The sequence below is a fragment of the Telluria sp. AIW5 genome, from assembly GCF_056680575.1.
In genome coordinates this window covers 1,827,589-2,058,274 of sequence record NZ_CM155289.1, presented here as the reverse complement: position 1 = coordinate 2,058,274, position 230,686 = coordinate 1,827,589, and the positions used below count along the sequence as shown (strand labels likewise).

The following is a 230,686-nucleotide window of genomic DNA, read 5'->3' as shown; positions in this document are numbered from 1 at the left end:
TGGTGGCGCGGGTGCGCGCGATAGTACTGCTGCGCGGGCAGAACGCCGGCCGCATCGCGGTGATCGAGCGGCTCGCCGATGCGGCCAAGGGCGACGTCAAGAGGGAACTGGCAGGCGTGGCGGACGGTGCGCAAGAGCTGCTCAAGGCGGCGGCTACTTTCGTTGAGTCGCTCAAGGTTGGAGAAGCGAGCGAAAAAAGCCCGCTCTACAATGCCGCGCGCTACCTGGGATATGCGCAGCGGGTGCAGGACGCACTGGTGCTGGACTTCGATCTACGGCTCGAGGGGCTGACGCTGGTGAAGGACAACCTGTTTACAGGGCAACATCTGCAGTTGTCGGGCGTCGCGTTTCTCTGGTACCGCGTGCACGAGGCCGATGGGCGGCTACGGACGGCGAATGCGGTGCGGCGCTTGCTGCGCCCGGTGCAGGTCCCGCTGCGCGGTACCGATGCGGACACGGATTTCTGGTCCTCGCGCTGAGCGCCGGTGGTGATAGCCAGGCCGATATCGTTCAGGAGAACACCGGTCAGCGCTAGCAAATTACACTGCTGCCCATGGTGGTGATCGGACGAGCACGGGTTCTATCGCTTTTTATTTAGCCCAGCGCTGGTCGGTTTGACGATTTCCGATTGCAAAGGCTGCGAATGACGGATTCAACAGGAGCAATCTGACGACTTTAACGATAAACCGCGCATAAAATCCAGGTTACCCGAAACTTCTGCCCTTGTTTCCTGACGTCTGCTTATAAGTCTTATCGGAGTGACGCGGTTTGCAATTGAATGGATTCCTTGACCGTGAACGGGTTATCGATTGGGCCGGCCAAGCGAACGCTTCCTTTCCTGGCTACTTGAATTAGTTCCCCGGCTGTTTTACCGTCTGCTCGATCGCGCCGAACACCGACTTCCCTTTCTCGTCCAGCATCTCGATCCGGATCGTGTCGCCAAAGCGCATGAAGGGCGTACTCGGCACGCCGCCGGCAATCATCTCCAGGCAGCGCTGCTCGGCGATGCAGGAATAGCCGGGCGCCAGCTCCCCGCGGCGAGCATTCTCCTTGTTCGACACCGTGCCCGAGGCGACGATGGTGCCGGCGCGCACCCTGCGGCTCTTGCACAAGTGCGCGATCAGTTGCGGGAAATTGAAGGCCATGTCGACGCCGGCATCTGGCTGGCCGACGAGCGTGCCATTCCAGGTCGAGCGTAGCCGCCCGTGCACCTTGCCGCCACGCCAGGCCTCCCCCAGCTCGTCCGGCGTGAGCGCCACCGGCGAACAACCGGCTCCCGGCTTCGAGTGCAGGAAACCGCCACCCTTGGCGAGTTCGTCGGGAATCAAATTGCGCAGCGCTATCTCGTTGGCCAGCATGACGAGCCGGATACGGCTGTGCGCTTCGTCGGGCGTGGCGCCCATCGGCACGTCGTCCGTGATCACTGCCACCCCGGCCCCGAAGTCGATGCCCCACTCCTCGTGCGCCAACACGATATTGTCGTGGGGGCCAAGCAGCTCATCGCTGCCGCCCTGGACCATCAGCGGCTCCTCGCGGAAGGACGCCGGCATGTCGGCGCCGCGTGCGCGCCGCTCCAGTTCGACATGCTTGAGATAGGCAGCACCAATTGCCAATTGAAAAGCACGCGGCAGCGGCGCCATGCAAGTGCCTGGGTCGAAATCGAAGGCGCGCCGCGCCTGCCCCGCGTTCAGCTGGCCGTACAGGGCTTCCAGCTGGGGCGCGATGAAGGCCCAGTCGTCGAGCGCGGCCTGCATGGTAGGCGCGATGGCGTCGGCGATGTGCGCGGTTTTCAGGTCGCGCGCGACAACGGCCAGTTGACCGTCGCGGCTGCCATCCTTGATGCTTGCAAGTTTCATTGCGACTTAATCAATTCTTCAAGCCGCCATTGTAGTGCAGCGCAGCCAGGTTCAGAACGTGGCGAGCACGCCCAGGCCGATTGACCGCTGGAAATAGTTGTAGTCGATCAGGCTCTGGCCATAACCGGCGAATACCTGGGCGTAACCTCTGACGTTACCTGCCAGCGGGAAAGCCCAGCCGGCCTGGATGGCGCCGCGGCTGGTGTGGAAGTTGTAGCGCAGCGTGGACGAATAGATGTGGCCGTCGCGGCGGTAAGCCAGCGCCAGGTCGCCGCGGCCCATGTAGTCGACGATGTCGGGATTGTCGTCGTCCTCCTCGCTCAGCCGTTTCCAGGCGCGGGCGGTGGCCGAGAAACCGTCCTTCTCGATGCCGAGCTGGGCATACACGCGGTTCCAGCTGCGCGAGAGCGAGCCCGACTGGCCGTTCGACTGGTGGTTCAGGCCGAGGCCGGCATGGGTCAGTTTCACGCCGCCGAGGTCGATTGCCAGGGGCGCAATCGCCATCACTTCCGGCTGGTAGTTTGTTTCGCGGAAGGGGCTGGAGGCCTTGCTGTTGGCAGCCTGCCAGAAACTGTTCTGGGTATAGCCGAACCACAGGTCGACCGGTTTGCCGAACGCCCCTTCCACCATCTTCATCTTGAAGCTGAGCTGGAAGGCCAGTTCGCTCTTCGACAGGCGCGCATCGGTGTCGGCCAGGTCGCGGTACGGCAGGTAGGGCGCGTCGTTTGCACGCCAGCTGCGGGTCGCGATCAGGTAATTCGCGTGATGCGGGCGGAATTTGAACACGCCGCGGCGATGCGGCTGGTCGAGTTCCCAATGGTCGAGCTGGCTGAATTTGGCGCTGCTCTCGGCCGAAGGCTGAGCGGTGACGACGGCGACGGTGGCCACGGCTTGCGGTGTGCCGTCGGCCGGATTGACGACGACGGCTGCCTCGGTACGCGGCGCCGGGGCGGCGGCCAGTTTGTCGAAGCAGGCCAGGCGCGACACATTGTCGGTGATGTTGGCGCAGTCGGATACGAATTTCGGCGCTTCTTGCGCATAAGCGCTGGCCATTAACAGTACAGGAAAGGCGGGAATTATTTTAATAAAAGACATTGCTTGTTGTTCTAATCAAATAGAAGTTTGCGGCAGCCCAATACCGCCGCTCGCACGCAGTGTCATGTATTTGCTGCTTTTATGGCGCACGCATATCAAAGACGGAGAGCCATGCCCATCAAAAGCGTGCTCGTCAGAACTGTCCGGAGGCCACCGGGCCGCTCGCAGGCGATGCCACCCTCGCCGGCCGCGCCGGGCGCCGCGGGGCGGCACTCACTTGTTGCAACATCTTGCCCAAGTTTTGCTTGCGCTCGCGCGAATTCGGATGCTGGTCGTTGAGCCGGCCGAGCTGCTGGATATTGACCAGCATCACTTGTAACTCGCTGTTGGCCGGACTGTCCGGCACCTCCGGCCCCAGGCTGTCCTGGAAATGTCCGATCACCCTGGCCAGGCTTGCCCGGTCCGGGTACAGGCCATCGAGCAGGCGTACGGCGCAGGCGTCCGCCTGCATTTCCTGGGCTTTCGAGTACGCCACGAAGCGACTCGAGAGGACGCTGGCATAGGCCAACACTGCCGCCGGCGACTTGTTCGTGGTGGTGATGAGCTGTTTCAGGCCGTCCAGGCTGTCGATGGCATCGGTCAGGCGCGCCTGGGTGGCGCGCGTTTCATGGCGTTGCAACACGTGGGCCAGCTCGTGCGCCAGCGCGAAATAGGCGCGCTCTTTGTTTTTCGGCAAGGCCACCAGGTCACGGTCGATGTGGATGAAGCCGCCCGGCAGGGCCTGGGCATTGCCCGCGCTCTTGCGCACCGCCACCTGGAACTGGTAAGGCGTCTGCACTTCGACTTGCGCCAGCAGCGTGCGCAGCATTTGGTCGGCCTGGTCGATCAATTTCTTGTCGTTCTTGCGCTCCGGATCGAGCAGCTCGCCCGCCAGGTCGGCATGCATGCGTTCGCCCAGCATGCGCTCGGCATCGGCGGGCAGCCAGTTCAGGCTTTTGCCTGCCTGGCGCAGCAGAGCCGCCGTATTCTGGTTGCTGCCGTTGCCGACATAGGGCAGTTTGCTCAGTCCCAGTTCGAGGCCGAGCAGCATCATCGACTTGACGTTGTCGGTCACGTCGAAGGGCTGCACCATCGACTTGCACTCCGGATCGTATTCGATCGCGGCGATCTGCGCGACCTGCGTGATCTGCTTGATCTGGCCCGGGCCGGCCAGCACCCCGCCCAGCGTGCTCGGCGCCGTTGTTTCGGAGCCAGCCGCTGGCGTCAGCATCGCCCTGGCGCGCGCGAACAGGCCGCTTTCCGGCGGTGCAGCCGGCGCAACTGCCTGCTGCGCTCCACTATTGGCGGTGGCGCAGCAGGCGAGCGCCAGCATGATCCAGGTTGTCGTCTTCATTCTTGTGTTGTCCCCGTCGGTTCGATCGCAGGCTGAGCCTGTCTTGCTTTCCGGCCTGGCGGCCCTTACAGCTGCATCAGCCGGCGTGCCTGCAGCAGCGCGCGTTCACGCTCGGAATACAGATCCGCTTCGTCATAGACGGCTGCTGTGTAGAGCAAGCGCGTAGTGTCGTCGAGCAGCGCGCCGGCCAGCCCGGCCAGCTGGCGCTCGACATCGGCGCGCTCGGCCTCGCCCAGCAGGGTGAAGCTGCCGCGGTAGCTGCCGCGGTCGGTGACCAGCGACCAGGTATAGTCGATGTCGGCGGAACCCTTGCCTACCGGTACGTCGAGCACACCGTTCAGCGGCCCGGATTCGGCCAGGACACGCGTGCCGGCGCTCACGCGCAGCGCGCGCGGCTTTTCGTCACCAAGCACGCTGAAGTCGAAGCGGACCATGCCCCCCCGCGCCAGTACCAGGCCGTTCGGCAAACCCGGCGGCACTTCGGTGTCGAGCCGGCGGCCGCCGAGCTTGGTGCTCGACAACAGGCGTGCCCACACGCTCGCCAGCGACTTGGCGCGAATGCCCGGCACGAGCTTGCAGGGATTGGTGGCGCGCAGCGCAGTGGCGGCCTCGGCGGTGCGCTGCGTCGCGGCGCTGTTCGGCAGTTCCGGGACCGTGCACGCCGGCTCGGCTGCGGCGACCGCCAGCGGGGCCAGTCCAGCGAGCAACAAAAGACGGGATTTCATGATCGGGCCTTCGATGGTTAGTGATGCATCATTGAGAATATTGCGTAGGCGAGCACGGCCCAGAAGCTCAATTGCCGCACCAGGTACAGCAGCAACGCGCTGCAGGCCGCCGCGTCGCGCGGCGCCGGCAGACCAAACCGGTCCCAGCCGGAGGGCGGCGCCTGCGTACCCGGCAGTGCCGGCGCCCGGTCGAGCGCCAGGCCAAGCGCCATCGGCACGACCAGCGCTCCGGCCAGCGCCCCGAAAACGATCATGGTCCAGCCACCCAGCGGCGAACAGGCCATGCCGAATGCACCGAGCATGCCGCCCATCAGCGAACCGCGCATGTTCAACAAGGAATGCTCATTGTGCTCGTCTTGCGCTTGCGCGGAGGCCGCCGAGAGCAGCCGGTCGCCCAGCAACAGCACGGGCGCCAGCACCAGCGCAGCCGAGGGCGCCAGGTGGAAAGCCGCCGCCAACGTGGCCAGCCCTGCCAGAGCGCAGAACAGTACGACCAGCGCCAGCGTATTGCCGGGCAGGGGGCCGGTCCCCCGTTCACTTTCGTCTTTCGACCTGTCCTCTTCAAAGGCCCTGATCGGGCCGCTGACGAATCCATCAAACAACATCACGGTGGCCACCAGCAGCGGCGCGATCAATATGCCCTGGACAAACAGGCGCGATGCCAGGTCGAATAGCAGCAGCACCAGGACGCCATAGACGAGCACGAACAGCATTACCCAGAGCGCGCCCAACTGGGCTTCCCAGCCCCCGCTTCTGGTCGTGTTGACGTATTTCCCCCAAAACGCGACGATCGCCACCGAGCACAGGTAGGCCATGCCGACATCGAGCGCGAAGGCCAGCGTATGCGGCACTTCCCGCACCGGCTCTTTCAGGGTCCACAACTGGGCGGCGTGAATCGCCACCCCGGGCAGCTTGCCGATCGGCGTCAGGAACTGGTCATCCGTGGCGTGACCGTAATCGCCACCAAAGAACATGTCGCGCTGCGCCCAGTTGCCGATCTGCTCGAACTGCGGGTCGTCCATCGGCAGCGCCACCGTCTTGCTGGCAAAGCCGCGGAAATTGATCGGTTTCATGGAGGATGCTGCGGCGCCCTCCTCGGCTCCGTCGTCGCGGCGCAGCCAGCGATCGGCACCTTGCCGGGTGCGCACCTGTGCGCAAATACCGTCCGCAGCGGCGTCGTGCATCGCCACCGCCAGGCTGATGCGGTGCTCGCTGGCGTCAATGACTGCGCCCATCGACTGGTCGAGGGAACCGTCGCCGAAACGCAGGCCGCTGGCGCAGCGCGCCAGCATCCATGCCTGCCTGGCGGCGACAAATTCAGGCAGGGTGCGCAGCGGCGCCAGCACGACCAGGCGCTGGCCATGGCGGTCGAGCACGGCGTCCAGGCGCGCCTGGCATGGCGCACCGGTGTCGCCGGGACCGGGTGAGAGATCGAAATCGATGGCGAGCGTCCGCGGCCCGCGCGCCAGCATGCGCTCGATGTCGTCGGCCAGCAGGCAACGGTCGAGCGGCGAGCGGGCGCCGTAGCGGCTGGCCCAGTGCTGCTCCTGCAGATAGGCGACCACCGGGCCGGGGCCCGACAGCAAAACCGCGTTGTCCGCCGGTGTGGCCAGGTTCGCCACCAGCAGCAGCGACATCTTGGTCAGCAGGCCCAGCAGATGAAACTTTTCGGCCACCACGACCAGGGCGGCCGTGAACATCGCCGCCCGCAGGTCAAGCTTGAAATGGTGTGCCAGTCCGGGAGAGGCGAAGGGCGTCAGGCAGCGGCGCAGCGTGGAAATCATCGGCAACCCGGGTGAGCGACCAATAGTCGCTATCTTTGAGGAAGTTACCGATAATAAATTAAGAGAATAGACATAGCAATAACATTGTTGACGAAATCCTTACTAAACCGCTGGCGGCACCAGCAAATCCAGCTGCGCCTGCTCCAGGAAACACCACTCCCCTTCTTTCAGCCCCAGCGATTCCAGGGTCAGGCCGCCGATCGCCGAGCGATGCAACGCGCCGCAATGGTTGCCCGCCGCAGCCAGCATGCGCTTGACCTGGTGATATTTGCCCTGCTCCAGCACGATTTCGATGCCATTGTCGCCATGCTGGACGCAGGACACGGCGCGCAACGGCGCCGGTTCGTCGTGCAGCTGTACGCCGGCGAGCAATTGCTCGACCAGTTCAGGCGTCACCGGCTCGGCCGTGGTGGCCTGGTAGACCTTCGGCACATGGCGCTTGGGCGAGGATTGGGCGTGGATGAAGGGGCCGTCGTCCGACATCAGCAGCAAGCCGGTGGTGTCGTGGTCGAGGCGGCCGACCGGCTGCACGTCGCGCCAGGCGAACTGTTCCGGCAGCAGCGTCAGCACGCCCGGATGGTGGCTGGGTTTGCGCGAACACTCGAAATTGGCCGGTTTGTACAGCGCGATATACACGTGCTCGCGATATACCCATTCTTCGTCGAAGACGGTCAGGACCAGGGCATCTGTGTCGACCGTCAGTTTGTAGTTGTCGACAATGGCGCCATTCACGGCGACATCGCCATCTTCGATCAGGGCGCGGCAATACTTGCGGGTGCCGAAACCCTGCGATTGCAGGATACGGTCCAGGGATAATTTACTCATGAGCGAGACTTTAACAGAAGGGGCGCGCCTTTCACAGAAGGCGCGCGGCAGGCAAAGGCGGGGGCGTTCTGTTTCCGGGCGGATCGAAACAATGCGTGCGTTTGCGCTAGATCAATCGTGGCGGGAGATCCATTGATAGACTTCAACTCCATTAGGAATCGACCTACGGCGAGCCCGGAATCGACGAAGGCCGCTAGGACAAATTACTTACCAAAAAGAGGACAACATGCAAGCAGTGAAATCCACGCCACACGATGCCGCCATGCCGACCGTCGCCTCGGCGTCGATCCGGGCGGCGCGCCTGTCGCTGGCGCGTTCTCAGTGCGCCCACTTCCCCACCCGCCTGGCGCTGGCCCGCTGGACGGCCGGCGGCAATGTCCCGCACCTGCAAGGACACGCACACGCGCCCCTGCGCGCCGCCTGGTTTGCCCGCGCCCAGCGCGATTTCCAGGCCTGGCTCGAGAGCGGGGGTTTTGTGCAGCATGAAGAGTCGCTGGCCGACGATGGCGGTGCTTGAAACCTTGGCTCGTAGGGTGGGCGCCCCTGTGCCCACGCGGAACGCCGGTCATTGTTGGCGGCAATCGCTGCCAACATTGCGCACGCGACACTGCCAACATTGCGCACGCGTCACGCGTGGGCACGGGGCGCCCACCCTACCCCTCCGGCATTCTTCGCGATGGCGCGAACAATCCTGCCCCAAAATGAAAACGACGGCTTGCGCCGTCGTTTTCACTCCCGGAAAGGGCTCTTACTGTGAGGAATTGAATTCTCTCGAAACCGCACGCATGCGGGGGGTAGCGTCGCCAGATTTAACGATTGCGAACAGGTTGGCACGTTGTTGTTGATCGCCCCTCCTGGAAAGAACTACAAAGTTCACTATAGACCACTTTACGGAACATTCAAGAGCATATTGAGCAGGATCAGTTTCAGCTCAGTTAAGTTTCGGAAGCGTAACGTGCGACATGGCCTTGATCGCGCCCTCGCCCACCGAGGCGCCGAACTTCTTCAGCACCCGCTCCGGCAAGCCTTCGTGCGCCGTGTAATCGACAATATCTTCGGCCTTGACGATGTCGCGGGCGACCGTGTCGACCGTGCCGAAGCCATCGGCCAGGCCCATGTCGACCGCCTTCGCGCCGGTCCAGTACAGGCCCGAGAACATCTCCGGCGTTTCCTTCAGGCGCGCACCGCGCCCGGCACGCACGACGCTGATGAATTGCTGGTGGATTTCGTTCAGCATTTCCTGGGCGTGGGCACGGTGCTTCTCGGACTGCGGGCTGAACGGATCAAGAAAACCCTTGTTCGCACCGGCCGTCAGCAGGCGGCGCTCGATACCGAGCTTTTCCATGGTGCCGGTAAAGCCGAAACTGTCCATCAGCACGCCGACCGAGCCGACGATGCTGGCCTTGTTGACATAGATGCGGTCGGCGGCGGCGGCAATGTAATAGCCGCCCGAGGCGCAGATTTCGTCGACGACGACATACAGCGGCTTGTCGGGGTAGCCGCGCTTGAGGCGCCGGATTTCGTCGACGATGATGCCGGCCTGCACCGGGCTGCCGCCGGGGCTGTCGATGCGCAGCACGACGGCGGCCGAGCCGGCGTCGGCAAAGGCCTTGTTCAGCGACGGAATGACATTGTCGGCCGCGCCGCTGCCTTCTGCTTCGATCTCGCCGCTAATTTCGATCAGGGCGGTGTGACGGCCGAGGTTTTCGTCGTCCCCGCCGCCCAGGCTCAGGTCGAAATACGTCCACAGCCCGACCGCCACGATGGTCAAAAAGGCAAGCCGGAAGAAAATACTCCAGCGCCGCGCGGCGCGCCGCTCCTTGATGGTGGCGAACACGAGCTTTTCGAGCGTATCGCGCTCCCAGTTGCCTGCCGTGGGGTTGGCGGTAAACCGGCCGTCCCCGTCATTGTTGATGTTCTCGCTCATTACGGTGTCGTTCAGCCCCGTGAGTTAAAGGAGTGTTACTAGAAGGAGTGTTACTAGAAGAAGTGTTACCAGAGGAATGCTTCTTCGATGAATGTTACTTCTTTCAATTGCCCGCCGGCAGACCAATCCTCTCGTCCGGCTGCCAATACACCTTGCCCTCGTGCTCGTGCACCGCGATCGGGCGCAGCTTGCCGCCGCGGCAGGGTCCGCCCGCGCAGACGCCGGTCTCGGGCCGGTAGACGGCGCCGTGCGTCGCGCACATCAGGAATTCGCCGCTCGATTCAAAAAACTGGCCTTGTACCCAGTCCAATTCCATCGGGACATGGGCACACCGGTTCAGGTAAGCGTAGGGCTTGCCGTGGAAACGGACGACGAAACCGACCGCCGTCTCGCCGAACATGGCCACGGGAAAGCGCACGCCCTCCCCCCCGTCGACCAGGGCGTCGGAATCGCAGATCAGCACTTCCATCGCCGGCGTCACGCGTAGTCGGCCAGCCAGGCGTGCAGCTCGGCCACCGTCTTGGCCGAGTACAACGGGCGGCAGGCCTGCAGCTGGTCGACCGGATGCGCGCCGTACTCGACGGCAATCGAGGCCGCGCCGGCGTTTTTCGCCATCAGCAGGTCGTGCGTCGTGTCGCCGATCATCACGGTGCGGCGCATGTCCTGGCCCAGCTCGCGCGTCAGCTCCTGCAGCATGGCGGGATGGGGCTTGGAAAACGTTTCGTCGGCGCAGCGCGTGGCATCGAACAGCGAGAGCAGCCCGCAGGAGTTCAGCGCCCGGTTCAGCCCGACCCGGCTCTTGCCCGTGGCCACCGCCAGGAAATAGCCTTGCTGCGAAAGTTCGTTCAACAGCTCGCGAACGCCCTTGAACAGGACCAGTTCGTGGTCTTTCGTCAGGAAGTGGTAACGGTAGCGCTCGACCATGCGCGGATACATCGCGGGCGCCATGTCGGGCACCGCGGCCTGCATCGCCTCGGGCAGGGCCAGGCCGATGACGTGGGCGGCGGCCTCGTCGCTGGGCACCGGCAGGCCGACATCGCGCGCGGCCGCCTGGATGCACCTGACGATGGCGACCGTACTGTCCATCAGCGTGCCGTCCCAGTCGAACACGATCAGATCAAATTGCTTTCTTGGCATTTCTTCCGGCTCTACACCGGCTCCTGTTTATTTACCCGTAGGGTGGGCGGGTTTCCCGCCCACCCTACTAATTGATTGCTTGCCCCAAGCTTAACAAGAAACGGTCACATTCCGCTGGCAAGGGTGCCTGCAGGGTCATCGGTTTGCCGGTTTCCGGGTGCGTAAACGTGATTTTATAGGCGTGCAGGAACATCCGGCGCAGGGCGCCGCGTGTCGCATCGGCCTTCTGCAACTGCTTGTTCAAGGCGAAATCGCCGTATTTCTCGTCGCCGAGGATGGGAAAGCCCGACGATGCCAGGTGAACCCGGATCTGGTGGGTACGCCCGGTTTTCAGTTCCGCTTCCAGCAGGGCGAAATGCGTCCATTTGCGCAACAAATTGAAAATCGTGTGCGATTCCATGCCGCCCGCCTGGACCACGACGCGGCGCTCGCCATCCGGCGTCGAGAATTTATGCAGGGGCAATTTGACGTGCTGGCGCTTGTTGGTCCAGTCGCCGGCCACCGCGGCCAGGTAGCGCTTGTCCGTATGGCCGTCGCGCATCTGCTCGTGCAAATTGGTCAGCGCCGAACGCTTTTTCGCCAGCAAGAGCAAACCCGAGGTCTCGCGGTCGAGGCGGTGCACGAGTTCCAGGAATTTCGCGTCCGGACGCGAGGCACGCAGTTGCTCGATCACGCCATACGACACGCCCGAGCCGCCGTGCACGGCAACGCCGGCCGGCTTGTCGATGACCAGCAGGTGGCTGTCTTCATGCACCACGCGGAACTCGGCGCCCGGCACCGGCGCGGTATGCGTTTTTTCGGCGATGCGGATCGGCGGAATGCGCACCAGGTCGCCCATCTGCAGGCGGTACAGCTGGTCGATGCGGCCCTTGTTGACCCGCACTTCCCCGGAACGCAGGATGCGGTAAATATGGCTTTTCGGCACGCCTTTGCAGACGCGCAGCAGGTAATTATCGATGCGCTGTCCAGCTTCTTCTTCGGTGATCGTGACGAAAGTTGCTGCTAACGCCTGTGATGAAGGGGGAACAACATCGTTTTGCATCTTCATGTGGCCTGTCTTCCCAGAAATTCTCTCTAAGTCCTTCATTTTGAATATATAATCGACAGGCGGTGGTGAAACCTCTGCAGGTGTAAGAATTAAAACGATATTTTACACAGGGGCGCGCTCCATCGGCCCCGCAGGCTTGCAAATTCGATGGAAAAAACGTGTACGCACATTCCTGCGCCGTTCAAGGTTGCACCGCAGTTGTAATCGGATCGCGTGCAGGAGTGCCGGATTGGATTGTTTGGAACTGTAAGGATAAGTACCGGAAAGCTTCTGATGGAAGCTCGCCGGCTGATGGTGTCGATAACGCTTGTCGTTTCGCCCGACTCGTTGCAGGCGTCATCCTGCAGGCTTCAAGTCAAGGCTGATTACATTCGCCTCTCATCGAAGTCCAGGAATGTTCGCTGTAAACGGTCAGGCTGGTTTTGCGCGCATTGCCTGCACCCTGTTGTGCCGCTCGGGATGAGCGGCCCCGGGTGCGGCGTGCCCTCGGCATGACGATCGATTCCATGCGCCCCGTTGCGGCAGTGAGTTTTATGCTCGCTCTGCCGCACGTCCGGGCATACACCCCCTCCAGCTCTCCCCTCCCGCGTATGTCCCTGTAGTCCGCCGCCCTGGCAAGGCGGCTTTGGAACGGCCCACGGGTCGCGGAGTGAATAATGAAACGTATGTTGTTTAATGCTACGCAGCAAGAAGAGTTGCGCGTAGCGATCGTCGACGGTCAAAAACTGATCGACATCGATATCGAAACGGCCGGACGCGAACAGCGCAAGTCGAACATCTACAAGGGTGTCATCACCCGTATCGAACCCTCCCTCGAAGCTTGCTTCGTCAGCTACGGCGAAGACCGCCACGGCTTCCTCCCCTTCAAAGAAGTTGCCCGCACGTATTTCCGTGAGGGTGTCGACGTGCGCAATGCCTCCATCAAGGAAGCGCTGCGCGAAGGCCAGGAAATCATGGTGCAGGTCGAGAAGGAAGAACGCGGCAACAAGGGCGCCGCCCTGACCTCGTTCATCTCGCTGGCGGGCCGCTACCTGGTCCTGATGCCGAACAACCCGCGCGGCGGCGGCGTATCGCGCCGTGTCGAAGGCGAAGAGCGCCAGGAACTGCGCGAGACGATGGACAAGCTGGACCTGCCGCAAGGCATGTCGGTGATTGCCCGCACCGCCGGCATCGGCCGCAACGTCGAAGAACTGCAGTGGGACCTGAATTACCTGATGCAACTCTGGCGCGCGATCGAAGGCGCCGGCAAGTCGGCCTCGGGCGCCTTCCTGATCTATCAGGAGTCGTCGCTGGTGATCCGCGCGATCCGCGACTACTTCCAGCCTGATATCGGCGAAGTCCTGATCGACACCGACGAGATCTACGAACAGGCCCAGCAGTTCATGAGCCACGTGATGCCGGACATGGCGCACCGCGTGAAGCGTTACAGCGACGACGTGCCGCTGTTCTCGCGTTTCCAGATCGAACACCAGATCGAAACCGCCTACGCGCGCACCGTGCCGCTGCCATCGGGCGGCGCGATCGTCATCGACCACACCGAAGCGCTGGTCTCCATCGACGTCAACTCGGCACGCGCCACGCGCGGCTCGGACATCGAGACCACCGCCTTCAACACCAACTGCGAAGCGGCCGACGAAGTGGCGCGCCAGCTGCGCCTGCGCGACCTGGGCGGCCTGATCGTCATCGACTTCATCGACATGGAAGTCGCCAAGAACCAGCGCGAAGTCGAAACCCGCCTCAAGGACGCCCTGCACCACGACCGTGCGCGCGTCCAGATGGGCAAGATCTCGCGCTTCGGCTTGATGGAGCTGTCGCGCCAGCGCCTGCGTCCGTCGCTGTCCGAAGGTTCGCACGTGACCTGCCCGCGCTGCTCGGGCACCGGCCACATCCGCGACACCGAATCGTCGGCCCTGCAAGTCCTGCGCATCATCCAGGAAGAGGCGATGAAGGAAAACTCGGCGACCATTCACGTGCAGGTGCCGGTCGACGTCGCAGCCTTCCTGCTCAACGAGAAGCGCGGCGAAGTCCTGAAAATCGAGAACCGCCACCGCATCACCGTGATCCTGGTGCCGAACAAGCACCTCGACACCCCGCACTACAAGCTCGAGCGCATCAAGCACGACGATCCGCGCCTGGAAGAAGCCGCCGCCAGCTACACCCTGGCCGAGACGGCCGAAACCGACATGGCCTACAGCAAGCGCCAGAAAGAAGAAGCCAAGCCGCGCCAGGAAGCCATGGTCAAGACCATCACCCCGGCCCAGCCGGCGCCGGTGGTCGACCGCAGCGAAGCGGCGAAACCAGTCAAGCCAGTGGAAGTGCCGGTCGCTCCTGCTCCGGTTGCTGCCGAGCCGGTCGGCTTCTTCGGCAAGCTGAAGAGCTTCTTCTTCGGTGCACCGGAAGCCCCGGCGCCGGCGCCTGTCGCTGCCGAGCCGGTCAAGCCGGCCGCCCCGAGCCCAGCCGAGCGCAACGGCCGTGGTCCGCGTGCCCGTAATGGACGCAATGAGGGCCGCAATGAGGGCCGCAACGAGGGCCGCGGCGGCAAGCCGGAGCGTAATCGCGAAGAGCGCGACACGACGGCCAAGGCGGGCGTCGATGAAACCGCCAAGGCAGGCGAGGTCGAGGGCAAACCAGCCCGTCCACCGCGTCCGCCACGCGAGCCGCGCGCTCCGCGTGAGGCACGCGAAGGCGCTGAAGTCCAGGCCGCACCGCGTGCCGAGCGCGCCGAGCGTCCGGAACGCGCACCGCGCCAGCCGCGCGAACGCGCAGAACGCCAGCCGGTCGAAGCCAAGGCCGAGGAACTGAACGTTCTCACCGCGATCCCGACGCCTGAATCCGAACTGTCGACCACGACGCCGCACGGCGACCAGCTCGAGCACGCCGTCAAGGCGGTGACCAGCACCGGCCCGCAAGGCGAAGAAATCGAGGGCGAAGGCGACGAGCCGCGCCGCCGCCGCCGCCGTGGTGGCCGCAACCGTAACCGCCGCGACCGCGACGGCAACGAAATCGAGTCGGGCGAACTGGGCGAACAGGAAGGTACGCCGGCATTCATGCCGGTCGCCGACGAGGAAGCCGCCAAGGTTGCCGCCGCCGAGAAGACCGGCCGTGGCCGTGGCCGCAAGCAGGCCGCCGCCCAGGCGCCGTGGCCGTTCCCGACCGCCGCATCGGTCGCCGCTGCCCAGGCCAAGGCTGCCGCCAAGGTCGCTCCGGCCCCGGTTGCCAAGCCAGCACCGGCGCCGATCTTCGGCGTGCCGGCAGCGACGAACCAGACCTGGTTCTTCCCGACCGCCGCATCGATCGCCGCGGCCCAGCCGAAACCGGCAGCCGCCGAGCCGGTGCAAGCCGCTCCGGTGCAAGCCGCTCCGGCGCCTGTGGTGGAAGCACCTGCCGCTCCTGCGCCAGTTGCCGAGGCGCCTGCTGCTGCGCCGGTCGCTCCTGCTCCGGCGCCTGCCCCGGCGCCGGTTGCTCCGGCCCCGGTCGCTGCTCCGGCTCCGGCTCCTGCACCTGCACCTGCACCGGCTCCGGCTCCGCAAGCGGCCATCGCCGACCTGAGCGAAGCGCTCGGCGCCGCCGGCCTGACGCTGGCCGCGACCGATCCGGAAAAGCTGCGCGCAGCCCAGGAAGCGGCCGCCCAGGCAGCCGCCCCGGTGCGCGTCGGCCGTGCCCGCAAGCCGGTGCCGAAGCTGGCCGACGAGCCGCTGGTCCAGGTCGACACGCGCCAGTAATCGTGCCGGGTTGACTCAACCGAAAGGGAAGCCGCGTGCTTCCCTTTTTTTATTTTGCGATGCGACCTGCATATGAACGCTCATCCAGCTCCCGCTTCTACCCCGGCCTCCGTCAGCCTGCGCACAGCCTTCCTCTACTGGCTCAAGCTCGGCTTCATCAGCTTCGGCGGCCCGGCCGGGCAGATCGCGCTGATGCACACGGAACTGGTCGAGCGCCGGCGCTGGATTTCCGAAGGCCGCTTCCTGCACGCGCTGAACTACTGCATGCTGCTGCCCGGTCCCGAAGCGACGCAACTGGCGGTGTACATCGGCTGGCTCCTGCACCGCACGCGCGGCGGCATCATCGCCGGGGTGCTGTTCATCCTGCCTTCGCTGCTGATCCTGATCGGGCTCTCCTGGATCTATCTCGCCTTCGGACACCTGGCGGTGGTGGCCGGCATCATGAACGGCATCAAGCCGGCGGTGGTGGCGATCGTGCTGGCCGCCGCCTGGCGCATCGGCAGCCGCACGCTGAAAAACGGCGTGCTGATCGCGATTGCCGGCGCCGCCTTTGTCGCCATCGCCCTGCTCCAGCTTCCCTTCCCGCTGATCGTGCTGGCGGCGGCGCTGGCCGGCATGCTGGGCGCGCGGCTGCGGCCACAGGCTTTCCAGCCAGGCGGTACGCACGGTGCTCACCGTGAAGCGGACGCCGGGCGGCCGCGCGCCCTCATCGACGACGATACGCCGACGCCCGGACACGCCCGCTTTTCGCGCAGGCGCCTGGCAGCGGTCGTGCTGGCTGGCGCCGGCCTGATGCTGGCAAGCTGGGTGCTGCTGGCAGCCTGGGGTGGCCAGCACGGCACCTTGGCGCAGATGGGCTGGTTCTTCACCAAGGCGGCCATGCTGACCTTTGGCGGCGCCTATGCCGTGCTGCCGTATGTGGTGCAGGGCGCGGTCGAGCACTACGGCTGGCTCAGCGCGCCGCAGATGATCGACGGCCTGGCGCTGGGCGAGACCACGCCCGGCCCCCTGATCATGATCGTCGCCTTTGTCGGCTTTGTCGGCGGCTGGACGCACACGGTATTCGGGGCGGCCGCGCCGTGGCTGGGCGGGATCGCCGGCGCTACCGTCGCCGCGCTGTTCACCTTCATCCCCTCGTTCGTCTTCATCCTCGCCGGCGGCCCGCTGGTCGAGTCCACGCGCGGCAACCTGCGCCTGACCGCCCCCCTGACCGCGATCTCGGCGGCGGTGGTCGGCGTGATCGCCAGCCTGGCGCTCTACTTCGGGCGCGCGGTCTTTTACGCCGGCGGCAGCGTCCAGCCACAGGCGATCGTGCTCGGCCTGCTGGCCGCAATCGCCCTGCTGCGCTACAAGGTCGGTACCATCAGCCTGATCGCCGCCTGTGCGGCAGCGGGGCTCGTGCTATCGTATTGGCATGTCTGAAAAAATCATCATGCTGCACGACCTGCGCGCGCCTACGCTGGCGGTCCCGGCGGTGCCCGTGGCGCCCGGCGGCATCCTGACCGATGCCTTGTCGCGTCCCCTGCACGACCTGCGCATTTCCGTCACCGACCGCTGCAATTTCCGCTGCGTTTACTGCATGCCGAAGGAAGTGTTCGGCAAGGACTATCCTTATTTACCGCATGGCGACCTGCTCTCGTTCGAGGAAATCACACGCGTGGCGCGCCTGTTCGTGGCGCACGGCGTCGAGAAGATCCGCCTGACCGGGGGCGAACCGCTGCTGCGCAAGAACCTCGAACACCTGGTGGCGATGCTGCGCACCGTGCCGACGCCATCCGGACGGCCGCTCGACCTGACGCTCACGACCAACGGCTCGCTGCTGGCTCGGAAAGCGCGTGTGTTGAAAGAAGCTGGCCTCGACCGGGTCACGGTCTCGCTCGACGCGCTCGACGATTCAGTATTCAAGCGCATGAATGACGTCGACTTTTCAGTGGCCGACGTACTGGCCGGGATCGACGCGGCGCACGCGGCCGGCCTGGGACCGGTGAAAGTCAACATGGTCGTCAAGCGCGGCACGAACGACGACCAGATCGTGCCGATGGCGCGCCATTTCAAAGGCTCGCCGACGATCCTGCGCTTCATCGAATACATGGATGTCGGCGCATCGAATGGCTGGAACATGGACGAAGTGGTGCCATCCGGCGAAGTGATTCGACGCATCGGCGCCGAGCTGCCCCTGGTGCCGGCCGCGGCCAACTACACGGGCGAGACGGCCGCGCGCTGGCGCTACCTGGACGGCGGCGGCGAAGTCGGCGTCATCTCCAGCGTCACCGGCGCCTTTTGCAAGGATTGCAGCCGCATGCGCCTGTCCACCGAAGGCAAGCTGTACACCTGCCTGTTCGCCACCCGCGGCCACGACCTGCGCGCCCTGCTGCGCGCCGGCCACGACGACCTGGCCATCGGCGGGGCGATTGCCCAGCTGTGGCAAGGCCGCACGGATCGCTATTCCGAAACGCGCACGGCCGACACGACGGGCCTCGAGCGCGGCGCGCGCAAAGTTGAAATGTCCTACATTGGCGGTTAAGAATCAATGACACAACAAGCATCGATCAGCGGGCTGATCCTCGCGGGCGGACGCGGCACGCGCATGGGCCAGGTCGACAAGGGCCTGCAGCCGTTTCGCGGCAAAACCATGGCGGCGCACGTGCTGGAACGGCTCGCGCCCCAGGTAGCGCAGGTGGCGATCAACGCCAACCAGAACCTGGACACCTATGCGGCGCTCGGCGTGCCGGTGTGGCCGGACGACCTCGCCGGGTTCGCCGGTCCGCTGGCCGGCATGGAAACCGGCATGCGGCGCTGCCGGACCGAATACCTGCTCACCGCGCCCTGCGATTCGCCCTTCCTGCCGCCGGACCTGGCGTCCCGCTTGCTGGCCGCGCTGCGCGCGCAGGATGCGGACCTCGCCTTTGCCGTGACGCAGGAGCCGGGACAGCGCCCGCAGCCGCATCCGGTGTTCTGCCTGGTGAAGGCCGCGCTGCTGCCGATCCTGTCCCGGTATCTGGCCGAGGGCGGACGCCGCATGGATGGCTGGTACACGGATTTGAAGGCGGTCGAGGTGCTGTTCGAGGACGTCGACGCCTTCCGCAACATCAATACACTCGATGAGCTGCACAGCCTCGATACGACACGTGCGCCGCGCCTGGCGGACGTGACGAGCTGTCTCTCGGCCTACGATCCGGATGCGCTGCCGGTCAAGGACGCCCAGCGCATCATCCGCGACTTCGTGCAGCCCGTGCAGGCTGTCGAACAGGTCGCGCTGCGCGCCGCGCTCGGCCGCGTGCTGGCGCGCGACATCGTCTCGCCGATCAACGTGCCGGCGCACGACAACTCGGCGATGGACGGCTATGCGCTGCGCGGCGAGGATTTGCCCGTTGATGGGCAGCTGCGTTTGAACGTCATCGGCACCGTGTATGCGGGCAAGCCGATCGACGTGGCGCCGAAAGCCGGCGAATGCGTGCGCATCATGACCGGCGGCGTCATGCCGGCCGGCTGCGACAGCGTGATCCCGCAGGAATTCGTGGCTGAAGAGGGTCAGGAGTCGATCGTGATCGCGGCGGGCGTGTTGAAAGCCGGCGACAACCGCCGCTTCGCCGGCGAAGATTTACAAGCGGGCAGCGCCGCGCTGAAAGCCGGCAAGGTGATTCGCCCGGCCGACCTCGGCCTGGTCGCCTCGCTCGGCATTGCCGAAGTGCCGGTGCGGCGCCGCCTGCGCGTGGCCTTCTTCTCGACCGGCGACGAGCTGCGCTCGATCGGCCAGGCGCTCGACGAGGGCAGCGTCTACGACAGCAACCGCTACACGATCTACGGCATGCTGCAGCGCCTCGGCTGCGACATCATCGACATGGGCATCGTGCGCGACGACCCGGCCGCGCTGGAAGAAGCGCTGCGCAGCGCCTGCGAAAACGCGGACGCCATCATCACCTCGGGTGGCGTCTCGGTCGGCGCGGCCGACTACACGAAGCAGATCATGGCGCGCCTGGGCGACGTCACGTTCTGGAAGATCGGCATGCGTCCCGGCCGGCCGCTCGCGTTCGGCCGCGTTGCTTCGAACGGCCACAGCGCGTTCCTGTTCGGGCTGCCGGGCAATCCGGTGGCGGTGATGGTCTCGTTCTACTTCTTCGCGCGCGAAGCCCTGCTACGCATGATGGGGGCGGACGCGCCGCTGCCGCTGCTGCGTGCGCGCTCAGCGGGCGCAATCCGCAAGAAGCCGGGGCGCACGGAATACCAGCGCGGGATTTTGACGCAGGGCGAGGACGGGGTGCCGATGGTCGCAATCACGGGCTCGCAGGGCTCGGGCATTTTACGCTCGATGTCGGAGGCGAATTGCATGGTGGTGCTGCACGATGGGCAGGGGAATGTGGCGCCGGGGGATATGGTGGATGTGCTGATGTTCGAAGGGCTGGTGTAACGCATATCGACATCGCATCTGTAGGGTGGGCGCCCCGTGCCCACGCGGGTACGATCGTCTCCGAATTGCACTACCCTACTCCATCCACATCGACTTCGCCGGCTGCGTTCCACCCCAATCCGAAGGATATAAACCTTCTCGCACATACCGATGAAACGTCGAATAGGGCCACTCCGCCGCACTTGCGGCATGTCCGTGACGAACGGGATTGACATGGACGTAATCCATGTGCCTTTCGAAATCGCGTTCATCGCGGATCTGATGCTCGTAAAACCGGCGCTGCCAGATGGCGGCATCACGATGTTTGATGCGTGACGTACTGGCAGTGCCTGCAGTAGGCCCAGATACCCCGGCGAAGCGGGATACCGAATTCTTGATGAGCGCCCAGCGCGTCGAATAATCGACGTCTCCGTCGGGCAAGGTCCAGATGCAATGCAGGTGATCGGGCATGAGCACCCACGCATCAATGTCGAACGGCCGTGTGATGCGAACGTCCTCCAGCGCCCGACGCAATGCCGAGCGCATTGGAGGAAGGCACAGGATCGGTTGGCGCCGGAACGACACCAAGGTGAAAAAGTATGTGGGGCCAGTGCGAGCGCGGCGGTATCGAGGCATGGTGGCGCGCATTGTAGAGTGCGCGCGCGGCCGTACGTTATGCAGCGAAGATGATTAATGAGAGGCGTCAACGCGACGCAGCGGCATTGATTCCGACAGGCATCGCGTCAGTGCAAAGTTCCGGTGGGCACGGGGCGCCCACCCTACGAGTCTTCCGGCCCGAGCATTAGTTGAGCCGCCTCGCTCGGCAGCGCCTCCACCGACTTCAGCTTCCTCGCCATTTGCCGGCTGCGCACCTCCGCGTTCTCGATGTTCTTCGCCGCCTTCTCCAGCGTCAGCTTGGTCGCGGCCAGCACGTCGCCGAACTTGCCGAACTCGGTCTTCACCGCGCCCAGCACCTGCCACACTTCCGACGAGCGCTTTTCCAGCGCCAGCGTGCGGAAGCCCATCTGCAGGCTGTTGAGCAGCGCCGACAGGGTCGAGGGGCCGGCGATCGTCACGCGCAGCGTGCGCTGCAGGTCGTCGGCGAGGCCCGGGCGGCGCATGACTTCGGCGTACAGGCCTTCGGTCGGCAGGAACAGGATCGCAAAGTCCGTCGTTTGCGGCGGCGAGACGTATTTTTCGCAGATCGTCTTCGCTTCAGTGCGCACCGCGCGTTCCAGTTCGGCCCCGTATTTCGCCACGCCCTCGGCATCGGCGCGGTCCTGGGATTCGAGCAGGCGCTCGTACTGCTCCTTCGGGAACTTGGCGTCGATCGGCAGCCATAGCGGCGCGCCGCCGTCGGTCACGCCCGGCAGCTTGATCGCGAATTCGACGCGCGCATTCGTGCCCGCCACGGTCTCGACGTTCTTCGCATACTGGTCGACGGTCAGTACCTGCTCGAGCAGCATCTCGAGCTGCACTTCGCCCCATGTGCCGCGCGTTTTCACGTTGGTCAGCACGCGTTTGAGGTCGCCGACGCCGATCGCCAGCTGCTGCATCTCCCCCAGTCCCTGGTGCACCTTTTCGAGGCGCTCGGAGACCTGGCGGAACGATTCGCTGAGGCGCGTCTCCAGCGTCGTGTGCAGCTTTTCGTCGACCGTCTGGCGCATCTCTTCCAGGCGCTTGGCGTTGTCAAGTTGCAGGTCGCGGATCTTGTGCTCGAGCGTGGCCCGCACTTCCAGCATGCGCTGGGCGTTCGATTCGGTGAGGTTGGCGAGGGTCTGCTGCAGCGTGTCGGCAAAGCGCTTCAAGGACCGCGCCTGCTCTTCGCGCCCACCTGCGGCGTGCAACTGCATCTGCTGGCGCATGCTCTCTAACTGCTGGACGATCGCCCCCTGGTGCTGTCCCATGTGGCCGGCCAGTTCCTGGCGCGTGGCCTGTGCGCTGTGCTGCAACTCCTGGCGCAGCTCGCGCTCGAGGCGCTCGAAGGCGAGCGCGCTGCCGCTGCTCCGGCCGCGCAGGAGCAGCAGCACCTGCAAGGCGATCACGGCGAGTACGCCGGCCACCAACACCGCAAATTGGAAAGTGGACATCAGTCGGCCTTGTTGCGCATCCAGTCGGCGGTCTGGTAGAAGGACTGCATCAGCCGCATCCGCAGATCTTCCTCGATGCCGATGTCTTCCATCGCCCAGGCCATCGCGCGCAGCCATTGATCGCGCTCGCTGGTGCCGATCCCGAACGGTAAATGGCGCGCGCGCAGGCGCGGGTGGCCATGGCGCTCGACGAAGAGGTCGGGCCCGCCCATCCAGCCCGACAGGAACATGAAGAGTTTTTCGCGCGAACTGTCGTTCGGCTTGGGATGCATCGCGTGGATGCCCGCGAATTCGGGCTCCAGCTCCATCAGGTCATAAAAGCGGTCGACCAGTTCGCGCAGGCGCGTCTCGCCGCCGATGATTTCGTACAGGGTTTGGTTCTCGGACATGGCGTCATGATAGCGCAGCGGAAGCGGGCCGTGGGGGCGTGGACGCGTGGACGGCGGAGCCGTCCACCCCTACGGTCAGCGCATGCGCCTACGCTTCGCGCAGCGTCTGCAGCGGCGGCTGCCTCAGCACGCTGCGCAGTCCCAGCCAGCCGCCAGCCAATGCGCACACGATCCCGGCCACGAGCCCGGCCAGCCAGACGCCGGGTTCGAAACTCCAGGGGAACTTGAACTGGTAGTTGGCCAGCGCCCAGCCCAGCAGCGCGGCGCCGGACGCGGCCAGCAGGCCGGCCAGCCCGCCGATTAGCACGAACTCGATGCGCTGCGCCTGCGCCAGCTGCCGGCGCGTGGCGCCCAGCGCACGCAAGAGGCCCGCTTCGCGCGTGCGTTCCGAGGTCGAGCCCATCAGCGCCGCATACAGCACCAGCACGCCCGAGGCGAGCGTGAACAGGAACAGGAATTCGACCGCCACCACGACCTGGTCGACCACCTCCTGCACCTGCCGGATGATGCCGCTGACGTCGATCACGGTCAGGTTCGGATACGTGCGCGCCAGCGTGTTCGCAAGGCCGGCGCCCTGCTGCGGCAAGTGGAAGGCCGTCATGTAGGTGGCCGGCGCATTCGCCATCGCCTGCGGATTGATGATGACGAAGAAGTTGGCGCGCATCGAACCCCATTCGAGCTTGCGCAGGCTCGTCACCTTCGCGTCGACCACGATGCCGGCCATGTCGAAGCGCATCACGTCGCCCAGTTTCAGGCCGAGGGTTTTCGCAATGCCCTGCTCCACCGAGGCCTCGGACACGCCCGCCGCATCCGCGTACCACTTGCCGGCGACGATGTCGTTGCCTTCGGGCGCCTGCGCCATCGTCGACAGGTTGAATTCGCGGTTTGCGAGACGCTGCGCATCGTCGCTCGTATAGGTCGCGGGCGTGATGGCCTTGCCGTTCACGGCCGTCAGGCGGCCGCGGATCATCGGGTACAGCACGGGTTTCTCGACGCCCGCGCCCGCGATGCGGCGTGCCACATCTTCTTTCTGTTCGGGCAGCACGTTGATGATGAAGCGGTTCGGCGCATTCTCCGGCGTGGCGCGCTGCCAGGCCGCGACCAGGTCGCCGCGCACCACGGTCAGCAAGAGCAGCGCCATCAGCCCCAGCGCCAGCGACACCACCTGCACGATGGTCGCACCGGGACGGCGCTGCAGCGAGGTGATGGCGAAGCGCCAGCCCTGGTGCGTCGACATGCCGCGCAGCCGCCGCAAGAGTTTCAGTGCGAGCCAGGCGACCAGCGCGAAGACCGCGAAGCCGCCCAGGAAGCCGCCGGCCGTCAGCAGCGCGAGCTTCGGGTCCCCCGCTTGCCACAGCAGCAAGGCGACAAACACGCCGATGCCAAGGCCGTAGGTGGCAAGCGCCATCGGCTGCGGCGCAGCCTGCTCGCGCCGGATCACGCGGTTGTGCGGCACGTTGCGCAACTGGAGGACCGGCGGCAGCGCGAAGCCGACCAGCAGCAGCATGCCGGTGGCGATCCCCTGCAAAGCCGGCAGCGGCGAGACCGGCGGCAGGTCGCTCGGGAGCAGCGTGCCGATCAACTGAAGCAGCACGAAGTGGGCGCCGAAGCCGACCAGCACGCCGATGACGCTGCCCGCCAGGCCGACGATGGCGAATTCGATCAGGTAGAGCGCGCCGACGCCATTTTGCGTCATGCCGAGGCAGCGCAGCATGGCGCAGGCGTCCAGGTGGCGCTGCATGAAGCGGCGCGCGGCCATCGCCACGGCGACCGCCGCCAGCATGGCCGAGAGCAGGCCGACCAGCGACAGGAAGCGGTCGGCGCGTTCCAGCGTGGCCTGCATCTCGGGCCGGCCGTTTTCGATTGACTCGATGCGCACGCCTTTGATATTCCCGGCAGCGATCCGCGCGCGCAGCCAGGCGTCGAATTCGCGCACCCGCGCCAGGTCGTTGTTCGAGGGCGCTGCCACCAGCAGTTTATAGGTGACGCGCGCGAAATCGTCGACCAGGCCGGTCGACTTCAGGTCCGACAAGGACAGCATCACGCGCGGCGCGAAGTTGGCGAAGGAGGCGCCGCGGTCGGGTTCGGCCGCGATCAGCCGGGCGATCGTGAAGCGGCGCTCGCCCACCTGGAGCGGGCCGCCGACTTTCACGTTCAGCGCAGGCAGCAGGTTGGGGTCGACCCAGACGGTGCCCGGAGCTGGAATCGCACCGGCAGGCGTGCCGCGCGCCGCGCCGGCCGCGACCGGATCGGTGGTGGTACGCAGGATCCCGCGCAGCGGATAGCCGTTCGACACGGCCTTGATCGAGGCCAGCTGGGCTTGAGAGGCCTCGCCCTCCCCGCCTTGCGCCATGCTGGGGAAGGTGACGGTGTCGGCCAGCAGCAGGCCGCGCCGCTGCGCTTCCTGGCGCCAGGCGGGCGGCACCGGGTTGTCGGCGTTCACCAGCAGGTCGGCGCCGAGCAGCTGGTTGGCATCGCGCGCCAGTCCCGCGCGCATGCGATCGATGAAGAAGCCGACCGACGATAAAGCCGACACCGCCACGACCAGCGCCACCAGCAGGAAGCGCAGTTCGCCCGCGCGCCAGTCGCGCGCGGTCATGCGGAGGGACTGGCGGAACATTGGCGGCTATCCTTGGCGCGCGGCGAAGAACTCGTCGACTTCAGCGAGGTAAGCGCGCTTCTGCTCCGGCCCGAGGAAGGCCGCGCTGAAGCTGTTGCGGGCCAGCTGGCGCGCATGCGAGGCGTCGAGCGGCAGCGCCTCGAAAGCGGCGATGAAATTGGCGTTCATGTAGCCGCCGAAGTAGGCCGGGTCGTCCGAGTTGACGGTCGCCACGAGTCCCTTGTCGAGCAGGGTGCGCAGGTTGTGCGAGCCCATCACGTCGAACACGCGCAGCTTGATGTTCGACAGCGGGCAGACGGTCAGCGCCATCTGTTCGCGCACCAGGCGCTCGACCAGTTCATCGCTTTCGAGGCAGCGCACGCCATGGTCGATGCGTTCGACATTGAGCACGTCGAGCGCGCTTTCGATATAAGCCGGCGGCCCCTCCTCGCCCGCATGGGCCACCAGGCGCAGGCCGAGCTGGCGCGCACGCTCGAACACGCGCGCGAACTTTTCCGGCGGATGACCCACCTCCGAAGAATCGAGGCCGACGCCGATGAACTTGTCGCGGTGCGGGAGCGACTCGTCCAGCGTGGCCAGGGCTTCTTCCTCGGACAGGTGGCGCAAGAAACACATGATGAGCGTGGCGCTGATCGGCGCGTCCTGGCAGGCGCGCCAGATACCGTTGATCACGGTCTCGAAGGGCACGCCGCGCGCGGTATGGGTCTGCGGGTCGAAGAAGATTTCGGCATGGCGCACATGATCAAGAGCGGCGCGCGCCAGGTAGGCGGCCGTCATGTCGTAGAAATCCTGTTCGACCAGCAGCACGCTGGCGCCGGCGTAATAAATGTCGAGGAAGGACTGCAAATCAGTGAAAGCGTAGGCCTGGCGCAACGCTTCGACCGATGGATAAGGTAACGACACGCCGTTCCTTTGCGCGAGCGCAAAGATCAGCTCCGGCTCAAGCGAGCCCTCGATATGGATGTGAAGTTCGGCCTTCGGCATCTGTTCAATGGTCTGGCGCAGCTGCTCGTTCAGCATGGGATGTTCTCCGTCAAAGGCGGTTTTTCGGGGCAAGGCCGCAAGTGTACCGCATGCCGATGCGCCCCAGTTTTCATTGGACGAGAGAACGAAAAACCGCCGGTTTCGCGTGCGCCACCGGCCCGCCGGATCGTGCAATATCGACCCAGCGCTTTCGTCACCCCAGCAATAAAGATTGGGGGAAATAGCCATGTGGCATGCATAAGACACCTCCCTGTTTTTTGCTGTCCGCGAGGCTTTGAATGCGCTAAAAATCCCATTGTTTTCCAGTCGAATCAGTTACTTACAATCGTTACGGCCACGTACTTGATACTGCTTTGACTTCGAGAACCAATAGGGACATAATAAATTTCAGAAACAAAAGAAGACCCTCCAACCATTTGGGAAATCCGGCCACAAGCCGGCTCGAACAAGAACAATCCGCCTGAGCCGCCGCCCACTTCGCGGCGCTACCGGGACGACCCACGAGACGGGATTCAGCGAAAAAATGGGGCTTTGGCAGTCGGCATCAGGCCGCCTGTCGTGACAGTGATCGTTGTTAGCAAACTAAAGGACATGCACATGACCATTTTTGACAACTACGCAGCCCGTTACGAGCGCACCCGTGAAGAAGAATATTCCCTGTCCGAATATCTTGCCCTCTGCAAGAAGGACCCGCTGATCTATGCCAGCGCGCCGGAACGCATGCTGGCCGCGATCGGAGAGCCGCAACTGGTCGATACCCGGCTCGATCCGCGCCTGTCGCGCATCTTTGCCAACAAGGTCATCAAGATCTATCCCGCCTTCCGCGAGTTCTACGGCATGGAGGAAGTGATCGAGCAGGTCGTGTCCTATTTCCGCCACGCGGCGCAGGGCCTGGAAGAACGCAAGCAGATCCTTTACCTGCTGGGGCCGGTCGGCGGCGGCAAGTCGTCGATCGCGGAAAAACTGAAACACCTGATGGAGCAGGTCCCCTTTTACGCGATCAAGGGCTCGCCCGTGAACGAATCGCCGCTCGGCTTGTTCAATGAAGACGAGGACGGCGTCATCCTGGAAGAAGACTACGGCATCCCGCGCCGCTACCTGCGTTCGATCCCGAGCCCCTGGGCCGTGAAACGCCTGCACGAGTTTGGCGGCGACATCAACAAGTTCCGCGTCGTCAAGCGCTACCCCTCCATCCTCAAGCAAATCGCCATTTCGAAAACCGAGCCGGGCGACGAAAACAACCAGGACATTTCCTCGCTGGTCGGCAAGGTCGATATCCGCAAGCTCGAGGATTATTCGCAGGACGATCCGGACGCCTACAGCTATTCCGGCGGCCTGTGCCTGGCGAACCAGGGCCTGATGGAATTCGTCGAGATGTTCAAGGCCCCGATCAAAGTGCTGCACCCGCTGCTGACTGCCACCCAGGAAGGCAATTACAAGGGCACCGAAGGTTTTGGCGCCATCCCCTTCGAGGGCATCATCCTGGCGCACTCGAACGAGTCGGAATGGAAGACCTTCCGCAACAACCGCAATAACGAGGCTTTCCTAGACCGGATCTATATCGTGAAGGTGCCGTACTGCCTGCGCATTTCGGACGAGATCAAGATTTACGATAAGTTGATCCACAATTCGTCGCTCGAGAAAGCGCCCTGCGCGCCGGGGACGCTGCGCATGATGGCGCAGTTCGCGATCCTGTCGCGCCTGAAAGACCCGGAAAACTCGAGCATCTATTCGAAGATGCTGGTCTACGACGGCGAGAACCTGAAGGACACCGACCCGAAAGCCAAGTCGCTGCACGAATACGTCGACTACGCCGGCGTGGACGAAGGCATGAATGGCTTGTCGACGCGCTTCGCCTTCAAGATCCTGTCGAAGGTCTTCAACTTCGACAATACCGAAGTGGCGGCCAATCCGGTGCACCTGCTGTATGTGCTGGAGCAGCAGATCGAACGCGAGCAATTCCCGCCTGAACAAGAGCAGCGCTACCACTCCTATATCAAGGAGCACCTGGCGCAGCGCTATGTCGATTTCATCGGCAAGGAAATCCAGACCGCCTACCTGGAAAGCTATTCGGAATACGGCCAGAATATTTTCGACCGTTATGTGACCTTTGCCGATTTCTGGATCCAGGACCAGGAATTCCGCGATCCGGATACCGGCGAGAGTTTCGACCGCGAGTCGCTCAACGCCGAGCTGGAAAAGATCGAAAAGCCGGCCGGCATTTCGAATCCGAAGGATTTCCGCAACGAGATCGTCAACTTCGGCCTGAGGGCCCGGGCAACGAATGGCGGCAAGAATCCGGCCTGGACCAGCTACGAAAAGTTCCGTACCGTGATCGAGAAAAAAATGTTCTCGAATACCGAGGAACTTCTGCCGGTTATTTCGTTCAACGCCAAAGCGAGTGCCGAAGACGCGACCAAGCATGCCGACTTCGTCAACCGCATGGTGGAAAAGGGTTACACCGCCAAGCAGGTGCGGCTCCTGTGCGAATGGTACCTGCGCGTAAGGAAGTCGTCGTAAGGCAGGCGCCGGCGGCGGCGCGCCCTGGGCGGCGTGCCGTGCGCAGCGGGGGTTTGCCGGCAGCGGCCGCCTGAAAGCCGGATCGCTGCGCACCCTGCGACGCAATTTTGGCGAGCTGCCAGCCGTGCGCACCCCGCTTATGCACGCTGCGTATTAAGATAGGGGGACCGTGGCAGTTGGCGGTCCGCCGCGGTTTTTACAGGAGGCATGTTTTGACTTACCTCATCGACCGACGCTTGCAGAGCAAGAAAAAGTCCGCGGTGAACCGTGAACGCTTCCTGCGCCGCTACAAGGCGCAAATCAAGGATGCGGTCGGCCGCGCGATCAAGGGCCGCTCGATCACGGACATCGAGAACGGCGAGAAAGTCTCGATTCCCGTCAAGGATGTCAACGAACCGCATTTCGGCCACGCCCACGGCGGCGTGTGGGAAACCGTCAACCCGGGCAATACCGAATACCAGAAAGGCGACCAGTTCAGCCGCCCGCGCAGCGGTGGCGGCGGTTCCGGCCGTGGCCGCGCCGGCAACAGCGACCAGACCAGCGAGGACGACTTCATCTTCGAGCTCTCGCGCGAAGAATTCATGAATTACTTCTTCGAAGACCTCGAGCTGCCGAACATGGTCAAGACGCAGCTGACCCAGACCATCGATTTCAAAACCCAGCGCGCCGGCTACAACGTGTCGGGCACGCCGTCGAACATCCACGTGCTGCGCTCGCTGCGCGGCGCACTCGGACGGCGCATCGCGGTGGGCGGCCCCAGCCGGCGGGCCGTGAACGAACTCCAGCAGGAACTGCAGGAGCTCTGCGATGCCGAGGTGCCCGAGGACGACCCGCGCGTGATCGAACTGAAGCGCCAGATCCACCACCTGCACACGCGCATCAACGCCATCCCCTTCATCGATCCGTTCGACCTGCGCTACAGCAACCGCATCAAGGTGCCGAAACCCAGCACCCAGGCCGTGATGTTCTGCATCATGGACGTTTCCGGCTCGATGGACGAAACGCGCAAGGACACCGCCAAGCGCTTCTTCATCCTGCTCTATCTGTTCCTCAAGCGGGTTTACGAACGCATCGACGTCGTCTTCATCCGCCACCATACGGCCGCGGCCGAAGTCGACGAGGACGAATTCTTCCACTCGCGCGAGTCGGGCGGCACCGTCGTCTCGTCGGCCTTGCACCTGCTGCAAAAGGTAATCGGCGAGCGCTACGCGAGTTCCGACTGGAACGCCTATGTCGCCCAGGCGTCCGACGGCGACAACTGGGACAACGACTCGGTGCTGTGCAAACAATTGCTCGACAACGGGATCATGCCGAAGGTGCAGTACTACACCTATGTGGAAATCACCGACGGGCCGCCGCAGAACCTGTGGGAGCAGTACACCGAGGTCGCCGCGCACCATGCCAATTTCGCGATGCAAAAGATCGTGACGCCGGCCGACATTTACCCGGTCTTCCGCGAGCTGTTCAAGAAGCAGCCCAAGTAAACAGAGGCACCGCATTGAGAGCGATACCATGCCAGACGACCGCACCAAAAACCCGCGTGCCCTGCCCGAACAGTCGGAGTGGACCTTCGACCTGATCGAGCAGGCGCACGAAGAAATCCGCCGCGTGGCCAGGAAATTCGGCCTCGACACCTACCCCAACCAGCTCGAGATCATCACCGCCGAGCAGATGATGGACGCCTACACCTCGGTCGGCATGCCGGTGTCCTATAACCACTGGTCCTTCGGCAAGCACTTCCTGTCGACCGAAAAGAGCTACAAGCGCGGGCAGATGGGCCTGGCCTACGAGATCGTCATCAATTCCAATCCCTGCATCGCCTACCTGATGGAGGAAAACAGCCTGACGATGCAGGCGCTGGTCATCGCCCACGCCGCCTATGGCCATAACTCCTTCTTCAAGGGTAATTACCTGTTTCGCACCTGGACCGACGCCGAAGCGATCGTCGACTACATGGTGTTTGCCAAGAATTACATCGCCGAGTGCGAGCAGCGCTACGGCATCGATGCCGTCGAAGACCTGCTCGACTCCTGTCACGCGATCCAGAACTACGGTGTCGACCGCTACAAGCGGCCCGCCAAACTGTCGGTGGCCCAGGAAGCGGCGCGCCAGAAGGAGCGCGAAGAGTATGCACAGTCGCAGGTGAACGCCCTGTGGCGCACGGTGCCGCGGCGCGAGGAAGAAGAGCGCGACGCCCCGCCGCCGCGCTTTCCGCTCGAGCCCGAGGAAAACCTGCTGTACTTTATAGAGAAGTACGCGCCGCTGCTCGAACCATGGCAGCGCGAACTGGTGCGCATCACGCGCAAGATTTCGCAATATTTTTACCCGCAGCGCCAGACCCAGGTCATGAACGAGGGCTGGGCCACCTTCTGGCACTACACGATTTTGCAGGAACTATATAAAGAGGGCATCGTCGGCGACGGCTTCATGCTCGAGTTCCTGCAAAGCCACACGAACGTCGTTTACCAGCCGGCGGCGACCAGCCCCTATTACAGCGGCATCAATCCCTACGCGCTCGGATTTGCCATGATGAGCGACATACGGCGCATCTGCGAGAACCCGACCGACGAGGACCGGACCTGGTTCCCCGACATGGCCGGCAGCGACTGGATCAAGACGCTCGATTTCGCGATGCGCAACTTCAAGGACGAGAGCTTCGTCGCCCAGTACCTGTCGCCCAAGCTGATCCGCGACTTCCACTTCTTCGCCGTGCTCGACGACGACCGCAGCGACAAGCTCACCATCTCGGCCATCCACGACGAAGCCGGCTACCGCTACGTGCGCCAGCAGCTGGCCGAGCAGTACAACATCGGCAACCGCGAGCCGAATATCCAGGTCTGGCAAGTCAATACGCGCGACGACCGGGCCCTGACCTTGCGCCATACCCAGTTCCAGCGCCGCCCGCTCAACGCCCAGGCCCAGGAAGTGCTCAAGCACGTGGCCCGGCTGTGGGGCTTCGACGTGCGGCTCGAGACGGTCGACGCCACCGGCCACGTCGTCAGCTTCCTCGACTGCCGGCGCGAGAAACGCCACCGCTAATACACCGCAGCAAACCGCCTCCAGCCCGCCTGCCCCACACGGGTGCATGCCTGGAGGCAACCTCATCACTGATGCATGTCAAGATATAGCGACTCAACGACATGCCATCACCTCCAGTCATGCTTCCTGCCCCGTTGTGCCCCCACTTCTGTTAGCTGGCGAACGCTCGCGTTTGCCAAAACTCGCTATAGTTCGCAAAAAGCCGAGCATTGCACTATATGATATTTGCCAATAGGAAAATCCAGCGTGCAAAATTTGGTAAATACATACAGTTTCCACATCTTCTACAGTGCAGCCATATCAAGCAATTAAGTTGTAATTTTATATAGAGTTTTCCTGCGTTTTTTTGCACACCGAGGGTGCGTCCGGATGAGCAGTAAGGCCTGTTTTTACAGGGGTTTACGTCCATTTTGGAGCGTCAAAAATACCTGTGCAAAAAAGAATTCGTAGGTATAATTCGCCGATGTCCCGGACGCGGCCTTGTCATTTCGTCGTGTTTTGAGGGTTTAGTAGCAACAAAAAGAGTTGGTATTGGAGAAAGCAGGCATGAATTTTTCACATGAGAAGGAACCGGGGAAGAATCTCACTGGTATCACCATTGTGGTCCTGTTGCACGTCCTGGTCGCCTGGGGGATCATCAATGGTCTCGGTACGAAGGTGATCGCGAAGGTGCAGGAAGCAGTGGAAACGAAGTTGATCGAAGAGGTGAAACCACCGCCGCCGCCGGAAACTCCTCCACCGCCGCCACCGCCGGAAATGAAGGCCCCGCCGCCTCCGTTCATCCCGCCGGTCGAGGTTCAGGTGCAGCAACCGCCGCCGCCGCAGAACACGATTTCCGCCGCGACGAACACGCCGCCTCCGACGACCAGCCTGGCTCCGCCTGCGCCACCGGCACCGCCGTCGCCAGTTGCAGCACCAGCCGGTCCTAGCCGTACCGCTGCAGTCGCAGACTTCAGCACCTGCGCCAAACCGGAATACCCGAAAGCTTCGGCACGTAACGAAGAAGAAGGCAAGTCTGTGATTCAGTTCCTGATCGGCGTCGATGGCCGCATGGTTGAGTCGAAGATCGCGAAATCGAGTGGTTCGCGTGATCTGGACCGTGCAGCGCAGGCTGCCATCGGCAAGTGCCGCTTCAAACCGGCAATGGTCAATGGTCAACCTGAACAGGCGTGGACCTCGGTCGAGTACGTCTGGTCGCTGGACCAATAACCGAGACAGAAGATCGTCTCACAAACAGTGATTTTCGTTGTCTTTAGATCAGCGAACTGTCTATTTTTATATTTCTGGAGGAAGCATGTTTAAGAATACCCGTTTGTCCGCTGTACTGGCGGCAGTCCTGTTCTCGGTTACGGCGGCATCGGCCCTGGTCTCGGCACCAGCCTTCGCTGACGCACCGAAGGACGCAGCCCCGGCCGCCGCCGCACCGGCAGACGCAGCAGCCGCTCCGGCCGCTGACGCACCAGCCGCTGCACCTGCAGCCGAAGGCGCAGCCGCTCCGGCCGCCGCTGGCGCAAAAGAAGAAGTCAAGAACCCGTACGGCTTCTCGGCCATGTGGGCTGAAGGCGACTTCGTCAACAAGGGCACCATCATCATCCTGTCGCTGATGTCGATGGGCTCGTGGTACATCATCATCACCAAGCTGATCGACCAGTCGAAGATCATGCGCCAGTCGAAAGAAGTGTCGCAGAAGTTCTGGAAAGCCAACTCGATCGCTGCCGGTTCGGCCGCGCTGAAAGAAGGTTCGCCATTCCGCTTCATCGCTGAAACCGGCACCAAGGCTACCCAGCACCACGACGGCGCCCTGCTCGAGCAGATCGACCTGTCGACCTGGGTGACGATGCAAGTCCAGCGCGCCGTGGACCGCGTCCAGTCGCGCCTGCAGGATGGCCTGTCCTTCCTGGCAACCGTCGGTTCGACCTCGCCGTTCATCGGTCTGTTCGGTACCGTCTGGGGCATCTACAACGCACTGACCAACATCGGTATGTCGGGTAACGCATCGATCGACAAGGTCGCAGGTCCAGTCGGTGAAGCGCTGATCATGACCGCCTTCGGTCTGTTCGTCGCCGTTCCTGCCGTCCTGGGTTACAACTGGCTGGTTCGCCGCAACAAGTCGGCCATGGAAGATGTCCGTTCGTTCAGCGCCGACGTCCACTCGGTCCTGGTGTCGGGCGCCATGTCGACCTCGGAAGCCGCACGTGCTGCTACCTCGGCCAAGAAGATCGGCTAATTCCGGTCGTTGAAAAGATTGGATAAATCATGTCAATGAGTGTCGGCTCCGATAGCGGAGATGAAGATGCAGTGATGTCAGAGATCAACACGACGCCGCTTGTCGACATTATGTTGGTTCTCCTGATCATCTTCCTGATCACCAGTCCGGTGGTCCTGCAGTTGCAAAAGGTTAATCTGCCGGCAGAAACGAACCAGGTCACCAAGACTGCGCCGGAAGACATCAACATCACCGTCAACAAGGACGGCGAGATGTACTGGAACCAGCGCCGCATCCAGAACACGGACGAATTGTTCAAGTTCTTCGCGGAGCAGTCGGTGAAAGTACCCCAGCCTGCAGTGAAAGTCCGTGGCGACCAAGCCACCCGCTACGAAGCAATTGGTCGGGTGATCTACACGGCACAACGTGCTGGTGTGCAAAAGGTCGGTTTCGTGATCGAACCGCCTGACAAGATGTAATGTCAGCCGCGGCGTCGGAGGCAACTCCGGCGCCGCAACTTGCACCCCATTTGAAAAGGAAACACCATGGGTATGAACGTAGGTTCAGGCGCCGCCAAAGGGGCCGATCCGGAACCGATGATGGAAATGAACATGACGCCCCTGATCGACGTCTTGTTGGTCTTGATCATCATGTTGATTATCACGATTCCGAAGCAAAACCACTCGGTCAATCTGAACATGCCGGTGGGCACCCCACCGCCAAAGACCGAAGAGCCGCGCGTTGTCACGATCGACGTCGACTTCGATGGCACCATCCTCTGGGACGGCCAGGCAATTCCTGACCGCCCGACGCTGGAAGCCAAGATGAATGAAGTGGCTGCCCAGCCAAACCAGCCGGAAGTGCACCTGCGTCCGAACAAGCTGGTCGAGTACAAGGTTGTTGCCGGTGTCATGGCAACGGCTCAACGTCTCGGCGTCACGAAGATCGGCATGGTCGGTAACGAGCAGTTCCAGTAACCGCATCAGGCTTGACTAACACGGCAGGGTTTCCCTGCCGTGTCCATTTTCAAAGAAGGATTTTCATAGCATGAGCAAATTCCGTCTCGCACACCTCGGCCTCGCACTGGCCGCCCTTGGTTTTACCGCAGCAACTCCCATCATCGGCCTCGCCCCTGCCCAGGCAGCAGAAGCCCTGCGCGCCGAAGTCGGCAAGCCTTTGCAGGCAGCCCAGGCATTGATGAAACAGGGCAAGCACAAGGACGCCCTGGCAAAACTGCGCGAAGCGGACAAGGTCCCGAACAAGACCGCCAACGAAAGCTACCTGATCGATCGCGTGCGCGCTGCCGCCGCCTCCTCGGCCGGCGACTACGGCACCGCTGCCGACGCTTTTGAAGCTTTGATCGCCTCGGGCAAATTGTCTGCAGCCGAACGCAGCCAGTTCTCGGAAGGCCTGATCGGCATCTACATGCGCGGTGGCGAACTGAACAAGGCGAATGAAGCCATCCAGCGCCAGCTGAAAAACGGCGACGATCCGAAACTGCGCGCCTACCTGCTGCAAAACTATTACAAGCAGGGCAATATCGCTGCCCTGGAAACCGAACTGCAACGCGCCGAGAAGTCCGGCCACATGAGCGAAGACATGCTCGGCATGCTGGCGAACATCCAGCTCAAGAAGAACGACAAGGCCGGCTACGTCAACACCATCGAAAAGCTGGCGGCCAACTATCCGAAAGCCCAGTACTGGAACGACCTGCTGAACCGCGTGCAGGGCAAGCCTGGCTTCTCGAGCCGCCTGGCAGTCGACATCTACCGCCTGAAACTGGCCAACGGCCTGCTCAAGAAGCCGAGCGAGTACATGGAAATGGCACAGCTCGTGCTGCAGGCCAAGGCGCCGGCGGAAGCCCTGAAGATCATCGACAAGGGCTACAAGGCCGGCGCCCTGGGCACCGGTCCTGATGCCGCCCGTCACCAGCGCCTGAAAGACCTGGCCGAGAAGAGCCTGGCCGAGCGCAACAAGGATGCCGCCGCCTCAGAAGCCGAATACACGGCCGCCAAGGACAACGACGGCCTCGTTGGCCTCGGCTACAGCCTGGTGCAGGCAGGCCAGGCGGACAAGGGCCTGAAGATGATGGAATCGGCGATCAAGGCCGGCAACCTGCGCTACGCCGACGAAGCCAAGCTGCGCCTGGGCGAAGCCTATGCCGCAGCCGGCAAGAAGCAGCAGGCGATCAGCGCCCTGCGCGGCGTCGGCGGCAAGGAAGGTACGGCCGAGCTGGCACGTTACTGGATCATGGCGATCAACAAGCCGCTGGCTGGATAATCGTCTCGCGCGCGTTTTCCAGATCCGCATGAAACGCCGCCTGTTCGCAGGCGGCGTTTTTTTTACCCCACGCGTTCAACGCGCGCATGCCAGGCGAACCACCGACCTGCAAAACCGGTTTCAATGCGGCCACCGTGACGCGGCCCTCAAGCGTAGGCGGCGCAAAAGCCGCCGATACCTTGCCTCCCGGGTACAGCCGCCCACCCTACGCAGGCAAGTCTATACCGTATAATCAAGCTTTTCGCCCCGCGGCATGCTTCACCACGACATGCGTGGCAGGCTTGCCGGGCATTCTGGAACCACCAATGAAGGTATTTCGCGGACTTCCCAACGACGCGGCGCGTGCACCGTGCGCCCTTACCATCGGCAATTTCGATGGTGTCCATCGTGGCCACCAGGCCTTGCTGGCGCGCGTCCGGGCGGCAAGCCAGGCGCTGGGACTCGAAGCGGCGGTGATGACCTTCGAGCCGCACCCGCGCGAATATTTTGCACGCCGTAGTGGCGATCTCAGCCGCGCACCGGCGCGCATTGCAAACCTGCGCGACAAGCTCGAAGACCTGGCCACCGCCGGCATCGACCGCGTCATCGTCGAACACTTCAACGAACAGTTCGCCTCGATCTCCCCCGAGGATTTCACCCAGCGCGTGCTGGTCGACGGCCTGCACGTCAAATGGCTGATGGTCGGCGACGACTTCTGCTACGGCGCCAAGCGCGCCGGCAATGTGGCGATGCTGATGGAAGCCGGACGGCGCCATGGCTTCCACGTCGAGACCCTGCCTACCGTGCGCCAGGGCGACCAGCGCATCTCGTCCTCCGCCGTGCGCGCCGCGCTGGCGGCAGGCGATTTGCAGGCGACCGGCGCCCTGCTCGGCCACCCGTACGCGATGTCCGGCCATGTGATCCACGGCGCCAAGCTCGGCCGCACGCTGGGCTTTCCAACGCTGAACCTGCGCGTCGCGCACCGCCCTGCGCTGCAAGGCATCTATGTGGTCCAAGTCCACGGCCTGGCCGCCCAGCCGCTGCCGGCCGTCGCCAGCCTGGGCGTGCGCCCCACGGTCGAGGATGCGGGAAGGATGCTGCTCGAGGTGCACGTCTTCGATTACGACCGTCCCTGCTACGGCAAGCTGGTGCGCGTCGAGTTCCTGGAAAAACTGCGTGACGAGGAAAAATATGTCGACCTCGACACGCTCACCGCCGCCATCCATCGCGACGCCGAACAGGCCCGCGCCTGGTTCGCGCACCATATCCCGCACCTCGATCCGCGCAGCAGTGGCAGTAGCAGCGCCCGTGCCCGCGCCTTGAGCGCCACCGACCGAATTTGACGCGCGACGGCATCGTTCCCCGCGCGGCTGCGCTGACACCAGCGCCAGCCCTTACCTGCATTCCCTTACCGAAGAAATATATGTCCGAAAACAGCAAACCCGTCCAGAATGCGCCTGCCCAGAAGGCAGCCAAAAAGCCTGAAAGCAAGTACCCAGTCAACATGACCGACACCCCGTTCCCGATGCGCGGCGACCTCGCCAAGCGCGAGCCGGGCTGGGTCAAGCAATGGCAGGACAAGCAGATCTATCACCGCATCCGCAAGGCCGCCAAGGGCCGCCCGACCTTCGTGCTGCACGACGGTCCTCCGTACGCAAACGGCGATATCCACCTCGGCCACTCGGTAAACAAGATCCTGAAGGATATGGTCGTGAAATCGCGCACCATGGCCGGCTTCGATGCGCCCTATGTTCCGGGCTGGGATTGCCACGGCATGCCGATCGAGATCCAGATCGAAAAACTCTACGGCAAGAACTTGCCGACGGCCGAAGTGCTCCAGAAAGCACGCGCCTACGCGCTCGAGCAGATCGACCGCCAGCGCGCCGGCTTCATCCGTCTCGGTATCCTCGGCGAATGGGAAAACCCGTACATGACGATGGCCTACGGTAACGAGGCCGACGAGTTGCGCGCGCTGGGCACCCTGCTCGAGAAGGGTTATGTCTACCGCGGCCTGAAGCCGGTGAACTGGTGCTTCGATTGCGGCTCGGCGCTGGCCGAAGCGGAAGTCGAATACCAGGACAAGCGCGACCCGGCGATCGACGTCGGCTTCCCGTTCGCGGAAGAGGAAAAACTGGCGGCCGCCTTCGGCTTGCCATCGCTGCCGACGATGAACGGCTTTATCGTGATCTGGACCACGACTCCGTGGACCATCCCGTCGAACCAGGCGCTGAACGTCAATCCGGAAGTGACCTACGCCCTCGTGCAAACCGAGCGCGACGGCCAGCCCCTGCTGCTGATCCTGGCGCAAGACCTGGTCGAATCCTGCCTGGCTCGCTACAAGCTCGAAGGCAAAGTGATCGCCACCACCACCGGCGAGAAGCTGGAAGGCCTGCGCTTCAAGCATCCGCTGCATGCTGCCGATCCGTTCTACGACCGCCTGTCGCCGATGTACCTGGCCGACTACGTGACGACCGAAAGCGGCACCGGCGTGGTCCACTCGGCTCCGGCCTACGGCCTGGAAGACTTTATCTCGTGCAAAGCGCACGGGATGCAGGATGACGACATCCTCAAGCCTGTCATGGGCGACGGCCGCTTTGCAAGCACGCTGCCGCTGTTCGGCGGCCTGACGATCTGGGAAGCATCGAAGCCGATCTGCGCCGCCCTGACCGACGCAGGCGCCCTGTTCGAACTGAAAATGTTCGACCACAGCTACATGCACTGCTGGCGCCACAAGACCCCGATCGTTTATCGGGCAACGAGCCAGTGGTTTGCCGGCATGGACCTGACGCCGAAGGACGGCGGCCCGACCCTGCGCGAAACGGCGCTGGCCGGCATCGCCAGGACCAAATTCTTCCCGGACTGGGGCCAGGCGCGCCTGCACGGCATGATCGAAAACCGTCCGGACTGGACCCTGTCGCGCCAGCGCCAGTGGGGCGTGCCGATGGCTTTCTTCATCCACAAGGAAACCGGCGAGCTGCACCCACGCACGCCCGAGCTGCTGGAGCAGGTGGCGAAACTCATCGAGCAGAACGGCATCGACGCCTGGCAGGCGCTCGACCCACGCGAGCTCCTTGGCGACGACGCCGACATCTACGAAAAGAACAAGGACACGCTCGACGTCTGGTTCGATTCCGGCGCCACGCACCAGACCGTGCTGCGCGGTTCGCACGCCCAGCAGTCGACCTTCCCGGCCGATTTGTACCTGGAAGGCTCGGACCAGCACCGCGGCTGGTTCCACTCGTCCCTGCTGACCTCGTCGATGCTGAACGGTACCCCGCCCTACAAGGCGCTGCTGACCCACGGCTTCACGGTCGACGAGCACGGCAAGAAGATGAGTAAATCGCTCGGCAACACGATGGCACCGCAGAAGATCTCGGACACCTTGGGCGCCGACATCCTGCGCCTGTGGGTGGCCTCGACCGATTACACGGGCGAACTGGCGATCAGCGAAGAGATCCTGAAACGCGTGACGGAATCGTATCGCCGCATCCGCAACACGCTGCGCTTCCTGCTCGCGAACACCTCGGACTTCGACCACGCCAAACATGCCGTGCCCGTGGCGCAGATGCTCGAGATCGACCGCTATGCGATCGCGTCGATGGAGCAGCTGCAGAAGGACATCGCCGCCCACTTCGAGCGCTACGAGTTCCACCCGGTCGTGTCTCGCCTGCAGAACTACTGCTCGGAAGACCTGGGCGGCTTCTACCTCGACATCCTGAAGGACCGCCTGTACACGACCGGTGTCGATTCGCCGGCACGCCGCTCGGCGCAGACCGCGCTCTGGCACATCGCGCACGCACTGCTGCGCGTGATGGCGCCGGTGCTGTCGTTCACCGTCGAGGAAGCCTGGGCCGTGTTCGCGGGCGAGCAGGCCTGGCTTGAGTCCGACGAAACCATCTTCACGCAGACGCTGTGGACCTTCCCGGAACTGCCGGATGCCGAAGCGCTGCTGGCCAAGTATGCGGCCCTGCGTGAAGTGCGTGCAGATGTGACGAAGCAGCTGGAAGAAGTGCGCGCCTCGGGTGCGATCGGTTCCTCGCTGCAGGCCGAGCTGACGATCAAGGCCGCAGGCGCCAGGCACGATCTTCTGGCGAGCCTGGACGACGACCTGAAGTTCGTCTTCATCACCTCGCAGGCAACGGTCGAGCAAGCGGCCAACGAAGCCGAGGAAGCCGTGCAGGTGACGCCGTCGGAAGCGCCGAAGTGCGAGCGCTGCTGGCACTACCGCCGTGACGTCGGCCACAACCACGAGCATGCGGGCCTGTGCGGCCGTTGCGTGAGCAACCTGTTCGGCGCCGGCGAAGCACGCCGCTTCGCGTAATCCAACCAAGGCCAACCGCCATGCCGCCACCAGCGGCATGGCGGTTTCTACGTCCGACCTTCGATCCCATGGCAACCAAAAAAAAACCAAGCATCACCACCGTCCATAAATCAGGCGCCGGCATCGGCGCCTGGCTCGGCATCGCCTTCCTCGTCGTGCTGGTCGACCAGCTGACCAAGATCACGATTTCCAAACTGTTCAGCTACGGCGAAACGCTGCCGGTCACCAGTTTCTTCAACCTGGTGCTCGTGTATAACCCGGGCGCCGCCTTTTCCTTCCTGGGCAACCAGGGCGGCTGGCAGCGCTGGTTCTTTACGGCGATCGCGCTCGGCGCCATCGGCTTCATCCTCTACCTGTTGAAACGCCACGCCGGCCAGCGCCTGTTCTGCTGGGCCCTCGCCCTGATCCTGGGCGGCGCCCTCGGCAACGTGATCGACCGCGTCGCCTATGGCCACGTCATCGACTTCCTCGACTTTTACTTGCGCGGCTGGGGACACTTCCCGGCCTTTAACGTCGCCGACATCGGCATCTCGGTCGGCGCCTTCCTGTTCATCGTCGACGAACTGCGGCGCGTAAATAAACATTAACCCCGAGCATTAACCCTGAGCAAGGAGTGCGGCATGGACCTGCAAGGTAAAAAAATCGTCCTCGGCCTGTCCGGGGGAGTTGCCTGCTACAAGGCGGCGGAGCTGTGCCGCGCGCTGATCAAACAGGGTGCGCAGGTACAGGTCGTGATGACCGATGCCGCTACCCATTTCATCGGCGCGGTGACGATGCAGGCGCTTTCGGGAAATACCGTCTGGCTCGACCAGTGGGATCCGCGCATGCCGAATAACATGGCACACATCGACCTCACGCGCGGCGCCGACGCCGTGCTGGTCGCGCCCTGTTCGGCCGACTTCATCCGCAAGCTCGCGCACGGGGTATGCGACGACCTCCTCTCGACGCTGTGCCTGGCGCGTCCGCGCGGCGTGCCTTTGCTGGTCGCGCCGGCCATGAATGTCGAGATGTGGCAAAACCCGGCCACCCGGCGCAACGTCGCGACCTTGCGTGAAGACGGCATCGGCATCTTCGGCCCGGGAGCCGGCGAGCAGGCCTGCGGCGAGACCGGCCTCGGACGCATGCTGGAGCCCGAGCAGCTGCTGGAGGAACTGATCGCCTCCTTCCAGCACAAGATCCTGTCCGGCAAACGGGTGCTGATCACGGCCGGGCCTACTTTTGAGGCGATCGATCCGGTACGCGGCATCACGAACCTGTCGTCGGGCAAGATGGGCTATGCGATCGCCCGCGCCGCGCGCGAAGCCGGCGCCGAGGTGACGCTGGTGTCGGGCCCGACTGCCCTGGCGACGCCGCACGGCGTGCGCCGTATCGACGTGCTCTCGGCCCAGCAGATGATGGATGCCGTCATGGCGGGTGTCGAAGGCCAGCACGTGTTCGTCGGCGTCGCCGCGGTGGCCGACTGGCGCGTGGCGAACGCCAGCGACCAGAAACTCAAAAAACAGGAAGGCGGCGGCGCGCCCCAGCTCGAATTCGTGCAGAACCCCGACATCCTGGCCTCGGTCGCGGCGACCACCTCGCTGTCGGGCTGGCCCTATTGCGTCGGCTTTGCCGCCGAGTCGGAAAACCTGGTCGCCTACGGCGCCGCCAAGCGCGAACGCAAGGGCATCCCGCTGCTGGTCGGTAATATCGGCCACCACACTTTCGGCCAGGACGAGAATTCGATCGTCCTCTTCGACGAACACGGCCATACCGTATTGCCGCGCGCCGACAAGCTGACGCTGGCGCGCCAGCTGGTATCCGAAATCGGCAAGCGCCTTGAACAGCGCTCGCTACTGACCTAATGATTGAACACGCATGAAAACCATCGATATCAAAATCCTCGACCCGCGCATGAAGGAACTGCTGCCGGCCTATGCTACCTCCGGCAGTGCCGGCCTCGACCTGCGCGCCTGCATCGAAACGCCGCTGACCCTCGAGCCCGGCCAGACCGTGCTGGTGCCGACTGGCCTCGCGATCCACGTGGCTGATCCGGGCTACGCGGCGATGATCCTGCCGCGCAGTGGGCTCGGCCATAAGAACGGCATTGTCCTCGGCAATCTGGTAGGCTTGATCGACTCCGATTACCAGGGCCAGTTGATGGTCTCGACCTGGAACCGCGGCAATCAAGCCTTCACGCTGCAGCCGCTGGACCGCCTGGCGCAACTGGTCATCGTGCCTGTCCTGCAGGTGGGTTTCAATGTCGTCGAAGAGTTTGCATCGAGCGAACGGGGCGCCGGAGGGTTCGGCAGCACCGGAAAACAATAAAGAATAATAAGGAGGACCATGATTCGCATTGAACGTCTGCGCCCGGCCGCGCTGGCCGCTGCCACCGCCCTGCTGCTGGCAGCCTGCGGCACGCAAGCCCCGCTGCGCCAGCCCGGCGCCACCGGCCCGATTACGGAAACCCCGCAAGGCACGCCGCTCACGCCGCAAATGGCGGCCGCCGCCGATACGCTGACGAAAATGGCGGCTTTGCAGGACCGCCTGTACCGCGTCGCGGCCCCGCTCCTGATCGACAATGCCGAACTGTGCGCGAAACACGCGCGCAACCTGCTCGGCTTCACTGCGAAGAACCGCCACTCCTATCCGGGCGTCTACAACGAGGCTGCACACGTGGCCTTCGGCATGGACGAACGCCTGCAGGTCACCGGCGTGCTGGCCGGCAGCGGCGCCGCCAAAGCCGGGCTGCGCATGGGCGACGGCCTCGTGGCCGCGGCGGGCAAGCCGCTGCCGACCGGCCCGCACGCGCTGTCCGGCGCCAGCGCCGTGTTCGGTCCGATCGTCGCCTCGCAGCAGACCCTGCCGCTATCGATCGAACGCGACGGCCGCGCGCGCGATCTCAGCATTCCCATCACGCGCGCCTGCGGTTTCGGCATCGAGCTGGGCAACGGCGACAACGTGAACGCCTACGCGGACGGCGCGCGCATCATGGTCACGCGCGGCATGCTGGGCGTGACGAGGAGCGACGACGAGCTGGCCTATGTGCTGGCACGCACGATGGCGCACAACATCCTCGACCATCCGAAGGCGCAGCGCAACCAGGCCACGCTCGACAGCGTGATCGACAACCTGACGCGCATGAGCCCGGACACCGGCATGCTGAACGGCAGCGCCGGCATCAAGGCCATGCCATCGAACCTGGACGCGGCGGCCGACCGCCTGGCGATCTTCCTGCTGGCGCGGGCCGACTACAACATCGAGGGTGCGCCGGCGTTCTGGAAGCGGTTTGCGGCATCGTATCCGGCCAGCGTGGCGAATGGCTTTACGGCGAATCACCCGTCGACCGCGGCGCGGCTGACCGCGATGGAGCTGGCGATCGAGGATGTGAAGGCGAAGAAGAGTTCGAAGAAGCCGTTGACGCCGTAAGGTCTTGCAGGGTGGGCGCCCCGCGCCCACGCCGTTACGGACGGGTCCTTGCACCCGCGGCCGTCGCCGATCGCTCGTAACGCGTCTGGCATACGTGTCGAGCGATATTTTAGGCCGCAGGTGCAAGCATACGCCCATACGCGTGGGCGCGGGGCGCCCACCCTGCAAGACCCGTACCGCACAGGTCCGCGACTCCCACCCCGCCGGCGCCGCCCGCGCTTTTTTTGTATCATTGACACCCCTCACCAGCAGCGCCCGCGCAGACCATGGACAGCCTCGACCTCGACGTACTCAAGACCGCAGCAAGCTGGCTCGATGGCGGCCACCGCTGCCAGCTGGTCACCGTCATCAAGACCTGGGGCTCGAGCCCGCGCCCGATCGGCGCCACCCTGGCCGTGCGCGAGGATGGCCGCGTCATCGGGTCCGTCTCCGGCGGCTGCATCGAGGATGACCTGATCGAGAACGTGCGCGCCCGCGGCATCGCCGGCGATGCCCGCCCCCACATCGTCAGCTACGGCATCAGCGCCGACGACGCGCACCGCTTCGGCCTGCCCTGCGGCGGCACCATCGAGCTGGCGATCGAACCATTAAGCAGCACCAGCGGCCTGCGCGAACTCTTGCAGCGCCTCGAAGGCGGAGAGCTGCTGGAACGCCGTCTCGACCTGGCCAGCGGCGCCGTCACCCTGACGCGCGCCGCGCCGGGCGCCGTGCTGCGCCTCGAAAACGAGGCACTGCACACCCTGCACGGCCCGCGCTGGCGCCTGTTCATCATCGGCGCCGGCCCCCTGTCGCGCTTCCTGGCGCAAGTGGCGAGTGCCATGGATTACCGCGTCATCGTCTGCGACCCGCGCGAGGAATACCGCGCCGACTGGAATGTGGCAGGCGTCGAACTCGTGCACACCATGCCGGACGACCTCGTGATCGAGGCGAAGCTCGATGCGCGCAGCGCCGTCGTGGCGCTGACCCACGACCCGAAACTCGACGACCTGGCCCTGATGGAAGCCCTCAAATCCGAGGCCTTCTATGTCGGCGCGATCGGCTCGCGCCTGAACAATGCGCGGCGCCGGGAGCGCCTGAAACTGTTCAACCTCTCCGACGAAGAGCTCGACCGCCTGCACGGCCCGATCGGCCTCTACATCGGCAGCAAGACGCCGTCCGAGATCGGCATCGCGATCCTGGCCGAGATGACGGCCATCAAAAATGGCGTGCCGACCGCGATGCTGGTGCCGCACGCGGCCGCGCCGCAGCCGGCCACCACAGACGCCTGCGCCCGCTGATCACGCGAGGAAAAAACAGGATGCGCGCCGAAGCGCCGTGTGCGACCATGCGCCTCCGCTTACCTGATCGACCATGAACACATCCAACTTCCTGCGCCTCCTGCTGCTGGCCGCCATCTGGGGCGGCTCCTTCCTCTTCATGCGCATCGGCGCACCTGTGATGGGGCCCGCCTTGCTGATCGAATACCGGGTGCTGTTCGCGGCCCTGTTCCTGGCGGCCGTCGGTCTGGTGCTGCGCAAGCGCCTCGACCTGCGCGCCAACTGGAAGCATTACCTGATGCTGGGCTTTTTCAACTCGGCGCTGCCCTTCCTGCTGTTCGCGTATGGCGCGCGCACGCTGACGGCCTCCGTGCTGTCGGTGCTGAACGCGACCGCGCCGATGTGGGGCGCGCTGATTGGCGCGCTGTGGGCACGCCAGCCGATCACGCTGCGCAGCGGACTCGGCCTGTTGCTGGGCACGGCGGGCGTCGCCTTGCTGGTCGGTTTCGATGACGTTGCCACGCGTCCCGGCGCCGGCATCGCCGTGGCGGCGGCGCTGGCCGCGGCCCTGTGCTACAGCATCGCCAGCCTGTACGCGAAATCGGCGAAGACGGTCGAACCCTTCGCCAACGCCCACGGCACGATGTGGGCCGCGACCCTGTTCGTGCTGCCTGCGCTACCCTTCTTCCCGTCGCCCGGCACCGCGACCCCGGGCGTGTGGGCGGCGGTGCTCGCGCTTGGCGTGCTGTGCAGCGGCATCGCTTACCTGATCTATTTCCGCCTGATCGCCGAAGTCGGCCCGACCTCGGCGCTGACGGTCACCTTTTTGAATCCCGTGTTCGGCATCCTGTGGGGCGCGCTGTTCCTGGGAGAGGCGGTCGGCTGGCATACCCTGGCCGGCGCGGCCATCGTGCTGGTCGGCACGGCCTTGGTGACGGGTTTCGTGCCGCGCTTCGGCCGTGCGGCCCCGGCTGCAAGCAGGCCATGACGAAGCAGCTGCTGTCGATTGCGCTGCCCGGGTCCTACCGCAGCGCCGACGTGCTCGCCTTTCATGCGCGCGATGCCGAGGGGGTGGCCGAACAGGTCAGTGGCGAGCGCATCCGCAAGGCGGTGCTGCTGGATGGCGTGCCGGTGCTGCTGGATGTTGAACTTGCCCCGGATGCAGCCCAGTGCCGTATCGAGGCCGATGGCGGCCTCGACGCATCCACGCTGGCCCTCGCGCACGAAGCGCTGCGCAGCATCCTGGCGCTGCGCATCGATCCGGCGCCGTTTGCTGCCTTCGTGCGCGACGACCCCGTGTTCGGTCCGCTCGTGGCGCGCCAGCCGGGATTGCGCATCGTCCAGTCCGCCACCGTTTTCGAAGCGCTGACCTGGGCCATCATCGGCCAACAAATCAATTTACCGTTTGCCATCAGCCTGCGGCGGACCTTTATCGAACAGGCGGGGCGGCAGCATAGCGACGGACTGTGGTGCTATCCGGAAGCGCGCGATGTCGCGCGGCTGGAGGTGGAGGCGCTGACCGGCCGCAAATTTTCGCGCGCCAAGGCCGAGACCCTGCTGCGCGTGGCGCGCATGGCGGCCGAGGGCGAGCTGCAGCTGGCGCAGGACGACGATCCGGCGCGGGCCGGGGCGGCGCTGCTGGCGATCAAGGGGATCGGGCCGTGGACCGTGAATTACACCTTGCTGCGCGGCTATGGGTACGCGGATTGTTCGCTCGAGGGCGATGTGGCGGTGCGCGGGGCCTTGGGGCGGCTGCTGGGGGAAGCGCAGAAGCCGGACCAGGCGCGCACGCAGGCATGGCTGGCGGGGTACAGGCCGCATCGGACGATGGCTGCGGCGTATTTGTGGGCGAGTCTCAGCCAGCCGGCGGGGTGAGAGCGGCGCACGCCAGCGCGGTAGCGGCCGGCAAGCGCGCTCACGCCCAGCGCGGCACGCCCTCGAGCTGCTGCGCACCCTCCCCCGAAAACCGGATCAACTCGGACAGCGGCACCGTCGCCAGGTTCTCGCTGCCGTAGTGCCCGCCCAGCGCGCTGGGGATTTTGAGGCAGTAGGTGCGGTCGTCCGTGAGCGGCCCGAGCGTGGTCTCGGCCAGGTGGACCACGTCCGGCATGTACCAGTCGTTCAGGAAATCCTGGTTGTAGGAGAGCGCGTCGAGCGCGGCGCGGTCCTCGGCCACTGGTTCGCAGCACAGGTCTGGCGGACGCAGGCGCCAGTAGCTGCCGTCGGCGTCGCGCAGGATCAGATTGCCGAAGGAATTGGCGCCCAGGATTTCCACGGCCCGCAAGCCCATCCAGCCCCAGGCGTCGTTGATGTCTTCAACAGTAATCATGGTCGAATCCGCTAAGTAGGCGTTGGACGTGTCGGCGCGTGCCATGGAATCGCTCCATGACCGGGCCACCGATAGTTGGACAACGCCGAGTTCGGCAAGTGCGGTCAACCTGCGCTCGCCTTGATGCGCGTCGAGCCAGGCAGGGGGAACCAATACGAAAAGGCCGCTGACTCTTTCGAGTCAGCGGCCTTCAGTATTCTGGTTGCGGGGACAGGATTTGAACCTGTGACCTTCGGGTTATGAGCCCGACGAGCTGCCAGACTGCTCCACCCCGCGTCTGTGAAACGAATTATATACGGATTCAGCCAATTAGGCAAACCCAATGCCGGCAGCAGCGACGATTGACCCGCTCAATAGCGAACGAGCAACACTGCTGCCGAGGCGGCGTGGCGGCACAGCCGCCCGATTCGGGTGTAAAGTAGCCGGATATTCATTCTCCCCATCCTCTATGAACTTTTGTTCCGAGTGCGGCCACGCGGTTGCACTAAGCATTCCCGAAGGCGACAACCGGCCGCGCCATGTGTGCGCGCAGTGCGGCACGATTCATTACCAGAACCCGAAAATGGTCATCGGCTCCATCCCGGTGTGGGAGCACGAAGGCAGCGTGCAAGTGCTGCTGTGCCGGCGCGCGATCGAGCCGCGCCATGGCTACTGGACACTGCCGGCCGGCTTCATGGAAAACAGCGAGACCACCAGCGAGGCCGCGGTGCGCGAGACCGAGGAAGAAGCCGGCGCGCACATCGAAATCGGCAAGCTGTTCACGCTCCTGAATGTCGCCCACGTGCACCAGGTCCACATGTTCTACCTGGCGCGCCTGGTCGACCTCGACTTTGCGCCGGGCATCGAAAGCCTGGAAGTGCAGCTGTTCTCCGAGCGCGACATCCCCTGGGACGAGCTCGCCTTCCCGACAATCCGCACAACGCTGGAACTGTTCTTTGCCGACCGCGTCAAAATGCGTGAGGGAGTCTCCGGCACGTATGGCGTGCACAGCCACGACATCAAGCGCTCGATGATTGCTCCACGCGAACCAGACTGACCTGCGAGAGCCGCCCATGATTCCCTGGCTTGATGCGCATACGCCCTTTCCCGACGTATCCGAGGCGCTGACGATGGACGCGCCCGGCCTGCTCGCGGCCGGCGCCGACCTGTCGCCGCAGCGCCTGCTGCTGGCCTACCAGAACGGCATTTTCCCCTGGTTCTCCGAAGGCCAGCCCATCCTCTGGTGGAGCACCGATCCGCGCATGGTGCTCTATACCGATGACTTCAAGGTCAGCGACAGCCTCAGGAAAACCCTGCGCCGCGTCGAACGCAGCCGCACCGGCGGCGGGCGCTGGCAAGTACGCTTCGACAGCGATTTCGAGGCCGTCATGCGCGCCTGCGCGGCCCCGCGCAAGGATGGGCCGGGCACCTGGATTTCAGAAGACATCATCGACGGCTACACGGGCCTGCATGCGCTCGGCTATGCGCACTCGTCCGAAGTCTGGGTTGACGGCGAACTGGTCGGCGGCGCCTACGGCGTCTGCATCGGCCGCATGTTCTACGGCGAATCGATGTTCGCGCGCGTGTCCGACGCCTCCAAGGTGGCGCTGGCCTACCTGGTCGCCTTCCTGCGCAAGAACGGCGTGCGCATGGTCGATTGTCAGCAGGAAACAGGACACCTGGCGTCGCTGGGCGCCGCGCCGATTCCGCGCGCAGTCTTCCTGCAGCATTTGCGCGCGGCGATCCGCGAACCGGCGATCGGACCATGGGAACCGGTTGCACCGTTTATCGCTTAACTGTGCGCGCGCCGCTTTCGTTAGAATAAGGCCATCACGTCGTCCCGAGAGTTCTGCATGACGCACCTTAATGACCTGCCCTTCTCCACGCTGCAGTTCTACACGACGGCCCCGTATCCGTGCAGCTATCTCGACGCACGCCAGGCGCGCTCGCAGGTCGCCACGCCCTCGCACCTGATCAACGCGGACGTGTATTCCGAACTGGTGAAGAACGGCTTTCGCCGCAGCGGCATCTTTACCTATCGCCCGTATTGCGACGGCTGCCAGGCCTGCATCCCGGTGCGCGTGCGCTGCAACGAGTTCACGCCGAACCGCACCCAGCGCCGTGCCTGGAAGCGCCATGGCGACCTCTCGGCAATGGTCGCCAACCTCTCGTTCTCGGACGAGCACTATGCGCTCTACCTGCGCTACCAGACCACGCGCCACGTCGGCGGCGGCATGGACCAGGACAGCCGCGACCAGTACGCCCAGTTCCTGCTGCAAAGCCGGGTCAACACGCGCCTCGTCGAATTCCGCGAACCGGACGGCACCTTGCGCATGGTGTCGATCATCGACGTCCTGTCGGACGGCCTGTCTTCCGTGTACACCTTCTTCGATCCGGACGTGCCGGGCGCTTCCTTCGGCACCTACAACGTGATGTGGCAGGTGGCGCAGGCGCGCGAACTCGGCTTGCCCTTCGTCTACCTCGGCTACTGGATCGAGCAGAGCCCGAAGATGGCGTATAAAATTAATTTCCGGCCGCTGGAGGCGCGCATCAGCGGCACCTGGGGCATCCTCGACAGGTAAGGGTCCTGCGCACGGTACACGCATGTACAATACTGCGACCCCATTTTCGAGCGCTCCATGTCCGACAAATTCCTGTACACCCTCGCCCGGCCCCTGCTCTTCACGCTGCCTGCGGAAACCGCCCACAACCTGACCCTGCCGGCCCTGCGCAGTGCCGCCCAGCGCGGCGCGACCGGGATGTTCAAGAAGCCCGCGCCCGACCCGCGCACCGTCATGGGCATTACGTTCCCGAACCCGGTGGGACTGGCCGCGGGCCTGGACAAGGACGGCGCCTACATCGACGGCCTGGCCGCGCTTGGTTTCGGCTCGATCGAGATCGGCACCGTAACGCCGCGCGCGCAGGCGGGCAACCCGAAACCGCGCATGTTCCGCGTGCCGGCCGCGCGCGGCATCATTAACCGCATGGGTTTCAATAACGGCGGCGTCGACGCCTTCGTCGCGAATGTGCAGGCTTCGCGCTATTACCAGGAAAAGCAGGGCGTACTCGGCCTGAACATCGGCAAGAACGCCGATACCCCGATCGAGCGCGCCGCCGACGACTACCTCGAATGCCTGCGCAAGGTCTATCCATACGCGAGCTACGTCACGGTCAACATCTCGTCGCCGAACACGAAGAATTTGCGCCAGCTCCAGGGCGCCTCGGAACTGGACGCCCTGCTGTCGCAGCTGAAGGCCGAGCAGACGCGCCTCGCCGACCAGCACGGCCGTTACGTGCCCCTGGCCCTGAAAATCGCACCCGATATCGACGCCGAGCAGATCCGCAACATTGCCGGCGCCCTGCTGCGCCACAAGATCGACGGCGTGATCGCGACCAACACGACCCTGAACCGGCGCGACGTCGAGCAGTACCGCCATGGCAAGGAAACCGGCGGCGTCTCGGGCGCACCGGTGTTCGACCTGTCGAACATCGTGATCCGCGCGATGAAGAAGGAGCTCGGCAACGCGATCCCGATCATCGGCGTCGGCGGCATCCTGTCGGGCCGCGACGCACAAGAAAAAATCGCCGCCGGCGCCCAGTTGGTGCAGCTGTACAGCGGCTTGATCTACCGCGGCCCGTCCCTCGTGCGCGAGTGCGCCGACGCGCTGCGCGCAAAGGAGCCAATAAGGAAATGAGCATGCAACGCAAACAGCTTGGACGCAGCAACTTGCAGGTGTCGAAGGTCTGCCTCGGCACGATGACCTTCGGCGAACAGAATACGGAGACGGACGCGCACCGCCAGCTCGACTACGCGGTCGAGCGCGGCATCAACTTCATCGACACCGCGGAGATGTATCCGGTGATGGGCCGCGCCGAGACACAAGGCGCGACCGAGCGCTTCATCGGCAGCTGGCTGAAGTCACGCGGCCGCCGCGACGACCTGGTGATCGCCTCGAAGATCGCCGGGCCGAATCCGAACATGGCCTATATCCGCGGCGCGGCGCACGACCTCGATGCAGCCAACGTGCGCGCGGCCGTCGAGACGAGTTTGCAGCGCCTGCAGACGGATTACATCGACCTCTACCAGATCCACTGGCCGAGCCGCAACCTGCCGATTTTCGGCGCCAACCGCTTCGATCCGACGCGCGAGCGCAGCAGCGTGCCGATCGAGGAAACGCTGGGCGCGCTGGGTGAGCTGGTCAAGGCCGGCAAGATCCGCGAGATCGGCGTGTCGAACGAGAGTTCGTGGGGTGTGAGCGAATACGTGAAGCTGGCCGAGACGCGCGGCCTGCCGCGGATTGCGACGATCCAGAATTTATACAACCTGACGGCGCGCTTTTTTGAAACCTCGCTGCTGGATGAGACTTGCTTCCGGTCGGATGTGAGCCTGCTCGCCTACAGCCCGCTCGCCTTTGGGCAGCTGACAGCGAAATACCTCGATGATCCGAAGGCGCATGGCCGGCTGACGATCTTCCCGGCGAACTGGAGTCCGCGTTATGTGCGGCCGGAGGTGCTGGAAGCCACGCGCCAGTACGCGGTGCTGGCGCGCGAGAATGGTTTGACGCCGGCGCAGATGGCGCTGGCCTGGTGTTATTCGCGCTGGTTCGTGGGGTCGACCATTATCGGGGCGACGACGCTGGTGCAGTTGAAGGAGAACATCGATGCGGCGGAGATCAGTTTGTCCGCCGAGGTGATGGCGGGGATTGATGGGATTCACCAAAGAATAACGAATCCCGGCCAATAGCGACTTCGTATGCTACTGGGCTGGCATTCAAGCATTGAATGCGTCCAGCGCGATCCTGGCCGCTCGTGCGATGATGTCGCTACGCGCGTCGGCGTCCTTGGCCGCCTGACGGGTATAGATGGCAAGCACGATCGGGGATCTGCCTGGTGGATAGATCACAGCGACGTCGTTAGCGCTGCCGTAGGCGCCGGTGCCGGTCTTGTCCGCTACCAGCCAGCCGGCCGGCACGGCAGCACGTATCCGGTTGTCGCCCGTGGTATTCGCCAGCATCCAGTCACGCAACTGGCTTTGCCGGGCCGGCGTCAGGCCGTCCAGCAACAGCAGCTTCTGGAGCGTGCGCGCCATGGCCAGCGGGGTCGTCGTGTCGCGTTCGTCACCCGGGATGGCGCTGTTGAGCTCGGTTTCCCAGCGATCCAGGCGGAAGCGCCGATCGCCCAGCGCGCGCGCGAAGCGCGTCAGCCCGGACGGACCGTCCAGTTCGCGCATCAGTGCGTTGGCGGCGGTGTTGTCGCTGTACTGCAGCGCGGCGGCGCACAGGTCGGCCACGCTCATGCCGCCGCCGGCATGCTTGGCGGTGACCGGCGAATAGCTGGCGAAACGGTTTTTGGGCAGGGCCAGCCGTTTGTCGAGCAGGCCTGGGGTACTGTCGGCGCGCGCGAGGATGGCGGCCGCCAGCACCGCCTTGAACGTGCTGCACATCGGGAAGCGCTGGTCCTGGCGATAACCGGTCGACCGCCCGGTCGCGGCGTCGATGGTGGCCACGCCGAGCTCGCCGTTCAGGTCGCGTTCGAGGGCAGCGAAGCCGGCGTTCCCGGCCGGCGCATTGGCGGCGGCAGCAAATGGCAGCGAGGCCAGTGCGAGCAGGAGGTGGCGGCGGGTCGGTGAAGGCATCATGGCGTGGATTGGACTCATAAGAAGGACGTATTCGCTGAACGATTCGGTGAAAGGAGTGGCACATGAAGCCACCGGGGACAAGGCAGGCGTGGCGATTACCTCGGACTGGCGTCACTCGATCTTCCTTACGAAGCCCACATAGATCCGCTGTGCGACGAAATGATCGAATCCGGCCTGGCGGAATGTGCCCGTGACTGTCCGATAGGTGCGCTTGCTGCCATCGAAAACATCGTTGGCGTTGACCGTCAGGCTGAGCGTCCTGGTCAACCGGTGCTTCCAGCTCAAGTTGAGACTGCTGGTCGCCCCGTATCGGCCGAGCGGTGTGATTCCTCCCGATTGGCCATGCGCGTCGACCGACAGGTCGTCTGGTCCGACGCTGTACGCTGCCCTGAGGTTGATATAGCCTGAGACACCGTCCTGTCGCACATGACCAGGGAGGTCGGGCGTGTCGAGCATCACGCGATAGGCGCCGCCGTCCATGCCCAAACGCAGCGTCGCATCAGGCGTCCACTCCACCGAGCCTGTGATGCCAGCCGAGCGCGCCCTGCCCCCATTCTGCCGGGAGGTGACAAGTACGTTGTCGGTGGCAAAACTGCGTGCATCGGTCACCGTGTCCGTGCTGCTACGGTAGAAGGCAGCCACATCGCCGCTCAGATGTGCGCCCTGCGCGTTGGTGCCGATCTCCCATGAGGTGAGGCGCTGCGGCTTCAGGCCGGGATTGCCGCGGCTCAGGTTTTGCGCATCGACATAGGTGGTGAACGGATTGAGATCGCGCGGATCGGGCATCTGGAGACTGCGGCGATAGCTGAGCGTCAGGTCGGCCCTGTCGCTGGCGGCATAGGCCAGGTGAAGGCTGGGATTGAACGCCTGCCAATGCGCTGCCGGCATGAAACCCATGAAACCCTGCGCCGGACGCACCCGAAGCGCCATGCGCTCGGCCCGTCCACCCAACAGCACTTCCCATTTCCCGTGCCTGATCTTGTCGGTCAAATAGGCAGCGCTGACCGTCGTCGTCACGGCATAGCCATTGGTCGTAGCAGGATCGGGCCTCTCGGCCCCTGTCACGCGATCGACGGACGCCTGATAGTTGTAGAGGTCGTCGGTCTTGTCCTGGGTATCGAGGCCCATGCCCCACTGTCCGTGTTCCGACAAGCCGGTCCAGTCGAGCGTGGCCTGGGTCAGGCGGCGCGCCGACCTGGTAGCGCCGCGGCTGTAGTCGGTGGCGAGCGCCGGTGCGACGAAGACGTCGCGGTAAGACTTGTCGATCAGGCCGATCGTATCGCTGCGCTGGACCATTGCCTTGAGCGCCCCGCCATCGCCCTGGTGGCTGTAACTGAGGCTGGCGCTGTCGTCGGACTGCTCGTTGGGTCCGTCGGAAATACGATGAAAGACGGTGCTGGCGGCGCCCGTACGGTTCTCGTTCAGCACGTCGAACAGCGGGCGCGACTGGCGGCTGTTATGGCGCGCCGCCAGGCTGAGGGTGTCGAAGCCGCCCAGGGCGTAATCGACGCCCAGTGCCGCAGTTTCGACGACGCGATGGACGAATACCTCCGACGCCTGCCGCGATTGTCCGGACTGGCCGTTGAGAGGATTATTCCAGTCGGTTTCCGACTGGCGGAATTTCTCCGTACCGTCATGGCGCAACGCCAGGTTGCCATGTACGCTGACATTGTCCCTGGCCCAGCCGCCCGACGCACCGATATTCCACAGGTCGTGGTCCGAGGCGCTTCCCTGTATCTGCGCGTGTGCGCCAGGCCTGCGGTTTCGCTTCAATACGATGTTGAGGATCGCACCGCCATTGGCCTGATAGGCAGCGGATGGATTCGTGATGACTTCGATGCTGGCAATGTCGGCGCCGCTCATGGTCTGTAGCGCCACTGCCCGCTCCTCGCTCGACCCCGACATCATCGCCGTCGGCTTGCCATCGACCAGGACCGTGACCTGGGGGTTTCCCTTGACTGCGATGTTCCCGTCGGCCGTCACCGATACCTCGGGTGTCGATTGCAGAACGTCCTGGCCACTGCCGTTTGCCGCCCTGGGCATGGCCGAAACATTGTAGACAGTCTTATCGACCTTTTTGACGACTGGCTCTTTCTTGGCCGTGACCATCACCGTCGCGCTTTCCTGGTCTTCAGCCTGCGCCTGTACCGGCAGCGCGACAAGCCCGAACAGGATGACCGTGAGTGTCGTCCCAGGCAGCCAGCTTCCCGGACATGGCAATACATGAACCGGGCTGGTGGGCAGGGCGTGAACGGATCTGGGCAGGCGCATGGTTTCCGGCAGTGCGTAAAAGGACGATTCACATCGCGCCCCGTGCCAGCCTGGAGCATGTGGCGGGTTACATTGTGACCAATGACGTAATCATGCGACATTTGTCACACACCGTCAAGCGGTCTTGCCGATGCATCGGTCAGGATCCGGATTGCTTGACTATTTGTGACATCCGTCGCATGCTGGCGATGTTAGTCGCAAAAGAGAGCCCGCCATGTCTGTCCCCTTGATTACCGAACTCAGCCTGCTCAAGGCCTTATGGCGCCAACAGCCCCTGAGTGCGCGTGAAATCCACGAACGCGTCCAAGACGAGCTCGGCTGGTCGTATTCGTCCACACGCAAGACACTCGAGCGCATGCTGGACAAGGGCATGGTTGCGCAGCACGTGCGCCATGGCGTGCAGGTGTATGAAGCGATGATGGAAAAAGTGGATACCCTGGCCGCCTTTGCGCATGATTTCGGCAAGCGCGTGATGGAAATCGACACGCCGCTGCCGGTGGCGATGTTCACCGGCAGTAAGCTGGTCGACGAGCAGGAGCTGGCCCAGCTCGAGCAATTACTGCAGGACTGGCCGGACGACGCGGACGAGACCCGGTGACGCCGCTCGACATCGCGCTGGCGCAGCTGCTGCTCGCTGCCGCAGGCTCGCTGCTGGCCGGAGCTGCGGTCTGGGGTGCGGTGGTGCTGTGCCGCAGGGGCTTTCCCGCGCTCGCCCAGCAGCGCTCGCTGTGGCTGATGGGCCAGGCGGCGGTGGCGGCGGTGTTCGTCGCGATGCTGCTGCCGACGACCGAGCGCCTGCGGGTCGTGCCCGTCATCGAGCTTGGAGAGGGTGCCGCGCCACATGCTGCTGCAGCACCCACGTCGCCGTCGGCAAGTCCGGCGCCAACGGCCGCGCCGGCGCCGAGCCTGACGTCCCCCTCCCTGCATGCATGGTTGCGCGGTGCGGGCCGCGCCTGGCTCGTGCTCTACCTGCTCGGTCTCGGTCATGCACTGTTCCGCTGGCGGCGCGCCCAACGCTTGCTCGATGCGCTGGGCGCCAGCGGCGCCCAGCTGACAGCGCTCGATGGACATGCCGGTTTCACGGGGCAGCCGAACGTGGCGCTGCCAGCCGTGATCGAAGTCGACGCACCGATTTCCCCGATGCTGCAAGGCCTGTTCAAGCCGCGCCTGCTGCTGCCGCGCCACCTGCGCAGTGTCGATCCACTGCAGCAGCAGCTGATCGTGGAACACGAATTGACACACTGGCGCCGCCACGACCTGCGCTGGAGCGCGGCCGCCCTCGCACTGCAGAGTCTGTTCTGGTTCAATCCCTTCATGCGCATGCTGCGCGCGCGGATGGGCTGGGCGCAGGAATTCGGCTGCGACCGCGATGTGTTGCGCGTCCGGTCGCCCGGCGAGCGCAAGGCCTATGCCGCGGCGTTGGTCGGACAACTGAAGCTGCAACGGTGCCCGGCCGGCATGGCGCTCGCATTCGGCGCCAGCGGCGAGCCGACCCTGACCGCACGCATCAACCTGATACGCGCACCGACAGCGGCCCGGGGCGCCTGGTCGCGCTGCGCCGCGCTCGGCAGCCTGGCGGCCGTGGTATGCGCCAATCTGGCGCTGCAGCCGGCGCTGGGCTGGCATGTCGGGGGCGTCCCGGATGGCCGCGGGCAGCTGATGGCGCATGCCTGGCCGGGAACGGCGTCGGGACCATCGGCGGCGCTCGACTGCACGATCATGGCCGATGCTGCGAGCGGCGCCGTGCTGGTGCGCGAAGGCGGCTGCGATGAGCGCGTAACGCCCGCCTCGACTTTCAAGATCGCCATCAGCCTGATGGGCTTCGACAGCGGCGTGCTGCGCGACGAACACACGCCCTACCTGCCGTACAAGCCGAGCTATGCCGCCAGCAATCCATCCTGGCGCCATGACACCGATCCGGCCGGCTGGCTGCGCGAATCGGTCGTCTGGTATTCACAACAGGTGACGTCGCGGCTGGGCGCCGAACGCGTGCGCAGCTATGTGCAGGCGTTCGACTACGGCAACCGCGCGCTCTCCAGCGTCCCGGGCGTGGAGGATGCGCTCGCGGTCTCGGAGCTGAGCCCCACGCTCAGGATATCGCCGTTTGAAGAGACCGTGTTCCTGCGCAAGGTGGTCAACCGCAGCCTGCCGGTATCTGCCCACGCCTACGAGATGACCGCTCGCCTGCTCAAGCGGGAGACGCTGACGAACGGCTGGGAGGTCTACGGCAAGACCGGCACGGCGCCCGCACTGCTGCCGGACGGCAGCGCGGACGAAACGCAGCATATTGGCTGGTTCGTCGGCTGGATCAACAAGGACGGCCGCACGCTGGTGTTCGCGCGCCTGTTGCAACACCGGGTAGACAGCAGGTACTTCGGCGGCGCGCAAACCCGCGATGCCTTCCTGGACGAGCTGGCGCGGCGCGCGCTCTGATCCGGCGGCCGCCCTGTTGATCCATCCACCGACAACCATCGCCATGAACAAGAAATTCGTGTGCCTGCTGCCCCTGCTGTTCGGCTTGTCCATGGCCGGGGCAGCCGTCCCGGTGGACATTCACGTTCCCGCCAATATTCAGGCCTGTACCAGCGCATCGCCCTGTCCGGTCGCCCTGCTGGCCCCCGGATACGGACTTGCAGGATCGGATTATTCCTTCGTCACCCACTCTCTTAACAGGATGGGTTACCTGGTGATCGCCCTGCAAGATAGTGCCGGCGGCGCCAAACTGGACCGGGACGCCCCGGTGTCGCAGCAAGTACAAGCATTGGCCCGGGTGGCCTCGAAGTCGATCGCCACCGCGATCGACGAGACCGCGGTACGGTATCCGCAATTCGATTGGCAACACCTGCTTCTCGTGGGGCACTCCCTTGGCGGAGACAGTTCGGCTCAGTTCGCCGCGGACACCCCGAACCGCGTTTCCGGCCTGATCAGCCTCGACAGCCGGCGGGTTGCGCTGCCCCGCTCGCCCGGCATCCACGTCCTGACGATCCGTGCCAGCGACACCACGGCGGACCCGGGCGTCCTGCCAAACGACGAAGAGCAGCGCCGCTACGGTACCTGCATCGTGCACATCAAAGGCGCGCGCCACAACGATATGCAGGATGGCGGCAGCGAGCAATTGAAGTCCAGGATTACCGCCGCCATCGACACTTTCCTCGCTCCTGCGCCCTATCCGAAATACGCCTGCGACCGTGACTCGCACCTCGACTGACGGGCGCCCGGTACAGCAGGGCAAGTTGCCTCTACGGGAACAGGAAACATTCAAGCACCTTTAACTGATGAAAGCCATGATGCCGCACGAGACGCCCTGGATGGACGCCGCTGTTGGGGAGTACGGCGTACGGCGGTTTCCCGCTGGCCAGACCAACCCTCGGATTGTCGAGTACAACTTCTACACTAACTTGCGCGGCTATGACGACAAGGTTTCATGGTGCTCATCATTCGTCAATTGGTGTCTCGCCGAATCCGGCATCGCAGGTACCGGCTCAGCATTGGCGCGCTCCTGGCTGGCGTGGGGGATCCCACTTGAAAGCCCCGTCCGCGGGTGTATCGCCGTGTTGACGAGGGATGACCCCAACAGCTGGAAAGGCCATGTGGGTTTTTTCCTTCGTATCGAGGAGGACTTCGTTGTTCTGCTTGGAGGAAATCAGCTGGAAGAAGTCCGGGAACACTGCTACCCGCTGAGCAGTGTGTTGAGCTATCGGTGGCCCGTCCCTGAACTTCAGTCCTTGTAGGGAGTGGACGCCCGTTCGCGGATGGAAGCGTGGTCGCAGTGATCGATGCGATTCATGCGCGGATCCCGAATCCGGGGCAGTAAAAATTGCGCGCGATTTTGGCGTGCGTTGAACGCGTGGGCGGATTTAGTCCCCCGGACTAAATCCCCCGCCCACGCGGTGATCGTTATCGGGCGAGTAGCCGCGACGGCACCGATATCGAACTAGCGTTTCAAATCGCCACCGCCTCATCCGCCTGCAAGGACCGCTCGATATCCGGGCGCGTCACCCCCGGCGCAAAGCGTTCAATGAAATGATACGCATACGCCCTTAAATACGCCCCCCTCCGCACCGCCAGCCGCGTCACGTTCGGCGCAAACAGGTGCGACGATTCGATCGCCCGCAGCCCCTTGTCGCGTCCATGATCGAAGGCCATCGAGGCAATGATCCCGACCCCCATCCCCAGCGACACATACTGCTTGATGACGTCCGAATCCATGGCGGTGAGCACCATGTCCGGCGCCAGCCCGGCCTTGCTGAAGGCGTCGTCGATATGGCCGCGGCCGGTGTAGCCGACGTCGTAGGTAATCAGCGGATGTTCGGCCAGGTCCTCCAGCCGCAGCGGCGTCGTACCCAGCAGCGGATGTCCCTCCGGCGCGACCACCACGTGACTCCAGCGGTAGCATGGAAACGAGACCAGGTCGGGAAACGTCGACAGGCCCTCGGTTGCGATGCCGATATCCGCCCGTCCCGACAGCACGTATTCGGCGATGTGTTCCGGCGCGCTCTGCTGCAGGGCAATGCGCACGTTCGGGAAGGCGTTGCGGAAGGACTGCACCACCTGCGGCAGCGCATAGCGCGCCTGGGTGTGGGTCACCGCGATGGTCAGCGTGCCGCTGTCCTGGGCCGAATACTCCTGGCTGGCTTGCGTCAGGTTTTCCGCTTCCACCAGCAGGCGCTCGACAATCTTGAGGATGCCTTTGCCGGGCGCTGTGAGGCCGGTCAGTCGCTTGCCGTTGCGTTCGAAGATGACGACGCCGAGTTCGTCCTCGAGCTCGCGGATCTGGCGCGACACGCCCGGCTGCGAGGTGAACAGCGCAGCGGCGACGTCGGTGAGGTTGAAGTTGCGGCGCGCCGTCTCGCGCACCGAGCGCAGCTGCTGGAAGTTCATATGCCGCCACCTTCATCGACGAAGACCTGGATCTGGCGCGGGCGCACGACCAGGGTCTCGCCTTCCTTGAGGCCGAGGCCGGCGAAGCGCTCGTTCGGGATCACGGCTTCGATCAGCTGGGCGTTGTCCGCCCGCTCGAGGTCGAGCTGGGCCAGCGGGCCGATCGCATGCGCGCGGCGCAGCTTCACCACGATGCCCTGCTTGCCCGGCGTGTAGCGCTCGACGTCGAGGTCGTGCGGACGGACGTAGCCGATGCCGTCGGCGTTCTGCACGCCGCCGTGGCCGGGTGCGTCGAACAGGGCGTCGCCGCTGGCGAGCACGCCATCGTGCACGCGGCCGTGGAACAGGTTGACGTTACCGAGGAAGCTGTAGACGAAGGGCGACGCGGGCGCGTTGTAGACGCTGGCCGGCGTGCCCAGCTGCTCGACGCGGCCCTTGTTCATGACGACCACCTGGTCGGCCACTTCGAGCGCTTCTTCCTGGTCGTGGGTCACGAAGATCGAGGTCACGTGCAGGTCGTCGTGCAGGCGGCGCAGCCAGCGGCGCAATTCCTTCCTCACCTTGGCGTCGAGCGCGCCGAAAGGTTCGTCCAGCAGCAGCACGCGCGGCTCCACGGCCAGGGCGCGTGCGAGGGCGATGCGCTGGCGCTGGCCGCCCGACAGTTGCGGCGGATAGCGGTCGGCGATCCAGTCGAGCTGCACCAGCTCCAGCAACTGCTTCACCTTGTCGCGGATCTGCTGCTCGCTCGGACGCTCGCGCCGCGGGCGCACGCGCAGGCCGAACGCGACGTTCTCGAACACCGTCATGTGCTTGAACAGCGCGTAGTGCTGGAACACGAAGCCGACCTGGCGCTCGCGCACATGGCTGCGGGACGCGTCCTGGCCGTCGAGCAGCACCGAGCCCGTGTCTGGATGCTCGAGGCCGGCGATGATGCGCAAGAGCGTCGTCTTGCCGCAGCCCGAGGGGCCCAGCAAGGCGGTCAGCTCGCCGTTGGGGAATTGCAGCGAGACGTCGTCGAGCGCCTTGAACTGGCCGAACTGCTTGCGGATGTGTTGGACTTCGATCGTCATTGCGGGCGCTCCGTGGTGCCGGCGTCGCTGCTCCTGGACTGGTGCAGACGCCATTCGATAAAGGATTTCACGGCCAGCGTCACCAGCGCGAGCAGCGCCAGCAGGGATGCGATCGCGAACGCGGCCGTGAAGTTGTATTCGTTGTAGAGGATCTCGACCTGCAGCGGCATGGTGTTGGTCTCGCCGCGGATGTGGCCGGACACCACCGACACCGCGCCGAACTCGCCCATCGCCCGCGCATTGCACAGGATGACGCCATACAGCAGGCCCCATTTGATGTTCGGGAGCGTCACGCGCCAGAAGGTCTGCCAGCCCGAGGCACCCAGCACCAGCGCGGCTTCCTCTTCCTCGGTGCCCTGCTGCTGCATCAGCGGAATTAGTTCGCGCGCGACAAACGGGAAGGTGATGAAGACGGTCGCCAGCACGATGCCCGGCACCGCGAACAGGATCTTGACGTCGTGCTCCATCAGCCATTCGCCGAACCAGCCCTGGGCGCCGAACAGCAGCACGTAGATCAGGCCGGCGATGACGGGCGAGACCGAGAAAGGCAGGTCGATCAGGGTGAGCAAAATGCTTTTGCCGCGGAAGTCGAACTTCGCGATGCACCAGGCCGCGGCCACGCCGAACACCAGGTTCAGGGGCACCGCGATGCCGGCGGCGATGAGCGTGAGCTTGATGGCGGAGATGGCGTCCGGATCGAGGATGGCGTCGACATAGGTGTCCCAGCCGCGTTTCAAGGCTTCGGTGAACACGGCGACCAGCGGCACGAACAGGAACAGCGTCAGGAAGAGGAGCGCGACGGCGATGAGCGTGTAGCGCACCCAGTTCGGCTCGAAGGCATTGGTTTTCACGGGACGCACGGCGCGCGGCGCGGCCGGGATCGGCTTACCTGCGGGTTTATCCAACACTGCACTCATTTCTTGCCTGCCCTTCTGCGGGTCCAGGCCTGCAACAGGTTGATCGTCAGGAGCAGGACGAAAGACACGATCAGCATCACGACCGCGATCGCGGTGGCGCCGGCGTAGTCGTACTGCTCCAGTTTGGTGATGATGAAGAGCGGCGTGATTTCGGACACCATCGGCAGGTTGCCGGCGATGAAGATGACGGAGCCGTATTCGCCGGTGGCGCGCGCAAAGGCGAGCGCGAAGCCGGTCAGCATGGCCGGCACGATCGAGGGCAGGATCACACGGAAAAAGGTCTGGAGCGGACTCGCGCCCAGGCTGGCCGCCGCTTCCTCCAGTTCACGCTCGGCTTCTTCCAGCACCGGCTGCACCGTCCGCACGACGAAAGGCAGGCCGATGAAGGTCAGCGCGACGACGATGCCGAGCGGCGTGAAGGCGACCTTGATGCCGAATTGCTCGAGGTATTTGCCGATCCAGCCATTGTTCGAATACAGGGCAGTCAGCGTGATACCGGCCACGGCGGTCGGCAGCGCGAACGGCAGGTCGACCAGGGCGTCGATGAAACGTTTACCAGGAAAGCGGTAGCGCACCAGCACCCAGGCGACGATGCCGCCGAACACGACATTCAGCGCGGCCGCGATCAGCGAGGCGCCGAAGCTGAGCTTGTAGGAAGCGACTACACGATCGGAGCTGACCGCGCTCCAGAAGGCGTCCCAGCTCATCGTGAACGTTTTCAGGAAGACGGCCGACAGCGGGATCAGCACGATCAGGGCGAGATAAAAGATCGTGAACCCGAGCGAGAGCCCAAAGCCGGGAATGACCCGGCCGGACGCGCGCGGCTGCAGTATGTTCATGGAGTCCTTATTACAAATTCTTCTAACGGACTGTAATAATCTCACTTCCACCTCATAAAACAAACGAAGGAATCTTCATTTGCATAGATGAATTACGCTATTAGCGTGGTGAACCTTGCATCGCTTAATAAATCAGCTTGGCTGCGACCCCGGTCAGCGTCAGGGCCAGCAAGGCGCGCAGGAAGCGCTCGGGCACCTTGCGCGCCAGCATCGAACCGAGGGTGATGCCCGGCAGCGAGCCGACCAGCAGGGTGATCAACAGCGTCCAGTCGATCGAGCCCAGCCACCAGTGGCCGGCGGCGGCGATCGCGGTCAAGGGCACGGCGTAGGCGATGTCGGTGCCCGCGACTTCGGCCGGGGTGAGTTTCGGGTACAGCATGACCAGCAAGGTGGCGCCGATGGCGCCGGCGCCGATCGAGGAAACGGTGACGAGGGTGCCGAGCACCACTCCCGCAATGACCGTGGCCACGCTCAGGGCCCTGCCCTGCAACTGGCGTTCGGGGCGGGCGTTAATCCAGGCAATCATGCGGCGGCGAAACAGCAACGCGACGACGGTGAGCATCACCGAGCCGGCGATCGAATAGCGGATGACCTGGCCGATGCGCGCATCGAGTGCGCCGAAGCGGCTCAGGACCAGGGTTGAGACGAGCGCGGCCGGCAGCGCGCCCAGGCACAGGCGGCGCACGATGGCCCAGTTGACGGTGCCGTTGAAGCGGTGAGTAATGGTGCCGGCGCCCTTGGTGACGGAGGCAAAGGCAAGGTCGGTGCCGACCGCGACCGTGGGCGAGACGCCGAACAGCAGCGTCAGCAGCGGCGTCATCAGCGAGCCGCCACCCACGCCGGTCATCCCGACCAGCAGGCCGACGGCGAAACCAGCCGAAATATAGGTCATTAACATGACCCCAAGAGTAAGCCGGGTCAGCCGTCGAACAAACGATGGGTTTCTTATTTGCTTATGCGTGCAGTGGGAATGGGGTACGCACGCTGTGCATCGATACGCAGAATTTAACTACGGACCGTTGCGTAACGTAGGGTGGGCACTCGTGCCCACGCGGACGCACCGTTGCGTGTCGAAACGCCCTCCGGATCACCGGCGTTTGCGTTCCGATCAATGGTTGTGAATGATCACGGCGTGAACGCGTGGGCATGCCCACCCTACGTTACGCGGCCGCCGGCGGTTTGGCGGACGCGTTTCGACATCGGTCCGCCGGTCTTACTTGTTCGGCTGCGGCGTCAGGCGCAGATACGGCTTCGGCGCCGTGAAGCCCTTCGGATATTTTTCGGCCAGCACCGCCGGATCCTGCACGGAGAGTGGAATGATCACGTCGTCGCCATCTTTCCAGTTGCCCGGCGTCGCCACCGAATAACCATCGGTCAGCTGCAGCGCGTCGATCACGCGCAGCACTTCGTCGAAGTTGCGGCCGGTGCTCATCGGGTAGGTAATGGTCAGGCGGATTTTTTTCTTCGGGTCGATCACGAACAGCGAACGCACCGTCGCCGTGGCCGACATTTCCGGGTGGATCATGTCGTACAGGGTGGAGACTGATTTATCGGCATCGGCGATGATCGGGAAACCGACCACGGTCTGCTGGGTCTCTTCGATATCCTTGATCCAGCTCTTGTGCTGCTCGGCCGGGTCGACGGAGAGCGCGATTGCCTTGACGTTGCGCTTGTCGAATTCGGGCTTGAGCTTGGCCGTCAGGCCCAGTTCGGTCGTGCAGACCGGCGTGAAGTCGGCCGGGTGCGAGAACAACACCACCCAGGAATCGCCCGCCCAGTCGTGGAAGCGGATGCGGCCGATGGTGGAATCCTGCTCGAAATCGGGTGCGGTGTCGCCGAGGCGTAAGGTCATGGTCATCTCCAGGAGTGAAGGCCCTCAGGGCGGCGTCACCATGACACCGCACAGGCCATCCGGCTATTCTGCGGTATTTTCGACAAGCTTGCTGTGCTGTCAGCACTGTGCTGTTACCGCAGTGTTCACATGAAGCGGTTATACAGCACCGTGCCCCAGGTGATCGCTGCCAGCAGCAGCGTCAGCCCGACCGCGGCGCTGCCGAAGTCCTTGGCATTCTTCGACAGAGGATGGCGCTCGAGCGAAATGCGGTCGACCACCGCTTCGATCGCCGAGTTGATGAGTTCGACGATCAGCACCAGCATCAGCACGCCGATCAGCGTCAGCTTCTCGAAGGCGGATACCGGCAGAACGAAGGCGAACACAAGGCCGAGCAGGAAGAGCAGCACCTCCTGGCGGAAGGCATGCTCGATGCGCCAGGCCATGTACAAGCCCTGCACGGTGTAGCTCGACGCGGCCAGGATGCGCTTGAGGCCACCCTTGCTCTTGAATTCGCTGGTCGGATGTTCCATCATATTTCTAAGAAGACATGAAGCTGCCATTATGCCCGTTCTGCGTCCTATGCGGAATGGACCGCGCGTAGACGAACAGCACTAGCGAAACCGTCGCCGCTTTCCGCATTATGGTATAAAGTAGGGACGATACCGCACTGCACCAACCACATCATGAAAATCGAAACACTTGAACCGCCCAAGACATCGATCCAGGTGATTGAGCGCATGGTCGCCCTGCTCGACGCGCTCGCCACCTATCCCGATCCGGTGAGCCTGAAAGAATTGTCGAAAGTCTCAGGCCTGCATCCCTCCACCGCCCACCGCATCCTGAACGACATGGTCGTGACCCGTTTCGTCGACCGCGTCGAGCCCGGCACCTACCGGCTCGGCATGCGCCTGCTGGAACTGGGCAATGTCGTGAAAAGCCGCCTCTCGGTCCGCGAAGCGGCGCTCGACTTCATGCGCGCGCTGCACAAGAAAACCCAGCAGACGGTGAATCTGTCGGTGCGCCAGGGCGACGAAATCGTCTACATCGACCGCGCCTTCTCCGAACGATCCGGCATGCAGGTGGTGCGCGCGATCGGCGGGCGTGGTCCGCTGCATCTGACCTCGACCGGCAAGCTGTTTTTGTCGGTGGACGAGGCCAAGGCGATCCGCGCCTACGCGACGCGCACTGGCCTGGCCGGGCACAACAAGAATTCGATCACGGATTTGACCAAGCTCGAGCGGGAACTGAGCCTGGTGCGTGCGCGCGGCTATGCGCGCGACAACGAAGAGCTGGAACTGGGCGTGCGCTGCATGGCCGCCGGCATCCATGACGACAGCGGCAAGCTGGTCGCAGGCCTGTCGATCTCGGCGCCGGCCGACCGCCTGCAGGAAGACTGGCTCGACGACCTGGTGCAGACCGCCGGGCAGATTTCGGCAACCCTCGGCTTCCGGCCGGCTTCGGTGGCCTGAATAGCTGGGGTCAGGTCTGACATTTAGACACGGCCTCGACGATACGAAGCCGATTAAGGCAGAGGTCGCGCCAAGGCGGGAGTCCGAATGTCAGACCTGACCTCAGCTTTCATTTTTTAGCGCACCGTCGGTGCCGACACCGTCGTAAAGGCATGGGTCGCGTTCGCCGCCGCAGCCGCCGCGCTGGCGGCCGCCGTGCCCGGACCGAGCAGGGCCGATGGCGCCACGGTGTCCGGCGTCAGCGCTTCGAGCCAGCGGCGCATGCGTCCGGCGTCGGCGGTGCGCGACATCTTTCCTTTGGAATCGAGGAAGACCATGATCACGTTGCGGCCCTGGATCATCGCCTGCATCACGAGGCAGCGCCCGGCTTCGTTGATGAAGCCGGTCTTTTGCAGGCCGATGTTCCAGTCCGGCATCCGCACCAGGTAGTTCGTATTGTTGTAGCGCATCGGGCGTCCGCTGGCCTCGACCACCCAGTTCGGATCCGTCGAATACTGGCGCAGCAGCGGCTTCTGGTGCGCATAGGCCACCAGTTTCGCCAGGTCGCGCGCGCTCGAGACGTTCTGGCTCGACAGGCCATTGGCATCGACGTAATGGGTATCGTTCATGCCCAGTTCGTGTGCCTTGGCGTTCATCGCCGTCACGAAGGCCCTGATCCCGCCCGGATAGTTACGCCCGAGGGCAGCGGCCGCGCGGTTTTCAGAACTCATCAGCGCGATATGCAGCATATTGTTGCGGGTCATGCGCGCGCCAACCGGCAGGCGCGAGCTGCTGAACTTCTGGCGGTCGACGTCGTCGTTCGTGACCGTCAGGGTTTCGTTCATGTCCTGGTTCGCTTCGACCACGACCAGCCCCGTCATGAGCTTGGTGATCGACGCGATCGGCAGCGCCACGTTGGCGTTCTTTTCGAACAGCACTTCGGAACTGTTCTGGTCCATCACGAAGGCCACGTTCGAGGCCAGCGACAGCGGGTCGCGCGTCTGGTTCAGCCCGGCGATATCGCCGGCGGTACGTGCCGCCGGAATGGCCAGCATGGCCGGCGCGGCGCGGCGGAAGGTCTGGTAGACGACACGGCGCTTGCCGTTTACTTTCACGACACGGCGCACCAGGCGCGGACGATCATCAGCGGCCGCCACCGTGGCCGCTTCCTTGCGCTTGCCTTTGCTGCCGGCCCTGGACGGGGCTTTGCGAACGGCCTTTTTCTTGACCGCCTGGCGTTTCTGTTTGCTTGAAGCAGCCTGCGCACCAGCCCCGGCGCCGGCGGCCGATACGGGCTCGACGACGAGAAACAGCGATACCAGGACAGACAACAGGAGCTTCAACATTTCTACTTCCTTTTTCACGCGGCCAATGCGGCATTGAATGAGTGTATTCGCCCGCAACTCAACTGCAAGCCGAATTTAAACACCCTCGCGTCTATTTTGCCGCACAACAACGGACCGATGCACGATGCATGCTGCCGTGCGCGGCGATCTTCGTTAATTGTGTAGCGGGCGCAACACCTTATTTTACAAAATGAACAAATGTCGAGAGCGGCTCGCGTTCGGTGACCAGCGAATTCTCGATCTTGCCCGGATCGGCCCAGCCCAGCGCCATGCCGCAGACCACGGTTTCGTTCGCCGGCAGTTTTAACTGCTCGGCAATGATGCGATGGTATTGCGTAAACGCCGCCTGCGGGCAGGTGTCGAGCCCGCGACCGCGCGCCGCCACCATGATGTTTTGCAGGAACATGCCGTAGTCGAGCCAGGAGCCCTGCTCCATCACGCGGTCGATGGTAAAAATCAGGCCGACGGGCGCATCGAAAAAACGGAAATTGCGCGCATGCTGAGCTGCCATGCCGGCCTTGTCTTCGCGCGTCAGGCCGAGCAGGCTGTACAGGTCCCAGCCGACCTTGCGCCGGCGGTCGATGAAGGGCGAGACCCATTCGCGCGGATAGTAGGGGTATTCCTCGGTGTGTTCGCGCGACTGGGCAGGGTCGGTGTGGACGGCAAGGATGGCGTTCGACAGTTCGACGCGCGCCTGGCCGGTCAGCACATACACTTTCCAGGGCTGGGTATTGGTCCCGGACGGGGCGCGCGCCGCCACTTCCAGGATGCGCGCGATGTCGGCCTGCTCCACCGCCTTGTCGAGGAAGGCACGGATCGAGCGGCGCGAGGTGATGGCGGCATCGACCGCTTCTTGTTGCTGGCTTGAGATCATGGAAGCTCCTTTTTCTTGACGACGAATGCGACGCCGGCGACGGCCACCGCCATGCCCAGCAGCCCCAGCGGGCTGAGCGACTCGCCGAACAGCAGCCAGGCCATGACGGCGGTGGTCGGCGGGGTCAGGTACAGCAGGCTGGTCACTTCGGTGGCGTTGCTACGGCGGATAAGTTTAAACAGCAAGAAGATCGCGCCGATCGACAGCGCGAACACCGACCACAGCAGTGCGACGATGAAGTTGGCGTTCCATATAACCTTAGACAAGGATGGATCCAACTGTTCAAAAAGAATCGCGCACGGCAGCAAGGCCGCCACGGTCGCGCCGAACTGGATCACGGTACCGGTGCGCAAGTCGAAATGGGGGCAATAGCGGCGCTGGTACATGGTGCCGGCCGTGATCGACGCCAGCGCGAACAGGCAATACAGGATGGCGCGCACGGACAGCCCGGCCAGGTTGATCTTGGCTGCCACGACCAGGCCCACGCCAAGCAGCCCGAGCAGCAGGCCCAGCCACTGGCGCGGACGCACCCGCTCGCCGATCAGCGGCGCGGCCACCGCGGTGAGGATAGGCTGCATGCCGACGATCAGCGCCGACAACCCGGCCGGCATGCCGATTTTAATCGCGCACCAGACGCCGCCCAGGTAACCGGCCTGCAGCAGCAGGCCCGCCACCGCGACATGTTTCACGCGCCCGCGCGGCCAGGGTGCGCGCGACACCAGTACGAGAGGCAGGAGCACGACCAGTACGCCCAGGCAGCGCAGTAGCAGGAAGGTCAGCGGCGGCGCATAGGGCAGGCCGAACTTGGCCACGATGAAACCGGTACTCCAGAGCACAACGAAAAATGCGGGCACCAGCCAGCGGTGCTGCGTGAAGGATGCGCCTGCGGTTGCGGTGGTGTCGGCCATGGTTGTGAGAGTCGAGCGCGGGACACCGGGTGGCGAATAGCGCAATGGCAAGTTTAACATGGGTGGAAAAAGGCTTCCGGCCGCTACCGAAGGGCATCTTTTGATGGCAAAACCACGACATAAGTTGTTCTAAAGTATTTCTTCCGATGCAAGAGTACAACAATCTATGCAAGGATGGTGCGACGCACCAAAATCGCTTGACTCGGTCCCGGAAATGGGCAAAACTTGAATCTGTTGCGGTGCACCATTCGGACCAGCACCGGTTTTTAGCAGCATACCTTCCTATAACGTTTGTTTGGAGATCCCCATGTTTGCAATCCCAGAGCAGTTCTCGAATGCCACCAAAGCCAATTTCGAAACCCAATTCGCCCTGTTTTCGTCGCTGACCGCGAAAACCTTCGAAACCATGGAAAAGCTGGTCGAGCTGAACATCAGCACCGCCCGCGCTACCCTGGCTGACAACGCCACTGCTGCCCGTCAATTGCTGTCGGCCAAGGACCCGCAAGAGTTCTTCGCACTGTCGACCGCCAAGGCCCAGCCTGCCGCCGAGAAAGCCGTCGCCTACAACCGCCAGCTGGCCGCCATCGCCACTGCCAACGGCGCCGAGTTCTCGAAAGCCGCTGAAGGCCAGATCGTCGAAGCGAACCGCAAGGTCATCGCCCTGGTCGACGAAGTGAGCAAGAACGCCCCTGCCGGTTCGGAGACCTTCGTCGCCGCCGTCAAGACCGCGATCAGCAACGCCAACGCTGGCTACGAGCAGTTCAGCAAGACCACCAAGCAGGCGGTCGAAGCCATCGAAAGCAATGTGAACGCCGCTGTGTCGCAGTTCTCGCAGGCTGCCGCCAAGGCGCCGGCTGCGAACGCTGCTGCTGCCGCTGCTTAAGTAACATGGCCCGCTTCGGCGGGCTGTAATGAAAAAGGCCGCCTGATCGCTCAGGCGGCCTTTTTTGTTTGTTCTGCGTGGCCGTCCGGGGACAGGGCCAACGCAATTCGTGTGGCCGGGTAAGCGTGGGCATGCTCACCCTACGGTACGCAACCGTTAGTGGTTGGCCATTGCGCACCGTAGGGCGGGCATGCCCGCGCGGGGCAACCCACGCATTACGGCGCCGCGCCTTTCCAATCACTCGCCCAGGTACGCCGCCTGCACGCGCGGATCGTTCAGCATCGCCTGCGCGTTCCCTGTCATCGTGATCAAGCCCGAATCCATCACATAACCGCGGTTCGCCGCCTGCAGCGCCAGCTTCGCATTCTGCTCGACCAGCAAAATCGTGATGCCCTGCTTCGACACGTCCCGAATCACCTCGAAAATCTTCTCGACCATGATCGGCGCCAGGCCCATCGACGGCTCGTCCAGCAGCAGCAAGGTCGGGTGGCACATCAAGGCGCGCGCCATGGCGAGCATCTGCTGCTCGCCGCCGGACAGGGTCCCGGCCAGCTGGCCGGCACGTTCCTTCAGCCGCGGAAAGACGCCGAACCATTTGTCGATATCGGCCTCGATCGCCGCCTTGTCGTCGCGTGTGTACGCACCCATCAACAGGTTCTCGTGGATCGTCATGCGGGTAAACACGCCCCGCCCTTCCGGCACCATGGCAAGCTTCTGCTGCACGAGGCGGAACGATTGCGTCCCTTGCAAGGGTTTACCCAGGTAGGACATCGTCCCTTCGACCTTGCACGCCGGCAGCGTGCCGGTGATCGCCTTCAGGGTCGTCGTCTTGCCGGCGCCATTCGCACCGATCAGGGTAACCAGTTCGCCCTTGTTGACCTCCAGGTCGATGCCCTTGACCGCCTTGATGCCGCCATACGCCACCTTCAGCCCGGCAATTTTGAGAATGTTTTCGCTCATTAGTGGGCACCTCCCAGGTAGGCCGCGATCACCACCGGATCCTTCTGGATCTCGGCCGGCACGCCTTCGGCGATGCGTTTGCCGTACTCGAGCACGGTAATCCGGTCGCACAGGCCCATCATCAGTTTCACGTCGTGTTCGATCAGCAGCACGGTCTTGCCGCCCGCCTTGATTTTCACGAGCAGCTCGCGCAGCGCCAGTTTTTCGGTGGCGTTCATGCCGGCCGCAGGCTCGTCCAGGGCCAGCAGCTGCGGATCGGTCGCCAGTGCGCGCGCAATTTCCAGGCGGCGCTGGTCGCCGTAGGAGAGGTATTTCGCCGTGCGGCTGCCGAACTGGCCGATGCCGACAAAGTCCAATAATTCCTGCGCCCGCGCACGGATCGACGCTTCTTCCTCGCGCGCCGCCTTGTGGCGGAAGATGGCGCCGAACACGCCCTGCTTCGAGCGCACGTGGCGCCCGACCATCACATTCTCCAGCGCCGTCATCTCGCCGAACAGGCGGATGTTCTGGAAGGTGCGCGCGATGCCCGCCTTCGCGACCGCATGCGGCGCCGAGGGAGAATACGGTTTGCCGGCCAGTTCGAAACGGCCGCTGTCGGGCTGGTACAAACCGGTGATGACGTTGAAGAAGGTGGTCTTGCCGGCGCCGTTCGGGCCGATCAGGCCGACGATCTGGCCGGGGCGGATCTGGATGCCGACATCGGTCAAGGCCTGCAGCCCGCCGAAGCGTTTATTCACGCCGGAAATATTCAAAAGAAATTCGCTCATCGATATCAGCGCCTCAGACGGCCGCCGCCTCCTGTTCGTCGTCGCGGGCCAGCGCCGCGTTCGGGCGCTCTTCCCGGTTCGGCGAGGGCCACACGCCGGCCGGACGCACCAGCATGATGCCCACCAGCGCCAGGCCGTAGAGCAGCTGGCGCAGCACTTCGGCTTCGATGATGACTTTGCCGAACATCGCCATTTGCGCCGGCTCGACGACGTGGCGCAGCACTTCGGGCAAGGCCGCGAGCAGGACGCCGCCCAGCACCACACCCGGGATGTGGCCGATACCGCCCAGCACCACCATCGCCAGCACGGCGATCGATTCGGTCAGCGAGAACGATTCCGGGGAAACGAAGCCCTGGAAGGCGGCGAACATCGCGCCGGCGACGCCGCCGAACGAGGCGCCCATCGAGAAGGCCAGCAGCTTGACGTTGCGGGTATTGATGCCCATCGCCTTGGCGGCGATTTCGTCTTCGCGGATCGCGACCCAGGCCCGGCCCAGGCGCGAATGCTGCAGGCGGCTGGTGATGAAGATGGTCGCGATGCACAAGGCCAGGAAGAGGAAATAATAGGCGTTCACCGAGGGCATGCCGTAGCCGCCGATGTACACCGTCGATTGCGAGCCCGCCTCGCCGGCGAGGGACACGCCGAAGATGCGGATCGGATCGATCATGTTGATGCCCTGCGGCCCGTTCGTGAAATTGATCGGGTCGTTCAGGTTGTTCATGAAAATGCGGATGATCTCGCCGAAACCGAGCGTGACGATGGCGAGATAGTCGCCGCGCAGTTTCAGCGTCGGCGCCCCCAGGAGCGCGCCGAACAGCGCGGCCACGAGCCCGGCCAGCGGCACGATCGCCCAGACCGACAGGTGGATGCCGTTTTGCTGGATGTCGGGGCCGAACACGGCGACCAGCGATTCGCCGATCGCCGGATGGTAATTCACCACCGATTCCAGCAAGGCCGCGAACTGCGGCGAGGAAAACAGCCCGGTGAGGTAGGCACCGACCGCGAAGAAGGCGATGTAGCCGAGGTCGAGCAGGCCGGCGAAGCCGACCACGATATTCAGGCCGAGCGCCAGCATGATGTAGAGCAGCGCGATGTCGATGATGCGTACCCAGGAATTACCGAACTGGGCGGCAAAGAAGGGGAAAGCCAGCATCAGGGCCAGCAGCAGGCCCATCGTGACGTAAGCCTGGCGCTTGTTGTGGTGGACGTCGAAGGAGAGAAGTGCCATGGTCGCTCCCTTATGCGCGGTCGGCCACACGCTCGCCCATGATGCCGGACGGACGCAGGGTGAGCACCAGGATCAGCACCACGAAGGCGAAGATGTCCTGGTAATGGCTGCCGAGGAAGCCCCCGGTCAGGTCGCCGATATAGCCGGCGCCGAGCGCCTCGATGATGCCGAGTAAAAGGCCGCCGATCATGGCGCCGTAGATATTTCCGATACCACCCAGCACCGCCGCGCAGAACGCTTTCAGGCCCGGCAGCACGCCCATGGTAAATGTGATCGAGGCATAGTTCGCGCCCCACATCACGCCGGCGACGGCTGCCAGCGCGGCGCCGATGGCGAAGGTGGCGACGATGACGCTGTTCGAGTCCACGCCCATCAGGCCGGCCACGCGCGGGTTCTCGGCCACGGCGCGCATCGCACGCCCCATCTTGGTGCGCTCGACCAGGAACACGAGCCCCACCATGGCCAGCGCGGCGAGCACCAGCAGCAGCACCTGGGTCTGCGAAATCATCGCGCCGCCCAGCATGATCGGGTCGGAGGACAGCAGTTGCGGGAAAGCCAGCGGGCTGCGGCCCCACCATGGCATGGCCATGACGAAGGTTTGCAGCAGGATCGAGACGCCGATCGCGGTGATCAGGGGCGCCAGCCGCGGCGCGTTGCGCAGGCGGCGGTAGGCAATCCGTTCAATGAGAACGTTCACCAGCATCGCAACGGGAATCGCGCCGAGGATGGCAATGGCAAGCTGGACGAAGCCGGGCAAGCCAGGGAAATGGAGTTCGAGCAGTTGCAGGATTGACAGGCCGACCATCGCCCCGATCATCAGGACGTCGCCGTGGGCGAAATTGATGAGGTTCAGCACCCCGTAGACCATCGTGTACCCGAGCGCGACCAGTGCATACATGCTGCCTAGCACCAGCCCGTTGAGTATCTGCTGGACAAAAGTCTCCATCGTTTCCGCACCTCTATATTTCGATAACAAAAACGGCACCCCGGAGAATCCCGAAGTGCCGCTCCTTGACCTGCCTTTGCTTTCAGCAGGGGAAAACAGTTGCCACGACAAACATTCCGAGCGTCGCCATCATAGCGAGCTTTTTGAAAAACTAACAACGGAATATTACTGGGGCTCCTGTGTTATCGAAATACTTGCAAGACTTATGCCACCTCGGTACGGGCGCCGTCGAGACCTTTCGGCAGCGGGAAGGTCACGTGCTCCTCCACGCCTTCAAGCGCGCGCACGCTGGCCGCGCCGAGTTCCTTCAGGCGGTCGATGACGGCCTGGACCAGCACTTCCGGGGCCGAGGCGCCGGCGGTGAGGCCGATGCGCTTTTTGCCGGCGATCCACTGCGGGTCGATCAAGTCGGCCCGGTCGACCATGTAGGCCGGCGTGCCCAGCTTGTCGGCCAGCTCGCGCAGGCGGTTCGAGTTCGAGCTGTTCGGGCTGCCGACGACGATCACCACTTCCACCTGCGGCGCCATGAATTTCACGGCTTCCTGGCGGTTGGTGGTGGCGTAGCAGATGTCGCCCTTCTTCGGCTCCATGATGTTCGGGAAACGCGCCTTCAAGGCTGCGATGATCTCGGCGGTGTCGTCGACCGACAAGGTCGTCTGCGAGACATAGGCCAGCAGGTCGGGATTGGCGACCTGCAGCTTCGCCACGTCGTCGACGGTTTCGACCAGGTGCATGCCCTCTTCCGCCTGGCCCATCGTGCCTTCCACTTCGGGGTGGCCGTCGTGGCCGATCATGACGATCTCGGCGCCCTGCTTGCGCATCTTCGACACTTCCACGTGCACCTTGGTCACCAGCGGGCAGGTGGCGTCGAAAATGGTGAGGCCGCGCGATTCGGCTTCCAGGCGCACCGCTTTCGAGACGCCGTGGGCCGAGAACACGAGCGTATTGCCGGCCGGGACGTCGTCGAGCTCTTCGATGAAGATCGCGCCTTTATTACGCAGGTCTTCCACGACATAGGCGTTGTGGACGATCTCGTGGCGCACGTAGATCGGCGCGCCGAACTGCTGCAGGGCACGTTCGACGATCTCGATGGCACGGTCGACGCCGGCGCAAAAGCCGCGCGGCTGGGCAAGCAGAATCTCGTTTTCCATAGTCACTCCTGTTACAGGACCGAAATCAGTTTCACTTCGAAGTGCAAGTCCTGGCCGGCGAGCGGGTGGTTGAAGTCGAACAGGGCGGCATCCTCGCGCATCTCGCGCAGCATGCCGGCAAAGCGCCCGCCGCCCGGTGCGGCGAAGTCGACCAGGTCGCCCGCCTTGTAGTCGGCGTCCGGCACCGAGTTGGCGTCGAGCGTCGCTTTCGAGACCCACTGGATCAGCTCGGGATTGCGGTCGCCGAAACCTTCGGCGGCGCTCAAGGTGAAGGTCTTGTGTTCGCCTTCAGCCATGCCGAGCAGGCGCTCCTCGAGGAAAGGCGCGAGCTGGCCCTGGCCCAGCATCAGCGTGGCCGGATTGGTGCCGAAGGTGGTGACGATATCCGTGCCGTCCGCGCCGGCAAGGCGGTAGTGCAGGGTCAGGTAGGCCGATTCGGTGACGACAGCAGGGGAAACGTTGGACATGGTTTTCGTTGTGGCGGGCAAACCGCTATTGTAAGCCACCACTGCCATTCCCGCCTCCAGGCGCCGCTTTTTTTGGCAGGCAAACCACGCGGGCCGGATTATTTACCGATCGTTCCAGAATTGTTGTTGACTGACCGTTCCATAATCATCAGAATGGACTTGTCAATGCAAGCATCAGGATCGAACACATGGCACGACCGAGGAATTTTGCCGAAGACGCCGTCCTGGCCGAGGCCGCCGTTATCTTTGCGCGCCTGGGCTACAACGGGGCGTCGATCGACGACTTGCTGGCGGCCACCGGCCTGCAACGCGGCAGCCTGTACAAGGCGTTCGGCTCGAAGCGCAACCTGTTCGAAAAGGTGCTGGCCGGCGCGCTCGCCCCGGGCTGGACGACGCGGCCTGCCGCCATTGACCTCCTGATCGTCGCATTGAAAGAATTGGTCCCGGGCGATGCGCCCATTGCCGGGCTGTGCCGGCTGGCGATCGCCGAATCGGGGCTTGACACCGCGCACCTGCTGGGCGCGCGCCTGCTGGAACACCTGAACTGAAAGGATAGCCATGCCCGTACTCGAATTGACGAAGGACGAACTGGTGGTGCACCTGAGCGCATGGGAGGCGGTGGCCTCGGTGCACCGGAGCCTGCGCATCCCGCTGGCGAACGTGCGCGGCGCCACCGAGGACGAGGGCTTTCGCGGCCGCGAACTCGGCCTGCGCGCGCCGGGGACGGGCTTGCCGGGCGTCCTGCACGCCGGCACCTTTTACAAGGATGGGGACCGGCAATTCGTCTTCATTGGCCCGAACACCCATCCGGTCGTCATCGAACTGGCGAACGAGAAATGGAACCGCATCGTGCTGGGCGTGGAGGACGCGCGCAGCACGGCCGACGAGGTGAGCCGCGCCATCAAGCCATAAAAGGCGCTTCCATTGCGCCTCTGCGCGCATGATGCTACCGTGGCTCGCCGCGGCCGCTCCGGCCGCGCTTCCTGGAGCATGACAGTGGTCGATGAAACGCAATACGAATACGCCGGCTTTTGGGCGCGCGTCGGCGCCGCACTGATCGATACGATATTGGTGTCGTTCCTCACGATACCGCTCGTGCGGATGATCTACGGCAGCGACGACGCAATCAGCGGACTGCTCGTCCACGGACCGGCGGACTTCCTCATTTCCATTGTGCTGCCGGCCGTTGCGGTCGTTGCCTTCTGGGTAGCTCGCGGGGCGACACCCGGCAAGATGGCGATTTCCGCCCAGGTCGTCGATGCCCGCACCGGCAACAAACCCTCGGTCGGCCAGTCGATCGGGCGCTATCTCGGCTATTACGTGTCGACGATCCCGCTCGGCCTCGGCTTGCTGTGGGTCGCGATCGACCCGAAGAAACAGGGCTGGCACGACAAGCTGGCCGGCACGGTCGTCATCCGGCGCAAGGGCGGCGCGACCGAGCCCGTCAGTTTCGAGCGGTCCGGCAAGGACATGCCCAAGTAACAGCTTCCCTGCCGCACCCCAGAGGAAGATCAGAACGGCGCCTCGCCGGATGCCCATAATCGGCCCTCCCCTTTTCATGACTGCGGAGCGTTATGGGCATCAACGACTGGCCGGAACAGGACCGGCCGCGCGAACGGCTGGCGCGCGAAGGATCGGCGGCCTTGTCGAACGCCGAATTGCTGGCGATTTTCTTGCGCGTCGGCGTACGCGGGCGCAGTGCCGTCGAACTCGGCGGCCACATGCTGGCGCATTTCGGCTCGCTCCAGCGCCTGTTGCACGCCACGCCCCAGGAGTTCTCGCAGCTACACGGCCTCGGCCTGGCCAAGTACGCGCAGCTGCAGGCGGTCATGGAATTATCGCGCCGCGCGATCTCGGAAGAATTCTTCCGGCAGGCGCTGTGTTCGCCCGACGTCGTCAAAGCCTATTTGCGCGGCAAGTTCGGCTTGCAGGCCTACGAATCCTTCGTGGTCCTGTTCGTCGACGTGAAGAACCGCCTGATCGACGCCCAGGAAATGTTTCGTGGCACGCTGACCCATACCAGCGTCTACCCCAGGGAGGTCGTGATGGCGGCGCTGCGGCGCAACGCCTCGGGCGTGATGCTGGCGCACAACCACCCTTCCGGGGTGGCGGACCCGAGCGACGCCGACCTGCAGCTGACGCGTGCGCTGGCGCAGGCGCTGGCCCTCATCGATGTGCGCGTGCTCGACCATTTTGTGGTCGCCGGGACACAGGTGCATTCCTTCGCGGAGCATGGCCAGCTCTAGTGTTTCGTTCAATTACCTGCGTCAAAACAAGGGCCTGGCACCGATTTTACAATTGTTAAATCAAAGAGGAGGCTTAAGACACAATTGTTTTCTGCAAGTGATTGATTCCGCGATGGTTTTCACGCTATACTCTCGTTTTTCCGAATTCGGAAGTTTATCTTTAAGGAGTGCGCTATGGCACGTGTCTGCCAAGTTACTGGCAAGGGTCCGATGGTTGGCAACAACGTCTCCCACGCAAACAACAAAACGAAACGCCGTTTCCTGCCTAACCTGCAGAACCGTCGCATCTACGTCGAATCCGAAAACCGCTGGGTCTCGCTGCGTTTGTCGAACGCCGGCCTGCGCGTCATCGACAAGCTGGGCATCGACGCAGTCCTGGTCGACATGCGCGCTCGTGGCGAAAAAGTCTAATTAGGGAGCTATCATGGCAAAAACTGGCCGCGACAAAATCAAGCTGGAATCGACCGCAGGTACTGGTCACTTCTACACCACCACCAAAAACAAGCGCACGATGCCGGCGAAGATGGAAATCATCAAGTTCGACCCAAAGGCACGTAAGCACGTTGCGTACAAGGAAACCAAGATCAAGTAATCGATCCTGGAGCTGTACAAGAAAAGCCGCCCACGCAAGTGTGCGGCTTTTTTGTTTATGCGCCGGATGTGACAATTGGTGCATTTTTAGCAAGAACCGCCGCGTATAGTGGAGGGGTTTCGAACCCGACATTCCCTTCCCATGCATCGCCTTCACGTCCTCCGCCCCGCTGCCCTGGCCGCCCTGCTGCTGTGGGCGGGCGCCACGCAAGCAGGCCAGGCCGCCGTGCCGTATCCGAACACCGAAGGCTTCGGGATCGACTTCAGCAAGAGCGAGGACTGGTACAGACTATGCATGCGGGTCGAGCACCTCGCGCGGCCACGCCCCCCTGTCGCCAGCAATCGCTGCGACGCCACCGAACTGTACTACCTGAAACGCGACCAGGAAACCACGTCGAATGGCGAGTGGCGCCAGGTCCTGGAATGTGCGGAAGCCGGCGGCGACGACGCCGTCCTGATGATGTTGTACGCAAACGGTTACGGCGTGGCGCGCGACGCCGACCGCGCTATCCACCACGCCTGCCGGCTCGACACGGCCAAGGCGGAAATGGAAGGACGCGTCTCCTGGCTGGCCTCGAATGCCGCCGCGCATGACAGCCAGGCCTTCGACCTGTGCGACCACGTCACCAGCCGGCGCATGGGTGCGGTGTGCGCCGGCATCCGCGAAGGACGCGCCGAGCGCGTGCGCAACGCGCGCCTGGAGCGCTTTGCCGCCACCTTGCCACCTGCGGGGCGCGGGGCCTTCGTACGCTTGAGGAAGGCAGCCGACGCATTTGCGCAGAAATCGGCCGGCGAAGTCGATATGACGGGTTCGGGCGCCGCCGGGTTTGTCGTCCAGAACGTCGCGCACAAGAAAAAAGAATTCCACGAGACGCTGCTGGCTGCGGCGCAGGGCACCGTCGCCCAGGCAAGCGCGGCGCAGCTCGAGCAGCTGGACCGCGAACTGAACCTGGAATACGAGAAGCGCATGGCCACGTCGTCCGTCCAGGACGGGCAGCCTGGGCGCCTCGGCGGTTCGACGGCAAGGCGCGAGAACGTGCGCGCCACCGAGCGCGCCTGGCTCGCCTACCGCGATGCGTGGGAACCATTTATGGCCGTAGCGGGCCTGCCGGCCGACGCGGTATCGATCAAGGTATTGCTGACGCGCCAGCGCATCGCGCAGTTGCAACAAATCCGGCACCCATAAAAAAACGGCTCCCGAAGGAGTAATGCCGTTCAGTTAAGCGCGGATGAGCTGTCCTCGCCAGCATAACGCGCGGGCATGCCCGCCCTACGGTGCGCCACCGTCGTCATTGTTGGTCGAGACCGCTGTGTAACGTAGGGCGGGCATGCCCGCGCGTTGACCTCAAGAACAAAGGCCGCTCCGATTTGAATCGAAGCGGCCTTCTTAACTGAATTTCATTACAGCGTCGACGCTTACGCGTAGCTGCGCAGTCGCAGCGAGAACTCCTGCAGCGACTTGATGCCCGAAGCTTCGGCACGCGCGCACCAGTCCTGCAGCTGGTGCAGCAGCTGGTCGCGGGTCGAATGCGAACGTTCCCAGATCGCGCCCAGTTCCACGCGCATCTGGTGCATCGTTTCCAGCGCCTTGCTGTGCTTGAACAACTCGATCAGCTGTTCTTTTTGCGACAGTTCCAGCTTGGCCGGCTCGCGTTGCAGCAGCTTGCGCGACGTTTTGAGGAAACGCTTTTCCAGCTCGGCCTTGTCTTTCAGGTGGTCCAGCTCTTCGCGGAAGGCAAGCTTGACCGACTTGGCATACTTCGCCATCACGTCGTAGCGGTTGGTGATCACCGACTGCAGCGTGTCGTGGTCGGCAACCGTCTTGCTCTTCGTGAACCTCGGCTCCGGCGCGACTTTCTTCACTTTCGCCAGGCCCATCATCTCCAGGGCACGGATATAGCCCCAGCCGAGGTCGATCTCATACCACTTGCTCGACAGCTTGGCCGAGGTGGCATGGGTGTGGTGGTTGTTGTGCAGTTCTTCGCCGCCGATCAGGATGCCCCACGGGAAAACGTTGGTCGCGGCATCGCTACAGTCGTAGTTGCGGTAACCCCACCAGTGGCCCAGGCCATTGATGATGCCGGCTGCCGTGATCGGAATCCACAGCATCTGGATCGCCCAGATGGTGATGCCGATGACGCCGAACAGCACAAAATTGATCACCAGCAGCGCGGCGACGCCGAACCAGCTGTACTTGGTGTACAGGTTGCGCTCGATCCAGTCGTCCGGGGTGCCGTGGCCATATTTCGCCATCGTTTCCAGGTTCTTGCTTTCGGCACGGTAGAGTTCCGCGCCTTCGAGCAACACTTTCTTGATGCCGCGGGTCACCGGGCTGTGCGGATCTTCCTCGGTATCGCATTTGGCGTGGTGCTTGCGGTGGATGGCCGCCCATTCCTTGGTCACCTGGCCAGTGGTCAGCCACAGCCAGAAGCGGAAGAAATGGCTCGGGATCGCGTGCAGTTCCAGGGCGCGGTGCGCCTGGTGGCGGTGCAGGTAAATCGTCACGCTGGCGATCGTGATGTGCGTCACGATGAGCGTGTACAGAACGACTTCCCAGCCGCTCAAGCCGATGAGGCCGGTATTCAGGAATTCCAATACGGAATGCAGGATGTTGCTAAAGCTCATTAAGGCTCCAAAGTAATCGCTTGTCTAAGGCACGCCGTCTTTTCTGGGAGAAGGTCGCGAGGGGCCGGCCGCACGGATCGCCCGGCCGCCGGATCGCCAAGCACGCATTCTACGCACTTCCAGTGACGCACGGCACGACGAACGCACGTAAATTGCGCTACAGCGCAAAATGTGCGCCACATCCATGCCAGATGTGCACTAAACCTGGGGGAACTGTGGCGGCAAACCCAAACGAATGGCGCCAGAGTGCACCAGCGCGTAGATGTTCTTGTTGACCGCGGAGATGACGCTGCCCGTCCCCTTTTCCGGATCGATGATCGAAAAACCGAGTTCCAGCTCGTAGCCGGCGGGTCCGAAGGCGTTCAGCTGCACCGACGGCGCCGGGTCGGCGATGACGCGCTCGACATTGTCGGCCTGGCGCACCAGCAGCGTCATGACCTCGTCGAGGTCGCTGTCGTAGGCGACCGTGATCCGCGTGTTCAGGCGCACGGCCTTGTTGGTGCCCGCCTGGTTGAGCACGACGCCCGTGATCAGCATTTCGTTCGGCAGCAAGGTCTGGGTGCCGTCGAGCGCCTGCAGGACCGTGGTGCGGGTGTTGATGCGCGCCACGCGGCCGGCGTATTTGTCGACCGTGATCGGGTCGCCAATCGACAGGCTGCGTTCCAGCAAAATAATGAAGCCGGACACGTAGTTACTGGCAATTCTCTGCATGCCGAGACCGAGGCCGACGCCAAGGGCGCCACCGAAGACCGACAGCACCGTCAGGTCGAGGCCGACCAGGTTCAGGCTCACCAGTACGGAGACCAGGATCAGCAGCGCCCGGCCCATGCGCGCCAACACGACGCGCGATGAGGTATGCAGGCCTTCCAGTCCCATCAGCCGCTCTTCGAGCGCGGCGCCGGCCCACAAGGCCAGCATCATCAAGACGACGATCGAAAAGGCGCCTTGCAGGATCTCGAGCAGGGTCGCCTTGTGTTTGCCGACGCCGATCGGCAGGACTTTGCCATCAAGGAATTCGATGATGTCCGGCCACAAGCCGGTCAGGTACAGCGCGACCGCAAGCCACACGAGCAGCGCCAGGATTTTCTCGAAGGTTTTGAGGGCGCTGCCGAGCGGACCATGCCGCGCGAACACCCGGCGCAGCATGTAGAACACGATGCGGATCAGGGCCATCGAGGTGAACAGCGGCAAGGCCACGCGCAGCAGGTGCACGCTCTGGTGCCGCTGCATGGCAAGTTTCGCGCCCCACACCAGCGCCGCGATCAGGAGCGGCGCCAGCACGCGCCCAAAACCTTCCACGCCGAGGCGGTGGATGGCGTTCTGCGAATCGAATTCGTGCAGCCAGTTGCGCCGGATGACGTGCGACAAGAGCAGGCCAAGGAGAACCGCTCCGACGATGGCCAGTGCCTGCCACAGGATGCGTGGATTGCTGATGTCTTGCAGCAGGTCCTGTAGCAGGTCGGTTAACGGCATCTGGGCGCGGCTCCGCGATTACTCAGCAGCAGTATCGTCGGCAGCGGCGTCTTCCGCCTGGGCGGCCTCGGCCTTCGGCTTTTTCGGCGCCATTGGCTTACGCTCGAGCACGGCGGCGAAGAAGCCGTCGGTGCCGTGCTTGTGCGGCAGCAGTTTCAGGTACTGGTCCATCTCGAGCTCGATCTTCTGCTCGGCCAGCACCTTGCTCATCGGCACCAGATCGAAATCCGGATGCGAGGCGAGGAATTGCTCGACGATGAAGTCGTTCTCTTCGTTCAGCAGCGAGCAAGTGGCATACACGAGACGGCCGCCGCCCTTGAGCAGGCGCGCGGCGCCGTCCAGGATCGATGCCTGCTTTTCCTGCATCTCGGCCACGGCGCTTTCCGGCTGGCGCCATTTGACGTCCGGGTTGCGGCGCAGGGTGCCGAGGCCGGAACACGGGGCGTCGACCAGCACGCGGTCGATCTTGCCCGCCAGGCGCTTGATCTTGGCATCGCGCTCATGGGCGATCAGCACCGGATGCACGTTCGACAGGCCACTGCGCGCGAGGCGCGGCTTCAGCTTCGACAGGCGCTTTTCCGACACGTCGAAGGCGTACAGGCGGCCGGTGTTGCGCATGGTTGCGCCGAGGGCCAGGGTCTTGCCGCCGGCGCCGGCACAGAAGTCGACCACCATTTCGCCGCGGCGCGCGGCCACGATCTGGGCCAGCACCTGGCTGCCCTCGTCCTGCACCTCGATCGCGCCTTCCTTGAACAGCGGCAGGTTCTGCAGCGTCGGCTTTTTCTTGACGCGCAGGCCGAGCGGCGAGTACGGGGTCGGCTCGGCGATGATCGGTGCCTCGGCCAGCTTGGCGATGACCTCGTCGCGGTTGGCCTTGATCGAATTGACACGCAGGTCGAGCGGCGCCGGCGTGTTCAGCACGGCGGTCAGTTGCTGTGCATCCGCTTCGCCGTATTGGGCGACGAGCTTGTCGTACAGCCACTGCGGCATGTTCGCGCGCATCAGTGGCGACAGCAGGCTGCGGTCGATCTCGTTGATGCGGGTCAGGAAGGCGGTTTCCTCTTCGGTCAGGCCGCTGAGCGACTCGAGCCCGGCCGTTTCGCAGAGGCCGAGCAAGGCCAGGCGGCGCATCGATGCGCCCTGGCCGCTACCGCCGGCGAAATCGGTGAAGAAAGTTTTGTTACGCAACACGGCATACACCGCTTCGGCGACGGCGCCGCGCTCGCGCGAACCGAGACGCTGGTGGTCCTTGAAGTAACGCGACAGGGTGACGTCGGCCGGGGCCGTAAAGCGCAAGATCTCGCGCAATACCTCTTCGGTACTGCCGAGAATTGCTGGTGGCAATCTCATGTAAATCCTTGAATATTAAATGCTTGTGATGTCGGCGAGGCGCGTGTCCAGCACGCGTACTTCGCCATGTTCGATACTGAGCCTGTCCTCGACGAACAGGCGTACGGCATAGGGGTAGAGCTTGTGTTCCTCGACCAGCACGCGCGCGGCGAGCGTGTCTTCGGTATCGCCCGCCAGCACGGCGACGCGGGCCTGGGCGACAACCGGACCGTGATCCAGTTCCGCCGTCACGAAATGCACCGTCGCGCCATGTTCGGGCACCTTCGCCTCGATTGCCTGGCGGTGCGTCGCCAGGCCGGGGAAGGCCGGCAGCAGCGACGGGTGGATGTTCAGCATGCGCCCGGCGTAGTGTTCAACGAAGGGCGCGGTCAGGATCCGCATGAAGCCGGCCAGCACGACCAGGTCTGGAGCAAAACGGTCGATTTCCTGCTGCAGGGCCGCGTCGAACCCGGCGCGGCTCGCAAACTCCTTGCTCGGCACGACCGCGGTCGGGATGCCGTGTGCTTGCGCGAAGGCCAGTCCCCCGGCGTCGGGCCGGTTGCTGATCACTGCCGCGATGCAGGCCGGCCACCCTTCCGACTGCGCCGCACGGACGACCGCTTCCATGTTGCTGCCGCGGCCGGAAATGAGGATGACGATGTTTTTCATAGCGCGCATTGTACCGCAAGCCCCCATGCCAACGAGAGCCCGGGGATGCCCGCCAGCCTTACCGCGGCGCCGTCAGGTCGACTTCGAAGGAATAGAAAACGCGGAACGGGACTTTCTTTTCGGCCCAGAATTCGGCTGCGTCGCGGAACACGTCAAGCAGGGTCTCGCGCGCTTCCTTGTCGAATTTCTGGGTACTCGGCAATTGCTCGAGCACGACCAGGAAACCGGGCTGGGGACCGGCCTCGGACACCGTATTGGTCAGGCACAGACGCAGGGCATCGAAGTTCTTGCTGCAGGGCTTGGGGAAATAAAAATTCTCGCCGATGCGGGCGCATACCTGTTGCTTGGTCAGCGTATTCGCGCAATGCGCGTACAGGAAATGGTGCCCCAGACGCACCGCCTCCTCCTGCAGGTCCGGCACACGGTAGGCGCGAATGGACTGCACAAGATTGGACGGTACTCTCATCAACATACTCATTTTTCCCTCAAGTCGACCTGGTGGTTGGTTCGAATCGCCGGGCGGTTCACCATGCGCGCCCAGGCATAACGCTGTTCTCCTAAATCGTTTCCACGCGCCAATAACCCTAGGCCTGTAAGGGTAACGTTTTGTGGTAGCCGAAGCAACCCGAATGTGTCCGCAGGGCGTAAATATGAAAGAAACTGCCGCTTTTTGCGCGGATTCGGGCCTGTTTGGCATGTTTTCTCATTCTGGTGGCCCTGCTTCGGTATATGCACCGCTGTTACATTTTGTTGCCACACAGATTGTCCGAGACGTCGGGACGGGATTAACATACATGGGTGGACGTGAATTACCCTAATTGAAGCACCAACGACGAGGTTCTACATGAACAAGCAAACCAAACTGATGATTTCCGCTCTTGGACTGTGCGCTTTGCCGCTGGCCCAGGCTGCCGACTTCGAAGACTTCGGCCGCGTGGTGCGGGTACAGCCGCGCGTCGAACAGATCCGCCAGCCGCGCCAGGAATGCCGCACCGAATACCAGCAGGTACCGGTCCAGCAGCAACGTAGCGCCGGCGGCTCGATCGTCGGCGGCATTGCCGGCGCCCTGCTCGGCAGCCAGGTCGGCGGCGGCAACGGTAAAGTCGCGGCAACCGCGGCCGGCGCCATCGCCGGCGCCGTGGTCGGCGACCGTGTCGATAACAATGGCCGCCAGGATTACAACGGCGTGCAGGAGCAGGCCGTGCGCCAATGCCGCACCGTCGACGCCTTCGAGCAGCGCACCACTGGCTACGACGTGACCTACGAATACCGCGGCCAGAATCACACCGCCTTCATGCAGCGCGACCCGGGCAACCGTATCCGCCTGCACGTGTCGGTCGAGCCGGCGCAGTACTGATTGCTACCGGCGGGGAGAACGCCCCCTCCTTCTCCACGCCGACCTCTTCCCGTTGCGCTTGCGCAGCGGGAACCCCTGCCGTGATAATAGGACGATTCAATCAGGTCGCCCTATGCTCATCAAACGCAAGTCCATCGAACAAGCCGAATCCTCGCGCCGTCCTGCGCGCAAACCCAAATTCGCCCCCGTGACATTGTCCGAACAGGACGGTGTACGCTATCTCCACTTCGGTACCGAATGGGTGCAGGGGGCCATGCGCATCCGCAAACCCGACTGGCCGGAACTCGAATACGCCCAGCAGATGATGGCCTGGATGCTGTTCCTCGAAGCACCGCGCCACATCGTCCAGCTCGGCCTCGGTTCGGCCACGCTCACCAAATACTGCTACCGCCAGTTTCCCGAAGCGCAGGTGACGGCGGTCGAACTCAATCCATCGGTCATTGCCATCTGCAACACGATGTTCAAGCTGCCGCCGCAGGACGAGCGCCTGCAGATCCTGGAGATGGACGCCCTCGATTTCGTCGAGGATCCAGCACATCACGGCTTGTTCGACGTGCTCCAGTGCGATTTGTACGACGCCACCGCGCGCGGCCCGGTACTCGACACGCCCGAGTTCTACGCGGCCTGCAACGACTGCCTCACCGAGCACGGCATCATGACGGTCAACCTGTTCGGCGACCACCCGAGCTACAACAAGAACATCAAGGCGATGAAGTTCGCGTTCGACCACGTGATCTGCCTGCCCGAAGTGCACGACGGGAACGTCGTGGCGCTCTGCTTCAAGACGCGCCCGGAGCGCGACAGTGCGGCCCTGGCCGCGCGCGCGGCGCAGATCCTTGCCGCCACCAAGTTGCCGGCGAAATCCTGGGTCAAGGGTATCGAAGCGTCGCAATAAACTGCAAGAAGGAGGGAACATGAACGCCAACGCACCCCAGCCCGCTTCCCTCCCCCGCAGCCCCGCGCGGCCGCGCCGGCTCGACCTGCAAACCATTTTCTCGTGGCTGCTGGCCGACGGCATCGTCGAAAAGGACAAGGTCAAGGCGCATTTCGCCCAAGCCCAGGGCATCTTGAAAAATGCGGCAAGCTCGATGCACGCGCTGACCAGCGTCGCCCAGTGCAAGCTGGTTTCGCACCAGCCGCCGCATCGCCTGCTCACGCTCGACATCCTCACCGAATGGTGCGCGGCCAAGGTCGGCCTGCCCTTCATCCGTATCGATCCATTGAAGATCGATTTCACCAGGGTGGCCGACGTGATGTCGGCCAGCTATGCGGCGCGTTTCAATATCCTGCCGGTCGACATTACCGCAAGCACGCTGACGGTGGCGACGGCCGACCCGTTCTCGACCGAATGGGAAGCGGAGATCGCCAAACTGTCGCGCCGGCGCATCGAACTGGTGCTGGCCAATCCACTCGATATCTCGCAATACATTTCCCAGTTCTTCAGCCTGGCGAAATCGATCCGCGACGCCAGCAAGACCAACGCCCAGGACCTGGCGCTGCGCAGCAACTTCGAGCAGCTGGTCGAACTGGGCAAGGCGAATAAACAGTTCGACGCCAACGACCAGCACATCGTCAACATCGTCGACTGGCTGTGGGGCTATGCCTTCGAACAGCGCGCCTCCGACATCCACCTGGAACCAAAGCGCGAGATTGCGGTCATCCGCTTCCGCATCGACGGCGTGCTGCACCAGGTCTACCAGGTGCCGGCGGCCGTGATGCTGGCGATGACGGCCCGCATCAAGCTGCTGGGCCGGATGGACGTCATCGAAAAGCGCCGCCCGCAAGATGGCCGCATCAAAACCCGTACGGCAACGGGCCAGGAAGTCGAGCTGCGCCTGTCGACGATGCCGACCGCCTTCGGCGAGAAACTGGTGATGCGTATTTTCGATCCGGAAGTCGTGGTCAAGACCTTGCCCGAACTCGGTTTCCCGCCGGACGATGCGGCGCGCTGGGATGCGCTGACGAACCGTCCGCACGGCATCATCCTCGTCACCGGACCGACGGGTTCCGGCAAGACGACGACGCTGTACACGACCTTGAAGGCGCTGGCGACGAATGAAGTGAATGTCTGCACCGTCGAAGACCCGATCGAGATGGTCGAGGCCTCATTCAACCAGATGCAGGTGCAGCCCGGCATCGACCTCTCCTTCGCCGACGGCGTCCGCGCGCTGATGCGGCAAGATCCGGACATCATCATGGTCGGCGAAATCCGTGACCTGGCCACCGCCGAGATGGCGATCCAGGCCGCCCTGACGGGCCACCTCGTGCTGTCCACCCTGCACACGAACGACGCGCCTTCGGCCGTGATGCGCCTGCTGGAGCTGGGCGTGCCCGATTACCTGCTGGAAGCAACGCTGATCGGTGTGATGGCCCAGCGCCTCGTGCGCACCCTGTGCCCGGACTGCAAGGCGCCCGACGGCGAGCTGAGCGACGACGTCTGGCAAAGTTTGGGGGGATCGTGGAACTTGCCGAAGCCGGCGACGGTCTATCGTCCCATCGGCTGTCCCGAATGCCGGCAGACGGGTTATCGCGGGCGTACCGGGCTGTATGAATTGCTGACCGTGTCCGAGGAATTCACGCGGCGGATCGGCGAGGCGGCCGACCTGGCGGGGCTGCGTCAGCAGAGCGTTTTGGATGGCATGAAGCCACTGCGAATTGCCGGCGCGATGAAGATCATCGAGGGTGCGACGACGGCCGAGGAAGTGCTGAAGGTGACGGCGGCGCTGTCGGTTTCTTGAGTTGCCTTGGTTGGCACTAGCGCAAACGGCAATCGCCGGCTATAATGCTGCCTCTTTCGGGTCGTTAGCTCAGCTGGTAGAGCAGCGGACTTTTAATCCGTTGGTCGCAGGTTCGAATCCCGCACGGCCTACCACGAATTACCAAGAAGCCCACGAATTTCGGTTCGTGGGCTTTTTGCGTTCTGGTCGCTCTCTGGTCGCTTCGGAAAACGTCTGGTCTCATCTGCTCCGCAGCAAGTGGTTTTTCCCTCTGACCGCGCAGGTCCAAATCAGCTCTGACACGGGGAAATGACCTGTTTAATATTCCCGTTCATTCATTTCCACCTTGCGCACCTGACGCAAGATGCCCGCCCTCGCCTTCCCAGTTGACGACCTCGGGGGCCATGTCATAGCCCGGTGGACGATAGGTCACGGTCTTGGTCACGGCTGCATCGATTTCCTGGGGCGTCAGCAGCACCGTCGTTTTGCACGTGGTGACGCCGGCGGCATCGACCCTGAGCGCCAGCGCCGCGGCAGTGGCGTTGTCGGGAAGCTCGCCGATGATGACGACATCTCTGTCGCCGAACACGAAATAAAAGGCTTCGACCTTCCCGCCTAGCGAGTGGAATAACTGATCGACAGCCTCACGCCGCCGCGTGCCGCCTTCCTTCAGCAGGCCATTGATCCCCTCGTTGAGATAGCTCGCTTCAACCAGATACTTAGCCATGTGAGGTCCTTCCAGAATGACGTTCTCGACGGAAGAATTCGCTTCATACACTTGCCAGCGGTGCTCGGCCGCCGCCGTGTCGCCCCAGCCGCCGGTTTGCGTGGACCGATGTTTGACAGTTCGTTGGGCGCGGCGGTTCAACCAGCGCGCGTGTGAGCAGCAAACTGGGTTCGCGCTCGTGGCTATCGCTCTGGCTGCCGAATTGCGTGGGGTTTGGAACGGCTACCCTACCATTTGGAAAAGGGGTTCCGGTCGCTCTCTGGTCAGGCCGGAGCAAATACGGTCAGGGTGAGTCCATCACGGTCACGTTGTCGCTGAGCCCGGCCAGAATGAGCTCATTCATCCAGGAGCCTCGCAGAACACGGACATATCTCGCGCAACCGGATAACATGGTGGAACAGAAACCGGACCATCGCGACAGCCATTGGCACTTTTAATATCGATGCCAGCGTGAGTAGCGCTCGGTCGAAGGCCTTACACCCGATCGAGCAAGGCATCCCCCGCCTTGTCATGCGCGCGACCGCCTGCGATTGCGGGAAGTGTCCCGACCGGGTGAGGCCCGCCGGCCAGGCGGAACCGGGACACCACCGCCGCCAGTTGCGCGGCCTCTTCCTGCAAAGCGCCCGCCGCAGCAGCTGCCTCCTCGACCAGCGCGGCGTTGCGCTGGGTAGTTGCGTCGATTTGACCGATGGCCTTGTTGATTTCCTCGATACCGGAACGCTGCTCCACGCTGGAAGCCGAGATTTCACCGACCACCTCGCTCACATTGCGTACGCTGGCCACGACCTGCTCCATGGTACGGCCGGCCTGCTGCACCAGCACCGTGCCGGAATTCATCTGCTGCACCGAATCCCCGATCAACTGTTTGATCTCTTTGGCGGCCATGGCGCTGCGCTGCGCCAGGTTGCGCACCTCCGAGGCCACGACCGCGAATCCACGTCCCTGTTCGCCGGCGCGCGCGGCCTCCACCGCCGCGTTCAGCGCAAGGATATTGGTCTGGAAGGCGATCCCGTCGATGACACCGATGATGTCGACGATCTTGCGCGACGCCGCACCGATCGCCACCATGGTCGTGATCACCTCGCCCACGACTTTGCCGCCGTCGGCCGCCACGCTTGACGCCGACTGCGCCAGTTGCTCGGCGAGGCGCGCATTGTCGGCGTTCTGCCGCACGGTGGCCGTCAGCTCTTCCATGGCTGACGCGGTTTCCTCCAGCGAGCTGGCCTGGCCCTCGGTGCGGGACGACAGGTCCATGTTGCCGCTGGCGATCTGCGCCGATGCGGTGGCGATCGCATCGGTCGAGCCACGTACCTGGCCCACCACGCGCGCCAGGCTTTCGTTCATGTCGCGCAAGGAGCTCATGACCATGCCGGTTTCATCGCGGCTGCCGACGTCGATAACGGCCGTCAAGTCGCCGTGCGCAACGCGCTGCGCCACACTGACCGCTTCGTTCAGCGGCCCCGCAACCATGCGCGCCACCCACACCGCCAGCAGCAGGCCGACGCCGACCAACAGCGCCAGTGCGCCGATGATCAGCTTGCGCGACATGCTGAAAATCTGCTCCGCCGCCTGTTCGGATGCATTGCTGCCCTCGTCATTGTGCCTGGCCAGCGCTTCGAATTCTTCGTTGATCGCGCGATAGATCTTGTTGGACGCTCCCTTGAACACCGCCCGTGCTTCATTCTTGTTGCCTGCATGCGAGAGTGCAGTCAGCTTGCTACTTTCCGCCATGTAGGCATCCAGGTCCTGCAGGAACGCTGCATAAATGCGTTGTTCCTCGGGATCCGACACCAGGGCGGCCAGCGATTCCTGCTGCTTGCGCATGGTGTCGCGGCGGGTGGAAAGTGCCTTGTCGGCGGCGTTCATCCCGGCCTCGTCTTCCTGCAAGATATGGGTGGCCTCCGAAATCCTGAAGCGCGCCAGCGAAGTCTGCACCTCGCCGATGTGGCGGGTGGCGGGCATCCAGTTTTTGGCAATATCGGTCGATGAGTTGCTCACCTTGACCAGCTGGACGATCGAAAATATGCCCATCACACACGTCATCGCGATCACGAGCGCGAACGCAAGCAGCAACTTGTTGGCAATTTTCAGGTGGTGGAACCAGTACATCGATGTCTCCCATTTTTTAGTTATGGATGCGTTTGTTGTAGTTGCATCTCAACTTGATTATTGGGGGATGATGCTTTCAGTAGGCTTTCAGTTGCGAAATAGCAACACCACTTATAAGAAAGCAATTCAGGGAAGGATTTGTTTCGTCAGGAACTGTCATTCCAGGCAGCGAGGCTGCGCTTGCAGAGAGATCACATTCGACCAGGCGACTTTAATCCGTCGGTCGCAGGTTTGAATCTCGCGCGGCCTGTCATGAATTTTTTTAAAAATAAAGGCGCCATGAGTGATCATGGCGCCTTTATTGTTTGGCCGTGTAGTACACGCTCTGGAATTTCTTTTCAGCCGTCGCGTGATGAGATTGTAGAATTCAGGCGGCAGTCGCGTCACGGCTGCCATCATCAGCATTCTCTGCAAACTGACGCGCCTCGCCCCCCTGGACAGGAATTGATGAGAGAAGAACGGAATCTTCGCCGGCGTATATTTTACGGAATCTTAAGTACCCAGCTCTGCTCGATAAACCATAGCTCTTCCACGACGAGCCAAACGGCTCCCTCCCCCCCGTCGTCATACGGGGGATCTTGCCGGTTTTTGCATACTCATCCGCAGCACGCCGTTCGTTATCGTCCAATCCATCCTTCTTTTGATGCTCTTTGCATTCGTTGCGTTCTTTCGTCCACTCGGCGAGTTTTACCTGCATATCCGTTGCGTTATCCGGATTTCCCGGAATTAACTTGAACGAGGCTCCGGAGTCATGCACGTAGTTATCAAAGAAATCCACAACCGCCGCTACTGGTCGAGGTAATTCTTCCCACCACGTCGCGATTTCCTCCCACTCTGCCAAATGCTCGTTATCAAATCCTGCCTTTTGTTGGGCCGGCCGAAATGCGGCGCCTTTCTCCTTACGCCAGGCAATAAACGCGTCAATTTCCTGCTCAAACTCCTGCCCAGCGCTTACGAGATCGTTTTGGTCGAACGTGGACGCACGAAGAAAACTTGCCGTTTTCTGCAATGGAGTCTGTCGCGTCACGCGGCGCATCAGGCGCCACTCGATTTGCTTGCGCGCTTGTTCGCGCATGATCCGATGGATTCGCCCCTGGATTTCTTTGCACGTCGCGATGTAAGCATTGAAAGATTCGATGGTGGCAGGCTTGACCGCGAATCTGGATTTTGCGATCGAACTCGCTGTCTCAAGCTTCAGTGGAACGCCGTTCATACGCGCAGCCTTGTACATCATCAATAATGGAATACGAGACAGCATGTCGTCACCATTCGGATCCGCTCCCTTTCCTTGTTCGCCTGGACTGTAGCCACATCCGATATCAGAATGGACGCCGGGCACCACCACTTCTTCACAGCCTGCCGGCAGGTTTCCTCTGACGGAAATCGAGTCGACCGGAAAGCTGCGTCGTAGATCATGTGCAGCGACCAGATGCAGGCATTTGAGACCTGGCGGAATTCGTAAGCTGTCCTCAGTATCGGCCCAGGCTCCATGACCGTCAAAGAGCCTTCCTGCAAAACTGTTCCCCAAGGTGTTACCGGCGCCGACCGAGGCGACGGTATCGAACACGCCAAGAAAATCGAACACGACGTTGAAACCGCCCAGCGAAAACTCCGCCTTCGTCTCATGAACCTGAGCGTCCAGTTTGCATAGCGTTTGTAGCCAGTTTACAAAGGCACGAGCCTCTGTCGCTCCCCGTGAAAAGCCAAACGTTGAAACATAAATCGTTCTGACGATGGCAGGATTGATCTTGGCCGGTTTGCCCGTCTTCGGATCTGGATGGTGTTGTGCAATAGCGGTCTTGAGCCGCAATAAAATACTCCTGAATGCTTGTCGCGCGCGCGTATTCACCTGATTATTGGCGGCGAGGCCGTAAGCATCCCCAGGATTTGTCATCATGGCGCGAGCGAACTTATTGAGCACAATGCGCCGGACCAGCAGATCGACTTCGGCTTGCTCGACCAGTGGGGTTTTCAGGAAATATCGGTGGATATTATTGACAGCTTGTATGAGAGCCCAGATGATCCGACGCTCCCCTAGTCCGCCTGAAGCCGCGCCCGCCGTGTATTGGGTGCCTTCTCCCGTATCACCGACCTGGCTGAATGGGGAGGCGACTCCAGGCACGTACACCTTGAAAAAGTGCGTGTATCGCTCAGGCTTGTACTGCCAGTCAGTCGATTTCGGCAGTACACCAGGAACGCTCAAGCCCGGGTAGCAATCGTACAGACGGGCGACGTTCGAGTGATTTTTGGCAGCGTCCGCTTTAATGTAATTATTTTTTGTGCCGTCAAAAAAGAACCCAAAGAAGAGATTAGTTTCGCACGACTTCCCAGGCATACCAAATATTGGCTGCTCACGCGAATCAAATTCCTTGTCGATTTTCTTCTTTTGCGAGCTACCGAAAAAACTCTCAAAATCGCTGGGGTTGATAAATTCCGCTCCCACCGGCTGCGATAACGTGGCGCTCATGGCTTTTCATCCATGACGTTCTTTAGTAATTTAAGGCTATTATCAAGCCCCTCGTCGTACTCTTTCCGCAAGGAAGCGAGATATTTTGGGTCATGTGGACCTGAAAAACCAGCCAAGTCAGATGGATTGCTTTTTTTTGTTTCACTCCATAAAAATTCCCCATGTTTTTTAGGATCTTCTCCTAAATCATCCAGAAGAGAAACGTAAAGTCGAACGAATATCTCCTCATGCTTTCGATATATCTCCCATCTTTCGAGTTGATATTCAAGCGACGGTATTGGCCACCCTTTTACCTTCCCAGGCCATTGCGCATGATCCGGCTGCAGATCGCTTGAAACGACGCTGATGCTCCCATCTGCATTGCGTAAAACCCAGAGCTCACCGGGCTTGCCGCCGACGTACTTCGGCACCTCGACGATATGCACCTGCTTGATCTCGGGCAGGCTGCCATCAGGCCGCGCCTTCAGCCAATGCGTTGTACGGACCGTGATTTTGATTCCAGGCCGCCATTCGCGCGGAAGGGTCGCGCAGCAAGTTGTACCGCCAGCCGCAAAGGAATCGATGAGCTCGCCACCGCTGATCTGATCAGGCTTCACTGGGTCCATTACCATATAGGTGAACGGGTCGACGGTGTAGTTCACCCCATGCAGGTTGACGTTGACCGTGGACTCTTCACAGCCAGACAACAGAGATGCACAGAGCACGAATACCGGCACCAAAAGCGATCGAATCATGTTTGGCTCTCCCTGATAGAACTGTTTTTCCATATCTGGAACGCCGCCGGTGCGGAAGCGTCATGGTGTGCCTCGGCGTGCCGCCAGAACCAGGCACACCAGTCAAGAACATCATCGTTGGTCAACGCGTCTGAGACACCGATACGAAGCGCGTCAGTCACTCGCGCATGACTTACCGAAGGATGCTTGCCGACCTCGTAGCCGCGATCACCGAGCCGTACCAGGACCTCGTCCGCACGGCTATCATCGACCAGTGCCCCAAATTGCGGATCGTCCAATACAGGATTGTTAGCCGGCACCGCATCGAAGCCAGCGACTTCAAGCTGATTCCGACTTCCATCGCGTGCCACATATGACCAACCTGTGGCTGGCCCCGTGAATTGAGCACGTTGCTCAGGACTAAGCGTCTGCATGATCGCCGGTAGGCGCCGCGTATCTGCGAAGCGAAAATTGAAGCGCATGCCGTCTGCTTCGATTACGCACCATGCCGACAAACGCGCGGAAAGCTGGGCGAGGGATTCGGGTGTTTGGATTAGGCTCAGCATGGGCCAGCGACTGCAGCGCCGTAATAACGAACGCATCCGCTTGTCCTGAGGGACGTAAGGCGTCAGAAACGGCGACGAATCCGCCGTTTCGGCGTTACAACCCGGAAGGGAAGCGAAGAGCAATGATTTGCTGTCGCTCGCGAGCGTCTTATGCAGTCCGGGGACGAACGCGCCGTCGATCAGCAAATAGAGATTATTTGGCGCGACGAGCTTCGCGGCTTGCATATCCAGCTTGTCGAAAAAGTTCTCTTCGAAGGCGTTGATTAGCATGTCATTCCACCATCGTGAACGCTGGCCCGGCTTCGAGCGATTTCTTCAGGCAGGCGATGCAGATACTGCTCGGCATTGCGGGAAGGTCGTAGCCGAGCTTCGCCGGCCCCGTAAAACTCTTCTTCCCCGCATGCACCTTGATTTTCCCCGGACACTGCACCGTAATATTCCCGCCCTCGATCGTGATATTCGCCCCGCCCGCCGTCGATAAACTGATCCTTTTCGCCGCCGCCCAGTCGATATGCGCATTCGCGCTGATGACGTTGATTTCGTCGCGCGCCTGCACTTTCAGTTCGTCCGCCTGCGCCTGGATATCGATGGCGTCCTTCGCCGTGATCAGCTGCAGCCCGATACCGCCCTCCCCGGCCTTTACCGCCCCGCCCAGCACGCCGATTGCCTGCCCGGAATGAACCCGCATCTGCCCGCCGGTGACGAACTGCGTGTCCTGCCCGCTCATCACGGTCACCGTTTCACCGTTCGCCAGCTGCAGGCTTTGCCCGGCATTCGCGCTAAATCCGTCTTGCGCAGCGATGGCGATCAGCGGATCGGTGAAATGTGGAAGCTTGCCGTCGCCGGCGCTCGTGTTTTTCGCCGCGGCATCGGAGCGGGCAGCGTCGAGGCTGTCTTTGCCGACCATGCCCGAGGCGCTCGTGAGCATCGCCTTCAGCGGAGCAGACTTGTCGTCGAGCACGCTGTTGTCGGCTTTGCTGACGCCGAGGTGACTGGAAAGCGCCACCGTCTGGTGCGTGTGCGCGGCTGAGTTGAAGGCGTCCGCCAGCTTCACGGCCTGCGTCAACATCGCCACCGCACCCGCGACCTCGGCGACAGCATCGCGTGCCGTGGCGCTGTGGTTGACCTTGTAGCTGGTAATCAGCAAGCCGGCGCCCGCTCGCACCGCGCCGTAGGCATCGGTGCGCAGTTCGGCGCCGGTACCGCGGAAACTGCCGCGGTAGTTGTCGGCAGCGTGGATCAGGTGGCCCAGGTTCAGTTCGGTTGCGGCATGCGTGCATTTCAGCTGGACGCGGCCTTGTGCGTCCGTGTCGTCGAACAGCAACTGGCTGTAGCCGGAACCGCCGAACTCTTTGCTGCGGATGCCCCACTGGGCGGCGCCGTTGCGGTGGCCGGCGCTGTCGCCGGAGGCGCCGTGCCAGACGGGGCTGTTGCCGCCGGCGATGTTGCCCTGGGCGGAAGCTGCGTGGTCGTGGGCGCGATCAAAAGGCGTCTTCGGCGCGGCCACCCTGACGCCGCCCGGCGTCGGCGGGATGCCGCCTTCTCCCTGGCCGTTGTACAGGGCGCCGACGATGATCGGGCGATCAATATCGTTTTCAAGAAATTGCACCAGCACTTCCTGGCCGATGCGAGGCAGGAACTGGCAACCCATGCCGCCGCCGGCCGAGCGTTGGGCGACGCGCACCCAGCAGCTCGCCTGGCCACCCTCCTGCCAGTGAAAGCGGATGCGTACCCGTCCCAGACGATCGCAGTAGAGCTCGTCGGCACCATTCGGTTCGTCCTTGCCGTCGGCACCGATCACGATGGCGCTTTGGCTGCCGTGCGCCGTCGGCCGCGCGCGCTGCCGGCTGTCGCCGCTTGCCGGCGCCGGGCGCCAGGGTACCTCAGCCGGGATTGCATCGAAGCAGTTGGCGTAGCCGGTCTCCCGGGCTTGCGCGATGGCGAGTGCGAAGTCGTCCGGAACATGCTGGTTCGCCATTTCTTCGAGCAGTTCCGGGATTGGCCCGAACAGTTCGGCGAGCGCGTGCTGCGCCGGCGGCGGCATGTTGTTGACGCCCACGCTGGCGACGCGCAGCACGGTGAATGCTGCTTTGGGACACTGTGCGAGCGGCATGCCGGTGATCGCCAGGCGGGTGCCTGCACGCATGCTGCGCAGTGTCGAACGGCCGTGCCACATGGCGGCGCTCGCCTCCTGCACTTCCATCTGCAAGTCGGCGTGGCGGCGTGCCTGCTCGCGGGTGGCGTAAGCGTACTGGCCGGGCACATCGTAGGACTCGAGAACGGGGAGCTTGCTTCCCTGCCGTTTGCGGGTGGGAGAGCTGGCGGCGACCGCCTGCTTTGCCTTGTAGTTCTGGCTGAGGACGGTCGTGAGCGATGCGTGCAGGCGGCGCCGGGCGACCAGGGCCTGCACCGTATCGCTGGACTCGACCGAACGGGCACCGTGGTAGCGCACCGGCCGGCCGTGCTCGCCCACCGCGCTCGGCCGGGTGCTGTCGGCAAACAGGACGAGGCTCGCCCCGTCCGCATCCTGCTCGCAGCGCCAGCCGAGTCCCTCTTCGGTCAGCAAGCGCAGGACGAAGTCGAGATCGGTTTCACGGTACTGGCAACAGTAGCTGCGCGGCATGGCCTGGGCCATGAACGGTCTCGCGTCGTCGCTCCAGCGCCAGCGCGCCAGCGGCAAATATGCCTTGAAGACCTCATCGACAATGTCGATGACGCTCTTGTCTTGCCACACCCTGCTGTTGCGCACCTGTCCCAGACGCCAGAGCCACGGGACAATGCGCAGCCGGTAGCGCGCCAGGCCACCGTCGCTGCCGAGCATCGCCGCTTCAACGATCTCGCCGGCGAAGCGGTCGCGGGTGCCGTCGGCCAGGCTGATGGCGAGCGCCGCCGGCTGTCCCAGCAAGGAGGCCGAATCGAGATGGGCACTGGTCGACAGGACGATGAGGTCGCGCCAGCCGATTTCCTGCAACGCATCGACGGCTGCGAAGGCTTCGACCAGCATGCTGCCCGCGCCGGCCGCCCGATCGCCGATCGACAGTTCGTACAACCTGCTGCGACTTGCAAACTCCGCCAACGCAGCGGTGACCTGTCGTACCAGCGCGGTAGTCATGGATTAACACACTCCTCATGCATGGGCAATGACGGCGAACGACCGCACAGGTAGTTCAATCTGGGAAGACGTTGCCACGATACAAGGACCGGCCATCAGCACCTTTGCGCCGCATCATGACGCTCCGGAAGCAAGATGATTTGGCAACACTTGCGATACGGCCGCGCTCGTCCTGCCGAACACGAGTGATTTTCGAATGATGCTAAAGTTTTCACACTTTCCCCTGCGAGGTCTTCCCGTGAAATTTTTGCAACGCCTCAGTTCCTTCGGCTACATCTTCGTGGCGGTGCTGTTTTTCATTTGCGGCTTCGCACTGATCGTGCTGGCCGGGGTCGAAATCTGGTCCGCGCTGCAGCCAGGCGGCGAACAGGGGGTGCAGGACCGCTTCCAGCTGATCCTCGAATGCATCGGCTTGCTGACGATTGCGATCGCGGCGCTGGAACTCGGCCAGACCGTGCTGGAGGAGGAAGTGCAACGGGCGGTGCACGTCAGCGCGCCGACCCGCGTGCGGCGTTTCCTGTCGCGCTTCATGATCGTGGTCGTCACCTCGCTCGGTGTCGAATGCCTGGTCGGCGTCTTCCAGTTCATGCACGCCAAGCCCGAATTGCTGCCCCATGTCGCGTCGATCGGCGTGGCGACGGGCGTGCTCCTGCTTAGCTGGGGCGCCTTCATCAAGATGAACGTCGACGCCGAGAAGCTCGAGCCGGCGGCGATGCGCGAGGCGCAGGAGGAAGACGAGCACGTCGAAACCTGAAGCGCTGGCGCTGGCTTTTATACGCGGCCGCAGGAAGTTCTTGGACATTCGCAAGAGTCCGGCTATAATCTTGCCTTCTTCGGGTCGTTAGCTCAGCTGGTAGAGCAGCGGACTTTTAATCCGTTGGTCGCAGGTTCGAATCCCGCACGGCCTACCAAAGATTCAGCGAAAACGCCAACCTTCACGGTTGGCGTTTTTGTTTCCGCTTCAGTTTCCGCTTCCTGCAGCGCCCATGCCCCAGACCCTCACCGCCCCCGCCCACCACGAACTGCTCATCAAGAAGAGCCGTTTCATCGCCTGCGTGCAGCCGATGACGGACCGCGCCAGCGCGCAGGCGGTGGTCGCGCGCCTGCGTGCGCAACACCCGCAAGCGGCGCACGTGTGCTGGGCCTTGCTGGCCGGCGGCCAGTCCGCGGCGGTCGATGACGGCGAACCGAGCGGCACGGCAGGACGCCCGATGCTCGACGTGCTGCGCCACCAGGACCTGGAAGGCGTGCTGGCCACCGTCGTGCGCTATTTCGGCGGCATCAAACTCGGCGCCGGCGGGCTGGTGCGGGCCTATACCGACAGCGTCGCGCAGGCGCTGCTGCACGCCGAGAAAGTGGCGATCGTGCGCCACACGCTGCTGCGCTGCTCGGCGCCGTATGCGCAGGAAGGCATGATCCGGCGCGAACTCGATGCCGCCAGTGCCACGCTCCTCGATGTCAGCCATGGCGAGGCCGTCGTCTTTGCCTTCAGCCTGGCCGAGGCCGACGCGGCCGCGCTGGTCGCGCGCCTGAATGAGGCGGGCCACGGCCGCATCAACTGGCTCAGCGATGATGACACCTGAAAAGTCCGTCCGGCAATACCGCAAGGCGCGTTAAACGCTACTTCGGCGGCGCTGCTTCAGGCGGATCAGGCTCCGTGACACCATGCGTTCCACTTATTAACGACACAGGTGGCCCATGCGATCCTTTCGGACTCTCCTCCTTATCTTGCTGGCCGGCGCCATCGGCGGCTGCGGCTCGGTCAACTTGCGTAGCGCGCGCCATGCCGGCAGCCTGGTCGACTTCCTGTATCCGAAGGCGACGTCCGCGCCGGCGCTGACGCCGGCCGTCACCGAGTTGCGCCCGCCCGTGCGCGTCGGCATCGCCTTCGTGCCGGGAACGAACCGCAACACGGGGCCGTCGGAAGCGGAACGGCTGCAGTTGCTCGAACGCGTCAAGGCCGCGTTTTCGTCGCAGCCCTATATCGGCAAGATCGACCTGATTCCCTCGTCCTACCTGCGGCCCGGCGGCGGCTTCGACAACCTGGACCAGGTCGCGCGCATGTTCGACGTCGAAGTCGTGGCCCTGCTCTCGTACGACCAGATCCGCTTCAACGATACGAATGCGGCGGCCGTCCTGTACTGGACCATTGTGGGCGCCTATGTCATCCAGGGCGACCGGTACGACGTGCAGACCCTGCTCGACGCCGCCGTGTTCGACGTCAAAAGCCGCAAGCTGCTGTTCCGCGCGCCGGGCACCAGCCAGGTCAAGGGCTCTTCGACCTGGGCCAATCTCACCGAACAGGCGCGCGCGGCCGAGTCGCAAGGCTATGCGCAAGCCGTCGACCAACTGATTCCGCATTTGCAGGGCGAGCTGGGTAATTTCCGCGAACGCGTAAAATCCGATCCGCAATTCCGGGTTGCGAACAAGGCCGGTTACAAGGGCGGCGGCAGCGCCGGCTGGCTGGCCGCGCTCGGCGCCCTCGCCCTGCTGGTCATCGGCCGTGCGTGCCGGCGTGCCTGAACGTCCCTGGGCTGCGGCAGGCCTGGCGCTTGCCTGCCTGCTGCTGGCATTTTTGCCGGAATCGACCTCCACCTTATTGGACTGGCAGCGCGAGGCGATCGCGGCGGGCCAGTGGTGGCGCTTGTGGACCGGGCACCTGGTGCATTTCGGACTGCAACACACCCTGTTCGACGCGATCGTGCTGTACGCCGGCGCGTCGCTGCTCGAACGCGAGATCGGTAGCGTTCGCCTGCTGCGTCAGTTGCTGCTGGTATCGCCTTTGATCTCGCTGGCCTTGTTGGCCGTACCCGATCTCATCGCCTACCGCGGCGCCTCGGCCCTTGCGGCTAGCGTCGCGCTGGCGGCGGGCATCGCCGTCTGGCCTGGCGCCGGGTGCTGGCGCCCCGCGCTGCTGGCCGGCGGCCTCGCTTGCGCCGTGTCCACGGCCGCGCAAGCCCTTGGCGCGGGATCGAGTGTGGCGGGCCTGCCTGGCGGCGTCGTCGTGGCCTGGCAGGCGCACGTGTTCGGCGCTGCCTGCGCGCTGCTGCCCGGGTGGCGCGGCGCCGTCTGCATAGCCCGCGCTATCAGGGGCCCGAATACCTGACATCACAAGCCGAAAGAGGACTGGCGGCGCAAGGCGGGCTATAGTGATCGGTTCCACTCGGCCCGGCATGGCGCCCGACTGCCATGACACTGCAACCCTGCAAAGACTCCCTATTTTGATCAAGAAAAGCCTGCTTCCGCTGGCCCTTGGCGGCTTCGGCATTGGTATGACCGAATTCGTCATGATGGGCATCCTCCCCGATATCGCTACCGGCCTCGACATCACGATTCCCCAGGCCGGCTACTTGATCACTGCCTACGCCCTCGGCGTCGTGGTCGGTGCGCCGACCCTCGTCAGCCTGCTGGCCAAGCGCCCGCCGCGCACCGTGCTGATCTGCTTCATGCTGATGTTTGCGGCGTTCAATGCCCTGTCCGCGCTGGCGCCGAACTTTCCCTTGATGCTGGTGTCGCGCTTCTTCGCCGGCTTGCCGCACGGCGCCTTCTTCGGTGTCGGCGCCGTCGTCGCCAGCCGCCTGGCCGACGAGGGCAAGGTGGCCGCCGCGATGGCGACCATGTTCACCGGCCTGACGCTGGCCAACGTGGTCGGCGTGCCGCTGGGCACCTGGCTCGGCCACAACATGAGCTGGCGCCTGGTGTTCCTGATCGTCGCCGCGATCGGCTTGCTGACGGCCCTCGCTTTGCGCCAGTGCGTGCCCTTCTTCGAAGCGCGCCCGAGTGCCGGGTTCAGGAAAGACCTCAGGATCTTCCGCAAACCAGGCCTCTGGATGGCGCTGGCGATCACCTCGATCGGCACCGGCGGCTTCTTCGCCTGGTTCAGTTATATCGCGCCACTGCTGACCGACCTGTCGCGCTTCGCACCTGGCCAGATCCCGATGATCATGACGGTCGTCGGTGTCGGCATGACCGTGGGCGTGACCGCGGGCGGCAAGCTGGCCGACCGCTTCGCACCGATCCGCGCGATTGTGATCCTGTTGGGTACGATGACGCTCCTGCTGTTGCTCAATGGTTTGCTCGCCACCTCGCAGCCGGCCATGCTGGTGCTGGCCTTTCTTACCGGCGCGAATGCGCTGGCGATGGGGCCGCCGATCCAGATGCTGCTGATCGATCATTCGCGGGAGGCGGAAATGCTGGGTTCGTCGCTTGGGCAGGCGGGGTTCAATGTCGGGAATGCGACTGGGGCCTTTCTTGGGGGAATTCCGCTGACGCTTGGCTATTCCTACGCGGCGCCGCAATGGGTGGCGGCCTGGCTTGCGTTCACGGGCGTGATCCTGGCGGCGGGGATGCTGGGGATGGGGTCGGCGTCGCCGCGGTTGGAGTTGCAGCGCGAGTAGGCGTTCAGGTCCACAGTGCGAGGGAACGTGGCGCTGAGGCGTGAGATGATCGTGGCAGCTTCGATCCGCGTGGGCATGCCCCCCTACGGTCACCGCTAACGGCGAGCTCCTGTAACCCCCGGAACGCTAGCGGTCTCCTCCCTTCATCAGGGTAGTCAGCATCTCGATCGGCAGCGGGAAGACGATGGTCGTCGTCTTGTCGCTGGCCAGCGTCGACAAGGTCTGCAGGTAGCGCAGCTGCATCGCGCCCTGCTGGCGGGCCAGCACGGCAGCGGCCTGCATCAGCTTTTCGGAGGCCTGCAACTCGCCTTCGGCGTGGATGACCTTGGCGCGCCGCTCGCGCTCGGCCTCGGCCTGGCGGGCGATGGCGCGTATCATCGATTCGTCGAGGTCGACGTGCTTGATTTCGACATTCGCGACCTTGATGCCCCAGGCGTCGGTCTGGGCGTCGAGCACCTTCTGGATGTCGATGTTCAGGCGCTCGCGCTCGGCCAGCATGTCGTCGAGCTCGTGCTTGCCGAGCACCGAGCGCAAGGTGGTCTGGGCGAGCTGGCTGGTCGCCTCCAGGAAATTGGCCACCTGGATGATGGCGCGCTCCGGATCGACCACCCGGAAGTACAGCACGGCATTCACCTTCACCGACACGTTGTCGCGCGAAATGACGTCCTGCTTCGGTACGTCGTGGACGACGGTGCGCAGGTCGACCCGCACCATCTGCTGCAGCACCGGGATCAGCAGGATCAGGCCCGGCCCCTTGACCGCCCAGAAACGCCCCAGCTGGAACACGACGCCGCGTTCGTATTCGCGCAGGACGCGCACCGACATCGCGAACAGGACCAGCACCACCACGATCAGCAGGGAAAAACCGAAACTCAGGTTGAACAGCATGATGGTCTCCTAGTGTCCATTCGCGGGCGCGTCCTTGCCATTGCCGGGCGGCGGCGGGTTGCGTCCCAAGGGTGCCGGATGTGGCGCCGGCTGTGGCGACTGCGCCAGCGGGGCGACCAGCAGCACGCGTCCGCGCCGTCCCAGCACGCGCACCCGCTCGCCGCGTGTCAGGGGCGCGTCGGCCGTCACCTGCCAGGTCTCGCCGCCGACATTCGCCCAGCCCTCGCGCACTGAATCGCCCAGCATTTCGCCGATGCTGCCCTCGAGCCCGCCAAGTGCGCCCGGACGCGGCCGCCGCCGTGTGCGCAGTGCGACCCGGGCCGTGGCAGCCACCAGTAGCGCAGCCACGACGCCGATGCCCCCAACCAGGCCCAGCGGCAGGCCGAAGCCCGGCGCTTCGCTGTCGAGCAGCAGCAAGGCTCCGATCACGAAGGCAATGACGCCGCCGAAGCCGATCACGCCGAAGCTGGGCAGGAAGGCCTCGGCCAGCATGCAGGCGAGCCCGAAAAAGATCAGCGCCAGCCCCGAATAATTGATCGGCAGTAGCTGCAAGCCGTACAGGCCGAGCAGCAGGCAGATCGCCCCGGCCACGCCCGGCAGCACCGCGCCCGGACTCATGAACTCGAACAGCAGGCCATAGGCGCCGACCGACAGCAGGATCAGCGCGATGCTCGGGTTGGTGATCACCGCCAGCAGGCGCGTGCGCCAGTCCGGCGGCGCATCGAGGACCGCCATCCCCGCCGTGTCGACGCGCCAGGGCTGGCCGCGCACGCTTACCATGCGTCCGTTCGCCTGCGCCAGCAAACCGGGCACATCGCGCGCGACGATGTCGACCACCTTGGCCGCGAGCGCATCCTCGGCCGACAGGCTGAGCGACTGGCGCACCGAGGCCTCGGCCCAGACCGCATTGCGTCCCCGCAGTTGCGCCAGGCCGCGCAGGTAGGCGGCGGCATCGTTGACGACCTTGCTTTCCATGGTCGAGGGCTGGGCCGGCTTGGGGGTGCCGCCCGGCGCACCGGGGCTTGGTGCCCCCGCGCCTGGCGGCTCGGGACCGGCGCCGATCTGCACCGGTGTGGATGCCCCGACATTGGTGCCGGGCGCCATGGCCGCCAGGTGGCAGGCATACAGGATATAGGTGCCGGCACTGGCGGCGCGGGCCCCGCTCGGGGCGACGAAGCAGGCAACGGGAACAGGCGCTGCCAGGATGGCGCGCACGATGAGGCGCATGGCGGTGTCGAGGCCGCCCGGCGTATCGATCTGCAGCACGACCAGCCGTTGCCCGCGCGCCGCGGCCTGGGCGATGCCGCGTTCGATGTAGTCGGCATAGGCCGGGCCGATCGGCCCGTCGACGGTGAGCACGCTTGCGCCTGGGACGGCCGGGCGCGGCTGCGCGCAGGCTGCCGGCGCGACCAGCAGCAATAGCACGCACAACGGCAGGCACCGCGGCAGGCGCAGCAGGCTCAGCAACTGCGCGATCTTCGACGATGGGTTCGCCAGCCAGGATTTCACGTCCGCTCCCGCAGAACTGTCTATCTACGGTTAGAACAGCTGGCTTCGTCCTTGGTTCCCGGCCTGTGCTTGACCTGGATGCGCCCTGCGGTCAAAGGCGCGGCCGCGCATCAGACCAGCAGTGGCCCGCCCATCGCCTTGCAGGTGTCCAGCGCCTCGACGCGGATCGTCTCGAGCAGGTCTTCGTCGATGACGAAATCGATCGCGCTGTCGCCATGCTCGGGCAAGGCGGGCAGCGCCGCGCCCAGCGGAGAAGCGATTGGCGCATACTGGTTGGCCAGCAGCAGCGTGTCGAGCAGGGTCGAGGGCGGCATGTTGATCCAGGCGCGGCGCAGCGCGCCGATGGCTTCGGCCACCGGCACCGGCACCGCGAGCTTTTTCAGGACTTCGAGGCTGACCACGTCCTCGCACAGCTCGCCCCATTTCTCCGGGTCGTCGTCCAGCAACCCGGGAAATTCGTCGGCGCGCGACAGCAGATAAAAGCCGCCGACCTCGTGGATGATGCCGGCGAACAGGGCCGTATCCGGATTGACCCCGGTGACGCGGCGCGCCAGTGACCAGGCAAGCGCGGCCACGTGGGTGGTGTGTTCCCACAGCTGTTCAGCCTTGGCGCGCAGGCCGGGGTCCTTGATGCGGCTGCCGAACTGGCGCACCACCAGGCTGGCGACGAGCGCCTGCAGGCGACGGTAGCCCATGCGGGTGACGGCGGCGCGCACATTCGTCACGGGAGGCCCGCCGCCGCTGAAGGCCGCCGAATTGGCCAGCGCGACGGTGCGCGCGGCCAGTTGCGGCTCGGCCAGCACGAGCCGGATCGCCTCGTCGAGCGGGCAATCGGGATCGTCGAGCGCCTGCTGCAGGCGCAGTACGGCATTGACGCTGGTAGGGAAAGTGATATCACCGCGCGAGGCTTGCGCAACGATGTATCCAAAGGCTTCGAGTTTATTCACCCGAAAATTATAACCGCCCGCTCACCTGGGCAGGCGTTTGCACGATGCCAGGCCGCCGCCGGCGGCAGGAATGCGGCATGCATACGACAACGCGCGCAGCCATCGATGATGACTGCGCGCGTAGCGAGCGCCAATTGCTGCGCGATTACTTGACCTTGATTGCGCTCTTTACGCTGGTCACGCCTTCGGTTTCCTTGGCGGCCTTGATTGCCTTGTCGGCCTCGGCCTTCGATTCGACGAAGCCGCTCAGCATGACGGTGCCCTTCTCGGTTTCGACGTGGATGCCCAGCGATTTCAGTTCCGGCTGCGCCAGCAGGTTGGCTTTCACCTTGGTGGTCAGGGCCGTGTCCGAGGCGGCAACGGCGGTGGTGCGGCCGGCGTCGCGGGTCTTGTCGGCGACGCGGTCGGTGGCGTTGTCGGTCTTCGCGGCGGTGGTCGCTGCGGCGTCCTTCGTGTTTTCCCTGGCGTTGGAAGCAGCCTGGCGGGTCTTGTCGCCGACGTTCTCGGCCGTGTTCTCGGTCTTCTGGGCGACAGTCGAGGCCACCGCCCTGGTCTTGTCGACCACGGTCGATGCGACTTCCCTGGTCTTCTCGGCAACAGTCGAGGCGACGGCCTTGGTCTTGTCGACGGCGGTGGCGGCGGCATCCCTGGTCTTGTCGGCGGCGTGTTCGGTGGCGTTCTCGGCGCGGCCGGCCATCGTCGTCACATTGCCCTTGCTGTCGACCAGGCAACCGGTGTTGTTGCTGCCGGCGGCCTGTTCGCACTTGGCGACGGCGGCGGCTTTCACGGGATCCTTGGTGTCGGTGCTGGCGATCAGGCCGGCGCTGCCGCTGGCGCCGGTCGAACCGTCGCGGCCTGCCTTGGCGTCGGCCAGCGCGGCGGTGCGCACCGACTTGGCGTTGTCCAGGCAGCTGTCCTTGTCGGCGCCGCTCTTGGCGTCGCACTTGACCTTGGCCACTTCATAATCGGCTTCGGCGACCTTGCTGCGGGCGCTGGCGCGGCCCTGCTCGGAATTGTTGTACTTGGCGACCGCGTTCGACTCGGTGCGGGTACGCGCGGCTTTCGCCTCGGCCATGCAGACATCCTTGTCGTTGCCCTTTTTGGCATCGCATTTGGCGGTGGCGGTCTTGTATTCGGAAGCGGCCTTCTGGGTCACGTTGCGGTAGGTCGCTGGGTCGTGGTTCAGGGCGGCAGTCGGTGCGGCGGCGAAAGTGGCGCCGGCTGCGGTAGCCAGCAAAGTAGCGAGCAACGTTTTCATGGCGGTGTCCCTTGTGTGGGTTGTTGTGATAGCGCCATTAAACGCCGCCTACCTCACAACATCTGTGCGACAACGAACACTTGCCGAAAAAACCATAAAACGCCCTGGGGCGGGATGATCTCAGTCATGCAGCAAACCTTCGCGCCAGAGCGGGGCCGCATCCTCGAACGGGGCATCGGCACTGCCGAAACGCCCGCCGTCGCGGGCCAGCGCGACCCATGCGCGGGTATCGTGCCCGCCGCGCGGCGTCTGCCCGGCACGCACCGACGCGAGCCAGCCGTGCACGCGGCCGTAAGCCTCGGGATGGCTGTGGCGGGTCCAGGCCAGCGCCGCCAGGTCGGCATAGGCTTCCTCGCGGCGCGATTCGCGCAGGGCGCGCGCAATGGCCAGGAGCGAACCGTCGCTTGCCGTTTCTTCGCCGACTTCGACGAAGCCGGCCGGCAAGGCATTCCAGGCGCCGTTCGCATGACGCCAGCAATGGGCGATCTCATGCGCCGCCATCGCCTCGATCAGCTCGCCCTGCTTGTCCTCAGGCACGCCCGCGAAGACGGCCTCGGCCTGGGGATTGCCGCGCAGCGACAGGACCATCTTGCAGCGCCCGCGGTCGTAGCCCATCGCCAGCGGCACGTCCGTGGCGCCCGCCTGGGGCTGGACGATGATGTCGATCGGCAGTTTCAGGGCTTGCGAATAGACGAGGACCGGGGCCGCCGACTGCAGCCAGCGCTCTTCGAGCGCGGTCAGTTCGGCGGCCTGGGCGCTCGCGCCGGCGAGGAGTGCGAGGGAAAACAGAGATTTGAACATGGGATACATCCGGGTTCGAAGAAATGCCTCAAGGCAATTCTAGAACCCAGAATATCTTCCCACGCAGAAATATTTTTGTCCCTGTTCAAACCGATAACGCCAGACCCGGTCTTTGCGACACGGAAACAACACTCCGGGCGGCATGCTGTTCCATTTTGAAGACACTCACGACCTCGGCTAGCGTCGCGGCCTCGTCGTTCAGCGAAGCGGCAGCGGCGCTGGCCTGCTCGACCAGGGTGGCGTTCTGGCGCGTCGCCTCGTCCATGCGGCCGATGGCTTCGTTGACCTGCTCGATGCCGGCGCTCTGCTCGGCGCTGGCCGAACTGATCTCGGCCATGATGTCGGTCACGCGTTTCACGCTGCTGACGATCTCGTCCATCGTACTGCCGGCCTCGTCGACGAGGCGGGCGCCGGCATCGACGCGCTCGACCGAGCTGCCGATCAGGGTCTTGATTTCGCGCGCGGCGGCGGCCGAACGCTGGGCCAGGTTGCGCACCTCAGTCGCGACGACGGCAAAGCCGCGCCCTTGCTCTCCGGCACGCGCCGCCTCCACCGCGGCGTTCAGCGCCAGGATGTTGGTCTGGAAAGCGATGCCGTCGATGACGCCGATGATGTCGACGATCTGTTTTGACGAGGCATTGATCGAAGCCATGGTCTCGACCACCTGCGCAACCACCGCACCGCCCTTCACCGCCACGCTTGAGGCCGATTCGGCCAGCGCGTTGGCCTGGCGCGCATTGTCCGCGTTCTGGCGCACGGTGCCAGTCAGTTCTTCCATCGAAGCGGCCGTGTCCTTCAGGGTGCGGGTCTGGTTGTCGGTGCGGTTCGACAGGTCCTGGTTGCCGGCAGCGATCTCGGTCGAGGCGTTGGCAATCGTCAGCGTGCCGTTGCGCACTTGCCCGACGATCGAGACCAGGCTGTCGCGCATGCCCTGCATCGCGAACAGCAGGCTCGAGCGGTCGCCCGGCGCGGTGGCAATCTGCACGCCGAGGTTGCCGGCGGCGATGCTGCGTACGATGTCGGCGGCATAGCCCGGCTGACCGCCGAGCTGGCGCAGCAGGCCGCGGCTGATGAACCAGGCGCCGAGGCTACCCGCGGCCACGGCAATCGCGCACAGCACCACCATCCAGGCCAGGAAACTGCCCGACAGCGCACGTGCTTCGGCCGCCGAATCCTTGTTCAGCTGCTCTTCGAGGTCGATCAGGCGGTTCACGCTGGCCAGCCAGGACACGAAGGCCGGGGCGGCCTCTTTCGCCAGCAAGGCGCGCGCGCCGTCGCCGTCGCCGGCCAGGCGCAGTTCGGTGACTTTCGCGATCAGCGGCTGGGCCTTGCGCTCGTCTTCCTTGATCGCGGCCAGCGCACTCTTCTCGTCAGGGAGGATATCGGTGCGCTGGGCGAACAGGGCGTCGAGCGCGGTCGCGGCACGCTCGTAATTGGCGGCCAGCACGCGGATCTGTTCGATGGCGGGTTGCGCGGCCGCGTTGTCGTTTGCCAGCACCACGTCGCGCAGGGCGATCGCGCGGTCGTGCACGCTGCCGCGGAAATCGATGGCGTGGCGTTGCTTGACGTTATTCACGTCATTGATGCGGTTCAGGGTGGCGTCGATGTTGCCGACGCGGCTCACCGCCAGCGCCGTCAACACCATCATCAGCGCCAGCACGGCGCCGAAACCGAGCGCCAGGCGGGCGCCGATCGTCATTTTCGAAGAAAACATGGAAGCTCGCTCAAGGTCAGCCGGACAACGCTCCGGTCGCGCCGTACGGCAACATTGCCATACGGAAAGTGAGCGTGACTATAGCAGAGCTTCCATGCGATTTCGTCAAATACTCTTTAGATATCGCACTCTAATGTTGTAAATTGTCGAAATCGGCGACAACGCGCTTATCGCTGCTGGCCCGAGGTCAGCGCCTTGGCCGTCACGAAGGCCGGGCGGATATCGTTCGGCACCGCCTTCATCTTGTCGAGCGCCTTCTGCACGTCCGGGCGGATGACGACATACTTCGCCATCAGCGCATGGGCGCGCGCGTAGTCCCCTAGCGCCTCGATCGTCAGGAATTCGCGGTCCAGGTCCATCACGCCCTGCTTGATCTTCTTGAAATCGACCGAGAAGGTACCGTCGCCGTGAGAAACGAAGGCGCCCTTGTCGAGCAGATAGTTCACCTGGATCGCCATGCCGCGCGCGTGCGAATCGGTCAGCCCGAAGTGCAGGGTCCGGAAGCACGAGGCCAGGAAGGTGTTGTAGAGCTTGCGTTCAGCTGCGGCGCCCTGCCCCAGCGTGTCCTTCAGCTGGCCCTTGTCCATCATGTAGCTCAGGGCCCACAGGCCGGTGACGTCCGCCTTGGCTTCCTCGATCGTCGAATAGGCTTCCTTCAAATCCTGGCGCGGGGTCGATTCCTTGCCGCCCTGCTTCGTGTGGTGCGGTCCCAGGCCGTGCGTGATCTCGTGCGCCAGGATGTGGGTGAAGAAGGAATCGAAATCGAGGTCCTTCTGGTCTTGCGGACGCAGTACCAGTTTCGTGATCGGCTTCAGGGTCGATTCGAACTTGGCTTCCTGGATGTTCTTCAACATCACGCGCTTGGAGCCGCGCTCGCGGATGATGCGTTCGTCGTTCGGCAGGTTGTAGGCGGCAGTCTGCACGCCCATGTTGCCGTCGCCCGCACCATACACCTGGTTCACGACGACCATTGGCGCCATCGCCCCGACCTTCGGGTTGCGGTACTGTTTATCCACCGGCAGGTTGTCTTCCAGCTCCTGCATGTGTTTGCCGAAGAAGTTCAGCTTCTGCGTCTCTTTCGGGTCGCGCACGTTGACATAGGCTTCGAAGGCGGCCTTGTAGCCGAACAGTTCGTCGTTATAGGTTTCGTAGGGTCCGATCGTGATGTCGACCGGCGAATCGAGGTCCATCCAGGCGAAGTCGGAGGCGAGGTAATCGTTCGACAGGAAGGCGTCGGCGCGCAGCAGCAGGAATTTTTTCAGGGACGCGTTGTCGGTGCTGGCGGCGGCGTCGCGCAGCAGTTTCGCCAGTTGCGTGAGTTCCGTCTTGTATTCCTCGGAATACGGCACGGTACGGAACTTGCCTTCCGGGCCGGTGCGGACCACGGTGAAGAACCACTGGGCCGCTTCCTTGTCTTTCGCCGGCAAGCCGTTCATCCAGGACTCGAGCGCTTCCTTGGTCGCGCCCGCCGGATAAAAATTGGCGCCATCGGGCTTGCGTTCCGGGATCTTGACGCCGGCATACTCGGGCGGCATGAAGGAAGCGTTGCCGTCGATGATGGACCACGGGCCCTTGTTCAGCCAAAAGTAATGCTGGCGCGCCTTGCCGAGCGGAGAGTTGTCCTTCTGCAGCGCCGCCCACAGCGCTTCATTGCCGGCCCAGCGCTGGCGCAGCTGCAGGGTATCGACGATCTTTGCCGCTTCGATGAGCTTGCCGATGGCCGCGCGGTCGCCCTTCGACAGCCCGGCCGTTTCGGCGCGCAGCTCGACCGGTGCGAAGCGGTTCGCCATCGCGTTCAGTTCGGCCGCGCTGGCCGCGTGGGCTTTCAGTGCGGGCGCGTCGGCCGCGCAGGCGGAGCCGGCGGCGATGGCCAGCACGAGTGGTGCGAGAAGGTGTTTCATGGGTCCCCTGAATTGTTTTGAAAACAAGCTGGGGATTGTAATACGGCGACGGTAGTGCACCGTAGGGTGGGCATGCCCACGCGGACTTTCGGATGAATATCGTCATCGCATGCATGACACGTTTGCGCTGACGCATCCGGAAAAACGGGTTGCACGGATACGATGCCGCACCATGACACGCTACCGCCGCCTGCGCGCAGGTCCCACCTATTTCTTCACCGTCGTCGCCTGTGAGCGCCGGCCCATCTTCTGCGACCCGGGCTTTCGTGCCGCCCTCCGCCAATCGATCACCGCTGTCCGCGCATCACGTCCATTCACGATCGACGCCTGGGTGCTGATGCCGAATCACATGCACTGCATCTGGACCATGCCTGAGCGGGATTTCGATTATGGGAGGCGCTGGGGCGAGATCAAACGTTACGTGTCGAATGTGTGCCGCGAGACGCTGCACGATCCGGGTTTGCTGACACGATCAGCGAAGAAGCACCGCGAATCGTCGATCTGGCAGCGGCGGTTCTGGGAGCACCAGATCAGGGACGATACCGATTTCGAACGGCATGTCGATTACGTGCATTTCAATCCGGTGAAGCATGGGTTCGTGCTGAACGCCGTCGAGTGGGAGCATTCGACGTTTCACCGGTATGTGCGCGACCGGATGTATGCGCCGGATTGGGGTGGGACGGTGGAGGCGCGCAGCCGCCATTGGGAATAAGCGGTCGGGTGGGTATGCGTACGTAACGCGTGGGCATGCCCACCCTACGGTGCACAACGGACGCGGGTTTCAAAGCCCGCGTCAGGTGTGCACATTTTTTAACGCACGGTTGCCAGCGCCGGCGCCTGCATCCACCCACCACCCAGGGCACGCGCGACGGCGACCGATGCCAGCAGGCGCTGGGTACGGATCTGCGCGGCGGCGCGGTCCGCGGCCAGCGAACTGCGCTGGGCCTCGGTCACGTCGAGATAGGTCGAGATGCCGCGCTCATAGCGCGCCTGCGCCACCAGCAAGGCACGCGCGGCGGCTTCCTGTGCCTGCGCCTGCATGTCGCCCTGCTTCTGGCGCTGCTGCGCGTCCGACAAGGCGTCTTCGACTTCGCGCAGTGCGGTGAGCAAGCGGTTCTCGTGGTTCGCCACCGCTTCCTCGTAACGCGCCCGGTACAGCGCCAGGTTGGCTTTATTGCGGCCGCCGTCGAACACCGGCAGCGACAGGGCCAGCGGCCCGATCGAGAACTGGCGCGCGCTGCCGCCTGCGAGGTCGCGCAGCGATTGCGAGGCGTAGCCGAAATTGCCGGTCAGCGTCAGCGATGGATAGAACATGCCCTCGGCCACGCCGACTTGCGCGTTCGCCGCGCGCAGGTTGGCGACGCTCGCCGCCAGGTCCGGCCGTTGGGCCAGCAGGCTGGCCGGCAGGCCGACCGGGATCGATGGCGGCAGCGGCAGCGCCGTCTTCGCATCGGTCGGCACCAGCGGCTCGCTCGGCGAGGTACCGGCCAGGACCGCCAGCGCGTGTTCAACGAGATTGCGCTGGCGCTGCACTTCATGCAGGTCGGCTTCGGCATTCGCGCGCTCGACGCGGGCGCGCGCCACATCGAGTTCGTTGGTCAGGCCGGCGCCGAAACGCGCTTCCACCAGTTCCTGCGCTTCACGGCGCGCAGCCAGCGCATTGACCAGGATGGCCTGCTCGGTATCCAGGCCACGCAGCTGCCAATAGCTCTGCGCCACCTGGCTCGAGAGCATCAGCAGTACGCCGTCGCGGTCGTCCTGCGCCGCCAGCGCCTGGGCGTCGGCCGCTTCGACCACACGGCGCACGCGGCCCCACAGATCGAGTTCGTAGGACAGCGCGGCGCCGACCGAGAAGTTGTTGCCTTCGATCGAACGCCCGCCCAGCGCGAGTGCCTGCGAGGTCTCGGCCGAGGTGCGCGAATTCGACACGCCGGCGTTCACCGACAGGTTCGGCGACTGGCCGGCGCGCAGCACGCCTAGTTGCGCCTGCGCCTGCAGCAGGCGCTGCGCGGCGGCTTTCGCGCCCGGATTGTCGCGCAGTGCGCGCTCTTCCAGGCGGCTCAGGGTGGCGTCGTTGAACACGGTCCACCAGTCGGCCGGCAGGCGCGCGGTGTCGGCCGGAGCGGCAACGACTGCCGGCTCGGCATGACGGTAAGCCGGCGTCTCGACCGCTTTCGGCGCCATGAAATTGGGGCCGATGGTGGAGCAGCCGCTGGCCATCAGGGCCAGTGCGGCTGCCACGCCGATGGACAGCGCGCGCTGCGGAAACATACGCCTCAGGGAATCGAACATGGAATCGAACATCGTTTTTCTCATCTCTTCTTATTTAATCAATGACCGCCACCGCCGGCGCCGCCGGGGGACTTGACCTTGTCGGCGAGCCAGACCATGGCGATGCAGCCCACCAGGATCGCGCCGACGATAAAGAAGCCGTCGTTATAGGCCATCACATAGGCTTCGCGCCGCACGATGCGGTCGAGCGCGGCCAGCGCCTGGTTGGCGGCCGTGGCCGGGTCGATGCCGCTGGCGACAAAAGCCTGCGTCATCTGCTCGATGCGTTCCTGGGTCGGCTCCGCATAGGTCGACACCGATTCGCCCAGGCGCGCGGAATGAAAATGCTCGCGGTTGGTGAGCGAGGTCGCCAGCATCGCAATGCCGACCGAGCCGCCCAGGTTACGCGTCATGTTGAACAGGCTCGAGGCCGAGGGCATGTCTTTCGGGGCGATGCCGTTCATGGCGAAATTCGACAGGGTCAGCATCACGAAAGGCTGGCCGATCGCGCGCACGATCTGGGTCACCATCAGCTGGTCGTAGCCGGTGGTGGCGTCCATGAAGGCGTTCATCAGGCAGGAGCCGCCGAACAGCAGCAGGCCGAAACTGCACATGATGCGGTTGTCGACCTTCGACGACAAGGCAGCCGCAAACGGCATGACGATCAGCTGCGGCAGGCCGACCCAGGCGATCACTTCGCCGATCTGCATCGGCGTGTAGCCGGCGATTTGCCCCAGGTACAGCGGCAGCAGGTAGGACGAGCCATACAGGCCCATGCCGGTGACGGCCGACAGCACCGTGGCGATCAGGAAGTTACGCTGGCCGTAGAGGCGCAGGTTCACGAAGGACTGCTGGCGCGAAAAGCTGGTCGCGATCCAGCCGAGGATGCCGGTCAGCGCCAGCGCGGCGAAGGTGATGATGAAGCCGGAATCGAACCAGTCCTTCGAATTGCCCTCTTCCAGGAAGATGGTCAGGCAACCGAGGCCCAGCGCCATCAGGCCGATGCCGAGCCAGTCGGCGTTGATCAGCTGTTTGACCTGCGCCGGTTCACGGTCCAGGCCATACACCATGCCGGCGATGAGCAGCACGCCCGGCACCCAGTTGATGTAGAAGATCGAGGGCCAGCCGTAGATCTCGGACAGGTAGCCGCCCAGCGTCGGGCCCATCGCCGGGGCCAGCGTGGCGGTGAGGCCGAAAATGGCCATGCCGACCGCGCGCTTGGAACTGGGCAGGCGCGTCATCACGAGCGTCATCGCCATCGGGATCAGCGCGCCGCCGGTGAAACCCTGCAGCATGCGGAAAATGATCATGCTTTCCAGGTTCCAGGCCGCGCCGCACAGGGTCGAGAACACCAGGAACAGGGAAGTCGTGCCGATCATGTAGCGGCGCACGCCGAAGGCGCGCGCGAACAGCGCCGTCATCGGGATCACGACGATCTCGGCGCACAGGTAGGCGGTCGAGATCCAGGAGCCCTCTTCCTGGGTTGCCGAAAGCGTGCCAAGGATGTCGCGCAGCGACGAATTGGTGATCTGGATGTCGAGCACCGCCATGAAGGCGCCGAGCATGCCGGCGGCGACCGCGATCCAGGTACGCGCATCGACGCGCGCACCGGCGGCGGGCGCGCCGGGGAATACCGCTGGCGCGGCCTTGGTCGTACTCGTCATGGACGGTCCTTCTTATTTAACCTGCTGCGCCGAAGCGGACTGCGCCGGCTCGTCGCGTTTCGGCTCACCCTTCTGGCGCAGGTCGATCTCGGCAACCACCGACATGCCCGGCACCAGGCGGCCCGTCAGGCGCTGCACGTCGTTTGGTGCCAGCGTGATTTTCACGGGCACGCGCTGCACGATCTTGGTGAAGTTGCCGGTCGCGTTATCGGCCGGCAGCAGCGCGAACTGGTTGCCCGAGGCCGGCGAGAAGCTGTCGACGCGGCCGACCAGGTGTTCGTTCGGCAGCGCGTCGATCTGCAGGTCCACCGCCTGGCCCGGTTTCAGGCCGGCGAGCTGGGTTTCCTTGAAGTTGGCATTCACCCAGACCTTGTCTTCGACCACGGCGACGAGCTGCTGGCCCGGCTGTACCCGCGCGCCCACTTCGACGCTGCGGCGGCCGATGCGGCCGTCGACCGGCGCCAGGATGCGGCTGTAGGCGACCTGCTGCTTCGCGTCCTTCAGTTGCGCCTGCAACACCTTGATCTGGGCTTTCAGCACGTCGCGCGCGGACGACGCGGCATTGATCTGCGACTTGGCGGCGCTGGCGGTGTCGCGGCGCGCATTCACGTCGGCGGCGGCGGCGGTGCGCGCGGCGTTGGCGGCATCGACTTCGGCTTTCGAGACGGCTTTCATCTGCTTCGTGTACAGCTGGCCGAAGCGCTCGGCGTCCTGGCGTGCGCGCAGGGCGAGGGCTTGCGACTGGCCGACTTGCGCCTGCGCCGCCTGGGCCTGGGCGCGCACCTGCTCGACTTGCGCGTCGGCCTGGACCACCTGCTGTTTGGCGCTGGCGATCTGCGCTTCGATCTGTTCGACGCGCACGTGCTGGTCGGCCGGATCGAGTTCGGCGATGACGTCGCCCGCTTTCACATGCTGGTTGTCTTCCACCAGCACGCGCGTGACGACGCCGGCGATGCGCGCCGACACCGGGTGCACGTGGCCGGCGACGTAGGCGTTCTCGGTATCGACGAAATTATGGCTGCGGTACCACATGCGTCCGCCGGCCACGCAGGCTGCGATCGCGATCAGCGCGACCACGGCGAGCACGCGCTTGTTGGGCGGGGTCTTGCCGGCGGCGGCCGGGGCTGCCGGGCCTGGTGGCGGATTGCCGAGCGGCTTCTGCTCGATCGTGGGCTGGGTTTGGGACATGAAGCACTCCAGGAAAGGAATAGGTGATTTCCGCCATTATTCGGCAAGCGCCCCAGTTCGTCAAGAAATGAAACGGTTGCATTTCATTAGTGGGTCCATTACAGTGACGCCATGAGCAAATCATCGCAAGCAAGTAGCGCACCCTGCCTGCGCGGCGCCGGCCGCCCCAGGGCAAGCGACGTCGAAGCCCGCACGCAAGACCTGATCGACGCCGCCGCGCGCCTGTTTTTGACCAACGGCTACACCCGCACCAGCCTGGAAGCGATCGCACGCGCAGCCCGTGTTGCCGTGCGCACCATCTATGTCAAATTCGGCGGCAAGGCCGGCCTGCTCGAAGCGGTGATGGTGTCGCGCCGCGAAGTGTTCTTCCGCATGCACGACATGGAACACGACCTGCGCCCGTTTCGCGAAGTGGTCGACGATTTCGCGCGCCAGTTCTTCGACCTGCTCTGCGAGGATCAATTGATCGCGATGCAGCGCGTGGTGATCGCGGAAGCGGGCGACAATCCGGAACTGGCCCACACCTTCTACGATGCCGGCCCGCGCATGACGCGCGAAATGCTCGAACGCTTCTTCGCCCGCCCCGACATCCGCGCCCAATTGCGGGCCGACCTGCCCTTCGAACAATTACCCGCTTTCCTGACCAGCTGGATTTCCGGCGACGCCATGCAGCGCTTCGTGTTTCCGAACGATCAGCCGGAGCGCGCGGAAGCGCATCGCCTGCTGGCGGAGCGCCTTGCGCTGTTCTACCGCGCCGTGCTGAGATAGTTTTACCGCTGAGCGAAATGTGCGTCATCGCACCGATCTGGTGCGGGCCTGTGTGGGACACTGACCCTCTACTTCAAGGAGGATCTCATGGTTCTCAACAAGAACATCACAGCATTAAGCAAGGGGGTGGTATGAGCAAGACTTCACGTTACGAATGGCGCGACCAGCAGGCAGCCCTGCAGGAGCGCATGAAGGGTTTCCTGATGAATCCTGGTTCCGAACAACTCGAAGCGGTGGTCGCTGAAATGCGCGCTTATGCCGATGCCGCCAGGTCGGGGCATATCGAGATCCCGCAGAGCTGGACCAGCTACGCCTGATTGTCGATCCGGCGCCTTGTGCGCCACCATAAAAATGCCGCCCGGCTCGCGCTTGGCGGCATTTTTTATTCACACGCTCGTAGGGTGGGCGGCTCCACCAGGCTGGCTGCACACCCGCTACCTTCGCGCCGCCCTCGCGTTCAACGCACGCCCGCACGGCGAACCGCCCGCAGTTCCACGCACGCCCCAGCCCCCAGCCCTGCTCCGCTCCGCACATCACCGGGACAAAATCGGGACGAACCAGCCCTATACCCACAAAAATCGCCAGATTTGACGAGAAAACAAGCACAATACAAAAACACCATTGAAACATTGACGATTCCACCTGTTCGCTTCCAGTATGATCGACGCCAGCTTCATCAATTTCAGCAAGCATTCTGGACAAAGGATCGGCGCATGACGACGATGACTGGACGGTACACGGCGCGCGAGGCAGACATGCGTGCCGACCCCTGGATGGCGGAACTGGCCGCGATCCGGCACGAGTTCGAAGAACGCATGGCCCAGCTGCTGCCCGACAGCGGCAACGGCGCCGACCTGCTGGCCGCGGCCATGCGCGCCGGCACCCTCGGCGCCGGCAAGCGCATGCGCCCCCTGCTGCTGATGCTCGTCGCGCGCGACCTCGGCTGCGCCGCCCCTGCCCTGGTCGACATCGCCTGCGCGGTCGAGATGGTGCACGCCGCCTCGCTGATCCTCGACGACATGCCGTGCATGGACGACGCGATGCTGCGCCGCGGCCAGCCAACGATCCACGTGCGCTACGGCGAAGACGTCGCCATCCTCGCTTCGGTCGCCCTCCTCAGCCGCGCCTTCGGCGTGCTCGCCACGGCGCCCGACATCGCGCCGGAAGTGCGCGCGCGCCTGGTCGCCACGCTGGCCGAGACGGTCGGCACGCAGGGCCTGGTACGCGGCCAGTTCGAAGACTTGCGCGCCGGCGGCCAGCGTTCGGAACACGACATCGCCACGACCAACGAACTGAAAACGGGCGTGCTGCTCGGCGTCTCGGTCGACATGGCCGCGATCCTCGCCGGCACCGACGACTGCGTCGCCCAATCGCTGCGTGCCTTTGCGCTCGCCGCCGGCCACGCCTTCCAGATCCGCGACGACTTCCAGGACGATCCGGCCAACGACAGCCAGGTCACCGGCAAGGACACCGGCAAGGACCTCGGCAAGGCCACGCTCATCAACGCGCTCGGCGTCGAGGAAGCGGGGCAGCGCCTGGCGCGCCACCTGGACGAGGCCGAGCGTAATCTCACCGACGCCATCGGCCGGGAGCAGCGCACGCGCCGCTTCGTCGATACGCTGTTCGGCCAGGGAGCGCGCTTTCGCTTCGGCGGCAGCGTGCGCGCCGCTGCGCCGGACCGCGAGCTGGTGCACCATTGAACCGCCAGCGCGGCCAGGCGGGACAGCGCATGGCCCATTTCGGCGTGGTCGCCCCCGCGTTCTACAGCCACTTCAGCGCGCTGTCGGCGCTCGCGCTGGCCTTGCATGCACGCGGCCATCGCATCACTTTCCTGCAGCGGTCGGACGCTGGCGCTTACCTGAACGATGCGCGGCTCGGCTTCCACGCGGTCGGCGCCGGCAGCCATCCAGCGGGTTCGCTGGCCGCGTCGCTCAGGCGCGCGGCCAATCCCGGCAGCCCGCTCGGCCTGCGCCGCGTGATCCTCGACATGGCCGCCGCCACCACCATGCTGTGCCGCGAACTGCCCGCCGCCTGCGAACAGCTGCAGATCGACGCCGTGCTCGGTGACCAGATGGAAGCGGCCGGCGGCCTGGTTGCCGAGGCGCTCGGCCTGCCCTTCATCTCGGTCGCCTGCGCGCTGCCGGTGAACCGCGAAGCCGGCATTCCATTACCCGTCATGCCCTTCGACTGGAGCGCCAGCGAACGTTCGCTGCACATGTTCGAAGGCAGTACCCGCGTCTACGACTGGATGATGGCCCCGCACCGGCGCGCGATCGAAAGCGCGTCGCGACAGCTCGGCATTCCGCTGCGCGGCGCCCTGCACGACTGCCTGTCGCCGCTGGCGCAGGTGAGCCAGACGGTGGCCGCCTTCGATTTTCCGCGCGCAAAACTGCCGGACAATTTTCACCACGTCGGTCCGCTGCGCGCGGCTTCGCACAAGACGCCGGCGCGCGTCGACGCCCTGCCCGCCATCGATCCGGAACGGCCCTTCATCTTCGCCTCGCTCGGCACGCTGCAGGGACACCGCTTCGACCTGTTCAGGCGCATCGCCCAGGCCTGCCGCCGGCTCGACGCCCAGCTGCTGGTCGCGCATTGCGGCGGCCTCGATGCACGCCAGGCGGCCGCGCTCGAACGCGCGGGCGCCACCTGGGTCTGCGCCTTCGCGCCGCAGGAAGCGGCGCTGGCGCGCGCGGACGCCGTCGTGTCGCATGCGGGCCTGAACACGGCGATGGATGCGGTCGCAAGCCACACGCCGATCCTGGCGCTGCCGATCGCTTTCGACCAGCCGGGCGTGGCGGCGCGCATCCGCCATGCGGGCGTCGGCCTGTCCGCTGCGCCAGGCTTCACCAGCGCCACCGGCCTGGCGCGCCGCTTGCGCCGCTTGCTGGACGAGCCGGGTTTCAGGGAGCGTTGCGCGCCGCTGGCCGACACCGTACGCAGCGCGGGCGGCAGTACACGGGCCGCCGACATCGTCGAGACGGCGCTGGGAATCGACACGCAGGGCCAGGCACATCGTGGATAAACGCGGCTACGACCTGATCCTCGTCGGCGGCGGGCTGGCCAACGGCCTGATCGCCTGGCGCCTGCGCAGCGAACGGCCGGAGCTGAACATCCTGCTGCTGGAAGCGGGCGAGGCCATCGGCGGCAACCACACCTGGTCCTTCCACGATGGCGACCTCACTATCGCGCAGCGCGCCTGGGTCGCGCCGCTGGTCGGCAGCCGCTGGCCGCAGTATGACGTTGTCTTCCCCGGCTACGCGCGCACGATCGACAGCGGCTATGCCAGCATTGCCTCAAGCGATTTCGCGCACGTCATCGCCACCGCGCTCGGCCCTTCCCTGCGCACCGGGACTCCGGTCGCCGGCCTGACCCCGACCAGCGTGCGGCTGGCCAGCGGCGAGGTCCTCCATGCCGGCGCCGTCATCGATGGCCGCGGCCCGCAGGCCAGCAGCCGCCTGGCGCTCGGCTACCAGACCTTCCTCGGCCAGGAAGTGAGACTACGTGTTCCACATAAGCTGACAGCGCCGGTAATCATGGACGCCGACGTGGAGCAGGCGGGCGGCTACCGTTTCGTCTACCTGCTGCCCTTCGGGCCTGACCGGGTACTGGTCGAAGACACCCATTACGTCGACACGCCAGCCCTGGAACCGGAGCGCCTGCGCGCCAACATCGCGGCCTATGCCAAAGGGCGCGGCTGGGACATCCTCGAGGTCCTGCGCGAAGAACAGGGTTCGCTGCCGATCGTGCTGGCCGGCGACTTCGACGGCTTCTGGCGCGACCTGTACGGGCAGCCCGCCTCCGGCCTGCGCGCCGGGCTGTTCCATTCGACGACTGGCTACTCGCTGCCGCACGCGGTGCGCCTGGCCGAGCGCATCGCGCGGCTGCCGGACCTCACGGCGCCGGCCCTCTTCGGCGCGATCCGTGTCGAAGCGACAGCGGCCTGGAAAAACCAGGGCTTCTTCCGCCTGCTCAATCGCATGCTCTTCCTGGCCGGCAGCCCGGACCAGCGCTGGCGCGTCATGGCGCGCTTCTACCGCCTGCCGGCGCCCTTGATCGCACGTTTCTATGCCGCGCGCCTGCGCCTGTTCGACAAGGCGCGCATCCTCAGCGGCAAGCCGCCCGTCCCCGTGCGCGCGGCCTTCGACGCCGCGCGCATGCTCCACCCCAGCCAGATCAGGAAACCCGAATGAAGGCAAGCACCAACACCGCAGTCGTCGTGGGCGCCGGCTTCGGCGGCCTGGCCCTGGCCATCCGCCTGCAGGCCGGCGGCACGCAAACAACGCTGCTGGAAAAGCGCGACAAGCCGGGCGGACGCGCCTATGTCTACGAAGACCAGGGCTTCGTCTTCGACGCCGGCCCGACCGTCATCACCGATCCATCCTGCATCGAAGAGCTGTTCACGCTTGCCGGCAAGCGCATCGAAGAGTACGTCGAGATGCTGCCGGTGGCGCCCTTCTATCGGCTGTGCTGGGAAGACGGCAGCCACTTCGACTACGCCAACGACCAGGAAGCGCTGGACCGCCAGATCCACGCGATCAATCCGGCCGACGTGGCCGGCTACCAGCGCTTCCTCGCCTACTCGAAGGCGGTGTTCGAGGAGGGCTATATCAAGCTCGGAACCGTCCCCTTCCTCACATTCCGCGACATGATCGCGGCCGGGCCGCAGCTGGCGAAACTGCAGGCCTGGCGCAGCGTCTACAGCATGGTCTCGAAGTTTGTGGAGGACGAGCACCTGCGCCAGGCCTTTTCCTTCCACTCGCTGCTGGTCGGCGGCAATCCCTTCGCGACCTCGTCGATCTACACGCTGATCCACGCGCTCGAGCGGCGCTGGGGCGTCTGGTTCCCGCGCGGCGGCACCGGGGCGCTGGTGAATGGCCTGGCGCGCCTGTTCGAGGACATCGGCGGACGCATCGAACTCAATGCCCCGGTGGCGCAGATCGAAACCAGGGACGCCCGTGCCAGCGGCGTGCGCCTGGAGGATGGCCGCTTCTTCGCGGCCGATGCGGTGGCCTCGAACGCCGACGTGGTGCACACCTATGCGTCGCTGCTCGGCCAGCATCCGCGCGGCGCCGGCGAAGCGGCCAGCCTGCGCAAGAAGCGCTTCAGCAATTCGCTGTTCGTGATTTATTTTGGCCTCGACCACCACCACACCCAGCTGCAGCACCACACGGTCTGCTTCGGCCCGCGCTACCGCGGCCTGATCGACGAGATTTTCAGGGGCAGCGCGTTGGCCGACGATTTTTCGCTCTACCTGCACGCGCCCTGCGTCACCGACCCGTCGCTGGCGCCGCCGGGCTGCGGCAGCCATTACGTGCTGGCGCCCGTGCCGCACCTGGGCAATGCGGACATCGACTGGGAAGTCGAGGGGCCGCGCTACCGCGACAAGATCTTCGCCTATCTCGAGGAGCGCTACATGCCGGGCCTGCGCAGCCAGCTCGTCACCAGCCGCATTTTTACCCCCTTCGATTTCCGCGACCAGCTGAACGCGCACGTGGGCTCGGCGTTTTCGCTGGAACCGGTGCTCACGCAAAGCGCCTGGTTCCGCCCGCACAACCGCGACAGCGCCTTGCACAACCTCTACCTGGTCGGCGCCGGTACCCATCCGGGTGCGGGCGTGCCGGGCGTGATCGGCTCGGCCAAGGCGACCGCCGGCCTGATGCTGGCGGAGGCGTCAGCGTGAGTGTCCGTTTGAATGCATCACTCCTCGACCACGCGACGGAGACCATCAAGGTCGGCTCGAAAAGCTTTGCGGCCGCCGCCAGGCTGTTCGATCCGGCCGTGCGGCGCGGCGTGCTGATGCTGTACGCCTGGTGCCGCCACTGCGACGACGTCGTCGACGGCCAGGAACTGGGCTTTGGCGGCGCCGCGCCGGCAAGCCACGATCCGCATGCCGAGCTGGCGCAGCTGTACGAGCAAACGCGCCGCGCGTATGCGGGCGAGGCGATGAGCGACCCCGCCTTTGCCGCCTTCCAGGAAGTCGCGCTGCGCCATGCGATCGCGCCGCGCCATGCCCTCGACCACCTGGCGGGCTTTCGCATGGACGTCGACGGGACGCGCTACGAAACGATCGAGGACACGCTGCGCTACTGTTACCACGTGGCCGGCGTGGTCGGCCTGATGATGGCCTCGATCATGGGTGCGCAGGACGAAGAAGTGCTGGACCGCGCCTGCGACCTGGGCCTGGCCTTCCAGCTGACGAACATCGCGCGCGACATCGTCGACGACGCCTGCATCGGGCGCTGCTACCTGCCCGCGCAATGGCTGCGCGAAGCCGGCATTCCCCCGCATGAGATCGCGCTGCCGCGGCACCGGGTGGCGCTGGCGAAGGTCGCGGCGCGCCTGGTCGCGCATGCCGAGCCCTATTACGATGCGGCGCTGGGCGGTGTCGCGGCCCTGCCCCTGCGCTCGGCCTGGGCGATTGCCACGGCGCGCAATGTCTACCGCCAGATCGGGATCGAAGTCACGGCGCGCGGCCCGCGGGCCTGGGACGAACGGGTCGGCACCTCGCGCGCCACCAAGCTGGTCTTGCTGGCGAAGGGCGGCGCCGAGGCGCTGCTGTCGCGCGTGCGGGTCGTTACGCCGCGTCCTGCCGGCTTGTGGCAGCGGCCGGACGCCGGCCTTGCGGCGCCCCGCCGTGCAGCGCATGCAAGCGGCGCTTGAGGGTGGCGACGGGGGGCGCGTAGAGGAAGCCGAAGGAAACCGCGCCCTCCCTGCCCTCGACCGCATGGTGCATGCGGTGCGCCTGGTACAGCCGCTTGGCGTAGCCGCGGCGCGGGGTGGCGTGGAAAGGCCAGCGCCGGTGCACCAGGCCGTCGTGCGCGACGAAGTACAGGACGCCGTAGGCGGTCATGCCGGCGCCGATCCACTGCAGCGGCCACCTGCCTTCGGTGCCGAACCAGATCAGGGCGATCGCCACGCCCGCGAAGACGACGGCATATAAATCGTTCTTCTCGAACCAGCCGGTGCGGTGTTCATGGTGCGAGCGATGCCAGCCCCAGCCGAAGCCGTGCATGACGTACTTGTGCGCGACGATGGAAAACACTTCCATGAAGACGACCGTGGCCACGACGATGAGCGTATTGAGCAGCATGAATGTGGCAAGGAAGAGCAAAAAGGGATGATTGCAGCCTATCATAGCGCGGCAGCGCGCACGGGAAGCGACTGCCGCCTGTCCCGCTCTTGCCCCGACAATCCAGAGAGGAAATCCCAATGAACCAGCTGTTCCGCATCACCCTGTCCGCCGCCCCCTTGCTCTTGGCCATCGGGGCTTCGGCCGCCACAGTCGAGGTCCATGTCACCGGCGTGAGCGCACAAGGAAGCGTCAAGGTCGCCGTCTGCGACAGGGAACGCTTCCTCAAGCAATGCGCGTTCAGCGCCTCGGCGCCGGCCCAGGCGGGCGAGACGACGGTGCTGGTCAAGGGGGTACCCGCCGGCACCTGGGCCGTGCTGGCTTACCAGGACGAAAACGGCAATGGTGAACTCGACCGCAACCTGATCGGCATGCCGAAGGAAGCCTACGGTTTCAGCCGCGATGCGCGCGGCAAGTTCGGCCCGCCGGGCTTCGAGGATGCCGCCATCGAGATCGGCGAAGCGCCGGCCGTCACCAGCGTGCGCTTGCGCTGAGGACGGGGCTTCAGGCCCGGCGCCTCAGGCGGGTATGGACGCGTCCTGGCGCGCCTGCTGCACGCCGTTGTCGAACACCCGCATCAGGAAATGCACCTTGCGCGGCGCCCGGTGCCGCTCATGGGTGTCGCGCGTCAGGATCTCGACGCGGCGCGGGTGCAAGGCCAGCTGGCGCACGTCGATGTGCTCGCCGGCCGCATCGTTGCCGGCGAACTGGGCCGCCAGGTGCTGGGCGACCGTCCCGGTCAGCGTGACCGGCAGGCCGTGCAGGGTCGTACTGAATTCGAAGGCCCGCGATGCGGGCAGGACGAACAGCGTCCCGACATACTCATTGCCGTGCTCTTCCATGCCAGTCTCCTGTGCAGTCTGCTGTGATGCGCATTCGCCGCGCGGGCGCAGCCTCGGCTCGCCGCTTGCACGTCCATCATAGCGCGGCGGCGCCAGGGCGCGTCAGGATAATTGCGGGGCCACCGTCGCCGTGCATGGCCGCGGCACGCGGCCGCCACGCGACGCGCGCCGCGTCCCGGCTTCGCACCGCCGCGCCGCAGTTCGCCGCCCACGGCGGCGCCATGACGGACTGCTGTACGAATCAACTGGCGCCCGCCGATCCACGCACTAGAATCGAAAGTGCGGCGCCATGTCCATGGCGGATGGCGCAACGCCCGTCCCTTTCCTGGAGGACTAGCCATGTTGCGCAAGATGATTGCCGAATTCATCGGCACTTTCTGGCTCGTGCTCGGCGGATGCGGCAGTGCCGTGCTGGCCGCCACGTTTCCCGAGGTCGGCATCGGCCTGACGGGGGTGTCGCTCGCCTTCGGGCTGACGGTGCTCACCGGCGCCTATTCGCTCGGCCCGATCTCGGGCGGCCACTTCAATCCGGCCGTCACGGTCGGGCTCTGGGCCGGTGGACGTTTTCCTGCCAAACAGATCGGCCCCTATATTGTCATCCAGGTGGCGGGTGCGATCGCCGCCGCGGCCGTCCTGTACGCGATCGCCAGCGGCAAGCCCGGCTTCGACGCGGCGGCCGGTTTCGCCGCCAACGGGTATGGCGAACACTCGCCGGGCGGTTACGCGCTCGGCTCGGCCCTCATCACCGAAGTGGTGATGACCTTCATGTTCGTGCTCGTCATCCTCGGCGCCACGCACACGCGCGCGCCGGTCGGCTTCGCGGGCCTGGCGATCGGCCTGGCGTTGACGCTGATCCACCTGATCAGCATCCCGGTGACCAACACCTCGGTCAATCCGGCGCGCAGCACCGGGCCGGCCCTGTTTGCGGGCACCTGGGCGCTCGGGCAGCTCTGGCTGTTCTGGCTCGCACCGCTGCTGGGCGCGGGGCTGGCCGGGGTGCTGTACCGGACCGTGCTCGAACACGAACCGGGCGAGCCCGCGGTATCCGGCGAGCGCGAAGGCGTGATGATTCCAGCCCATCACTAAGCACTGGCGCGCCATCACATGTTCACGCCGGCGGCGGCGCCGACATGCGCGCCAGCCCCGCCAGGTCGAGTTCACCGTCGCCGCGCGCCACGGCTTCCTGCAAGGTCTCGCGCAGCACGGCACCGAAGCGCAGGCGCACACCATGCTCTTGCGCCGCATCGTTGGCCAGACCCACATCCTTCAACCCGAGCGACAATTTGAACCCGGCCGGGCTGTAGCGCTGCTGCGCGATCATCGCGCCATAGCCCTTGTAGACGGGCGAACCCGCGAACAGGGTATTGCTCAGCAGGTCGAGGAAATCGCCCGCCTCGATCCCGTGCGCGCCCACCAGCGCCGCCGATTCGCCCATCGCCTCGATGGCACAGGCCAGCGTCAGGTTGGCGCCGAGTTTCACGGCATTCGCCTGTTCGGGTACGGTGCCGAAGCGCCAGGTCTTCTGCCCCATCAGGTCGAACAGGGGCTGCACGCGTGAGATCAATTCGTCCGGGCCGGCGGCGACGATGTTGAGCTTGCCGGCCGCCGCCACGTCGACCCGGCCGAGCACCGGCGCGGCGATGTAGCCGACGCCGCGCTCCTGATGCAGCTGCGCCATCTCGCGCGCAAAGGCGACCGACACCGTCGCCATGTTGACGTGAATGCTGCCGGGCGCCAGCGCAGCGAGCGCGCCGCTTTCCAGTACTGCGCGGGTCGATGCATCATCGGCCAGCATCGTGAACAGCACGTCGACGGCGGCCGCTTGCGCCGCGCTGGCGGCGGCCTGCGCGCCCTGGGCCGCCAGTTCCTGCACAGGACCGCTGCTGCGGTTCCAGACGCGCAGCGGGTGGCCGGCGCGCAGCAGGTTTGCTGCCATCCCGCGGCCCATTGCGCCCAGTCCAATGAATCCGATGTTCATGCCTTGCTCCTTGTCGTTGCTGCCATTTTTGGCGAATCGTTTATTGGAGCAGCATTTCGCAAATGGCGGCGCGGAAACCGCCCGCTGGCAGCCGCAATGGTAGGGTGGGCGCCCTGCGCCCACGCGGTACGTGGGTCACCGCGAGTTCGCAGCGTCGATACATCGCTCGCAAAACGTCCGGCAATCGTTAGCGATTCAGTTGAATGTACGAGCGACGCGTCCCGGCATCAGGCCGAATCGGTGGCGCACGTAAGCGCGTGGGCGCGTGGGCGCGGGGCGCCCACCCTAAAAAAAAACGGGACCTTGCGGTCCCGTTTTCGATTAGAGCGACGTTGCTGCTCAGCGCTTGCGCGCCGGCGGCAAATCGGTGCAGACGCCCTTGTAGACTTCCGCCGCCATGCCGATCGACTCGCCCAGCGTCGGGTGCGGATGGATCGTCTTGCCGATGTCGACGCCGTCGGCGCCCATCTCGATCGCCAGCGCAACCTCGCCGATCATGTCGCCGGCATTCGTGCCGACGATGGTACCGCCGATGATGCGATGCGTTTCAGCGTCGAACAGCAGCTTGGTGAAGCCTTCGTCGCGGCCGTTGGCGACAGCCCGGCCCGATGCGGCCCACGGGAAGTGGCCCTTCTCGACCTTGATGCCCTTTTGCCTGGCTTCGTCTTCGGTGATGCCGGCCCATGCCACTTCCGGATCGGTGTAGGCGACCGACGGGATGACCTTGGCGTCGAAGTATGCCTTCTCGCCGTGCGCCGCTTCCGCCGCGACGTGCGCTTCGTGCACCGCTTTATGGGCCAGCATCGGCTGGCCGACCAGGTCGCCGATGGCGAAGATGTGCGGCACATTCGTGCGCATCTGGCCGTCGACCGGGATGAAGCCGCGATCCGTCACCGCCACGCCAGCCTTGTCGGCCGCGATTTTTTTACCATTCGGGCTGCGGCCGACGGCCACCAGCACCATATCGTACAGCTGCGGTTCCGGTGCGGTGGCGCCGGCTTCGGCGGCTTCGAACGTCACCTTGATGCCCTCGTCGAGTGCTTCCACGCCGACGGTCTTGGTCTTCAACATGATGTTGTCGAAGCGGTGCGCGTTGTACTTCTGCCAGACCTTGACGGCCTCGCGGTCGGCGCCCTGCATCAGGCCATCCATCATTTCGACGACGTCGATGCGTGCACCGAGGGTCGAGTAGACGGTTGCCATCTCGAGGCCGATGATGCCGCCGCCGATGACCAGCATCTTCTTCGGTACCTGGCGCAGTTCCAGCGCGCCGGTCGAGTCGACGATGCGGGGGTCTTCCGGCACGAACGGCAGTTTCACGACGGCCGAACCGGCGGCGATGATCGCTTTCGCGAACTTCACGACCTTTTTCGCGCCGTCCGGGCCGGTCACTTCGATGTGGTTCGGGGAGAGAAAACTGCCCACGCCCTGCACCACATTGACTTTACGCGCCTTCGACATGCCGGCCAGGCCGCCGGTCATCTTCTTGATGACGCCGTCCTTGTAGGCACGCAGCTTGTCGATGTCGACGTCGGGTTTGGCGAAGGCCACGCCCAGGTCGCCCATGTGCGCGGTCTCGTCCATGATGTGCGCCACGTGCAGCAGCGCCTTGGACGGGATGCAGCCCACGTTCAGGCAGACGCCGCCCAAGGTCGCGTACTTCTCGACCAGCACCGTGTTCATGCCGAGGTCGGCCGAACGGAAGGCGGCCGAATAGCCGCCAGGACCGGCGCCCAGCACCATCATTTCGCATTCGACGTCGACCTGGCCGCTGTAGCTGGCGGCGCCCGGGATCGGCGCCGCGGCAGGCGTGGCGGCGTCGAGCTTGTGCGCCGGCGCATAGGAATCGGCCGGCATGGCAGCGGCAGCCGGCGCTGCGGCAGCCGGCGCTGCGGCAGGGACAGCGGCAGGAGCGGCGGCGGCAGGAGCGGCGGCGGCAGGCGCGGCAGCACCGGCAGCCTCTTCGATCATCAGCAGCAGCGAACCTTCGTTCACCTTGTCGCCGACTTTCACTTTCAGCTCTTGCACGACGCCGGCGTGGGTCGACGGAATCTCCATCGAGGCCTTGTCCGACTCCACGGTGACCAGCGACTGGTCGACCTTGATCGTGTCGCCGGGCTTGACCATCAGCTCGATGATTTCAACGTCCTTGAAATCGCCGATGTTCGGGACTTTTACTTCAACAGTGCTCATTCTCGGCGCTCCTTACAGAAGGGTCTTGCGCAGGTCGGCCAGCACGTCGGCCAGGTAGGCGGCGAAGCGTGCAGCGCCGGCGCCATCGATCACGCGGTGGTCATAGGACAGCGACAGCGGCAGCATCAGGCGCGGCTGGAAGGCCGAACCGTCCCAGACCGGCTTCATCGCGGACTTCGACAGGCCGAGGATCGCCAGTTCCGGTGCATTGATGATCGGCGTGAAGGCCGTACCGCCAATGCCGCCGAGCGACGAAATCGTGAACGTCGCGCCCTGCATGTTCGCCGGGCTCAATTTGCCGTCGCGCGCTTGTGCCGACAGCTCGCCCATTTCGGTGGCGATCTGCGACACGGTCTTCTTGTCGGCATCCTTGACGACCGGGACCACCAGGCCGTTCGGGGTGTCGGCCGCGAAACCGATGTTGTAGTACTGCTTGAGGATCAGCGCGGCGCCGTCTTCGCTCAGCGATGCATTAAATTGCGGGAACTTCTTCAGCGCGGCGACGCTGGCCTTGATGACGAAGGCCAGCATGGTCAGCTTCACGGTCGACTTCTGCTTGGCCAGCGCGGCGTTCGAATCGACGCGGAACTGTTCCAGGTCGGTGACGTCGGCTTCGTCGAAGGTCGTCACGTGCGGGATCATGACCCAGTTGCGGTGCAGGTTCGGGCCGCTGATCTTCTTGATGCGCGAGAGCGGCAGCAGTTCGGTCGGGCCGAACTTCGAGAAGTCGAGCGATGGCCATGGCAGCAGGTCGAGACCGACGCCGGAGCCGCCTTTCGACGGGCCAGCTGCGGCAGGTGCAGCCATCACGCCCTTGACGAAGTTCTGGACGTCGGTCTGGGTGATGCGGTTCTTCGGACCGGTGCCCGGCACGCGCGACAGGTCGACGCCGAGTTCGCGTGCGAACTTGCGGATCGATGGCGATGCGTGGGCTTTGCTTGCATCGCCGGCAGGAGCGGCAGGTGCAGGCGCAGCAGCTGGCGCTGGTGCGGCGGCCGGAGCTGGAGCTGGTGCAGCAGCGGCAGGCGCCGGCGCGGCAGCAGGTGCAGCAGCAGGCGCAGCTTCCGCAGCCGGTGCAGCCGGTGCAGCGGCAGCGCCGCCCGCGGCTTCCTCGAGCAGCAGCACGAGCGAACCTTCGGCGACCTTGTCGCCGACCTTGATCTTGATTTCCTTGACGACGCCGGCGTGGCTGGATGGGATCTCCATCGACGCCTTGTCGGATTCGACGGTCACCAGCGACTGGTCGACCTTGATCGTGTCGCCCGGCTTGACCATCAGTTCGATGACTTCGACTTCCTTGAAGTCGCCGATGTCCGGGACTTTGACTTCCACAATGCTCATAGTGTTAGCTCCGTTATTTTTTGTTTGGCTGAATCAGAAACACCGGCCCCGCAGGGCCGGCGAAACACCACTTACATTACTGGGTCACAGGATTCGGCTTGTTCGCATCGATGCCGTACTTGGCGATCGCCTCGGCCACGACCGACATGGCGATCTTGCCTTCGTCGGCCAGCGAGCGCAGGGCGGCAACCGTGATGTAGTAACGGTTCACTTCGAAGAACTCACGCAGCTTGACGCGGCTGTCCGAACGGCCGAAACCATCGGTGCCGAGCACTTTATAAGTGCGATCCTTCGGCATGAAACCGCGGATCTGTTCGGCGAACATGCGCATGTAGTCGGTGGTCGCGACGATCGGGCCAGTCGTGTCCTGCATCAGCTGCGTCACGTAAGGCACGCGCTGCTCAAGCTCCGGATTGACCATGTTCCAGCGCTCGCAATCCTGGCCATCGCGGGCCAGCAGGGTCAGCGACGGTGCGGACCAGACGTCGGCGGCCACGTTCCAGTCGGAGAGCAGCAGCTCGGCGGCGAAGATCGACTCGCGCAGGATGGTGCCGCAGCCGATCAGCTGGACGCGGTTTTCCGACTCGCCACCCTTCTTGAGCAGGTACATGCCTTTCAGGATGCCCTCTTCCGTGCCAGGCGTCAGGCCCGGCTGCTCGTAGTTCTCGTTCATGATGGTGATGTAATAGAACACGTCTTCCTGTTCCGTCACCATGCGGCGCAAGCCGTCATGAATGATCACCGCCACTTCATGGCCGAAGGTCGGGTCGTAGGGCAGGCAGTTCGGTACCGTGGCCGCGATGATGTGGCTATGGCCGTCTTCGTGCTGCAGGCCTTCGCCGTTCAGGGTCGTGCGTCCGGCCGTGCCGCCCATCAGGAAGCCGCGCGCACGGATGTCGCCCGCCAGCCAGACCAGGTCGCCCACGCGCTGCATGCCGAACATCGAGTAGAAGGTGTAGAACGGCACCATCTGGCGGTTGTTCGACGAGTACGAGGTCGCCGCGGCGATCCACGAGCTCATGCCGCCCGCTTCGTTGATACCCTCTTGCAGGATCTGGCCGGCCTTGTCTTCGCGGTAGTACATGACCTGGTCTTTATCCACCGGCTCGTACAACTGGCCCTGCTGGTTGAAGATACCGATCTGGCGGAACAGGCCTTCCATGCCGAAGGTACGCGATTCGTCGACCAGGATCGGGACGATGCGCTGGCCCAGGCTCTGGTCCTTCAGCAGGCTCGTGATCACGCGGACATACGATTGGGTCGACGAGATCTCGCGGCCCGGCGCGGTCGGCTCCAGCACGGCCTTGAAGGACGACAGTGGCGGCACGACCAGGGTTTCGTCCGACTTCTGGCGGCGCTGCGGCAGGTAGCCGCCGAGGGCCTGGCGGCGCTCGTGCAGGTATTTCATTTCAGGCGCGTCGTCGGACGGCTTGAAGAACGGGATCTCGGCCAGCTTGTCGTCCGGGATCGGGATGGCGAAGCGGTCGCGCATTTCGCGGATGGCTTCGTCGTCGAGCTTCTTGGTCTGGTGCGCGGTGTTGCGCGCCTCGCCCGACTTGCCCATGCCGAAGCCCTTGACGGTTTTCACCAGCAGGACGGTCGGCGTGCCCTTGTTTTCCTGGGCATTCTTGAACGCGGCGTAGATCTTGTGCGGATCGTGGCCGCCGCGGGTCAGGCGCCAGATGTCGTCGTCGGTCATGTTGGCCACCATCTTCAGCAGCTCAGGGTGCTTGCCGAAGAAGTGCTTGCGCACGAAGGCGCCATCCTTGGCTTTGTAGTTCTGGTATTCGCCGTCGACGGTTTCCATCATCACGCGCTGCAGGATGCCGTCCTTGTCTTTCGCGAGCAGGGCATCCCAGCCCGGGCCCCAGACAACCTTGACGACGTTCCAGCCGGCGCCGCGGAAGTCCGCTTCGAGTTCCTGGATGATCTTGCCGTTGCCGCGCACCGGACCGTCCAGGCGCTGCAGGTTGCAGTTGACGACCATGACCAGGTTGTCGAGGCGCTCGCGCGCGGCCATGCCGATCGCGCCCATCGATTCCGGCTCGTCCATCTCGCCGTCGCCGCAGAAGACCCAGACCTTACGGGCTTCGGTATCGGCGATGCCGCGTGCGTGCAGGTATTTCAGGAAGCGCGCCTGGTAGATCGCCATCAGCGGGCCGAGGCCCATCGAGACGGTCGGGAACTGCCAGAAGTCCGGCATCAGTTTCGGGTGCGGATACGACGACAGGCCCTTGCCGTCGACTTCGCGGCGGAAGTTCAGCATCTGCTCTTCGCTGATGCGGCCTTCGAGGAAGGCGCGGGCGTAGATGCCTGGCGAGCTGTGGCCCTGGATGTAGAGCAGGTCGCCGCCGTGGCTCTCGCTCGGGGCGCGCCAGAAGTGGTTGAAGCCGATGCCGAGCATGTTCGCCAGCGAGGCGAAGGACGAGATGTGGCCGCCGAGGTCGCCGTCGGCGCGGTTGGCTTTCACCACCATCGCCATCGCGTTCCAGCGCATCCACGAGCGCAGGCGCTCTTCATATTCGAGGTTGCCCGGGCAGTGCGCTTCCAGGTGGGCTGGAATCGTGTTGACGTAGGCGGTGTTGCTGGAGAACGGGACGTGGGCGCCACGGCGGCGCGCCAGGTCGACCAGGCGCTCCATCAGGTAGTGCGCGCGGTCGGTACCTTCGTTCTCGATGACGGCTTCGAGCGCGTCGAGCCATTCTTTGGTTTCGAGCGAGTCCGGGTCATTGGCGGCCTGGGCCGTCAACTGATCGAGTTGAGCTGACATTGGTGCGTCTCCTTGGTTTCATGGCCCACGTCGATCTCCAGATCGCCGGCGGCGGATTGTGATGAAATCTAAGCTAATCAAGCCTTGCGATTCTACCAGCGGAAATGGTCTTTTTCAAATTACGATATATCATTTCATAATATGGAATAAGTAATGCGGAGCGGGCCCACCTGCAGTCCGCGCCATGGACCGCGCATACTGTTCGTTACCGTTCTTGCCTTAACTATAAATATGACAACGAACCACGGAGCGCGGCGCGCGATACCGCGTGTTCCCCCCGCAGGCGCCGTATAATTTCATCTTTGTCCAGTGATGAGCCCCACCATGCCTGCCCAATTGATCGACGGAGTCCAACTTTCCCAGCAACTGCGCGCCGAAATCGCCGAGCGTGCAGCCAAACTCACGGCCGCGGGCCAGCAACCGGGCCTCGCAGTGATCCTGGTCGGCGAAGACCCGGCCAGCCAGGTCTATGTGCGCAACAAGGTCAAGGCCTGCGGCGACGTGGGCTTTCACTCGGTCCTGGAAAAATACGAGGCCGACCTCACCGAAGCCGCCCTGCTCGCGCGCATCGACGCGCTCAACGAAGACCCGGCCATCCACGGCATCCTCGTGCAAATGCCGCTGCCGCGCCACATCAATCCGAGCAAGGTCATCGAAGCGATTTCCACCAGCAAGGACGTCGACGGCTATTCGGTGCTGTCGGCCGGCGAACTGGTCGCCAACCTGCCGGGTTTCCGCCCGTGCACGCCTTACGGCTGCATGAAGCTGATCGAATCCACCGGTACCGATCTGCGCGGCAAGCACGCCGTCGTGATCGGCCGCTCGAACACGGTCGGCAAACCGATGGCCCTGCTGCTCTTGCAAGCCAACGCCACCGTGACCATATGCCATAGCGCGACGCCGGACCTGGGCGTATATACGCGCCAGGCCGACGTGGTCGTGGCCGCCGTCGGCCGCCGCAACACCGTCACCGCCGACATGGTCAAGCCGGGCGCGATCGTGATCGACGTCGGCATGAACCGCGACGACGCGGGCAAGCTGTGCGGCGACGTCGATTTCGCCGGCGTGGTCGAGGTCGCTTCGCACATCACCCCGGTGCCGGGCGGCGTCGGTCCGATGACGATCACCATGTTGTTGATGAATACCGTCGAGTCCGCGGAACGCGTGCTCGGCAAGCGTCAGGAAAAGCTCGGCCAGGCCGCGGGAATGGATCCGAAGCCTGGCCTTGCCTGACCTTCGCATAACCCCTTGGAAGGAACACCATGAGCATAGCTACCACTAACCCCCTTCTCGATTTTTCAAGCCTGCCGCGTTTCGATGCCTTCCGTCCGGAACATGTCACGCCAGCCATCGAACAATTGATCAAGGAAGCCACCGCAGTGGTGGCCAGGCTCGAAGCGCCGAGCGATAACGTGAGCTGGGAAAATTTCGTGGTGCCGCTCGAGGAAGCGACCGAGCGCCTCGGCCGCGCCTGGGGCATCGTCAACCACCTGAACCACGTGGCCGACACGCCGGAATTGCGCGCCACCTACAACGAAAACCAGCCGAAGGTCACCGAGTTCTGGACCACCCTCGGCCAGAACGAAGCGCTGTTCGACAAGTACAAGGCGATCCGTGCGGATGCCGGCTACGTCAACCTGAGCCCGGCCCGCAAGCGCATCGTCGAGAACGCCCTGCGCGACTTCCGCCTGGGCGGCGCCGAACTTCCGGCGGACAAGAAGGAACGCTTCGCCGCCATCCAGGAACAGCACGCCGCGATTTCGACGCGCTTCTCGGAAAACGTGCTCGACGCCACCAACGACTACAAGCTCATCATTGAAGATGAAGCCGAACTGGCCGGCATCCCGGACGATGCAAAAGCCGCGGCGCGCGCCGCCGCCGAAGCCGCCGGCAAGACCGGCTACCAGTTTACCCTGCACTTCCCATCCTATTTCCCGGTCCTGCAATTCGCCGACAATCGCCAGTTGCGCGAAACGATCTATCGCGCCAGCGCGACGAAGGCGTCGGACATGGGCGCCGTGTTCAGCGAACTGGAAAAATGGGACAACACCTCGAACATCGCCCAGCTGTTAAAACTGCGCGACGAGGAAGCGAAATTGCTCGACTACCGCAACTTCGCCGAAGTCTCGCTGGTGCCGAAGATGGCCGAGAGCCCTGAGCACGTGATCAGTTTCCTGGAAGACCTCGCGCGCCGCGCGCGGCCGTTCGCCGAGAAGGACCTGGCCGAGCTGCGCGCGTTTGCGAAGGACGAGCTGGGCATCGACGACATGCAGGCCTGGGACGTGTCCTACGCGTCCGAAAAGCTGCGCGAGCAGCGCTATGCCTTCTCGGCCCAGGAAGTGAAGGAATATTTCCCTGAGCCGAAAGTGATCGAAGGCCTGTTCAAGGTCGTGCAGAGCCTGTTCTCGGTGCAGATCAAGCCCGACACCGCGCCGGCCTGGCATCCGGACGTGCGCTTCTACCGCATCGAGCGCGACGGCCAGCTGGTCGGCCAGTTCTATTTCGACCTGTACGCGCGCGCCGGCAAGGGGCAAGGCGCGTGGATGGACGACGCGCGCGGACGCCGCATGACGACCGGCGGCATCCTGCAGACGCCGGTAGCCTACCTCACCTGCAACTTCACGCCGCCGGCAACGGTCGATGGCAAATTGCAGCCCTCGCTGTTCACGCACGATGAAGTGACGACCCTGTTCCATGAATTCGGCCATGGCCTGCACCACATGCTGACTGAAGTGGAAGAGCTGTCCGTGTCGGGCATCTCGGGCGTCGAATGGGATGCGGTCGAGCTGCCCTCCCAGTTCATGGAAAACTTCTGCTGGGAGTGGGATGTGCTGCAAGGCATGACCGCCCACGTGAAGACGGGCGAACCGCTGCCGCGCGCGCTGTACGACAAGATGCTGGCCGCGAAGAACTTCCAGTCGGGCATGCAGACGCTGCGCCAGGTCGAGTTCTCCCTCATCGACATGCACCTGCACTACGACTTCGACCCGAGCAGCCAGCAGACCGTGCAGCAGTTAATTGATGACGTGCGCCAGAAATTTTCGGTCATGATTCCGCCGGCCTTCAACCGTTTCCAGCACTCGTTCGGCCACATTTTCGCGGGTGGCTACGCGGCCGGCTATTACAGCTACAAGTGGGCCGAGGTGCTGTCGGCGGACGCGTACGCGGCCTTCGAAGAAGCGATCGAAGCCGGCGGCGGCGAATTGTCGGCGGAGACGGGCCGGCGCTTCCAGCGCGAGATCCTGGCCGTTGGCGGCTCGCGTCCGGCGCTGGAATCCTTTAAAGCCTTCCGCGGCCGGGAGCCGTCGATCGACGCCCTGCTGCGCCACAATGGCATGAACGCCTGATTGTTGGACGACCCGCGCGCTGGCGATAAGTTCGCCGGCGCGCGTGGATGCAAACCAAGCGCCGCACTGCGCTCCGGTTTACAATCTGATCCATGACACGGATCGACTTCCACACCAATATCCCCGACAAGCTCGCCTACGCCTGCCGCCTGGCACGCAAGGCCTATTCGGCGAAGGCAAAAATCGTCCTGCTGGCCGAGGATGCCGCGCAGGCCGCGGCCCTGAACGAGGCGCTGTGGACGCTGTCGAATATCGATTTCCTGCCGCACGTGATGGCCGACGATCCGCTCGCGCCCGAAACCCCGATCATCATTACCGACAGCGAAGAGGCGGCGCTGCCGCACCACGACATGCTGGTCAACCTGACGCGCCGCACGCCCGCCAATTTCGCCGAGTTCACGCGCGTGTTCGAGATCATTTCCATCGACGAAAGCGACGCCGCCGCCGGCCGCCAGCGCTACGTCGCCTACAAAAAGCAGTCCTACCCGCTGACCCACTTCGTCGCAGGACAATCATGAGCCAGAACCCCGCCTTCGATAGCAGCATTCCCGTGTTGACTGAAGTCGTGCTGGAGCCGGTGCCCTTGCCGGTGGCGCCCGGGCCGGAGCCTGAGCCTGACCCGGCAGAGCCGCCCGGGCAGGCCGAGGCGGAGGCGGCGATTGCCGTGGCGGCCGAACTGGCCGAGCCGGCGGCCGAGCCTGAGGTGCAGGCACAAGCCGCGCTGCAAGCGCTGCCCGAACCCGACTGGGACGAACTCGAGCAGCGCATCGCCGAGCGCGTCGTCGCGCAATTGCAGCCGCAAATCGATGCGATCGTGCGCAATGCCCTGTCCTCGGCGGCCGACCAGATCCACGTTGGCCTGCGCCAGGCGGTCGAGCAAGTCGTCGCGCAACAAGTCGCCGCCATCCAGTTCGGTCAGAAGTCGTAGGGTGTGTAAGGGCAAAATAGTAATGTCCGGTTCTAGCAAAATAGAAATGTCCGATTTTGCTATCTCATTCAAGCTGTTGACTTCGAATATGTCGGAGTTGGGCGATGAGCAGAACCGGGAGCATGAACATGAAAGAAGTAGATCGGGGTAAGGTCATCAAGGCCTTGGTCGACAAGCAGATCAAGCCGGCAACGGCGGCGTTGCAGCTTGGACTGACGACGCGGCAGGTGCAGCGGCTGGCTAACCAATTTCGTGATGCCGGGCCAGCTGGGTTGATCTCGGCGCAGCGCGGTAAGGCTGGCAATCGCCAGCTGAAGCCAGGCTTGGCACAGCAAGCGTTGCAGTTGGTCCGGGACCATTACGCTGATTTTCCACCCACGTTCGCTTGCGAGAAGCTGGCTGAATGCCATGACGTGGTGCTCTCAAAGGAGACGCTGCGTCGCTTGATGATCGAGAGCGGTTTGTGGACACCACGCGACGCCCGCGCAGGCGTTTTGCATCAGCCTCGTACGCGGCGCGCTTGCCTGGGTGAGCTGGTCCAAATCGATGGAAGCCGGCATGATTGGTTCGAAGGCCGTGCTCCGCATTGCGCTTTGCTCGTGTACGTCGATGACGCCACTGGCCGGCTAATGCAACTGTATTTTGCCGAAACCGAAACAACCACCGGCTACTTCGAAGCCACGCGGCGCTACCTCGGGCGCCATGGCAAGCCTCGAGCCTTGTATGCCGACAAGGCTGCGGTATTTCGCTCGGCTGCGCAAAACCGCCATGCTCCGACGCAGTTTCAACGCGCTCTCGATGAGTTGGATATCGAGCTGATCTGTGCCAACTCTCCCCAAGCCAAAGGGCGGGTCGAACGCATGAATCGCAGTTTGCAAGCGCGCTTGACACGGGAACTGCGTCTGGCAAACATCAGCAGCATCGGTGAAGCCAACGTTTGGTGCGATAGCTTCGTTTGCCAATACAACGAGCGTTTTGAGCGACCAGCGCACAGCACGATCAATCTGCACCGCCCAGTCAGATCGAATGAAGATCTGTCCCTGATCCTGGCCCACCGCGAACAACGAAAACTGAGTGCCAAGTTGACGCTGCAATTTGAATCGAAGCGCTTTGTGCTTGTGGATTCGGCCGCTGCCAGGGCCCACGCTGGAAGCTCGGTAGCGCTCTACACCTTTGCCGATGGACGCATCGAAGTACGCGCAGGCACGCACCTGCTGCCGCATACGGTACAAGAATGCAACCTGACAGCGCGACACTTCATCGATGTCGACACCAAGACGATAGAACACACGCTCGATCAGCTGGCCGAGAAGCGCAAACGCAATCGTCCGTACCGTAATCCCACCGCCGCCGAGATCGCAGCCGGCGTCACCGCTGCCAAACAAACGAGCGCGCACAAAGTCGCATCCAAGTCGCCTCAACACTGCTAGGAATTGCCGAAAAAATCGGACATTTCTATTTTGCTGAAACCGGACATTTCTAATTTGCCTTTACAGGGTGGGCACCCCGTGCCCACGCGGTACGCGCATATCCATTTGCCGTTGGCCGTCGATACTCACCACGTAACGCCCGCAATCGATGTTGGCGCTTGAATGTGGTTTCGTCCCCCACATCACCGTCTCATTCCGCTGTACATCCTGGCGGGCGCCATCTCATGCATTTCGATGGCGTAAATGTTGTACCGCGTGGGCATGGAATGCCCACCCTACAACGTCCCCGACAGGTGCGTGATCCACTCCCTCCGCCGCCAAACCGTGCGCCGATCCCCCCGCATGCACCACGCATGAGCACTCCTCGCAATACCGCTTTCCCAAGTCCTTGATTTGTTGTACCTTTGCTCTGAATCAATCGCAACAGGCGCTCGCCATCCCACTCATTCGGAGAACGTATGACCACCAAGCTCATTCCCCTTGCCATCGCGATGCTGTTCGCCGCAAACGCCAGCGCCCAGCAGGTCGTCAAGATCGGCCATGTCGGCCCGGTCTCCGGCCCAAACTCGCACCTCGGCAAGGACAACGAGAACGCCGCGCGCATGGCGATCGACGAGCTCAACGCAAAGGGTTTTACCATCAACGGCCAGAAGGTCACGCTGCAGCTGGTGGCCGAGGATGACGGGTCCGATCCGAAGCAAGGCACGGCCGTCGCGCAGAAACTGGTCGACGCCAAGGTCAAGGGCGTCATCGGCCACCTGAATTCGGGCACGACCGTGCCCGCATCGAAAATCTACAACGACGCCGGCATCCCGCAGATTTCGCCGGCCACCACCGCTACCCAGTACACGAAGCAGCGCTTCCCGGGCGCCTTCCGCGTCGTCGCGAATGATGCCAAGCTCGGCGGCACGCTGGGCAAGTACGCGGTAGACACGCTGAAAGTCAAGAACATCGCCGTCATCGACGACCGCACCACGTACGGCCAGGGCGTCGCGTCCGAGTTCCTGAAGGGCGCCAAGGGTCCGGGCGTGAAAATTGTCGGCAAGGAGTTTACCAGCGCCACGGCGACCGACTACACGGCGATCCTGACCTCGATCCGCGCGAAGAAGCCGGACCTGGTTTTCTTTGGCGGCATGGATTCGGTCGGCGGCCCGATGCTCAAGCAAATGAAGGCGCTCGGCATCGACGCGCGCTTCATGGGCGGCGACGGCATCTGCACCGAATCGCTCGGCCGGCTGGCGGGCGACGCCGTCGGCGAAGGCAAAGTGGTCTGCGCCGAAGCCGGCGGCGTGACCGGCGCCGAGCAGGAAAAAGCGATGAGCGACTTCCGCGCCCGCTTCAAGCAGAAGACGGGACTGGACGTCCAGCTGTACGCGCCCTACGTCTACGACGCGGTGATGGTGATGGCGGCGGCGATGCAGAAAGCCAACTCAGCCGAGCCGGCCAAGTATCTGCCGGAACTCAAGAAGATCCACTACAAGGGCGTGACCGGCCAGATCGCCTTCGATGCCAACGGCGATATCAACAACGGCGCGCTGACCCTGTACACATTCAAGGGCGGCAAGCGCAGCAAGATGGACGTGATCCGCTGATGGTAGGGGCCGGGCCCTGCCCGGCTGCGCTCGTCACGCGCAAGCGATGGACAAACAAAAAGCGCGCCTGGCAATGCCGGCGCGCTTTTATTTTTCAGCGACTCCCCGAAGGCAGCCTGCCGATGGTGCTTACTTGGTCGCCAGCACCCATTTCACGAGGCTGCGCGCTTCCGCTTCGCTCACCTGCGGATTGGCCGGCATCGGGACCGGGCCCCAGGAACCGGAGCCGCCCTTCATGACTTTCGCGACCAGCTTGTCTTCGGCGCCTTTTTGCCCGGCATACTTGGCAGCCACGTCCTTGTAGGCAGGACCGACCAGCTTGGTACCGATGGCGTGGCAGGCCATGCAATTTTTTGCTTTCGCCAGGTCGGCCTGCGCAAACGCGCTCGACGATGCCAGCACTGACAATACACCGCACAACATCAAGGAACGTTTCATCTGATTCTCCATTTGTAATGCTCGCATTCTACCGCGTTTCCGCCGAGTGACTGCCCACCGTCACACTCTGTAACCTCGCTTACGTTTTGAGCTTGCACGGATTCCACGCCCGGGCCATATTTTGCCACGGAGCACTAATTTGTTTGTAAGATGGCGTCATTCTGGAGAACGAACATGCCCCTGATCCTGTTGATTGCCGCGCTGCTGGTGCTGCGCTTTTTCGAAGTCTGGCGCTTTGCCGACTTGTCCTGGTGGTGGATCGTCGGGCTGATGGTGTTTGCCTTCGTCTGGTTCGAATACATCGAAAAAATGCTCGGCTGGGACAAGAAGAAGGCGCATGACGAGGACGACAAGCGGCGCAAGGCACGCGTGAAGAATTCGTTCGACAAACGGTAGGGTGGGCATGCCCACGCGCTACGGTCGCGTGCCGCACCGTGTGCGCCAATGGGAAAACCAATCCATACGCTACCGAATATTTCGCTTGCGTCGTCGCCGGATGCGACGGGGGTATGCGACGTTGCGACCGCGTGGGCATGCCCACCCTACGGTACGCCCCTGTCCCGCTTATCCCGTCACCGCCCCTTTGCTCGCACTCGAGGTCAAGGCCGCGAACTTGGCGAGTACCCCGCGCGTATAACGCGGCGCCGGACGTCTCCACGCAGCACGGCGCCGGGCAATTTCCTCGTCGGGCACGTTCAGCTGAATCAAGAGCGCATTCGCATCGATCGTCACCGAATCCCCCTCCTCCACCAGCGCGATCGTGCCGCCCTCGAAGGCTTCCGGCGAGACGTGCCCCACCACCATGCCCCAGGTCCCGCCCGAGAAGCGCCCGTCCGTGATCAAACCGACCGATTCCCCCAGTCCCTTGCCGATCAGCGCCCCGGTCGGCGCCAGCATTTCCGGCATGCCGGGGCCGCCCTTCGGGCCGAGATAGCGCAGCACCAGCACGTCGCCGGCCTGGATGCGGTTGCCGAGGATCGCGTCCATCGCCGTGTACTCGTCGTCGAACACGCGCGCCGGGCCGGTGATCGCCGGGTTCTTCAGGCCGGTGATCTTGGCCACCGCCCCTTCCGGCGACAGATTGCCCTTCAGGATAGCCAGGTGGCCCTGCGCATACAGCGCCTTGTCGAGCGAACGAATCACGTCCTGCCCGGCCGGCGGCGTGGAAGCCACGCCGGCCAGTTCCTCCGCCAGCGTGCGGCCCGTGATGGTGATGCAATCGCCATGCATCAGGCCGGCATCCAGCAGCAGCTTCATCACCTGCGGCACGCCGCCCGCCTTGTGCAGGTCAGTCGCGACATACTGGCCCGAGGGCTTCAAATTGCAGATGACCGGGACCTGGCGGCGGATGCGCTCAAAATCATCCAGCGTCCACGGCACCTCGGCCGCGTGGGCGATCGCCAGGTAGTGCAGCACGGCATTGGTCGAGCCGCCAGTCGCCATGATCAGCGACACCGCGTTCTCGATCGACTTGCGCCTGATGATGTCGCGCGGTTTCAGGTCGCGCTTCACGGCCTCGACCAGCACGCGCGCCGACTCGGCGCTTGAGCCGACTTTCTCGTCGTCCGGATTGGCCATCGTCGACGAATACAGCAGCGACATGCCGAGCGCTTCGAAGGAGGACGACATCGTGTTGGCCGTGTACATGCCGCCGCAGGAACCGGATGAGGGGCAGGCGTTTCGTTCGATGCCGTCGAAATCTTCCTGGCTCATGCGCCCGGCCGTGAATTCGCCGACCGCCTCGAAGGCCGAGACGATGGTCAGGTCCTTGCCCTTCCAGTTGCCCGGCTTGATCGTGCCGCCGTAGACATAGATGCCGGGAACGTTGGCGCGTGCCAGCGCGATCATCCCGCCCGGCATGTTCTTGTCGCAGCCGCCGATGACGACGACACCATCCATCCACTGGCCGTTGACGCAGGTTTCGATACAGTCGGCAATGACTTCGCGCGAGATCAGCGAGAACTTCATGCCCTCGGTGCCCATCGACATGCCGTCGGAAATGGTCGGCGTACCGAACACTTGCGGGTTGGCGCCGTTGGCCTTGATGGTCGCCACCGCGGCGTCGGCCAGCTTTTGCAGGCCGGAATTGCAGGGCGTGATGGTCGAGTGGGCATTGGCGACGCCGATCATCGGCTTGTCGAAATCGTCCTGTTGATAGCCCATCGCGTAGTACATCGAGCGATTCGGGGCGCGGGCGACGCCTTCGGTGACATTGCGGGACCGGCGGTTGTAGCGCGGCTTCTCAAGCATGATGGGCTCCTCGAGGCAGTTCAAGAAGAATGCCTTGCACTCCGCGGGGCGTCAAATATAAGATTTGCCGTGCCTGTGATACGCAAAACATATCAAAATCCATCAAGCATCTAGAAACGCATATCGATGAACCTTGAACTGCGCCAGCTGCGCTATTTCATCACCGTTGCCGAAGAACTCCATTTCGGCCGCGCCGCCGAGCGCCTGCACATGACCCAGCCGCCCTTGTCGCAGACCATCGCCGCCCTCGAGGAAACCTTGGGCGCGCCGCTGTTCCTGCGCAACCGGCGCCAAGTCGAACTGACGCCGGCCGGCGCGGCGCTGCTGCCGGAAGCGCGGCGCCTGCTGGATGGCGCGGCCAGCCTGCCGGAACTGGTGCGCCGCGCCGCCGCCGGAGAATCGGGCCGCCTGGCGCTGTCCTTCGTCACGCCGGCGGACTACAGCGTCCTGCCGGGCCTGCTGCACGACTACAGCGCGGCCTATCCGAACGTCCAGCTGGTGCTGCAGGAAGCGACGACCGACCTGCAAGTCGACGATTTATTGCACGGCCGGATCGACGCCGGTTTGCTGATCCCGCCGCTGTCGGAAAAGGCGCAGGTACAGCTCGACTACATGAAAGTGCTGGAAGAGCCGCTGGTGCTGTGCGCGCCCGCCGGCACCCTGCCCGCCGGCGCCGACCCGATCGATTTGAAGATCCTGCGCCAACTGCCCCTGATCATTTTTCCACGCAAGAGCGCGCCCGCCCTGCACGACGCCATCCTCAGCTGTTTCCACGAAGCCGGCCTGTCTCCCGAGATTGGCCAGGAAGCGATCCAGATGCAGACCATCGTCAGCCTCGTGTCGGCGGGCATGGGCTTGGCACTTGTGCCACAATCCGTGTCGAACCTGATGCGCCCCGGCGTAGAATACCGTGCCCTTGCCGGTCCCACGCCGTTGGTAGAGCTGGGCCTGGCCTGGCGCCGCGACAACCTGTCGCCCGTGCTGGGTGGCTTTTTGGAATTACTGAGGAAAGAATAAAACTATGCTGGTACACCCGAATCCGGACCCGATCGCCGTTTCGATCGGCCCGGTCGACATCCACTGGTACGGCCTGATGTACGTGGTCGCGTTCGGCCTGTTCCTGTTATTAGGGCGCGTGCGCATCAAGCAGCCGCATATCGCCGCGCAAGGCTGGAAGAACGAGGACCTGGACGACATGCTGTTCTACGGCATGCTCGGGGTCGTGATCGGCGGGCGCCTGGGCGAGGTGCTGTTCTACCAGCCGGCCCACTTCTGGGCCCATCCGATCGAGATTTTCCAGGTCTGGAAAGGCGGCATGTCCTTCCACGGCGGCTTCCTCGGCGTGATGATCGCGATGGCCCTGTGGGCGAGAAAGGCCAAACGCAACCTGCTCGACGTGTATGACTTCATCGCCCCGATGGTCCCGCTCGGCTACGCCGCCGGCCGCCTGGGCAATTTCATCAACCACGAACTGCCGGGCCGCGTCGCCGACCCGAGCCTGCCCTGGGCGATGCTCTGGCCCGCCGAAGGCATGCACACGCCGACGATCTACCTGGAGGGCCTGCGCCACCCGTCGCCGATCTATCAGTTGCTGGTCGACGGCGTCCTCGTGTTCCTGATCCTGTGGCCCTTCGCGCGCAAGGCGCGTCCGCGGCTGGCGGTGGGTGCGATGTTCACGCTGCTGTATGGCTGCGCCCGCTTCTTCACGGAATACTTCCGCGTGCCGGACTGGGAAACGACGGTGGCCGGCATGCCGATCACGTCGGGACAGGTGCTGTCGCTGCCGATGATTATCGCGGCCCTGATCATGCTGGCCTGGGCGTATTCGCGTGATGGGCGTAGGGTGGTCGGCTCTACCCCTCACGCGTAATTGGCTTGCGGCTGCAACGCCGCCCACGCGTTCAACGAACGCCCGCATGGCGCAGGTGAAACGCTTGCGTCACGCGTGGGCGGCGCCAAAGCCGCAGACCGTTCACGCGTTCGGGTGGAGCCGACCACCCTACACGGCCTTCCAGAACATGTAGGCGGCCAAGGCATACAGAAGGACGGCGAACACCCTCTGCAACTGCCGGATCGGCATCCGGTGCGCCGTCCGCGCCCCCAGCGGCGCCATCATCACGCTCGCCGCGACGATGATCAGCAATGCCGGCACATAGATGAAGCCGAGCGCATACTTCGGCAGCCCCGGCTCGCCCCAGCCATAAAACACATTCGCCAGCGTGCCGGCCAGCGCAATCGGAAAGCCGAGCGCCGCGCTGGTGGCGACCGCATTGTGGATGCGGACATTACACCAGGTCATGAAGGGAACCGAGACAAAGCCGCCGCCGGCTCCGACCAGGCCGGCGAGGATCCCGATCACGCCGCCGGCCGCGAACATGCCGGGTGCGCCGGGCAGGTCGCGCGCGGCGGCCGGCTTCTTGTTGACCAGCATTTGCGTGGCCGAAAAGGCGACGAAGGCGCCGAAGAACCAGGCCAGCGTCGACGCATTCATCTGCTTGCCGATCCACGGTCCGATGGTCGAGCCGACCAGGATCCCCGGCGCCAGCAGGGCGACGATGCGCCAGACCACCGCGCCATGCTTGTGGTGTGCACGCACCGAGGACAGCGAGGTGAACATGATGGTGGCGAGCGAGGTCGCAATCGCCATGTGGACGACGAGTCCCTCGGGAACGCCGCGCGCCGCGAGCACCATGCTGATGAAGGGCACCAGGATCATGCCGCCGCCGATGCCGAGCAGGCCGGCCGCGAAGCCGCCGAAGCAGCCCATCGCCAGCAGGGAAAGGATCATCAGCGGGTCCATGGTCCCTCCTCCGCCCGAACGTGGTGATGCGGCACGCAGGCAAGGCCCGCAGCGGAGGGAAACGTCAACGTGGATACCATCGGCCAGCCTTGCTTATCAAACACATGAGACAGGCAGTCTAGCCGAATGTCGATGCCGCCGCTGCGGCGATGCCGATTCAGGCCCCGCTGTCGACCGGCCGTGCTGCGCCAAAGCAGCGCAGTACGGCGGCAAGCAGCGCCACGGCGAGCACCGCGGCGCCGATCAGGTGCATGCCGGCCAGCGGCGCGAACAGCATGGCGAGCACGTAGCCGAGGCCGCCCAGCACCAGGCTCCAGCCGGCGAAGCGCCGCGCCGCCTGCTCCGCCTGCGGCGCGCAGCGCAGCCGCACCAGGTTCGTGAGCGACTTCGGAATCACGTTCGCGTAGGCCACGACAACCAGGCCCAGCAGCGCGCCGGTGAGGCGCTGCGCCCACTCGGGCGAGAGGTAGCCGGGCGCGGCCCACTTCAAGGCTGCCGCCGTCGCGATGATCAATGCCGCGGCAAGCAGCGCACGGCCCAGCGGGAAAGCATGCTTCATGACTTCTCCTCGTTCGATCCAACATCGGAATGGCCGCCTTGCGGCCGCGTGACCTGCAATCCAAACGTTTGCGCAAAGGCGAGCAGCGCCTCTTCCAGCACCGACAGCTTGAGGCGGTAGGTGACATTGCGGCCCTGCTTCTCGGCCTCGACCAGGCCGGCATTGACGAGCACGGCGAAATGGGCCGACATGGTCGGCCTGGAGACGTCGAACATGTCCGCCAGTTCGCCCGCGCCGATGGGTCCGGCCTGCAGCAGTTGCAGGACCTTGCGGCGGGTCGGATCGGACAGGGCTTTGAAGACAGTGCTCATGCGATCGATTATTAGCTAATCATCTAACTATCGTCAAGCGCTTTCGCGCGCAGGGGACGAACAAGCGCCGATCAATCCTTCCTGCGGATGAATTCGAGAATGGTGTTCCACTGGCCGCTGGTGACCGGCGAAATGGAAAGGCGGCTGCCTTTCTGCAGCAGGACCATGTCTTCCAGGGCGGGAATGGCGCGCATGTCAGCCAATGGCAAATAGCGACCCTTTTCTTTCGCCCTGATGTCGACCGATATCCAGCGCGGTTGCGCCTGGGTCGCTTTCGGGTCGAAGTATTTGCCGGCGCTGTCGAATTGGGTGGCGTCGGGATAAGGGCCGCTGGCTACTTCCGCGATTCCCGCGACACCGGGAACGGCGCAGCTGGAGTGATAAAACAGGATGCCGTCGCCGACCTGCATCCCATCGCGCATGAAATTACGGGCCTGGTAATTGCGTACGCCGAACCAGGCAACGGCCTGCCCCGGCGCTGCAAGAACGTCGTCGAAACTGACTTCATCGGGCTCGGATTTCATCAACCAGTAGCGCATCGAAACTCCTGAAGAAAAGGCGCGCAGATAAAGCGCGCGCGCATAAAAAAACGGCTGCGTGCTATTGCCCGCAACCGCTTTTTGGAATGAAGCCCCGCCTGTGCCGTAACTTGCCGGCATCCCGAACCTGATGGCTCAAGGTGGTCACAGTCAGTTCAATTTCGGGTTCGTCGAACTAGCGACGCTCACGCCCATCAAACACTATCCCGCAACCTATGCATGTAAATGGTTCAAGGAATATATGGCAGTCTCGAACACCGCAGGGTGAGACGCAGTTTACTCGCTTGAACTGTCATGTCAAACGAATTTGGCCGCTCAGGACAAATTTTCTTGCGGCGCCAGGGCCTGGTCGAGGACGCTGTGCATGGTCTCGAGTTTTTGTTTCACTTCGAGCATCGTCATGTCCGACAGGGGTCCCTGCGGCGACTTGACCGACAGGAATTCGGCAGCCACGCTGAGCGCGGCCATGACCGCGATGCGGTCGTTGCCCTTGACCTTGCCCGAGTCGCGCAGCGCGGTCATCTTGCCGTCGAGGTAGCGCACGGCGTCGCGCAGCGTGGCCTGCTCGCCTTCCTTGCAGGCCAGGCGGTAGGGCTGGCCCATGATCGTTACGTCCAGGTAAATCATCGGGCAGCCTCGGGTTCGATGGGTTCGGCGTCTTCTTCTGCTTCAGCTTCAGGCGCGGGCAATTGCTCGATCACGGCTTCGACCTTGTGCTGAACCTCGACAAGGCGCTCGACGAGCGCCATGTTGACTTCGTTAAGCAGCAGGTTGGTCTGGCGCAGTTGCGCATTCTCGCTGCGCAGCGATCCGACCAGCTCGGCGAGCCGCTCGATTTTGTCGGATAAGTCTTGGAATTCGGAAATCATTCGTAACTATAGGTTGGATAAGCTTTGACAGTCAACAGGATAGCGCGTTGTGCGGCCCGCGGGCTTTTCGTTAGCACCGGTTTTCTTTGCACGCAACTCCTCTTACCTGGCAACATCCCGGTAAAACCGCTGCAGCATGCCCGCCTTCCCGCCCGGCTGTGCGAGCCTGTCATTCAACGCGCGGAATCGGGTTGAAATAATTGCCTTCGAACTTGGACAGCGAATCGCGTTTCTCCTGCGGGAAGGCCAGCTCGATCTTGCCGCGTTTTCCGAAGCGATACTGCAGCCAGCCGCTCCCATCCTCGGCGACCTTGCCGCACACGGACAGGATCTTCCTCCCGCCTCCGGTCGGGCACGACAGGTAATCGGTTTCGCCCTTCCCGCACAGGGTCAGCGCGCGCGGCGCATCGAGGTAGCGCTCAGGATCGAAATCGGCAAGGTCGATCTTGCCGAAGTCCCTGGACGGGAGATAGACGTTTTGTTTGAAACGCTCATCCGGTTCCGGTGCGGAGAACGAGCTCGCTTCGGCGCGCACCAGCTGCCAGGTCCTGGCTGCCGGCGACCAGGCAAACGTAAACTGTTCGACCAGCGGTCGACCGAGGGGGGAACGATGATCGGGTATTGCCAAAGAGGATATCTCTTTTTGAAAAACATTTTCTAATAGAATTATTTCACCACTGGCTAACCGCCCTGCATGCCCGGCGCGCCCAGTCCGAAATCGTGCCGCAAGTAGCTTTCGCAGAAACCTTTGATACCGATCAATTCCCTGTCAACAGTGCGTCAAGCCGCCCGCAGACGATGCTAGTCTCTTCGCTTCGTGCCGGCGCAGGCGGGGCTGCCGCAAGCCCCAAGCGCATCCCGCCGCTTGACGCAACGCAAGCTCGTGCAATTTATTTTGCAACATGGCCGCTTGAAATACCCCTACATCGTCCCTATAATTAGCACTCGTTAGTTGAGAGTGCTAACAACTCTTTCAAGCCGCAACGCTTCCAGCGCGGTCCAAGGCCGTAGCGGCAACCGAAGCAAACAAAAGCTAGTCCACACCACTGAATAAAGGAGTTCTGCATGAATCTTCGCCCACTGCACGATCGCGTTATCGTGAAGCGTCTCGACCAGGAAACCAAGACCGCCTCCGGCCTGATCATCCCTGATGCAGCCGCCGAAAAGCCGGACCAGGGCGAGATCCTCGCCGTCGGCAATGGCAAAGTCCAGGACAACGGTCAGCTCCGTGCACTGGAAGTCCAGGTTGGCGACCGCGTCCTGTTCGGCAAGTACTCGGGCCAGACCGTCAAGGTCGACGGCCAGGAACTGCTCGTGATGCGTGAAGAAGACATCATGGCCGTGCTGGTCAAGTAATCCTCCCCAGAACATTTTCGAATAAATCGGAGAAACAAACATGGCAGCTAAAGAAGTTATTTTCGGCGACGCAGCGCGCGCCAAGATGGTTGAGGGCGTCAACATCCTCGCCAACGCAGTGAAAGTCACCCTGGGTCCTAAAGGCCGCAACGTCGTGCTGGACCGCTCGTTCGGCTCCCCGACCGTCACCAAGGACGGCGTCTCGGTCGCGAAAGAGATCGAACTCAAAGACAAGCTCATGAACATGGGCGCGCAGATGGTCAAGGAAGTCGCGTCGAAGACCAGCGACAACGCCGGCGACGGCACCACCACCGCAACCGTGCTGGCACAAGCCATCGTCCGCGAAGGCATGAAGTTCGTTGCCGCCGGCATGAACCCGATGGACCTGAAGCGCGGCATCGACAAGGCAGTGGCTGCCACCGTCGAAGAGCTGGCCAAGATCGCCCGTCCATGCACCACCACCAAGGAAATCGCGCAAGTCGGCGCCATTTCGGCCAACTCGGACTACTCGATCGGCGAGCGCATCGCTGAAGCGATGGAAAAAGTCGGCAAGGAAGGCGTCATCACCGTCGAAGACGGCAAGTCGCTGAACGACGAACTCGACATCGTCGAAGGCATGCAGTTCGACCGCGGCTACCTGTCGCCGTACTTCATCAACAACCCGGACAAGCAAGTCGCCATCCACGACAATCCATTCGTCCTGCTGTGCGACAAGAAGATCTCGAACATCCGTGACCTGCTGCCGGTACTGGAACAAGTTGCGAAAGCCGGCCGTCCGCTGGTGATCGTCGCCGAAGACATCGAAGGCGAAGCGCTGGCGACCCTGGTCGTCAACAACATCCGTGGCATCCTGAAGACCGTCGCCGTCAAGGCCCCAGGCTTCGGCGACCGCCGCAAGGCCATGCTGGAAGACATCGCTGTCCTGACCGGCGGCCAGGTTATCGCTGAAGAAGTCGGCCTGACCCTGGAAAAGGTCACGCTGGCAGAACTCGGCCAGGCCAAGCGTATCGAAGTCGGCAAGGAAAACACCATCATCATCGACGGCGCCGGCGCTGCTGAAAACATCGAAGCGCGCGTCAAGATGGTGCGCATCCAGATCGAAGAAGCGACCTCGGACTACGACCGCGAAAAGCTGCAAGAGCGCGTGGCCAAGCTGGCCGGCGGCGTTGCCGTGATCAAGGTTGGCGCTGCCACCGAAGTCGAAATGAAGGAAAAGAAAGCACGCGTCGAAGACGCACTGCACGCAACCCGCGCAGCCGTTGAAGAAGGCATCGTGCCAGGCGGCGGCGTTGCCCTGCTGCGTGCCCGCGCTTCGATCAACATCAAGGGCGACAATCCTGACCAGGAAGCCGGCATCAAGATCGTCCTGCGCGCAATGGAAGAGCCGCTGCGCATGATCGTCCAGAACGCTGGCGAAGAGCCATCGGTCGTCGTCGCAGCCGTCCTGGCCGGCCAGGGCAACTACGGCTACAACGCCGCCAACGGCACCTATGGCGACATGGTCGAAATGGGCGTGCTGGACCCAGCCAAGGTCACCCGCTCGGCCCTGCAAAATGCAGCGTCGATCGCCGGCCTGATGCTGACCACCGACTGCATGGTGTCGGAACTGGCTGAAGACAAGCCAGCCGGCGGCATGGGCGGCATGGGTGGTATGGGCGGCATGGGCGGTATGGACGGCATGATGTAAATGGTCCGGCCCGCGTAGGGTGCCCGGCGCCGCTACGGCGGCGCTGTGCTGCACAATCAAGCCTGCAAGGTTCGCGCCTTGCAGGCTTTTTTACTTTTGAGAGGATGGAAAATGGCGGCTGTGAATGCGGAAGACCTCGAAGACGCGGTACTGATGGTGTCGGAAGCGGGAACCGGGGCCGAGGCCTGGGTGTCGCTCGATACGGGCGAGGTGCACGTGCGCTCCGAGCTGGTGCCTGGGGATCTGGCGCCTTTGCCGGACGATATCGATTCGTCGGATCGCTACGTTCCGGTTCCCGATATGCGCACGCTCGCTCTCGGACTCCAGCTGGTATTCGATTTCACCGACGCGGCGATGCCGGAAGACGAAGCGCGCGTGCGCCAGATGTTCAAGCGTCCCGGCGCCTACCGCCATTTCGGCGACCTGGTCGCGGAGCGCGGCCTGAGGGACCGCTGGCACGATTTCCGCGAGGCGCAGACGCGTGCTGCGCTTGCGGGTTGGTGCGAAGAGAACGGGCTGGCGCTGGGCTGAGGTTTGTGGGCTGTTGCCTGCCAGGCTATCGGTCCGCATGATCCGCGTGGGCATGCCCACCTACGTTACGCCGAAGTCCGTGGCCGATGTGCACCGTAGGGTGGGCATGCCCACGCGTATGCTGCGCACCGATATCGGCACAGGCAACAGCCCCGTAAGCGCCGCGCACCGTTTCTACTTGCCCGTCCCCGCACGAAACCGCGCCAACTCCTCTTTCAGATACACCGCGCTCTCCACCGGCTTCCCTCCCCCGCATTTCACGAGATACGACTTGCCGCTCATGCTGCTCTCCGACGCTCCGCGCGCAATGAAGGACTCGGCATTCGTGACCAGGTCACGCTGCACCAGGTAATCGTATTTCCGCTTCAAATGCGAGCGCGCCTCCGCGCCTTCGTGCCAGCTGCCGTTGCGATTGAACTGGCAGCCCGGCGTCGCCACGTAATCGAGCAGGTGGACAATTTCGGCCTGGGCGCGCGCGTCGGGGGCGGCGAGCGCCGCGCCCTGCGCAGCGCCCGCCAGCAGCAAGGCGCCGGCGTAACGGTACAGCTTGTTCATGCATTCTCCATGTCGGGTCCCGCCGTGCGGACATGGAGCGAGTCTAGCCGATCGCTCAGGCCAGCAGCGCGCGCCCAGGCGCCGGACGCATCGGGGCAACCGCAACCCGGCCCGTGGCAGGCTGTCCGTCGCCGGCCAGCTTGAACGCGCTGACCGCCTCCAGCAATTGCCCGGCCTGCTCGTGCATCGCGCCCGATGCGGCGGCGGCCTGCTCGACCAGCGCCGCGTTCTGCTGCGTAACCTGGTCCATCTGCGCGATCGCCGCGTTGATCTGGCCGATGCCGGCCGTCTGCTCTTCGGTGGCGGCCGCGATCTCGCCGATGATGTCGGTCACGCGCTTGACGCTGCCGACGATGTCGGTCATGGTCGCGCCGGCCTGGTCGACCAGCTTCGCGCCGTCGCCGACCCGGGTCACGGAATCGTCGATCAGCAGCTTGATTTCCTTGGCCGCGGCGGCCGAACGGTGGGCAAGGCTGCGCACTTCGGTGGCGACGACGGCAAACCCGCGTCCCTGCTCGCCGGCGCGTGCCGCTTCCACCGCCGCGTTCAGCGCGAGGATGTTGGTCTGGAAGGCGATGCTGTCGATCACGCCGATGATGTCGGCAATCTTCTTCGACGAGTCATTGATCGAGGCCATGGTCTCGACCACGCGCGCCACCACCGCGCCGCCGCGCCCGGCCACGTCGCTGGCGGAGGTCGCCAGCACGGTTGCCTGGCGCGCGTTGGCGGCATTCTGGGCGACGGTCGAGGTCAGCTCTTCCATCGAGGAGGCCGTTTCTTCCAGCGAGCCGGCCTGTTCTTCGGTGCGTGCGGACAGGTCGTGGTTGCCGGCGGCGATTTCCGACGAGGCGGTCGCGATCGCGTCCGAGCCGCCGCGGATTTCAGTGACGAGGCCAAGCAGGTGGTCGTTCATGTCGGCCAGCGCATCCTGCAGCGCGCCGATTTCATCTTTCGCATTGACCTGGCGGCGGCTGGTCAGGTCGCCGGCGGCGACGCGGCGCGCCAGCGCGACGGCGGCGCCGACCGGACGGGTGATCGAGCGGGTCAGCCACCAGGCGCACAGGGCGCCGAAGGCCACGGAGAGGACACCCAGCAGGATCATCGTGTGGCGGCTCTCGGCCTTGATCTGGCCGATCTCGCTGCGCAGGTCGTCGACCTGCTTGCGCTGCAGCGCCACCAGCTTCGCGATGTTGGCCTGGTAGGCCTTGGCCGCGGGAATGTACACCTTGTCGTGCACCTGCATCGACTCGTCGACCTTGCCTTCGCTCTTGAGGCGGATGGCTTCGGCGCGCCCGCCGGCGTAGGCGCCGCGCAACGCGATCATTTTCGCGAAGGTTTCTTTTTCCTCGTCGGTGGCCAGCATCTGCTCGACCTCCTTGATGTACCCCGCCGCCTTGGCGTTCGTCTCCGCCGTGTTCGCGGCGAAGAACTCGGTCAGCGAACTGTCGCTGCTCTTGATGATGGCCGAGGTGCGGATCACGGCGACGGCGATATTGGCGTTCCAGTCGCTGATCAGGCGTTCCTTCTTGACCGGCTGGTCCAGCATTTCTTCGGCGGCGTTGGCCACCGCGTTCAGCTTCAGGATGCTGATCGCCGTGATGAGGATAGACAGGGCCAGGACAAGGGAAAAGCCGAGCGCAAGACGCTGCCCGATCTTCATGTTTGATAACAAATTCATTGCGTGTACTCGTGTTTGTTCGGGTAGATGGGGCATCGGCTCGTGCGCGGCACAAAGGACAGCTGAATAACCGATATATGAATGATGAATTACTAAGTTTCAATTCATCAATTCTACGCATAAATCCGAATGTTGGCATAAGGAAACAATTGTTTAACTCAAATTAACTCTCCCGGTGACGCATGCATGACACAGATGGGCCACCCCGGTGCGTGTTTTCCAGATAACCTGGCGCGCAAGCTGCGTGCGAATGGGGCGCTGGCGCCTTGATGCTCCCTGCGCCGAGATTGCCCGGCGGTACAGCATCGGCTAGTATGGCCTCACGTTTTCCACGAGGTTTGAACATGATTTCACGCGGCGCATCCCTGCTGACCACTTCCCTGCTGGCAGCCTTCCTGCTTGCCGGCTGCAAGGACAAGCAGGGGCCCGTCACGCCGCCGCAGCCGGCCAAGCCGATCGTCCGGCAAAAGGCCGAGCCGGCGGTGACGCGCGAGCAGGCGATGGCGTCCCTGCTGGCGCTGCCGGAGGTGAAAGCATGGTCCAGGGAGATCGAACAGCGCTCGCGCGGCAAGGCGCATGGCGCCGTCATCGAAGACGACCCGACTCCGCGCGTCATCAACGGCATCCAGTACTGGCAGCTGAGTTTTGTCGAGAACCGCGCCGACAAGGTCAACCGGCGCGAGAGTTTCCTGGTGGCGCACACGGGCAGCCAGATCCTGGTGGAAGACACGGCGAACGACTCGGTTATTTCGCTCGACGAGTGGCGCCGCGGGATTCGGCGCGTGGAAACGAAGTCGGCCAACTAAGCGCGAGTCGAGATAAACGTAGGGTGGACTCCCGAGTCCACGCGTTCACCGTTACCGCTCACGCGACGTTGACAACACCATTGACCGCCGCGCATTCAAAACCATCGCCACGCGTGCGATTACGATGCCGGCCATCGTGTCGATTGATCGGCCGTCCGACCGCGTGGGCATGCCCACCCTTCGTTACGCCACGGCCGCCGGCTTTCGTCGAAGGCCAACTATCCACGGGAACCGACGCGCACCCTAGGTTTACCTAACTATCCAGGTGCGAAATGAGCAACCTGCGCTGCTCAAGGTCGCCCTCTCCCTCGCGCCCATTGTGCGCATCGACCGACAAGCCCACCGCCATGATGTCGATGAACAGCAGCTGCAAAATCCGCGAAATCATCGACAGGAACACCGTACTGTCCTCCGCATGATCCACCGCCAGGCACACGCTCGCCTTGCGCGCCAGCGGCGACTGGCTGTTGCCGATGGCGATGACGTCCGCCCCGCGCGAGCGGGCGATATCGACCGCCTGCAGCAGCTCCGGCAAGCGCCCGGAATTCGAAATCGCGATCACCACATCGCCCGGCCCCAGCAAATCGGCCGCCAGCGCGAACAGATGCGAGTCCCCATACAGCGCCGTCGGAATCCGGAAGCGGAAGAATTTATGTTGACCGTCGAGCGCCACCACGCGTGCATTGCCCATCGCGTAGAACTCGACCCGGCGCGCGCGGCTCACCAGCTCGATCGCGCGGTCCAGGGTGTGCACGTCCAGCCCGTCGCGGAATTTCAAAATGGCCGACACGGTGTTGTCGATCACCTTGGCCGATAGATCGTGGGTACTGTCGCTATTCCTCACCTGGCTGTGGCGCACGGGGATCGCCCCCGTCAGGCTGCTCGCGAATTTCAGCTTGAAGTCGGCCAGGCCGAGGAAGCCCAGCGAGCGGCAGAAGCGGATCACGGTCGGCTGCGAGACTTCCGCCCCGCGCGCGATGTCGGCGATCGGCCCGTTCAGCACCAGGCGCGGCTGCTCGAGCACCAGCGTGGCGACGCGCTGCTCGGCCGGCGAGAGTTCGTGGCGCAGCTGCTTGATGCGGTCCATCAACGTGTTGGCGCCGCTGCGGCCGCGCAGGTGTTCGGAGAGGATGGTCGCCACGCCGTGGAAAGCCGGATTGGGCGTGGTGATGACATAGGTCGGGATGTCGGCCAGGTAGTGCGTGAAGCGCCCCTTGGCCTCGAAGCGGGCGCGGAATGGCGAGCGCGCGAACCATTCCCCCATGCGTGGCACGATGCCGCCGCCAATAAAAATGCCGCCGAAGGCGCCGAGGGTCACCGCAAGATTGGCCGCGGCGCCGCCCAGCATGCCGCAGAAAACCTCCAGCACCTCGCTACACAAGGCGTCGTCCTGGTCGAGCGCGCACGCGAGGATCCCGGCGGCGGTGCGGGAAGGCGCGTGCACGCCATTGCGCAAGGCGAGCGCTTCGTGGATCAGCTCCATGCCCGGCCCGGAAATCAGGCGCTCGTTCGACACGTGCTGCCAGGCGCGCCAGGCATGCTGCAAAATCGCGAACTCGCGCTCGTCGCCGGGTGCGAAGTTCACGTGCCCGCCTTCGCTGCCCAGGGTGACGAAACCATCGCTTGTGGGAATCAGGCCGGAGACGCCGAGACCGGTGCCCGGCCCGAGCACGCCGATGACGGCATTGCCCGCCGGCTTGCCGCCGCCAACCTGCAGCAGGTCGGCGGGCGTGAGTACGGGAATGGCCATCGCCAAGGCCGTAAAGTCGTTCACCACCAGCAGCGTCGACAGGCCGAGTTCACGCCGCAGCGCCTCGGTCGAGAACTCCCAGGCGCGGTTGGTCATGCGCACCTGGTCGCCGTTGACTGGGTTCGCCACCGCAAAGGCGGCGTGCTGCAGGTTCAGGTCCGTATGCTCCGCCAGGTAGGAGCGCACGAGGGGCACAATGCCATCGAACGCTTCGCACTTCAACACGGCCACATGGCGAAAACTGCCGGGCGCCGTCTGCAGCGCGAAGCGCGCGTGGGTCGCGCCGATGTCGGCCAGCAGGCGCGGGCCGTCGGCGAAGGCCGTGCGCCCGGCTTTTTCCAACTCGGGCGCGCTGCCCATCAGGCGACGGTGCCGAACCAGGCGCCGTAGGCCGGCAGCGTGACGCGTCCGTTCGCCGCTTCGCCCGGCAGGCCGTGGCCTGCCAGGTCCTGCGCGTTCGCCGTCTCCGGCCAGTCGATCGTGACCGGCGCATTCGACAGGTTGAAGGCGGCCAGCACGGTCGCCTCTCCCTGTAACGTGCGCCGCAGCGCCAGCACCGCTTCCGGCGCGTCGAAGAAGGAGATGTCGCCGCGCGTCAGTTGCGGCAGGTTCTGGCGCCAATGGATGATGCGGCGCGCGGCGTTCAGGCTGGAGCCCGGATCGGCTTCCTGCGTCGAGGCGGCCGCCGCCAGGTGCGGCGCGGCGACCGGCAGCCATGGCTTGCCTGCGGTGAAGCCGGCGTTCGGCGCTTCGTCCGTCCACGGCATCGGCGTGCGGCAGCCGTCGCGGCCCTTGAACTCGGGCCAGAAGGTGATGCCGTACGGGTCCTGCAGCAGTTCATAGGGCACGTCCGCTTCCGGCAGCGCCAGCTCGTCGCCCTGGTACAGGCAAGGCGTGCCTTTCAGGGACAGCTGCATCGCCAGGATCATCGAGGCGAACGAGGTCGGTGCATTCTCTCCGCCCCAGCGCGTCATGACGCGGATCGCATCGTGATTCCCGACCGACCACGAGGCCCAGCCGCCTTTGACGCGCGCTTCGAATTCCTCGACCTGGGTGCGGATGTGCGCGGCCGTGAACTGCGGCGTGAGCAGGTTAAAACTATAGGCCATGTGCAGCTTGTCGCCGTCGGCCGTGTACTCGGCCATGCATGCGAGGGCGTCGTCGGCGCCGACTTCGCCGATCGACACGGCCTGGTATTCGTCCAGCAGCGCGCGGACCTTCTGCAGGAAGGCGATGTTTTCCGGACGCGTCTTGTCGTAGATGTGGGCCTGCATGCCGTAGGGGTTGACGTCGGTGACCGAGGCCGTATCGCGCTGGGTGGCCGGCGGATTGCTGCGCAGCTGGGTGTCGTGGAAGTGGTAGTTGCACGCGTCCATGCGCACGCCGTCGACGCCGCGCTCGAGCCAGAAACGCAGCGCGTCCAGGTGGGCCTGCTGCACATCGGGGTGATGGAAATTGAGCTGCGGCTGGCTGACCAGGAAGTTGTGCATGTAGTACTGCTTGCGCCGCGTGTCCCACTGCCAGGCGGAGCCGCCGAAGACCGACATCCAGTTGTTCGGCGGGTTGCCGTCCGGGGCGGCGTCGGCCCAGACGTACCAGTCGGCCTTCGGATTGTCGCGGCTGGAGCGGCTTTCGACGAACCACGGATGGGCGTCGGCGGTGTGCGCCATCACCTGGTCGATCATGATCTTCAGGCCGAGCGCGTGGGCCCTGGCGACCATCGCATCGAAGTCGGCCAGGGTACCGAACAGGGGATCGACGTCGCAATAATCCGAGATGTCGTAACCGAAGTCCTTCATCGGCGACTTGAAGTACGGGGACAGCCAGACGATGTTCACGCCCAGGCTGGCGATGTAGTCGAGTTTCGCGGTGATGCCCGGGATGTCGCCCACGCCGTCGCCGTTCGTGTCGAGGTAGCTGCGCGGGTATACCTGGTAGATGATGGCTTCGCGCCACCATTCATTATTCTGTATGGAGGTCTGGGTCATGACGGGGTCCGGTTGGTGATTTTTACGCAATATACAGCAGGCTTTTTGATTTTACAATCCGCTGCAAGACGCAATAAAACAGCATATTTCTTTTGCATTCAATCACTTAGATGCAAATAATATTTGCATCGGATTTGTATGAAGTAGCAAAACTACGAAGCGACCGAACAAGAGACAATTTTCTTATTGCAAAGACCACACCGCCGTCATAGGATCGCGTCTTATCATTTGAGGACGCGCCCATGAGCCACCCGACGACGACCGCCAGCGGCGGACGCATGCCCCGCCAGATCCCCTACATCATCGCCAACGAAGGCTGCGAGCGCTTCAGCTTCTACGGCATGCGCAACATCCTCACGCCCTTCCTGATTTCGACCCTGCTGCTGTTCCTGCCGGAGTCCGAGCGCACCGGCGAAGCCAAGCACGTGTTCCACACCTTCGTCATCGGCGTCTACTTCTTCCCGCTGTTGGGCGGCTGGCTGGCCGACCGCTTCTTCGGCAAGTACAACACGGTGTTCTGGCTCAGCCTCGTCTACGTTATGGGCCACGCCTGCCTCGCCATTTTCGAAGACAACGTGAAGGGCTTCTATGTCGGCCTGGGCCTGATCGCGCTCGGCTCGGGCGGCATCAAGCCGCTGGTCGCGAGTTTTGTGGGCGACCAGTTCGACCAGACCAACAAGGGAAAAGCGAAGCTCGTCTTCGACGCCTTTTACTGGATCATCAACTTCGGCTCCTTCTTCGCTTCGCTGCTGATGCCGCTGTTCCTGAAGAACTACGGCGCGGCGGTCGCCTTCGGCATCCCGGGCGTCATGATGTTCATCGCGACCATGGTGCTGTGGAGCGGACGGCGCAAGTACGTGCACGTGCCGCCGGCCGCGGCGAGCCCGCATTCGTTTACGCGCGTGGCGAAAAGCGCCCTGCTCGCGCATGCGCCAGGCGCCGGCCGCCCGGGCCTCACTGTCGCCCTGATCGGCGTCGCCGGCGCCCTGCTGTCGCTGGCAATGACGCCGCAATGGGGTTTTGTCATCGCGGCCTGCATGGCGCTGGTGCTGCTGCTGGCTTTCGGCGGCATCGGCACCTCGATGCAACTCGAACGCGCGCGCGGCCTGCATCCGGACGAGGCGGTCGACGGCGTGCGCGCGGTGCTGCGCATCCTGATCGTGTTTTCGCTGGTGACGCCCTTCTGGTCCCTGTTCGACCAGAAGGCCTCGACCTGGGTGGTGCAGGCCAATTCGATGATCACGACCTTCTCCGTCTTCGGCAGCGAGTTCACGCTGCTGCCGGCGCAGATGCAGGCCCTGAACCCGCTGCTGGTGATGCTGCTCATCCCCTTCAACAACCTCGTGCTGTTCCCGCTGCTGCAACGGATCGGCATCACGCCCACGCCGCTGCGCCGCATGACGGCCGGTATCGCCTTCTCGGCCCTGTCCTGGCTCGTGATCGGCACCATCCAGGTGTCGATGGACGCCGGCACCCCAACCTCGATGGCCTGGCAGATCCTGCCGTATGCGCTGCTGACGATGGGCGAAGTGCTGGTCTCGGCAACGGGCCTCGAATTCGCCTACAGCCAGGCGCCGGTTTCGATGAAGGGCGCGATCATGGCCTTGTGGAGCCTGGCCGTCACGGTCGGCAACCTGTGGGTGCTGGTCGTGAACGCGGCCGTCAAGAACGACGCGGTAATGAAGACGATTGCGGACTCGGGGCTGGGCGTGATCGCCTTCCAGATGTATTTCTTTGCCGCGTTTGCGCTGCTGGCGGCGCTTGCGTTCGGGCTGTATGCGAAGCGGTACAAAATGGTGGACCATTATCGCAGCACGGACAGCGCGAAAGTGCCCGCGGCCGTCAAGGCCTGATCCGTTCCCGTAGGGTGGGCGCCCTGTGCCCACGCGGAACGATGACCATTGTTAACTCGACCGTTGCACAGCGTTCAAGCACCGTCGGAAACCTCGCGCCGGTTCATACCTGCGTTGAACGCGTGGGCACAGGGCGCCCACCCTACAAAATCTCTAAACAAGATAATGATTCCGTCCCTCCGCCACACCGCATTCTTTACTCTCCTCGGCCTTGCCGGCAGCGCCCAGGCCGCGATCCCGCTGCAAGCCTGCGACAGCCCAGCCTTCGCCACCGTCCTGCACGCCGCGCCGGCGACACTGGAAGCGCGCGCCGTCTGGCTCGACCGCCGCCTCGCCCAATGGCCCGGCGTGCCGCTTGAGGGCCGCTTCCGCCTCTATCATTCTCCCACCGGCGCCATCCAGGCCAGGCCGGGTGCGAAGGTCGAGGGCGCGGCGGGCGTGGTGGAGCTGCGCCCGTATGCCGGCGCGGTCCCGCCGCAAGCCGCCGAACGCTTCAAGTACGTGGGCAAAGGCCCCGTACTCGCCGTCAGCGACACCGACCTGCCGCGCCTCGCCCAGCTGCACCGCGAGCAGCTGGTCCTCGTGCGCGAGGACGCTGACGGCACCGTCCTCGCCGCCACCCGCCTGCAAGCAGCCGGCGCTCTCGACGACCTGTACGCCGCCGCCCAGACCATCCCCGACCTCGGCGCGACGCCCGGCAAGAACGGCACCGGCTTCGCACTGTGGGCGCCCACCGCGCAGCAGGCCGCCGTCTGCGTCTACGACAAGGACGCCGGCCGCGCCCGCGCCATCCACCCGCTCGCTTTCGACGCGCGCACCGGCGCCTGGCGCGCACAGGTCCCGAAAAACCTCTCCGGCCGCTACTACCAATACGCCGTCGACGTCGTCGCCGACGGCGCCGGCCTGGTGCGCAACCTCGTCACCGATCCGTATTCCGTCAGCCTCACCACGGACTCGACGCGCAGCTACATCGCCGACCTCGACGCCGCGAACCTGAAACCGCCAGGCTGGGACGCAGACAAGGCCCCGGACACCGTCAAGGCGCAAGCCGACATGGCGGTCTACGAACTGCACGTCCGCGACTTCTCGCGCGACGACCTGACCGTCCCTGTCAAAAAGCGCGGCAAGTACACGGCCTTCGGCGAGACGAACTCGAACGGCATGCGCCATCTGCAGGCGCTGGCGAAGGCGGGCCTGACCGACATCCACCTGCTGCCGGTGTACGACATCGCCAGCGTCCCGGAGCGCGGATGCGCCGTGCCGAAACCGGCCGGCGCCGCCGACAGCGAGCGCCAGCAGGCACTGGTGATGAAGACCGCGCACACCGACTGCTACAACTGGGGCTACGACCCGTACCACTACAACGCGCCCGAAGGCAGCTACTCCAGCGATCCATCGAACGGCGCACGGCGCATTCTCGAACTGCGCGACATGGTGATGAACCTGCACCGTGCCGGCCTGCGCGTCGGCATGGACGTGGTCTACAACCACACCTTCGCCGCCGGCCAGAAGGAAAAATCGGTACTGGACCGCATCGTGCCCGGCTACTACCACCGGCTCGACGCGGCGGGCGCCGTCGCCCAGTCGACCTGCTGCGACAACACGGCCACCGAGAACGCCATGATGGGTAAACTCATGATCGACTCGGCGGTGCTGTGGGCGAAGCAGTATCGGATGGACTCCTTCCGCTTCGACCTGATGGGCCACCAGCCGCGCGCCATGATGGAGCGCCTGCAGGCGGCGGTGAACATGGCCACCAATCGCAGCGTGCAGCTGATCGGCGAAGGCTGGAATTTCGGCGAAGTCGAAAACGGCGCGCGCTTCGTCCAGGCCTCGCAATTGTCGCTGAACGGCAGCGGCATCGGCACCTTCAGCGACCGCGCCCGCGACGCCGCGCGCGGCGGCGGTTCCGGGGATGCGGGCGACACCGTCGTCAAGCAGCAGGGCTATATCAATGGCCTCGTCTACGACGCCAACGCCAGGGCGGATCAACGTCCGCGCGCGGACCTGCTGCAAGCCGCCGACATGATCCGTGTCGGACTGGCCGGCACGCTGCGCAGCTACCCGTTCGAGAATGCCGATGGCGTCACCCGCAAGCTCGAACAAATGCACTACGGCGGCCAGCCGGCCGGCTACGCCAGCGCACCCGGCGAAACCGTCAACTATGTCGAGAACCACGACAACCAGACCCTGTACGATGCCAACGCCCTCAAACTCCCGCTCGACACGTCGAGCGCGGACCGCGCGCGCGTCCAGATCCTCGGCCTGGCCATCAACGCCTTCAGCCAGGGCGTGGCCTATTTCCACGCCGGGTCCGACATCCTGCGCTCCAAGTCGCTGGACCGCAACAGCTTCAATTCGGGCGACTGGTTCAACCGTCTCGACTGGACCTATCGCACCAATTTCTTCGGCACCGGCCTGCCGCCCGCGCCCGACAATGCGCACGACTGGCCGCTGTTCAAGCCGCTGCTGGCCAATCCGGCACTACGCCCGACGCCGCAAGACATCGCCTACACGCGCGACGCCTTCCGCGACCTGCTGGCGATGCGTGCGAGTTCGACGCTGTTCCGGCTGCACTGCGCCCATGATGTTGCGCAGCGCCTGCGTTTCTTCAACGTCGGGCCGCAGCAGGAGCCGACCGTGATCGCCGCGCATCTCGACGGCCGCGGCTATCCCGGCGCAGGTTTTAACAGCATCCGTTACTTCATCAACGTGGACAAGGTGGCGCACACCGTGCTCGATCCGCAAGCGCGCGGCAAGGGCATGCGCCTGCATCCGGTGCACACCAGGCCGGAGGCCGGCGACAAGCGTGCGGCCGCTGCGGGCTACGACAGCGCAAGCGGCGCCTTCACCATCCCGCCGCGCACGGCGGTGGTGTTCGTCGAGGATTGAATCCGCTGGGTCTGTCTGGCTGAGTGAACGAAATTTCGTTCGGTTGGTCAGACGGCGATGAGTCGAACTGATCTGACTGAACAGCAATAGCGGCAGTCGGCGCCACAATTGCCGCCCAATCCCCGTCACGGTCATGCCTATGTCGGGCATCGACATGTGATTGATGGAACCCTGTGGCGCAGGCGAAGGCTGCGATCGAGCGCGTTGCGGAAGGACCGGCGCTTGAACTTCCTCGGCGGCCGCACACCGCTCAATATCCCGTTCCCTTCCATCCCCATTAATATTTAAAGAGATCCTTATTGGTGAATAAAGAACCCATTGACCAACTAAGAATTCTTTTGGTAGAATTACGTCACCAAAACAGCCAATGGAGATGAAAAATGAGTGATCATAAACCCGTAAACAGGAAAGCTATTTTGACGTTGGCTGGACTCAATGATGTCAATCGCCGCTTCTTCGAGACCCTTTCCCCTCGAAAAAGGAACGCAACCGTAACGACTGTCGAGCAAGGCATGAACTGGACCAAGGGCAGTCGCGCTGAGGTTATCGAACTGTTCAAGCGTCTTGCAGAGCACGATCTTGGTACTTTTGTAAACGGTCGGCGTGGTGGCCAGTCCCGCTTCAAGTGGGGAGCGCGCCTGACCGATGTCGGACAGGCGTACGCTGGTGAGATCGAGGAGATCGAACAAGTTGGTGAGGAAGACCTCGAGGAAGAAATGTATTCCTTTGCGGATGACGAGACGCTCGACCACGAGTACACCTTGCGCCCAGGCGTGAAAATCACGCTATCGTTGCCCTCAGATCTCACCAGTTACGAAGCGAAACGGCTGGCGAACTTCATCAACACCCTGCCCTTCGACGAGGAATGAGGACGTCGACATGAGCATGGTCGAGAGCGATCAGAGGCTGCTGGAGCTGGCGGCCAAGGCGATAGGTATCGCGCTGTGGATTGAAGACGACGGTGAGGAGTTTGAAGTCTTTATCCGCGAGCGCGGCAACAAGCGGCCGCAGGGAGTGAGGCGATGGGATCCCCTGGAAGATGACGCCCATGCGCTGCGCCTCGCGGTAAGGCTGGATATCGAGATGCGCTTTCACGTTGCTGCTGAGATTCCTTCGGTCACAGCCTCTTGCAAAGGGAGGGGCGAGCTGCCGGTGCCACGCGAAATATGGGGCACCGATAAGGAAGCTGCTACTCGTCGCGCCATTGTTCGCGCCGCTGCGGAAATCGGACGCCAGAAGCGCTCCTGAATCAGTCCGCTGGGCGCAGGCGCCAGGATCCCGCCGGCCGTTTCTCGTTCGAGGGGAAGCGCAAGCTGGCGGGACTCACTGGCGCTGCCAGCGCTGCGCCGGCGGCGCGTGTGCGGCGATCCGGCGCAATTCGTCCAGCAGCTTGGCCGCCGGCGCCGGCAGGATGCCGTCGCGCCGGCGAAACGCGGTCAGCGTCCGCCCTGCCCCGAGGTCGGGCAGCGGCAGGGCCTTGAACAGGCCCGCCGCACGTTCGTTTTCGAACATCGGCCCCGCCATCCAGCACAGGAAGCCGGCATGCTTCATGAGGCTTTTCATGACCATGATCGAGCGCGTCTCGACGGCCATCTCGGGCGCCGGCAAGCCATGCGCGCGGAAGGTGCGCTGCATGTGCAGCCAGGGCGCCGTCCCGCGCGGCGTGCAGGCCCAGCGCTGGTCCAGGATGTCGGCCAGCGCCAGGCCGCGACCCTGGCCCTGGCCGCGCTGCAGCGGATGGTCGATCGCGGCCACGATATAGGTGTTGTCGGTCCAGGCGCAGTCGGCGATCGGCACCACCGTCTCGCTTTCGGCCGTGGCCTCGGCGAGCGCGACGTCGATCTCGTGCTTGGCCAGGGCTTCGGCCAGCCGGTCCCACACGCCCTCGAGCACCCGCACCTGCAGGTTGGGCCAGCGCGTCAGCACCCCGTCGATCGCCTGCGGCAGGATCATGCTGACCGCACTGGCGATGCCGCCGACCTTGATGGTGCCCTTCTCCAGGCCGCGCAGCGCGCGGATCTCGTTGCCGGCATCCTCGGCCACCCGCGCCATCAGGCTGGCATGCGGCAGCAAGGTCTCGCCTACCGGGGTGAGCAGCATGCCCTTCGAATTGCGCTCGAACAGCGGCGCCCCGATCTGCTCCTCGAGCCGTTTCACCGTGCGGCTGAGCGCGGGCTGGGTCAGGTGCAGCACTTCGGCGGCACGGCCGAGGCTGCCGTGGGTGGCGATGGCGAGAAAGGCGGACAGCTGGCGTCGGTCGAAATCCATAACGAACTGTAATGACTTTTACCCGACAATGCAATTGTCGGGCATGGGGAAGCCAAGGATACTTCAGACAAGAAATGTTATAAATGCTGAAAGGAAATCCATGTCCGTCTCCCCTGCTTCCGCCGTCTCCACAACGCCTCCCCAGACCACGGTACGCGACGCGGTCATCGCGCTGATGCGCCATTTCGGCATGACCGCGGTCTTCGGCAACCCAGGCTCGACCGAATTGCCGCTGTTCCGCGATTTCCCGAGCGACTTCCGCTATGTGCTCGGCCTGCAGGAAGCCGTCGTGGTCGGCATGGCCGACGGTTATGCCCAGGCCAGCCGCAACGCCAGCTTCGTCAACCTGCATTCGGCGGCCGGGGTGGGCAATGCGATGGGCAACATCTTCACCGCTTTTAAAAACCGCACGCCGATGGTGATCACCGCCGGCCAGCAGGCGCGTTCGATCCTGCCCTTCGACCCTTTCCTGTACTCGGGCAGCGCCACCGAACTGCCGAAGCCCTACGTGAAATGGAGCGTCGAACCGGCCCGCGCCGAGGACGTGCCGCTGGCCATCGCGCGTGCCTATTACATCGCCATGCAGGAGCCGCGCGGCCCGGTGCTGGTGTCGATTCCGGCCGATGACTGGGACCGCCCGGCCGAGATGGTCACCCCGCGCATGGTCAGCACCGAATCGCGCCCCGACCCGCTGGTGCTCGCCGCCATCGGCGACGCCCTCGACGCCAGCGCGCGCCCGGCCTTCGTGGTCGGCGCCGCCGTCGACCGCGGCAATGCCTGGGACGCGGTGGTGGCACTGGCCGAGCGCCACAATGCGCGCGTGTTCGGCGCGCCGATGTCGGGCCGCTGCGGCTTCCCCGAAGACCACCCGCTGTTCGCCGGCTTCCTGCCGGCCATGCGCGAGAAGATCGTCGCCGGGCTGGCCGGGCACGACCTCGTGTTCGCGCTCGGCGCGCCTGCCTTCACCTATCACATCGAAGGCTACGGCCCGCACCTGCCCGACGGCGCGACCCTGGTCCAGCTGACCGATGATCCGACCACGGCAGCCTGGGCCCCGGTCGGCACCGCGGCGGTGGCCAGCATCCGCCTCGGCGTGCAGGATTTATTGGCGCGCCCGGCCCCGCCACAGCGCGCCCTGCCTGCGCCGCGCACTCCCCGCCCGCGCGCCGAAGCGCCGGCCGCAGGCGAGCGCATGTCGGTGGCTTACCTGCTGCAGACCCTGGCCGAGCTGCGCGACCCGGCTTCCATCGTCGTCGAAGAGGCGCCCAGCGCACGCCCGGTGATGCACGGCTACCTGCCGATGCTGCAGAGCGAAACCTTTTATACGATGTGCAGCGGCGGGCTCGGTCACAGCATGCCCGCGGCCATCGGCATCGCGCTCGCCAAGCCCGAGGCCAAAGTGATCGCGCTGATCGGCGACGGCTCGAGCATGTATTCGATCCAGGCCCTGTACAGCGCGGCCCAGCTGAAACTGCCGATCACCTTCGTCATCGTCAACAACGGCCGCTACGCCGCATTGAAGGACTTCGCGCCGGTATTCGGCTTCGGCGCCGGGGACGAAGTGCACGGCACCGACCTGCCCGACATCGACTTCGTCGCCCTGGCCGCCGGCCATGGCTGCGCCGGCGTCAGGGTGAGCGACGCCGCCGCCTTGCGCACCACGCTGGAACAGGCACTGCGTTCGCCGGTGCCGGTGCTGGTGGACGTGCTGGTGGCCTGAAGTGCTGGTGGCCTGAACCAACCAATTACAACGAGGAGACACCCATGACCACGATTTCCCTTCTGATCAACGGCGAACAATGCGCCGCCAGCGACGGCGCCACCTTCGAGCGCCGCAATCCGCTCGACGGCAGCGTCGCCACCGTTGCCCCTGCCGCCACGGTGGCCGACGCGCTGGCGGCCTGTGACGCCGCCGCGCGCGCCTTCCCGGCCTGGTCCGCGCTCGGGCCGGGCGCCCGCCGCGCGCTGCTGCTGAAGGCGGCCGTGGCACTGGAAGCCAAGGGCCCGGCCTTTGCCGCGGCCGTGGCGGCGGAAACCGGCGGCTCGGCCATGTGGGCCGGCTTCAACGTCCACCTTGCGGCCGGTATCCTGACCGAAGCGGCGGCGATGACGACGCAGGTCGGCGGCGAACTCATTCCCTCCGACGTGCCGGGCAGCCTGGCCATGGGCATGCGCCAGGCCGCCGGGGTCGTACTCGGCATGGCACCCTGGAACGCACCGATCATCCTGGGCGTGCGCGCGCTGGCGCTGCCGCTCGCCTGCGGCAATACGGTGGTGCTGAAGGGGTCGGAGCTGTGCCCGGCCACCCATGGCCTGATCGTCGAAGCGCTGCAGGAAGCCGGGCTGCCGCCGGGCGTGGTCAACTTCGTCACCAATGCGCCGCAGGATGCCGGGGCGCTGGTCGAGGCGATGATCGCCCACCCTGCCGTGCGCCGCGTCAACTTCACCGGCTCGACCCGGGTCGGCAAGATCATCGCCGCCGCCTGCGCGCGCCACCTGAGACCCGCGCTGCTGGAACTGGGCGGCAAGGCGCCGCTGCTGGTGCTGGACGACGCCGACCTGGAAGCCGCGGTGAATGCCGCCGCCTTCGGCGCCTTTGCGAACTCGGGCCAGATCTGCATGTCGACCGAACGCATCGTCGTCGACGACGCCGTGGCCGACGCCTTCGTCGAGCGCCTCGCGGCCAAGGCGCGCACGCTGCCGGTGGGCGACCCGCGCAAAGGGCCGGTGGTGCTCGGCTCGGTGATCGACATGGCGACCGTCCACCGCTGCAATGAATTGATCGACGATGCGCTGGCCAAGGGCGCCGTCCTGGTCTGCGGCGGCAAGGCCGAGTCGACCCTGATGGCGGCGACCCTGCTCGACCACGTGACCTCCGAGATGCGCATCTATCACGAGGAATCCTTCGGCCCTGTGAAACCGATCGTGCGCGTCGCCAATGAGGCGGCGGCGATTGCCTGCGCCAACGACAACGAGTACGGCCTGTCGTCGGCCGTGTTCAGCCGCGATACCGCGCGCGCACTGAAGGTGGCGGCGCGCATCGAATCGGGCATCTGCCACATCAATGGCCCGACCGTGCACGACGAAGCGCAGATGCCTTTCGGCGGCGTCAAGGGCAGCGGCTATGGCCGCTTCGGCGGCAAGGCCGGCGTTGCCGAGTTCACCGACCTGCGCTGGGTCACGCTGCAGACGACCGAGCGCCACTACCCGTTCTGAGCGGGAGCTTCATGCTGCACTCGGCTCGCGACGCGAGCCGATCATAAAAATCATTTCAAAAATGGAGACAACAACATGAAAAAAACCTTGATCCTGGCGGCCGCCCTCGCCGCCGCCCATGCAGCCCACGCCGCCGACCCTGCCGTCACCATGCGCATGTCGACCTGGGTCCCGGCCCAGCATCCGCTCAATCCTGCCCTGCAGGCCTGGGCCGACGACATCAAGAAAGCGTCCGGCGGCAGCATCAGCATGACCCTGTTCCCGTCCGAGCAGCTCGGCAAGGCCTTCGACCATTACGACATGACGCGCGACGGCATCACCGATTTCGCTTACATCAGCCCAGGCTACCAGCCGGGACGCTTCCCCATCATCGGCGGCGCCGCGCTGCCCTTCCTGTTCGCTAATGCCGAAGGCGGCACGGCTGCCCTCGACAGCTGGTACCGCCAGTACGCCCCCACCGAAATGAAGGACATCAAGGTGTGCATGGCCTTCGTGCACGACCCGGGCACCCTGCACTCGGTGCGCCAGGTGACCCTGCCGACCGAGATCAAGGGCATGAAGGTGCGCCCGGCCACCAGCACGGTCGGCCAGGTCGTCACGGTGCTGGGCGGGACCAACGTGCAAGCCTCGGCCTCCGAATCGCGCGACATGCTCGAGCGTGGCGTGGCCGACGCGATCACCTTCCCCTGGGCCTCGATCGGCCTGTTCGGCATCGACAAGGTGACCAAGTACCACCTCGACGTGCCGCTCTACACGACGCCCTACGTCTGGGGCATGAACAAGGCCAAGTACGCGGCGCTTACCGCCAACCAGAAAAAGGTCATCGACGACCACTGCACCACGGCCTGGGCCACGAAGGTGGCGGCGCCCTGGACGGCCTTCGAGTTCGGCGGCCGCGCCAAGCTGGCGGCCCAGCCCGGCCACCATGTGGTCAAGCTGTCCCCGGCCCAGCTGCAGCAGTGGCGCACGGCGGTGGCCCCGGCCGAGAAGCAGTGGGCCGAGTCGGTCAAGAAGGCCGGCCAGGACCCGGCGGCCGTGATGGCTTCGCTGAAGGCGGCGCTCGCGAAGAACAAGGCCGGCCTGTAAGGCTGCGGTGCATTCGACGGGCGCGCCGCATGTGAACGACATGCGCGCGCCCGGAAGGGGAATCCAATGAAACGCAATGTGATGGATCGTGCGATCGACACGATCGAATGGCTTGCGGCCATTTTCGTCGGGCTGGTCGCGCTCGACATTTTTGTCTCGGTCTTGCTGCGCAAGTTTTTCAACACCTCGATCCCGGACAGCTACGACTTCGGCCGCATGCTGCTCGGTATCCTGATCTTCTGGGGCATCGCCGCCACCAGCTACCGCGGTACCCACATCACGGTCGACCTGGTCTGGTCCAACGCCGGCCCCCGCGGCAAGCGCTGGATCGACGTCTTCGCCACCCTGGTGCTGCTGTTCGTGGTGACTGTCCAGACGATCATGTTGTACGACAAAGTGGTGCAGACCTGGCACGACCAGGTATTGACCTACGACTTGCAGATTCCGACCTGGCCCTTCTTCGCGATCGGCTGGCTGGGCGACGTCGCCGCGGTGTTCCTCATCGCGATCCGCACCTGGCGCCTGATCTTCCACCCGGAGCAGCTGGAAGAAGTCCCGGAAGCAGAAGCGCACTTTAACGAATGAGGCCGGAAACATGAGTCCTGATGCAGTAGCCCTGATCGGCTTTGTCGTACTGTTTATATTGATGCTGTTGCGCGTTCCCGTCGGCATGGCGATGGGCCTGGTCGGCGTGACCGGCTACAGCTACCTGGTGGGTCCCGGCCCGGCCCTCAAACTGATCGGCCAGACCTCGATGCGCACCGTCACCGACTACACCTTCGGCGTGATCCCGATGTTCATGCTGATGGGCGCCTTTGTCAGCGTCTCGGGCGTGAGCAAGGAGCTGTTCCGCGCAGCCAACAGCTTCGTCGGCCACCTGCGCGGCGGCCTCGGGGTCGCCACCGTGGTCGCCTGCGGCGGCTTTGCGGCCATCTGCGGTTCGTCCGTCGCCACGGCCGCCACCTTCGCCGGTGTCGCCTATCCGGAAATGCGGCGCTACGGCTATCCGCAATCGTTCTCGACCGGCGTGATCGCCGCCGGCGGCACCCTCGGCGCCATGCTGCCGCCGTCGACCGTGCTGGCGGTGTACGCCATCATCACCCAGCAGGACATCGGCAAGCTGTTCATGGCCGGCATCGTGCCGGGCTTCCTGGCCCTGTTCATGTACGTGGTCACGATCGCGATCCTCGTCAAGCTGCGCCCCGACATGCTGCCGGCCGGCCCGGTGCGCCCATGGAGCGAGCGCGTACGCGGCCTGAAGGAAGTATGGGCGCCGCTGGTGCTGTTCGCCTTCGTCATCGGCGGCCTGTATGGCGGCGTGTTCACGCCGACCGAAGCGGGCGGCATGGGCGCCGGCGGTGCCTTCCTGCTCGGCGTCGTACGCGGCAAGCTGTCGCGCGCGCAGATCCGCGAAGCGCTGCTGTCGGCCACCCGCACCTCGGCGGCCGTGTTCACGGTGCTGATCGGCGCCCTGCTGTTCGGGTATTTTTTGACCATCACCCAGGTGCCGCAGCGCCTCACGGAACTGCTCAGCGGCCTCGGGCTCGGGCCCTACGGCGTGCTGGCCCTGATCATGCTCATGTACCTGGTGCTGGGCTGCCTGATGGACGCCATGGCGATGATCATCCTGACGGTGCCGATCATTTACCCGATCGTCGTCGGCCTGGGTTTCGATCCGATCTGGTTCGGCATCATCATTGTCATGACGGTCGAACTCGGCCTGATCCACCCGCCGGTCGGGATGAACGTGTTCGTCATCAAGAGCGTGGTCAAGGATGTCAGCTTCAGCACGATCTTCAAGGGCGTGATCCCGTTTGTCATCACCGACCTGATTCGCCTCCTGATCCTGATCGCATTCCCGATGATCGCGCTGTGGCTACCTGGAAGGATGGGCTGAACATGCACACCAATCACGAGATCGACGGCGTGCTCGCGCGCCTGCGCCAGGCGGTCGATGCGGACCAATGCCTCATCGGGACCGACATCGGCCCGGCCTACCTGGCCGACACCATGCACGCGCTGTCCGGCCCGGGCCCGCTGGCCCTGGTCCGCCCGCGCAGCGTTCCGCAGGTGGCGGCGGTATTGAAGGCCTGCCACGAGGCCCGTGTGGCGCTGGTCGTGCAAGGCGGGCGCACCGGCCTGGCCGGCGGCGCCACGCCGCTGCCCGGCTGCGTGCTGCTGTCGCTGGAACTGATGCGCGGCGTGATCGAGATCGACCCCGCTGCATCCACCATGACGGTATGGGCCGGCACCACGCTGCAGGAAGTGCAAGAGGCAGCCTGGGCCGCCGGTTTCTTCTACCCGGTCGACCTGGGCGGGCGCGGCTCCTGCCAGATCGGCGGCAACATCGGCACCAACGCCGGCGGCAACCGCGTGCTGCGCTACGGGATGACGCGTGCGCAGGTGCTGGGACTGGAAGCCGTGCTGGCCGACGGCACCGTGCTGTCTTCGCTCGACAAAATGTTGAAGAACAATACCGGCTACGACCTGAAGCAGCTCTTCATCGGCAGCGAGGGCACGCTGGGCGTGGTCACGCGCGCCGTGCTGCGCCTGCAGCCGCAGCCGCGCAGCACCTGCACCGCCCTGTGCGCGGTGCGCGACTACGAGGCCGTGCTGCGCATGCTCCAGCACATGCGCCAGTCGCTGCCCGGGACCTTGTCCTCCTTTGAATTCATGTGGCCCGATTTCTACGCGCTCGTCACCGCCATTCCCGGGCGCGCGGCGCCGCTGCGGCATGAGCAAGGCCATGGCGGCTATCTGCTCATCGAAGCGCTGGGGTCGGAACAGGAGGCCGACCAGGCCCGCTTCGAACAGGTATTGGAAGCGGCGCTGGAAGCCGGCATCGTCGAGGACGCCGTCATCGCCCAGTCCGGGGCGCAGGCGGCCGCGATGTGGGCCGTGCGCGACGGCTCGGGCGAACTGCAGCGCGTGCTGTGCCCCCACGTCGGCTTCGACATCAGCATTCCGACGAGCGAGCTGGGCGACTTCGTGATCGCCTGCAGGGAAGCGCTGCGCAGCCGCTGGCCGGAGGTGCAAAGCGTGTTTTTCGGCCACGTGGGCGACGCCAACATCCACATCGCCGTCAAGGTCTGCGAAGGCGAACAGCCGGAACACGAGATCGACGCGCTGGTGTACGACCTGGTACGGCGCCGGCACGGTTCGATCTCGGCCGAGCACGGGATCGGGGTGCTGAAACGGGACTGGCTGGGCTATTCGCGCAGCGAGGACGAGCTGGCCACGATGCGGCTTCTCAAGCGGGCGCTGGATCCGCACGGCATCCTTAATCCGGGCAAGATTTTCGGGTAGGGCAAGCGACGTATCGTTCGGCGAGGCTTGGCGCGGCCTGGATCAGGTCAGCCAGCGCCAGATCCCCGCCGGCCAGCCGGCAATCGGCATATGCGCCCAGGTGGCGAGCAGCCAGACCACGAGCCCGCCGCCGAGCGCATGCATGCCGAAGCCGCCGAACTGCGCGCGGCCCTGGGCGATGGCCGCGAACGGCCAATAGCCGGTGCGGCTTTGCCAGGCGGCCCAGCCCTGGGGGTCCTGCAGCGCCTTCTTGCGGTCCTGCAGCGCCGCGCCCACCAGGGCCAGCACGATGATGGCGCCGGCCAGGATGATGTTTTTCTCCACCGGGTAAACCAGGATGTGGCAGGCGCCCCAGATGGCGAACGACCACATCATGGGATGACGGGTGACGCCATACACGCCGCTTGCCTGTGCCGTCGCAGCGCCGCCAATGGCGCCGGGCAGGGCCGGATTGCGGATGAAGGATCCGAGCAGCAGGATCGACGCGACCAGCATCATGACAGTGACGAATGCCCAGAGACCGTCGCCCACGTTCCACAAGGGCCTGGTCGCCGGCGCCTGTCGGTAGGCCCAGATAGTGAAGCCGAAGGTGACCAGGGCAATGGCCGAGTAGAGGCCAAGAAAACCTTTTTCTCCGACTGCCCTGACCAGCGGCGCCCGCAAGGGATGGGACAGCAGGAAATGGCTAAGCACAAACGCGCTCGCTGCCACGAGCACCATCGTTGAACCAGACATTGGGAGCCACCTTTCGCCGATCTCTGTGATAACTGGTTGGATGGGCGTTTGGCCGCCCGGTTCCGCCTCCGCCTCCCCCGGCAGCGGCCGACTGGCATTGCCAGTCATGCCGTCATTAGTGCTGTGGCAAGATAAGGAGCGTATTTCCGGACTTCGCTTTGTCGTCCTTCACGCCATCGGCGCCAACTGCACCCGTTCTACCAGTAGCGCTGGGCGTGCCCGCCGGGCCGGCGATCACTTGCGCCACCGGAAAAGGGTCCTGCGGCTGGGAAGCAGACAGGGCGACGCTGCAGGCGAAGGTGAGCAAGATCAGGAAATATTTCATGGTGGATCCTTTAGTTCGATGAGCACGCCGCTGCGGGAGGTCAGGCGAGGCCTTATCGACGACGGGGCGATCATGCTCTGCCACCAGGCCGAGTTCCGTTCGGAACCGAACATTGGGCACTTTCTCGCGATATTGCTCGCCCAGACCGGTTCCGACGATTCTCAATGGTAGAGTAGTTGTTCTTAATGTAATACTCCTCAGATGTCGTTTAGGCAACATATGTCGTATTAGTTACATTGTCCATCGACTTTCCTGGAGAGACACATGCACCCCAAACAACTGGCTTTATCCATCGCCCTGTCACTGATCTGCGCGTCCGCAAGCGCTGGCGTGATTCCCTTCCTTGGGCAGGCGCAGCAATTTGCCGTACTTGGCGCCCAGTCGGTCACCAATACCAACGCCACCGTGCTGCACGGCGACCTTGGGGTCGCGCCTGGGTCGTCGATCACAGGCGCCGGCAACATCACGTTTGCCTCCGGCGGCACCATCCGGGGCACCGCCGCCGCGACGCAGGCGCAGACAAGTGCGAACGCGTCCTACGAGCGGCTTGCAGCCTTGACGGGTGGCAGTGACCTGAGCGGCCGGGACCTTGGCAGCTTTGGCGTGCTTGGGTCGGGCGTCTACCGCTTCACGTCATCGGCAGCACTGACCGGCATGCTCACGCTCGATTTCGGGAACGACCCGGATAGCGTCATCGTTTTCCAGATCGGCAGCACGCTGACCACCGCGCCGGACGCGGTCCTCAATGTGATCAATGGCACCAGCACGAACGGACTGTACTTCCAGGTCGGCAGTTCAGCGACCTTGGGTGCCGGTACTGTTTTCGCGGGAAATCTCCTGGCCCGGCAAAGTGTGAGCTTTGGTTCCGCTGCCAGCATCGTGTGTGGGCGGGCAATGGCGCTGGCAGGCGCCGTCACGATGATCGGCAACACGGTTTCCAACGACTGCAGCGCCTATTCGCCGAGCCTGGCGGCCGACTACGGCAGCAGTGGATATAGCGGCTTTGGCGCGGCTGCCTTGCCGCCGGGCGAAGTCCCCGAGCCGGCGACGCTGGCACTGTTCGCGCTTGGCCTGTGCATGCTGGCCATGCGCCTGCCCCGACGGGCGGGCATCCCTTGCGAAGCCCGCCAAAGCCGGGCAGACACGGGCATGGTCAACACCAACGGTGGCGCCACCTGGCCGCGACGCCCTTGAGCGCGCACTCCCGGCCGGCGGCATGAGCACCTGAGCCCCAGCCGGCGTTGCGCTCGAGATCCCGGAAGAGCGCAATGTGAAGGAAGGCCAGGTTGCAACGCAGGGCATCCGTGGCAACCTGCCCCCGCCATCAGGCCCGTTGAATGCGTTCGCTGACGTCCAGTCCAATCCCCCGGTAGCCGCAAAACGCGCTGGCCGCGTCGAACATCGGCTCGCCGCTGACCTGCAGGGTTTGGACGCGCGCGTCCGGCAAGGTCCGGCTGTAGATAAAGTCGAGAAATGGTTGTCGGTTCGCGATTTTTGCGTCCAGCGTCGCCCGCTCCCGCATATTCCAGCCTGCCGCCGCCAGCTCGGCCTCGGTTGCACCGGCGCCGATACCGAGCATTTCCCCTACCGGACCGGAGAACCGGGTAAGCTTGCCGCCGGCGTCCTGCTCCCAGTACCAGTCCGACGAGAGCTCGGTGAAGCGCTGGAAACGTGCCTCGCTTTCACGCAATTCGGCGGTGCGTTCAAGCACGGTCTGCTCGAGCAGGCGGTTGTGGTCATTCAGCCTGCGGTACAGGAGGCGTACCTCCAGCATATTGTAGATACGCGTCTGTACCTCGACGAAATCGAAGGGCTTGCTGACGAAGTCTTTCGCGCCCGCTTTCAGGGCACGCAGCTTATGCGCCGGCTGGGCGGTGATCACCAGGACCGGCAGATAGCTGCCCTGTTCGATTTTCTTGAGTTCTTCGATCACCTCGAAACCATCCATCTCGGGCATCTGCAGGTCAAGCAGGATCAGGTCGAAACGGTGTTTCTCGTGCAGATCGTAGACCGCGCGGGGCGACTGGGTGGTGGTGATGTTTTTATAGCCCTCGTTGAGCAACATTTGCTCGAGCAGCATAAGGTTCGCTTCCTGGTCATCGACGATCAGGATGGTCGCGTTCAGGATTTCGGCGGATTCAAGCATGGTACTTCCTCGGGATATGCGTTATTGGCCGTGTTCAGCCGGCTCAGGCAGGCCGAGGCTGGCTGCATGCAGCAAGGCCACGTCGAGCGCGTTCATGAATTCGTGAACGCGGATCGGCTTGGTGAGGTAACGGAAGAAACCAGCTTCCAGCCCTTTTTCAATGTCCCGGGGAACGGCATTCGCCGACAGCGCCAGGACCGGGATGTGCGCCGTGGCGGGGTCGTCGCGCAGGTATTTGAGCGCGCCATAACCGCTGATGCCGGGCAAGTTGATGTCCATCAGGATCACGTCCGGCAGGTAAGCACGGGCCAGTTCAATGCCGAGATGGCCGTCGATCGCGGTGAGGAGCTTCAAGTCGCCCCGACGCCCGATCAGCTGCTCGACCAAGGCCAGATTGGCAGGGTTGTCTTCCACATACAATAGGGTCGGCTGATCGCCGGACGCGAGCGACATGGCGTGCCGGCGTTCGAGCGACATCTCGTCGATATTGTCGAGTGCCAGGGCAGGCGGGGTCGATGCGGCGAACTCGACCCAGAACACCGTCCCCGTGCCGACCGTGCTTTCGACGCCGATCTGCCCCCCCATCAGCTCCACCAGTTGCTTGGTGACGACGAGGCCGATGCCCGTCCCTTCTTCGACACTGTCGTGCTGGCCCAGGCGGTTGAATGGCTGGAACAACTGTCCCAGCTGATCGGCAGGCAGGCCCGCACCCGTGTCCTTGACGCTGATGCGTACCCGGCCCTTGCCGCCGTCGGCGCACTCGACGATGACAGTGCCGCCCGCGCTGTTGTATTTGATCGCATTCGACAACAGATTGATCATGACCTGCTTGATCCGGGTGCGATCGGCATGCACGTAGAAGACGTTGTCGAGTTCCGGGAAGTTCATGGCGATACCGCGCTTGCTTGCCTGGGGCTCGATCATTCCTTTGCAATCCTGCAGCACATCGTTGATCGACATCGATTCCTGCGACATGGTCACCATGCCCGCCTCGATCATGGAAAGGTCGAGAATCTCGTTGATCAGGCGCAGCAGGTACCAGCCTCCCTTGAGGATCTGGTCGATCGAGCGCTGCTGGCGCGGTGCCGGCGGCGGCACTTCGGACTCCATCAGCTGGGCAAAGCCGAGAATGGCATTGAGCGGGGTGCGCAGCTCGTGGCTCATGCTCGACAAGAATTCCGATTTCGCGAGGTTGGCTTTTTCGGCCGCTTCCCTCGCAAGCTGCAACGCGACGTTGGTTTCCTGGAGGGCGTGCTCGAAGTGCTTGCGCTCGGTAACGTCGCGCGCCGCGGCAAAGACTCCCTTCAGCTTGCGATCGCGGTCGTGGAAGGTCGTCGCGTTGATCGACACGACCGTCTTCGTGCCGTCGCGCGCCAGCGCAGTCAGTTCATAGTTGGTGACTTTGCTTTCCTGAAGCACGCGGGTGATCGCCTCCTCGGCACGCGCCGGCTCGGTGAAACAGCTCTTGAAAGGCGCACCGATCAGCTCATCCCGGGTGCGGCCGGTCAGCATTTCCATCTGGTGGTTGACGTCGCTGATCATGCCGCGCGGGTCGGTCGTGATCAGCGGATCGATGTTCGATTCGATGAGCGAGCGCGTATAGAACTGCTGGTCGCGCAGCCGTTGGTCGAGCAGCGCCTGTTCGGCCTCGACTTGCTTGCGCGCCGTATTGTCGGTTCCGATCAGCAGGAAGCCAATCACCTTGCTCTCGTCGTCGCGCAGCGCCGTGACCGACACGAGGGCCTGGAAGCGCGTGCCGTCCGCGCGGATATAGGTCAGCTCGTAGATGTCTTCGATGCCCCGCGACGCTTTGTAGACGAGCGCGTCGAAGCCAGGACGGATCGCGCTGCCAAACTCGCTACTGAGCGACGCTGCGCGTTCGATCAACTCCTGCGCATCCGATATGCTTGCCGGCGTGAGTTTGTTCACCACGTCCTCCGGCGCATAGCCAAGCATGCGCTGCGCACCCGCGTTGAAGATCTGGATGACGCCGTCGGCATCGGTGGCGATACTCGAAAAGTTTGCGCTGTTGAAAATAGCGTCCTGCAGGGCACCGGCTTTCAACAGGGGGGCCGACAACAGCTTCGCCTGCTCGGCGCTGCGCACGCGCGACTGCCGCTGTGCCAGCAACAGCAAGCCTCCCAGGAAACACAGCAACAGCCCCATGACCAGCCCGATGTGCGCCGCTGCCGCGCCGCCGCTCAGCTGTTCGAGCGCGATGGCGCCGACCAGCAGGAGTGCAGCGAGCGTGGACGCCAGGCCAATGGCCATCAGGCGCTCGACAGAAAAATCTTTGATGTGTTGCATAGGGCTATCCAAAGTGCGGACAAGGAGCGCAGGTCCCGGTCCGGGAGGTGGTGGCGATACGGCGCTGTCAGGCAGCGCGCGGGGACAAACCCGCAGGTTGGCGCTGGCGTACGTCCGATAACAGCCGGCCGAATTCTTTTTTGACGACGCCGTAGCATTCGCACACATGCTCTTCGAGGCCTGCCCGGTCGAGTACCGAAATGTGGCCGCGCCGATAACTGATGTGGCCGCGCCCCTGCAGCCGGCCGGCCGCTTCGGTCACGCCTTCGCGGCGCACTCCCAGCATGTTGGAAATGAGCTCCTGCGTCATCGTCAATTCGCCCGTGCCCAGGCGGTCGAGCGTCAGCAGCAGCCAGCGGCACAGTTGCTGCTCCACGGTATGGTGGCGGTTGCATACCGCGGTCTGCGACATATGGGTGAGCAATGCCTGGGTATACCGCAGGAACAGGCGCATGACCGGGCCGGCCCGGTTGAATTCTTCCATCAGTATCCGCGCCGGCAAGCGATAGCCGTGGCCGCCGGTCTGGATCACCGCCCGGCTCGGGGTACTGCCGCCGCCCATGAAGAGCGACACCCCCAGCACGCCCTCATTGCCCACGCCGGCGATTTCAGCCGAGCCGCCGTTTTCCAGCAGGTAGTGCAGGGAGATGATCGCCGTCGTCGGGAAATACACATAGTCCAGGGTACCGCCGGACTCGCACAACACGTCGCCAAGGCGCAAAGGTATGCACTCGAGATGAGGAGAAAGGCGCTCGAACTCGGCGTCGAGCAGGGCTGAGAGAAGGTGGTTTTGATTCGGGTCTTGCACGGCATGCCTGGAGAATTGTTTCGCGGTGATTCCCGACGAGACAGGAGCGTAGCACGGGGCTTTCATAACACCTAGAAATATTGCGAGTTTGAATGTTCTCTTGTTGCTGTGCGCGGTACCGAACGGAGCCCGGTATCACTTGAGGTAATCATCGCCCGTTGCGGCGCTCGCTGCGGCCAAGGTCTTGGCCTTGTTGCGGCTTTCTCCGCCACGGCTGACCTGGCATCGCGTTCCTCGTGAAAAGCCATTTCTTTGACTCACGCAATTGGGAAGCAAATATATGACTGCACTCATCCTGAACCGGCATGTACCTCGGAGCGCAGGGCTTGCCGCCAACCTGTTTCGTGTGTCAGGTGCGCTGTGGCGGGACATGAAAACGAGTCGTGCCCTGCGCGCACTCGCGCTTTGCCTGCTCCTGTTGTCGATCACGGGTTGCAGCGCCCTGCCGCCGCTGGCGAACCGGCCCGGCTCCACAGCCGACCTGGATACGGGCGCCACCCGGCTCGGGCGGGCGGTCTCTGCAGGAGTCACGGGGCACCCGGGCAAATCCGGTGTGTATCCCCTCGCCGATGGGCGCCACGCCTTTGCCGCGCGCGTCCTCCTGGCACAGGCCGCCGAACGGACCCTCGATGTCCAGTACTACATCTGGCACAACGACATGACCGGCACCTTGCTGTTCGCGGCCTTGCGCGAGGCCGCCGAGCGCGGGGCCAGGGTCCGGCTGCTGCTCGACGATAACAATACCCAGGGACTCGATCCCTTGCTCGCTGCACTCGACGCACACCCGAACATCGAAGTTCGCCTGTTCAATCCATTTGTCATGCGAAGCATGCGTGCACTCGGCTACCTGACCGACTTCAGCCGTGCCAACCGCCGCATGCACAACAAGTCCTTCACTGTCGATAACCAGGTCACCATCGTCGGCGGCCGGAATGTGGGCGACGAATACTTCGGCGCTGCCGACGACGTGCTGTTCGCGGACCTCGACGTCATGGCAATCGGATCTGTCGTTACCGAGGTATCGAAAGACTTCGACCGTTACTGGAACAGCAACTCATCCTATCCTGTCGCGGGCTTCCTGCGCAGCGTCGACAAGCTTGCACTCGACGCCCTGTCGGCCGCCGCGGCAGGCATCGAGCAAAGCCCGCGCGCCCTGGCCTACACGCGTGCCTTGCATGGCTCCACGTTTGCCAGGGAGCTGCTGGAAGAACGACTGGACTTCGAATGGACGGGCGCGCGCCTGGTCAGCGACGATCCCGCCAAGGGACTCGGGCTGGAAACGCCCCGCAGCCTCGTCCTCAACAAGCTCAAGAAGACGATGGGCGAACCGGTGACGGACCTGAACCTGGTGTCGCCCTACTTCGTGCCGACGCAGGCCGGAACCGATGCCTTCGTGGCCCTGGCCCACAGCGGTGTCAAGGTCAGGGTGCTGACCAATTCCCTGGAAGCGACCGACGTCGCCGCAGTGCACGCGGGCTACGCCAAGCACCGCAAGGCGCTGCTCGAGGCCGGCGTGTCGCTCTACGAGCTGCGAAGCCTGACGCAGGCCTCGGCGCGAAGAAGGGTACTGGGCTTGAAGGGCAGTTCGGCTTCCAGCCTGCACAGCAAGACGTTCTCCGTCGACCGCTCCCGCGTGTTCGTCGGTTCCTTCAATTTCGATCCGCGCTCCGCGTCGCTGAACACCGAAATGGGTTTTGTGATCGACAGTCCCGTATTAGCGCGCCGCATCTTCGCCGCATTCGACGAACGGATGCCGGCGGAGGCGTACGAAGTTCGCCTGTCGCCCGAGGGACGCTTGTATTGGCTCGAGCGGCGCGGGAAAGCCCTTGTGCGGCATGACGTCGAGCCGGGCACCGGCCTGGGCGAGCGCGCCACCGTCTCGTTGATGTCGATGCTGCCGATCGACTGGCTGCTGTAGCGATCGCCCGACGGCGTGAACCCCACACCCGCTGGCGCCCGCAGAACGTATCCAATACGACACTTATCTTGAAATTCGGAAAATACTTGTCGCTATGCGCGGTACCGAACGGAGTTGGGGGGTGTCGAAAGGCAATAGTTCGTCCTCGGAAGCCGTTGCGTCAGGCGCCTTCCGCTGTTTCCTCCCCTTTCCACACAAACCTGTGCGGAGAATCCCGGAAACGACACTCAACAAGAAAGCACTCTTTGAACATCTTTAAACGCAGCACCAAACTACTTCTCTGTTCTGCCGGGTTCGTCGGCGCCGCGCTCCTCGCCGGTTGCGGCGGCGGCGACCAGGGCCGTGATCCGATTCTCGGGGTCCCTGCTGCGGACCTCGTCAGCGTGGCGGTCACGCCGGCGGCGCCGTCGGTGGCAATCGGCGTCACCCAGCAATTCGTCGCGACTGCCGTCTATTCGGACGGTACGGAGCGCGACGTGACACGCAATGCCGCCTGGGCCTCGGCCACCCCGGCCGTCGCCACCGTCAATGCCACCAGCGGTATCGCCCTCGGCGTCAAGGCCGGCAGCTCGGACATCAGCGCCGCCTTCGCAGGCAAGACCGGCCGCGCAAGCCTGAAGGTGCTGCCCGCGGCGCTCGCATCGCTGGCAATCACCCCGGCAACGTCCACCTCCCCGGCCGGCACCACGCGCCAGCTCGCCGCATTTGCCACCTATTCGGACGGATCGGTGCTCGACGTGACCGCGAATACCGCATTCGTATCCGCTACCCCGGCCGCGGTGGGCGTCGGCAGCACCGGCCTGATGACCTATGTCGCGGCCGGATCGTCCACGATCACGGCGGCATTCTCCGGAAAAACGGCGCTCGCCACCGCCACCACGAGCCCGGCTACCCTGGCCAGCATTGCCGTGACCCCGGCAACCGCCTTTGCCGCGGTCGGGGCTGCGCGGCAGTTTGTCGCCATCGGCACCTTCTCGGATAATTCGACCGCCGTCATCACCGCGACTTCCGCCTGGACCGCAGCCAGTCCCGCGATCGCCACCGTCCTGGGCACCGGCGTCGCTACCGGCATCGCTGAAGGCGCCACCGTCATCACGGCCAGCCGCGACGGCAAATCGGCCAGCGCTACCCTGACAATCACGGCGGCACCGCTCCCGGCGCCGGCATCGATCGGCCTGCGCAGTGCCGCGAACTTTGGCGTACTGGCCGGCACCTCGCTGACCAACAATTCGGGCGGCACCACCTTCGTGACGGGCGATGTCGGTTCGCCGTCGCAGACCACCGATCCTGTCCAGGCTTCCGGCTACACCAACTACAAGTCGGGCGCCGTATTGAATAACGCGCTGGCCGACCTGCAGACCGCCATTGTCGATGCCAACGGCCGCAGCTGCGACGTGAGCTTCGCCGGCGATATCGACCTCGGCGGCCTGGTGCTTGCACCTGGCGTCTACTGCTACACCGGCGCCATCAGCGTGACCGGCACCCTGACCCTGAACGGCCCGGGCCTCTACCTGTTCCGCACCGCACTCACGCTCAACACCACCGCCAACTCGGTCATCGCCCTGACCAACGGCGCGAGCGCCGAGAACGTGACCTGGGTGCCGGTCGGCCCGACCACGCTGGGCGCCAATAGCGCCTTCAAGGGATCGATCCTGGGCCAGTCGGCCGCCATCACGGTCGGCGACAACACCACGCTGCTGAATGGCCGCGTGCTGTCGGCCGCTGCGGTCACCCTGAGCAATAACCAGATCACCAAATAATCCACTTACCCAAAGAAAAACAACACAATGAAAACCTCAAGCACACTCGCCGCATTCATCGCACTGGCCTGCGCAACCATGATGAGCGCCCAGGCGGCCAGCCCGGAGACGGCACAAGCCGACGCTAGCTTCGTCAATCCGGACTGGGCGAACAGCGCCTGGTACATGGGTGCGGGTGTCGGGCAATCGCGCGCGAAGATCGATGAAGAGCGCCTGGCCCGCAGCCTGACGGCCAACGGCGCCAGCCTGAACAGCTTCAGCAAGGACGAACGCGACCTCGGCTTCAAACTGTTCGTCGGCAAGCAACTGAACCAGTATTTCGCGGTCGAGGCCGGTTATTTCGACCTCGGCAAGTTCGATTTCGCGGCGACGACCTCAGGCAATGGCCTGCTGCGCGGTGAAACCAAGTTGCGCGGCGTGAATGTCGACCTCGTCGGCCAATTGCCGCTCACCCAACGCTTGTCGCTGCTGGGCCGCGCAGGCGTGCAGTATGCGAGGGCGAGCACGCATTTCAGCGGAAACCGGCTCGATGCCGTGACCAACCCGAACCCGCCGCACGGGGGCCGGCGCGACGCCAAAGTCGGGCTCGGCGTGGAGTACAAGCTGAGCGAAGCCCTGGCGCTGCGCGGGGAAGTCGAGCGTTATCGTGTGAATGACGCGGTCGGCAATCGTGGCGACGTCGACCTCGCATCCGTCAGCCTGGTCTACAAGTTTGGCCGGCCAGCGGCAAAGGCGTTCGTTGCGTCCCCTGCTCCGGCCGCGGCACCCCAGGAAGAACCGCGCGTCGTCCCGGTGACGCCGGCCGCCGAGCCGACCCCGGTCTCGGAAAAGGTATCGTTCGCCGCCGAGGCGCTGTTCGATTTCGACAAGGCCATCGTCAAACCCGACGGCAAAGCGGCACTCGACGACTTGATGGCGAAACTGCAGGGCATGAACACCGAAGTGATGATCGCCGTCGGACACACCGACTCGATCGGTTCGGACGCGTATAACAGCAAGCTGTCGCTGCGCCGAGCCGATGCGGTGAAGGCTTACCTGGTATCGAAAGGTCTGGATCCGGCACGTTTGTACACCGAAGGCAAGGGCGAAGCCCAGCCGATGGCCGACAACGCGACTGCCGAGGGCCGTGCCAGGAACCGCCGCGTGACGATTGAAGTGGTCGGCACCCGTACCGTCACACGCTAAACCGGCATTCAAACTGAAAAACCGCCCGGCGCAAGCCCGGCGGTTTTTTTGCATTCGAACAGCCAGTACCGGCTTGGCTTCCGTCAGCGCAACCAGGATGTTCAACGGCAGCAAACGCATGAGCAAGCTGATCAACGACCTGATCGATTTTACGCGTACGCACCCGGGTCCCGGCATCCCGATCAGGGTCAAGCAAGGCAACATGGTTGCCGTGTGCGAAGAGGTGGTCAATGAGTTGCGCACCTGCCATCCCGAACGCCTGATCAACCTGCACCTCCCGCCCAGGCTCGACGCCATGTTTGACGACAGCCGCATTGCCCCGGTGTTGTCTAAGCTGATCGGCAACGCAATCCAGTACGGCAACCCGGACCAGGCTGTCACGGTGACGCTCGCCGGTAGCGAGGACGAGCCAGCAATTTCCGGTATCGGCCATTTTCAATCCGATGGTACGCATGGCGGCGAATGCCAACGGAAACGACAACGACTACACCGAGCGCACGAGCCCCGGTATCGGCCTGTACATCTCGCGCAAAATCGTCCATGCGCACGGCGGACGAGTTGAGGTCACGTCAGACGCAACTGAAGGAACAACGTTTATCTTGGCGATTCCCCGCCTGCAGACAGCATTGCGGCCGTCCGATGAGTCGACCAATACCGGGCCTGCACCAGCATCTCATCCGTCATGAGGATGGCCAGGTCGCACAAACCAAAAATGGCCGCGGCGGCCCCGAGGGGCGCGCAGCAGCCATCTGTTTGAAACCGCAGCGTCCGACTCGCATCGGGCACGCGGCGGCCAGTTGTACGGCTTAGCCGTTCATCTGCACGACGCCATCGACGATCTTGACACGGTCGCCATTACCCCATGCCGGCTGCGTCGCCTGTGCGACAGTCCGCGTCGACCCGTTGTTCATGTGAACCGTGGTTTCATAGCTCCGTGTCGCCCTTGCCTGTTTTTCGATCTGGTTTCCCGCGAACGCGCCGCCGATTGCGCCGACCACGGTCATCGCTTGCTTCCCGTGCCCACCGCCGACCTGGTTGCCCAACAGGCCGCCGACCACGGCGCCGCCGGCAGCGCCAAGCCCGCTGCCATCGCCGCGGGTGGTCATTTCACGGACCGACTCCACGGTGCCGCAGTTCTGGCAAACCAGTGCCTGGACCTGGTGCTTCGGCTCGGCGCGCTGCTGGTGGTAACCCACCGGCTTCGGTGCCACATGCCGAGGCGCCGCCTGGACGGCCTGCGGGGCAGGTTGCGCCAGCGCCAGGGCCGCAGCATCGGCGTTGGCGCCGGCCGAAGTCGGGATCCATCCCATGATGGCGGCCGTCCCGGTCACGCAAACGAGCACAACGGCGGCGCTGGCAACGATCAGCATTGGATGGGCGCGACTCTTCGAAGCACTATTAACGGGAATGTTCATGATGAGGTCTTTCTGGGGAGGTAAATCTTGGGTGGCGATAAGCGGTTGATGCGAGCATGTTTGATTGTTCTTTAACCGCTTGCAGGAAACACGTTTCGTGTTGTTGGCACCGTTATCCTCCTTATGAGGCTCACGCTCTGTGGCTTACCGCACTCAAGGCAAAATAAATTGTCGCCAGTAAATTGGGCGCCCCGTCCTGACAGGTTCGCGCATTCACAGCAAGGTTTTGACACTCGGCGTTGCCCTAAAGCATAATGCCGACCTAACATAAAAAAGATCGGGTTGCAGTGATGAGGGAATGCGTTTTAGGAGAATTCGTTCCGCTCAATCTCCTGTTGACGGTGGCTATCCGCAGTGAACTCGATATTCTCGCCTCGAGCCTGCGCGCGCGCCAGATCACGGCCTTGTGCGCCTTTGGCATCCATGAGCAGACACGCATCGCTACCGCCGTGTCCGAACTTGCCCGGGATGCGCTCGCCCATGCAGCGGGCGGTAAAGTGCGTTTCTTTGTCGGAAGCCACGGAGAGCGTCAGTCGCTCGTCGTCGCCATTGATGACTTTGGCGCGGGCAGCGACGCGATCGAGCGCATCCTGGCGGACGGTGCCGGGCAGGACGGCGTCACGGGCGGCGGCATCCAGGCGGCGCGCCGCCTGATGGACCGTTGCGATATCGTGACCGGCAGCGAGGGCGCGCGGATCGTGCTCGTGAAAGCATTCGCGCCACAGGCGCCCGTGCTGGATGCCAATGGTATCGACTTAGCGATCTCACGGCTGGCCGCATTGCCGAGCCACGTCGCGCTGTCCGAAGCCCATCACCAGAATCGTGAACTCACCGACGCCTTGGCGGCCCTGCAAGCAAAGCAACGTGAATTGCTCGAGGTATCAGCCTGCCTGGAACGCACTAACATTCAGGTCGAGGCGCTGAACGTGCTCCTGAACGACAATGCGATTTCACTTGTCTCGGCAGACCGACGCAAGGACGAATTCCTGTCGATCCTCAGTCATGAATTGCGCGGCCCGCTTTCCGCAGTATCGATGGCTGCGCAGTTACTCGAGAACGGCACGGGCGCGGATGGCCAGGGCGTCAGGCTCGGCCAGCTCATCACGCGCCAGACCAGACATATGAGTGGCCTGGTAGAAGACTTGCTGGACGTCTCACGTGTCAGCCGCGGGCTCGTGTCGATCACGAAAAGCACCGTGGACATGCGGGAGGTAGTCGACGCGGCTTTGGAGCAGCACGCAGGGGCGGCGCGCGCCAAGCGTCATGCCGTCAATCAGGTCGTTTTGCCGCAAGACTGCATGGTCGACGGCGACCGCACCCGCCTGATCCAGATTATCGCGAACCTGGTCGGCAATGCCATCCGCTACACGCCCGATGGTGGCCGGATCGACGTGCGCATGAGCGCGCACGAGGGCTGGCTGCACCTGAGCGTTTCGGACAACGGCATCGGCATCGCACCGGAATTGATGCCCTACCTGTTCGATTTATACACCCAGGCTGAACGGTCATCCGATAACAAAAACAGCGGCCTGGGTCTGGGCCTGGCGCTGGTGAAGAGCCTGACAGAGGCGCATGGTGGGAGCGTGACGGCAAGTAGCGCCGGCGCCAACGGCGGCAGTCAATTCGACCTGCGCCTGAAGCTCGCCGATCCGCCGCCCGGAAGGCGGGCTTCGGCCGCGGCCCCCCTCTGATCGAACCACTTTCGACTGCACGGGTCGCCGTACAGTTTCGCCATGCCAAGCCGTTTTTTTCTAGCCCACGTTCTCACACATCCAGGTGCGAAATCAGGAGCTTGCGCGCCTCGATATCCCCATCCTGCCCAGCCTGCGCCCCCAGCGAAATCCCGACCGCCATGATGTCGATGAGGAGCAGCTGCAGGATGCGCGAAATCATCGACAGGAAGACCGTGCTGTCCTCGGCGTGATCGACCGCGAGGCAGACGTCCGCCTTCTTCGCCAGCGCCGATTTGCTGCTGGTAATCGCAATCACGCTGGCGCCGACGCGGCGCGCCGCATCGACCGCCGACAGCAGCTCGGGCGCCTGCCCGGCCGTCGAAATCGCGATCACGACGTCGTTCGGTTTCAACAGTTCGGCGGCGAGCTGGAACAGGTGGGCGTCGCCGTGGGCCGTGGTCGGGATGCGGAAGCGGAAGAATTTATGTTGGCCATCGAGCGCGACGACGCGCGCATTGCCCATCGCGTAGAACTCGACCTTGCCGGCATTCCGCAGCAGCGCGATCGCGCGGTCGATCGCGTGCACGTCGAGCCCGTCGCGGAATTTCAGGATGGCCGACACGGTGTTGTCGATCACCTTGGCCGACAAGTCATGGGTGCTGTCGCTCATGCGCACCTGGCTGTGGCGCACGGGGATGGAGCCGGTCAGGCTGCCGGCGAATTTCAGCTTGAACTCGGCCAGGCCCTGGAAGCCGAGCGAGCGGCAGAAGCGGATCACCGTCGGCTGGCTGACGTCGGCCAGGCGCGCGATCTCGGCGATCGGATCGGACAGCACCTTGCGCGGATGCTCGAGCACGAGTGCGGCGACGCGCTGTTCGGCCGGCGAGAGTTCGTGCTGCAGGTGCTGGACGCGCTCCATCAGGGTATTGGCACCGCTGCGCCCGCGCAGGTGTTCGGACAAAATGGTCGACACGCCGCGCAAGGCGGGATTGGGCGTCATGATCACGTAGGTCGGGATTTGCGCCAGGTAATCGGTGAAGCGCCCTTTCGCTTCAAAGCGCGCGCGGAACGGAGAATGCGCGAACCACTGTGCGATGCGCGGCACGATGCCGCCGCCGATGAAAATGCCACCGAAGGCGCCCAGCGTCAGCGCCAGGTTGGCCGCGGCGCTGCCCAGCATGCCGGCGAAGCATTCCAGCACCTCGAGGCACAGCGCATCGTGTTCGTCCAGCGCGCAGGCGACGATCTCCGCGGCCGTGCGCGGCGGCGCCTGCACGCCATTCCGTTCGGCCAGCGCCCGGGACACGAGTTCCATGCCGGGTCCGGAGAGGATGCGCTCGTTCGACACGTGCGGCCACTCGCGCCAGGCGTATTGCAGGATCGCGAACTCGCGCTCGTCGCTCGGGGCGAAGTTCACGTGGCCGCCTTCGCTGCCCAGCGTGACGAACCCGTCGGCCGTCGGGATCACGCCCGACACGCCAAGTCCCGTACCGGCGCCGAGCACGCCGGCCACCGCATGCGGCTGCGCCTTGCCGCCGCCGACCTGGAGCACGTCGCCCGCTTGCAATCCCGGCAGCGCCATCGCCAGCGCCGTGAAGTCGTTGACGATCACCAGCGTCGACCAGCCCATCGCGCGCCGCACTTCGTCGGTCGAGAATTGCCAGTCGCGGTTCGTCATGCGCACCAGGTCGCCACTGACCGGATTGGCCATGGCGAAGGCCGCATGCGTGATGCGCTCGCCTTTCTGCTCGGTGAGATAGGCGGCGAGATACGCGTTCAGCAGCGGCACGATGCCGCTGTACTCGTCGCAGCGCAGGACCGCCGTCTGGCGGAAGACGCCGGGCGCGGTCTCGAGCGTGAAGCGGGCGTGGGTGGCGCCAATGTCGGCCAGCAGGCGCGGGCCGTCGGCGTAGGAGGCACGGCTGGATTTTTGTTCGGTGTCTGGTTCGAGGATCATTGCGGTACGGCTGGGAGACGTCTGGAGCCGCACAGGATAGCATTGTTTGATTGGCATGCAGGGTGGGCGGCTCCACCCGTCGGTTTGCGTACCCGTATCGTGTACGCCGCCCACGCGTTCAACCAGTGTGCGAAAGCTCGGGCCATTGAACGGAGCCACATGTCATGCGAGCGTTACGCGTGGGCGGCGCTCAGGCCGACGATGTTCACATGTCGGGGTGGAACCGACCACCCTACTCGATCAGCACCACCGGATTGCGCGCATCGAACTGCACCGTCCCATTCCTGACCACCGCCGTCTTCCCGGAGTAGCCGTCGCGCACGGTCTGACCGTCGAGGAAGACGCCCCTCACCGGCACCGCCGTCGGCTTATCCAGCGGCAGTCCCAGCGCAATCACGACACGGTCGACGACGCCGTTTTTCTCATACGTGCGTTTGAAGGTGTATGGATAATGCTGGAGCATGCGGTGCACACCCGCGCCGACTGCCGGATGCGCCTGGCGGAAGCGCCCCAGCTTGGCCCAGTGCTCGCGCACGTCCGCCACGCGGTTCAGGCCGCGCTGGGCGTTCGATGCCAGCTCGTCCCAGTTCATGAACGAGCGCAGCGTGGCGTCGCCCGCGGCGCCCTCCACTTTCAACAGGCGCGCGGTTTCGTCGCCGTAGTAGATCTGCGCCGCGCCCGGCGCCAGCAGCAGTTTGTTGGCCGTCTCGTAGGGACGCTGGCGCAACGCGTCGTAAGGCTCGCCGTCGTCGTGCGAGCTGACGTAGTTCAGGACCGAATAGCCTTTCATCGGTCCCTGCAGCGCCGCCGAATAATCGCTGAACAGTTTTTCGTAAGGCTCGGCCGCATCCGTCTTCATCGCGAAGTTGATCATGCTGTCGAAGCCATTGGCCGGATAGTCCACGCTCATGCCGCCCAGGTCGAAGGCGCGGCCATGCTGGATGCCGTAGTTGTAGACCTCGGCCGTCATGTAGAACGGCGTGTCGCCCAACTTCTTCGATGGATTCGCCTTCTTCCAGTCCTCGAAGGCGGCGCTGGCGACTTTTTTAAGGTCCTTCCACACGCCCGGCTCGGTGTGCTTCACGGTGTCCGCGCGGAAGCCGTCGACGCCGAATTTGCGCACCCAGTCGGCATGCCATTTCACGAGGTAGTAACGCGGCGCGCGCGGATAGCCGGTGCGCTTGAAGAAGGCGTCGAGTTCCTTCACTTCGCGCTCGTAGCGACCCTCTCGCTTCCATTTCTCGGCCAGCGCCGGCGGCAGCGCGACCGGCTTGTCGCTGTCGGTGCGGATGTCCGGCAGGTTCTTCACCAGCGTGCACGCGATCGTCGTGCGCGCATCCTTGTAGGTGCAGGTGGGGCCGGTGCGCACCCAGTCCGCCGGCCACACCGGATCAGCGTCCGTCACCGGCCCCGTATGGTTCATGACCACGTCGAACAGCACGCGCAGGCCGTGCCCGTGGGCGGTATCGACCAGGGTGCGCAGCTCTTCCTCGGTGCCGAGGTTGGCATCGATGGCGGTGAAATCGCGCGCCCAGTAGCCGTGGAAGCCGTAGCTCTTGCCGGTGCCCTCGTCGGTGCCGGCGTGGATCTGCTCGACCGGTGGCGTGATCCAGAGCGCGGTCACGCCCAGCTCATTGAAATAGCCCTCCTTGATCTTCGCCGTGATGCCGGCGAAGTCGCCGCCCATGAAGCCGCGCAGCGTGGCCGCGTCATCCTTGCGGCCGTAGGCGTGGTCGTTATCCGGATTGCCGTTGTTGAAGCGGTCCGTCAGCAGGAAATAGACGGTCGCGTTCTCCCAGACGAAAGGTTTCGTCGGCGCCGCCCAGGGTGCGGCGGCGTGGGCAGAACCGAAGGCGAACAGCAGGGAGACGGCAAGTGCGGGTAGTTTCATGGAGGGTCGCTGTAAAAGTAAAAATCAGGTGATCACGCTCGGCTGCTGGCGGCCGGTGCGCTGGCGCAGTTCGGACACGCCATCGGCGATCGCGACCAGGCTTGATAAGGCCTGCTGCGTTTCGAGATGGTGGCGCGCCGGGTCGGCCTCATAGCGTTCGAGGTAGACACGGATGGTGGCGCCTTCGGTGCCGGTGCCGGACAGGCGGAACACGATGCGCGAGCCATCCAGCATGACGATGCGCACGCCCTGCTTCGAAGCGATCGAGCCGTCGACCGGGTCGGTGTAGACGAAATCGTCGGCCAGCGAAACGCGATAGTCGCCCAGGGTCTGGCCGGCGAGTTTCGGCAGCTTCTCGCGCAGTGCGGCCATCATGCCGTCGGCGGCGGTGGCGTCGACGGCTTCGTAATCGTGGCGCGAATAATAATTGCGGCCGAAGCGCGCCCAGTGCTCGCTCACCAGCTGCTCGACCGATTTGCCGGTCGCGGCGAGCATGTTCAGCCAGAACAGCACGGCCCACAGCCCATCCTTTTCGCGCACGTGGTTCGAGCCGGTGCCGTAGCTTTCTTCGCCGCAGAGCGTGACCATGCCGGCATCCATCAGGTTGCCGAAGTACTTCCAGCCGGTCGGCGTCTCGAAGCAGGAGATGCCGAGCGCTGCGGCGACGCGGTCGGCGGCCGTGGACGTCGGCATTGAACGCGCGATACCCGCGATGCCGGCGGCGTAACCGGGCGCCAGCTTCGCATTCGCGGCGATGATGGCCAGGCTGTCGGAAGGCGTGACGGCGATGCCGCGCCCGACGATCATGTTGCGGTCGCCGTCGCCATCGGACGCCGCGCCGAAGTCCGGCGCATCCGGGCCGTTCATCAGGGCGATCAGTTCGGCCGCGTTGACGGGGTTCGGGTCCGGATGGTGGCCGCCGAAGTCTTCCAGCGGCTCGCCGTTGATCACCGTGCCGGCCGGCGCACCGAGTACGCCTTCGATGATCGCCTTTGCGTACGGGCCGGAGACGGCGCTCATGCCGTCGAATTTCATCGTGAAGCCGCACTGGAACAGCGCACGGATGGCATCGAAGTCGAACAGGCGTCCCATCAGTTCCGCGTAGTCGGCCACCGGGTCGATCACCTCGACCTGCATGCCCTCCAGGGTGGTGCCGCCGAGGGTATCGAGGTTGACCGGCGGCGCGTCGCTGATGCGGTAGGACGACAGGCTTTGCGTATGGGCGAAGATCGCCTCGGTCACCTTCTCCGGTGCCGGGCCGCCGTTCTCGATGTTGTACTTGATGCCGAAGTCGCCATCCGGGCCGCCGGGATTGTGGCTGGCCGACAGGACGATGCCGCCGAAGGCGCCATGCTTGCGGATCACGCAGCTGACCGCCGGCGTGGAGAGGATGCCGCCGCGCCCGACCAGCATGCGCGCCACGCCGTGGGCGGCGGCCATGTGGAGAATGGTCTGGATCGCGTCGCGGTTGAAGTAGCGGCCGTCGCCCCCTAACACCAGGGTGCGGCCGCTGCAGTCGCCCAGGGTCAGGAAAATCGCTTCGACAAAGTTCTCGAGGTAGCCCGGCGTTTGAAACTCGGTCACCTTCTTGCGCAGGCCCGAGGTACCCGGACGCTGGCCGGCAAATGGCGTCGTTGCCACGGTCTGAATCGTCATGCTTCGCTCCTGTGATTGCGTGCGTTTGTTAATAAAACGTTACGATACGACAGGAGCAAAAAGCATGGCGCAGGTTTTAGTCCGCCTTGTCCGTCACCGCGAGCGTCAATACGGCCGCCAGCAGCATGCAGCCGCCACCGAGCGCCAGCGTCTGCACCGTGTGGCCGCTGAAAAATTCGCGCGTCACGAAGCCGAGCAGCAGGCCGCTGACGATCTGCGGGATCACGACGAAGAAGTTAAACAGGCCCATGTAATAACCCATGCGCTTGGCCGGCAGCGCGCCCGCCAGGATCGCGTACGGCATCGTCAGGATGCTGGCCCAGGCGATGCCGACGCCGACCATCGGCAGCATCAGCATCTCGCGGCTGCCGATGGCGACGATGCTGGCCAGGCTGATGCCGCCGATGGCGAGGCAGGTCGCGTGCACGGTCTTGCGGCTGGTGGCGCGGGCAAAGACCGGCAAGATAAACGCGGCCAGCGCGGAGACGCCGCTGTAGACGGCGAACATGATGCCGACCCAATTGCCTGCGTCCTGGAAGGCGGCCGACTGGGCGTCGCGGGTGCCGTAGACGGAATCGGCAATCGCGCTGCCGGTATAGATCCACATCGCGAACAGGGCGATCCAGGTGAAGAACTGGACGAAGGCAAGCTGCACCATCGTCTTCGGCATTTTGCCGAAGCCGCTGAGGATGTCGACCAACGCGACTTTCAGCTTGCGTGCGTGCTGGCGCTCGCTGTTGAACGCGTCCAGGTCCGGCGGCGGCAGTTCGTCAGCGGTGAACACGGTCCAGCTGACGGCGACCATGAACACCAGCGCGCCGGCGTAGAACGAATAGCGCACGGTGTCGGGGATCAATCCGTCGACCGGCACGTTCGACACGCCGAGATGGGTGAAGATGGTCGGCAGCAGCGAGGCGATGACGGCGCCGCAGCCGATGAAGAAGGTCTGCATCGCATAGCCCGCAGTCTGCTGCGAGACGTCGAGCTTGTCGCCGACAAAGGCACGGAAGGGCTCCATCGAAACGTTGATCGCCGCGTCCATCATCCACAGCACGGTGACCGCCATCCACAGGCTCGCGGAGTTCGGCATCAGGAACAGGGCAAGGGCCGCGAGCAGCGCGCCGGCGAAGAAGAAGGGACGGCGGCGGCCCCATTTCGGGTGCCAGGTGTTGTCGCTCATGTAGCCGATCACCGGCTGCACCAGCAAGCCGGTGACGGGCGCGGCGAGCCAGAACAGGGCCAGGTCGTCGGGGTTCGCGCCGAGGGTCGAGAAGATGCGGCTGGTGTTGGCGTTCTGCAGTGCGAAGCCGAACTGGATGCCGAAGAAGCCGAAGCTCATGTTCCACAACTGCCAGAACGACAGGCGCGGTTTGAGCGCCCTGGTATGCATGTCCATCTGTGTCCCCAATGGCCCGGCTCGAAACCGGACTCGGTATGTGTGGCGAACGCGCCACGTGCCGCCATCGATCCGCCGCGGTGCGCGCGGGTCGAACAATGAGGCTGGGGAGCGTCCCCGTCCGTAGGCCATGAGGACGGGCTGTTGCAGGCGAAGTGTAAATGAAATTTGTAGCAAAATAACATGGCGTTTTCCGAGTGTCAATCTGGATGAGGCGTAGTAGAATCGCCACGCTGCCCAGGTAGAGGCAAGGCTTTGTAGTCAAATAACACAAACAGATGGAGACTCCATGCTCGACATGCAGCGCCGGCTGAGCAATCCCTTTTATGCGCTGGCCAGCCTGCCGGCCACGGCCATGGGCTTCGCCCTGTGCATCCAGATTTCCGCGCTCAGCTGGCTGCTGAGCACCAAATACCACCTCGACATCCACGAGATCGGCATCGTCTGGGCGGCCGGCCCGCTGGCCGGCATCCTGGGCCAGGTGATCATTGGCTTCATCAGCGACAAGACCTGGTTCTGGGGCGGGCGCCGGCGTCCCTTCATATTGATCGGCGGCGTACTGGCTGCCTTGTCCGTGTTCCTGCTGCCGCGGATCGAGGTCGTGGCGGGCCTGCTCGGCGTCGGCAACCTGCTGGTGGTTGCGGTGATCATCGCATTGACGCTCGACCTGTCGATCAACATCGGCTTCAATCCGACCCGTTCCCTGATTGCCGATGTCACGCCGGACGGCGACGCGCGCACCCGCGGCTACACCTGGATGCAGACGATTTCCGGTTTCTGGGGCGTGATGGCGTATCTGATCGGCGCCTTCATCGACAACTACACCTTGATCTCGGTGGGCGTGCTGCTGGTGCTGGTGTTCTCGATCCTGCCGGTGTTGCTGATTGCGGAACCGCGTCAGCTTGCGTCTGCGGCTGAGGAAGCTGCCTCCGCTACCGATTGGAGCCAGCTGTGGCGCCTGTGGGCCGCGCACGCGTTTACCTGGTTCGGCGTGCAGGCCATGTTCGTCTACATCATCTCCTTCATCCAGCAGCACGTGGTCGCGCCGGGTTCCAGCGTCGAAGAAGCGGCGGCGCAGTCGGGCCACGTGATCGCGATCTCGTTTGCCGTCATGAACGTGGTCGGCTTCCTGCTGCCGGCGCTGGTGCTGGCGCCGCTGGTGGCGCGCTTCGGGCGCGTGCGCACGCAGGCGGCCTGCATCGGCATCATGGCGCTCGCCTATTTCGCGATCGCCCTGTTCGCGCGCACGCCAAGCGCGCTGTACCTGCTGATGGCGGTGGTCGGCATCGGCTGGGCGGCCGTGGTGAGCCTGCCGTTCGCGATCATGAGCGAGAAAGTCGACAGGAGCCGCATGGGTTATTTCATGGGCCTGTTCAACCTGTCGGTGGTGCTGCCGCAGCTGGCCACGACCGTGGTCGGCTTCGCACTCGCGAAGGCCGCGGATAAAAGCCTGCTGTTCCTGATCTGCGGCGGCTGCCTCGCGGTGTCGAGCGTGCTGTGGCTGCTGGTCCGCGACAGCAAGACCGCATCCGTTGCCGCACCCGTGCTCGCCTCTTCTCACTAATTTGCACTAACTACAATACAAGAGACCTCTGCATGCCATCGATTCGTACCTGCCTCCTTCCCTTCCTGTTGACCGCGGCGCTCGCCGCATCGGCCGCCGACATGCCCGCCCCGCCGAAAGCCTCGACCGCCCTGCCCGGCGTCAGCCTGCTGCCCGAACTGCTCGAGATCCCGGGCCTGAACCGCAAGCGCCAGATCCGCATGTACATCCCGTCTGGGTATGCGACGTCGAATAAACGCTATCCGGTGCTGTACATGCACGACGCCCAGAACCTGTTCGACGACGCGACCTCGTTTGTCGGCGAATGGAAGGTCGACGAGACGCTGGATGCCTTGTCGAAGGAGGGGAAACTCGAACTGATCGTGGTCGGCATCGACAACGGCGGCGACAAGCGCATCACGGAACTGAACGCCTGGGACAACCCGCGCTTCGGCGCGGCCGAAGGCAGGCAGTACACGGACTTCATCGTCCACACCCTGAAACCCTATATCGACGCCAAATACCGCACCCTGCCCGACCGCGCCCACACCGCGATCATGGGCAGCTCGATGGGCGGCCTTGCCTCGCACTATGCGATCGCGCGGTACCCGCAGGTGTTCAGCAAGGCCGGCGTGTTCTCGCCCGCCTACTGGACGGCTGCGCCCTCGTTCGACTTCATGGCGCAGCACCCGCTGCCGCAGGACGCGCGCGTGTTCCTGCTGATGGGAGAAAAGGAAGGCGATTCGATGGTTCCGGACGTGCAGCGCATGGCCGAGATCGTGCGCGCGAGCGGGCATCCGGCCGCGAACACGGTGTTGAAGATCGTGCCGGGGCAGAAGCACAACGAGGGGTTCTGGAGTAGCGAGCTGCGCGAGGCGCTGTTGTGGATGTTTGCAGACGACAAGGTCACTCGCTAGGCCGTAAAGAACGGCGGCGCCGTTGGGCGGACGGTGAACCGCGTGGGCATGCCCGGTGAAGCCGTCACCAAGGCCATTGGCCTCGATGACCCCGTACGTTACGCGATGACCGCGTGCTTCGATCATGGCCATTGGCCGATGCGCACCGTAGGGTGGGCATGCCCACGCGGGTGCGGCCGGTGCATGTCGGAACGCCGCCGGGACGCCACGAATGCACGCCCTCCGGACACGATCAAGCGAACGTTAACGCACAAACGACGGTATCGCCGCGCATGCGTGGACCGCGTGGGCATGCCCACCCTACGATGCGCGTCAGCCAACGGACCCTGAAACGCAAACGGGGAATCGATCCACCGGATCGATTCCCCGCTCATCACCTTCTTGCGGCGCTAGCCGCAAGCATTACGCCTTCGGACGCGCCTTCTTGAAAGGCGGCTTGTCCGACTTGAACCCCGGCTTCTCGCCCACGCGGCGATCACCGCCTGCGAATGGCTTCCTGGCGCCGGCAGGCTTCTTCGGCGGCGGCGTTTCGCCGTCGCGCGTGATGTTGAGCTGCTGGCCGGCGACCCACACCGTTTTCAGGTGGTCCATCAGGTCCGGCGGCAGGTCGGCCGGCAGGTCGAGCGTGCTGAAGTCGTCATAAATCTCGATGCGGCCGATCAGCTTCGAATCGATGTTCGCCTCGTTGGCGATGGCGCCGACGATGTTCCCCGGCTTGACGCCGTTCGTGTGGCCGACTTCAATGCGGTAAGTCGCCATGCCGTCTTCCGGCGCGCGCATCGTGCGCTCTTTCTTGAAGCCCGCTTCGCGTGGCGCACGGGCCGGACGGTCGTCCCAGCTGCCGGCGTCGTCGCGCGACGGGCGCGGCAGGCGCTCGACGAAATCGGTGCGCGCCGGGCGCTCTTCCCAGGTCGATGCCTTCGGCTCGCGGTCCGGCCGTTCGATCAGCAGCGGCACGTCGCCGCGGCCGAGCTTTGCCAGCGCGGCGGCGATGTCCACGGCCGGCACGTTCTGTTCGCGCTCGTATTCCTCGATCAGGGAACGGAACTGATCGAGGCCGCCGGCGGCCAGCACCTCGGTAATCTGGTCCTTGAACTTGGCGATGCGCACGTCGTTGACGGCCTTCACGGTCGGCAGCGTCAGTGGTGCGACCGGCTGGCGCGTGGCGCGTTCGATGGCTTTGAGCAGGCCCCGCTCGCGCGGCGTGATGAACAGGATCGCGTCGCCGCTGCGGCCGGCGCGGCCGGTGCGGCCGATACGGTGGGTATAGCTCTCCGGGTCCGACGGCACGTCGTAGTTGATGACGTGGCTGATGCGCTCGACGTCCAGGCCGCGCGCGGCGACGTCGGTGGCGACCAGGATGTCGATCTTGCCGTTTTTCAGCTGCTCGATGGTGCGCTCGCGTGCCTGCTGGGCCATGTCGCCGTTGATGGCGACGGCGGCAAAACCGCGTGCCTGCAGCTTGGTGGCCAGTTCTTCGGTACCGAGCTTGGTGCGCGCGAAGATGATCATGCCGTCGAACGGCTCGGCCTCCAGGATGCGCGTCAGCGCCTCTAACTTCTGCATGCCCGACACCAGCCAGTAGCGCTGGGTGATGTTGTCGGCGGTGCCGGTCTTGGCGGCGACGGTGACTTCCTGCGGATCGCGCAGGTAGGTCTTGGCGATGCGCTTGATCGCCGGCGGCATGGTGGCCGAGAACAGCGCGATTTGCCGCTCGTCCGGGATCCGCTTGAGAATCGCCTCGACGTCGTCGATAAAGCCCATGCGCAGCATTTCGTCGGCTTCGTCCAGCACCAGGGTTTTCAGCTGCGACAGGTCGAGCGAGCCTTTTTCCATATGGTCGATCACGCGCCCTGGCGTGCCGACGATGACTTGCACGCCGCGGCGCAGGGCCTGCAGCTGCGGGCCGTAGCTCTGGCCACCGTAGATCGGCAGCACGGCGAAGTTCTTCATGTGCGCGGCGTAGCTCTGGAAGGCTTCGGCGACCTGGATCGCCAGCTCACGCGTCGGCGCCAGCACCAGCGCCTGCGGCGCGCTTTGCCTGGTGTCGATGCGCGCCAGGATCGGCAGCGCGAAGGCCGCGGTCTTGCCGGTGCCCGTTTGCGCCTGTCCCAGCACGTCGCGGCCTTCCATCAACAAGGGAATGGTGGCGGCCTGGATCGGCGACGGTGCTTCGTAGCCGACGTCCTTGAGTGCCTTGACGACGGGCGCGGGAAGGTTGAGGTCGGAAAACGATGGGATAGGGGTGTCGGACATATGGATGAGTTACTCTTGAATTAAAACGAAAGCGACAGTTTACACCGTCGCCCGAAGTGACGTGGGCCGATTGCCGCCACGTCGTCGGAATTGCAATAGAAAAAGCCCTTGCAGGCACCGAAGCCTGCAAGGGCTGGGTTTCGCCCGAAGGCGAATAATTACAGTTTGTAGTTCAGGCCCAACAACATTTGACGGCCGTATTTGACGTAGCCGCGTGGACGGTCCGGCGAGCCGGCATAGGTCTGGAACGCGGTGTCGGTCAGGTTGTTGACCTGGAACAGCGCCGACAGGCCCTTGACGTACGGAATGTCGTAACCCAGCTGCAGGTCGACGACCTTGTCCGCCTTCACGAAGGACAGTTCGGTCGCGCCGCCGATGCCGCCGATCGAGCCGACGTAGTCGCTGCGATAACGCTCGTTGATACGGGCCGAGAAGCCGTTCGCCTCATAGTAGGCGGTCAGGTTGAAGACGCGCTTGGACAGGCCCGGCAGCGGGATGTCCATGCTGCCGAAACGCTGGTCCTTGACCTTGATCTGGCTGTTCGTGAACGAGGCGTTGGCGCTGATGCCGAAGCCGTCGAGCATCGGGTGGATCATGTCCAGCGGCGCCGACGCGGCCAGCTCCAGGCCCTGCAGGGTGCCGCCCTGGCCGTTCTTCGGCTGGGTCATGGTGCCGATGTCGGCGGTGGCGCCGGCCAGGCGGAATTCCGAGAAGTCACGCGGACCGGTCATCTGGTAGATGTAGGAGTCGAGTTTCTTGTGGAAACCGGCGACCGACACGTAACCCTTGTTGCCGAAGTATTTCTCGTACGACAGGTCGACTGCCTTGGCGCGCCATGGGTCCAGCTGGGCGTTGCCGCCGTTGCCGTATGGCGTACCGGTGGATTGCGCGGTCAGGCCGACTTCCAGTGCGGCGTTCAGCTCGCTGAGCTTGGCGCGCGCCAGGGTCTTGCCGGCGCCGAAACGGATGAACTGCTGGTCAGGCAGGCTCCACGCCAGGTTGATGCTCGGCAGGTAGTCGGTGTACTTCTTGCCGTCGGTCAGCGGGACCAGGTCGGCGAACGGCCAGGCGCGCAGCGTGTTCGCGGTCGAGCTCTGGTCGGTCTTCACGACCTGGATGCCGACGTTACCGCGCAGCGGCATGGCCATCAGTTCGGTGTCGATGTTGAGCTTGGCGTAGCCGGTCTTGACCTTCTCGTCGATGGTCCAGTTCTTGGTCGCGCCCCATGGCACCAGGATGGCCGGGGTGAACGGGCCGAAGTTCTGCGACAGCACGCCCGGGATGTCCCAGCTCAGGGTGTTCGGCAGCGCGTACAGGTCTTGCGAACCGTTCACGACGTTGGCGGCGAAAGTGCCGTCGCCAATCTTCGAGAAGCCGGTTTCCAGGTGCTGCTTGTCCTTCGAACGCTTGGAGACGTTGAAGCCGACTTCGACGCTCGAGAACATGCCTGCGGCAAACTTGTACTCGACGCTGGCGCGTGCCGAGCTCAGCTTGTCGGTCAGGTTCGGGGCATTCACATAACCCTCGCCGAACTGGCCGCCGATGGCGATCTGCGACGGATCGTCGTAGCTGCCGGTCAGGTTCAGGTTCGGGATGGTGCCGTTGCCGTAAGTGAAGCCGAGGGTCTGGCGGGCCGCGCGGCCGGCGTTGATCTCGACCAGCTCTTCCTTGTGGTCGGCCTTCGAGTGGCTCAGGTCGATGATGCCGACCCAGTCGCCGCTGGTGAAGCGGTTGTTCCAGCCGATCGCCGACAGCTTGTCGTTGCGCTGCAGGCGGTTGTTGCGCACGACCGGATTGACGTTGTTGGCGTTGCCGGCAACCATCACGCCATTCACGATGGTCGGGTTGGCGAAGACGACGTGGTCGCCGTCATCCTGCAGCGGGATTTCCATGCCGCGGCGGATTTCTTCCTGGTCGAAGCGCGAGTGGTAGACGTCCACGGTCGAGCTGAAATTCTTGTTCGGGCGCCATTCGAGCACGCCCATCAGGCCGTCACGCACCTGGTTGCCGGTGGTCGCCAGCGCCTTGATGCCCTTCGGTACCTTGACGGTCGAACCCGGCACGACTTTGTTGTTGTCGACCCAGTCCCAGGTCTCGAACTGCTCGGAGACGTTCGGCTTGTCCTGGCGGGCGTAGCCGATCGCGACGCCGATCGTGCGGTTGGCGAACTGGTCGATGTAGGAAGCGCTGACGCGGCTGCCGTTGGCCGGCGAACCGGCGCTGACGGAGCCCTTCGAGTTGTGCTCGCCGCGCACGTTGACGCTGACGGCGCGCTCGCGCAGCGACAGCGGTTTGATGGTCTGCAGGTCGACCGTGCCCGACAGGCCCTGGCCGACAACGCCGGCATCGGCGGTTTTATAGACGGTGACGGCGTTGATCAGTTCCGATGGGTACTGGTCGTATTCGACGGTACGGTCCGAGTTGGTGCTGACCTGCTCGCGGCCGTTCAGCAGCGCGGTCGACAGGTCGCCCGAGGTGCCGCGGATGCTGATCTGCTGTGCCTGGCCGTTGACGCGCTGCGCCGACAGGCCCGGCAGGCGGGCCAGCGATTCGGCGATCGAGACGTCGGGCAGCTTGCCCAGGTCTTCGGCGGAAATGGCTTCGACGATGCCGCTGGCATCGCGCTTGGTGGCGATCGCGGTCTCGATCGCGCGACGGATGCCGGTGACCTGCACGGTCTGCATCGGCGCCTCGGCTGCCGGCTCGGTGACCGCGGTTTGTGCGACTGCATTGCCGGCCATGGCCGACGCGAAAATGGCGCAGCCGGCCGCAACCGGGCTCAGCTTGAATACAAGGCCCGTAGCAGCGGCGCGCTTGTTGGCGAAAATAGTCATGTGTCCCCTCAGTTCAAACTTGGTAATTTCCCGAAAAACAGCGACAGCCACGGCACGGGATCCAGAATCAACGTCTTTTTTAGACGTTCTGGCAAGAATTCTGTACTAAAACTAGATGCACTGTCAACGAGAGTTGAATCGGACTACGTGACAAGCCGGTTTCCCAAGCTAATATATAGAATGACACGCCCAGACGTTGTATCGCGGCTACAAACGGCCCTGTCCGTACGTGTAGTCGGACTACATATTGCTTGTCTTTCACCAAGTCAGTGCATAAATGCACCAGTTTGGTGCAAATAAGGGAATGGTATCGATGTCATTACGCGGCGGGCGAAATACAGCCTGTTTTTACCGGCTCCCAGGCCTGATAAAGACGGGGGCAAGCAGGCGCGAGCCTCAGTCTTCGTATGTACTTAAACTAGCAATATTGATGAATTGCTGTCTGCATGCTTGTATAGTATTCTCGCCCCGTAACAGGGCGAAAACCTGTCATTTATTCAGCACCGGCCATCTGAGCATGTAGCCAAACTACTGGTTTTCGCCTCCTCGATTTTTCGTTATCAACTTTTCAGCCGAGTCCCGCCATGCGACGCTCTTTTGCAACACTTTTCCTGGCCGCCGCCTTCCTGCATCCGGCGATCGCCGCGCCCGCCATCGAGCACCTGGAGCCGCCCTTCTGGTGGACCGGCATGCGTCACACGGGCTTGCAGCTGATGGTGCATGGGGCCGGCATCGCGACCAGGACACCGAAGATCGATTACCCGGGCGTGCGCATGGTCTCGTTTACCCGGGTCACCAGCGCGAATTACCTGTTCATCGACCTCGAGATCGCACCGGACGCGCAACCGGGCAGCTTCGACATCGTGTTCGAGGGTGAAGGCGGCGCGGCCACCATCCGCCATGCTTACCAGTTGCGTGCACGCGAAGCCGGCTCGGGCGCGCGCCAGGGCTTCGGCAATGCCGACGCGATCTACCAGATCATGCCGGACCGCTTCGCCAACGGCGATCCGTCGAACGACAGCGTGCCGGGAATGCTGGAAAAAGCGGACCGAAAAAATCCGGGCGGGCGCCATGGCGGCGACATCCAGGGCGCGATCGACCGCCTCGACTACATCGCCGGCCTCGGCTTCACCCAGCTGTGGCCCACGCCCCTGGTCGAAAACGACATGCCGGCGTATTCGTATCACGGCTATGCGGCCACGAACCACTACCGGATCGATCCGCGCTATGGCAGCAACGAGGACTTCGTGCGCCTGTCGAAAGAGGCGAAGAAGCGCGGCATCGGCCTGATCCAGGACGTGGTGCTGTCTCACATCGGCGCCAACCACTGGTGGATGAAGGACCTGCCGACGCCGGACTGGATCAACTTCGGCGGCAAGTTCGTGCCGACAGCCCACCACCGCGTCGCCGTGCAGGACAAGTACGCGTCGAAAGCCGACAGCCGCAACTTCACGGCCGGCTGGTTCGGCCCGTCGATGCCGGACCTGAACCAGACCAACCCGCTGGTGGCCAATTACCTCATCCAGAACAACATCTGGTGGATCGAGTACGCGGGCCTGTCCGGGCTGCGCATCGACACCTTCGGCTATTCGGACGGCGCCTTCCTCACCGACTACACGCAGCGCCTGATGGCGGAGTACCCGAACCTCAACATGGTCGGCGAGGAGTGGAGCACGCGCGTGCCGGTGGTCGCGCACTGGCAGCGCGGAAAGGCGAACTTTGACGGCTATGTCTCCTCGCTCCCGAGCCTGATGGACTTCCCGCTGGTCGACAGCATGCGCGGCGCGCTTCTCAAGCCCGAAGAAAACATCCTGAACACCGTCTACGAGACGCTCTCGCTGGATTACCTGTATCCGGCGCCGGACAAACTTGTCCTCTTCGGCAGCAACCACGACATGGCGCGCATGTATAGCGCGGTGGGCGAAGATGTCGATCGCTACCGCATGAACCTCGTGTTCCTGATGACGATGCCGCGCATCCCGCAGTTTTATACGGGCGACGAGATCCTGATGACGAGTACCGTCAAGGGACGCGACGACGCCAGCTACCGGCGCGATTTTCCGGGCGGCTGGACGGGCGACAAGGCCGACGCCTTCCGCGCCGCTGGCCTCACGGCGCAACAACGCGCGGCACAGGAACTGGTGCGCAAACTCGCCACCTGGCGCAAGGGCGAACCGGTGATCCACAGCGGCCGCCTGATGCAGTTCGGCCCCGAAAACAATACCTGGGTCTACTTCCGCTATAACGACACCAAACGCATCATGGTCGCGATGAACAACAACAGCAAGGAGATGCGGCTGCCGACGGCGCGCTTCCAGGAGATGCTGAAAGGGACAGCTTCCGGCACCGACATGTTGACCGGCAAAACGGTCGACCTCACGCGCGAGCTGCGGCTGGCGCCGAAAGCGACGCTCCTCATCGAACTGCCGGGGGCATGATGCGGCGTACACTGCTTTCCCTTTTGCTCGCCCTCGCCTTGGCACCGGCGGCGGCCGTCGAAAAACCCGGCGTCGACGCTTTCTTCACCGCGATGGCAATCGACGCCGCGCCCGGCCAGCAGGCGCGCTTTGTCGCCGGCGACAACCTGGACGGCTATTTCGAAGGTTTTACGCATCGTTATGACGCCGGGGCCGGCTATGTGTTCAAGAGCGGCACGGTCTTCCACAATTACATGAGCTACCTGGACGGCGTGCGCAACGAGCGCGCTTCCGGGAGCGAGCAGGTGCTGCCCTTCGGCCACCGCGTGGCGTACGCCAACGGCGCGGCCGAGGAGCTGGCGCTGCTCTCGAAAAAACACGCGCTGGCGCTGCGCGTGACCAGCGCGCGGCCGGCGCTGCTGGCCATCCGGCCGCTGCTGAAAACCGCCGGCGCGGTGGCGCTGCTTGACGGCGTCGTCAGCGTCGCCCCGGGCAAGGGCGCCACGCAGTTCATGGCGCTCGCCGGCAGCCAGCCGTTCGTGCTGGAAGACGGCCTGCGGCTGCGCGCCGGCGCGCCCACGGTTTCCTTCACCGTGGTCGCGGCCTTCGGCGCCAGCGCCGAGGAAGCGGCCGCGCGTGCACGCCTGCTGGCCGCCGGCGACCCGATCGGCGACGAACGCCGTGCCACCCACGCGGCGCTGACCGCCAGCTACCTCGCCACCAGCGATCCTGAATACAACAAGGCACTGAACTGGGCCAAGGCGGCCTCCCGCCTGTTCGTGGTCGACGAATACGGCGCCGGCATCTGGGCCGGCCTGCCCTGGTTCCGCGAAAACTGGGGACGCGACACCTTCATCGCCCTGCCCGGCACGCTGCTGGTGTCGGGCCAGTTCTCCGATGCCCGCGCCGTGCTCGCGAACTTCGCGCGGGCCCAAGACTTGCGCACGCCCCGCGACAAGGACTACGGGCGCATCCCGAACCGGGTGTCGCCCGACGAGATCATCTACAACACGGTCGACGGCACGCCCTGGATGCTGCGCGAAGCATTCGAATACATCCGCTACACGGGCGACCGCGCCTTCGCTGCCGAGATGTACAAGCTGGCCGTACCCTATTTCGAGGGCGCGATCGCGAATTATGTCGACGCCGACGGACTCCTGAAGCATGCGGCGTCCGATACCTGGATGGATGCCCGCGTCGAGAACCCGACGCACCAGCCCTGGTCCGACCGCGGCGCCCGCGCCAACGATATCCAGGCGCTCTGGTACACGGCCCTGAACACGGGCGCCTGGCTGGCGGAGCAAGCCGGCGACGTTCAGCGCGCCCGCGAATGGCGGGCGTTGGCGGCGAAAGCACAGGCCAGCTTCCTGCGCCTGTTCTGGGACGGCGCGACCATGGCCGACCGCCTGCGCGAGGACGGCAGCCGCGATACCAAAGTGCGCCCCAACCAGCTGATGCTGGCGACGATCCCCTTCGACGATTTTGTCCCCGGCGCGGTGCAGGCGCGCGTGACGAAGAATGCCGTCTCACAGCTGCTCTACCCCTACGGCATCGCGTCGCTGAGCCAGGACGACCCCTACTTTCACCCACGCCACGAGAATCCCGCCTTCCACCACAAGGACGCCGCTTACCACAACGGCACCATCTGGGGCTGGAACGCGGGCTTTACGGTGACCGCCCTGAACCGCTTCGGCTACCAGGACCTGGGCTGGCAGCTCACGCAAAACCTCGGACGCCAGATCCTCGGCCTCGGCACACTGGGCAGCATGAGCGAAAACCTCGATGCCCTGCCCGACGAGAACGGGCGCTTGAAGCCAAGCGGCACCTTCGCCCAGTCCTGGAGCGTGGCGGAATATGCGCGCAACGGCTACCAGGATTACGTCGGCTTCAGGCCCGACCTGCCGGCCGATACGCTCGCCTTCGAGCCAGCCATTCCTTCACAATGGACGCGCTTCGGCGCCCTGCTGCCCTTCGGCGCAAGCGAAGAAGTCGCCGTCGATTTCGCGCGTGTGAACGGCGCCGAGCGTTGGACGTTTACACTGCGCGGCACGAAAGCCCGCACGCTGCGCATGGCCTGGCTGAACCCGGATAAAAGCCGCTCGCAGACGGCGTTCACGCTGGCGCCGGGCAAGCCGGTGACGCTGGCGCTGGGCAGGCGCAGCGCGAGGCTCGACGGGCGCAGGCTGGCGGTGCAACAGGCGCGGCCCTCGTATGTGGGCACGATCGGCACGCTGCGCTTCGTGACGCCGAAGACTTACCGCAGCGAGGACTTCCCCATGCTGCGCTCGCGCGATGCGCTGCGCGGCATCATCGAACGACACGAATACCGCTAAATCAGGATACCCATGATCTCGCCCCGCTGGCTGCTGCCCGCCCTCCTCGCTTCCAGCGCCGCCATCGCGGCCGATCCCGGTCCGCTGCGCGAGGCCTTCTTCGTCCGGGGCGGCTTCAATGCCTGGGGCCTCGATAACGCCCTGCAGTACAAGGGCAAGGGCATCTACGAAGCCGACATCCCGGTCAGCCCCGGCAACCACGGTTTCAAACTGGGCACGCGCGACTGGGGCCGCGAATGGGTGCCGGACCTGAAGGCCAGCGTCGCCGTCAAACCGGACCAGCCGCTGCGCCTGGCCACCCGCGCCGGCCCCGAGGCGACGCTGTTCGTGCGCAGCAGCGCCACCTACCGCTTTACGCTCGACGCCAGCGATCCCGCCGCGCCAAGCCTGCGCATCACGCGCCTGGCCGACACGAAAAGCGGCCCCGCCGCCGATCCGCATGCGGGCCACGCGCGCGTGGCCACGCTCTCCTTTGCGACCTGGGACGGCAAACAGGAGACGGCGCGCTTCTCGCTGCTTGATCCGGAAGCCCGGCTGCGCAGCTACACCCACTCGACGACGATGACGCTGCGCGATCCCGTCCCGCAGCACACGATCTATGCCGAGCGCGCGGAGTTCCCGATTCTGCGCAGCGGGAACCTGGCTTTTGATGCCCTGTTCGCGCTGGCGGCGGACGAGATGCGCCAGGATTCCGTCAACGAGATCCGCGACGGCAATTACAACGCGGGCGCGGCGCTTCCCTGCGACTGCTTCGAGACCGGCGAAAAATGGCATTACGTGTGGACGCGCGACCTGTCGTATGCGGCCGACCTCGGCCTGGCCCTGCTCGATCCGCAGCGCGTGCGCAATTCACTGGAATTCAAGCTGGCCGGCTACCGCGCCGGTGTAAGGAAGGCGCCGCAGGCCGCCGGCACGAACGATGGCCTGCAGATCGTGCAGGACACCGGCAGCGGCGGCAGCTGGCCGGTCAGCACCGACCGCGTCACCTGGGCCTTCGCGGCCGAGGAAACCCTGCGCATGCTGCCTTCGAACGAGCGCAGCGCCTTCGCCGCGCGTGCCTTGAGCGCCTTGTCGAACACGATCGAGAACGACCGCATCGCCGCCTTTGACGCACGGGACGGCCTGTACACGGGCGAACAATCCTTCCTCGACTGGCGCGACCAGAGCTACGCCGCCTGGATCACCGACGATCTCGCATCGATGGCCGGCGCCAAATCGGTGTCGACCAACGCGGCGCACTACCAGGCTTTGCGGCTGGCGGCGCGCTTGGCTGGTGAAGCCGGCGATGCCGTACGCGCCACCCGCTACGCAGCCTGGGCCGCCGCGTTGAAGACATCGATCAACGCCAGGTTGTGGCTACCCGACGCCGGCATGTACAGCAGCCTCAGCGCCGCCCACTTCGACGGGGCGCCGCTACACAAATTCGACTGGCTCGGCCAATCGCTCGCCATCCTCACCGGCATCGCCGGCGAAGACCAGGCGCGCAGCATCCTCGCGCGCTATCCGCACGGCCCGATGGGCCCGCCCGTCATCTGGCCGCAGCAGCCGGGCATGCCGGTCTACCACAACCGCGCGATGTGGCCTTTCGTGACGGCGTATGGCCTCAAGGCCGCGGCCCTGGCGGGTAACGCGGCCGTAGCCGATGCCGCCTACGAATCGCTGGTCCGCGGTGCGGCGCTGAACATGTCGAACATGGAAAACCTCGAGTGGCTGTCCGGCCAGCCACTGCTGCTCGACGAAAAGAACCCATCCCTGATCGGCCCCGTCATCAATTCGCGGCGCCAGCTGTGGTCCGTCGGCGCCTATCTCGGCATGGTGATCGAAAACGTGTTCGGCGTGACGGCGACCGACGAAGGCGTCACATTGCGGCCCTTCGTCACGACGAAGCTGCGCCGCGAGACCTTCGCCGGCACGACGCAGGCCACGCTGCAGAACCTGCGCCTGCACGGTGCGCGCATCTCCGTGCGCCTGCTGCTGCCGGCCGCCAGCCAGGAACAGGGCCACCACAAGGTCGAGCAGGTGCTGCTGAACGGCGCACCAGTGGCCACCACCATTCCGTGGGCGCAGCTGCGCGACGGCGACCTCATCGAGATCGTGCTCGGCACGGTGGTCAAGGGCGACAACGCCATCCGCCGCGTGAACGCCGCCCCGTATGTCGAATCGCCTGTCGTCTTCGGTCCGCGCGAACCCGTGATCGATGCGCTCGAACGCAATGCGGCCGGCCACGCGCGCCTGCGCATCGGCGCAGGTGGCAATGGCGCCGGCACCGTGTATCACGTCTACCGCGACGGCAAGCAGGTGGCAGCCAATATAAAAGCCGGCGCGTGGACCGACCGCGAATGGCATCCCGAGGCCTGCTACGCCGTCGAAGCGCAGTTCACGGCATCCGGCAACCGCAGCCACCATAGCGCGCCGCGCTGCGTCGACAACGCCACCGAGATCGCCGTCACCGATGCACGCGTGTCCTCGAACCTGAAAGTCACTGCAAGCGCCACGCCGCACCTGGCCAACTGGGGCGCTCCGCAAGACCGGTTCGAGGTGAGCGGCCTGCGCATCGAGCGCGCGGGCGCGTATGCGTTCCAGCTGCGCTACCGGAACGAGGCGAACCAGATCAACCTCGGCATCAGCGGCAGCGTCAAATGGCTCGCCATCGACGACGCAGCCGGCCGCACGGTGGCGCAGGGCGTGGTCCAGCTGCCGCACACCAAGCCGGCACGCGGCAACACGCCGGCGCCGCTCTGCACGCCGTTGCGAGCGGCGCTGCAGCCCGGTTCCTACCGCATCAGGTTGAGCGATTTCTATAACATGAGCTACCTGGAGAGCAATGCGAGCTTCAGCGGCGCCGGTGGGACGGGCGGGCCGTCGAACCGGGTCGACCTGATGGGCGTGCGGGTACGGCGCGTCGAGTAAGAACGGCGCGGCTAGGCCAGACCGGAGGGCGTGCCCGCCGGGGCCGCGCTTGTTGATTCAGCCCCCGGCTTCAACAGCAGCAGCCTGCCCTCGACTACCCGGAACTCGAGCGGCATGTTCATGTGCGTCACTTCCCCGTCGGTGGCGACCTTGACGCGCCGCCGCGGCGACAGGCGCGCGTGCTTGACCGTCAGCCGCTTGAAGGAAAACGCGACCACGTTCTCCGCCTGGCCAAGCGTCCCGAGCGCCCCGCGCAGCAGCAAGCCGAGCATGCCGATCTTGCCGACCGAACGCGGTGCGATGGCGGCCAGTTCGCCGTCCTCGACCGCTTCGGTGAGCGGCTCCATGCCGACCTGCTCCATCTGCAGGCGGTTGTTCCCGACGAAGAGCGTCGGCGTGCGCAGCTTGCGCGTCTGCCCGTCGGTATCGAGCGCGATACGCAGCGACCGGTAGCGCCCGAGCGCCGTTTTCAGCGCCGACAGGATCGCGACCACGCGGCTGCGCCCGTACTGGCGCTTGTCCTGTTCGCGCGCTTCCAGCAGTTGCGGATACAGGCCGACGCTGGCGTTGACGAGGAAGATGCGGTCGTTGACCATCCCGATCTGGACCGGCGTCACGGTCGACGTCAGCAGCGCGCGCACCGCCTCGCCCAGGTCTTCGGGAATGCCGTGGGTGCGGCCGAAATAATTAAAGGTCCCCTGTGGCAGCACGCCGAACAGGCAGCCCTGCTGCACCGCTTCGTGCGCCACCGTATTGATGGTGCCGTCGCCGCCGGCCGCGACCACGACGCCCTCGTTCTCCTTTGCCTTGGCCGCCATGCGGCGCGCGATCTCGACCAGCTGCTCCGGATCCTCCACCAGTTCGAGGTGGCAGGTCCGGCCGGCGGCTTGCAACACATCGCGGATGGTGGACTCGCGCAGCGCCGTTTCCGAATGGCCGGAACCGGCGTTCAGGACGACGTAAAAGGCGGCGTTCGGACCGGGTTGGACGGGTGGCATGTTGGGCGGGTCTGCTTTCCTGGATGATCGAATTGACAATCTCATCCTATCACTGCACAGGACGGCATGATGCACCGGAGCCGGGAGGAAATACCGAGATGGGCTGACAAAACCTCCTGCTTGCTATTGGGGCAATAACCCTCTTACACTGAGCCTTGGCGAATGGCCGTTATCGGCCCAGCCTGTGTAAAAACGTAGGTCGTGTAAACGGCGCCAGTGTAGTAAACGTTAAGCCAGTATCTCATCACTTCGGGTGCTAAATGAAGCGCTTTATTGAGGGCGAAGACCGCGGACAAGGCACGCTGCTGCCCGAACACCTGGACGACTACGTGGCCGACGATAATCCGGTTCGTGTAGTCGATGTGTTCGTCGACGAGCTTGATCTCGCCAACCTGGGTTTTGCTCGGGTGGCGCCGGCGAAGACGGGTCGGCCGGCCTACCATCCCGCCGTGCTGCTCAAGCTGTACATTTACGGCTACCTCAATCGGATTCAATCGAGCCGAAGGCTTGAGCGCGAGGCCCAGCGCAACGTCGAGCTGATGTGGCTCACCGGACGCCTGGCGCCCGACTTCAAGACGATAGCGAACTTCCGGAAAGATAACGGTAAGGCAATTGGTAAAGTCTGCCGGCAGTTCGTCGTTCTGTGTCAGCAGTTGGATCTTTTCTCGGATGCGGTCGTCGCGATCGACGGCAGCAAGTTCAAGGCCGTCAACAGCAGCGACCGCAATTTTACCGATGCCAAACTCAAGCGCAGGATGGCGGAGATCGAAGCGAATATCGGTCGCTACCTGGCAGAACTTGATACGGCTGACCGTCAGGAACCAGCCACTGCAAAGTCGAAAACCGCTCGTCTGAACGACAAGATCGCGGCGATGAAATCGCAAATGGCAACGCTCAAGGAAATCGAAGCGAAGCTGATGGAGACTGGGGAAACGCAGATCTCACTCACTGATCCGGACTCGCGCTCGATGATGACGCGCGGCTCAGGCATCGTTGGCTATAACGTGCAAACTGCAGTCGACGCTAAACATCATTTGATTGTCGAACACGAGGTCACAAATAACGGCAGCGACCGCGACCAGTTGTCTGGCATGGCCAAGAAAGCCCGTGCTGCCATCGGCACGACGACACTGACGGCAATTGCCGACCGCGGCTACTTCAAGGGCGAAGAAATCCTGGCCTGTCATGAGGCGGGCATCTCAGCTTTGGTGCCACCTACGAAAACCTCCGGAGCCAAGGCCGACGGTCGATTCGACAAGGCTGACTTCATTTACGACCCGCAAAAGAACGAATACCGCTGTCCGGCAGGCGAATCTCTGATTTGGCGCTTCTCGAGTGTCGAGAAAGGAATGACGAACCACCGCTATTGGAGCTCGAACTGCAAGGGCTGTTCGCTCAAAAACCAGTGCACGCCGAGTTCGCAGCGGCGGGTGACCCGCTGGGAACATCAAGACGTGCTCGATGAAATGCAGGCGCGTCTGGAACAGACGCCGGACGCAATGCGAATCCGGCGTTCGACTGTCGAGCATCCGTACGCGACGATCAAGGCGTGGATGGGGGCGACGCACTTCCTGACGAAAGGACTGGAGCGCGTCAAGGCCGAGATGAGCCTGCACGTGCTTGCCTATAACTTCAGGCGCTTGATGTCGTTACTTGGCATGCAGGGAATGCTGGCTGCAATCAGGGCGTACGCCCATTTTCTGACCCGCCAAGGCCTGCTTGAAGCGTTTTCCTTAATGGCCTTGCTGAAAATGCTCAAGTGGGATTACAAGGCCCCGAACGCGTCTCTATCTTCCAGAATCAGCCCAGGCCCGCACAATTCGGCTTGCAGTTCGTCGGTTTGAGTTTTTACACAGCCTGGGCCAAAAGCAGACCAAAACTCACGCAAGGAATTGTGCAATGCCCCAACTCTTTGAACAAGACCGTCTCGACGTCTGGTACGACGGTTCTGCGGTGTGCGTTATCGCCGTTGGCTCGCATGGAGATCCTTTAGATCTTTCCGAAAGCGAAGTCGAAGCCCTGATCGTGAAGTTGCAGAAATCGCTAGAAAAAGCGCGTTCTTAAACCTGTAGTCTGGACGTCTGCAATGGGTCGAAACCAGCCTCGGCCTGAATCGCCACGACTATCGTAGACACTCCTGAGCCATAATGTCGAGCACAAGGAGAAGGTATGAGTGGAAAGCGGTACACAGATGAATTCAAGATTGCAGCGGTCAAGCAGGTGGCGCAGGGCGGCCACCCGGCGAGCGAAGTAGCGGCACGGCTCGGGATAAGCATCCACAGTCTGTACGCCTGGACGAAGCGCTATGGCGTACCCGAGGCGGAGCGCAAGGTCGTCGATGCCCAGTCCGACGAGATGCGGCGCCTGAAGGCCGAGCTCAAGCGCGTCACGGAGGAGCGTGACATCTTGAAAAAGGCCGCGGTGTACTTTGCCAAGACGTCCGGGTAAGGTACACCTTAATTGCTCAGTTACAGGACCAATTCCCGGTGCGCCGGCTGTGCAAAGTGCTCGAGGTGCACCCAAGCGGCTACTATGCCTGGCGCCTGAACCCCGAAAGCAAGCGCGCCAAGGAAGACAAGCGCCTTCTGGTTCCCATCAAGGAATCGTGGCTCGAAAGCGGCAGCGTCTACGGCTACCGCAAGGTCAGCGACGATCTGCGCGAGCTCGGTGAACAATGCGGTATCAATCGCGTCCATCGTCTTATGAGGTCGGCCGGAATTCGCTCGCAAACCGGCTACGCCAAGCGGAAATATAAACGCGGCGGTGCCCCTTCGCTGGTGGCGCCTAATCATCTGCAGCGCCAATTCGACGTGCAGGAACCGAATCGGGTCTGGGTGACGGACATCACGTACATTCGCACTTACGAAGGCTGGCTTTATCTGGCCGTTGTACTGGATCTGTTTTCGCGTCAGGTGGTCGGCTGGTCGATGAGTTCTCGAATCGATCGCGAGCTAGCGATGAATGCGCTCTTGATGGCCGTCTGGCGTCGGCAACCCAAGAATACGGTGATGGTGCATTCTGATCAAGGCAGTCAGTTCAGCAGCTACGACTGGCGCGACTTCCTGGACCAGCACAATCTGCAGCAAAGCATGAGCCGACGAGGAAACTGCCACGATAACGCCGTGGCCGAGAGCTTCTTCCAGCTCCTGAAACGGGAACGGATCCGACGCAAGACCTACGGCACTCGGGAACAAGCAAGGCAGGATGTCTTCGATTACATCGAGATGTTTTACAATCCAAAGCGCCGGCACAGCTTCAGCAATGACTTGTCGCCGGTCGAATATGAAAAGCAGTATTTCCAGCGGCTCGCGAGTGTCTAGAAAACTCGTGGCGATTCAGCCAACCGACCGGAATCGGCCAAAAGCGGACGCTGCGATGTATGTTGGTTTACGTTTTCGACAGCTACCGATAACTCCCATCCTATGACTCCACATTATCACTTCACGCTTGAGCCTGACTGGCGAATGGCACCGTTAGCATTCTGGGTTCATGTACCAGTAGCTGGGTCAGATAAGGAGTGTGTCCCATCTGCGCCGGTGGAGGTATTGCATAAAGGGTTCATGGTTCTGCATGTTGACGCTGCCGATGTAGATCTGCAGTTCAGCTCCTTGGCACAGTTGGACCACTTCATCGAAGTGATGGTGGCGAAGCCGCTTCCGACTAGTCGCCAGCTCTCCAGGAAGCGTGAATTGCCTGTCGGGCCGAATTGTCATTGGTTGAGCCGTCTTCCGGCCAAGTTAAAGGCTCCCAAGGAGCGGGCTAAGTTGGTCAGCAGACTACAAGCTGTGCGGGAGCAGTTGTCGCCGTTAGGCGGCGCTTGGCACAGCTATTCGCGCTTTCTGTAGCCTGTTTGATCAGTCAGAAAACCGCCGCTTTGGGCTCGATTCCTGACCTTCGTGACAATCTGCGGATTTTCCCGGTTATCAAGCTGATATCCTGTTGCCACAGGGCGCTTTCGGCCAAGAGCAGTCCCTCAACGGATCGCTGTCGTCAACGCGCGGTGTCATTTCCTATAAATTCGAATATATTCATGAAAATTTCGCAAGCCCCGTTTCTCGCAACTCTCGCAATGAGCGTTGGCTTTTGCGCGACACTGACGGGCTGCGCCTCGGCACCTGTACATATTGTCAAGATCAGTATGTCCGACCGCAGTCTGCCCAACGTCATTGGATGGGCAGAGTTGCAACAGGCTGATGCTGTCCATAATCTTTGCTATCGTTATAGATACGGTCGTGCAGCACCGCTTGACTACGAAAAAGCTTTCAAATGGTGTTCGATCGCCGTGGAGGCGCAGGACAGCAGCTCACAGGTGTTGCTCGCTGAGCTTTACTGGAGTGGCTATGGTACTGCCGCAAATAAAGCGAAGGCAATCGAGTTGTATAAAGCAGCTGCTGAGAACGGACATGAGCACGCGCAACTAGAATTGTCACGTATTTATAGAAATGCGGATGTAGTGCCGGCAGACCGCGATTTAAGTTATAAATACTTGCGAATGTCGGCGGACGCTGGATATTCGAAAGCAATTGCTGAAATTAAGCAATATGAGCCTGGCTACGAAACTAAAGTGGAGCGTTCCTCGATAGAGCAAAGAATAGAGGAAAGACCAAATGAAATAAGAATGAAGGCCGAAGAAGGATCTTTTTCTAAGGAATTCTATCGCTTTGATTCGGGCACCCAGTGGAAGATAAAGATGCGATTACGCCCTCCCTTGAAGAAGAGCTCATCTTGGGCACCCGTTCAATCACTATGCATTTCATCCGAGGGACCTAGTGATTTCTTCTGTTTTGCTTTCATTCAGACAGATCGAAAGTCCGATCAACTGCTCGGTGAACTGCAATTAATGCCAGCTGATCAGCGTAATTTACTTCAGCAGACTTCGCTAGACGATGATTTTTCTTTATATCAAGACATCAATGTAGATTTAAGGGCCGAAGGCCAAGGAGTTGTCTTCCGTATAGATAGTGGATCGGAGAAGTTCCAGCATCTGGGATTCGAACCTCAGATTTTGAGAGCGCTGTGCTCAACAGCGGAATGTGATTTCTCGCTACAAATTGCCCCAGCAAACAAGCGAAATTAAGCGCTTTCCGTGTAACTTTGGCCCAAACTCGGCAGGATGCTTAAGAAGCACGATGCGATTTCTCGTACCACACAATGTCTGCTTCGGGCCCAGGCTGTGTAAAAACGCAGGCCGATGTAAACGAAACTGGTCCGGTAAACGTTGAGGAAGTATCTCATCACTGGGGTGCCAAATGAAGCGCTTTATCGAAGGCGAAGAACGCGGGCAAGGCACGCTGCTGCCTGAGCATTTGGACGACTACGTGACTGAAGATAATCCGGCCCGTGTAGTCGATGTGTTTGTCGAAGAGCTTGATCTCGCCAGTATGGGTTTTACGCGAGTGGCGCCGGCGAAGACGGGGCGACCTGCCTACCATCCCGCCGTGCTTCTCAAGCTCTACATTTACGGCTACCTCAATCGTATTCAATCGAGCCGGCGGCTTGAGCGTGAGGCCCAGCGCAACGTCGAGCTGATGTGGCTGACGGGACGCCTGGCGCCCGATTTCAAGACGATAGCGAACTTCCGAAAAGATAACGGCAAGGCGATCGGCAAGGTCTGCCGGCAGTTCGTCGTACTGTGCCAGCAGCTGGACCTTTTCTCGGAAGCGGTCGTCGCGATCGACGGCAGCAAGTTCAAGGCCGTCAACAGTAGTGACCGCAATTTTACCGATGCAAAACTCAAGCGCAGGATGGCAGAGATCGAGGCGAATATCGGTCGCTACCTGGCAGAACTCGACACTGCTGACCGACAGGAACCGGGTACGGCACAGTCGAAAAGCGTTCGTCTGAACGACAAGATCGCAGCGATGAAATCTCAAATGGCCACGCTCAAGGAAATCGAAGCGAAGCTGATAAAGACTGGCGAAACGCAAATTTCATTGACTGACCCGGACTCGCGTTCGATGATGACACGTGGTTCAGGAATCGTTGGCTACAACGTGCAAACCGCCGTCGACGCCAAGCATCATTTGATCGTCGAACACGAGGTAACGAACAACGGCAGCGACCGTGACCAATTGTCCGGCATGGCCAAGAAAGCCCGTGCCGCCATCGGCACGACGACACTGACAGCAATTGCCGACCGCGGCTACTTCAAGGGCGAAGAAATCCTGGCCTGTCATGAAGCAGGTATCTGCACTTTGGTGCCACCCACGAAAACCTCCGGAGCCAAAGCCGATGGCCGCTTCGACAAGGCTGACTTCATTTACGACCCGCAAAAGAACGAGTATCGCTGCCCGGCAGGCGAGTCCCTGATATGGCGTTTCGCAAGCGTTGAGAAAGGCATGACCAATCACCGCTACTGGACTTCAAACTGCAAAGGCTGCGCTCTCAAGGACAAGTGCACGCCGCGCTCGCAGCGGCGAGTGACTCGATGGGAACATCAGGACGTGCTGGACGAAATGCAGTCCCGTCTCGAGCAGGCGCCAGACGCCATGCGAATCCGGCGTTCGACTGTTGAGCATCCGTACGCGACGATTAAGGCGTGGATGGGAGCCACGCACTTCCTGACAAAAGGCTTGGAGCGTGTGCAAGCTGAGATGAGCCTGCACGTGCTTGCCTATAACTTCAGGCGTTTAATGGCGATTCTAGGCGTTGAAAGGATGCTGGCAGCGATCCGGGCGTTTGCCCATTTTCTGACGCTCCAAGGCCTGCCTGAAGCGCTTTCCCTACTGGCATTGATAAAACTATCCAAATCGGACTACACGGCCTGGAATGTTTTTCTACATTTCAGGGGCAGCCCTAGTCGGTACAATTGGGCTCCTCGTCCTTCGTTCTGAGTTTTTACACAGGCTGGGCCGATAGCGGACCTATTGTAACGTCCGCTACCGCCTCAAAGCGGAGGGTCGTAGCCCCATCCTATGTGGGGTCCAAGTCAGATGGAAACCGACTAGCGTCCTGCCATTCCTCTTGATTGAGACCATGGACTTTGTTTCGGCGATGCCAAGCGCGATTTAAATGAGAGAAGATATGGCCCAGTTGTATTCGCAGATCGACCTCGTCAAATTCGTCTGTCGCGTTCATCTCGGAAATCAACGCCGTCAAGTGCTCGCGCGCGTCTTCAAGTTCGTACATAAGCCCGGCCCACTCGACTGGCGCTCTTTGTTTGCTTATCAATGGCACTCCGTAGTTTTATCCGGCCATTTTTCGGGCACGCTGTGCGTCTGCTTCTGGACCCGAAGCAGACCTTAATTGGCTGTCGCAAGACTTTTGCGGCTCCTGACCCATATCCATGCACAAATACCCGCCGCCCCGGCTGTGAAACCGGCTCCGCCAGCGATTGCAATGGATATTGGTCGAACGGGAGCGCCATCTCCTAGCAGCATGTTGAGACTGAAATACGTGGCGATAGACATCGCTGCCAATATGGCCCCTACCTTGCCCACCCGCCATCCGGTGTAGCGCCATCGTTCCGTGCACAGTGCCCACATGACTCCTACCGCCACCAATGGACTAATGACAGCGCAAAGCATGAAGGCTAAAAAGAGCAAAAAGGTAAAGGGCATACCTAACTCCAGGGTTGACTACTTCGACCGTCAAAACGCCTACTCCTGGCCGGTTGCAGACCTTTGGTAGGGGCCGCTCACGACCCTAAGCGGACCCTAAAAACGTGTGCTGGTTCGAGTGTTAGACGACCAGCCCCGATTTTCGTCTACTGATGCCGGTGCGTTCGCAACCAATTGGCCGTGATATCGCGGCGCTCAGCTTCCCACTCAGACGGCAGGTCTGCGACGTCATTTAAGGTAGGGTCCGCATCGAGCAATGCTCCTATGCTGACATGGTACGGTTCAAGCGGATCATCGTGATCCACGTTACCGCACAAGATTTGCCAGTCTCCTTCGTCCCTAACGACCAAGAGCGCTCGCCGCTCTCGCCGAAACAGATGGCCACAACAGTAGACGCCTAGTCGCCGATCCACAAATTCGATACTGTCCATCCTGCGCACCTCATCTATTGAGTCTAACAACTCAAATTCCGACTGTCTGCTTTTGGCCGGAAGCGGACGCTAGCCTCCGACAATCAGGCGGGATTTCGTGTCTACTGAAATCCCTGTAAGGTAGTCTACGAGTTGATCGCCATAATGTTTAAGCACAGGGTCGTCTATTAGCTCCTTTAGCGCCTCAATCTCTGCAACCAGCAGCTTCATCGAGATAAAGTCCACAGCAACGACCCCACTAGGAATAAAATTCTTCAACTGATGCAGGTCGTATGCTCGCCCGATGTGATAGAAGCGATACATTATCGGTATCGGTATAGAAATACCTTGATCGCTAGGACCCGCACTGGTGCTCAATTTGAACCGAATGACTCTGTCCTGCGAATAGGTCGCTAGGTCGAGCTTCTGATGAAGCGCTCGCATCTTCTGTTTCACTTGAACTCCACATGGCGGGTTACAGACGTCGTTCTCATTAGTCTACCTCAGTTGTTGTTCTTCGGAAATCCCTCCAGCTCGGCCGCGGCTTCTGAGCGTCCGCTGCCGACCCGAAGCGGCATCACTCTGGGCTATTGAGCGCTTCTGACTTCTTCGAAGACCAGACTCCTTTTTGAGTCCGCCTCTGCCAACCGAGCAGCGTCGCTTAGTCGTTTACGTTTCCGAAACCAGTTAATTTTCTTCACAACCACTAGAGATGGTGTCTCTACGTCCAGCCGCTGCTGCACTTGGAGAATCACAGCAAGAATTGCGCGCTACGGTATGGAGTCACGCGAGGGCTTTGCTGGAGGCGATGGATCGTAGAGTGAAAACTTGGTTGGCGCCACCGTGTTTGCCGGTTAGGTACCCGTCACGAGCGTCGAGCTGGTATTTACAGGCATTCCTTTCGCTGGCCTGCACTTCAATCTATTGGAGGTACGTCGTGAGGTATTGTTAGGCGCTCTAAATCAGCGACTCTCGGAGCCGGTGTATAAACTCCGGGCGTCTACGGAACTCGTCAAATGATACTCTCAGCATCCCGTTGACCTTGTATAACAGATAGTCAATATAAATGAATCTCTCATCAGGTGACAGCTTAGAAAAATCGCTCTGGATACTGAAAGGCTCAGCGTGGATTTTCCTGCTGGTATGAGAGAAGAGCCAAGAATATTCTTGTTCCATGTTGGCCATTTCTGCGAGCTCTTTCGTTTTTATTGTTTTAATCTCGACCCCGCTTCTTTTTAGTTTTTCAATGCGTTGCTCTACCGAAGCAAGCATATTAAGGCAGTCTGGCAAAATCACCTTTTCAATATGGTCGGCCGTACTTATGAAACCAGCTTTTTCCACAGAGTCTGAATAAATGGAAAATTTCTTGGCGAACGCAGCGCGGCATTTAATCGCGATTTCCATAATTTCGGATTTACTTGGGAGCGGCAGTCCGGCTACCGCTCTCTCCTTGCAGACGGCGGTCACCTGATTCATGAACTCAGCTTCGCCAGCTCGGAGATTCGCAATCTCGTATTTGAAGTGCTGAATTTCCTTTTCAAGGTGTTTCTTATTTTCCAATGCAACCAACGCAAAATAACGCTTGCCATTGCCAGCTGGACCGGTCAGAAACGAAAACCACAACGACATTTCAAAAACGAATCGAACAGCAGCGGATAGTTCTAGATCGCTCATTGAGAGCAGATCCACCTTTGCAAACTCGCGTGTACGTTGCAGTGCAGCATACATCCCATCAAGAACAAAATACTCATCAGGCATCTCATCGAGCGCAGGTTCGGCATCAATTTTCGCAAGCGCCTCCACAATGAGTCCAAATTCCGAAACCGCAGCATTTAGCTGGGTTACGACGTTTCTGATTTTGAGAGCTTTTAGTTCGGTTTGGCGTTTTGAATCCCTCATTGCCCTCCCTCCTTGTACGTTGGCTTCCTATGCTTGCATACGACACCCAAAAAATACACCCCTGTCGGCGAAAGCCGACAGGGGTGTATTTTTTGTACGATGCGTTCCGACGTCCGGAATCGAATCCGCAGGCGGTACGGACGCGGGGCAAGGAGGGATTTCGAGCCGCACCAGCGGCGAGCCTCAGAACGACTTTGCGCCTCCAGGCGCAAGGGCTCTCCGGTAGTTCGGCCGATCAGAAGAATGTTTTCATCATAAGGGAAACTGGCCCAACCGCTCTTGGCCGTCAGCGAACGTATTGTAGCGTCCGCTTACGACCCATTGCAGACGTTCGGAGCGGCTCAGTGTATGCCTATGTGGCTCTGACGACAAGAATGGGTACTATTAAGCGTTTTTGTTAGGTACAGCAGTATGCGGCCACGCACTATCGACACTATTATTGTAGGTACTCATCAGTATGAAATGGGACCTTAGACTTACGTAAGAAAAAAGTTACCTTTTTTACTCTAGCTGGCAGTCGGTATAAATTGACCGAAACTTGACTTGGGCTGTCGATACGAGCCTCGTGAAAAGCGTAATCGTGCTTGACCAAGCTAGAAGTATCTTTGATTGGAGAAAAATCAACGACTAAATCAACGCCGTTTTTTACGAGGTTGCGGTAGTCACCTGGGGTGCTATGGAAGCTTATGTCATAGGAATATTCCGACTTATCTCCTGCACTCGGCTTTTGTGAAGTATCCAGGAAAAGCCGGTGACAAACTTCTTTTTTGAATTTGCTTATAGCCCCGTAGCCGTTTTGCCCTACCCCAGACCCAACCACCTTACAGTCATCGATTAGCTCAACGTCACGGATGTACTCCATCGTCATTGTGGTCGTTTGACTAGCATCGTCATATTTAGCGCGCACACTATAATAAGGATAATGTGTACGGATTAGGAAGACTCTGTCAAATTGGCTATCCGCCACTTCACTAGGAAACTTGCCCTTTAATTGCTTTGCAAAGTCCAGCGCCGGATTCGCATTCGCGCATGGCGCAATCATCCAAAGTAACCCTATTATCGAACTTATATGCTTTACCGTTTGTATATTAGAATTGGACATGTCGTTTTGATATATTCATGGGCAGTGAAGTCTAGCTATGATGATTACACTAATTGATAGCTGCGAATATGCACCATGAGGTGTTGACGGATTTAAAATTATGCATCTTCCAACGTTATGAATGTTTCCTCCCTTAAGTCAGTTCCTGACCGATTGAAACCAAGTTAGCTCACTGTACGGTATCGTTGCTATCTAAACAAGTCGTCAATGTGATGGTTGTGATCCAGAGAAGTCCAGACTTAATTTTGAATAACTGGACGGGCTATCCGTCTGCTTCGTTTTGTCAAAAAATTCCATCTGTTACGCCTATGACTGCTAGGTCTGCTCCTGGCCGAAAGCGGCCGCCGGTCAGTCCAAAGCCGAGTAGTCCGCTAGAAGGTCATCCATTTCATTACCAAGCCCGTAGCCAAAATCATGGCTGAGCCGACTTACTTCGTGAAGACGCTCTAACAAGTTACCGCGTTTTACCGGGCCAAGTGTCGTGGCCAACTTTAAGGAATGGCTAAACATGCCCATCAACGAAATGAAAAAAGTCTCGTCCGACAAGCCGACTTCGCGGCAGAAACCTACAGCCTGTTCGCAATAAAAAGTCATCAATTCAGCCGTCTCATCTGGTCGTCCAACGGCCTTCTTGTAGTCTGCGATCGCTTTTTTAGCCTTCGAAACCGAAATGTCCTGCCCTCGGGAAATGTCTGGCCAGAGCCAGCGCGTGATCGACGTCTTGTAGCGGCTGAGCATATCGGCGCCGAGCTCAAATCTCGCGTGCATAAACGCTTGGTTCTCTTTGCTGGCAGAGTACAGATCCCGAAGCAGTGCCAAGACACCGTCGCGGTCAACGTCCGCTACTTTTGCTTTGACATCGGACCAAGTTGGAGGTTTTTTCGTGCTCGACACTTTCACTATTTAAGCATTCCTAAAAATCAGATACCGAGCGCTGCATTCTATTAGCCGAACGCAGACCTTGGCAATGTAGTTGGGTGGGCCGTCTGCCCACCCAACTAGGCCGGTCGACCCAACTCAAACCTCAGTCTGCTCGGCAATCTCAAGCGCGTCGTCGACCTCAATGCCGAGATAGCGTACCGTGCTTTCGAGCTTAGTATGCCCAAGAAGCAGCTGAACTGCTCGAAGATTTTTCGTCCTCCGATAGATCAACGTGGCCTTGGTCCGACGCATCGAATGTGTACCGTAGGCCGTGGAATCTAGTCCAATCGAGTTTACCCATCTAGAAACGATCCGTGCGTACTGGCGGGTAGAGAGGTGAGGCACTGCTGAGACTCTACTCGGGAAAAGGAACTGAGCAGGGGTTAGACCTTGCTTGTCGATCGAGCCGAGAACAGACTGACGAGTTAGATCAGTGATTTCGAACTGGGCAGGTCGTTGCGTCTTCTGCTGCATGATTATGGCACGGTGAAACACACTTCTACCTTGTGCCACATCCTTCACCCGAAGGTTGACCAAGTCGCAACCCCGGAGCTTGCTGTCGATCGCCAGGTTAAACAGGGCAAGATCTCTTATGCGTTCTGACAGCTGTAGCCGTATTCTAATTGCCCAAATTTCGCGTAGTTTGAGTGGCAGCTTTTGGCCGACCAGCCGTCCTTTGTTCCAGGGAACAGAATGCTTCCCCTTGTAGATGCTCGCATCCATGATTCCTCCTCGGTGGGTAGGAAGCTGATTTTGCTCCTAGCACCTTGTCCTTGTGCCGAGAGCGGACACGTGCGCTTCATTAGCGATTTCATTTTTCGAGCGCATAGTAGAATCGTCGAGAGTACGTTCACTCCTCAAGGTAAAGGGAACATCATGGCGAACATCGACTTGGCAAGCTACAACCTAAGCGAGCTAAAAGGCCTGCAGCACGACATCGAAAAAGAGATCAAGGGCCGCCAGCAAGGCGAACTGGAGAAAGCACGGCAGCAGGTTCTCGCGATTGCCAAAGGGGCTGGCATATCTATCGATGAGCTGCTTACTACCGGCACGAAAAAATCAAACAAGGGTAAAGGACAGAAGGTACAGGCACGGTATCAAAATCCCGCGGACAACGATCAAACCTGGACAGGCCGAGGACGGCAGCCGAAGTGGATCGTGGAAGGCATCGCGGGCGGCAAGACGCTAGATGACTTCCGCATTTGATCTCGGCAGTTTGAATAGCCAGATCTCCGACTGATGGCATGTGTGAAATTGCGTGCAGACTGCTGGCAGATCGGCAGCAGCCGGTCAAGGTAAGTCCGCTGTCGGCCAGAAGCGGACCATTGCCTTCGATAAAATAAGCCTAAGGATGATGTCGTGAGAGCTTCCCTCAAGAGGATGTATTCGAATGAACTGCACGTCGGCTTGAAAGAGTATCGTCCCGCCAATCCCGGAAATTTCGGCATTTCGATTCGTCTCGAAGCGGGCATTGTAGGGAGCGATGCGGGGGACTCGTTCGACCTTTTTGTCTGCACACCGAACTGGATCAAGGAGCAATGCGCTGAAGAGGGCGCTGTTTGGGGACGACACATGTTGTTGATGCCTGAGTATGACTACGACCTGATGTTGCAGGCGGTTACCCGTCGAATGGACGCATGCCAAGGCAAGGACTGGCATGAAGTCGCGAACAAGCTTGCCCTATTTGCGGCCTGGGAGTTCGACGACTATCGGCCGTACGCGGCTTAACTACGCGTTGAAGCAATGTCTTCTATGGGTCGTAAGCGGACGCTACAATAGATCCGCAATCGGCCAAGAGCGGACACTTAGCGGTGGGTTCCAGTCTCCACCCAACACACTTACTTCGACACGGATAAATGGCGACCTTACTTGAGAATGGCGGAACAGTTGAGTTATGGGGCGGTTGGTCAGTAAACCTACCACCTGCATACCATGAGCGGAATGGCGATGGCTCGTGGTCGGCTTGGGGTGCAGACTGGGCAGTCGATGTGCACATCATCGAAGTTGGCGGACATTCAAACGCCCAGCCTGTGTCACCTGAGGAAATGCTCGGCAAAGAGCGTGCAGTCGACGTAAGCAGGAATGGCTGGGTGGGAAGTGTTGAGAGTTTGGAGGAGACGGACAACGGGCGCGATGTATACCGTCTTGCAGCAAATCTAGCAGCAACAAATACCTCCATGTCTTTCTGGGTTTCGTATCTCGAAACGCACCAGCAGCCTTTCGCCGAAGAACTCATGCGTAACGTCGCGCACAGCAGTTAGAGGCAAGGTCCGCTTCGGGTCGCAAGCGGCGCTACAATTTGTCCGAAATCGGCCAGGAGCGGAACTCCGCCACTCCATCAACGCATCATGAGCAAAGGCTATGCAATCAGAAAATGGCGAGTTGGAGATGAACACGACGAAGTCGCTTTTGCCCGGTTAAAGCGTGCATTGGGCGATTCGGGATATTCCGTTCGAGATCAATGGAACGCGGTGGCGGGTTCCCAAGACATCCAGCACTGGACGGCGGTGGGCCTTGGTGGACCCACTCAAGATCGAGAGCGAAACCTACGTTGGCCTTTCGGTTGAAGGGTCCTCATCGTTGATTGCTGACCTTAAAGCCAAGTACGAACAGTCCGTTTGAAGGTCCGCTTTGGTCGACTGCGCCAGGTCGTCGCGCCTGTAACGTTGAGTTTTACTGTTGATGTAACGATCTACAGGCAACTTAATGACGAACACGGCCGGCTTGGAAGGCCAGCCGGTTGTAGACTGCAATTAATGTTACTTAGAGCAGGTCTTGCCCTTCACGCCATGGAAGCCTTTTGCTTTTGCATCAGCTTCTGCCATGTACGAACCCTTCTTGGTCTTCCCGTAGTACTTGTCGCCTTCGCAGTGATACACCTTGCTGGAATCGTTCACCCACACTTTGCCGTTACCACCACCAAGGGCTTGCTCCATCGGCGCTTTGTTTTCTTTGCTGGGCTTTGCAGAGTCAGTCTTTGCCGAGCTCAATGCCGCGGCGCCGGTGGGTGCCTTCGCTGGAGCAGTTGCGGTCGTTTGGGCAATCGGATTCGGCACAGTTGTCTGGGCAAACGCTGCACTTGCCGTTAAAAGGGTGAGAGCTGCGCTGAGCAAGAGCTTTTTCATAGTGGTTCCAGTAAAGGGCTACACGAACATACGTGCATGACCATGTAACGCTGGCGCGATATGCAAGTTGACCGCGAAACGTAACTGATTGCAAGCAAGCGAGTGCTCTTTGTCTAAACTATGGCTGCGTAAAGTTCCGATCGCGAGGCCCTGGGCGCCAGCCATTCCCCCGCCCGGAAATATAAAGGGGCTGACCATGCGTAGCATGAAAGCAGCGGTATTTTCTCCGTCCGGTGAAGGCGGGGCTGACCATTGTCCATGAGCCTGTTGGTGTCATGGCTGAACTCGAAGCTGGCGTCACGGGCCATGTCGTCGGACAAAGGGTGGTGGCTGGCGCGGATGCCGGCACAGCGCGGTTTGCTATCCTTGCGCAGGCGGGGCTTCTAACGCTGACTGATTTCCGCCGGCGCTGACGCTCAAGTCAATGGCAAATGAAACGTGACAGCGACGGGATCGCTCGCCGGAAAATGTACACGCAAGCGCATCGTCAAGGGCCTGCTCGTCCGTATTCACGTCGATCGGTATCTGGTCCACCAAAAAGAATAGTGTACGCATGGATACTCCCTCACCAAACCAAGCTGCGCTCGTTAAAGACTTTTCGTATCGTCATTGCCGAGATTGATACCGCCCCAGCCATGAAGCAGGGCATCCTTGAACTTTTCCCAGGGAGGCAGCTCTCCCCCGTGTCGCAATGCCCAAGCTGCCTTCCGGTCTGCTGCAGCCGCTGTCCAGTGGCGGAGATGGTATTGGAAGCCATCTCTGCCTTTGTTGCCGATCCCGTTTGCCAGTGCACGGTCGCGCTTACCACTCGCGTCGTGCGCGTATCGCGCATTCCAATGTGTACGGTAGTAACTGTCCTCGTCGATGTCAGGACTAGCGTCATCCCAGCCGCGGCGCATGGCGAGCCCGGACGCGTCCCAGGTCGAGGCGCCGGGATAGCGCAGTTCCCAGCCGCTCTTCAATTCCTTATCCACCTCATTCCACGAACGGTTGCGGTATTTTTCGCTGACGTGCATCTCGCTGCCATAGCGGCAGGCAGCACGGTCGTCCCCGCCGTCTGTCGACATCAGGCGCCCGACGAGTTCGACGGCCCGCTTCGCTTCCGTTTCCGACTCGGTCGTCAGGGTGACCACGTTCCGGCCGCCAGGGGAGGCGTCAGTATGGCGTGCGGAATGGCCGGTGCGTCCAGTGCCGAGCAATCGCGCGAAGAGATGCTTGGCGGACACGCCGAGGCGGCTTTCTTCGCCGGCCCTCGTCCTGTCGCCATTGCTGCTCTGTCCAGTTGGGGCAGCAATGGAGAGCGCCGTGTCCTCCATTGAGTATCCCGCAGCATGTAATTTATTCAGCGCATGCTGCGCATCGCCGGGCTTATCGAAAACCGCCGTCAAGGTATGTCTCATGATGTTCTCCTGGTGACATCGTTGGCAGCTGCGATTGCCGATGATTCCGGAGGCGCCATGCCATCGTATATAGGATTCCGTAGAAATCTTCGTTCCACGTCCGAGTACTGCCCGCGCCGAGCGCCTGTGGCGGTTGTGTCCGCCATTGGCAGGCAGCCGTTACCGTTGAGCGACCGCTGCCAGGCAGGTTGAATCAACGCACGCAAGATAATGTGAGAATTTCAGTGTAGTCCATGCACGCGCGCCGTGCGCGGTATTCCACGTTCCCGGTCCAGCCCTGGTTGACCGCAGCGAAATGGGCCGGCAAGGAGAGCGCGAGAAAGCAATAGAGCCGACCGGCGCAAACCAGCCTGCGTCTCGCTCACGAGCTCACCACAGCAAGTCACCCGCGCTGCGCGCTGTCTGCGTCCTGCGCCTATCCCAAACGCCTCCACCATGCAATCCACCATTGCCCGTGTATTGGCCTGCAAATGGTTCCTGGTCGCGAACAAAACATGGCGAGCACTAGCGAGGGTCAGATCTGACATTTGAACATGACCTCCGCCTAAAGCAGACCTTTCAAGGTCTAGCAACTTTGCAAACGAGCGTTTGCTTAGGCCTGACGAGGCCGCCACATCGTTGCCTAAGCCCCGAGAGCAGTCTAACGATTCGAGAAGCTCGCGCAAGCGTGCCACTTGCGCCACGATCCTGACGTTGCGAATTGACAATGAGGCATGCTGCTGCAGCTTGAACAGCGATTGTTTCTGGACACGGGCGCGCATCTCTGCTTCTCGCCGACCTCAAGGCACTTGCCAAAATCTTGCTATCTAGCGCATCATTGGCTACAAATGGAACTTAACATCCCTCCCGAACTTCCAAAACTCGTTGAAGCAATTACTGGCCTCGCTTGGCCGATATTTGCTGCAATTTTCATCTGGAAGATTTTCCCGAGTGTTCGAAACGTGATCAACTCCCGCCAATTCACAATCAAGATCGGCGGGATGGAGGTAAGCGCTCAACAGGCTTCGGAAAGCCTAGCTAGCCAAGTTGATGATCTTCAAAAAAAGGTATCCGAATTACGCATCGTCCTCGACAATGCTGCCCCGAGCCGAACTGAGAATGCTGAAGGAGCAGGGACCGTTGCGCGACCGACACGGATAGCGGGCGTTCGCAGAATTCTTTGGGTCGACGATCAGCCGAAGAACAACGTTTTTGAGATTGCGAAGCTTAAGAACGAAGGCATTGACGTAATCGAAGTCACCTCTACAACGGACGCTATGCGACTTGTTATCTCTGGGCGGGAGCCGTTTGGACTCGTGATTTCAGACATGGGCCGGCGCGAGGAGGGGGAGTACCGAGCAAAGGCCGGATTGGCGTTAATCCAGAATATCCGGCGTGCGGGCGTGCAGGATCTGCCCGTTGTCGTCTACTCGTCCGCTCGCTATCTCGATCGCACTCGTGACGAAGTACGCCAAGCCGGCGGCAATGGCGCAACTGCTTCGCCGCTGGAGCTTTTCGAGATGGTACACTCGTTCATTCATACGGCAGCCTAACTGGACGCTGCGTATACGATACGGACGTACGCCTTTCAATATGGAACGTAGCGTTGGCATTCATCCGCTTGGTGACTCGCCACCTCAGCTTTCGCGTCAGCCTTGAGACGCTAACGAACGGTCGAGGTAGGTCCGCTAACGGCCAGGATTGGACGTCTGCGGCTACGTTATCAGTAGGTCGGCAATCGGCTACAAGCGGACGCACTGGCATTCCATATATTTATGTGTGGTGAAGGCGAAATGGATTGTCTGGACGCAATTTATACCCTCAGTCAGGGAGTACAAGACGTCGGAAGAATTAGCCAAAGTACTGAGGTCACTGAAGTACCGCAGCCCACCTCCCAACTAAGCCGTCAGTTTTCATGCCCCGGTCGCTATACGGGGCATAACGCTCGCCAGCAGCGAGAGCAATTCCAACAGTTCTTATATCTTGGAAAAGACCAATTTTAAAATCTACCCTTTGCAGTAAATACAAAATAAGAAGCAAGGTTCCCGGCCGCCAGCGTGGTAATTTTGCAGTTACTATCAGTACTCAAACCACTCCCAGGTAGCAGAGCCCTTGAATCCGGTGTCCGACGCTGTCTCCTTGGCATCATCTTTTGCCTTCGTGCAGAATTTTATTGGGTTTGGTGGATTAATCGATGCCGCAGCAATTACTGCGGCGCCTTTAAAACTCTGTGTTTGGGCGCGCACTAAAGCAGAAAAAAACGTCGCTACGAAGCTGAACGCAACAAAATAAATCTTTTTCATCTTTATCTTCTTGCGCTAACTGGTCGCTCAGCTATTAGCACGCTGCAGCACAAAGGAACGTGTAGGTCACAACAACCTCTATTCGCTGTAGCGAGCTTATCCCCGTCGTTCTTTATCGAAGAGGTGCAATTATTTTTATCTCATCTAAATGGGTTGGGCAATAAATTCGCTAAAGACAGCAGAATTGCGTAATGTCAACTTAACCGAGCAACCATTCGGCCCCGCGTTTGCCGCGATTTGAGAAAAATAAGAAGCTATGAGCAAACCAGCTGCTGCTCCGAAAGCCCCCCATTCCCCTGTCACGTTCGTTAGAGCGGCTATGACCAACGCTTGCGTTTCTTTTTTACCAACAGTATCGACTTCGGCCTTGTCTAAAGTAAAGTAAATGTCGAAATCGAGGTCCACACCACGCTGCTCCGGCGGACCGAATTTAGTAATATTCATTCGAACTCCGTATAGAAATTAGACTGCAAAGGCGAACCCTAACCATGTTTTACAGAAAGAACGACAGGCGATCTAGCTAAACTCGTTTGAGTTCTATAAATATCTACGATCGATCAAAAGGTAGCACGCCAACACTTAACTGTGGTTAAATTTATACTATGAATTATTAGCGACGCGATAGCGTACCGGGGTGTTTCTTTATTGG

Annotated in this window: 198 protein-coding genes, 3 tRNA genes, 1 other RNA gene and 2 pseudogenes (1 of these 204 cut by a window edge); 104 read left to right on the top strand and 100 right to left on the bottom strand. The window is 63.3% G+C overall.

Annotation, left to right across the window (positions count from 1 at the left end; all coding sequences use genetic code 11):
• A protein-coding gene (locus AC1MEM_RS09080) for a hypothetical protein (protein ID WP_499476731.1) crosses the window boundary here: on the top strand, positions 1–479 show its 3' portion. Its footprint begins 715 nt before the window's first position; 479 of the gene's 1,194 nt are visible here — the last part of the coding sequence; the start codon falls outside the window, past its left edge; its stop codon occupies positions 477–479.
• Positions 480–851: 372 nt separating this feature from the next.
• On the opposite strand, the gene AC1MEM_RS09075 is transcribed toward AC1MEM_RS09080, so the two are convergent.
• From AC1MEM_RS09075 to AC1MEM_RS09050, 6 genes are all read right to left on the bottom strand, one after another.
• Positions 852–1,856 (bottom strand): fumarylacetoacetate hydrolase family protein, encoded by a 1,005-nt coding sequence (locus tag AC1MEM_RS09075; RefSeq protein ID WP_499476730.1) that lies wholly within the window; start codon positions 1,854–1,856, stop codon positions 852–854.
• Positions 1,857–1,907: 51 nt separating this feature from the next.
• Complete coding sequence (locus AC1MEM_RS09070) at positions 1,908–2,909, bottom strand: phospholipase A (protein WP_499476729.1); 1,002 nt, start codon at positions 2,907–2,909, stop codon at positions 1,908–1,910.
• Positions 2,910–3,084: 175 nt separating this feature from the next.
• Positions 3,085–4,284, bottom strand: a complete 1,200-nt coding sequence (locus AC1MEM_RS09065; protein ID WP_499476727.1) for a M48 family metalloprotease — start codon at positions 4,282–4,284, stop codon at positions 3,085–3,087.
• A gap of 65 nt (positions 4,285–4,349) precedes the next feature.
• Positions 4,350–5,009 carry a hypothetical protein gene (locus tag AC1MEM_RS09060; protein ID WP_499476726.1) on the bottom strand — a complete coding sequence of 220 codons (660 nt, stop codon included), beginning with the start codon at positions 5,007–5,009 and terminating at the stop codon, positions 4,350–4,352.
• Positions 5,010–5,026: 17 nt separating this feature from the next.
• Complete coding sequence (locus tag AC1MEM_RS09055) at positions 5,027–6,793, bottom strand: CHASE2 domain-containing protein (protein WP_499476725.1); 1,767 nt, start codon at positions 6,791–6,793, stop codon at positions 5,027–5,029.
• Between the two features lie 102 nt (positions 6,794–6,895).
• The gene (locus AC1MEM_RS09050; RefSeq protein ID WP_499476724.1) at positions 6,896–7,618 is read right to left on the bottom strand and encodes a pseudouridine synthase; all 723 of its coding nucleotides are present in this window, start codon (positions 7,616–7,618) and stop codon (positions 6,896–6,898) included.
• Positions 7,619–7,844: 226 nt separating this feature from the next.
• On the opposite strand from AC1MEM_RS09050, the gene AC1MEM_RS09045 reads away from it, so the two are divergent.
• Complete coding sequence (locus AC1MEM_RS09045) at positions 7,845–8,135, top strand: hypothetical protein (protein WP_499476723.1); 291 nt, start codon at positions 7,845–7,847, stop codon at positions 8,133–8,135.
• Between the two features lie 414 nt (positions 8,136–8,549).
• On the opposite strand, the gene AC1MEM_RS09040 is transcribed toward AC1MEM_RS09045, so the two are convergent.
• The 4 genes from AC1MEM_RS09040 to AC1MEM_RS09025 form a co-directional block, all read right to left on the bottom strand.
• Entirely contained in the window at positions 8,550–9,545 is a 996-nt protein-coding gene (locus AC1MEM_RS09040; RefSeq protein ID WP_499476722.1) for a S49 family peptidase, read from the bottom strand.
• Between the two features lie 103 nt (positions 9,546–9,648).
• Positions 9,649–10,014 carry a Rieske (2Fe-2S) protein gene (locus AC1MEM_RS09035; protein ID WP_499476721.1) on the bottom strand — a complete coding sequence of 122 codons (366 nt, stop codon included), beginning with the start codon at positions 10,012–10,014 and terminating at the stop codon, positions 9,649–9,651.
• An 8-nt stretch (positions 10,015–10,022) separates the two neighbouring features.
• Positions 10,023–10,682, bottom strand: a complete 660-nt coding sequence (locus AC1MEM_RS09030; protein ID WP_499476719.1) for an HAD-IIIA family hydrolase — start codon at positions 10,680–10,682, stop codon at positions 10,023–10,025.
• Positions 10,683–10,749: 67 nt separating this feature from the next.
• The gene (locus AC1MEM_RS09025; RefSeq protein WP_499476718.1) at positions 10,750–11,730 is read right to left on the bottom strand and encodes an RluA family pseudouridine synthase; all 981 of its coding nucleotides are present in this window, start codon (positions 11,728–11,730) and stop codon (positions 10,750–10,752) included.
• Positions 11,731–12,386: 656 nt separating this feature from the next.
• Here AC1MEM_RS09025 and AC1MEM_RS09020 point away from each other — a divergent pair.
• From AC1MEM_RS09020 to moeA, 4 genes are all read left to right on the top strand, one after another.
• On the top strand, positions 12,387–15,452 hold the full coding sequence (locus AC1MEM_RS09020) for an Rne/Rng family ribonuclease (protein WP_499476717.1): 3,066 nt from the start codon (positions 12,387–12,389) through the stop codon (positions 15,450–15,452).
• A 72-nt stretch (positions 15,453–15,524) separates the two neighbouring features.
• Complete coding sequence (gene chrA / locus AC1MEM_RS09015; RefSeq protein ID WP_499476715.1) at positions 15,525–16,874, top strand: chromate efflux transporter; 1,350 nt, start codon at positions 15,525–15,527, stop codon at positions 16,872–16,874.
• On the top strand, positions 16,867–17,976 hold the full coding sequence (gene moaA, locus AC1MEM_RS09010; protein WP_499476714.1) for a GTP 3',8-cyclase MoaA: 1,110 nt from the start codon (positions 16,867–16,869) through the stop codon (positions 17,974–17,976). Before chrA ends, moaA begins: the two co-directional genes overlap by 8 nt.
• Positions 17,977–17,982: 6 nt before the next feature.
• On the top strand, positions 17,983–19,860 hold the full coding sequence (gene moeA, locus AC1MEM_RS09005; protein ID WP_499476713.1) for a molybdopterin molybdotransferase MoeA: 1,878 nt from the start codon (positions 17,983–17,985) through the stop codon (positions 19,858–19,860).
• 75 nt (positions 19,861–19,935) lie between these two features.
• Here moeA and AC1MEM_RS09000 read toward each other — a convergent pair whose 3' ends face one another.
• The 5 genes from AC1MEM_RS09000 to AC1MEM_RS08980 all read right to left on the bottom strand — a co-directional run bounded on the left by AC1MEM_RS09000 (position 19,936) and on the right by AC1MEM_RS08980 (position 25,958).
• A complete protein-coding gene (locus AC1MEM_RS09000; RefSeq protein ID WP_499477609.1) occupies positions 19,936–20,475 on the bottom strand; it encodes an REP-associated tyrosine transposase in 540 nt (179 codons plus the stop codon).
• A 143-nt stretch (positions 20,476–20,618) separates the two neighbouring features.
• The gene (locus AC1MEM_RS08995) at positions 20,619–21,929 is read right to left on the bottom strand and encodes a DNA recombination protein RmuC (RefSeq protein ID WP_499476712.1); all 1,311 of its coding nucleotides are present in this window, start codon (positions 21,927–21,929) and stop codon (positions 20,619–20,621) included.
• Positions 21,929–22,318, bottom strand: a complete 390-nt coding sequence (locus tag AC1MEM_RS08990; protein WP_499476711.1) for a group II truncated hemoglobin — start codon at positions 22,316–22,318, stop codon at positions 21,929–21,931. Before AC1MEM_RS08990 ends, AC1MEM_RS08995 begins: the two co-directional genes overlap by 1 nt.
• Before the next feature lie 88 nt (positions 22,319–22,406).
• Complete coding sequence (locus tag AC1MEM_RS08985) at positions 22,407–24,938, bottom strand: ABC transporter permease (protein WP_499476710.1); 2,532 nt, start codon at positions 24,936–24,938, stop codon at positions 22,407–22,409.
• Positions 24,939–24,944: 6 nt separating this feature from the next.
• On the bottom strand, positions 24,945–25,958 hold the full coding sequence (locus AC1MEM_RS08980; RefSeq protein WP_499476709.1) for an adenosine deaminase: 1,014 nt from the start codon (positions 25,956–25,958) through the stop codon (positions 24,945–24,947).
• 561 nt (positions 25,959–26,519) lie between these two features.
• On the opposite strand from AC1MEM_RS08980, the gene AC1MEM_RS08975 reads away from it, so the two are divergent.
• The 17 genes from AC1MEM_RS08975 to AC1MEM_RS08895 all read left to right on the top strand — a co-directional run bounded on the left by AC1MEM_RS08975 (position 26,520) and on the right by AC1MEM_RS08895 (position 46,803).
• Positions 26,520–28,442 (top strand): PrkA family serine protein kinase, encoded by a 1,923-nt coding sequence (locus tag AC1MEM_RS08975; protein WP_499476707.1) that lies wholly within the window; start codon positions 26,520–26,522, stop codon positions 28,440–28,442.
• A 212-nt stretch (positions 28,443–28,654) separates the two neighbouring features.
• Complete coding sequence (locus AC1MEM_RS08970) at positions 28,655–29,926, top strand: YeaH/YhbH family protein (protein WP_499476706.1); 1,272 nt, start codon at positions 28,655–28,657, stop codon at positions 29,924–29,926.
• Positions 29,927–29,954: 28 nt separating this feature from the next.
• Entirely contained in the window at positions 29,955–31,481 is a 1,527-nt protein-coding gene (locus tag AC1MEM_RS08965; RefSeq protein WP_499476705.1) for a SpoVR family protein, read from the top strand.
• A gap of 546 nt (positions 31,482–32,027) precedes the next feature.
• Entirely contained in the window at positions 32,028–32,690 is a 663-nt protein-coding gene (locus tag AC1MEM_RS08960) for an energy transducer TonB (protein WP_499476704.1), read from the top strand.
• Between the two features lie 85 nt (positions 32,691–32,775).
• Complete coding sequence (locus tag AC1MEM_RS08955; RefSeq protein WP_499476702.1) at positions 32,776–33,708, top strand: MotA/TolQ/ExbB proton channel family protein; 933 nt, start codon at positions 32,776–32,778, stop codon at positions 33,706–33,708.
• Between the two features lie 29 nt (positions 33,709–33,737).
• A complete protein-coding gene (locus AC1MEM_RS08950; protein ID WP_499476701.1) occupies positions 33,738–34,166 on the top strand; it encodes an ExbD/TolR family protein in 429 nt (142 codons plus the stop codon).
• A 66-nt stretch (positions 34,167–34,232) separates the two neighbouring features.
• Complete coding sequence (locus AC1MEM_RS08945; RefSeq protein ID WP_499476700.1) at positions 34,233–34,664, top strand: ExbD/TolR family protein; 432 nt, start codon at positions 34,233–34,235, stop codon at positions 34,662–34,664.
• 70 nt (positions 34,665–34,734) lie between these two features.
• On the top strand, positions 34,735–35,967 hold the full coding sequence (locus AC1MEM_RS08940; protein ID WP_499476699.1) for a tetratricopeptide repeat protein: 1,233 nt from the start codon (positions 34,735–34,737) through the stop codon (positions 35,965–35,967).
• 305 nt (positions 35,968–36,272) lie between these two features.
• Positions 36,273–37,289 carry a bifunctional riboflavin kinase/FAD synthetase gene (locus AC1MEM_RS08935; RefSeq protein ID WP_499476698.1) on the top strand — a complete coding sequence of 339 codons (1,017 nt, stop codon included), beginning with the start codon at positions 36,273–36,275 and terminating at the stop codon, positions 37,287–37,289.
• Between the two features lie 80 nt (positions 37,290–37,369).
• Positions 37,370–40,267, top strand: coding sequence for an isoleucine--tRNA ligase (gene ileS / locus AC1MEM_RS08930; RefSeq protein WP_499476697.1), 2,898 nt, complete (start codon positions 37,370–37,372; stop codon positions 40,265–40,267).
• 68 nt (positions 40,268–40,335) lie between these two features.
• The gene (lspA, locus tag AC1MEM_RS08925; RefSeq protein WP_499476696.1) at positions 40,336–40,854 is read left to right on the top strand and encodes a signal peptidase II; all 519 of its coding nucleotides are present in this window, start codon (positions 40,336–40,338) and stop codon (positions 40,852–40,854) included.
• A gap of 33 nt (positions 40,855–40,887) precedes the next feature.
• Positions 40,888–42,108 (top strand): bifunctional phosphopantothenoylcysteine decarboxylase/phosphopantothenate--cysteine ligase CoaBC, encoded by a 1,221-nt coding sequence (coaBC, locus tag AC1MEM_RS08920; RefSeq protein WP_499476695.1) that lies wholly within the window; start codon positions 40,888–40,890, stop codon positions 42,106–42,108.
• Between the two features lie 13 nt (positions 42,109–42,121).
• On the top strand, positions 42,122–42,571 hold the full coding sequence (gene dut, locus AC1MEM_RS08915) for a dUTP diphosphatase (protein WP_499476694.1): 450 nt from the start codon (positions 42,122–42,124) through the stop codon (positions 42,569–42,571).
• Positions 42,572–42,589: 18 nt separating this feature from the next.
• Positions 42,590–43,672 carry a M48 family metallopeptidase gene (locus AC1MEM_RS08910; RefSeq protein WP_499476693.1) on the top strand — a complete coding sequence of 361 codons (1,083 nt, stop codon included), beginning with the start codon at positions 42,590–42,592 and terminating at the stop codon, positions 43,670–43,672.
• Between the two features lie 266 nt (positions 43,673–43,938).
• Positions 43,939–44,949, top strand: a complete 1,011-nt coding sequence (locus AC1MEM_RS08905) for an XdhC family protein (RefSeq protein WP_499476691.1) — start codon at positions 43,939–43,941, stop codon at positions 44,947–44,949.
• A gap of 73 nt (positions 44,950–45,022) precedes the next feature.
• Positions 45,023–45,916: a DMT family transporter gene (locus AC1MEM_RS08900; protein ID WP_499476690.1), complete on the top strand. Its 894-nt coding sequence runs from the start codon at positions 45,023–45,025 to the stop codon at positions 45,914–45,916.
• Positions 45,913–46,803 carry a DNA-3-methyladenine glycosylase family protein gene (locus AC1MEM_RS08895; protein ID WP_499476689.1) on the top strand — a complete coding sequence of 297 codons (891 nt, stop codon included), beginning with the start codon at positions 45,913–45,915 and terminating at the stop codon, positions 46,801–46,803. Before AC1MEM_RS08900 ends, AC1MEM_RS08895 begins: the two co-directional genes overlap by 4 nt.
• Positions 46,804–46,843: 40 nt before the next feature.
• Here the strand turns inward: AC1MEM_RS08895 and AC1MEM_RS08890 are convergent, their stop codons facing one another.
• Both AC1MEM_RS08890 and AC1MEM_RS08885 read right to left on the bottom strand, forming a co-directional pair.
• Positions 46,844–47,257: a T6SS immunity protein Tdi1 domain-containing protein gene (locus AC1MEM_RS08890; RefSeq protein ID WP_499476687.1), complete on the bottom strand. Its 414-nt coding sequence runs from the start codon at positions 47,255–47,257 to the stop codon at positions 46,844–46,846.
• A gap of 199 nt (positions 47,258–47,456) precedes the next feature.
• Positions 47,457–47,533, bottom strand: a tRNA-Met gene (locus AC1MEM_RS08885).
• Between the two features lie 172 nt (positions 47,534–47,705).
• On the opposite strand from AC1MEM_RS08885, the gene AC1MEM_RS08880 reads away from it, so the two are divergent.
• Genes AC1MEM_RS08880 through AC1MEM_RS08860 form a run of 5 tightly spaced genes read left to right on the top strand, consistent with a single transcriptional unit; the run spans position 47,706 to position 51,980 of the window.
• A complete protein-coding gene (locus AC1MEM_RS08880; RefSeq protein WP_499476686.1) occupies positions 47,706–48,293 on the top strand; it encodes an NUDIX hydrolase in 588 nt (195 codons plus the stop codon).
• Between the two features lie 16 nt (positions 48,294–48,309).
• Positions 48,310–49,032 (top strand): leucyl/phenylalanyl-tRNA--protein transferase, encoded by a 723-nt coding sequence (aat, locus tag AC1MEM_RS08875; RefSeq protein ID WP_499476685.1) that lies wholly within the window; start codon positions 48,310–48,312, stop codon positions 49,030–49,032.
• Between the two features lie 57 nt (positions 49,033–49,089).
• Complete coding sequence (locus tag AC1MEM_RS08870) at positions 49,090–49,818, top strand: arginyltransferase (protein ID WP_499476683.1); 729 nt, start codon at positions 49,090–49,092, stop codon at positions 49,816–49,818.
• 57 nt (positions 49,819–49,875) lie between these two features.
• Positions 49,876–50,931, top strand: a complete 1,056-nt coding sequence (locus AC1MEM_RS08865; RefSeq protein ID WP_499476681.1) for a quinone-dependent dihydroorotate dehydrogenase — start codon at positions 49,876–49,878, stop codon at positions 50,929–50,931.
• 2 nt (positions 50,932–50,933) lie between these two features.
• On the top strand, positions 50,934–51,980 hold the full coding sequence (locus AC1MEM_RS08860) for an aldo/keto reductase (RefSeq protein WP_499476680.1): 1,047 nt from the start codon (positions 50,934–50,936) through the stop codon (positions 51,978–51,980).
• Between the two features lie 27 nt (positions 51,981–52,007).
• On the opposite strand, the gene bla is transcribed toward AC1MEM_RS08860, so the two are convergent.
• Together bla and AC1MEM_RS08850 are read right to left on the bottom strand one after the other, a co-directional pair.
• Positions 52,008–52,874 carry a class A beta-lactamase gene (bla, locus tag AC1MEM_RS08855; protein WP_499477607.1) on the bottom strand — a complete coding sequence of 289 codons (867 nt, stop codon included), beginning with the start codon at positions 52,872–52,874 and terminating at the stop codon, positions 52,008–52,010.
• 111 nt (positions 52,875–52,985) lie between these two features.
• On the bottom strand, positions 52,986–55,145 hold the full coding sequence (locus AC1MEM_RS08850; protein WP_499476678.1) for a TonB-dependent receptor: 2,160 nt from the start codon (positions 55,143–55,145) through the stop codon (positions 52,986–52,988).
• 214 nt (positions 55,146–55,359) lie between these two features.
• On the opposite strand from AC1MEM_RS08850, the gene AC1MEM_RS08845 reads away from it, so the two are divergent.
• The 4 genes from AC1MEM_RS08845 to AC1MEM_RS08830 all read left to right on the top strand — a co-directional run bounded on the left by AC1MEM_RS08845 (position 55,360) and on the right by AC1MEM_RS08830 (position 58,876).
• On the top strand, positions 55,360–55,743 hold the full coding sequence (locus AC1MEM_RS08845; RefSeq protein ID WP_499476676.1) for a BlaI/MecI/CopY family transcriptional regulator: 384 nt from the start codon (positions 55,360–55,362) through the stop codon (positions 55,741–55,743).
• Entirely contained in the window at positions 55,740–57,578 is a 1,839-nt protein-coding gene (gene blaOXA / locus AC1MEM_RS08840) for a class D beta-lactamase (protein ID WP_499476675.1), read from the top strand. The genes AC1MEM_RS08845 and blaOXA overlap by 4 nt, the downstream gene beginning before the upstream one ends.
• A 43-nt stretch (positions 57,579–57,621) precedes the next feature.
• Complete coding sequence (locus tag AC1MEM_RS08835; protein ID WP_499476673.1) at positions 57,622–58,353, top strand: alpha/beta fold hydrolase; 732 nt, start codon at positions 57,622–57,624, stop codon at positions 58,351–58,353.
• A gap of 67 nt (positions 58,354–58,420) precedes the next feature.
• On the top strand, positions 58,421–58,876 hold the full coding sequence (locus AC1MEM_RS08830) for a TIGR02594 family protein (RefSeq protein ID WP_499476672.1): 456 nt from the start codon (positions 58,421–58,423) through the stop codon (positions 58,874–58,876).
• A 211-nt stretch (positions 58,877–59,087) separates the two neighbouring features.
• On the opposite strand, the gene AC1MEM_RS08825 is transcribed toward AC1MEM_RS08830, so the two are convergent.
• The 7 genes from AC1MEM_RS08825 to AC1MEM_RS08795 all read right to left on the bottom strand — a co-directional run bounded on the left by AC1MEM_RS08825 (position 59,088) and on the right by AC1MEM_RS08795 (position 65,219).
• Complete coding sequence (locus tag AC1MEM_RS08825) at positions 59,088–60,026, bottom strand: CysB family HTH-type transcriptional regulator (RefSeq protein WP_499476671.1); 939 nt, start codon at positions 60,024–60,026, stop codon at positions 59,088–59,090.
• Complete coding sequence (locus AC1MEM_RS08820; RefSeq protein WP_499476670.1) at positions 60,023–61,096, bottom strand: sulfate/molybdate ABC transporter ATP-binding protein; 1,074 nt, start codon at positions 61,094–61,096, stop codon at positions 60,023–60,025. The genes AC1MEM_RS08825 and AC1MEM_RS08820 overlap by 4 nt, the downstream gene beginning before the upstream one ends.
• Complete coding sequence (cysW, locus tag AC1MEM_RS08815) at positions 61,093–62,013, bottom strand: sulfate ABC transporter permease subunit CysW (protein WP_499476669.1); 921 nt, start codon at positions 62,011–62,013, stop codon at positions 61,093–61,095. Before cysW ends, AC1MEM_RS08820 begins: the two co-directional genes overlap by 4 nt.
• Positions 62,010–62,852, bottom strand: a complete 843-nt coding sequence (gene cysT / locus AC1MEM_RS08810; protein WP_499476668.1) for a sulfate ABC transporter permease subunit CysT — start codon at positions 62,850–62,852, stop codon at positions 62,010–62,012. The genes cysW and cysT overlap by 4 nt, the downstream gene beginning before the upstream one ends.
• Before the next feature lie 124 nt (positions 62,853–62,976).
• Positions 62,977–63,750 carry a sulfite exporter TauE/SafE family protein gene (locus AC1MEM_RS08805; RefSeq protein WP_499476667.1) on the bottom strand — a complete coding sequence of 258 codons (774 nt, stop codon included), beginning with the start codon at positions 63,748–63,750 and terminating at the stop codon, positions 62,977–62,979.
• A gap of 315 nt (positions 63,751–64,065) precedes the next feature.
• Positions 64,066–64,704, bottom strand: a complete 639-nt coding sequence (locus AC1MEM_RS08800; RefSeq protein ID WP_499476666.1) for a peroxiredoxin — start codon at positions 64,702–64,704, stop codon at positions 64,066–64,068.
• Between the two features lie 125 nt (positions 64,705–64,829).
• Complete coding sequence (locus AC1MEM_RS08795) at positions 64,830–65,219, bottom strand: diacylglycerol kinase (RefSeq protein ID WP_499476664.1); 390 nt, start codon at positions 65,217–65,219, stop codon at positions 64,830–64,832.
• Between the two features lie 150 nt (positions 65,220–65,369).
• Here AC1MEM_RS08795 and AC1MEM_RS08790 point away from each other — a divergent pair, with 150 nt between their 5' ends.
• The gene (locus AC1MEM_RS08790) at positions 65,370–66,155 is read left to right on the top strand and encodes an IclR family transcriptional regulator (RefSeq protein ID WP_499476663.1); all 786 of its coding nucleotides are present in this window, start codon (positions 65,370–65,372) and stop codon (positions 66,153–66,155) included.
• 116 nt (positions 66,156–66,271) lie between these two features.
• Here AC1MEM_RS08790 and pbpG read toward each other — a convergent pair whose 3' ends face one another.
• The 3 genes from pbpG to AC1MEM_RS08775 form a co-directional block, all read right to left on the bottom strand.
• Positions 66,272–67,480, bottom strand: a complete 1,209-nt coding sequence (gene pbpG, locus AC1MEM_RS08785; protein WP_499476661.1) for a D-alanyl-D-alanine endopeptidase — start codon at positions 67,478–67,480, stop codon at positions 66,272–66,274.
• A 178-nt stretch (positions 67,481–67,658) separates the two neighbouring features.
• Positions 67,659–68,354, bottom strand: a complete 696-nt coding sequence (locus AC1MEM_RS08780) for a nitroreductase (RefSeq protein WP_499476660.1) — start codon at positions 68,352–68,354, stop codon at positions 67,659–67,661.
• Positions 68,351–69,262, bottom strand: coding sequence for a DMT family transporter (locus tag AC1MEM_RS08775; RefSeq protein WP_499476659.1), 912 nt, complete (start codon positions 69,260–69,262; stop codon positions 68,351–68,353). The genes AC1MEM_RS08780 and AC1MEM_RS08775 overlap by 4 nt, the downstream gene beginning before the upstream one ends.
• A 307-nt stretch (positions 69,263–69,569) precedes the next feature.
• On the opposite strand from AC1MEM_RS08775, the gene phaP reads away from it, so the two are divergent.
• A complete protein-coding gene (phaP, locus tag AC1MEM_RS08770) occupies positions 69,570–70,145 on the top strand; it encodes a TIGR01841 family phasin (RefSeq protein ID WP_499476658.1) in 576 nt (191 codons plus the stop codon).
• 237 nt (positions 70,146–70,382) lie between these two features.
• On the opposite strand, the gene AC1MEM_RS08765 is transcribed toward phaP, so the two are convergent.
• The 6 genes from AC1MEM_RS08765 to AC1MEM_RS08740 all read right to left on the bottom strand — a co-directional run bounded on the left by AC1MEM_RS08765 (position 70,383) and on the right by AC1MEM_RS08740 (position 75,664).
• Positions 70,383–71,105: an ABC transporter ATP-binding protein gene (locus AC1MEM_RS08765; protein WP_499476657.1), complete on the bottom strand. Its 723-nt coding sequence runs from the start codon at positions 71,103–71,105 to the stop codon at positions 70,383–70,385.
• Positions 71,105–71,872, bottom strand: coding sequence for an ABC transporter ATP-binding protein (locus AC1MEM_RS08760; protein ID WP_499476656.1), 768 nt, complete (start codon positions 71,870–71,872; stop codon positions 71,105–71,107). The genes AC1MEM_RS08765 and AC1MEM_RS08760 overlap by 1 nt, the downstream gene beginning before the upstream one ends.
• 13 nt (positions 71,873–71,885) lie before the next feature.
• Positions 71,886–73,100: an ABC transporter permease subunit gene (locus AC1MEM_RS08755; RefSeq protein ID WP_499476655.1), complete on the bottom strand. Its 1,215-nt coding sequence runs from the start codon at positions 73,098–73,100 to the stop codon at positions 71,886–71,888.
• A 10-nt stretch (positions 73,101–73,110) separates the two neighbouring features.
• The gene (locus AC1MEM_RS08750; protein WP_499476654.1) at positions 73,111–74,046 is read right to left on the bottom strand and encodes a branched-chain amino acid ABC transporter permease; all 936 of its coding nucleotides are present in this window, start codon (positions 74,044–74,046) and stop codon (positions 73,111–73,113) included.
• A gap of 203 nt (positions 74,047–74,249) precedes the next feature.
• A complete protein-coding gene (gene ispH / locus AC1MEM_RS08745) occupies positions 74,250–75,197 on the bottom strand; it encodes a 4-hydroxy-3-methylbut-2-enyl diphosphate reductase (protein ID WP_499476652.1) in 948 nt (315 codons plus the stop codon).
• Positions 75,198–75,208: 11 nt separating this feature from the next.
• Positions 75,209–75,664 (bottom strand): FKBP-type peptidyl-prolyl cis-trans isomerase, encoded by a 456-nt coding sequence (locus AC1MEM_RS08740; protein WP_499476651.1) that lies wholly within the window; start codon positions 75,662–75,664, stop codon positions 75,209–75,211.
• Between the two features lie 188 nt (positions 75,665–75,852).
• On the opposite strand from AC1MEM_RS08740, the gene AC1MEM_RS08735 reads away from it, so the two are divergent.
• The 7 genes from AC1MEM_RS08735 (at position 75,853) to AC1MEM_RS08705 (ending at position 79,687) form a co-directional block, all read left to right on the top strand.
• Complete coding sequence (locus AC1MEM_RS08735; protein ID WP_499476650.1) at positions 75,853–76,212, top strand: TetR/AcrR family transcriptional regulator; 360 nt, start codon at positions 75,853–75,855, stop codon at positions 76,210–76,212.
• A gap of 10 nt (positions 76,213–76,222) precedes the next feature.
• On the top strand, positions 76,223–76,576 hold the full coding sequence (locus AC1MEM_RS08730) for a hypothetical protein (RefSeq protein WP_499476648.1): 354 nt from the start codon (positions 76,223–76,225) through the stop codon (positions 76,574–76,576).
• Positions 76,577–76,660: 84 nt separating this feature from the next.
• A complete protein-coding gene (locus AC1MEM_RS08725) occupies positions 76,661–77,146 on the top strand; it encodes an RDD family protein (RefSeq protein WP_499476647.1) in 486 nt (161 codons plus the stop codon).
• 92 nt (positions 77,147–77,238) lie between these two features.
• Complete coding sequence (gene radC / locus AC1MEM_RS08720) at positions 77,239–77,910, top strand: RadC family protein (protein ID WP_499476645.1); 672 nt, start codon at positions 77,239–77,241, stop codon at positions 77,908–77,910.
• A gap of 174 nt (positions 77,911–78,084) precedes the next feature.
• Positions 78,085–78,321 carry a 50S ribosomal protein L28 gene (rpmB, locus tag AC1MEM_RS08715; protein ID WP_379784994.1) on the top strand — a complete coding sequence of 79 codons (237 nt, stop codon included), beginning with the start codon at positions 78,085–78,087 and terminating at the stop codon, positions 78,319–78,321.
• A gap of 13 nt (positions 78,322–78,334) precedes the next feature.
• The gene (rpmG, locus tag AC1MEM_RS08710; RefSeq protein WP_056157216.1) at positions 78,335–78,502 is read left to right on the top strand and encodes a 50S ribosomal protein L33; all 168 of its coding nucleotides are present in this window, start codon (positions 78,335–78,337) and stop codon (positions 78,500–78,502) included.
• 141 nt (positions 78,503–78,643) lie between these two features.
• On the top strand, positions 78,644–79,687 hold the full coding sequence (locus tag AC1MEM_RS08705; protein WP_499476644.1) for a lysozyme inhibitor LprI family protein: 1,044 nt from the start codon (positions 78,644–78,646) through the stop codon (positions 79,685–79,687).
• A gap of 230 nt (positions 79,688–79,917) precedes the next feature.
• On the opposite strand, the gene AC1MEM_RS08700 is transcribed toward AC1MEM_RS08705, so the two are convergent.
• The 5 genes from AC1MEM_RS08700 to AC1MEM_RS08680 all read right to left on the bottom strand — a co-directional run bounded on the left by AC1MEM_RS08700 (position 79,918) and on the right by AC1MEM_RS08680 (position 85,075).
• The gene (locus AC1MEM_RS08700) at positions 79,918–81,126 is read right to left on the bottom strand and encodes a DesA family fatty acid desaturase (RefSeq protein ID WP_499476643.1); all 1,209 of its coding nucleotides are present in this window, start codon (positions 81,124–81,126) and stop codon (positions 79,918–79,920) included.
• Positions 81,127–81,324: 198 nt separating this feature from the next.
• The gene (locus AC1MEM_RS08695) at positions 81,325–82,599 is read right to left on the bottom strand and encodes a mechanosensitive ion channel family protein (RefSeq protein ID WP_499476641.1); all 1,275 of its coding nucleotides are present in this window, start codon (positions 82,597–82,599) and stop codon (positions 81,325–81,327) included.
• Positions 82,600–82,617: 18 nt separating this feature from the next.
• Positions 82,618–83,949, bottom strand: coding sequence for an RsmB/NOP family class I SAM-dependent RNA methyltransferase (locus AC1MEM_RS08690; RefSeq protein ID WP_499476639.1), 1,332 nt, complete (start codon positions 83,947–83,949; stop codon positions 82,618–82,620).
• 15 nt (positions 83,950–83,964) lie between these two features.
• A complete protein-coding gene (purN, locus tag AC1MEM_RS08685) occupies positions 83,965–84,597 on the bottom strand; it encodes a phosphoribosylglycinamide formyltransferase (RefSeq protein WP_499476638.1) in 633 nt (210 codons plus the stop codon).
• A gap of 58 nt (positions 84,598–84,655) precedes the next feature.
• The gene (locus tag AC1MEM_RS08680; RefSeq protein WP_499476637.1) at positions 84,656–85,075 is read right to left on the bottom strand and encodes a barstar family protein; all 420 of its coding nucleotides are present in this window, start codon (positions 85,073–85,075) and stop codon (positions 84,656–84,658) included.
• A gap of 366 nt (positions 85,076–85,441) precedes the next feature.
• Between AC1MEM_RS08680 and AC1MEM_RS08675 the strand changes: the two genes are divergently transcribed.
• The 4 genes from AC1MEM_RS08675 to AC1MEM_RS08660 all read left to right on the top strand — a co-directional run bounded on the left by AC1MEM_RS08675 (position 85,442) and on the right by AC1MEM_RS08660 (position 88,826).
• Complete coding sequence (locus AC1MEM_RS08675) at positions 85,442–85,954, top strand: glycine zipper 2TM domain-containing protein (protein ID WP_499476636.1); 513 nt, start codon at positions 85,442–85,444, stop codon at positions 85,952–85,954.
• 112 nt (positions 85,955–86,066) lie between these two features.
• Positions 86,067–86,849, top strand: a complete 783-nt coding sequence (locus tag AC1MEM_RS08670) for a spermine/spermidine synthase domain-containing protein (RefSeq protein ID WP_499476635.1) — start codon at positions 86,067–86,069, stop codon at positions 86,847–86,849.
• Positions 86,850–86,868: 19 nt separating this feature from the next.
• Positions 86,869–88,692, top strand: coding sequence for a type IV pilus assembly ATPase TfpB (gene tfpB / locus AC1MEM_RS08665; protein ID WP_499476634.1), 1,824 nt, complete (start codon positions 86,869–86,871; stop codon positions 88,690–88,692).
• A gap of 58 nt (positions 88,693–88,750) precedes the next feature.
• A tRNA-Lys gene (locus tag AC1MEM_RS08660) sits at positions 88,751–88,826 on the top strand.
• A gap of 176 nt (positions 88,827–89,002) precedes the next feature.
• Here the strand turns inward: AC1MEM_RS08660 and AC1MEM_RS08655 are convergent.
• The 6 genes from AC1MEM_RS08655 to AC1MEM_RS08630 all read right to left on the bottom strand — a co-directional run bounded on the left by AC1MEM_RS08655 (position 89,003) and on the right by AC1MEM_RS08630 (position 98,365).
• Positions 89,003–89,539: a GYD domain-containing protein gene (locus AC1MEM_RS08655; RefSeq protein ID WP_499476633.1), complete on the bottom strand. Its 537-nt coding sequence runs from the start codon at positions 89,537–89,539 to the stop codon at positions 89,003–89,005.
• A gap of 333 nt (positions 89,540–89,872) precedes the next feature.
• On the bottom strand, positions 89,873–91,507 hold the full coding sequence (locus AC1MEM_RS08650) for a methyl-accepting chemotaxis protein (RefSeq protein ID WP_499476632.1): 1,635 nt from the start codon (positions 91,505–91,507) through the stop codon (positions 89,873–89,875).
• A gap of 367 nt (positions 91,508–91,874) precedes the next feature.
• Positions 91,875–93,974: a T6SS phospholipase effector Tle1-like catalytic domain-containing protein gene (locus tag AC1MEM_RS08645; protein WP_499476631.1), complete on the bottom strand. Its 2,100-nt coding sequence runs from the start codon at positions 93,972–93,974 to the stop codon at positions 91,875–91,877.
• A complete protein-coding gene (locus tag AC1MEM_RS08640; protein WP_499476629.1) occupies positions 93,971–94,708 on the bottom strand; it encodes a DUF3304 domain-containing protein in 738 nt (245 codons plus the stop codon). The genes AC1MEM_RS08645 and AC1MEM_RS08640 overlap by 4 nt, the downstream gene beginning before the upstream one ends.
• On the bottom strand, positions 94,705–95,523 hold the full coding sequence (locus tag AC1MEM_RS08635) for a DUF4123 domain-containing protein (RefSeq protein WP_499476628.1): 819 nt from the start codon (positions 95,521–95,523) through the stop codon (positions 94,705–94,707). Before AC1MEM_RS08635 ends, AC1MEM_RS08640 begins: the two co-directional genes overlap by 4 nt.
• Position 95,524: 1 nt before the next feature.
• Complete coding sequence (locus tag AC1MEM_RS08630; RefSeq protein ID WP_499476627.1) at positions 95,525–98,365, bottom strand: type VI secretion system Vgr family protein; 2,841 nt, start codon at positions 98,363–98,365, stop codon at positions 95,525–95,527.
• 238 nt (positions 98,366–98,603) lie between these two features.
• Between AC1MEM_RS08630 and AC1MEM_RS08625 the strand changes: the two genes are divergently transcribed.
• The 6 genes from AC1MEM_RS08625 to AC1MEM_RS08600 all read left to right on the top strand — a co-directional run bounded on the left by AC1MEM_RS08625 (position 98,604) and on the right by AC1MEM_RS08600 (position 102,762).
• The gene (locus AC1MEM_RS08625) at positions 98,604–99,119 is read left to right on the top strand and encodes a hypothetical protein (protein WP_499476626.1); all 516 of its coding nucleotides are present in this window, start codon (positions 98,604–98,606) and stop codon (positions 99,117–99,119) included.
• 81 nt (positions 99,120–99,200) lie between these two features.
• A tRNA-Lys gene (locus tag AC1MEM_RS08620) sits at positions 99,201–99,276 on the top strand.
• Between the two features lie 75 nt (positions 99,277–99,351).
• Positions 99,352–99,948, top strand: a complete 597-nt coding sequence (locus tag AC1MEM_RS08615; RefSeq protein WP_499476625.1) for an IMPACT family protein — start codon at positions 99,352–99,354, stop codon at positions 99,946–99,948.
• Between the two features lie 115 nt (positions 99,949–100,063).
• Entirely contained in the window at positions 100,064–100,888 is an 825-nt protein-coding gene (gene rhlP / locus AC1MEM_RS08610; protein WP_499476624.1) for a rhombotarget lipoprotein, read from the top strand.
• Positions 100,881–101,471 (top strand): rhomboid family intramembrane serine protease, encoded by a 591-nt coding sequence (locus AC1MEM_RS08605; RefSeq protein WP_499476622.1) that lies wholly within the window; start codon positions 100,881–100,883, stop codon positions 101,469–101,471. Before rhlP ends, AC1MEM_RS08605 begins: the two co-directional genes overlap by 8 nt.
• A gap of 115 nt (positions 101,472–101,586) precedes the next feature.
• A complete protein-coding gene (locus AC1MEM_RS08600) occupies positions 101,587–102,762 on the top strand; it encodes an MFS transporter (protein WP_499476621.1) in 1,176 nt (391 codons plus the stop codon).
• 126 nt (positions 102,763–102,888) lie between these two features.
• Here the strand turns inward: AC1MEM_RS08600 and AC1MEM_RS08595 are convergent, their stop codons facing one another.
• The 7 genes from AC1MEM_RS08595 to AC1MEM_RS08565 all read right to left on the bottom strand — a co-directional run bounded on the left by AC1MEM_RS08595 (position 102,889) and on the right by AC1MEM_RS08565 (position 111,780).
• A complete protein-coding gene (locus AC1MEM_RS08595) occupies positions 102,889–103,650 on the bottom strand; it encodes a slipin family protein (protein ID WP_499476620.1) in 762 nt (253 codons plus the stop codon).
• 9 nt (positions 103,651–103,659) lie between these two features.
• Positions 103,660–105,159 (bottom strand): NfeD family protein, encoded by a 1,500-nt coding sequence (locus AC1MEM_RS08590; protein WP_499476619.1) that lies wholly within the window; start codon positions 105,157–105,159, stop codon positions 103,660–103,662.
• A gap of 110 nt (positions 105,160–105,269) precedes the next feature.
• A complete protein-coding gene (locus AC1MEM_RS08585; protein WP_499476617.1) occupies positions 105,270–106,106 on the bottom strand; it encodes an HDOD domain-containing protein in 837 nt (278 codons plus the stop codon).
• 145 nt (positions 106,107–106,251) lie between these two features.
• A complete protein-coding gene (locus AC1MEM_RS08580) occupies positions 106,252–107,364 on the bottom strand; it encodes a BON domain-containing protein (RefSeq protein ID WP_499476616.1) in 1,113 nt (370 codons plus the stop codon).
• A 120-nt stretch (positions 107,365–107,484) separates the two neighbouring features.
• The gene (locus AC1MEM_RS08575) at positions 107,485–108,165 is read right to left on the bottom strand and encodes a hypothetical protein (RefSeq protein ID WP_499476615.1); all 681 of its coding nucleotides are present in this window, start codon (positions 108,163–108,165) and stop codon (positions 107,485–107,487) included.
• A gap of 85 nt (positions 108,166–108,250) precedes the next feature.
• Positions 108,251–109,879, bottom strand: a complete 1,629-nt coding sequence (locus AC1MEM_RS08570) for a methyl-accepting chemotaxis protein (protein WP_499476613.1) — start codon at positions 109,877–109,879, stop codon at positions 108,251–108,253.
• A gap of 167 nt (positions 109,880–110,046) precedes the next feature.
• Positions 110,047–111,780, bottom strand: a complete 1,734-nt coding sequence (locus AC1MEM_RS08565) for a DUF8614 domain-containing protein (protein WP_499476612.1) — start codon at positions 111,778–111,780, stop codon at positions 110,047–110,049.
• A gap of 172 nt (positions 111,781–111,952) precedes the next feature.
• Here AC1MEM_RS08565 and AC1MEM_RS08560 point away from each other — a divergent pair, with 172 nt between their 5' ends.
• Positions 111,953–112,492 carry an REP-associated tyrosine transposase gene (locus AC1MEM_RS08560; protein WP_499476611.1) on the top strand — a complete coding sequence of 180 codons (540 nt, stop codon included), beginning with the start codon at positions 111,953–111,955 and terminating at the stop codon, positions 112,490–112,492.
• Positions 112,493–112,590: 98 nt separating this feature from the next.
• Here AC1MEM_RS08560 and AC1MEM_RS08555 read toward each other — a convergent pair whose 3' ends face one another.
• The 3 genes from AC1MEM_RS08555 to AC1MEM_RS08545 are packed head-to-tail and all read right to left on the bottom strand — an operon-like array spanning position 112,591 to position 116,903.
• The gene (locus AC1MEM_RS08555; RefSeq protein WP_499477605.1) at positions 112,591–114,051 is read right to left on the bottom strand and encodes an efflux transporter outer membrane subunit; all 1,461 of its coding nucleotides are present in this window, start codon (positions 114,049–114,051) and stop codon (positions 112,591–112,593) included.
• 59 nt (positions 114,052–114,110) lie between these two features.
• Positions 114,111–115,715, bottom strand: a complete 1,605-nt coding sequence (locus AC1MEM_RS08550) for a DHA2 family efflux MFS transporter permease subunit (protein ID WP_499476610.1) — start codon at positions 115,713–115,715, stop codon at positions 114,111–114,113.
• 12 nt (positions 115,716–115,727) lie between these two features.
• Entirely contained in the window at positions 115,728–116,903 is a 1,176-nt protein-coding gene (locus tag AC1MEM_RS08545) for an HlyD family secretion protein (protein WP_499476609.1), read from the bottom strand.
• A gap of 111 nt (positions 116,904–117,014) precedes the next feature.
• On the opposite strand from AC1MEM_RS08545, the gene AC1MEM_RS08540 reads away from it, so the two are divergent.
• The 7 genes from AC1MEM_RS08540 to crtB all read left to right on the top strand — a co-directional run bounded on the left by AC1MEM_RS08540 (position 117,015) and on the right by crtB (position 124,331).
• Positions 117,015–117,671, top strand: coding sequence for a TetR/AcrR family transcriptional regulator (locus AC1MEM_RS08540; RefSeq protein ID WP_499476608.1), 657 nt, complete (start codon positions 117,015–117,017; stop codon positions 117,669–117,671).
• Between the two features lie 131 nt (positions 117,672–117,802).
• On the top strand, positions 117,803–117,988 hold the full coding sequence (locus tag AC1MEM_RS08535) for a hypothetical protein (RefSeq protein WP_499476606.1): 186 nt from the start codon (positions 117,803–117,805) through the stop codon (positions 117,986–117,988).
• A gap of 396 nt (positions 117,989–118,384) precedes the next feature.
• Positions 118,385–119,371 (top strand): polyprenyl synthetase family protein, encoded by a 987-nt coding sequence (locus tag AC1MEM_RS08530; protein WP_499476604.1) that lies wholly within the window; start codon positions 118,385–118,387, stop codon positions 119,369–119,371.
• Positions 119,368–120,693 (top strand): glycosyltransferase, encoded by a 1,326-nt coding sequence (locus AC1MEM_RS08525; RefSeq protein WP_499476603.1) that lies wholly within the window; start codon positions 119,368–119,370, stop codon positions 120,691–120,693. The genes AC1MEM_RS08530 and AC1MEM_RS08525 overlap by 4 nt, the downstream gene beginning before the upstream one ends.
• Complete coding sequence (gene crtY, locus AC1MEM_RS08520; RefSeq protein WP_499476602.1) at positions 120,686–121,861, top strand: lycopene beta-cyclase CrtY; 1,176 nt, start codon at positions 120,686–120,688, stop codon at positions 121,859–121,861. The genes AC1MEM_RS08525 and crtY overlap by 8 nt, the downstream gene beginning before the upstream one ends.
• Positions 121,858–123,351 carry a phytoene desaturase gene (locus AC1MEM_RS08515; RefSeq protein WP_499476601.1) on the top strand — a complete coding sequence of 498 codons (1,494 nt, stop codon included), beginning with the start codon at positions 121,858–121,860 and terminating at the stop codon, positions 123,349–123,351. The genes crtY and AC1MEM_RS08515 overlap by 4 nt, the downstream gene beginning before the upstream one ends.
• Entirely contained in the window at positions 123,348–124,331 is a 984-nt protein-coding gene (crtB, locus tag AC1MEM_RS08510; RefSeq protein ID WP_499476600.1) for a 15-cis-phytoene synthase CrtB, read from the top strand. The genes AC1MEM_RS08515 and crtB overlap by 4 nt, the downstream gene beginning before the upstream one ends.
• On the opposite strand, the gene AC1MEM_RS08505 is transcribed toward crtB, so the two are convergent.
• Entirely contained in the window at positions 124,246–124,761 is a 516-nt protein-coding gene (locus tag AC1MEM_RS08505; RefSeq protein ID WP_499476598.1) for a sterol desaturase family protein, read from the bottom strand. The two genes, crtB and AC1MEM_RS08505, sit on opposite strands and share 86 nt — an antisense overlap.
• Before the next feature lie 119 nt (positions 124,762–124,880).
• Between AC1MEM_RS08505 and AC1MEM_RS08500 the strand changes: the two genes are divergently transcribed.
• Positions 124,881–125,294, top strand: a complete 414-nt coding sequence (locus AC1MEM_RS08500) for a DUF2141 domain-containing protein (RefSeq protein WP_499476597.1) — start codon at positions 124,881–124,883, stop codon at positions 125,292–125,294.
• 24 nt (positions 125,295–125,318) lie between these two features.
• Here AC1MEM_RS08500 and AC1MEM_RS08495 read toward each other — a convergent pair whose 3' ends face one another.
• A complete protein-coding gene (locus AC1MEM_RS08495; RefSeq protein ID WP_499476595.1) occupies positions 125,319–125,642 on the bottom strand; it encodes a hypothetical protein in 324 nt (107 codons plus the stop codon).
• Between the two features lie 339 nt (positions 125,643–125,981).
• Between AC1MEM_RS08495 and aqpZ the strand changes: the two genes are divergently transcribed.
• Positions 125,982–126,728 (top strand): aquaporin Z, encoded by a 747-nt coding sequence (gene aqpZ, locus AC1MEM_RS08490; protein ID WP_499476594.1) that lies wholly within the window; start codon positions 125,982–125,984, stop codon positions 126,726–126,728.
• Positions 126,729–126,750: 22 nt separating this feature from the next.
• On the opposite strand, the gene AC1MEM_RS08485 is transcribed toward aqpZ, so the two are convergent.
• The 4 genes from AC1MEM_RS08485 to aceE form a co-directional block, all read right to left on the bottom strand.
• Positions 126,751–127,620, bottom strand: a complete 870-nt coding sequence (locus tag AC1MEM_RS08485; protein WP_499476593.1) for an NAD(P)-dependent oxidoreductase — start codon at positions 127,618–127,620, stop codon at positions 126,751–126,753.
• Positions 127,621–127,959: 339 nt separating this feature from the next.
• Positions 127,960–129,813, bottom strand: a complete 1,854-nt coding sequence (gene lpdA / locus AC1MEM_RS08480; protein WP_499476592.1) for a dihydrolipoyl dehydrogenase — start codon at positions 129,811–129,813, stop codon at positions 127,960–127,962.
• Positions 129,814–129,825: 12 nt separating this feature from the next.
• Positions 129,826–131,154 (bottom strand): dihydrolipoyllysine-residue acetyltransferase, encoded by a 1,329-nt coding sequence (gene aceF / locus AC1MEM_RS08475; protein WP_499476591.1) that lies wholly within the window; start codon positions 131,152–131,154, stop codon positions 129,826–129,828.
• 76 nt (positions 131,155–131,230) lie between these two features.
• Positions 131,231–133,924, bottom strand: coding sequence for a pyruvate dehydrogenase (acetyl-transferring), homodimeric type (gene aceE / locus AC1MEM_RS08470; protein WP_499476590.1), 2,694 nt, complete (start codon positions 133,922–133,924; stop codon positions 131,231–131,233).
• A 324-nt stretch (positions 133,925–134,248) separates the two neighbouring features.
• Here aceE and folD point away from each other — a divergent pair, with 324 nt between their 5' ends.
• The 6 genes from folD to AC1MEM_RS08440 all read left to right on the top strand — a co-directional run bounded on the left by folD (position 134,249) and on the right by AC1MEM_RS08440 (position 141,221).
• On the top strand, positions 134,249–135,157 hold the full coding sequence (gene folD, locus AC1MEM_RS08465) for a bifunctional methylenetetrahydrofolate dehydrogenase/methenyltetrahydrofolate cyclohydrolase FolD (protein WP_499476588.1): 909 nt from the start codon (positions 134,249–134,251) through the stop codon (positions 135,155–135,157).
• 29 nt (positions 135,158–135,186) lie between these two features.
• Positions 135,187–137,271: a M3 family metallopeptidase gene (locus tag AC1MEM_RS08460; protein WP_499476587.1), complete on the top strand. Its 2,085-nt coding sequence runs from the start codon at positions 135,187–135,189 to the stop codon at positions 137,269–137,271.
• 92 nt (positions 137,272–137,363) lie between these two features.
• On the top strand, positions 137,364–137,789 hold the full coding sequence (locus tag AC1MEM_RS08455) for a DNA polymerase III subunit chi (protein ID WP_499476586.1): 426 nt from the start codon (positions 137,364–137,366) through the stop codon (positions 137,787–137,789).
• Positions 137,786–138,199 carry a hypothetical protein gene (locus AC1MEM_RS08450; RefSeq protein ID WP_499476584.1) on the top strand — a complete coding sequence of 138 codons (414 nt, stop codon included), beginning with the start codon at positions 137,786–137,788 and terminating at the stop codon, positions 138,197–138,199. The genes AC1MEM_RS08455 and AC1MEM_RS08450 overlap by 4 nt, the downstream gene beginning before the upstream one ends.
• A 122-nt stretch (positions 138,200–138,321) precedes the next feature.
• The gene (locus AC1MEM_RS08445; RefSeq protein WP_499476583.1) at positions 138,322–139,629 is read left to right on the top strand and encodes an ISNCY family transposase; all 1,308 of its coding nucleotides are present in this window, start codon (positions 138,322–138,324) and stop codon (positions 139,627–139,629) included.
• Between the two features lie 458 nt (positions 139,630–140,087).
• Complete coding sequence (locus tag AC1MEM_RS08440; RefSeq protein ID WP_499476582.1) at positions 140,088–141,221, top strand: branched-chain amino acid ABC transporter substrate-binding protein; 1,134 nt, start codon at positions 140,088–140,090, stop codon at positions 141,219–141,221.
• Between the two features lie 129 nt (positions 141,222–141,350).
• Here the strand turns inward: AC1MEM_RS08440 and AC1MEM_RS08435 are convergent, their stop codons facing one another.
• On the bottom strand, positions 141,351–141,659 hold the full coding sequence (locus tag AC1MEM_RS08435; RefSeq protein ID WP_499476581.1) for a c-type cytochrome: 309 nt from the start codon (positions 141,657–141,659) through the stop codon (positions 141,351–141,353).
• 174 nt (positions 141,660–141,833) lie between these two features.
• Between AC1MEM_RS08435 and AC1MEM_RS08430 the strand changes: the two genes are divergently transcribed.
• A complete protein-coding gene (locus AC1MEM_RS08430; RefSeq protein WP_499476579.1) occupies positions 141,834–142,055 on the top strand; it encodes a TIGR04438 family Trp-rich protein in 222 nt (73 codons plus the stop codon).
• A gap of 168 nt (positions 142,056–142,223) precedes the next feature.
• Here AC1MEM_RS08430 and ilvD read toward each other — a convergent pair whose 3' ends face one another.
• Positions 142,224–143,909, bottom strand: a complete 1,686-nt coding sequence (gene ilvD / locus AC1MEM_RS08425; RefSeq protein ID WP_499476578.1) for a dihydroxy-acid dehydratase — start codon at positions 143,907–143,909, stop codon at positions 142,224–142,226.
• A 126-nt stretch (positions 143,910–144,035) separates the two neighbouring features.
• On the opposite strand from ilvD, the gene AC1MEM_RS08420 reads away from it, so the two are divergent.
• Positions 144,036–144,926, top strand: a complete 891-nt coding sequence (locus AC1MEM_RS08420) for a LysR family transcriptional regulator (protein ID WP_499476577.1) — start codon at positions 144,036–144,038, stop codon at positions 144,924–144,926.
• Between the two features lie 4 nt (positions 144,927–144,930).
• Positions 144,931–145,779 (top strand): prolipoprotein diacylglyceryl transferase, encoded by an 849-nt coding sequence (lgt, locus tag AC1MEM_RS08415; protein ID WP_499476576.1) that lies wholly within the window; start codon positions 144,931–144,933, stop codon positions 145,777–145,779.
• Positions 145,780–145,908: 129 nt separating this feature from the next.
• Here the strand turns inward: lgt and AC1MEM_RS08410 are convergent, their stop codons facing one another.
• The 8 genes from AC1MEM_RS08410 to AC1MEM_RS08375 form a co-directional block, all read right to left on the bottom strand.
• Positions 145,909–146,709 carry a sulfite exporter TauE/SafE family protein gene (locus AC1MEM_RS08410; protein WP_499476575.1) on the bottom strand — a complete coding sequence of 267 codons (801 nt, stop codon included), beginning with the start codon at positions 146,707–146,709 and terminating at the stop codon, positions 145,909–145,911.
• A gap of 157 nt (positions 146,710–146,866) precedes the next feature.
• On the bottom strand, positions 146,867–147,268 hold the full coding sequence (locus tag AC1MEM_RS08405) for a hypothetical protein (RefSeq protein ID WP_499476574.1): 402 nt from the start codon (positions 147,266–147,268) through the stop codon (positions 146,867–146,869).
• Complete coding sequence (locus tag AC1MEM_RS08400) at positions 147,265–147,579, bottom strand: metalloregulator ArsR/SmtB family transcription factor (RefSeq protein WP_499476573.1); 315 nt, start codon at positions 147,577–147,579, stop codon at positions 147,265–147,267. Before AC1MEM_RS08400 ends, AC1MEM_RS08405 begins: the two co-directional genes overlap by 4 nt.
• Before the next feature lie 71 nt (positions 147,580–147,650).
• A complete protein-coding gene (locus AC1MEM_RS08395; protein WP_499476571.1) occupies positions 147,651–148,118 on the bottom strand; it encodes an EVE domain-containing protein in 468 nt (155 codons plus the stop codon).
• 87 nt (positions 148,119–148,205) lie between these two features.
• Positions 148,206–148,387, bottom strand: a non-coding RNA gene (gene ssrS / locus AC1MEM_RS08390) — 6S RNA.
• A gap of 46 nt (positions 148,388–148,433) precedes the next feature.
• Positions 148,434–148,745 (bottom strand): cell division protein ZapA, encoded by a 312-nt coding sequence (locus AC1MEM_RS08385; RefSeq protein ID WP_499476570.1) that lies wholly within the window; start codon positions 148,743–148,745, stop codon positions 148,434–148,436.
• A complete protein-coding gene (locus tag AC1MEM_RS08380; protein WP_499476568.1) occupies positions 148,742–148,987 on the bottom strand; it encodes a hypothetical protein in 246 nt (81 codons plus the stop codon). Before AC1MEM_RS08380 ends, AC1MEM_RS08385 begins: the two co-directional genes overlap by 4 nt.
• Before the next feature lie 169 nt (positions 148,988–149,156).
• Positions 149,157–149,615, bottom strand: a complete 459-nt coding sequence (locus AC1MEM_RS08375; protein WP_499476567.1) for a hypothetical protein — start codon at positions 149,613–149,615, stop codon at positions 149,157–149,159.
• Between the two features lie 437 nt (positions 149,616–150,052).
• Between AC1MEM_RS08375 and groES the strand changes: the two genes are divergently transcribed.
• The 3 genes from groES to AC1MEM_RS08360 all read left to right on the top strand — a co-directional run bounded on the left by groES (position 150,053) and on the right by AC1MEM_RS08360 (position 152,561).
• Positions 150,053–150,343 carry a co-chaperone GroES gene (gene groES, locus AC1MEM_RS08370; protein WP_379720400.1) on the top strand — a complete coding sequence of 97 codons (291 nt, stop codon included), beginning with the start codon at positions 150,053–150,055 and terminating at the stop codon, positions 150,341–150,343.
• Between the two features lie 40 nt (positions 150,344–150,383).
• Positions 150,384–152,030 (top strand): chaperonin GroEL, encoded by a 1,647-nt coding sequence (gene groL, locus AC1MEM_RS08365; protein ID WP_499476566.1) that lies wholly within the window; start codon positions 150,384–150,386, stop codon positions 152,028–152,030.
• 111 nt (positions 152,031–152,141) lie between these two features.
• A complete protein-coding gene (locus AC1MEM_RS08360) occupies positions 152,142–152,561 on the top strand; it encodes a hypothetical protein (protein ID WP_499476565.1) in 420 nt (139 codons plus the stop codon).
• Between the two features lie 174 nt (positions 152,562–152,735).
• On the opposite strand, the gene AC1MEM_RS08355 is transcribed toward AC1MEM_RS08360, so the two are convergent.
• Both AC1MEM_RS08355 and AC1MEM_RS08350 read right to left on the bottom strand, forming a co-directional pair.
• Positions 152,736–153,116 carry a YfeK family protein gene (locus AC1MEM_RS08355; RefSeq protein ID WP_499476563.1) on the bottom strand — a complete coding sequence of 127 codons (381 nt, stop codon included), beginning with the start codon at positions 153,114–153,116 and terminating at the stop codon, positions 152,736–152,738.
• Positions 153,117–153,171: 55 nt separating this feature from the next.
• Entirely contained in the window at positions 153,172–154,794 is a 1,623-nt protein-coding gene (locus AC1MEM_RS08350) for a methyl-accepting chemotaxis protein (protein ID WP_499476561.1), read from the bottom strand.
• A gap of 344 nt (positions 154,795–155,138) precedes the next feature.
• Between AC1MEM_RS08350 and AC1MEM_RS08345 the strand changes: the two genes are divergently transcribed.
• A complete protein-coding gene (locus AC1MEM_RS08345) occupies positions 155,139–155,600 on the top strand; it encodes a hypothetical protein (RefSeq protein ID WP_499476560.1) in 462 nt (153 codons plus the stop codon).
• 253 nt (positions 155,601–155,853) lie between these two features.
• On the opposite strand, the gene AC1MEM_RS08340 is transcribed toward AC1MEM_RS08345, so the two are convergent.
• On the bottom strand, positions 155,854–157,710 hold the full coding sequence (locus tag AC1MEM_RS08340) for a glucokinase (RefSeq protein WP_499476558.1): 1,857 nt from the start codon (positions 157,708–157,710) through the stop codon (positions 155,854–155,856).
• Positions 157,710–159,338 carry an alpha-glucosidase gene (locus tag AC1MEM_RS08335; RefSeq protein ID WP_499476557.1) on the bottom strand — a complete coding sequence of 543 codons (1,629 nt, stop codon included), beginning with the start codon at positions 159,336–159,338 and terminating at the stop codon, positions 157,710–157,712. Before AC1MEM_RS08335 ends, AC1MEM_RS08340 begins: the two co-directional genes overlap by 1 nt.
• A gap of 242 nt (positions 159,339–159,580) precedes the next feature.
• Here AC1MEM_RS08335 and AC1MEM_RS08330 point away from each other — a divergent pair, with 242 nt between their 5' ends.
• The 4 genes from AC1MEM_RS08330 to AC1MEM_RS08315 all read left to right on the top strand — a co-directional run bounded on the left by AC1MEM_RS08330 (position 159,581) and on the right by AC1MEM_RS08315 (position 165,331).
• A complete protein-coding gene (locus tag AC1MEM_RS08330; RefSeq protein WP_499476556.1) occupies positions 159,581–161,191 on the top strand; it encodes a POT-type proton-dependent oligopeptide transporter in 1,611 nt (536 codons plus the stop codon).
• Positions 161,192–161,356: 165 nt separating this feature from the next.
• A complete protein-coding gene (locus AC1MEM_RS08325; RefSeq protein WP_499476554.1) occupies positions 161,357–164,083 on the top strand; it encodes an alpha-1,6-glucosidase domain-containing protein in 2,727 nt (908 codons plus the stop codon).
• A 380-nt stretch (positions 164,084–164,463) separates the two neighbouring features.
• The gene (locus tag AC1MEM_RS08320; protein ID WP_499476553.1) at positions 164,464–164,952 is read left to right on the top strand and encodes a hypothetical protein; all 489 of its coding nucleotides are present in this window, start codon (positions 164,464–164,466) and stop codon (positions 164,950–164,952) included.
• A gap of 10 nt (positions 164,953–164,962) precedes the next feature.
• Positions 164,963–165,331 carry a hypothetical protein gene (locus AC1MEM_RS08315; RefSeq protein WP_499476552.1) on the top strand — a complete coding sequence of 123 codons (369 nt, stop codon included), beginning with the start codon at positions 164,963–164,965 and terminating at the stop codon, positions 165,329–165,331.
• 75 nt (positions 165,332–165,406) lie between these two features.
• Here the strand turns inward: AC1MEM_RS08315 and AC1MEM_RS08310 are convergent, their stop codons facing one another.
• Positions 165,407–166,351, bottom strand: a complete 945-nt coding sequence (locus AC1MEM_RS08310) for a LysR family transcriptional regulator (RefSeq protein WP_499476550.1) — start codon at positions 166,349–166,351, stop codon at positions 165,407–165,409.
• Positions 166,352–166,451: 100 nt separating this feature from the next.
• Here AC1MEM_RS08310 and mdlC point away from each other — a divergent pair, with 100 nt between their 5' ends.
• From mdlC to AC1MEM_RS08280, 6 genes are all read left to right on the top strand, one after another.
• Complete coding sequence (gene mdlC, locus AC1MEM_RS08305; protein ID WP_499476549.1) at positions 166,452–168,071, top strand: benzoylformate decarboxylase; 1,620 nt, start codon at positions 166,452–166,454, stop codon at positions 168,069–168,071.
• 44 nt (positions 168,072–168,115) lie between these two features.
• Complete coding sequence (locus AC1MEM_RS08300) at positions 168,116–169,567, top strand: aldehyde dehydrogenase (RefSeq protein WP_499476547.1); 1,452 nt, start codon at positions 168,116–168,118, stop codon at positions 169,565–169,567.
• 75 nt (positions 169,568–169,642) lie between these two features.
• Positions 169,643–170,653 (top strand): TRAP transporter substrate-binding protein, encoded by a 1,011-nt coding sequence (locus AC1MEM_RS08295; protein ID WP_499476546.1) that lies wholly within the window; start codon positions 169,643–169,645, stop codon positions 170,651–170,653.
• A 66-nt stretch (positions 170,654–170,719) separates the two neighbouring features.
• Positions 170,720–171,238, top strand: a complete 519-nt coding sequence (locus tag AC1MEM_RS08290) for a TRAP transporter small permease (protein ID WP_499476545.1) — start codon at positions 170,720–170,722, stop codon at positions 171,236–171,238.
• A 10-nt stretch (positions 171,239–171,248) separates the two neighbouring features.
• On the top strand, positions 171,249–172,550 hold the full coding sequence (locus AC1MEM_RS08285) for a TRAP transporter large permease (RefSeq protein ID WP_499476544.1): 1,302 nt from the start codon (positions 171,249–171,251) through the stop codon (positions 172,548–172,550).
• Between the two features lie 2 nt (positions 172,551–172,552).
• Positions 172,553–173,959 (top strand): FAD-binding oxidoreductase, encoded by a 1,407-nt coding sequence (locus AC1MEM_RS08280; protein WP_499476542.1) that lies wholly within the window; start codon positions 172,553–172,555, stop codon positions 173,957–173,959.
• A 42-nt stretch (positions 173,960–174,001) separates the two neighbouring features.
• On the opposite strand, the gene AC1MEM_RS08275 is transcribed toward AC1MEM_RS08280, so the two are convergent.
• Together AC1MEM_RS08275 and AC1MEM_RS08270 are read right to left on the bottom strand one after the other, a co-directional pair.
• The gene (locus tag AC1MEM_RS08275; RefSeq protein ID WP_499476540.1) at positions 174,002–174,694 is read right to left on the bottom strand and encodes an NnrU family protein; all 693 of its coding nucleotides are present in this window, start codon (positions 174,692–174,694) and stop codon (positions 174,002–174,004) included.
• Positions 174,695–174,809: 115 nt separating this feature from the next.
• A complete protein-coding gene (locus AC1MEM_RS08270; protein ID WP_499476539.1) occupies positions 174,810–175,019 on the bottom strand; it encodes a hypothetical protein in 210 nt (69 codons plus the stop codon).
• A gap of 264 nt (positions 175,020–175,283) precedes the next feature.
• Here AC1MEM_RS08270 and AC1MEM_RS08265 point away from each other — a divergent pair, with 264 nt between their 5' ends.
• On the top strand, positions 175,284–176,213 hold the full coding sequence (locus AC1MEM_RS08265) for an ice-binding family protein (protein WP_499476538.1): 930 nt from the start codon (positions 175,284–175,286) through the stop codon (positions 176,211–176,213).
• Positions 176,214–176,343: 130 nt separating this feature from the next.
• Here AC1MEM_RS08265 and AC1MEM_RS08260 read toward each other — a convergent pair whose 3' ends face one another.
• From AC1MEM_RS08260 to AC1MEM_RS08250, 3 genes are all read right to left on the bottom strand, one after another.
• On the bottom strand, positions 176,344–177,165 hold the full coding sequence (locus AC1MEM_RS08260) for a response regulator (protein WP_499476537.1): 822 nt from the start codon (positions 177,163–177,165) through the stop codon (positions 176,344–176,346).
• Between the two features lie 21 nt (positions 177,166–177,186).
• Positions 177,187–179,472, bottom strand: coding sequence for a PAS domain-containing hybrid sensor histidine kinase/response regulator (locus AC1MEM_RS08255; protein ID WP_499476535.1), 2,286 nt, complete (start codon positions 179,470–179,472; stop codon positions 177,187–177,189).
• Positions 179,473–179,539: 67 nt separating this feature from the next.
• Positions 179,540–180,280 carry a Crp/Fnr family transcriptional regulator gene (locus tag AC1MEM_RS08250; RefSeq protein ID WP_499476534.1) on the bottom strand — a complete coding sequence of 247 codons (741 nt, stop codon included), beginning with the start codon at positions 180,278–180,280 and terminating at the stop codon, positions 179,540–179,542.
• Positions 180,281–180,650: 370 nt separating this feature from the next.
• On the opposite strand from AC1MEM_RS08250, the gene AC1MEM_RS08245 reads away from it, so the two are divergent.
• From AC1MEM_RS08245 to AC1MEM_RS08235, 3 genes are all read left to right on the top strand, one after another.
• On the top strand, positions 180,651–182,198 hold the full coding sequence (locus AC1MEM_RS08245) for a phospholipase D family protein (RefSeq protein WP_499476533.1): 1,548 nt from the start codon (positions 180,651–180,653) through the stop codon (positions 182,196–182,198).
• Positions 182,199–182,443: 245 nt separating this feature from the next.
• Positions 182,444–183,958, top strand: coding sequence for an ice-binding family protein (locus tag AC1MEM_RS08240; protein ID WP_499476532.1), 1,515 nt, complete (start codon positions 182,444–182,446; stop codon positions 183,956–183,958).
• A 27-nt stretch (positions 183,959–183,985) separates the two neighbouring features.
• The gene (locus tag AC1MEM_RS08235; protein WP_499476531.1) at positions 183,986–185,143 is read left to right on the top strand and encodes an OmpA family protein; all 1,158 of its coding nucleotides are present in this window, start codon (positions 183,986–183,988) and stop codon (positions 185,141–185,143) included.
• Here the strand turns inward: AC1MEM_RS08235 and AC1MEM_RS08230 are convergent.
• Entirely contained in the window at positions 185,133–185,597 is a 465-nt protein-coding gene (locus AC1MEM_RS08230) for a hypothetical protein (RefSeq protein ID WP_499476530.1), read from the bottom strand. The genes AC1MEM_RS08235 and AC1MEM_RS08230 overlap by 11 nt on opposite strands.
• Between AC1MEM_RS08230 and AC1MEM_RS08225 the strand changes: the two genes are divergently transcribed.
• Positions 185,587–185,829 (top strand): ATP-binding protein, encoded by a 243-nt coding sequence (locus AC1MEM_RS08225; RefSeq protein ID WP_499476529.1) that lies wholly within the window; start codon positions 185,587–185,589, stop codon positions 185,827–185,829. The two genes, AC1MEM_RS08230 and AC1MEM_RS08225, sit on opposite strands and share 11 nt — an antisense overlap.
• 120 nt (positions 185,830–185,949) lie before the next feature.
• On the opposite strand, the gene AC1MEM_RS08220 is transcribed toward AC1MEM_RS08225, so the two are convergent.
• Positions 185,950–186,558, bottom strand: coding sequence for an outer membrane lipoprotein (locus AC1MEM_RS08220; protein ID WP_499476527.1), 609 nt, complete (start codon positions 186,556–186,558; stop codon positions 185,950–185,952).
• Positions 186,559–186,848: 290 nt separating this feature from the next.
• Between AC1MEM_RS08220 and AC1MEM_RS08215 the strand changes: the two genes are divergently transcribed.
• Complete coding sequence (locus AC1MEM_RS08215) at positions 186,849–188,249, top strand: ATP-binding protein (RefSeq protein WP_499476526.1); 1,401 nt, start codon at positions 186,849–186,851, stop codon at positions 188,247–188,249.
• Between the two features lie 73 nt (positions 188,250–188,322).
• On the opposite strand, the gene glk is transcribed toward AC1MEM_RS08215, so the two are convergent.
• From glk to AC1MEM_RS08195, 4 genes are all read right to left on the bottom strand, one after another.
• The gene (gene glk / locus AC1MEM_RS08210; RefSeq protein WP_499476524.1) at positions 188,323–190,188 is read right to left on the bottom strand and encodes a glucokinase; all 1,866 of its coding nucleotides are present in this window, start codon (positions 190,186–190,188) and stop codon (positions 188,323–188,325) included.
• A 232-nt stretch (positions 190,189–190,420) separates the two neighbouring features.
• Positions 190,421–192,079 carry an alpha-amylase family glycosyl hydrolase gene (locus AC1MEM_RS08205; RefSeq protein ID WP_499476523.1) on the bottom strand — a complete coding sequence of 553 codons (1,659 nt, stop codon included), beginning with the start codon at positions 192,077–192,079 and terminating at the stop codon, positions 190,421–190,423.
• A 24-nt stretch (positions 192,080–192,103) separates the two neighbouring features.
• Positions 192,104–193,735, bottom strand: coding sequence for an alpha-D-glucose phosphate-specific phosphoglucomutase (locus AC1MEM_RS08200; RefSeq protein ID WP_499476522.1), 1,632 nt, complete (start codon positions 193,733–193,735; stop codon positions 192,104–192,106).
• A 76-nt stretch (positions 193,736–193,811) separates the two neighbouring features.
• Positions 193,812–195,131: an MFS transporter gene (locus tag AC1MEM_RS08195; protein WP_499476521.1), complete on the bottom strand. Its 1,320-nt coding sequence runs from the start codon at positions 195,129–195,131 to the stop codon at positions 193,812–193,814.
• Between the two features lie 289 nt (positions 195,132–195,420).
• On the opposite strand from AC1MEM_RS08195, the gene AC1MEM_RS08190 reads away from it, so the two are divergent.
• Together AC1MEM_RS08190 and AC1MEM_RS08185 are read left to right on the top strand one after the other, a co-directional pair.
• A complete protein-coding gene (locus AC1MEM_RS08190) occupies positions 195,421–196,695 on the top strand; it encodes an MFS transporter (protein WP_499476520.1) in 1,275 nt (424 codons plus the stop codon).
• Between the two features lie 32 nt (positions 196,696–196,727).
• On the top strand, positions 196,728–197,591 hold the full coding sequence (locus AC1MEM_RS08185; RefSeq protein ID WP_499476519.1) for an alpha/beta hydrolase: 864 nt from the start codon (positions 196,728–196,730) through the stop codon (positions 197,589–197,591).
• Positions 197,592–197,993: 402 nt separating this feature from the next.
• Here AC1MEM_RS08185 and AC1MEM_RS08180 read toward each other — a convergent pair whose 3' ends face one another.
• Both AC1MEM_RS08180 and AC1MEM_RS08175 read right to left on the bottom strand, forming a co-directional pair.
• Positions 197,994–199,847 carry a DEAD/DEAH box helicase gene (locus AC1MEM_RS08180; RefSeq protein WP_499476518.1) on the bottom strand — a complete coding sequence of 618 codons (1,854 nt, stop codon included), beginning with the start codon at positions 199,845–199,847 and terminating at the stop codon, positions 197,994–197,996.
• 158 nt (positions 199,848–200,005) lie between these two features.
• Positions 200,006–202,681: a TonB-dependent receptor gene (locus AC1MEM_RS08175; protein ID WP_499476517.1), complete on the bottom strand. Its 2,676-nt coding sequence runs from the start codon at positions 202,679–202,681 to the stop codon at positions 200,006–200,008.
• Positions 202,682–203,265: 584 nt separating this feature from the next.
• Here AC1MEM_RS08175 and AC1MEM_RS08170 point away from each other — a divergent pair.
• The 3 genes from AC1MEM_RS08170 to AC1MEM_RS08160 are packed head-to-tail and all read left to right on the top strand — an operon-like array spanning position 203,266 to position 210,341.
• On the top strand, positions 203,266–205,119 hold the full coding sequence (locus AC1MEM_RS08170; protein ID WP_499476516.1) for a glycoside hydrolase family 13 protein: 1,854 nt from the start codon (positions 203,266–203,268) through the stop codon (positions 205,117–205,119).
• On the top strand, positions 205,116–207,431 hold the full coding sequence (locus AC1MEM_RS08165) for an amylo-alpha-1,6-glucosidase (protein ID WP_499476514.1): 2,316 nt from the start codon (positions 205,116–205,118) through the stop codon (positions 207,429–207,431). The genes AC1MEM_RS08170 and AC1MEM_RS08165 overlap by 4 nt, the downstream gene beginning before the upstream one ends.
• A 12-nt stretch (positions 207,432–207,443) precedes the next feature.
• A complete protein-coding gene (locus AC1MEM_RS08160) occupies positions 207,444–210,341 on the top strand; it encodes an MGH1-like glycoside hydrolase domain-containing protein (protein ID WP_499476513.1) in 2,898 nt (965 codons plus the stop codon).
• A gap of 11 nt (positions 210,342–210,352) precedes the next feature.
• Here AC1MEM_RS08160 and AC1MEM_RS08155 read toward each other — a convergent pair whose 3' ends face one another.
• Positions 210,353–211,339 (bottom strand): diacylglycerol/lipid kinase family protein, encoded by a 987-nt coding sequence (locus AC1MEM_RS08155; protein ID WP_499476512.1) that lies wholly within the window; start codon positions 211,337–211,339, stop codon positions 210,353–210,355.
• A gap of 260 nt (positions 211,340–211,599) precedes the next feature.
• Here AC1MEM_RS08155 and AC1MEM_RS08150 point away from each other — a divergent pair.
• The 5 genes and pseudogenes from AC1MEM_RS08150 to AC1MEM_RS08130 form a co-directional block, all read left to right on the top strand.
• A pseudogene (locus AC1MEM_RS08150) lies at positions 211,600–213,027 on the top strand (IS1182 family transposase); the annotation flags it as partial.
• A 211-nt stretch (positions 213,028–213,238) separates the two neighbouring features.
• The gene (locus AC1MEM_RS08145) at positions 213,239–213,403 is read left to right on the top strand and encodes a hypothetical protein (RefSeq protein WP_499476510.1); all 165 of its coding nucleotides are present in this window, start codon (positions 213,239–213,241) and stop codon (positions 213,401–213,403) included.
• Between the two features lie 105 nt (positions 213,404–213,508).
• Positions 213,509–214,659, top strand: a protein-coding gene (locus AC1MEM_RS08140; protein ID WP_499476486.1) for an IS3 family transposase whose coding sequence is annotated in 2 segments (ribosomal slippage) — positions 213,509–213,749 and positions 213,749–214,659 — 1,152 coding nt in all. Because the reading frame shifts where the segments join, the coding sequence is not laid out codon by codon here.
• A 710-nt stretch (positions 214,660–215,369) separates the two neighbouring features.
• Positions 215,370–216,416: a tetratricopeptide repeat protein gene (locus tag AC1MEM_RS08135; protein ID WP_499476508.1), complete on the top strand. Its 1,047-nt coding sequence runs from the start codon at positions 215,370–215,372 to the stop codon at positions 216,414–216,416.
• Between the two features lie 172 nt (positions 216,417–216,588).
• Positions 216,589–218,016, top strand: a pseudogene (locus tag AC1MEM_RS08130) (IS1182 family transposase); the annotation flags it as partial.
• Between the two features lie 1,382 nt (positions 218,017–219,398).
• On the opposite strand, the gene AC1MEM_RS08125 reads toward AC1MEM_RS08130, so the two are convergent.
• The 5 genes from AC1MEM_RS08125 to AC1MEM_RS08105 form a co-directional block, all read right to left on the bottom strand.
• The gene (locus tag AC1MEM_RS08125; protein ID WP_499476507.1) at positions 219,399–219,764 is read right to left on the bottom strand and encodes a hypothetical protein; all 366 of its coding nucleotides are present in this window, start codon (positions 219,762–219,764) and stop codon (positions 219,399–219,401) included.
• A gap of 501 nt (positions 219,765–220,265) precedes the next feature.
• Positions 220,266–221,207, bottom strand: a complete 942-nt coding sequence (locus tag AC1MEM_RS08120) for a hypothetical protein (RefSeq protein WP_499476506.1) — start codon at positions 221,205–221,207, stop codon at positions 220,266–220,268.
• Positions 221,208–221,643: 436 nt separating this feature from the next.
• Positions 221,644–222,309: a hypothetical protein gene (locus tag AC1MEM_RS08115; RefSeq protein WP_499476505.1), complete on the bottom strand. Its 666-nt coding sequence runs from the start codon at positions 222,307–222,309 to the stop codon at positions 221,644–221,646.
• Positions 222,310–222,657: 348 nt separating this feature from the next.
• Entirely contained in the window at positions 222,658–223,209 is a 552-nt protein-coding gene (locus AC1MEM_RS08110) for a hypothetical protein (RefSeq protein ID WP_499476504.1), read from the bottom strand.
• A 117-nt stretch (positions 223,210–223,326) separates the two neighbouring features.
• Positions 223,327–223,953, bottom strand: coding sequence for a tyrosine-type recombinase/integrase (locus AC1MEM_RS08105; protein ID WP_499476503.1), 627 nt, complete (start codon positions 223,951–223,953; stop codon positions 223,327–223,329).
• 153 nt (positions 223,954–224,106) lie between these two features.
• Between AC1MEM_RS08105 and AC1MEM_RS08100 the strand changes: the two genes are divergently transcribed.
• The 3 genes from AC1MEM_RS08100 (at position 224,107) to AC1MEM_RS08090 (ending at position 225,491) form a co-directional block, all read left to right on the top strand.
• Positions 224,107–224,436, top strand: a complete 330-nt coding sequence (locus tag AC1MEM_RS08100; RefSeq protein ID WP_499476502.1) for an H-NS histone family protein — start codon at positions 224,107–224,109, stop codon at positions 224,434–224,436.
• A 153-nt stretch (positions 224,437–224,589) separates the two neighbouring features.
• Complete coding sequence (locus AC1MEM_RS08095) at positions 224,590–224,958, top strand: immunity 8 family protein (RefSeq protein ID WP_499476501.1); 369 nt, start codon at positions 224,590–224,592, stop codon at positions 224,956–224,958.
• Positions 224,959–225,086: 128 nt separating this feature from the next.
• A complete protein-coding gene (locus AC1MEM_RS08090) occupies positions 225,087–225,491 on the top strand; it encodes a hypothetical protein (protein WP_499476500.1) in 405 nt (134 codons plus the stop codon).
• Between the two features lie 498 nt (positions 225,492–225,989).
• On the opposite strand, the gene AC1MEM_RS08085 is transcribed toward AC1MEM_RS08090, so the two are convergent.
• Positions 225,990–226,355, bottom strand: a complete 366-nt coding sequence (locus tag AC1MEM_RS08085; RefSeq protein ID WP_499476499.1) for a signal protein — start codon at positions 226,353–226,355, stop codon at positions 225,990–225,992.
• 587 nt (positions 226,356–226,942) lie between these two features.
• Positions 226,943–227,755 carry a hypothetical protein gene (locus AC1MEM_RS08080; RefSeq protein WP_499476498.1) on the bottom strand — a complete coding sequence of 271 codons (813 nt, stop codon included), beginning with the start codon at positions 227,753–227,755 and terminating at the stop codon, positions 226,943–226,945.
• Between the two features lie 713 nt (positions 227,756–228,468).
• On the opposite strand from AC1MEM_RS08080, the gene AC1MEM_RS08075 reads away from it, so the two are divergent.
• Positions 228,469–229,287 (top strand): hypothetical protein, encoded by an 819-nt coding sequence (locus AC1MEM_RS08075; RefSeq protein ID WP_499476496.1) that lies wholly within the window; start codon positions 228,469–228,471, stop codon positions 229,285–229,287.
• Positions 229,288–229,812: 525 nt separating this feature from the next.
• On the opposite strand, the gene AC1MEM_RS08070 is transcribed toward AC1MEM_RS08075, so the two are convergent.
• Positions 229,813–230,037 (bottom strand): hypothetical protein, encoded by a 225-nt coding sequence (locus AC1MEM_RS08070; RefSeq protein WP_499476495.1) that lies wholly within the window; start codon positions 230,035–230,037, stop codon positions 229,813–229,815.
• A 144-nt stretch (positions 230,038–230,181) separates the two neighbouring features.
• Positions 230,182–230,481 (bottom strand): hypothetical protein, encoded by a 300-nt coding sequence (locus tag AC1MEM_RS08065; protein WP_499476494.1) that lies wholly within the window; start codon positions 230,479–230,481, stop codon positions 230,182–230,184.
• Between the last annotated feature and the right edge of the window lie 205 nt (positions 230,482–230,686).

Coding starts and splice junctions, on each gene's coding strand:
- AC1MEM_RS09075 (WP_499476730.1), bottom strand. CDS start 1,856: ATGAAACTTGCAAGCATCAAGGATGGCAGCCGCGACGGTCAACTGGCC.
- AC1MEM_RS09070 (WP_499476729.1), bottom strand. CDS start 2,909: ATGGCCAGCGCTTATGCGCAAGAAGCGCCGAAATTCGTATCCGACTGC.
- AC1MEM_RS09065 (WP_499476727.1), bottom strand. CDS start 4,284: ATGAAGACGACAACCTGGATCATGCTGGCGCTCGCCTGCTGCGCCACC.
- AC1MEM_RS09060 (WP_499476726.1), bottom strand. CDS start 5,009: ATGAAATCCCGTCTTTTGTTGCTCGCTGGACTGGCCCCGCTGGCGGTC.
- AC1MEM_RS09055 (WP_499476725.1), bottom strand. CDS start 6,793: ATGATTTCCACGCTGCGCCGCTGCCTGACGCCCTTCGCCTCTCCCGGA.
- AC1MEM_RS09050 (WP_499476724.1), bottom strand. CDS start 7,618: ATGAGTAAATTATCCCTGGACCGTATCCTGCAATCGCAGGGTTTCGGC.
- AC1MEM_RS09045 (WP_499476723.1), top strand. CDS start 7,845: ATGCAAGCAGTGAAATCCACGCCACACGATGCCGCCATGCCGACCGTC.
- AC1MEM_RS09040 (WP_499476722.1), bottom strand. CDS start 9,545: ATGAGCGAGAACATCAACAATGACGGGGACGGCCGGTTTACCGCCAAC.
- AC1MEM_RS09035 (WP_499476721.1), bottom strand. CDS start 10,014: ATGGAAGTGCTGATCTGCGATTCCGACGCCCTGGTCGACGGGGGGGAG.
- AC1MEM_RS09030 (WP_499476719.1), bottom strand. CDS start 10,682: ATGCCAAGAAAGCAATTTGATCTGATCGTGTTCGACTGGGACGGCACG.
- AC1MEM_RS09025 (WP_499476718.1), bottom strand. CDS start 11,730: ATGAAGATGCAAAACGATGTTGTTCCCCCTTCATCACAGGCGTTAGCA.
- AC1MEM_RS09020 (WP_499476717.1), top strand. CDS start 12,387: ATGAAACGTATGTTGTTTAATGCTACGCAGCAAGAAGAGTTGCGCGTA.
- chrA (WP_499476715.1), top strand. CDS start 15,525: ATGAACGCTCATCCAGCTCCCGCTTCTACCCCGGCCTCCGTCAGCCTG.
- moaA (WP_499476714.1), top strand. CDS start 16,867: ATGTCTGAAAAAATCATCATGCTGCACGACCTGCGCGCGCCTACGCTG.
- moeA (WP_499476713.1), top strand. CDS start 17,983: ATGACACAACAAGCATCGATCAGCGGGCTGATCCTCGCGGGCGGACGC.
- AC1MEM_RS09000 (WP_499477609.1), bottom strand. CDS start 20,475: ATGCCTCGATACCGCCGCGCTCGCACTGGCCCCACATACTTTTTCACC.
- AC1MEM_RS08995 (WP_499476712.1), bottom strand. CDS start 21,929: ATGTCCACTTTCCAATTTGCGGTGTTGGTGGCCGGCGTACTCGCCGTG.
- AC1MEM_RS08990 (WP_499476711.1), bottom strand. CDS start 22,318: ATGTCCGAGAACCAAACCCTGTACGAAATCATCGGCGGCGAGACGCGC.
- AC1MEM_RS08985 (WP_499476710.1), bottom strand. CDS start 24,938: ATGTTCCGCCAGTCCCTCCGCATGACCGCGCGCGACTGGCGCGCGGGC.
- AC1MEM_RS08980 (WP_499476709.1), bottom strand. CDS start 25,958: ATGCTGAACGAGCAGCTGCGCCAGACCATTGAACAGATGCCGAAGGCC.
- AC1MEM_RS08975 (WP_499476707.1), top strand. CDS start 26,520: ATGACCATTTTTGACAACTACGCAGCCCGTTACGAGCGCACCCGTGAA.
- AC1MEM_RS08965 (WP_499476705.1), top strand. CDS start 29,955: ATGCCAGACGACCGCACCAAAAACCCGCGTGCCCTGCCCGAACAGTCG.
- AC1MEM_RS08960 (WP_499476704.1), top strand. CDS start 32,028: ATGAATTTTTCACATGAGAAGGAACCGGGGAAGAATCTCACTGGTATC.
- AC1MEM_RS08955 (WP_499476702.1), top strand. CDS start 32,776: ATGTTTAAGAATACCCGTTTGTCCGCTGTACTGGCGGCAGTCCTGTTC.
- AC1MEM_RS08950 (WP_499476701.1), top strand. CDS start 33,738: ATGTCAATGAGTGTCGGCTCCGATAGCGGAGATGAAGATGCAGTGATG.
- AC1MEM_RS08945 (WP_499476700.1), top strand. CDS start 34,233: ATGGGTATGAACGTAGGTTCAGGCGCCGCCAAAGGGGCCGATCCGGAA.
- AC1MEM_RS08940 (WP_499476699.1), top strand. CDS start 34,735: ATGAGCAAATTCCGTCTCGCACACCTCGGCCTCGCACTGGCCGCCCTT.
- AC1MEM_RS08935 (WP_499476698.1), top strand. CDS start 36,273: ATGAAGGTATTTCGCGGACTTCCCAACGACGCGGCGCGTGCACCGTGC.
- ileS (WP_499476697.1), top strand. CDS start 37,370: ATGTCCGAAAACAGCAAACCCGTCCAGAATGCGCCTGCCCAGAAGGCA.
- lspA (WP_499476696.1), top strand. CDS start 40,336: ATGGCAACCAAAAAAAAACCAAGCATCACCACCGTCCATAAATCAGGC.
- coaBC (WP_499476695.1), top strand. CDS start 40,888: ATGGACCTGCAAGGTAAAAAAATCGTCCTCGGCCTGTCCGGGGGAGTT.
- dut (WP_499476694.1), top strand. CDS start 42,122: ATGAAAACCATCGATATCAAAATCCTCGACCCGCGCATGAAGGAACTG.
- AC1MEM_RS08910 (WP_499476693.1), top strand. CDS start 42,590: ATGATTCGCATTGAACGTCTGCGCCCGGCCGCGCTGGCCGCTGCCACC.
- AC1MEM_RS08905 (WP_499476691.1), top strand. CDS start 43,939: ATGGACAGCCTCGACCTCGACGTACTCAAGACCGCAGCAAGCTGGCTC.
- AC1MEM_RS08900 (WP_499476690.1), top strand. CDS start 45,023: ATGAACACATCCAACTTCCTGCGCCTCCTGCTGCTGGCCGCCATCTGG.
- AC1MEM_RS08895 (WP_499476689.1), top strand. CDS start 45,913: ATGACGAAGCAGCTGCTGTCGATTGCGCTGCCCGGGTCCTACCGCAGC.
- AC1MEM_RS08890 (WP_499476687.1), bottom strand. CDS start 47,257: ATGATTACTGTTGAAGACATCAACGACGCCTGGGGCTGGATGGGCTTG.
- AC1MEM_RS08880 (WP_499476686.1), top strand. CDS start 47,706: ATGAACTTTTGTTCCGAGTGCGGCCACGCGGTTGCACTAAGCATTCCC.
- aat (WP_499476685.1), top strand. CDS start 48,310: ATGATTCCCTGGCTTGATGCGCATACGCCCTTTCCCGACGTATCCGAG.
- AC1MEM_RS08870 (WP_499476683.1), top strand. CDS start 49,090: ATGACGCACCTTAATGACCTGCCCTTCTCCACGCTGCAGTTCTACACG.
- AC1MEM_RS08865 (WP_499476681.1), top strand. CDS start 49,876: ATGTCCGACAAATTCCTGTACACCCTCGCCCGGCCCCTGCTCTTCACG.
- AC1MEM_RS08860 (WP_499476680.1), top strand. CDS start 50,934: ATGCAACGCAAACAGCTTGGACGCAGCAACTTGCAGGTGTCGAAGGTC.
- bla (WP_499477607.1), bottom strand. CDS start 52,874: ATGATGCCTTCACCGACCCGCCGCCACCTCCTGCTCGCACTGGCCTCG.
- AC1MEM_RS08850 (WP_499476678.1), bottom strand. CDS start 55,145: ATGCGCCTGCCCAGATCCGTTCACGCCCTGCCCACCAGCCCGGTTCAT.
- AC1MEM_RS08845 (WP_499476676.1), top strand. CDS start 55,360: ATGTCTGTCCCCTTGATTACCGAACTCAGCCTGCTCAAGGCCTTATGG.
- AC1MEM_RS08835 (WP_499476673.1), top strand. CDS start 57,622: ATGAACAAGAAATTCGTGTGCCTGCTGCCCCTGCTGTTCGGCTTGTCC.
- AC1MEM_RS08830 (WP_499476672.1), top strand. CDS start 58,421: ATGAAAGCCATGATGCCGCACGAGACGCCCTGGATGGACGCCGCTGTT.
- AC1MEM_RS08825 (WP_499476671.1), bottom strand. CDS start 60,026: ATGAACTTCCAGCAGCTGCGCTCGGTGCGCGAGACGGCGCGCCGCAAC.
- AC1MEM_RS08820 (WP_499476670.1), bottom strand. CDS start 61,096: ATGACGATCGAAGTCCAACACATCCGCAAGCAGTTCGGCCAGTTCAAG.
- cysW (WP_499476669.1), bottom strand. CDS start 62,013: ATGAGTGCAGTGTTGGATAAACCCGCAGGTAAGCCGATCCCGGCCGCG.
- cysT (WP_499476668.1), bottom strand. CDS start 62,852: ATGAACATACTGCAGCCGCGCGCGTCCGGCCGGGTCATTCCCGGCTTT.
- AC1MEM_RS08805 (WP_499476667.1), bottom strand. CDS start 63,750: ATGTTAATGACCTATATTTCGGCTGGTTTCGCCGTCGGCCTGCTGGTC.
- AC1MEM_RS08800 (WP_499476666.1), bottom strand. CDS start 64,704: ATGACCTTACGCCTCGGCGACACCGCACCCGATTTCGAGCAGGATTCC.
- AC1MEM_RS08795 (WP_499476664.1), bottom strand. CDS start 65,219: ATGATGGAACATCCGACCAGCGAATTCAAGAGCAAGGGTGGCCTCAAG.
- AC1MEM_RS08790 (WP_499476663.1), top strand. CDS start 65,370: ATGAAAATCGAAACACTTGAACCGCCCAAGACATCGATCCAGGTGATT.
- pbpG (WP_499476661.1), bottom strand. CDS start 67,480: ATGTTGAAGCTCCTGTTGTCTGTCCTGGTATCGCTGTTTCTCGTCGTC.
- AC1MEM_RS08780 (WP_499476660.1), bottom strand. CDS start 68,354: ATGATCTCAAGCCAGCAACAAGAAGCGGTCGATGCCGCCATCACCTCG.
- AC1MEM_RS08775 (WP_499476659.1), bottom strand. CDS start 69,262: ATGGCCGACACCACCGCAACCGCAGGCGCATCCTTCACGCAGCACCGC.
- phaP (WP_499476658.1), top strand. CDS start 69,570: ATGTTTGCAATCCCAGAGCAGTTCTCGAATGCCACCAAAGCCAATTTC.
- AC1MEM_RS08765 (WP_499476657.1), bottom strand. CDS start 71,105: ATGAGCGAAAACATTCTCAAAATTGCCGGGCTGAAGGTGGCGTATGGC.
- AC1MEM_RS08760 (WP_499476656.1), bottom strand. CDS start 71,872: ATGAGCGAATTTCTTTTGAATATTTCCGGCGTGAATAAACGCTTCGGC.
- AC1MEM_RS08755 (WP_499476655.1), bottom strand. CDS start 73,100: ATGGCACTTCTCTCCTTCGACGTCCACCACAACAAGCGCCAGGCTTAC.
- AC1MEM_RS08750 (WP_499476654.1), bottom strand. CDS start 74,046: ATGGAGACTTTTGTCCAGCAGATACTCAACGGGCTGGTGCTAGGCAGC.
- ispH (WP_499476652.1), bottom strand. CDS start 75,197: ATGGAAAACGAGATTCTGCTTGCCCAGCCGCGCGGCTTTTGCGCCGGC.
- AC1MEM_RS08740 (WP_499476651.1), bottom strand. CDS start 75,664: ATGTCCAACGTTTCCCCTGCTGTCGTCACCGAATCGGCCTACCTGACC.
- AC1MEM_RS08735 (WP_499476650.1), top strand. CDS start 75,853: ATGGCACGACCGAGGAATTTTGCCGAAGACGCCGTCCTGGCCGAGGCC.
- AC1MEM_RS08730 (WP_499476648.1), top strand. CDS start 76,223: ATGCCCGTACTCGAATTGACGAAGGACGAACTGGTGGTGCACCTGAGC.
- radC (WP_499476645.1), top strand. CDS start 77,239: ATGGGCATCAACGACTGGCCGGAACAGGACCGGCCGCGCGAACGGCTG.
- rpmB (WP_379784994.1), top strand. CDS start 78,085: ATGGCACGTGTCTGCCAAGTTACTGGCAAGGGTCCGATGGTTGGCAAC.
- rpmG (WP_056157216.1), top strand. CDS start 78,335: ATGGCAAAAACTGGCCGCGACAAAATCAAGCTGGAATCGACCGCAGGT.
- AC1MEM_RS08705 (WP_499476644.1), top strand. CDS start 78,644: ATGCATCGCCTTCACGTCCTCCGCCCCGCTGCCCTGGCCGCCCTGCTG.
- AC1MEM_RS08700 (WP_499476643.1), bottom strand. CDS start 81,126: ATGAGCTTTAGCAACATCCTGCATTCCGTATTGGAATTCCTGAATACC.
- AC1MEM_RS08695 (WP_499476641.1), bottom strand. CDS start 82,599: ATGCCGTTAACCGACCTGCTACAGGACCTGCTGCAAGACATCAGCAAT.
- AC1MEM_RS08690 (WP_499476639.1), bottom strand. CDS start 83,949: ATGAGATTGCCACCAGCAATTCTCGGCAGTACCGAAGAGGTATTGCGC.
- purN (WP_499476638.1), bottom strand. CDS start 84,597: ATGAAAAACATCGTCATCCTCATTTCCGGCCGCGGCAGCAACATGGAA.
- AC1MEM_RS08680 (WP_499476637.1), bottom strand. CDS start 85,075: ATGAGTATGTTGATGAGAGTACCGTCCAATCTTGTGCAGTCCATTCGC.
- AC1MEM_RS08675 (WP_499476636.1), top strand. CDS start 85,442: ATGAACAAGCAAACCAAACTGATGATTTCCGCTCTTGGACTGTGCGCT.
- AC1MEM_RS08670 (WP_499476635.1), top strand. CDS start 86,067: ATGCTCATCAAACGCAAGTCCATCGAACAAGCCGAATCCTCGCGCCGT.
- tfpB (WP_499476634.1), top strand. CDS start 86,869: ATGAACGCCAACGCACCCCAGCCCGCTTCCCTCCCCCGCAGCCCCGCG.
- AC1MEM_RS08650 (WP_499476632.1), bottom strand. CDS start 91,507: ATGTACTGGTTCCACCACCTGAAAATTGCCAACAAGTTGCTGCTTGCG.
- AC1MEM_RS08645 (WP_499476631.1), bottom strand. CDS start 93,974: ATGAGCGCCACGTTATCGCAGCCGGTGGGAGCGGAATTTATCAACCCC.
- AC1MEM_RS08640 (WP_499476629.1), bottom strand. CDS start 94,708: ATGATTCGATCGCTTTTGGTGCCGGTATTCGTGCTCTGTGCATCTCTG.
- AC1MEM_RS08635 (WP_499476628.1), bottom strand. CDS start 95,523: ATGCTAATCAACGCCTTCGAAGAGAACTTTTTCGACAAGCTGGATATG.
- AC1MEM_RS08630 (WP_499476627.1), bottom strand. CDS start 98,365: ATGACTACCGCGCTGGTACGACAGGTCACCGCTGCGTTGGCGGAGTTT.
- AC1MEM_RS08615 (WP_499476625.1), top strand. CDS start 99,352: ATGCCCCAGACCCTCACCGCCCCCGCCCACCACGAACTGCTCATCAAG.
- rhlP (WP_499476624.1), top strand. CDS start 100,064: ATGCGATCCTTTCGGACTCTCCTCCTTATCTTGCTGGCCGGCGCCATC.
- AC1MEM_RS08595 (WP_499476620.1), bottom strand. CDS start 103,650: ATGCTGTTCAACCTGAGTTTCGGTTTTTCCCTGCTGATCGTGGTGGTG.
- AC1MEM_RS08580 (WP_499476616.1), bottom strand. CDS start 107,364: ATGAAAACGTTGCTCGCTACTTTGCTGGCTACCGCAGCCGGCGCCACT.
- AC1MEM_RS08575 (WP_499476615.1), bottom strand. CDS start 108,165: ATGTTCAAATCTCTGTTTTCCCTCGCACTCCTCGCCGGCGCGAGCGCC.
- AC1MEM_RS08570 (WP_499476613.1), bottom strand. CDS start 109,879: ATGTTTTCTTCGAAAATGACGATCGGCGCCCGCCTGGCGCTCGGTTTC.
- AC1MEM_RS08565 (WP_499476612.1), bottom strand. CDS start 111,780: ATGAAACACCTTCTCGCACCACTCGTGCTGGCCATCGCCGCCGGCTCC.
- AC1MEM_RS08560 (WP_499476611.1), top strand. CDS start 111,953: ATGACACGCTACCGCCGCCTGCGCGCAGGTCCCACCTATTTCTTCACC.
- AC1MEM_RS08555 (WP_499477605.1), bottom strand. CDS start 114,051: ATGTTTCCGCAGCGCGCGCTGTCCATCGGCGTGGCAGCCGCACTGGCC.
- AC1MEM_RS08550 (WP_499476610.1), bottom strand. CDS start 115,715: ATGACGAGTACGACCAAGGCCGCGCCAGCGGTATTCCCCGGCGCGCCC.
- AC1MEM_RS08545 (WP_499476609.1), bottom strand. CDS start 116,903: ATGTCCCAAACCCAGCCCACGATCGAGCAGAAGCCGCTCGGCAATCCG.
- AC1MEM_RS08540 (WP_499476608.1), top strand. CDS start 117,015: ATGAGCAAATCATCGCAAGCAAGTAGCGCACCCTGCCTGCGCGGCGCC.
- AC1MEM_RS08535 (WP_499476606.1), top strand. CDS start 117,803: ATGAGCAAGACTTCACGTTACGAATGGCGCGACCAGCAGGCAGCCCTG.
- AC1MEM_RS08530 (WP_499476604.1), top strand. CDS start 118,385: ATGACGACGATGACTGGACGGTACACGGCGCGCGAGGCAGACATGCGT.
- AC1MEM_RS08515 (WP_499476601.1), top strand. CDS start 121,858: ATGAAGGCAAGCACCAACACCGCAGTCGTCGTGGGCGCCGGCTTCGGC.
- AC1MEM_RS08505 (WP_499476598.1), bottom strand. CDS start 124,761: ATGCTGCTCAATACGCTCATCGTCGTGGCCACGGTCGTCTTCATGGAA.
- AC1MEM_RS08500 (WP_499476597.1), top strand. CDS start 124,881: ATGAACCAGCTGTTCCGCATCACCCTGTCCGCCGCCCCCTTGCTCTTG.
- AC1MEM_RS08495 (WP_499476595.1), bottom strand. CDS start 125,642: ATGGAAGAGCACGGCAATGAGTATGTCGGGACGCTGTTCGTCCTGCCC.
- aqpZ (WP_499476594.1), top strand. CDS start 125,982: ATGTTGCGCAAGATGATTGCCGAATTCATCGGCACTTTCTGGCTCGTG.
- AC1MEM_RS08485 (WP_499476593.1), bottom strand. CDS start 127,620: ATGAACATCGGATTCATTGGACTGGGCGCAATGGGCCGCGGGATGGCA.
- lpdA (WP_499476592.1), bottom strand. CDS start 129,813: ATGAGCACTGTTGAAGTAAAAGTCCCGAACATCGGCGATTTCAAGGAC.
- aceF (WP_499476591.1), bottom strand. CDS start 131,154: ATGAGCATTGTGGAAGTCAAAGTCCCGGACATCGGCGACTTCAAGGAA.
- aceE (WP_499476590.1), bottom strand. CDS start 133,924: ATGTCAGCTCAACTCGATCAGTTGACGGCCCAGGCCGCCAATGACCCG.
- folD (WP_499476588.1), top strand. CDS start 134,249: ATGCCTGCCCAATTGATCGACGGAGTCCAACTTTCCCAGCAACTGCGC.
- AC1MEM_RS08460 (WP_499476587.1), top strand. CDS start 135,187: ATGAGCATAGCTACCACTAACCCCCTTCTCGATTTTTCAAGCCTGCCG.
- AC1MEM_RS08455 (WP_499476586.1), top strand. CDS start 137,364: ATGACACGGATCGACTTCCACACCAATATCCCCGACAAGCTCGCCTAC.
- AC1MEM_RS08450 (WP_499476584.1), top strand. CDS start 137,786: ATGAGCCAGAACCCCGCCTTCGATAGCAGCATTCCCGTGTTGACTGAA.
- AC1MEM_RS08445 (WP_499476583.1), top strand. CDS start 138,322: ATGAACATGAAAGAAGTAGATCGGGGTAAGGTCATCAAGGCCTTGGTC.
- AC1MEM_RS08440 (WP_499476582.1), top strand. CDS start 140,088: ATGACCACCAAGCTCATTCCCCTTGCCATCGCGATGCTGTTCGCCGCA.
- AC1MEM_RS08435 (WP_499476581.1), bottom strand. CDS start 141,659: ATGAAACGTTCCTTGATGTTGTGCGGTGTATTGTCAGTGCTGGCATCG.
- AC1MEM_RS08430 (WP_499476579.1), top strand. CDS start 141,834: ATGCCCCTGATCCTGTTGATTGCCGCGCTGCTGGTGCTGCGCTTTTTC.
- ilvD (WP_499476578.1), bottom strand. CDS start 143,909: ATGCTTGAGAAGCCGCGCTACAACCGCCGGTCCCGCAATGTCACCGAA.
- AC1MEM_RS08420 (WP_499476577.1), top strand. CDS start 144,036: ATGAACCTTGAACTGCGCCAGCTGCGCTATTTCATCACCGTTGCCGAA.
- lgt (WP_499476576.1), top strand. CDS start 144,931: ATGCTGGTACACCCGAATCCGGACCCGATCGCCGTTTCGATCGGCCCG.
- AC1MEM_RS08410 (WP_499476575.1), bottom strand. CDS start 146,709: ATGGACCCGCTGATGATCCTTTCCCTGCTGGCGATGGGCTGCTTCGGC.
- AC1MEM_RS08405 (WP_499476574.1), bottom strand. CDS start 147,268: ATGAAGCATGCTTTCCCGCTGGGCCGTGCGCTGCTTGCCGCGGCATTG.
- AC1MEM_RS08400 (WP_499476573.1), bottom strand. CDS start 147,579: ATGAGCACTGTCTTCAAAGCCCTGTCCGATCCGACCCGCCGCAAGGTC.
- AC1MEM_RS08395 (WP_499476571.1), bottom strand. CDS start 148,118: ATGCGCTACTGGTTGATGAAATCCGAGCCCGATGAAGTCAGTTTCGAC.
- AC1MEM_RS08385 (WP_499476570.1), bottom strand. CDS start 148,745: ATGATTTACCTGGACGTAACGATCATGGGCCAGCCCTACCGCCTGGCC.
- AC1MEM_RS08380 (WP_499476568.1), bottom strand. CDS start 148,987: ATGATTTCCGAATTCCAAGACTTATCCGACAAAATCGAGCGGCTCGCC.
- groES (WP_379720400.1), top strand. CDS start 150,053: ATGAATCTTCGCCCACTGCACGATCGCGTTATCGTGAAGCGTCTCGAC.
- groL (WP_499476566.1), top strand. CDS start 150,384: ATGGCAGCTAAAGAAGTTATTTTCGGCGACGCAGCGCGCGCCAAGATG.
- AC1MEM_RS08360 (WP_499476565.1), top strand. CDS start 152,142: ATGGCGGCTGTGAATGCGGAAGACCTCGAAGACGCGGTACTGATGGTG.
- AC1MEM_RS08355 (WP_499476563.1), bottom strand. CDS start 153,116: ATGAACAAGCTGTACCGTTACGCCGGCGCCTTGCTGCTGGCGGGCGCT.
- AC1MEM_RS08350 (WP_499476561.1), bottom strand. CDS start 154,794: ATGAATTTGTTATCAAACATGAAGATCGGGCAGCGTCTTGCGCTCGGC.
- AC1MEM_RS08345 (WP_499476560.1), top strand. CDS start 155,139: ATGATTTCACGCGGCGCATCCCTGCTGACCACTTCCCTGCTGGCAGCC.
- AC1MEM_RS08340 (WP_499476558.1), bottom strand. CDS start 157,710: ATGGGCAGCGCGCCCGAGTTGGAAAAAGCCGGGCGCACGGCCTTCGCC.
- AC1MEM_RS08335 (WP_499476557.1), bottom strand. CDS start 159,338: ATGACCCAGACCTCCATACAGAATAATGAATGGTGGCGCGAAGCCATC.
- AC1MEM_RS08330 (WP_499476556.1), top strand. CDS start 159,581: ATGAGCCACCCGACGACGACCGCCAGCGGCGGACGCATGCCCCGCCAG.
- AC1MEM_RS08325 (WP_499476554.1), top strand. CDS start 161,357: ATGATTCCGTCCCTCCGCCACACCGCATTCTTTACTCTCCTCGGCCTT.
- AC1MEM_RS08320 (WP_499476553.1), top strand. CDS start 164,464: ATGAGTGATCATAAACCCGTAAACAGGAAAGCTATTTTGACGTTGGCT.
- AC1MEM_RS08315 (WP_499476552.1), top strand. CDS start 164,963: ATGAGCATGGTCGAGAGCGATCAGAGGCTGCTGGAGCTGGCGGCCAAG.
- AC1MEM_RS08310 (WP_499476550.1), bottom strand. CDS start 166,351: ATGGATTTCGACCGACGCCAGCTGTCCGCCTTTCTCGCCATCGCCACC.
- mdlC (WP_499476549.1), top strand. CDS start 166,452: ATGTCCGTCTCCCCTGCTTCCGCCGTCTCCACAACGCCTCCCCAGACC.
- AC1MEM_RS08300 (WP_499476547.1), top strand. CDS start 168,116: ATGACCACGATTTCCCTTCTGATCAACGGCGAACAATGCGCCGCCAGC.
- AC1MEM_RS08295 (WP_499476546.1), top strand. CDS start 169,643: ATGAAAAAAACCTTGATCCTGGCGGCCGCCCTCGCCGCCGCCCATGCA.
- AC1MEM_RS08290 (WP_499476545.1), top strand. CDS start 170,720: ATGAAACGCAATGTGATGGATCGTGCGATCGACACGATCGAATGGCTT.
- AC1MEM_RS08285 (WP_499476544.1), top strand. CDS start 171,249: ATGAGTCCTGATGCAGTAGCCCTGATCGGCTTTGTCGTACTGTTTATA.
- AC1MEM_RS08280 (WP_499476542.1), top strand. CDS start 172,553: ATGCACACCAATCACGAGATCGACGGCGTGCTCGCGCGCCTGCGCCAG.
- AC1MEM_RS08275 (WP_499476540.1), bottom strand. CDS start 174,694: ATGTCTGGTTCAACGATGGTGCTCGTGGCAGCGAGCGCGTTTGTGCTT.
- AC1MEM_RS08270 (WP_499476539.1), bottom strand. CDS start 175,019: ATGAAATATTTCCTGATCTTGCTCACCTTCGCCTGCAGCGTCGCCCTG.
- AC1MEM_RS08265 (WP_499476538.1), top strand. CDS start 175,284: ATGCACCCCAAACAACTGGCTTTATCCATCGCCCTGTCACTGATCTGC.
- AC1MEM_RS08260 (WP_499476537.1), bottom strand. CDS start 177,165: ATGCTTGAATCCGCCGAAATCCTGAACGCGACCATCCTGATCGTCGAT.
- AC1MEM_RS08255 (WP_499476535.1), bottom strand. CDS start 179,472: ATGCAACACATCAAAGATTTTTCTGTCGAGCGCCTGATGGCCATTGGC.
- AC1MEM_RS08245 (WP_499476533.1), top strand. CDS start 180,651: ATGAAAACGAGTCGTGCCCTGCGCGCACTCGCGCTTTGCCTGCTCCTG.
- AC1MEM_RS08235 (WP_499476531.1), top strand. CDS start 183,986: ATGAAAACCTCAAGCACACTCGCCGCATTCATCGCACTGGCCTGCGCA.
- AC1MEM_RS08225 (WP_499476529.1), top strand. CDS start 185,587: ATGGTACGCATGGCGGCGAATGCCAACGGAAACGACAACGACTACACC.
- AC1MEM_RS08230 (WP_499476530.1), bottom strand. CDS start 185,597: ATGCGTACCATCGGATTGAAAATGGCCGATACCGGAAATTGCTGGCTC.
- AC1MEM_RS08220 (WP_499476527.1), bottom strand. CDS start 186,558: ATGAACATTCCCGTTAATAGTGCTTCGAAGAGTCGCGCCCATCCAATG.
- AC1MEM_RS08215 (WP_499476526.1), top strand. CDS start 186,849: ATGAGGGAATGCGTTTTAGGAGAATTCGTTCCGCTCAATCTCCTGTTG.
- glk (WP_499476524.1), bottom strand. CDS start 190,188: ATGATCCTCGAACCAGACACCGAACAAAAATCCAGCCGTGCCTCCTAC.
- AC1MEM_RS08205 (WP_499476523.1), bottom strand. CDS start 192,079: ATGAAACTACCCGCACTTGCCGTCTCCCTGCTGTTCGCCTTCGGTTCT.
- AC1MEM_RS08200 (WP_499476522.1), bottom strand. CDS start 193,735: ATGACGATTCAGACCGTGGCAACGACGCCATTTGCCGGCCAGCGTCCG.
- AC1MEM_RS08195 (WP_499476521.1), bottom strand. CDS start 195,131: ATGGACATGCATACCAGGGCGCTCAAACCGCGCCTGTCGTTCTGGCAG.
- AC1MEM_RS08190 (WP_499476520.1), top strand. CDS start 195,421: ATGCTCGACATGCAGCGCCGGCTGAGCAATCCCTTTTATGCGCTGGCC.
- AC1MEM_RS08185 (WP_499476519.1), top strand. CDS start 196,728: ATGCCATCGATTCGTACCTGCCTCCTTCCCTTCCTGTTGACCGCGGCG.
- AC1MEM_RS08180 (WP_499476518.1), bottom strand. CDS start 199,847: ATGTCCGACACCCCTATCCCATCGTTTTCCGACCTCAACCTTCCCGCG.
- AC1MEM_RS08175 (WP_499476517.1), bottom strand. CDS start 202,681: ATGACTATTTTCGCCAACAAGCGCGCCGCTGCTACGGGCCTTGTATTC.
- AC1MEM_RS08170 (WP_499476516.1), top strand. CDS start 203,266: ATGCGACGCTCTTTTGCAACACTTTTCCTGGCCGCCGCCTTCCTGCAT.
- AC1MEM_RS08165 (WP_499476514.1), top strand. CDS start 205,116: ATGATGCGGCGTACACTGCTTTCCCTTTTGCTCGCCCTCGCCTTGGCA.
- AC1MEM_RS08160 (WP_499476513.1), top strand. CDS start 207,444: ATGATCTCGCCCCGCTGGCTGCTGCCCGCCCTCCTCGCTTCCAGCGCC.
- AC1MEM_RS08155 (WP_499476512.1), bottom strand. CDS start 211,339: ATGCCACCCGTCCAACCCGGTCCGAACGCCGCCTTTTACGTCGTCCTG.
- AC1MEM_RS08145 (WP_499476510.1), top strand. CDS start 213,239: ATGCCCCAACTCTTTGAACAAGACCGTCTCGACGTCTGGTACGACGGT.
- AC1MEM_RS08135 (WP_499476508.1), top strand. CDS start 215,370: ATGAAAATTTCGCAAGCCCCGTTTCTCGCAACTCTCGCAATGAGCGTT.
- AC1MEM_RS08120 (WP_499476506.1), bottom strand. CDS start 221,207: ATGAGGGATTCAAAACGCCAAACCGAACTAAAAGCTCTCAAAATCAGA.
- AC1MEM_RS08115 (WP_499476505.1), bottom strand. CDS start 222,309: ATGTCCAATTCTAATATACAAACGGTAAAGCATATAAGTTCGATAATA.
- AC1MEM_RS08105 (WP_499476503.1), bottom strand. CDS start 223,953: ATGGATGCGAGCATCTACAAGGGGAAGCATTCTGTTCCCTGGAACAAA.
- AC1MEM_RS08100 (WP_499476502.1), top strand. CDS start 224,107: ATGGCGAACATCGACTTGGCAAGCTACAACCTAAGCGAGCTAAAAGGC.
- AC1MEM_RS08090 (WP_499476500.1), top strand. CDS start 225,087: ATGGCGACCTTACTTGAGAATGGCGGAACAGTTGAGTTATGGGGCGGT.
- AC1MEM_RS08085 (WP_499476499.1), bottom strand. CDS start 226,355: ATGAAAAAGCTCTTGCTCAGCGCAGCTCTCACCCTTTTAACGGCAAGT.
- AC1MEM_RS08080 (WP_499476498.1), bottom strand. CDS start 227,755: ATGAGACATACCTTGACGGCGGTTTTCGATAAGCCCGGCGATGCGCAG.
- AC1MEM_RS08075 (WP_499476496.1), top strand. CDS start 228,469: ATGCTGCTGCAGCTTGAACAGCGATTGTTTCTGGACACGGGCGCGCAT.
- AC1MEM_RS08070 (WP_499476495.1), bottom strand. CDS start 230,037: ATGAAAAAGATTTATTTTGTTGCGTTCAGCTTCGTAGCGACGTTTTTT.
- AC1MEM_RS08065 (WP_499476494.1), bottom strand. CDS start 230,481: ATGAATATTACTAAATTCGGTCCGCCGGAGCAGCGTGGTGTGGACCTC.